Annotated in this window: 172 protein-coding genes, 1 tRNA gene, 5 pseudogenes and 1 riboswitch; of the genes and pseudogenes, 114 read left to right on the forward strand and 64 right to left on the reverse strand. The window is 70.1% G+C overall.

The genetic code is table 11. The features are described from left to right. Positions 1–1,108 precede the first annotated feature (1,108 nt). Positions 1,109–1,360 carry a hypothetical protein gene (locus tag F8568_RS21895; protein WP_151595647.1) on the reverse strand — a complete coding sequence of 84 codons (252 nt, stop codon included), beginning with the start codon at positions 1,358–1,360 and terminating at the stop codon, positions 1,109–1,111. 86 nt (positions 1,361–1,446) lie between these two features. Continuing rightward, complete coding sequence (locus F8568_RS21900) at positions 1,447–1,650, reverse strand: hypothetical protein (RefSeq protein WP_151595648.1); 204 nt, start codon at positions 1,648–1,650, stop codon at positions 1,447–1,449. A gap of 336 nt (positions 1,651–1,986) precedes the next feature. Between F8568_RS21900 and F8568_RS21905 the strand changes: the two genes are divergently transcribed. Beyond that, entirely contained in the window at positions 1,987–2,220 is a 234-nt protein-coding gene (locus tag F8568_RS21905; protein ID WP_151595650.1) for a hypothetical protein, read from the forward strand. Between the two features lie 52 nt (positions 2,221–2,272). Here F8568_RS21905 and F8568_RS21910 read toward each other — a convergent pair whose 3' ends face one another. Then, positions 2,273–2,935: a hypothetical protein gene (locus tag F8568_RS21910; RefSeq protein WP_202125227.1), complete on the reverse strand. Its 663-nt coding sequence runs from the start codon at positions 2,933–2,935 to the stop codon at positions 2,273–2,275. Between the two features lie 217 nt (positions 2,936–3,152). On the opposite strand from F8568_RS21910, the gene F8568_RS21915 reads away from it, so the two are divergent. After that, a complete protein-coding gene (locus tag F8568_RS21915) occupies positions 3,153–3,398 on the forward strand; it encodes a hypothetical protein (RefSeq protein ID WP_151595653.1) in 246 nt (81 codons plus the stop codon). 16 nt (positions 3,399–3,414) lie between these two features. Here the strand turns inward: F8568_RS21915 and F8568_RS21920 are convergent, their stop codons facing one another. From F8568_RS21920 to F8568_RS21930, 3 genes are all read right to left on the reverse strand, one after another. Continuing rightward, positions 3,415–5,808 carry an acetyl-CoA acetyltransferase gene (locus tag F8568_RS21920; RefSeq protein ID WP_151595655.1) on the reverse strand — a complete coding sequence of 798 codons (2,394 nt, stop codon included), beginning with the start codon at positions 5,806–5,808 and terminating at the stop codon, positions 3,415–3,417. A gap of 98 nt (positions 5,809–5,906) precedes the next feature. After that, positions 5,907–8,039, reverse strand: coding sequence for an acetate--CoA ligase family protein (locus F8568_RS21925; RefSeq protein ID WP_151595657.1), 2,133 nt, complete (start codon positions 8,037–8,039; stop codon positions 5,907–5,909). A gap of 46 nt (positions 8,040–8,085) precedes the next feature. Then, positions 8,086–10,224 carry an acyl-CoA dehydrogenase family protein gene (locus F8568_RS21930; RefSeq protein ID WP_202125228.1) on the reverse strand — a complete coding sequence of 713 codons (2,139 nt, stop codon included), beginning with the start codon at positions 10,222–10,224 and terminating at the stop codon, positions 8,086–8,088. A gap of 135 nt (positions 10,225–10,359) precedes the next feature. On the opposite strand from F8568_RS21930, the gene F8568_RS21935 reads away from it, so the two are divergent. The 5 genes from F8568_RS21935 (at position 10,360) to F8568_RS21955 (ending at position 16,805) form a co-directional block, all read left to right on the forward strand. Beyond that, the gene (locus tag F8568_RS21935) at positions 10,360–10,977 is read left to right on the forward strand and encodes a TetR/AcrR family transcriptional regulator (protein WP_202125229.1); all 618 of its coding nucleotides are present in this window, start codon (positions 10,360–10,362) and stop codon (positions 10,975–10,977) included. Between the two features lie 173 nt (positions 10,978–11,150). Beyond that, complete coding sequence (locus F8568_RS21940) at positions 11,151–11,858, forward strand: TetR/AcrR family transcriptional regulator (RefSeq protein WP_151595660.1); 708 nt, start codon at positions 11,151–11,153, stop codon at positions 11,856–11,858. A 137-nt stretch (positions 11,859–11,995) separates the two neighbouring features. Beyond that, complete coding sequence (locus F8568_RS21945) at positions 11,996–13,102, forward strand: acyl-CoA dehydrogenase family protein (protein ID WP_202125230.1); 1,107 nt, start codon at positions 11,996–11,998, stop codon at positions 13,100–13,102. 41 nt (positions 13,103–13,143) lie between these two features. After that, positions 13,144–14,400 carry an acyl-CoA dehydrogenase family protein gene (locus F8568_RS21950; RefSeq protein ID WP_151595662.1) on the forward strand — a complete coding sequence of 419 codons (1,257 nt, stop codon included), beginning with the start codon at positions 13,144–13,146 and terminating at the stop codon, positions 14,398–14,400. Further along, positions 14,397–16,805 carry a CaiB/BaiF CoA transferase family protein gene (locus F8568_RS21955; protein ID WP_151595664.1) on the forward strand — a complete coding sequence of 803 codons (2,409 nt, stop codon included), beginning with the start codon at positions 14,397–14,399 and terminating at the stop codon, positions 16,803–16,805. The genes F8568_RS21950 and F8568_RS21955 overlap by 4 nt, the downstream gene beginning before the upstream one ends. A gap of 71 nt (positions 16,806–16,876) precedes the next feature. Here the strand turns inward: F8568_RS21955 and F8568_RS21960 are convergent, their stop codons facing one another. Then, positions 16,877–17,512, reverse strand: coding sequence for a TetR/AcrR family transcriptional regulator (locus tag F8568_RS21960; RefSeq protein ID WP_160573710.1), 636 nt, complete (start codon positions 17,510–17,512; stop codon positions 16,877–16,879). Positions 17,513–17,753: 241 nt separating this feature from the next. Between F8568_RS21960 and F8568_RS21965 the strand changes: the two genes are divergently transcribed. Then, on the forward strand, positions 17,754–19,133 hold the full coding sequence (locus F8568_RS21965; protein ID WP_160573711.1) for a carboxypeptidase regulatory-like domain-containing protein: 1,380 nt from the start codon (positions 17,754–17,756) through the stop codon (positions 19,131–19,133). 108 nt (positions 19,134–19,241) lie between these two features. Here F8568_RS21965 and F8568_RS21970 read toward each other — a convergent pair whose 3' ends face one another. Then, a complete protein-coding gene (locus tag F8568_RS21970) occupies positions 19,242–20,006 on the reverse strand; it encodes a crotonase/enoyl-CoA hydratase family protein (RefSeq protein WP_151595668.1) in 765 nt (254 codons plus the stop codon). An 86-nt stretch (positions 20,007–20,092) separates the two neighbouring features. On the opposite strand from F8568_RS21970, the gene F8568_RS21975 reads away from it, so the two are divergent. The 6 genes from F8568_RS21975 to F8568_RS22000 all read left to right on the forward strand — a co-directional run bounded on the left by F8568_RS21975 (position 20,093) and on the right by F8568_RS22000 (position 28,021). Then, positions 20,093–21,169 (forward strand): acyl-CoA dehydrogenase family protein, encoded by a 1,077-nt coding sequence (locus tag F8568_RS21975; protein WP_151595670.1) that lies wholly within the window; start codon positions 20,093–20,095, stop codon positions 21,167–21,169. A 311-nt stretch (positions 21,170–21,480) separates the two neighbouring features. Continuing rightward, entirely contained in the window at positions 21,481–22,740 is a 1,260-nt protein-coding gene (locus F8568_RS21980; RefSeq protein ID WP_151595671.1) for an ABC transporter substrate-binding protein, read from the forward strand. Then, positions 22,740–24,725, forward strand: a complete 1,986-nt coding sequence (locus tag F8568_RS21985; protein ID WP_160573712.1) for an ABC transporter permease — start codon at positions 22,740–22,742, stop codon at positions 24,723–24,725. The genes F8568_RS21980 and F8568_RS21985 overlap by 1 nt, the downstream gene beginning before the upstream one ends. Beyond that, positions 24,703–25,470 carry an ABC transporter ATP-binding protein gene (locus F8568_RS21990; RefSeq protein ID WP_151595673.1) on the forward strand — a complete coding sequence of 256 codons (768 nt, stop codon included), beginning with the start codon at positions 24,703–24,705 and terminating at the stop codon, positions 25,468–25,470. Before F8568_RS21985 ends, F8568_RS21990 begins: the two co-directional genes overlap by 23 nt. Further along, positions 25,467–26,231, forward strand: coding sequence for an ABC transporter ATP-binding protein (locus F8568_RS21995; RefSeq protein WP_151595674.1), 765 nt, complete (start codon positions 25,467–25,469; stop codon positions 26,229–26,231). Before F8568_RS21990 ends, F8568_RS21995 begins: the two co-directional genes overlap by 4 nt. A 23-nt stretch (positions 26,232–26,254) precedes the next feature. After that, positions 26,255–28,021: an acyclic terpene utilization AtuA family protein gene (locus F8568_RS22000; protein WP_236009036.1), complete on the forward strand. Its 1,767-nt coding sequence runs from the start codon at positions 26,255–26,257 to the stop codon at positions 28,019–28,021. Here F8568_RS22000 and F8568_RS22005 read toward each other — a convergent pair. Both F8568_RS22005 and F8568_RS22010 read right to left on the reverse strand, forming a co-directional pair. Further along, a complete protein-coding gene (locus F8568_RS22005; RefSeq protein WP_236009037.1) occupies positions 28,018–28,794 on the reverse strand; it encodes a FadR/GntR family transcriptional regulator in 777 nt (258 codons plus the stop codon). The two genes, F8568_RS22000 and F8568_RS22005, sit on opposite strands and share 4 nt — an antisense overlap. Before the next feature lie 148 nt (positions 28,795–28,942). Further along, a complete protein-coding gene (locus F8568_RS22010; RefSeq protein ID WP_151595677.1) occupies positions 28,943–29,932 on the reverse strand; it encodes an LLM class flavin-dependent oxidoreductase in 990 nt (329 codons plus the stop codon). Between the two features lie 105 nt (positions 29,933–30,037). Between F8568_RS22010 and F8568_RS46935 the strand changes: the two genes are divergently transcribed. From F8568_RS46935 to F8568_RS22050, 9 genes are all read left to right on the forward strand, one after another. Continuing rightward, positions 30,038–31,252 (forward strand): acyl-CoA dehydrogenase family protein, encoded by a 1,215-nt coding sequence (locus F8568_RS46935; RefSeq protein ID WP_202125231.1) that lies wholly within the window; start codon positions 30,038–30,040, stop codon positions 31,250–31,252. Beyond that, positions 31,249–32,373: an acyl-CoA dehydrogenase family protein gene (locus F8568_RS46940; protein WP_202125232.1), complete on the forward strand. Its 1,125-nt coding sequence runs from the start codon at positions 31,249–31,251 to the stop codon at positions 32,371–32,373. Before F8568_RS46935 ends, F8568_RS46940 begins: the two co-directional genes overlap by 4 nt. Continuing rightward, a complete protein-coding gene (locus F8568_RS22020) occupies positions 32,366–33,511 on the forward strand; it encodes a thiolase family protein (RefSeq protein ID WP_151595678.1) in 1,146 nt (381 codons plus the stop codon). Before F8568_RS46940 ends, F8568_RS22020 begins: the two co-directional genes overlap by 8 nt. Positions 33,512–33,522: 11 nt before the next feature. After that, complete coding sequence (locus tag F8568_RS22025; RefSeq protein WP_202125233.1) at positions 33,523–35,046, forward strand: class I adenylate-forming enzyme family protein; 1,524 nt, start codon at positions 33,523–33,525, stop codon at positions 35,044–35,046. 5 nt (positions 35,047–35,051) lie between these two features. Beyond that, the gene (locus F8568_RS22030) at positions 35,052–36,194 is read left to right on the forward strand and encodes an acyl-CoA dehydrogenase family protein (RefSeq protein ID WP_151595679.1); all 1,143 of its coding nucleotides are present in this window, start codon (positions 35,052–35,054) and stop codon (positions 36,192–36,194) included. An 85-nt stretch (positions 36,195–36,279) separates the two neighbouring features. Further along, positions 36,280–37,470: an acyl-CoA dehydrogenase family protein gene (locus F8568_RS22035; protein ID WP_151595680.1), complete on the forward strand. Its 1,191-nt coding sequence runs from the start codon at positions 36,280–36,282 to the stop codon at positions 37,468–37,470. A gap of 9 nt (positions 37,471–37,479) precedes the next feature. After that, complete coding sequence (locus F8568_RS22040) at positions 37,480–39,012, forward strand: AMP-binding protein (protein ID WP_151595681.1); 1,533 nt, start codon at positions 37,480–37,482, stop codon at positions 39,010–39,012. After that, positions 39,009–40,037 carry an LLM class F420-dependent oxidoreductase gene (locus F8568_RS22045; RefSeq protein WP_151595682.1) on the forward strand — a complete coding sequence of 343 codons (1,029 nt, stop codon included), beginning with the start codon at positions 39,009–39,011 and terminating at the stop codon, positions 40,035–40,037. The genes F8568_RS22040 and F8568_RS22045 overlap by 4 nt, the downstream gene beginning before the upstream one ends. Then, on the forward strand, positions 40,028–40,558 hold the full coding sequence (locus tag F8568_RS22050; protein WP_151595683.1) for a DoxX family protein: 531 nt from the start codon (positions 40,028–40,030) through the stop codon (positions 40,556–40,558). Before F8568_RS22045 ends, F8568_RS22050 begins: the two co-directional genes overlap by 10 nt. Positions 40,559–40,575: 17 nt before the next feature. On the opposite strand, the gene F8568_RS22055 is transcribed toward F8568_RS22050, so the two are convergent. Then, the gene (locus F8568_RS22055; protein WP_160573713.1) at positions 40,576–42,015 is read right to left on the reverse strand and encodes a FadR/GntR family transcriptional regulator; all 1,440 of its coding nucleotides are present in this window, start codon (positions 42,013–42,015) and stop codon (positions 40,576–40,578) included. A 231-nt stretch (positions 42,016–42,246) separates the two neighbouring features. Between F8568_RS22055 and F8568_RS22060 the strand changes: the two genes are divergently transcribed. From F8568_RS22060 to F8568_RS22120, 13 genes are all read left to right on the forward strand, one after another. After that, positions 42,247–43,074, forward strand: a complete 828-nt coding sequence (locus F8568_RS22060; protein WP_151595685.1) for an enoyl-CoA hydratase-related protein — start codon at positions 42,247–42,249, stop codon at positions 43,072–43,074. Positions 43,075–43,148: 74 nt separating this feature from the next. Next, on the forward strand, positions 43,149–45,263 hold the full coding sequence (locus tag F8568_RS22065; RefSeq protein ID WP_160573715.1) for an acetate--CoA ligase family protein: 2,115 nt from the start codon (positions 43,149–43,151) through the stop codon (positions 45,261–45,263). Then, positions 45,257–46,201, forward strand: coding sequence for an ABC transporter permease (locus F8568_RS22070; protein WP_151595687.1), 945 nt, complete (start codon positions 45,257–45,259; stop codon positions 46,199–46,201). Before F8568_RS22065 ends, F8568_RS22070 begins: the two co-directional genes overlap by 7 nt. Then, positions 46,198–48,204: a dipeptide/oligopeptide/nickel ABC transporter permease/ATP-binding protein gene (locus tag F8568_RS22075; protein WP_160573716.1), complete on the forward strand. Its 2,007-nt coding sequence runs from the start codon at positions 46,198–46,200 to the stop codon at positions 48,202–48,204. Before F8568_RS22070 ends, F8568_RS22075 begins: the two co-directional genes overlap by 4 nt. Further along, positions 48,201–49,238 carry an ABC transporter ATP-binding protein gene (locus F8568_RS22080; RefSeq protein ID WP_151595689.1) on the forward strand — a complete coding sequence of 346 codons (1,038 nt, stop codon included), beginning with the start codon at positions 48,201–48,203 and terminating at the stop codon, positions 49,236–49,238. The genes F8568_RS22075 and F8568_RS22080 overlap by 4 nt, the downstream gene beginning before the upstream one ends. Then, on the forward strand, positions 49,235–50,827 hold the full coding sequence (locus F8568_RS22085) for an ABC transporter substrate-binding protein (protein ID WP_151595690.1): 1,593 nt from the start codon (positions 49,235–49,237) through the stop codon (positions 50,825–50,827). The genes F8568_RS22080 and F8568_RS22085 overlap by 4 nt, the downstream gene beginning before the upstream one ends. A 36-nt stretch (positions 50,828–50,863) precedes the next feature. Continuing rightward, positions 50,864–52,816 (forward strand): AMP-binding protein, encoded by a 1,953-nt coding sequence (locus tag F8568_RS22090; protein WP_202125234.1) that lies wholly within the window; start codon positions 50,864–50,866, stop codon positions 52,814–52,816. Further along, positions 52,813–54,105: an FAS1-like dehydratase domain-containing protein gene (locus F8568_RS22095; RefSeq protein WP_151595691.1), complete on the forward strand. Its 1,293-nt coding sequence runs from the start codon at positions 52,813–52,815 to the stop codon at positions 54,103–54,105. Before F8568_RS22090 ends, F8568_RS22095 begins: the two co-directional genes overlap by 4 nt. Continuing rightward, complete coding sequence (locus tag F8568_RS22100) at positions 54,102–54,908, forward strand: enoyl-CoA hydratase/isomerase family protein (protein WP_151595692.1); 807 nt, start codon at positions 54,102–54,104, stop codon at positions 54,906–54,908. The genes F8568_RS22095 and F8568_RS22100 overlap by 4 nt, the downstream gene beginning before the upstream one ends. Before the next feature lie 14 nt (positions 54,909–54,922). Then, the gene (locus tag F8568_RS22105; RefSeq protein ID WP_151595693.1) at positions 54,923–56,056 is read left to right on the forward strand and encodes an acyl-CoA dehydrogenase family protein; all 1,134 of its coding nucleotides are present in this window, start codon (positions 54,923–54,925) and stop codon (positions 56,054–56,056) included. Further along, positions 56,049–57,209, forward strand: coding sequence for an acyl-CoA dehydrogenase family protein (locus tag F8568_RS22110; protein ID WP_151595694.1), 1,161 nt, complete (start codon positions 56,049–56,051; stop codon positions 57,207–57,209). Before F8568_RS22105 ends, F8568_RS22110 begins: the two co-directional genes overlap by 8 nt. A 31-nt stretch (positions 57,210–57,240) precedes the next feature. Beyond that, positions 57,241–58,524 (forward strand): FAS1-like dehydratase domain-containing protein, encoded by a 1,284-nt coding sequence (locus tag F8568_RS22115; protein WP_202125235.1) that lies wholly within the window; start codon positions 57,241–57,243, stop codon positions 58,522–58,524. Next, complete coding sequence (locus tag F8568_RS22120) at positions 58,521–59,447, forward strand: LLM class F420-dependent oxidoreductase (RefSeq protein WP_202125236.1); 927 nt, start codon at positions 58,521–58,523, stop codon at positions 59,445–59,447. Before F8568_RS22115 ends, F8568_RS22120 begins: the two co-directional genes overlap by 4 nt. A gap of 70 nt (positions 59,448–59,517) precedes the next feature. On the opposite strand, the gene F8568_RS22125 is transcribed toward F8568_RS22120, so the two are convergent. Genes F8568_RS22125 through F8568_RS22135 form a run of 3 tightly spaced genes read right to left on the reverse strand, consistent with a single transcriptional unit; the run spans position 59,518 to position 61,765 of the window. After that, a complete protein-coding gene (locus F8568_RS22125) occupies positions 59,518–60,132 on the reverse strand; it encodes a hotdog domain-containing protein (RefSeq protein WP_202125237.1) in 615 nt (204 codons plus the stop codon). Next, positions 60,129–60,554 carry a Zn-ribbon domain-containing OB-fold protein gene (locus F8568_RS22130; RefSeq protein WP_202125238.1) on the reverse strand — a complete coding sequence of 142 codons (426 nt, stop codon included), beginning with the start codon at positions 60,552–60,554 and terminating at the stop codon, positions 60,129–60,131. The genes F8568_RS22125 and F8568_RS22130 overlap by 4 nt, the downstream gene beginning before the upstream one ends. A gap of 17 nt (positions 60,555–60,571) precedes the next feature. After that, positions 60,572–61,765 carry a thiolase C-terminal domain-containing protein gene (locus F8568_RS22135; RefSeq protein ID WP_151595695.1) on the reverse strand — a complete coding sequence of 398 codons (1,194 nt, stop codon included), beginning with the start codon at positions 61,763–61,765 and terminating at the stop codon, positions 60,572–60,574. 250 nt (positions 61,766–62,015) lie between these two features. On the opposite strand from F8568_RS22135, the gene F8568_RS22140 reads away from it, so the two are divergent. Beyond that, complete coding sequence (locus tag F8568_RS22140) at positions 62,016–62,324, forward strand: hypothetical protein (protein ID WP_151594851.1); 309 nt, start codon at positions 62,016–62,018, stop codon at positions 62,322–62,324. A gap of 75 nt (positions 62,325–62,399) precedes the next feature. Further along, entirely contained in the window at positions 62,400–63,917 is a 1,518-nt protein-coding gene (locus F8568_RS22145) for a class I adenylate-forming enzyme family protein (protein ID WP_151594850.1), read from the forward strand. 85 nt (positions 63,918–64,002) lie between these two features. On the opposite strand, the gene F8568_RS22150 is transcribed toward F8568_RS22145, so the two are convergent. The 9 genes from F8568_RS22150 to F8568_RS22190 all read right to left on the reverse strand — a co-directional run bounded on the left by F8568_RS22150 (position 64,003) and on the right by F8568_RS22190 (position 73,827). Beyond that, positions 64,003–64,209: a hypothetical protein gene (locus F8568_RS22150; protein WP_202125122.1), complete on the reverse strand. Its 207-nt coding sequence runs from the start codon at positions 64,207–64,209 to the stop codon at positions 64,003–64,005. A gap of 4 nt (positions 64,210–64,213) precedes the next feature. Next, positions 64,214–65,359, reverse strand: coding sequence for an amidohydrolase family protein (locus F8568_RS22155; RefSeq protein ID WP_151594849.1), 1,146 nt, complete (start codon positions 65,357–65,359; stop codon positions 64,214–64,216). Then, positions 65,356–66,423, reverse strand: a complete 1,068-nt coding sequence (locus F8568_RS22160) for a DUF2889 domain-containing protein (RefSeq protein ID WP_151594848.1) — start codon at positions 66,421–66,423, stop codon at positions 65,356–65,358. Before F8568_RS22160 ends, F8568_RS22155 begins: the two co-directional genes overlap by 4 nt. 119 nt (positions 66,424–66,542) lie before the next feature. Further along, positions 66,543–69,014 (reverse strand): CaiB/BaiF CoA-transferase family protein, encoded by a 2,472-nt coding sequence (locus F8568_RS50515; protein ID WP_202125121.1) that lies wholly within the window; start codon positions 69,012–69,014, stop codon positions 66,543–66,545. 150 nt (positions 69,015–69,164) lie between these two features. Then, complete coding sequence (locus F8568_RS22170) at positions 69,165–69,770, reverse strand: TetR/AcrR family transcriptional regulator (RefSeq protein ID WP_151594847.1); 606 nt, start codon at positions 69,768–69,770, stop codon at positions 69,165–69,167. A gap of 121 nt (positions 69,771–69,891) precedes the next feature. Then, complete coding sequence (locus F8568_RS22175; RefSeq protein ID WP_151594846.1) at positions 69,892–71,373, reverse strand: FadR/GntR family transcriptional regulator; 1,482 nt, start codon at positions 71,371–71,373, stop codon at positions 69,892–69,894. Positions 71,374–71,462: 89 nt separating this feature from the next. Next, positions 71,463–72,221, reverse strand: a complete 759-nt coding sequence (locus F8568_RS22180) for an SDR family NAD(P)-dependent oxidoreductase (RefSeq protein ID WP_151594845.1) — start codon at positions 72,219–72,221, stop codon at positions 71,463–71,465. Positions 72,222–72,298: 77 nt separating this feature from the next. Further along, positions 72,299–73,054, reverse strand: a complete 756-nt coding sequence (locus F8568_RS49750; RefSeq protein ID WP_151594844.1) for a FadR/GntR family transcriptional regulator — start codon at positions 73,052–73,054, stop codon at positions 72,299–72,301. Continuing rightward, on the reverse strand, positions 73,054–73,827 hold the full coding sequence (locus F8568_RS22190) for an enoyl-CoA hydratase/isomerase family protein (RefSeq protein WP_151594843.1): 774 nt from the start codon (positions 73,825–73,827) through the stop codon (positions 73,054–73,056). Before F8568_RS22190 ends, F8568_RS49750 begins: the two co-directional genes overlap by 1 nt. A 142-nt stretch (positions 73,828–73,969) precedes the next feature. On the opposite strand from F8568_RS22190, the gene F8568_RS22195 reads away from it, so the two are divergent. The 6 genes from F8568_RS22195 (at position 73,970) to F8568_RS22220 (ending at position 79,154) form a co-directional block, all read left to right on the forward strand. After that, the gene (locus tag F8568_RS22195) at positions 73,970–74,425 is read left to right on the forward strand and encodes a MarR family winged helix-turn-helix transcriptional regulator (RefSeq protein WP_151594842.1); all 456 of its coding nucleotides are present in this window, start codon (positions 73,970–73,972) and stop codon (positions 74,423–74,425) included. 15 nt (positions 74,426–74,440) lie between these two features. Next, positions 74,441–75,757: an acyl-CoA dehydrogenase family protein gene (locus tag F8568_RS22200; RefSeq protein ID WP_151594841.1), complete on the forward strand. Its 1,317-nt coding sequence runs from the start codon at positions 74,441–74,443 to the stop codon at positions 75,755–75,757. Continuing rightward, a complete protein-coding gene (locus tag F8568_RS22205) occupies positions 75,754–76,497 on the forward strand; it encodes an SDR family NAD(P)-dependent oxidoreductase (RefSeq protein ID WP_151594840.1) in 744 nt (247 codons plus the stop codon). The genes F8568_RS22200 and F8568_RS22205 overlap by 4 nt, the downstream gene beginning before the upstream one ends. Further along, positions 76,497–77,510 (forward strand): phosphotransferase family protein, encoded by a 1,014-nt coding sequence (locus F8568_RS22210; protein WP_151594839.1) that lies wholly within the window; start codon positions 76,497–76,499, stop codon positions 77,508–77,510. The genes F8568_RS22205 and F8568_RS22210 overlap by 1 nt, the downstream gene beginning before the upstream one ends. Positions 77,511–77,574: 64 nt before the next feature. Next, a complete protein-coding gene (locus F8568_RS22215) occupies positions 77,575–78,354 on the forward strand; it encodes an enoyl-CoA hydratase (RefSeq protein ID WP_151594838.1) in 780 nt (259 codons plus the stop codon). Beyond that, positions 78,351–79,154: an enoyl-CoA hydratase/isomerase family protein gene (locus tag F8568_RS22220; protein WP_151594837.1), complete on the forward strand. Its 804-nt coding sequence runs from the start codon at positions 78,351–78,353 to the stop codon at positions 79,152–79,154. The genes F8568_RS22215 and F8568_RS22220 overlap by 4 nt, the downstream gene beginning before the upstream one ends. 40 nt (positions 79,155–79,194) lie before the next feature. Here F8568_RS22220 and F8568_RS22225 read toward each other — a convergent pair whose 3' ends face one another. Next, positions 79,195–79,830 (reverse strand): TetR/AcrR family transcriptional regulator, encoded by a 636-nt coding sequence (locus tag F8568_RS22225; RefSeq protein WP_202125120.1) that lies wholly within the window; start codon positions 79,828–79,830, stop codon positions 79,195–79,197. Between the two features lie 135 nt (positions 79,831–79,965). On the opposite strand from F8568_RS22225, the gene F8568_RS22230 reads away from it, so the two are divergent. The 6 genes and pseudogenes from F8568_RS22230 to F8568_RS22250 all read left to right on the forward strand — a co-directional run bounded on the left by F8568_RS22230 (position 79,966) and on the right by F8568_RS22250 (position 86,151). Then, a complete protein-coding gene (locus F8568_RS22230) occupies positions 79,966–81,417 on the forward strand; it encodes an aldehyde dehydrogenase family protein (protein ID WP_151594836.1) in 1,452 nt (483 codons plus the stop codon). A 29-nt stretch (positions 81,418–81,446) separates the two neighbouring features. Then, the gene (locus F8568_RS22235; protein ID WP_151594835.1) at positions 81,447–82,265 is read left to right on the forward strand and encodes a mycofactocin-coupled SDR family oxidoreductase; all 819 of its coding nucleotides are present in this window, start codon (positions 81,447–81,449) and stop codon (positions 82,263–82,265) included. Positions 82,266–82,279: 14 nt separating this feature from the next. Continuing rightward, on the forward strand, positions 82,280–83,503 hold the full coding sequence (locus tag F8568_RS22240; RefSeq protein ID WP_151594834.1) for a cytochrome P450: 1,224 nt from the start codon (positions 82,280–82,282) through the stop codon (positions 83,501–83,503). Between the two features lie 181 nt (positions 83,504–83,684). Then, positions 83,685–84,173, forward strand: a pseudogene (locus F8568_RS51095) (alpha/beta hydrolase); the annotation flags it as partial. Between the two features lie 35 nt (positions 84,174–84,208). Next, entirely contained in the window at positions 84,209–84,583 is a 375-nt protein-coding gene (locus F8568_RS48430) for an alpha/beta fold hydrolase (RefSeq protein WP_236008885.1), read from the forward strand. Further along, entirely contained in the window at positions 84,580–86,151 is a 1,572-nt protein-coding gene (locus tag F8568_RS22250; RefSeq protein WP_151594833.1) for a class I adenylate-forming enzyme family protein, read from the forward strand. The genes F8568_RS48430 and F8568_RS22250 overlap by 4 nt, the downstream gene beginning before the upstream one ends. An 11-nt stretch (positions 86,152–86,162) precedes the next feature. Here F8568_RS22250 and F8568_RS48435 read toward each other — a convergent pair. Then, a pseudogene (locus F8568_RS48435) lies at positions 86,163–86,690 on the reverse strand (carboxylesterase family protein); the annotation flags it as partial. A 184-nt stretch (positions 86,691–86,874) separates the two neighbouring features. Here F8568_RS48435 and F8568_RS51100 point away from each other — a divergent pair. Next, positions 86,875–87,036, forward strand: a pseudogene (locus F8568_RS51100) (aldo/keto reductase); the annotation flags it as partial. Positions 87,037–87,099: 63 nt separating this feature from the next. Here the strand turns inward: F8568_RS51100 and F8568_RS22265 are convergent. Next, positions 87,100–87,696 carry a TetR/AcrR family transcriptional regulator gene (locus F8568_RS22265; RefSeq protein WP_160573661.1) on the reverse strand — a complete coding sequence of 199 codons (597 nt, stop codon included), beginning with the start codon at positions 87,694–87,696 and terminating at the stop codon, positions 87,100–87,102. A gap of 629 nt (positions 87,697–88,325) precedes the next feature. Between F8568_RS22265 and F8568_RS22270 the strand changes: the two genes are divergently transcribed. Together F8568_RS22270 and F8568_RS22275 are read left to right on the forward strand one after the other, a co-directional pair. Continuing rightward, entirely contained in the window at positions 88,326–89,606 is a 1,281-nt protein-coding gene (locus tag F8568_RS22270; RefSeq protein ID WP_328600983.1) for a lipase family protein, read from the forward strand. Between the two features lie 83 nt (positions 89,607–89,689). Next, positions 89,690–91,057, forward strand: a complete 1,368-nt coding sequence (locus F8568_RS22275; protein ID WP_151594830.1) for a helix-turn-helix domain-containing protein — start codon at positions 89,690–89,692, stop codon at positions 91,055–91,057. A gap of 28 nt (positions 91,058–91,085) precedes the next feature. Here F8568_RS22275 and F8568_RS22280 read toward each other — a convergent pair whose 3' ends face one another. Then, the gene (locus F8568_RS22280) at positions 91,086–92,369 is read right to left on the reverse strand and encodes a helix-turn-helix domain-containing protein (protein ID WP_328600947.1); all 1,284 of its coding nucleotides are present in this window, start codon (positions 92,367–92,369) and stop codon (positions 91,086–91,088) included. A gap of 473 nt (positions 92,370–92,842) precedes the next feature. Between F8568_RS22280 and F8568_RS22285 the strand changes: the two genes are divergently transcribed. The 8 genes from F8568_RS22285 (at position 92,843) to F8568_RS48440 (ending at position 101,767) form a co-directional block, all read left to right on the forward strand. Next, entirely contained in the window at positions 92,843–94,606 is a 1,764-nt protein-coding gene (locus tag F8568_RS22285) for a fatty acyl-AMP ligase (protein ID WP_236008884.1), read from the forward strand. Positions 94,607–95,631: 1,025 nt separating this feature from the next. Next, entirely contained in the window at positions 95,632–95,874 is a 243-nt protein-coding gene (locus F8568_RS22290; protein ID WP_328600946.1) for a cytochrome P450, read from the forward strand. A 77-nt stretch (positions 95,875–95,951) separates the two neighbouring features. Next, the gene (locus F8568_RS22295; RefSeq protein ID WP_202125118.1) at positions 95,952–96,944 is read left to right on the forward strand and encodes an alpha/beta hydrolase; all 993 of its coding nucleotides are present in this window, start codon (positions 95,952–95,954) and stop codon (positions 96,942–96,944) included. After that, complete coding sequence (locus tag F8568_RS22300; RefSeq protein WP_151594826.1) at positions 96,941–98,515, forward strand: class I adenylate-forming enzyme family protein; 1,575 nt, start codon at positions 96,941–96,943, stop codon at positions 98,513–98,515. Before F8568_RS22295 ends, F8568_RS22300 begins: the two co-directional genes overlap by 4 nt. A 657-nt stretch (positions 98,516–99,172) precedes the next feature. Next, a complete protein-coding gene (locus F8568_RS22305) occupies positions 99,173–99,982 on the forward strand; it encodes an alpha/beta fold hydrolase (RefSeq protein WP_151594825.1) in 810 nt (269 codons plus the stop codon). Beyond that, positions 99,979–100,533 (forward strand): TetR/AcrR family transcriptional regulator, encoded by a 555-nt coding sequence (locus tag F8568_RS22310; protein WP_151594824.1) that lies wholly within the window; start codon positions 99,979–99,981, stop codon positions 100,531–100,533. Before F8568_RS22305 ends, F8568_RS22310 begins: the two co-directional genes overlap by 4 nt. Positions 100,534–100,770: 237 nt before the next feature. Further along, the gene (locus F8568_RS22315; protein ID WP_202125117.1) at positions 100,771–100,917 is read left to right on the forward strand and encodes a hypothetical protein; all 147 of its coding nucleotides are present in this window, start codon (positions 100,771–100,773) and stop codon (positions 100,915–100,917) included. Positions 100,918–101,299: 382 nt separating this feature from the next. Next, positions 101,300–101,767 carry a transposase gene (locus tag F8568_RS48440; protein ID WP_236008883.1) on the forward strand — a complete coding sequence of 156 codons (468 nt, stop codon included), beginning with the start codon at positions 101,300–101,302 and terminating at the stop codon, positions 101,765–101,767. Between the two features lie 1,158 nt (positions 101,768–102,925). Here F8568_RS48440 and F8568_RS50520 read toward each other — a convergent pair. Then, positions 102,926–104,698: a VWA domain-containing protein gene (locus tag F8568_RS50520; protein ID WP_151594823.1), complete on the reverse strand. Its 1,773-nt coding sequence runs from the start codon at positions 104,696–104,698 to the stop codon at positions 102,926–102,928. 345 nt (positions 104,699–105,043) lie between these two features. Here F8568_RS50520 and F8568_RS22330 point away from each other — a divergent pair, with 345 nt between their 5' ends. Further along, a complete protein-coding gene (locus tag F8568_RS22330; RefSeq protein ID WP_151594822.1) occupies positions 105,044–105,550 on the forward strand; it encodes a TetR/AcrR family transcriptional regulator in 507 nt (168 codons plus the stop codon). Positions 105,551–105,746: 196 nt separating this feature from the next. Here the strand turns inward: F8568_RS22330 and F8568_RS22335 are convergent. From F8568_RS22335 to F8568_RS22350, 4 genes and pseudogenes are all read right to left on the reverse strand, one after another. Continuing rightward, a pseudogene (locus tag F8568_RS22335) lies at positions 105,747–106,217 on the reverse strand (transposase); the annotation flags it as partial. 148 nt (positions 106,218–106,365) lie between these two features. After that, positions 106,366–106,734: pseudogene (locus F8568_RS48450) on the reverse strand (transposase family protein); the annotation flags it as partial. A gap of 664 nt (positions 106,735–107,398) precedes the next feature. Then, positions 107,399–108,790: an amidohydrolase family protein gene (locus tag F8568_RS22345; RefSeq protein ID WP_202125115.1), complete on the reverse strand. Its 1,392-nt coding sequence runs from the start codon at positions 108,788–108,790 to the stop codon at positions 107,399–107,401. 16 nt (positions 108,791–108,806) lie between these two features. Then, positions 108,807–110,060 carry a CoA transferase gene (locus F8568_RS22350; RefSeq protein ID WP_151594819.1) on the reverse strand — a complete coding sequence of 418 codons (1,254 nt, stop codon included), beginning with the start codon at positions 110,058–110,060 and terminating at the stop codon, positions 108,807–108,809. A 597-nt stretch (positions 110,061–110,657) separates the two neighbouring features. Here F8568_RS22350 and F8568_RS22355 point away from each other — a divergent pair. After that, positions 110,658–111,692 (forward strand): enoyl-CoA hydratase/isomerase family protein, encoded by a 1,035-nt coding sequence (locus F8568_RS22355; RefSeq protein WP_151594818.1) that lies wholly within the window; start codon positions 110,658–110,660, stop codon positions 111,690–111,692. Positions 111,693–111,894: 202 nt separating this feature from the next. On the opposite strand, the gene F8568_RS22360 is transcribed toward F8568_RS22355, so the two are convergent. Beyond that, positions 111,895–112,497: a hypothetical protein gene (locus F8568_RS22360; protein ID WP_151594817.1), complete on the reverse strand. Its 603-nt coding sequence runs from the start codon at positions 112,495–112,497 to the stop codon at positions 111,895–111,897. A 266-nt stretch (positions 112,498–112,763) separates the two neighbouring features. Here F8568_RS22360 and F8568_RS50525 point away from each other — a divergent pair, with 266 nt between their 5' ends. The 13 genes from F8568_RS50525 (at position 112,764) to F8568_RS22425 (ending at position 128,104) form a co-directional block, all read left to right on the forward strand. Further along, complete coding sequence (locus tag F8568_RS50525) at positions 112,764–113,756, forward strand: LuxR C-terminal-related transcriptional regulator (protein WP_151594816.1); 993 nt, start codon at positions 112,764–112,766, stop codon at positions 113,754–113,756. A 22-nt stretch (positions 113,757–113,778) separates the two neighbouring features. Continuing rightward, on the forward strand, positions 113,779–115,578 hold the full coding sequence (locus F8568_RS22370) for a S9 family peptidase (protein WP_151594815.1): 1,800 nt from the start codon (positions 113,779–113,781) through the stop codon (positions 115,576–115,578). Next, on the forward strand, positions 115,575–116,822 hold the full coding sequence (locus F8568_RS22375) for an MFS transporter (protein ID WP_151594814.1): 1,248 nt from the start codon (positions 115,575–115,577) through the stop codon (positions 116,820–116,822). The genes F8568_RS22370 and F8568_RS22375 overlap by 4 nt, the downstream gene beginning before the upstream one ends. Positions 116,823–116,860: 38 nt before the next feature. Further along, the gene (locus tag F8568_RS22380; protein ID WP_151594813.1) at positions 116,861–117,862 is read left to right on the forward strand and encodes a helix-turn-helix domain-containing protein; all 1,002 of its coding nucleotides are present in this window, start codon (positions 116,861–116,863) and stop codon (positions 117,860–117,862) included. A 742-nt stretch (positions 117,863–118,604) separates the two neighbouring features. Then, complete coding sequence (locus F8568_RS22385) at positions 118,605–119,183, forward strand: hypothetical protein (RefSeq protein WP_151594812.1); 579 nt, start codon at positions 118,605–118,607, stop codon at positions 119,181–119,183. A 481-nt stretch (positions 119,184–119,664) separates the two neighbouring features. Continuing rightward, a complete protein-coding gene (locus tag F8568_RS22390; RefSeq protein ID WP_151594811.1) occupies positions 119,665–119,997 on the forward strand; it encodes a hypothetical protein in 333 nt (110 codons plus the stop codon). Between the two features lie 16 nt (positions 119,998–120,013). Beyond that, complete coding sequence (locus F8568_RS22395; protein WP_151594810.1) at positions 120,014–121,795, forward strand: relaxase/mobilization nuclease domain-containing protein; 1,782 nt, start codon at positions 120,014–120,016, stop codon at positions 121,793–121,795. 136 nt (positions 121,796–121,931) lie between these two features. After that, a complete protein-coding gene (locus F8568_RS22400; protein ID WP_151594809.1) occupies positions 121,932–122,228 on the forward strand; it encodes a hypothetical protein in 297 nt (98 codons plus the stop codon). Between the two features lie 23 nt (positions 122,229–122,251). Then, entirely contained in the window at positions 122,252–123,166 is a 915-nt protein-coding gene (locus tag F8568_RS22405) for a DUF2637 domain-containing protein (RefSeq protein ID WP_151594808.1), read from the forward strand. Next, positions 123,166–125,139: a toprim domain-containing protein gene (locus tag F8568_RS22410; protein ID WP_151594807.1), complete on the forward strand. Its 1,974-nt coding sequence runs from the start codon at positions 123,166–123,168 to the stop codon at positions 125,137–125,139. The genes F8568_RS22405 and F8568_RS22410 overlap by 1 nt, the downstream gene beginning before the upstream one ends. Next, positions 125,136–126,023 carry a hypothetical protein gene (locus F8568_RS22415; protein WP_151594806.1) on the forward strand — a complete coding sequence of 296 codons (888 nt, stop codon included), beginning with the start codon at positions 125,136–125,138 and terminating at the stop codon, positions 126,021–126,023. Before F8568_RS22410 ends, F8568_RS22415 begins: the two co-directional genes overlap by 4 nt. A 14-nt stretch (positions 126,024–126,037) precedes the next feature. Then, on the forward strand, positions 126,038–126,328 hold the full coding sequence (locus F8568_RS22420) for a superinfection immunity protein (protein ID WP_151594805.1): 291 nt from the start codon (positions 126,038–126,040) through the stop codon (positions 126,326–126,328). A gap of 813 nt (positions 126,329–127,141) precedes the next feature. Beyond that, positions 127,142–128,104 carry a hypothetical protein gene (locus F8568_RS22425; protein ID WP_151594804.1) on the forward strand — a complete coding sequence of 321 codons (963 nt, stop codon included), beginning with the start codon at positions 127,142–127,144 and terminating at the stop codon, positions 128,102–128,104. A gap of 80 nt (positions 128,105–128,184) precedes the next feature. Here F8568_RS22425 and F8568_RS22430 read toward each other — a convergent pair whose 3' ends face one another. After that, entirely contained in the window at positions 128,185–128,844 is a 660-nt protein-coding gene (locus F8568_RS22430) for a hypothetical protein (protein WP_151594803.1), read from the reverse strand. Between the two features lie 245 nt (positions 128,845–129,089). On the opposite strand from F8568_RS22430, the gene F8568_RS22435 reads away from it, so the two are divergent. Together F8568_RS22435 and F8568_RS22440 are read left to right on the forward strand one after the other, a co-directional pair. Then, positions 129,090–130,109 carry a PIN domain-containing protein gene (locus F8568_RS22435; RefSeq protein WP_202125114.1) on the forward strand — a complete coding sequence of 340 codons (1,020 nt, stop codon included), beginning with the start codon at positions 129,090–129,092 and terminating at the stop codon, positions 130,107–130,109. Positions 130,110–130,634: 525 nt separating this feature from the next. After that, positions 130,635–135,356 carry an ATP-binding protein gene (locus F8568_RS22440; RefSeq protein WP_151594802.1) on the forward strand — a complete coding sequence of 1,574 codons (4,722 nt, stop codon included), beginning with the start codon at positions 130,635–130,637 and terminating at the stop codon, positions 135,354–135,356. Positions 135,357–135,612: 256 nt separating this feature from the next. On the opposite strand, the gene F8568_RS22445 is transcribed toward F8568_RS22440, so the two are convergent. Together F8568_RS22445 and F8568_RS22450 are read right to left on the reverse strand one after the other, a co-directional pair. Beyond that, positions 135,613–135,819 (reverse strand): DUF397 domain-containing protein, encoded by a 207-nt coding sequence (locus F8568_RS22445; protein ID WP_151594801.1) that lies wholly within the window; start codon positions 135,817–135,819, stop codon positions 135,613–135,615. A gap of 2 nt (positions 135,820–135,821) precedes the next feature. After that, a complete protein-coding gene (locus F8568_RS22450; RefSeq protein ID WP_160573659.1) occupies positions 135,822–136,682 on the reverse strand; it encodes a helix-turn-helix domain-containing protein in 861 nt (286 codons plus the stop codon). Positions 136,683–137,482: 800 nt separating this feature from the next. Here F8568_RS22450 and F8568_RS22455 point away from each other — a divergent pair. Next, positions 137,483–138,199 carry an ATP-binding protein gene (locus tag F8568_RS22455; RefSeq protein ID WP_151594799.1) on the forward strand — a complete coding sequence of 239 codons (717 nt, stop codon included), beginning with the start codon at positions 137,483–137,485 and terminating at the stop codon, positions 138,197–138,199. Between the two features lie 108 nt (positions 138,200–138,307). After that, positions 138,308–138,895 carry a hypothetical protein gene (locus tag F8568_RS22460; RefSeq protein WP_151594798.1) on the forward strand — a complete coding sequence of 196 codons (588 nt, stop codon included), beginning with the start codon at positions 138,308–138,310 and terminating at the stop codon, positions 138,893–138,895. A 62-nt stretch (positions 138,896–138,957) separates the two neighbouring features. Here the strand turns inward: F8568_RS22460 and F8568_RS22465 are convergent. The 3 genes from F8568_RS22465 to F8568_RS22475 form a co-directional block, all read right to left on the reverse strand. Next, positions 138,958–139,745, reverse strand: a protein-coding gene (locus tag F8568_RS22465; protein ID WP_160573663.1) for an IS5 family transposase whose coding sequence is annotated in 2 segments (ribosomal slippage) — positions 138,958–139,412 and positions 139,412–139,745 — 789 coding nt in all. Because the reading frame shifts where the segments join, the coding sequence is not laid out codon by codon here. Positions 139,746–139,868: 123 nt separating this feature from the next. After that, positions 139,869–140,495: a 2'-5' RNA ligase family protein gene (locus F8568_RS22470; protein ID WP_151594796.1), complete on the reverse strand. Its 627-nt coding sequence runs from the start codon at positions 140,493–140,495 to the stop codon at positions 139,869–139,871. Beyond that, the gene (locus tag F8568_RS22475; protein ID WP_151594795.1) at positions 140,492–141,700 is read right to left on the reverse strand and encodes a helix-turn-helix domain-containing protein; all 1,209 of its coding nucleotides are present in this window, start codon (positions 141,698–141,700) and stop codon (positions 140,492–140,494) included. The genes F8568_RS22470 and F8568_RS22475 overlap by 4 nt, the downstream gene beginning before the upstream one ends. A gap of 190 nt (positions 141,701–141,890) precedes the next feature. Between F8568_RS22475 and F8568_RS22480 the strand changes: the two genes are divergently transcribed. From F8568_RS22480 to F8568_RS22500, 5 genes are all read left to right on the forward strand, one after another. Next, positions 141,891–142,154: a hypothetical protein gene (locus tag F8568_RS22480; RefSeq protein WP_151594794.1), complete on the forward strand. Its 264-nt coding sequence runs from the start codon at positions 141,891–141,893 to the stop codon at positions 142,152–142,154. Further along, on the forward strand, positions 142,151–142,372 hold the full coding sequence (locus F8568_RS22485; RefSeq protein ID WP_151594793.1) for a hypothetical protein: 222 nt from the start codon (positions 142,151–142,153) through the stop codon (positions 142,370–142,372). The genes F8568_RS22480 and F8568_RS22485 overlap by 4 nt, the downstream gene beginning before the upstream one ends. Beyond that, positions 142,369–142,584, forward strand: coding sequence for a hypothetical protein (locus F8568_RS22490; RefSeq protein ID WP_151594792.1), 216 nt, complete (start codon positions 142,369–142,371; stop codon positions 142,582–142,584). The genes F8568_RS22485 and F8568_RS22490 overlap by 4 nt, the downstream gene beginning before the upstream one ends. A gap of 347 nt (positions 142,585–142,931) precedes the next feature. Continuing rightward, positions 142,932–143,408, forward strand: coding sequence for a glycine-rich domain-containing protein (locus F8568_RS22495; RefSeq protein WP_151594791.1), 477 nt, complete (start codon positions 142,932–142,934; stop codon positions 143,406–143,408). 21 nt (positions 143,409–143,429) lie between these two features. Next, positions 143,430–144,233 carry a phosphotransferase family protein gene (locus tag F8568_RS22500; RefSeq protein ID WP_151594790.1) on the forward strand — a complete coding sequence of 268 codons (804 nt, stop codon included), beginning with the start codon at positions 143,430–143,432 and terminating at the stop codon, positions 144,231–144,233. Between the two features lie 43 nt (positions 144,234–144,276). On the opposite strand, the gene F8568_RS22505 is transcribed toward F8568_RS22500, so the two are convergent. From F8568_RS22505 to F8568_RS22570, 14 genes are all read right to left on the reverse strand, one after another. Continuing rightward, positions 144,277–145,758 carry a hypothetical protein gene (locus F8568_RS22505; protein ID WP_151594789.1) on the reverse strand — a complete coding sequence of 494 codons (1,482 nt, stop codon included), beginning with the start codon at positions 145,756–145,758 and terminating at the stop codon, positions 144,277–144,279. A 24-nt stretch (positions 145,759–145,782) separates the two neighbouring features. Then, complete coding sequence (locus F8568_RS22510) at positions 145,783–146,166, reverse strand: hypothetical protein (protein WP_151594788.1); 384 nt, start codon at positions 146,164–146,166, stop codon at positions 145,783–145,785. 122 nt (positions 146,167–146,288) lie between these two features. Next, a complete protein-coding gene (locus tag F8568_RS22515) occupies positions 146,289–147,071 on the reverse strand; it encodes a hypothetical protein (RefSeq protein ID WP_151594787.1) in 783 nt (260 codons plus the stop codon). Positions 147,072–147,077: 6 nt separating this feature from the next. Further along, positions 147,078–147,506, reverse strand: coding sequence for a hypothetical protein (locus F8568_RS22520; RefSeq protein ID WP_151594786.1), 429 nt, complete (start codon positions 147,504–147,506; stop codon positions 147,078–147,080). Between the two features lie 26 nt (positions 147,507–147,532). Then, a complete protein-coding gene (locus F8568_RS22525; RefSeq protein WP_151594785.1) occupies positions 147,533–148,393 on the reverse strand; it encodes a hypothetical protein in 861 nt (286 codons plus the stop codon). A gap of 299 nt (positions 148,394–148,692) precedes the next feature. Beyond that, positions 148,693–149,256: a hypothetical protein gene (locus F8568_RS22530; RefSeq protein WP_151594784.1), complete on the reverse strand. Its 564-nt coding sequence runs from the start codon at positions 149,254–149,256 to the stop codon at positions 148,693–148,695. Between the two features lie 34 nt (positions 149,257–149,290). After that, positions 149,291–149,695 carry a DUF4913 domain-containing protein gene (locus tag F8568_RS22535; RefSeq protein ID WP_151594783.1) on the reverse strand — a complete coding sequence of 135 codons (405 nt, stop codon included), beginning with the start codon at positions 149,693–149,695 and terminating at the stop codon, positions 149,291–149,293. Positions 149,696–149,777: 82 nt separating this feature from the next. Continuing rightward, positions 149,778–151,592, reverse strand: coding sequence for a type IV secretory system conjugative DNA transfer family protein (locus F8568_RS22540; RefSeq protein WP_151594782.1), 1,815 nt, complete (start codon positions 151,590–151,592; stop codon positions 149,778–149,780). Further along, positions 151,589–153,010, reverse strand: coding sequence for a hypothetical protein (locus F8568_RS22545; protein ID WP_151594781.1), 1,422 nt, complete (start codon positions 153,008–153,010; stop codon positions 151,589–151,591). Before F8568_RS22545 ends, F8568_RS22540 begins: the two co-directional genes overlap by 4 nt. 41 nt (positions 153,011–153,051) lie before the next feature. Then, a complete protein-coding gene (locus F8568_RS22550; protein ID WP_328600945.1) occupies positions 153,052–154,527 on the reverse strand; it encodes an SCO6880 family protein in 1,476 nt (491 codons plus the stop codon). Next, the gene (locus F8568_RS22555) at positions 154,517–155,932 is read right to left on the reverse strand and encodes a hypothetical protein (protein ID WP_151594780.1); all 1,416 of its coding nucleotides are present in this window, start codon (positions 155,930–155,932) and stop codon (positions 154,517–154,519) included. The genes F8568_RS22550 and F8568_RS22555 overlap by 11 nt, the downstream gene beginning before the upstream one ends. Then, a complete protein-coding gene (locus tag F8568_RS22560; protein WP_151594779.1) occupies positions 155,929–156,465 on the reverse strand; it encodes a hypothetical protein in 537 nt (178 codons plus the stop codon). The genes F8568_RS22555 and F8568_RS22560 overlap by 4 nt, the downstream gene beginning before the upstream one ends. 230 nt (positions 156,466–156,695) lie before the next feature. Further along, entirely contained in the window at positions 156,696–157,040 is a 345-nt protein-coding gene (locus F8568_RS22565; RefSeq protein WP_202125113.1) for a hypothetical protein, read from the reverse strand. After that, on the reverse strand, positions 157,031–157,594 hold the full coding sequence (locus F8568_RS22570; RefSeq protein ID WP_151594778.1) for a hypothetical protein: 564 nt from the start codon (positions 157,592–157,594) through the stop codon (positions 157,031–157,033). Before F8568_RS22570 ends, F8568_RS22565 begins: the two co-directional genes overlap by 10 nt. A gap of 186 nt (positions 157,595–157,780) precedes the next feature. Between F8568_RS22570 and F8568_RS22575 the strand changes: the two genes are divergently transcribed. Then, complete coding sequence (locus tag F8568_RS22575; RefSeq protein ID WP_151594777.1) at positions 157,781–158,095, forward strand: helix-turn-helix domain-containing protein; 315 nt, start codon at positions 157,781–157,783, stop codon at positions 158,093–158,095. A gap of 27 nt (positions 158,096–158,122) precedes the next feature. Next, entirely contained in the window at positions 158,123–159,103 is a 981-nt protein-coding gene (locus F8568_RS48460; protein WP_328600944.1) for a C40 family peptidase, read from the forward strand. Positions 159,104–159,134: 31 nt separating this feature from the next. On the opposite strand, the gene F8568_RS22585 is transcribed toward F8568_RS48460, so the two are convergent. Next, on the reverse strand, positions 159,135–159,494 hold the full coding sequence (locus F8568_RS22585; RefSeq protein WP_151594776.1) for a hypothetical protein: 360 nt from the start codon (positions 159,492–159,494) through the stop codon (positions 159,135–159,137). Between the two features lie 168 nt (positions 159,495–159,662). Here F8568_RS22585 and F8568_RS22590 point away from each other — a divergent pair, with 168 nt between their 5' ends. The 4 genes from F8568_RS22590 (at position 159,663) to F8568_RS22605 (ending at position 161,678) form a co-directional block, all read left to right on the forward strand. After that, on the forward strand, positions 159,663–159,863 hold the full coding sequence (locus F8568_RS22590) for a hypothetical protein (protein WP_151594775.1): 201 nt from the start codon (positions 159,663–159,665) through the stop codon (positions 159,861–159,863). Beyond that, the gene (locus F8568_RS22595; RefSeq protein ID WP_151594774.1) at positions 159,860–160,195 is read left to right on the forward strand and encodes a helix-turn-helix domain-containing protein; all 336 of its coding nucleotides are present in this window, start codon (positions 159,860–159,862) and stop codon (positions 160,193–160,195) included. Before F8568_RS22590 ends, F8568_RS22595 begins: the two co-directional genes overlap by 4 nt. Positions 160,196–160,345: 150 nt before the next feature. Next, positions 160,346–160,522: a CopG family ribbon-helix-helix protein gene (locus F8568_RS22600; protein ID WP_151594773.1), complete on the forward strand. Its 177-nt coding sequence runs from the start codon at positions 160,346–160,348 to the stop codon at positions 160,520–160,522. After that, entirely contained in the window at positions 160,500–161,678 is a 1,179-nt protein-coding gene (locus F8568_RS22605) for a site-specific integrase (protein ID WP_151594772.1), read from the forward strand. Before F8568_RS22600 ends, F8568_RS22605 begins: the two co-directional genes overlap by 23 nt. 102 nt (positions 161,679–161,780) lie before the next feature. Here F8568_RS22605 and F8568_RS22610 read toward each other — a convergent pair. Continuing rightward, positions 161,781–161,854, reverse strand: a tRNA-Pro gene (locus tag F8568_RS22610). 161 nt (positions 161,855–162,015) lie between these two features. On the opposite strand from F8568_RS22610, the gene F8568_RS22615 reads away from it, so the two are divergent. From F8568_RS22615 to F8568_RS22670, 12 genes are all read left to right on the forward strand, one after another. Then, on the forward strand, positions 162,016–162,684 hold the full coding sequence (locus F8568_RS22615) for a hypothetical protein (RefSeq protein ID WP_202125112.1): 669 nt from the start codon (positions 162,016–162,018) through the stop codon (positions 162,682–162,684). A gap of 115 nt (positions 162,685–162,799) precedes the next feature. Next, a complete protein-coding gene (locus tag F8568_RS22620; protein ID WP_328600943.1) occupies positions 162,800–164,656 on the forward strand; it encodes a PP2C family protein-serine/threonine phosphatase in 1,857 nt (618 codons plus the stop codon). Between the two features lie 481 nt (positions 164,657–165,137). After that, positions 165,138–165,287: riboswitch (cyclic di-AMP (ydaO/yuaA leader) on the forward strand. Between the two features lie 12 nt (positions 165,288–165,299). After that, positions 165,300–166,085 (forward strand): CHAP domain-containing protein, encoded by a 786-nt coding sequence (locus F8568_RS22625; RefSeq protein ID WP_236008882.1) that lies wholly within the window; start codon positions 165,300–165,302, stop codon positions 166,083–166,085. Between the two features lie 204 nt (positions 166,086–166,289). Beyond that, positions 166,290–169,187 carry a bifunctional glycosyltransferase/CDP-glycerol:glycerophosphate glycerophosphotransferase gene (locus tag F8568_RS22630; protein WP_151594771.1) on the forward strand — a complete coding sequence of 966 codons (2,898 nt, stop codon included), beginning with the start codon at positions 166,290–166,292 and terminating at the stop codon, positions 169,185–169,187. Then, on the forward strand, positions 169,165–170,469 hold the full coding sequence (locus F8568_RS22635; protein WP_151594770.1) for a glycosyltransferase: 1,305 nt from the start codon (positions 169,165–169,167) through the stop codon (positions 170,467–170,469). The genes F8568_RS22630 and F8568_RS22635 overlap by 23 nt, the downstream gene beginning before the upstream one ends. Before the next feature lie 24 nt (positions 170,470–170,493). Beyond that, positions 170,494–171,675: an acyl-CoA dehydrogenase family protein gene (locus F8568_RS22640; RefSeq protein ID WP_151594769.1), complete on the forward strand. Its 1,182-nt coding sequence runs from the start codon at positions 170,494–170,496 to the stop codon at positions 171,673–171,675. Beyond that, entirely contained in the window at positions 171,672–172,451 is a 780-nt protein-coding gene (locus tag F8568_RS22645) for an SDR family oxidoreductase (protein ID WP_151594768.1), read from the forward strand. The genes F8568_RS22640 and F8568_RS22645 overlap by 4 nt, the downstream gene beginning before the upstream one ends. A 9-nt stretch (positions 172,452–172,460) precedes the next feature. Then, entirely contained in the window at positions 172,461–173,078 is a 618-nt protein-coding gene (locus tag F8568_RS22650; protein ID WP_151594767.1) for a TetR/AcrR family transcriptional regulator, read from the forward strand. Positions 173,079–173,098: 20 nt separating this feature from the next. Beyond that, positions 173,099–174,253 (forward strand): acetyl-CoA C-acetyltransferase, encoded by a 1,155-nt coding sequence (locus F8568_RS22655; protein WP_151594766.1) that lies wholly within the window; start codon positions 173,099–173,101, stop codon positions 174,251–174,253. 83 nt (positions 174,254–174,336) lie between these two features. Next, positions 174,337–175,560 carry an NADH:flavin oxidoreductase gene (locus tag F8568_RS22660; RefSeq protein WP_328600942.1) on the forward strand — a complete coding sequence of 408 codons (1,224 nt, stop codon included), beginning with the start codon at positions 174,337–174,339 and terminating at the stop codon, positions 175,558–175,560. A 34-nt stretch (positions 175,561–175,594) separates the two neighbouring features. After that, positions 175,595–176,581, forward strand: a complete 987-nt coding sequence (locus F8568_RS22665) for an SDR family NAD(P)-dependent oxidoreductase (RefSeq protein WP_151594765.1) — start codon at positions 175,595–175,597, stop codon at positions 176,579–176,581. A gap of 91 nt (positions 176,582–176,672) precedes the next feature. Continuing rightward, entirely contained in the window at positions 176,673–177,485 is an 813-nt protein-coding gene (locus tag F8568_RS22670) for an FAS1-like dehydratase domain-containing protein (RefSeq protein ID WP_151594764.1), read from the forward strand. A gap of 10 nt (positions 177,486–177,495) precedes the next feature. On the opposite strand, the gene F8568_RS22675 is transcribed toward F8568_RS22670, so the two are convergent. From F8568_RS22675 to F8568_RS22685, 3 genes are all read right to left on the reverse strand, one after another. Then, on the reverse strand, positions 177,496–179,160 hold the full coding sequence (locus F8568_RS22675; RefSeq protein WP_151594763.1) for a glycerol-3-phosphate dehydrogenase/oxidase: 1,665 nt from the start codon (positions 179,158–179,160) through the stop codon (positions 177,496–177,498). Positions 179,161–179,252: 92 nt separating this feature from the next. After that, complete coding sequence (gene glpK / locus F8568_RS22680) at positions 179,253–180,770, reverse strand: glycerol kinase GlpK (protein ID WP_151594762.1); 1,518 nt, start codon at positions 180,768–180,770, stop codon at positions 179,253–179,255. Between the two features lie 102 nt (positions 180,771–180,872). After that, the gene (locus F8568_RS22685) at positions 180,873–181,697 is read right to left on the reverse strand and encodes an MIP/aquaporin family protein (protein ID WP_151594761.1); all 825 of its coding nucleotides are present in this window, start codon (positions 181,695–181,697) and stop codon (positions 180,873–180,875) included. A gap of 249 nt (positions 181,698–181,946) precedes the next feature. On the opposite strand from F8568_RS22685, the gene F8568_RS22690 reads away from it, so the two are divergent. Both F8568_RS22690 and glpK (F8568_RS22695) read left to right on the forward strand, forming a co-directional pair. Then, positions 181,947–182,714, forward strand: coding sequence for an IclR family transcriptional regulator (locus F8568_RS22690; protein WP_151594760.1), 768 nt, complete (start codon positions 181,947–181,949; stop codon positions 182,712–182,714). Between the two features lie 54 nt (positions 182,715–182,768). Further along, a complete protein-coding gene (glpK, locus tag F8568_RS22695) occupies positions 182,769–184,295 on the forward strand; it encodes a glycerol kinase GlpK (RefSeq protein ID WP_151594759.1) in 1,527 nt (508 codons plus the stop codon). A 22-nt stretch (positions 184,296–184,317) separates the two neighbouring features. On the opposite strand, the gene F8568_RS22700 is transcribed toward glpK (F8568_RS22695), so the two are convergent. Beyond that, a complete protein-coding gene (locus tag F8568_RS22700) occupies positions 184,318–185,469 on the reverse strand; it encodes an acyl-CoA dehydrogenase family protein (protein WP_328600941.1) in 1,152 nt (383 codons plus the stop codon). 164 nt (positions 185,470–185,633) lie between these two features. Between F8568_RS22700 and F8568_RS22705 the strand changes: the two genes are divergently transcribed. From F8568_RS22705 to F8568_RS22730, 6 genes are all read left to right on the forward strand, one after another. Continuing rightward, positions 185,634–186,329: a GntR family transcriptional regulator gene (locus F8568_RS22705; protein WP_151594758.1), complete on the forward strand. Its 696-nt coding sequence runs from the start codon at positions 185,634–185,636 to the stop codon at positions 186,327–186,329. Positions 186,330–186,468: 139 nt separating this feature from the next. Then, complete coding sequence (locus F8568_RS22710; RefSeq protein WP_151594757.1) at positions 186,469–187,644, forward strand: acyl-CoA dehydrogenase family protein; 1,176 nt, start codon at positions 186,469–186,471, stop codon at positions 187,642–187,644. A 4-nt stretch (positions 187,645–187,648) separates the two neighbouring features. Then, positions 187,649–188,833, forward strand: a complete 1,185-nt coding sequence (locus tag F8568_RS22715; RefSeq protein WP_151594756.1) for a CaiB/BaiF CoA transferase family protein — start codon at positions 187,649–187,651, stop codon at positions 188,831–188,833. A 48-nt stretch (positions 188,834–188,881) separates the two neighbouring features. Beyond that, entirely contained in the window at positions 188,882–189,742 is an 861-nt protein-coding gene (locus F8568_RS22720; RefSeq protein WP_151594755.1) for a helix-turn-helix transcriptional regulator, read from the forward strand. A 109-nt stretch (positions 189,743–189,851) separates the two neighbouring features. After that, positions 189,852–190,862: an aldo/keto reductase gene (locus tag F8568_RS22725; protein WP_151594754.1), complete on the forward strand. Its 1,011-nt coding sequence runs from the start codon at positions 189,852–189,854 to the stop codon at positions 190,860–190,862. Beyond that, positions 190,862–191,842 (forward strand): quinone oxidoreductase family protein, encoded by a 981-nt coding sequence (locus tag F8568_RS22730; RefSeq protein WP_151594753.1) that lies wholly within the window; start codon positions 190,862–190,864, stop codon positions 191,840–191,842. The genes F8568_RS22725 and F8568_RS22730 overlap by 1 nt, the downstream gene beginning before the upstream one ends. A 46-nt stretch (positions 191,843–191,888) precedes the next feature. On the opposite strand, the gene F8568_RS22735 is transcribed toward F8568_RS22730, so the two are convergent. Further along, positions 191,889–192,464 (reverse strand): peroxiredoxin-like family protein, encoded by a 576-nt coding sequence (locus F8568_RS22735; protein ID WP_151594752.1) that lies wholly within the window; start codon positions 192,462–192,464, stop codon positions 191,889–191,891. A 67-nt stretch (positions 192,465–192,531) separates the two neighbouring features. Here F8568_RS22735 and F8568_RS22740 point away from each other — a divergent pair, with 67 nt between their 5' ends. Next, complete coding sequence (locus F8568_RS22740; protein ID WP_151594751.1) at positions 192,532–193,146, forward strand: TetR/AcrR family transcriptional regulator; 615 nt, start codon at positions 192,532–192,534, stop codon at positions 193,144–193,146. On the opposite strand, the gene F8568_RS22745 is transcribed toward F8568_RS22740, so the two are convergent. Genes F8568_RS22745 through F8568_RS22760 form a run of 4 tightly spaced genes read right to left on the reverse strand, consistent with a single transcriptional unit; the run spans position 193,143 to position 196,535 of the window. Then, positions 193,143–194,204 carry an NAD(P)H-dependent flavin oxidoreductase gene (locus F8568_RS22745; protein WP_151594750.1) on the reverse strand — a complete coding sequence of 354 codons (1,062 nt, stop codon included), beginning with the start codon at positions 194,202–194,204 and terminating at the stop codon, positions 193,143–193,145. The two genes, F8568_RS22740 and F8568_RS22745, sit on opposite strands and share 4 nt — an antisense overlap. Further along, positions 194,204–194,935, reverse strand: a complete 732-nt coding sequence (locus F8568_RS22750; protein ID WP_151594749.1) for a CoA-transferase subunit beta — start codon at positions 194,933–194,935, stop codon at positions 194,204–194,206. Before F8568_RS22750 ends, F8568_RS22745 begins: the two co-directional genes overlap by 1 nt. Further along, a complete protein-coding gene (locus F8568_RS22755; protein ID WP_151594748.1) occupies positions 194,932–195,792 on the reverse strand; it encodes a CoA transferase subunit A in 861 nt (286 codons plus the stop codon). The genes F8568_RS22750 and F8568_RS22755 overlap by 4 nt, the downstream gene beginning before the upstream one ends. Continuing rightward, the gene (locus F8568_RS22760; RefSeq protein ID WP_151594747.1) at positions 195,789–196,535 is read right to left on the reverse strand and encodes an enoyl-CoA hydratase family protein; all 747 of its coding nucleotides are present in this window, start codon (positions 196,533–196,535) and stop codon (positions 195,789–195,791) included. The genes F8568_RS22755 and F8568_RS22760 overlap by 4 nt, the downstream gene beginning before the upstream one ends. A gap of 64 nt (positions 196,536–196,599) precedes the next feature. Here F8568_RS22760 and F8568_RS22765 point away from each other — a divergent pair, with 64 nt between their 5' ends. Further along, a complete protein-coding gene (locus tag F8568_RS22765; protein WP_151594746.1) occupies positions 196,600–197,367 on the forward strand; it encodes an SDR family oxidoreductase in 768 nt (255 codons plus the stop codon). Next, on the forward strand, positions 197,364–198,272 hold the full coding sequence (locus F8568_RS22770; protein ID WP_151594745.1) for an SDR family oxidoreductase: 909 nt from the start codon (positions 197,364–197,366) through the stop codon (positions 198,270–198,272). The genes F8568_RS22765 and F8568_RS22770 overlap by 4 nt, the downstream gene beginning before the upstream one ends. Positions 198,273–198,626 lie beyond the last annotated feature (354 nt).

Below are 198,626 nucleotides of genomic sequence, written 5' to 3' on the forward strand. Positions count from 1 at the left end.
ACTTACGACGAGCCCTCTCGATCCGGGTGCATGGAAGCGTAGGAACTCCCATCCTCCCAGGCCGGAGGGCATCGTCATGTCCGGGACACCTTCACCGCCGAATGCCGAGCGGTGGATTCAGGCTGAGGCTGGTGCCGGACGAACCGACTACCCGGCAGGGGTGTTTGCTCGGCGCTCGTCGAGACGGCGCTGCGGCCTGGGGCGCCCGGCCTTGGTGGTCGGCGGCGCCCTGGATCGGCTGAGGATCACGAGGGAGCCGGGGGCCGGACGTGTGAACATCCGGTGGGCTGGAGCGGGCCGGGGTCAATCTTTCTGGTCCCGTGTGAACCGGGTGAGTGCCGCCAGAGGCGGCTGAGTTCACTAACGAACGGCTAACAAACGATCAAGAGGCCGGTCCTCCGGTTGGAGGAAACGGCCTCTGAGCTGGTCTTTCTCTGTCGGGACGGCGGGATTTGAACCCACGACCCCTTGACCCCCAGGCACAGAAGATCAGCGGATCAAGGTCGATGGAAGTCGATCGGGGAGCTTCTCACCTGCAGAAGCGCCCTGGGGGAGTCGCGGCGGGTCTTGGGGAGTCCACCAACCGTGGCTCCCCAGTTGGCTCCCCTGCGGCTCCTCGTAAGGATGGAGGTGCTCAACGACGAACAAGATCATATTCGTCGGCGGGGGCCGCTGCAGCGTCAGTCGTCCTTGGTTCGTGTCGATGGAGTGGACTGCCGGATAAGGCCGCCTCTCACCTGGATGGCCGCGGCGCACCACCCGCCGCCGGCGCCGCTCAGGCGGGCGGTAAACGGCGCGTGTCGTCAGCAAGGCGGTGAGCGCGGCCGCCAGGACGTCCGCAGGGGACGGGCTGGGGCGTCGAATGGCTCACTGACCGGTGCAAAATGTTCACCAAGGTGAGGAAAACGTTGCGAGACCCTCATCCCCAACAAACGCTCTGCGGCAGGACCTCGCGGGTGAGCACCCGGGTCCGCACGAGTGAAGGGCGAGGCCGCGGGGCCTCGCCCTTCACTCGTGCGGCCGAGACGGGTTTGTAGTCGTAGGCTAATCCGCCGGACCCGGGACATTCATTACGTGTGTGATCCGTTCACAGCGCTCGGTGCCTGAGCTATTTGATCCAGAGTTGTGTAGTAAAGGCCTGGTCCCAGCAGATGTATTTCCAGCCCTCACGTTCGTACTGCTGGCCCGCATCCACGCACTCGAAACGGCTCGCATAGTTATCGACCAGCGTCCACCCTGGACCCGGCCCAAATTTCGAGGAGCCGCCGATCTGCGGGGCGGCCGCCTGGGCGGTTGTACTCAGTCCGCCGATCGCCAGGATGGTGAGCCCGGCACTCACGGCTGCTTTGCGTAGTCGCATCTCTCTTCCTTTCTCGATGAGGGGTGTTGGACTCGGCTCGCATCAGCCGTTCCACCACTCAATCCGCTGGAGGGCGGTTCAGCAGGTCAGTCTATTGAGGTTTTCTCGCCGTGATCGATTCGGACACCGGCGAGGCGGGTGGCGGTGACGGCGAGGCGTTCCAGGCCGGGCCGCTCAGCGGTGGCCTCGGCCGGCCAGCGGCGGGCGAGTTCGCCGGTGCGGTCGGGGTCGGTGTTTGGCCCGCGGATGATCACCAGCTCCCAACCGCTCCGCCAGTCCGGCGTGCACACCTGGCAGGGATACCGGCGGCCCGCTTCCGGTGAAGGGGGTGGTCCGCGATGTCTTCGAGCCCGGCGAGTCGGCGCGCAAGGTGTTGACCGCTGCCCATGGGCGGCGCTCTGGACGGTTGGGCCGCCTCCCGAGCGCGGTAAGCGTGGCCTGAATGTCGGAGTCAGGTCGCTCAGGCAGACGAGGACGTGCGGCCAGAGTTGGCCCCGCGTCATGGCGGGCTCAAAAGGAGCGGCGACGCAGGAAGGCTTCCAAGTACTTCCACGACGTCGTCATGATGCGGGCGGGAGTCATTGGCGACGTGGGCCAGGGCGTGGATGGCGCCAAGCCGGGCGTCGATGTCGGAGGCCGACGGCACTCCCCAGGCCGACTGCGACTATGCGTCGCGCTACTTCGAGGTGTCCCTCGACCCAGCCAACGTCAGGCAGGTCTTCGAACACCGCACACTGGCCACGGACCTCGTCCGCCGCATCAATCCCGACGTGGACCGAGCAGACCTCACTGAAGTCCTCGACTCCGTCGGCTATCCCGGAGCCGAGGAACCCGCGGACAGCCGCCGGAGCCGAGATTGATCACGGTCGGCGTCGTCGTGAGCGACTTGCGGCTGTCAGAGTCCCCAAGACCTCACGCCGAGCTTCGAGGAGGTGCGGGAGTGTCACGTGTCGCGAGCCACATCCGCCACGTGTGACGCGAGGCGGGGGCCCCTGGGTTGGTGAGGAGCCAGAGGATGAAGCTCGCCTGGTACTGCGCCCATGGGCTGTCGGACTGGGCGGCATGGCCGAGTCTGGCACGGAGGCCGTCGCTGTCGATGGCCCGGGCAAGCCGGGCGTACCAGCGGTCCTCGCAGCGGTAAGGGCGCCCGACTGCGCTCACGACCAAGTCTGTGAGCTTGGCCTTGGTGCCGTAGTGGTGATCGGCCTTCTCCAACTGCTGGAGCAGCCCCTTCTTCGTCCCCCAAGACTTGGCGTAGTGCGTCCAGTCCTCCGGGTACTTCGCCTCCCACTCCAGGTAGAGCAACGCATACGGCAGCCCCGGCCAGGCGGCGATACCTCCCCACGGCCACCCCGATAGCCCGTCTGGCAGCGAGTACCTGCGGACCTCGCCGTAGCACTGGCGGGCCTGGCGAAAAGCCGGCTCCTCGTAGTGCTCTTCTGGACCGAGGGAGGAAGCTAGACACCACAACTCGTTGCTCTCCTGTTGTGCCTCGTGCGTTCGCCGCTGCACCTCGATCAACTGCGCCAGCGCGGCGGCTCGTTTCATGGGATCATCCGACACCAGCCCGAACACCCACCCCAGCAGTTGGTGCCAGGCGCGTGCGTCATCGGCGTTCGGGTGCGCTTGCGTGCGAGCGATCCTCTCAGCCCGCGTGGCCAGCAGCAGGTTGGGGGCACGGCATCCTGGAGGAGATCAAGGCCCTGCACCACCTGGCGCCCCGGGACACCAACTCCAGCGCCGCCCTCTGGCTCCTGCGCTTCCTGCTCATCATCGTCGAGTGCGCCCCCTCATGACCAAACTGCTCGGCGGCACCGGCAAGTACGACCGCCTGCACGAGGCCCGCCTAACGGCCAACGAGAACCGTGCACCGCCGCTGACACCGCCCGCCGCTGACACCGCCCGCCGCCGGCCGCCTCCGCAGCGGTCGGCGGTGCCGGCTTCAGGGAGCCTCCCACCAGGATCCGGCACCGCAGGCATGGTCGAAGGTCAGCAGGAAAGCGGAGGCTGGGACGTGGGATCATCGGCCGGTCAGTGACCACCGGTGGCATCGTTCAGCGGTTGCGCCAGTTCGGCCTGCGCTTCTGGGCGAAGGCGGTCAGGCCTTCGACGGCGTCTTCGGTGGTCATGAGTTCGTCGAGCGTCGGGGAGGAGGCCTCGATGGCGTCGACGGCGTCGGCGAGCCCGGCCGTTTCGGTCATGACCTCCAGCGAGAGCCGGACCGAGGTGGGGGAGCCGTCGAGGATCTCGGCGGCCAGCCTGCGGGCGCCCTCCAGCGCGGTGCCAGCGTTCACCACGCGGTTGACCAGCCCGTAGTGCAAGGCTTCCTCGGCGGTAAGGCGCCGGCCGGTGAGGATCATGTCGTGAGCGATCTTCGGCGGGACGGTCCTCGGCAGCCGGATGAGGCCGCCGGCTCCGGCGACCAGGCCGACCTTGACCTCGCTGAGGGCGAAGCGCGCGGTGGTGTCGGCGACGACGAGGTGGCAGGCGAGCGCGATCTCGCAGCCGCCGCCCATCGCGTAGCCGTTGACGGCCGCGATGACCGGCTTCGGGAGGCGCCGGCGCGAGGTGAGTCCGGCGAAGCCGTTCTTGGGCACCCACATCGGCTTGCCGGAAGCGGAGTAGACCAGGTCGTTCCCTGCGGAGAACGCCTTGTCGCCGGCGCCGGTGAGGATCGCGACCCACAGGTCGGGGTCGGCGAAGTAGGCGTCGAAGACCTCGTCGAGTTCCTCGTTGGCCTGAGGGTGGAGGCTGTTGCGGACGTCGGGGCGGTTGATGGTGATCTCCAGCAGGTGCCCGTCGCGGCGGACCAGGACGTGCTCGTAGTCGTCGCGCAGCACCGCAGGACGCGGCGGGAACAGCTCGTCCATCCGGGTGTCGGTGACGGTGACGCGGTTGCCGGTCCCGAAGGAGCGCGCGTAGACACGGCTGCCCGCCGGGTCGCCTGTCGAGAGCCGGTCGAGGAGTTCGGTGTCGTCGGCGGCGGCCTTGGCGATGAACCGCCGTCCGTCGGCGTCCAACCGGCCGATGACGATGCCGGTGCGGGCGCCGTTGCGGTGGTACTTGACCGTCCAGGTCTCGATCGTGGCCCAGCCGTCGGCCTGGAGGGCCTGCCCGGGGGCGTCCATGGCGTCGATCTCGGCTTGCAGGTCCGCGCTGCGATCGGCGCGCCATTCGGCGGGAGTCGTGGAGTAGACGCCGACCGAGTACTTGCTCATGGTGCCGCCGTTGGCGCCGACGAGCCCGAAGGCACCGGGGAGGGCGCGCAAGCGGTGGACGGTCTCGGCGATGGCGTGCATGGAGTAGTTGTTGCCGGCGCCGCCGAAGAACGGCAGTCCTCCGGTGAGGGTCAGGCCGCGCGGGTCGGCCGGGTCGAGGCCCAGGCCGTCGCAGATGTTGAACACCGGGATGGGGAAGCAGCTGTACAGGTCGATGGTGGCCAGGTCGTCCACGGTGACGCCGGCGACCTCGAGGGCGTGGCGGGCGGCGGCGACCGAGGCGGGGCCGCGGCTGAGGTCCTGGCGGTGCATCAGGTCGCGTTCGCGCAGGTCGGCGTGGCCGTGCAGGAAGACCCACTTGTCCTGGGGGATGCCGAGGCGCCGGGCGGCGGCCACCGATGTCAGCAGCACCGCCGCGCCTTGGTTGACCTTGTCCCGGGCGACGATGTAGCGGGTGTAGGGGGCGGCGATGAGCCGGTTCTTCTCGGTGACCTCGACCAGTTCCGCGGCGGTGCGTTCGACCGGTGCCGAAGCGTGCGGGTTGGCGGCGGCGACCTTGGTGAAGGGGGCGAACAGCTCGCCCATCGCCCGGGCGTAGTTCTCGCGCGTGAGGCCGAGCCGGGCCCGGCGGGCGTTGTCGAACAGCGCGTACTGGCTCGGGGCGTCGGTAAGGCCGTGCGTCGCCAGGTGCCGGGAGGACAGGCCCTTGAGCCCGTAGCCGCGGTCTTCCAGGTCGCCGTCGATCTCTTCGGTGAAGTCGGGGCGGTCCTCGGCCTTGGCCAGGTGCTGGGCGGTCGAGATGGCTTCGGAGCCGAACACCAGCGCGGCCTGGCACGTGCCCGCGGCGATGGCGGCGGCGAGCTCGTTGACCAGGTGCTGCGGGCCCTGGCCGCCGGCCACTTCGAGGATCGCCCGTGCGGGCGAGGCGCCCACGCGCCGGGCGACCGACCGCGGATAGTTGCTGGACCTGCCCAGCGGCGCGGACGCGCCGGGCGTCGAGATCTCGAACTGCCGGACGCCGGCGACTGTGTCGATGGCCGCCGCGATGGCGCCGGGGTCGGCGCCGGTGTCGCCGAGGGCCTCGCGTGCGGCATCGGCCGCGAGGTCGACGGGCGAGCGCCGCCGGTAGCCGGGGTCCTCGATGCGTTCGGACGACTGACCGACGCCGACCAGCACGGGCGTGCGGGGATCGAGGGACCCGGCCTCGGTGGCGGCTGTTGAGTTGCTCATCAGGTTGTTGCTCCGGATTCTTGTGTGCCGTCCACGGTCATGCGCGGGACGACCGTGGTGCATGTCGTGGGCGGTTCAGGCGACTTGCGCTTCCAGCGTCAGCGGGTGCGCCAGGTCACCAGCGCGTCGAGGGCCTCGACCGTCGGGCCGTCGACCCGCAACGGGTTGATCTCCAGGGCTTCCAGGTGGTCGCCGAGGGCGAGGGCCAGGTCGCCGATGGTGGAGACGACCGAGGCGACGGCGTCCAGATCGGCCGGGGCGGTGCCGCGGGCGCCCTGGAGGAGCGCCGCGCCGCGAAGGCCGAGTAGGAGTTCCCGGGCCTTCGCCGGGGAGACGGGGAGCGTGCTGAGCGCGGAGTCCTTCAGGACCTCGACGAAGACGCCGCCGAAGGCGACGGCGAGCATCGGGCCCCACGCGGGATCGCGGACGACCCCGATGAGCAGTTCGACCCCGCCGGAGCGCATGGGGGAGACGAGAACGCCTTCGACGGCGGCGCCGGGCACCTTGCCGGCGGCGGTCCGGACCTCCTCGTACGCCTGGCGCACCGCGTCGGCGCCGGTGACGCCGAGGCGGACGCCGCCCACGTCGCTCTTGTGCAGGATGTCACGAGAGGCGACCTTCAGGGCGACCGGTCCGCCGATCTCCCGCGCGGCCGCAACGGCTTCGTCGGCGGAGGCGGCCAGGACGGCGGGGACGACCGGGACGCCGGCGTCGGCCAGCAGCCGGCGGGAGGTGTGCTCGGACCAGGCCCCGCGTCGGGTCGACGGCGCCGGCAGGGTGAGACGGATGTCGGCCCGGGCGGCACCGCCATCGTCTCCCTTCAGCCGATGATGGGCCTGCGACCAGCGCGCGACACCGGCCAGCGCGGTCACCGCCTGCTTGAGACCCGGCAGCACGTACGACAGGCCGGCGTGCTCCAGAATCTCGCGGCTGTAGCCGGTCAGCGGCTGCAGGATCTGGCTGACATAGACGACGGGCGCCGATGCTCGGGCGGCGCCCTCGCCGCTGGCGTCCACGAAGGGCTGCCCGGGCCAGGGCCCCTCGCCGAAGGCGGGCAGGCCGTTCACGACGGCGACCGCGCCGATGCGCGGGTCGTCGGCCATCGCGATGATCGAGCTGGTGAACAAGGACGGATCGATGATCGCGGCGCCGGTGACGTCGAGCGGATTCTGCACCGTGCCATAGGAGGGCATGACCGCGGTCAGCACCTCCTCCGTCGCCGCTCCCAGTTCGGGCAGGAGCATGCCGGCGTCCTCGGCGCGGTCGGCGATGATGTCGCAGGCGCCGCCGGAGATGGAGACCACGCCGACGCCGGGGGCGGCGAGCGGGCCTGTGTGGGCGGCGAGCCCGGCGGTGATCAGCATGTCCTCGATGGAGTCGACGCGGATCACACCGCACTGCTCGAAGACGGCGTCGATCGACCGGTCGTCGCCGACCAGGGCACCGGTGTGGGCGGCCGCCGTCCGGGACGCCAGCTCGCTGGAGCCCGCCTTGAGGACCACCACGGCCTTGCCCGCCGCGGTGGCGCGCAGGGCGGCGCGGCGGAAGACCTCCGGGTCGCGGACCGACTCCATGAAGATGGCGATGGCGCGGGTGGACGCGTCGTCGACCAGGAAGTCGAGGACGTGTCCGGCGGTGATCATCGCCTCGTTGCCCAGGGTGACCATGTAGCTGAGGTCGTTGCCGCTCATCGCGGCGAACTCCATCATGGCGCTGGAACTGGCCCCGCTCTGCGACAGCAGCGCGATCGGTCCGGAGCGGTGCGGCAGACCCGAGATCGAGGTGACGGGAACCTGGTCGACGAGGTTGGCGAACCCCAGGTGGTTCGGCCCGAGCAGGACCATGTCGAGCTTCTCGGCGTGGGCGACGAGCGCGGCCTGGGCGGCGCGTCCGGCCTCGCCCGCCTCCCCGTAGCCGGACGAGAGGATCACGGCGTTGCGGATGCCGGCCGCCGCCGCGTCCGACATCGCCTCCACGGTCCCCACCTGGGGGACCATCAGGAACGCGACGTCCACCGCCTCGTCGATTTCCGAGCAGGAGGTGACGGTCGGGCGTCCGTGCACGGTGGCACCGCGCCGGTTGACCAGGTGGGTGTGCTCCTGGAAGCCGAACTCGACGAGATTCCGGTAGGCGGTCGCGGAGAAGGCGGACTTGTCGCTGGCGCCGACGAGGGCGACGCTTCGCGGGCGGAAGAGCGTCCTCAGCCGGTCGGGCGTGATGGGAGATGTCATGGGCGGACTCCTGGACAGGTGGTGACCGGGGCGGGATCGGAGGCGGTCAGCGGGGGAGGCCCAGCGCACGGGCGATGAGCCCGCGCTGGATGTCGTTGGTCCCGCCGCCGACGACGTACATGATCGAAAGCCGCAGGCCGAATTCGAAGGCTCCGCCGCCCGGCACGTGCGGAAACCCCGCGGACAGCGCGGCCTCGGGGCCGAGGATGTCCAGGACGGCCTCGCCGAACTCTTCGGCCAGCTCGCCGCCCATGACGCCGGCCATCGGTGCCTCGAGGCGGGCTCCGGCGCCCTGCGCGGTGGCCTTGATCGCGGCGGCGACCAGCGCCCGGGTGGCCTGGACTCCGACGGCGAGCGAGCCGAGCCTGGCGCGCTTGGCCGAGCCGCGCGGGCCGATGAGCCCCTCCGCGTCGGTGCGGACGACGGCCAGCAGGTCGTCGAGCTGGCGGTGCAGCGCGGCGGCGATGTTGCCCATGGTGATGCGCTCGCCGGCGAGGGCGTCGGTGATCACCTTCCAGCCGCCGTCGACCTCGCCGACCCGCATGCCGTCGGGCACGCGGACGTCGTCGTAGAAGACGGTGCAGGAGATCTCGCCGGACAGGGCCCGGTGCTGCTGGACGGTGATGCCCGGCGTGTTCATCGGGATCAGGAACATCGTGATGCCGGCGTGGCGGGGGGTCGCGTCGGGGTCGGTGCGGACCGCGAGCCAGACCCAGTCCGCTTCGTGCCCGCCGGTGGTCCACAGCTTCTGGCCGTTGATCACCCAGTCGTCCCCGTCGCGGACCGCGCGGGTGCGCAGCGAGGCGAGGTCGGATCCGGCCTCGGGTTCGCTGTAGCCGAGGCAGAACGACAGTTCGCCGCGGCGGATCAGGGGCAGGAAGGTGTCCTTCTGCTCCTTCGAGCCGTGCTTGAGGATCGAGTTGCCCAGCAGCATGACGGCTCCGAGGGCCTTGCTGATCGGGGCGCGATGGTACGAGACCTCCTCGTTCAGCGCGACCTGCTCGGCGAGGGTGGCGTTGCGTCCGCCGACCTCTTCGGGCCAGGCGAAGCCGAGCCAGCCGCGGTCCGCGACGATCCCCGCCAGCTCCCGGTCGAAGGCGAAATTGCTGACGTCCGAACGGTCGGCGTACTGCTCCAAGAGCTCCAGGACCTCGGCCCGGAACGCCTCACCGACCTCGCCGAGGTCCGCGGCCGGCAACGAGCCCGTGCCCTCGACCAGCACGTCTGCCACGTCACCGCAGGTGCGGGCAAGGGTCTGGAGCCGCGTGATGTCGCCGTGCACGCGGCGGAACAGCCAGGGGGCGTCATGCTCTTCGAAGTAACCGATCGCGGCCAGGGTGTGGTGGGCGCCGAGTTGCACGCGCGGGGCGGCGGTCCGAGCGTGCTCGACCGCGATCTCGGCGCTCAGCAGGCGGTCGGGCGCGCCGTGCTCGAAGGCGTGGACGGCGTCGTCGATGAGCAGATCGCCGGAGGAGAGATCGATCTGGCAGGTGGCGGTGCGCTGCTGGACGGCGCCGAACGAACCGATGACCTTGCCGAACTGGCGGCGCTCCTTGGCGTGCTCGACGGCCATCTCGTGCGCCCGGCCGGCGGCGGCGAGCGCCCGTACGGCGAGTTGGAGGCGCAGCAGCACCACGGCCTCGTCGGCCGCCGCCTGATCGATCGGAGCGGAGGCCTCCGGCTCGCCGAGGCGGGCGTCCGACCAGGCGGGCACGGCGAGCCCGGGGGTGTCCCGCACCTCCAGGAGCGGCCGCAGGACCGCGGTCCCGCCCCCGGCGGGAATGGTGAGCAGGTGGGTGGCGTGGTGGGCGGCGTCCAGGTGGCGGGCCTCGGCGTCCTCGGCGGATCCGGTGGTGGCGATGACCTTCATCTCGCCGGAGCCGATCCGGGCGGCGACGCCGGCGTGGTGCCCGATGATCCCGGTGGCGACGTACGCGTCGAGCAGGGGCAGCGGGCAGGCCGCCCGGCCGAGCTCGCGGGCGGCGGCGACGGCGGCGGCCAGGGCGCCGTCGGCGGCGAGCGCCAGCCATCCCTGGCCGGCGGCGGTGCCCCACAGCTTCCCCAGATCGGCGTCCGGCGCCGACGTGGGCGCCGGCCAGTCGCGGGCGAGGACGGCGCGCACGCTCCCGGCGAAAGCGGCGATGTCGTCCGCGGTCATGGGCAGGTACGCGGTTCCGGCAGGCATGGGGCTCCTCGGTGGCTCGGACGCAGATCTCCTGATCCTTATTACGGAACGATGTCCGTCTGTAATTGTAATCCTAATCAGACGAGTACCGTTCAGCAATGCGGAGAGCCAGGAAGATGGAGGACCATGGACCCCGTGACGCACCCCCGTAACCCCGCAGGCCGGCCACGCGACCCGGACGTCGACCGCCGTATCGCCGCGGCGGCCGTGGAGCTGTTCGGACGTGACGGCTGGGCGTCCTTCAGCATCGAGGCGGTCGCCCGGCGCGCCGGAGTCGGCAAGGCCTCGGTGTACCTGCGCTGGAAGAGCAAGGAGGCACTGCTCGCCGAGGCGCTCACCATGCGGCTCGGCCCGATCTCCGACGTCGACACCGGCACGGTCCGTGGTGACCTGGTGCAACTGGTCCGCCAGTTGCTCCAGCAGTACGTCGGTGAACACGGCGGGGCGGTCATCCGCCTGGGCTTGGAAGCGCGTGACATCCCGGAACTCGCCGAGCGTTATGACTCGCTGGCCCGGCAGCAGATACTCGCCGCCCGTGCCATCGTCCATCGCGGCATCGACCGCGGCGAGCTGCCGGCGAGCACGTCGGTCACCTTTCTGCTGGACGCGCTGTGCGGCGGCGCGATGAACCATGCCCTGACCACGCCGCCGGCCCTCCGGGCGGCCCTGCCGGAAACCGTCGACGACTACGCCGAGCGGTTCGTCGACTTCGTCCTCGTCGGGGTGCTCGTCGACGCGCCTGCGGAGCAGTAGGCGCGCGCCTGCGGGGCAGTAGGCGTCGGCCTCATGCGGAGGGGGAGCGGCTAGCCTGTGGCCATGCTCGATGTGGCCACGGGATCGGCTGACCGGATGCGGGAACGCACGCCGTGGAGCGCGCCTTTCGGGGTGTCGGTCATGACCGGTCGTGCCCGTGCGGGGGCGGTGCCGTGTCGGCGCAGGTGAACGGCCGGCTGCCGCGAGGGTCCCTCGGTCCGGAGGTGATCCTGGACGCGGCGGAGCGGCTGGTGGCCGAGTCGGGACTGCCCGAGGTCACGATCCGTAAGGTCGCGGCAGTCCTCGGTGTCCGGCACCCCGCGGTCCACTACCACTTCCCCCGGCGGCGCGACCTCGTCGACGCCCTCCTGAGCCGTGCGGTGCGGCGCTTCAACGACGCGCTGCCGGTGATCGACTCGGACGACTGGGAGAAGCACCTGCGCGGCTACTGGGAGGCGTACCGGTCGGTGCTGCGGGCGGATCCGGCGCTGTTCGAGCTGGTGGTGGGGCAGTGGGCGACCATGGGGCGCTCGCAGCGGGCGCTCGACTCCTCATACGAGCGGATCGACGCGCAACTGAACGTTCTCCTGCGTGCCGGCTTCACGCCGGAGCAGGCGGGATACGCGTATCACCTTCTCTCGACGTACACGCGGGGCTGCCTGGTGAGCGAGCATCAGTTCGCTCGTGCTCTAGGGCCGGACCGCGACGAGGAGATGGAAGGCTCCGCGGTGAGCCTGCCCGGTGACCTCGAGCCCTTTCCGAGCCTGCGGCGGGTCGCGGCGCACGGCTGGTCCTACACCTTCGCCACGGACGCCGACTTCGGCAACGGCCTCTCGGTGATCATCGCGGGTCTGCGGAGCTGGCTCCCGGCGGCATCCTGACGCCCTTCTGCGACGAACTGGTCGGTTCTCCCTGATCCGATGCTCCCTGGACATCCTGACCATTGGTCAGTAGCCTCGGCCTCCGAGATCCTGACCGTTGGTCAGTATGGAGTGCTCGAGGTCGTCTGGAGGCCGCCGTGGGAACGTTCGAGTTCACCGAAGATCACGAAGCGCTGCGAGCGTCGGTGCGCGGGTTCGTCGAAGAGACCTTTCCCGAGACCGAGGTCCGCCGGTTGATGGCCGCGCCGACGCCGCTGGAGCGGTCGGTCTGGGAACGGATGGCCCGAGAGCTCGGGCTGCAGGGGCTGATCGTCCCCGAGGAGTACGGCGGCGCGGGCGCCGGTGCCGTGGAGCTGGCGATCGTGCTGGAGGAGTTCGGGCGCCGGCTGGTGCCCGGCCCGTTCCTGTCAACGGCCCTCGCGACGCTCACGCTGATCGGCGGCGACCCAGCGGTCACCGCGGACCACCTGGAGGGCATCGCTGCGGGCCGCGTCGTGGCCACGGTGGCCCTCGCCGAGGAGGACGGCGGCTGGGACGCCTCCGGAGTCCGCTGTGAGGCGGCCGGGGAAGACGAATGGCGGCTGACCGGGACGAAGTCCTTCGTGCCGGACGGCATGGACGCCGACCTCCTCGTGGTGGCGGCACGTACCGATGCGGGCGTCCGGTTGTTCGCCGTCGACGGCGGCGCGGACGGCCTGGCCCGCGAAGAGCTGGACGTCTTCGACCTCACCAGGCGGCTCGCCCGCGTGCGCCTCGACGGCGTGGCCGCGACGCCGCTGACCGCCACCGGGGACGGGTCCGAGTTCGACCGCTTCCTCGACGCCGCGCGGCTCGCCGTGGCCGCGGAACAGGCCGGTGGCGCCGACTTCGCCCTCGCGATGGCCGTCGCGTACGCCAAGGAGCGGGTGCAGTTCGGCCGGGCGATCGGCAGCTTCCAGGCGATCAAGCACATGTGCGCCGACGCCTTCGTCGACGTCGAGTCCGCACGGTCGGCCGCCTACTACGGGGCGTGGGCCATCGCGGCCGGCAGCCCGGAGACCGCCGCGGTCGCGCCGCTGGCCAAGGCGTTCTGCTCCGACGTCTTCTTCGAGACGGCTCGGACGAACATGCAGGTGCACGGTGGGATCTCCTTCACCTACGAGCACCCGGCGCACCTGTACTACCGGCGGGCCAAGTCCGGTGCCCAGCTGTGGGGGAGTCCCACCGCGCAGCGTGACCTCCTGGCGACCCGCATCGGCCTGTGACAGCTGAACATGACCCACCCAGAACGAGTGACGGAGGAGCGATGACGGAGACGGCAGGCGCGGCGGCGTCCGAGGAGCAGGTGCGCGCGCAGGTGGCGGCGTGGCTGGCGGAGAACTGGCGACCCGGCGGCGGAGGGCCGCAGTGGCGCGAACGGCTCATCGACTCCGGGTGGGCGGCTCCGACCTGGCCGGTCGAGTGGTTCGGTCGCGGCCTGCACCGCGACATGCGCCGGGTGGTGGCCGAGGAGTTCACCCGAGCCGGGGCGAAACCGGTGGCGCTGGACGTGACGCAGTTGTTCGCCAACACGATCCTGGCCCACGGCACCGATGACCAGAAGCGCGAGTTCGTGCGGCCGCTCGCCCTCGGCGAGCACCGCGGCTGCCTGCTCTACAGCGAGCCGGGTGCCGGCTCGGATCTCGCGGCGCTGCAGACCCGCGCCGACCGCGACGGCGACACCTGGATCGTCAGCGGCCAGAAGGTGTGGACATCGGGGGCCCGCGAGGCGACGCACGGTTTCCTCATCGCGCGCACCGACTGGGACGTGCCCAAGCACCGCGGCCTGACGTTCTTCTGGATCCCGCTGGACCGACCGGGTGTCGACATCCGTCCGATCCATCAGGTCACCGGTGGATCGGAGTTCAACGAGGTGTTCCTCACCGACGTCGTCGTGGCGGACTCCCACCGGCTCGGCGAGGTCGACAACGGATGGCGGGTGCTGCAGACGGCGCTCGGTTTCGAGCGGCTCATCATGGGCGCCGCCGCCGGCGGCAGCTCCGAGCAGCGCAGGCGAGCCGGTCGCAAGGACACCGCGAAGGCGGATCGCCAGTCGCCGTGGACGCGGAAGATCGGCGGCGCCGACTACATCGAGCTGGCGAAGACGACCGGTAAGGCCGGCGATCCCGTCACCCGTCAGGAGATCGCCCGGCTGTACACGCTGGAGAAGGTCAACGCCTGGAACGGCATGCGGGCGCGGGCGGACTCCGGGCGCGGGGCGGCGTCCCCGCTGGCGTCCATCGGCAAGCTCGCCATGTCCCGCATCGTCCACACCGGCGTGAAGGTGACCACCGATCTGCTGGGCACGGCCTCGGTGCTCGACGGCGACGAAGACCCGGTCGCGGCGGAGGTCAACCGTTCGTCGTTCGCCGCGTTCGTCACCTCCATCGGAGGCGGCACCGACCAGATCCAGCGCAACATCATCGGCGAGCGGATCCTGGGCCTGCCCAAGGAACCGGAGGTCGACCGGGACGTCCCGTTCCGGGACGTCCGCAAGGCGCGGGCCACGAGGCGGTTCAGTTGAGCCCCGCCGAGAGCGGCGAGCCGCTGGACCTGCCCCTGACCGGAGTGAACGTCCTGGATCTCACCTCCGGGCCGCTGGCCGCGATAGGCCGCCACCTCGTCGAATGGGGCGCGGAGGTCCTGCGCGTGGAACCTCCCGGCGGGGCCGCCGACCGCAGCACCGGCCGCCGGGCCGCCGGGGTCGCGCTGGGCTTCGCCGCCGCGAACCTCGGCAAACGCGCTGTGGCGCTCGACCTCACCAGCCCTGATGGCAGAGACCGGTTCCGGGCCCTCCTGTCCGGAGCGGACATCCTGCTGGAGAGCACCCTGCCGGCCTCGCCGGAGAGCTCGGCCCTCGACGTCGAAGGGATCCGGCGGGAGCACCCCGGTCTGGTCATCCTGTCCGCGACGCCGTTCGGGAGGACCGGTTCCCACACCGGCTGGCAGGCCACCAGCCCCGTGTTCCACGCACTGTCCGGGGAGCTGTCCCGCTCGGGCATCCCCGGCCGCGAACCGCTGATGCCTCCCGGTGACCTGCCCTACGAATGCGCCGTCCCGCAGGCGGTGTTCGCGGTGCTCCTGGCCCACCTCGAACGGCTGCGCACAGGGCAGGGGGACCATCTGGACTTCTCCGTCCTCGACGGCGCGGTCTCGGCCCTCGATCCCGGGTACGGCATCGCCGGCAGCGCCACCGCCGGAGTACCCGCCAGCAAGCTCCCCAGGGGACGCCCCGAGGCGCGCCACCAGTACCCGGTCATCCCCTGCGCGGACGGCTTCGTCCGGGTGTGCATCCTGGCCCCGCGCCAGTGGCGCGGCATGTTCGAGTGGATGGGGCGTCCCGCCGAGTTCGCCGACCCCTCCTACGACAAGCTGGGGACCCGTTTCTCCTCCACCACGCTGCTGCCCGCGATCGCGCGCTTCTTCGCCGATAAGAAGCGCTCGGAGCTGGAGGAGGCGGGGCAGCGGCACGGCGTCCCCGTCGCCGCCGTCCTCGATCTCGACGAGGCGCTGGAATCGGAGCAGGTCCGGGCCCGGCGCGCCTTCACCGGCGTCGAACTCGCCCCGGGAGTATCGGCGCCCTTCCCCGACGGCGTCCTGGAACTGGACGGACGGCGCGCCGGCGTCCGCGGTCCGGCGCCTTCGGTGCCCGCCGACGCCACCGCGGCGGACGGCTGGAGAGCCTCGCGGGCCGAGCCCTCCGGCGACGTCTCCGCGGATCCCGGCGGCCGGCCGCTCGCCGGGCTGCGCGTCCTGGACCTCGGGGTCATCGTCGTCGGTGCCGAGCAGGGGCGCATGCTCGCCGACCAGGGCGCCGACGTCGTCAAGGTCGAGAACGACGCCTTCCCCGACGGCAGCCGCCAGGCCCGCGACGGCGCCGTCATGACGGTGACCTTTGCGGCCGGGCACCGCAACAAGCGCAGCCTCGGCCTCGACCTGCGTTCCCCACGGGGCAAAGAGCTGTTCTTGCGGCTGGTCGGCGACACCGACGTCGTGCTCACGAACTTCCGGCCCGGCACCCTGGACTCCCTCGGACTCGGCTACGACGTGCTGCGGAAGGCCAACCCCGGCGTCATCCTCGTGGACAGCTCGGCGTTCGGGCCCACCGGCCCGTGGAGCCGGCGGCTCGGCTACGGGCCGCTGGTCCGCGCATCCGCCGGCATGACCGCGCAGTGGCGCTACCCGGGGGAGCCGGACGGCTTCTCCGACGCGCTGACCGTGTACCCGGACCATGTCGCCGCCCGCATCGGCGTCGCGGGCGTCCTCGCGCTGCTGATCCGCCGCCGCCGTACCGGGACCGGCGGCACCGTGAGCGTCAGCCAGACCGAGGTCATGCTCGGGCACATGGCCGCGATGGTCGCCGACAAGGCCCTGGTCCGCTCGGGCGTCACCGTCGAAGGTTCCACGGAGCCCGACGCGCCTTGGGGCGTCTTCCCCGCCGCCGGCGACGACGACTGGTGTGTGGTCACCGTCCGCGGCGACGACGACTGGCAGGCGCTGTGCCGGGTCATGGGCCGAGACGATCTCGCCGCCGAACCCGCTCTTTCCAGTGCGGAGGGACGTACCGCCGCCCGCGCCCGGATCGACGCCGCGGTCACCGGCTGGCTGGCCCGGTACGGGGCCGTCGAGGCGATGAACCTGCTGCAGGCGGCCGGAGTGCCCGCGGGAGCCATGCTGCGCGTCGCCGAACTGCCCACCTTTCCCTACTACGCCGAACGTCGCCTGTTCCGGCTCTCCGGGCATCCGCGCATCAGACAGGAATTCCATCTGGAGAACGCACCCGTTCGTTCCCTGCGGCTGCCCGACCCACCCGATGGCCCCGCCCCCCTGCTCGGTGAGCACACCGAGCAGATCGCGCGGGAGGCGCTCGGTCTCTCCGACGCCGAAATCAGTTCACTGACCAGCGAGAACGTCCTGCAACAATCCTGAATCCCGCTTCCCGTGCCGATGGACGGAGGCGACGCCGGCCCATATGCCCGCGCCGCCTCCGGCCAAGCCGATCACACCGCCGGGCCAAGGAGTTCGGTGAGCAGTTGCTCGTGGGTCTGGCTCTGCCCTTCCATATCCTCAGGGACCGGCATCGCTCGCCGCAGGCTCACATGGCCGTGCAGAGCCGTCCACAGCAGGACGGCCAGCTGCCGGGCGTCCAGCCGCGGATGAGGATGGTCCTCCAGGAAGCGGCCGACCGCCGTTTCCCAGGTATCGAGGATCTCGCCGACGGGGTGCTCGGCGAGCCGCTCCATGGGGACGGCGGACTGTTCGAGGTCGAACATCAGGCGGTAGTGGCGCGGCCGGTCGGCGGCGAACCGGCAGTAGGCGTCGGCCATCGCGGCGAGCCGGTCCCTGGGGGAGCCGCCCGCGGAGCGTTCCGCCTCCCGCATCACCGTGGCGAGTTCACCGTAGGCGCCGGCCAGCACCTCCCACACGATCTCGGTCTTGTCGCGGAAATGCCGATAGATGCTCGGCGCGGCGACGCCCGTCTCGCGGGCGATCGCCCGCAGTGACAGGTTCTCCTCGCTGCCGCCCTGGGCGAGCAGGCGCCCGGCGGCCCGCAGGATCTCGGTGCGCAGCCGGTCGCCCTGCCCCCAGCGGTTCGGGACGCGGGTACGCGCCGGGCCTTCCTGCGTGGGCGCCATGAGCGTGCCTCCTTCTCGCGGCAGTGGTGGAACGATACTGCCCCGGCCCATCGGCTAACGTCTGTTAGTCAACTTGGCTTACAAGTGTTAGTCTATTGAGGTCGCCCTGCCGCCGGCGCTCCCGAACCCGGCCCGGTGCCGTGCCGGGGAGTTCCCGTTGACCGATCGCCGCTTCCGGCCGGTGCGCACATCCGCACGGGGCGAGGCGGCCCCGCATTATTCGCCCAGAGAGGTACCTCGCGTGAGCGATGAGCAAACCGAGCAAGAGGACAAGCCGCAGCTGGCCCGGACGCTGGCGGGGAGCCTGTGGTTCCCGCTGCTGTTCTTCTTCGGTTTCCTGTTCTGCTACATGCTCCCCTTCCATTCGCCATCGCCGCACGACGTCAAGGTCGCGGTGTCGGACCCGGTGGTCGCGGCACAGCTGAGCGCCGGACTCGATCAGCAGGCACCCGGTTCGTTCGACATCATCCCGGTCAAGGACGCGGACGCCGCGAAGCACAAGGTCACCGGTCGCGACGCCGTCGCCGCCTACAGCGTGGAGGGCAACAAGGCCGTCCTTTACGTCGCGAAGGCGGACGGCACGTATCTTGAACAGGCCGCCACCACCACCTTCACCGGCATCGCGAAGCAGGGCGGGCAGAAGCTCAGCATCGTCGAGGTCGCGCCCACCGCCAAGGGCGACGTGACCGGGACCGGCCTGTTCTACATGGCGATGGTCTGGAACATTGTTCCGTACATCTCGGTGATGATGCTCATGCGGGCGGTCACGGTGAGCCGCCGCGTCAAGCTCCTCACCCTGGCGGGAATCGGCGCCTTCACCAGCGTGGTCGGCTACCTGGTGGGGCTGTCCATGGACATCGTCCCCAACCAGCCGCTGGCCGTCCTGTACGCTTTCATGATCACGCAGGCGGTGGCGTGGGTCACCTACGGCCTGGTCCCGTTCGTCCGCCAGTTCATCCCTGGCGTCGCGATCGGGTTGTTCGTGCTGCTGTCCATCCCGTCCAGCGGCGGCGCGATCCCGTACCAGCTCGTCCCGGGCTTCTTCCGCGCACTGCACCCGGTGATGCCGCTCGGCAATCTGATCGACGCGCTGCACGGCATCTTCTACTTCGGCAGGCAGGACCTGCTGCGGCCGACGCTCGTGCTGTGCGCCTGGCTCGTCGCCGGCGCCGCCCTCATCGGAGCAGGCTTCGTTCTCGAGCGCCGCAAGGCCGCCCAAGCCGAAGCCGTCGACGGCGCCCCTGTCGAAGAACGGCTCGAAGAGCCCATCGAGGACCCGACCATCGAAACGCCCCAACCGCACGCCACCAGCCCGGGCCACCGCTGGCGCCTCGGCGAGCAGCCTCCCATGCTCGTCGGCACCGTCCGCACGCCCGAGGGCGCCCCGGTCCCGCAGGTCGGTGTGACGATCCTGGGCCCGACCGGCCACCAGCTCCTCCGCACCGTCACCGACCACGAAGGCCGCTACGCCGCCACGGCGCTACCGCAGGACTTCGTCACCGTCCTGCTGCTCAGCAATGACCACACGCCCGCCGTCGCCCGTCTCCTGCTCGCCGACGGCCGCACCTTCCGCCAGGACTTCGTCCTCGACCACCGGGCTCACCGCCCTGTTCACGCCTGACGGCATCCCGAAGCCGCGCATCTCGGCGCCATCACCAGCAGAGATGCGCTCCTTCGCTGGAAGGCGCGGCCGGGCGCCGGGGGCAGGGCGCCCGGCCGCGCCGGTCCCTTACTCGCCGCGCCAGACGGGTGGGCGCTTCTCGGCGAAGGCGGTGGCGCCTTCGCGGGCGTCGTACGAGGTGAAGATTGGCCGGATCAGCTCCTCCTGCCGCTCGAACGCCTCGTCCGAGGACCAGTCGGCGGAGGCGACGATGACCTCCTTGGTCGTGGCGACCGCGAGCGGGGCGTTCGCCGCGATGCGGCCGGCCAGGTCGCGGGCGGCGTCCAGGGCCCTGCCGCTCGGGGTCACCTCGACGACCAGGCCGTACTTCTCCGCATCCGCGGCGGAGAGGAACTCGCCGGTGAGGGCCAGCTTCATGGCGACGGCATAGGGGAGGCGCCGGGGCAGCCGGAGCAGGCCGCCGGCACCGGCCACCAGGCCCCGCTTGACCTCGGGGATGCCAAACTTGGCGTCGTCCGCCGCGACGATCAGATCGCAGGCGAGCGCCACTTCGCAGCCGCCGGCGAGGGCATAGCCCTCCACGGCGGCGATCACCGGCTTGCGCGGAGGGCGCAGGGTGATGCCCGCGAGCCCGCGGCCGGGGGCCGTGACGTTCTCCCCGGCGACGAAGGCCTTGAGATCCATGCCGGAGCAGAAGGTGCCGCCGGCGCCGGTGATCACGGCCGCGGTGAGGTCCTTGCGCGATTCGAACTCGTCGAGCGCGGTGGCGACTCCGTCGCTGACGGCACGGTTCACGGCGTTGCGGGCCTGCGGCCGGTTGATAGTGATGACGGTGACCCCGTCGGCGTGTTCGACCAGCACCTCGTCTGACATGGTGCTCCCCTCCTGATCGGTGACAGGCACCGAGTTCGACACATAGGATACTTCGTAAACTATGTCAGTTGGGAAGGGAGTGGGGCATGGAACTCGTCATCACCGAAGAGCAGGAAGCCCTCGTCGAGGCGGTGCGTCAGTGGCTGGACGCCACATCGGACCTGGAAGGCGCCCGTTCGGCGAATCCCGGCCAGAGCCGGATCCGCCGGGAGGGCCTCGCTGCCGCGAGTGCCATGGGCCTGCTCTCGCTGCTGCGAGCGGGGGAGGGCGGAACCCATGCCGACCTGACGCTGGTCGTGGAAGAGGTCGGGCGCGCGGCGACGCCGCTGCCGATCGGGCAGTCCGCGCTGGTGTGCCGGGTGCTGGACGACGTGGGCATCGCCGCGGACACAGCCGCCGGCGTCGCCGAAGGCAAGATCGTCGCCGTCCCCGCGCAGCCGGAACCCGGCGCGGAGCGCGTCGCCGCGGTCGAGCAGGCTGATGGCACGCTCTCGCTGAGCGGCCGCGTGCCACTGGTCGTCGGTGGCCTGGCGGCAGAGCTGTTCCTGGTGCCCGCCGTGGCGGCGGACGGCTCCCACTTCGTCGCCCTGGTACCGGCCACTGCCGACGGATTGTCCCGTACCGTGCGGACGGCCCTCGATCTCACCCGCGACTTCGCGTCCGTGACCCTCGACGGCGTGCGCGTTCCATCCGGCTCGTGGGCGAGGACGGCGGAGGGCACGGTCGAGGCCCTCGCGGACGCGCTCGCCCTGCACCATGCGGCGGACGCGGTCGGAGCGGCGGACCGCTTGCTCGAGATGACCGTCCAGTACGTCCGGGAACGGCGGCAGTTCGGACGCGCGGTCGGGAGCTTCCAGGCCGTCAAGCACCACTGCGCGACGATGGCGCTGGACGTGGAATGCGCCCGCATCACCGTCAGGGCCGCCTCGCAGGTCCTCGATTCGGCCGATCGGGCCGCCCGGCGAGCGCAGGTGTCGTCGGCGGCGTCCTTCGCCGGGGAAGCGTGCTCGCGCGTTGCCGGAACGGCGCTGCAGCTCCATGGTGGGATGGGCTTCACCTGGGAGCACGATCTGCACCTGCTGCTGCGCCGGGTCAAGACCGGGGAGCTGCTGGGCGGATCTCCGCGCCACCACCGCGCCCGGCTTCTCGACCTGGTCGCCTGAGGCCGTCGCCCCTTCGCACGTCCTGAACAGGCCATTTTCCGAGGCCGTGTGCCGTGAGGCCCGCCACCCGTGGCGGGCCTCACTCATGCCGGGGGTTCGCGGTCGGGTTCGGGGCATTCGCCCCGCCAGCGCGTGTGATCGCGGTGGTCTGGCAGTCAAGGAGCGCCCGTCAGGCACGGCGGCCCCGGCCGTCGCCGACGCTCTGGCGTGCGCGTATATCGCGAAAAGTGGTCTCTGTCACCTCTTGTTCTCTCGGGACGTCCGACGCATACTCCTTCCAATCCAAGTTGACCTAGTTAACGGAGTTGCTCATGTCTCGAGTCTTCGGCGCCGCACCCCGGCCGTCGACCGCCAGGGCCGCCGCCGCAGCCCTGGCCGTCGCCGCGCTGGCGCTGACGGCCGCCTGCGGCGACAACGGCGGTAAGGGCGGCTCGTCCGGCTCCGGTGGCGGTGCGGCGATCGCCCTGCCGACGAACAAGGCGACCGGCGCCCCGATCACGGTCGGCCTGATCAACGACGACACGAGCCCGCTCGGCAGCTACGCCGACATCAGCAAGTCCGCCCGCGCCGCCGTCTCGTACGTGAACGACAGCCTGGGCGGGGTGAAGGGCCGCCCGATCAAGCTGGCGGTCTGCACTCCCAACGGGTCCGCCGCCGCCTCGGCCAACTGCGCCGCCGAGCTGCTGCGCCAGAAGCCGGCCGCCGTGATCGGCGGCCTCGACCTCGGCGCGGACGGCTCCGTCCCGGCACTGGCCAAGGCGGGCATCCCGTACGTGCCGGCCAGCCCGATCGGCGCGGTCGAGTTCACCTCGCCGAACTCCTTCTCGATGCTGGGCGGAGCACCCGGATCGGTGAGCGCGGGCTCGGTGTACGTCGCCGACAAGCTCAAGCCGAAGAAGGTCGCGGTGATGTTCAACGACAACCCGCAGGCCCGGCTCGCGGCGCAGGGCTACGCGCAGAAGGTCCTGCAGAGCAAGGGCGTCACGAACGTCTCCATGGTCGCCTTCGGCAACAACGAGACCGACCTGACCGGCCCCGTCAGCCAGGCCATCAAGGGCGGCACCGACGTGGTCATCGGCATCATGCAGGGCAGCGGCTGCGCCAACGTCATCAAGGCCAAGCAGTCGCTCGGCAGCACCGCCAAGTTCCTGTTCCCGGGCTCGTGCGCGGACCCCCAGGTGCTCAAGGCGGCCGGGCCGGGAGCCGAGGGCACCTACTACGCCGTCCAGCAGCTCCTGCCGGGCTCGGGCGACCCCGACGTCGCGGCGTTCGAGGCGGCGCTCGCCAAGTACGACAAGTCGATCCCCGAGTCGGGCTTCGCCCAGGGCGTGTTCGGGACGGTCGTGACGCTGTCGAAGGTGATGGCCACCGCGTCCGCGCCGGACCAGCCGAAGGCGGTCACCGACGCGCTGAAGAGGACCGCGAACCTGAAGTCCTTCATGGGGCCGACGGTCACCTGCGACGGCAAGCAACTCGCGGGGCTCGCCGCGTTCTGCACCAAGCAGGCGCGCATCGCCCAGTACAAGAACGGCAAGCTGAGCGACGCCGGCGGCGAATGGTTCTCCGCCTGATGGGCGACCTCTTGCAGTTCGCCATCCTGGGCCTGGGCGCCGGCACCGTCTACGCGGCGCTCGGGACCGGGGTGGTGCTGACGTACCAGGCGGCCGGCGTGGTCAACGTGGCGCTCGGCGCTCTGGCCATGTACGTGACGTTCACCTACGCGTTCCTCGAGAACGAGGGACGGCTCGTCCTTCCGGTCGGCAGCGTTCGGATGGCCGGGCTGCCCGTCGTGGTGGAGATCCTGCTCGCCCTGGCCGTCGCCGCCGTCATCGGCCTGCTCGCCTATGCGCTGGTGTTCCGTCCGCTGCGAACGGCGTCCGGCCTGCTGAAGCTGGTCGCGACCGTCGGTGTGACGGTGCTGCTCCAGGCGCTCGCGGTGCTGCGGTTCTCGACCAGCGCCAGCACGGTGCCGACGATCCTGCCGGACGAGCCGGTCCGGATCGCCGGCGCGACCATCCCGCGCGACCGGCTCTGCCTGGCCACGATCGTCATCGTGGTGGCGGCGCTGCTGTGGGCCTTCACCCGGTTCACCCGGACCGGCGTGGCGATGCGCGCCGTCGCCGAGGACGAGCGGGCGGCGACGTTGCTGGGGCACTCCCCGGAACGGCTCTCGGCCCTGGCCTGGGCCTGCGCGTGCGTCGTCGCGGGCCTGTTCGGCATCCTCGCGGGGCCCGTCACCGGCCTCGACCCGGTGACGAACAGCCTGTTCGTGGTGCCCGCGCTCGCGGTCGCCCTCGTCGGGCGGCTCCGGTCGTTCGGTGCCACGGTCACCGCCGGCATCGTCCTGGGCATGCTCCAAGGGGTCCTGCTGAAGCTCCAGCAGGACTGGTCGTGGCTGCCGCAGGTCGGGCTGCGCGAAGCGGTGCCCTTCGTGGTGATCGTGGTGGCACTGGTCGTCCTCGGCGCGCGGCTGCCGTCGCGGGGCACCGCCGAGGAGGCGCGGCTGCCGAAGGTGCCGCGCACTCCGCCGCGTCCCGTGTCGTTCACCGCGGCCGTCGGGGTCGCCGTGGTCCTGACGATCGTGCTCACCGGCCCGTACCGGACGGCGCTGACCACGTCGATCGTCGCGACGCTCGTGTGCCTGAGCATCGTCGTCCTCACCGGGATGCTGGGGCAGATCTCGCTGGCCCAGATGACCTTCGCCGGGGCCGCGGGGTTCGTGCTCAGCAACCTGACCACACGCGCGCACGTCCCGTTCCCCCTCGCGCCGCTCCTCGCCATCGCGGCGGCGGTCGCGGTCGGCGTTCTGGTGGCGATACCGGCCCTGCGCATCCGCGGCGTCACCCTCGGCGTGGTGACGCTGGGACTCGGCATGGCGGTCAACGAGTTCGTCTTCAAGAACCCCGACTGGACAGGCGGGCTCGGCGGCAGCAGGGTGCCCGAGGCCTCGCTGTTCGGAGTCGGGTTCGGCGGCTCCGGCGATCTCAGCTTCGCGCTGTTCGCGCTGGCCGTCGTCAGCGTGCTGGCGTTCGGCGTGCTGTGGCTGCGGCGGACGCGCCTCGGCGGGCAGATGCTCGTCGTGCGCGCGAACGAGCGGGCGGCCGCGGCGGCGGGTGTGAACGTCGCCGGGGTCAAGCTCGCCGGCTTCGGGATCGCGGCGGGTCTCGCCGGCACGGCCGGGACGCTTCTGGGCTACCAGCAGCAGAGCCTGTCGTTCCAGGACTTCGACGTGTTCGTGTCGCTCACCTATGTCGCCGTCGTCTACCTCGCAGGCATCAGCCGCGTTTCCGGGGCGGTCATCGCGGGCGTTCTCGCTCCCGGCGGCCTGCTGTTCTACGCGCTGGACAAGTGGATCCACCTCGGCAAGTACAGCGCCCTGGTCAGTGCCATCGGCCTGATCGCGGCGCTCGTCACCACGCCGGGCGGCGTCGCCGGACGGCTGGAGGAGCAGGCGCGGTGGCTAGGGAAACGGCTGCGGAGCGGCGCGGCGCGGCCTGGGGCCGCGTCCGGGAACGGGAGTGAGGAGGGCGCGCATGTCGTCGCTGGAAGTTCGTGAGCTGAGCGTCTCCTTCGGGGGCGTTCGCGCTGTCGACGCCGTCACCCTCACGGCCGAGGCGGGAAAGCTGACGGGTCTGATCGGGCCCAACGGCGCCGGAAAGACCACCCTCCTGGACGCCTGCACCGGTTTCGTGTCCGCGCGCGGCGAAGTGCGGTTGGGCGGTGAGCGCATCGACCGGTCGCCCGCCTACCGCCGCGCCCGCAAGGGACTCGTCCGGACCTTCCAGACCCTCGACCTGTTCGACGACCTGACGGTCGGGGACAACGTCGCCGCCGGAACGCCACCGGAAGGGCGTCGCCGCTGGTGGCACCAGTTGAGCGCCATGCCGAGCGCGGCCTCGCCCGCCGTCCGGGAGGCGTTGGAGACCGTCGGCCTGGACGGCTGCGCCGCATTGTTCCCGGGGCAGCTCAGCCAGGGGCAGCGCAGCCTGGTCTCGCTGGCCCGCGCCCTGATCGCGGGCCCCGACGTCCTGCTACTGGACGAACCCGCCGCCGGTCTCGACTCGCACGAGAGCGACGAGTTGGGCGAACGACTGGCCGCGATCCGCGACAAGGGCACCACCATCCTGCTCGTGGAGCACGACATGGGGCTCGTCCTCGGGCACTGCGATCACGTGCACGTCCTGGACGGCGGCCGGATGCTCGCCTCGGGCACTCCCGAGCAGGTCCGCGAGAACCCCGCCGTGCGGGCGGCGTACCTGGGCGAAGTCACCGAAGAGGCGGGGAGGGAGAGCGCGCAGTGAAAATCTTGGAGGCGCGCGGTCTCAGCGTCGGCCATGGCGACACGACCGTGGCGCGCGACCTCGACCTCGACGTGGCGCCCGGGGAGATCGTCGGGATCTTCGGGCCGAACGGGGCGGGGAAGACCACCACCCTGCTCACCCTGGCCGGCTGCCTGCCGGCCCACGCGGGCACGGTCACCGCGCTCGGCTCCGCCCTCGGACGTTCGGCGGACGCCCGCGCCCTGGCCCGTCGCGGCGTGCGGCTCGTGCCGGAGGACCGCGGCTTGTTCCGCCAGCTCACGGTACGGGAGAACCTTGTCCTCGGGCTGCCCGGCCGGAGCGCCGGCAAGAGCGCGCTGAACGAGACGCTCGATGCGCTGCCGAAGCTGCGGACGCTGCTGTCGCGCCGTGCCGGCCTGCTGTCGGGCGGAGAGCAGCAGCAGCTCGCGCTCGCCCGGGCCTTGCTCGGCCGCCCGAAACTGCTGCTCGTCGACGAGATGTCGCAGGGACTGGCGCCGACCATCGCGATGGGGTTGCTGCGGATGCTCAAGGTACGGGCCGCCGAGCAGGGGACGTCCGTCCTCCTCGTGGAACAGCACGTCCCGATGGCCTTGGACGTGGTCGACCGCGCCTACGTGTTCGGGCACGGAAGGATCATGTTCGCCGGAACGGCCGCGGAGCTGGCCGGTTCACCGGACGTCCTCGCCTCCGTCTACCTGGGCGCCGGCGACGGGTCGGCGACGGGCCCCGCGGACGGCCCTTCACCGAGCCCGGACAAGTGAGCATGACGAAAGGAGAGCGGCAGTTGAGGAACAGGGCCGTCCGGATCGCGAACTTCTCGGGGTACCTCGGTGATCGCCGCAGTGCCTTCGACGAGGCGATGGCCGGCGATCCGGTGGACGTCCTGGTGGGCGACTACCTCGCGGAGATCACCATGGCCGGAGTGTCGGCCGCCCTCGATGCGGACCGGCAGGCCCTCGCGGGGTTCTCCGTCGGCTACTTCCTGGAGCAGATCTGCCCCCATCTCGCGGCCGTCGCCGAGCACGACCTCAAGATCGTGGTCAATGCCGGCGCCTTCGATCCCGCCGGGCTGGCGGAGCGGGTGCGGGCGGCCGCCGCCCACGCCGGCGTCGAGTTGGACGTCGCCCACGTCGAGGGGGACGGCGTTCTGCATCGGCTCGAGGATCTGCGGGCGGCCGGGTACGACCTGGCGCACCTCGACACCCGCGCCCCGCTGGACGAACTGGCCGGCGAGCCCATCGCCGCGAACGCCTACCTGGGCGGATGGGGCATTACCGCGGCGCTGAGGGAGGGAGCCGACATCGTCGTCTGCGGCCGCGTCACCGACGCCTCCCTGGTGACCGGGCCCACCGCCTGGTGGCACGACTGGGGCCGCGAGGACTGGGATCGGCTGGCGGGCGCGGTCGTCGCCGGCCACATCATCGAGTGCGGCGCCCAGGCGGCCGGCGGCAACTTCGCCGGCTTCACCCGGCTTCCCGGCATGCTCAGACCCGGCTTCCCGATCGCGGAGATCGCCGCGGACGGCGGAAGCGTGATCACCAAGCACGGCGCCGACGAAGGCGCGGTGACCGTGGACACGGTGACCGCGCAACTGGTGTACGAGATCCAGGGTCCGCACTATCTCAACCCCGACGTCACGGTGGACATGGGCAGTGTCCGGCTGCGTCAGGCCGGGCGGGACCGCGTCCAGGTGAGCCCTGTCACGGGAGCACCGCCGCCTCCGACGACCAAAGTGGCGATCTACGCGCCTGCCGGATACCAGATCGGCATCACGACCCACCTGACCGGCTTGGACGTCGAGGAGAAGGCCGGTCTCCTGGAGCGGCAGGTGCGCCGGATCGCCGCTGAGGCGGCGGTGGACGAACTGGTCGTGGGCCGCCACGGGACCCCCGTCACCGACCCCCGGACCCAGGACGAGGCGACGATCGGGTTCCGTGTGGCGGCGGCGGCCGAGCGCCCGGAGCCGCTACAACGGCTCTCCAGGGAGACGCAGTCGCTCGGACTCAGCAGCATCCCGGGATTCATGGGGGTCGAATCGGCCGGTCCGAAGCGGCGCATCGACTACTGGCCGGGTCTGCTGCCGCAAGAGGTGCTCGATCACAAGACGGTGCTGCAAGATGGCCGGCGCATCGCCATCGATTCCCCGAAAACCGAGCCGTTCCACGGGCAGCCCGTGCATCCCGAGCCCGAGCCTCCGCCGCCCACGCCGACCGAACGTGTTCCGCTCGGGCGGATCGCCTATGCGCGCAGCGGCGACAAGGGCGGCAACAGCAATCTCGGCATCTGGACGGACGTTCCGGAAGCCTGGCCGTGGCTGCGCGCCGCGCTGACGACGAGTGAGCTGCGCCGCCTGCTCCCCGAGACGGAGAACCTGACGATCGTCCGGTACGAGTTCCCCCACCTGCGCGCCGTGCACTTCGTCCTCTGCGGGCTTCTCGGGAACGCGGGATCCAGCAACCTGCGCCTGGACGTGATCGGGAAGGCGGTCGGCGAACACGTCCGTGCCCGCCTGGTGGACGTCCCCGCCGCGTTGCTGGCCGCTGCGCCCTAGTCCAGGACGTCGATGACGCGGGTGGCCTGGTGGCCGGCGAGCACCAGCTCGTCGGCCACTTCGAGGTGCCGGCGCCAGAACCGCTCGGCCTCGTCGGCCTTGCCCGCCCGCACGAGCTGGACCAGCTTCTCGTAGGCGCGGACGGCGCGCCTGTAGTTGACCTGCGGGTCGTCGTGCGCGGCACCGCTCGCGGTGCTCGCCTCCGCCTCCCGGGTGCGCACGGAACTCTGCGTCTGCCGCAGGATGATCTCGTGCACCATCCCGGCCATCAGCGCGAGGGTCTGGTTGCCGGACAGTTCGACGAGCCGCAGGTGGAACCGCGCCGTGGCGGCGGCGAACCGCTCGGCGTCGTCGGCCAGGCAGGCCCGCACCTCCTCCAGCGACTCCTCCAGGCCGCGGTGGTCGGCCTCGGAGTTCAGCGCGAGGAGCCTGGCCGCGGTCGGCTCGATCGCGCTGCGCGCGACATAGACGTCCGCGAGGTTCGCCCGGCCCAGCTGGAGCTGGAGCGCGGCGGGACGGGCGACCACCTCCGGTCCCGGGACGGTCACCCGCGCGCCCGTGCGCGATCCTCGGCGCAGCTCGATCAGGCCTTCGGCTTCGAGCACCCGGACGGCCTCCCGGAGCGTCGGCCGGGAGACGCCGAAGTGCTCCAGCAGCGTGGACTCGTGCGGGAGGAAGTCGCCGTCCTTCAGCTCGCCGTCGACGATCATGCGCCGGAGGCGCCGCGCGACGAGTTCCCCCATCTTGGGCGGCCGGACGTCGGCGGGGGGCATCGCAAGGGTTCCGCCTCGCCGTCCGGAGTCCGGCTCTGCCATCGCTGCGTCATCCTCCTTCGGCGGCGGTGACGGCCGCCGGCCACGATCTCTGCGTCACTCACAATAGCTACCGGCCGGTCGCGCGCGGGCCGTGGAAGCGGAGTGTTCAGCCGGCCATGAGCCGGATCGACTCGGTCGCGTACGCGGCGCGGCGTCGCTCGCCGACCATGAACGCCGGGGCGGACAGGAACGCCAGGTCCGGCAGGACCTCTCGTGCCGCGAGCTGGTCGCGGGCGTCCGCGCGCGTCCCGGAGAGCGCGATCGCGTGCAGGATCTCGTCGGTCACGGCGGCGGCCATCGCGTCGATGTCGCCGCGCCGGAACGCCTCGCGGATCTCTGCCGTCTCCTTCTGCCAGCCGTGCAGATCGGCGAAGGCGTCGTAGGTCTTGACGGTGAGGTAAAAGGCGATCTGGAGCCGGGCGTCGCGGCGGGCGCGGACGGGGTCGTCCTCGTTGATCGCCGTGATCAGCCAGCCCCAGCGGCGCGGCTCGGCGGTGCCGCGGCCGGCCGCCGAGGCGCCCTCCGCCAGTTCGGGGTTCACCACCTCCGACCACCAGCGGTCGGTGAACAGGCCGTGTCCGAGGACGCCGTCCGCGACCTGCCCCGCGGTGCGGATCATCCGCCGGTTGAATGCTCCGAGCAGGATCGGAATGTCGAGCCGGCCGAGAACGGGCGCCTTGATCGCGGCATTGATCGGATAGAACTCGCCCTCGTTGACGACCCGCTCCCCGTTCTCGGCGTGCAGGTAGGCGCGGACGGCGGCGACGAGGTCGGCCATCCGGCGCACCGGCTCGCTCGCCGGCACCGAGAACCAGTCGGTGTTCATCCGGCGGGTGCCCGAACCGAGGCCGAGGAACAGCCGTCCCGGCGCCCGTTTGGAGAGCTGGCGGAGGGCGGAGGCGTGCACGAACGGGGATCGAGCGAAGGCATAGGCGATCCCCGGCCCCACCAGGGCGCGTTCGGTCGCGCCGACCATCTCGCCGGTCGTCAGGTACGCGTTGTGGTCGGCGAACTCGCCGGCGCAGAACGCCGAGGCGCCCGCCTTCTCGGCCTCCGCCGCCAGCTCCGCTCCGGGCCAGGGAAGTCCCCACTCCATCGGTCCGCCTCCTCGTCAGTCCTGTTCCTCTGGTAGATAACCTAGTAAACCATGTATGCTCCGTTCGAGTAGAACCAAGTTCGAATCAACACGCGAGGAGGATGGATGTCCACCGTCCAGACCGGAGTCGCGGGCACGTCCCGCGACACCGCGTCCGACACCGGGCCCGGCTGGCGGGCGCGGCTGGGCGACTTCCTCACGGCCCACCAGGGTCGCCCGCCCCGTGACAGGGCAGCCCGCCTCCAGTGGGCCAGGGACTTCCACGCGGATCTCGAAGAGGCCGGTCTCGCCGCGCCGGGCTGGCCGGCCGACGCCGGAGGCATGGCGCTCGGCCTCGTCGACCAGATCGCCTATCACCGGCTGATGACCAAGGCGCGGGCCCCGAAGCATCCCTGCGGGCTGTCGTTCATCGTCGCGCCCACCCTCATCAAGCACGGGACTCCCGAGCAGAAGGCGCGCTTCCTGCGGCCGCTGCTGCGCGCCGACGAGTTCTGGTGCCAGGGCTTCTCCGAGCCCGGCGCGGGCAGCGACCTGACCGCCCTGTCGACCCGCGCGGTGCGCGAGGGCGACGACTACCTCGTCACCGGCCAGAAGATCTGGACGTCGATGGCGGACCAGGCCGACTGGATGTTCGCGCTGGTCCGAACCGGTCCGCCCGAACCCGGTCCCGCCGGCATCAGCTATCTGCTCATCCCGATGGACGCGCCCGGCATCACCGTCCGGCCGCTGCGCGACATCAGCGGCGGCGCCCACTTCGCCGAGGTGTTCCTCGACGAGGTCCGCGTTCCCGCGGCGAACCTGGTGGGCGAGGAAGGCGGCGGCTGGGCCATCGCCCGCACGAGCCTCGGCCACGAGCGCGCGACCGCGTTCCTCTCCGACGAGTTCCGCTACCGCCGGATCGTGGACGAGCTGTTCTCCCTGGCTCTGACCACGGGTGAGGCCGATGACCCCGTGGTCCGCCAGGCGCTCGCCGGCCTCGAGGCGGCGGTGCGGGTGCTGGCGTCCAACAGCCGCCGCGCCCTGGAGGCCGTGCTCCGCGGAGACGATCCGGGGGCGGCCGCTTCGGTGAACCGGCTCGTCAAGTCCGAGTTCGACCAGCGGCTGCACGAAGTGGCGCTCCGCGTGCTCGGTCCGGCTGCGGTGCTCGGCCAGCGCGAGCCGTCCGCGCCCGAACACGGCCGCTGGACGTACGGATACCTGATGAGCCGGTCGTCGACGATCGGCGCGGGTACCGCGGAGATCCAGCGGAACACGATCGCGGAGAAGGTGCTGGGACTGCCCTCCCATCGCGACGATCCGCGGAGCGGGGGCGCCCGATGAGCGAGGCCGAGATCGAAGGCGAGCTGCGCGGCGCCATCGCCCGGCTGCTGCGCGACCGCTGCGGCATCGAGACCGTGGCCGCGCTGGCGGACGGTCCGGACCAGTGGGACGAAAGTCTGTGGCGCGCGCTCACCGAGGTGGGCGTACCGGGACTGCCCGTCGGCGAGGAGCACGGTGGCGGGGGAGCGGGTTTCGCGCTCGCCGCCGCTGCGCAGGAGGAACTGGGCCGCCGGCTGGCGCCCGTCCCGACCGTCTCGCTGGTCGCCGTGCAGGCCGCACTGATGGCCGCCGGATCCGACGTCGCGGAACGGTGGCTGCCGCGGCTGACGTCCGGTGAGGTCGTCGCCGCCGTCGCGACGGGGCGGACCGCGGACGGCTGGAGCGCCGCCGACGACGTCCGTGCGACACGCGGCCGCGATGGCTGGTCGCTCCACGGCCACGTGCCGATCGTCGCCGACGCCCCGGCGGCCGGGCTGCTCCTCGTCGCGTGCGTCACCGACGACGGAGACCCCGGTCTCTTCCTCACCGAGATCGACGCATCGGCCGGAGTGCACGCGCTGGAAGCGCTCGACCCGACACGCCCCCTCGGCGGCGTCACCCTGGACGGGCCCGCCGAACGCGTCACCGGGCCGTCCGGCCACGACACCGTGCTGGCCGCGGCGGAGAACGCCGCGCTGGTGATGCTGGCCGCCGACATGGTGGGCGTCGGTGCCGAGGCGACCGGCCTCGCCGTCGACCACGCCAAGACCCGCCACCAGTTCGGCCGTGCCATCGGTTCCTTCCAGGCGATCTCCCACCGCGCCGCCGACATGTTCGTGGCGGTCGAGTCGGCCCGCGCGCTGGTCGCCGCCGCGGCGGGCGCGCTCGACGAGGACCCCGGTTCCGCCGAGACCCGGATCGCCGTCCGGCTCGCCGCCGCGCAGGCCGTCGACGCGGCCGTCGCCGCCACCCAGGGCTGCGTGCAGATCCACGGCGGGATGGGCTTCACCTGGGAGCATCCCGCCCACCGCTACCTGCGCCGCGCCAAGGGCGCCGAGGCGCTGATCGCCTTTCCCGACCGCCTGCGCGAGCAGGCCGTGACCGCTGTGCTCCACAGCCGAAAAGAGGACTCCCATGCGTGACGCAGTGATCGTCGACGCGGTCCGTACCCCGGTCGGCCGCCGCAACGGCGCGCTGTCCGGCGTCCACCCGGTCGACCTGTCCGCGACCGTGCTGACCGCGCTGGCGGCGCGGACCGGCGTCGACCCGTCCCTGATCGACGACGTGATCTGGGGGTGCGTGCAGCAGGTCGGCGACCAGGCCAACAACATCGCGCGCAACGCGGTGCTGTCGGCCGGCTGGCCGGAGTCGGTGGCCGGCACGTCCGTGGACCGGCAGTGCGGATCGTCCCAGCAGACCGTGCACTTCGCCGCCGCCGGACTGATCGCCGGGCAGTACGACGTCGTCGTCGCCGGCGGCGTGGAGAGCATGTCCCGCGTACCGATGGGCACCTCTGTGCTCGACGGGAACCCGATGGGACCGGGCTTCGAGAAGCGTTACGGCATCGCCATGGCCAACCAGGGCATCGGCGCCGAGATGATCGTCGAGCGCTGGGGGATGTCCCGCGAGCGGCTGGACGAGTTCTCCCTCGCCTCGCACGCCAAGGCCGCCGCCGCGATCGACGCGGGCCGCTTCGAGAGCCAGATCGTCCCGGTCACGCTGGACGACGGGACCCGCGTCGACACCGATGAGGGCGTCCGGCGCGGCGGGACCCTGGAGTCGCTCGCCAAGCTGAAGCCGGCCTTCAAGGCGGACGGCACGATCCACGCCGGCAACAGCTCGCAGATCAGCGACGGCGCCGCGGGGCTGCTGATGACCACCTCCGAGAAGGCCGCCGAGCTCGGCCTGACGCCCCTCGCCCGCGTGCACACCGCCGTGATCGCCGCCGACGACCCGGTCATCATGCTGACGGCGCCGATCCCGGCCACCCGCAAGGCGATCGAGCGGAGCGGCCTGTCCCTCGACCGGATCGGCGTGTTCGAGGTCAACGAGGCGTTCGCGCCCGTGCCGCTCGCATGGCTGCACGACCTCGGCGCCGACGAGAAGGCCCTCAACGTCAACGGCGGCGCCATCGCCCTGGGGCATCCGCTCGGCGGCAGCGGGGCCCGGCTCATGACCACCCTCGTCCACCAGATGCGCGACTCGGGCACGACCTACGGACTCCAGACGATGTGCGAGGGCGGCGGCATGGCCAACGCCACCATCCTCGAGCTGCTGTGAAGGAGACTTCGGTGATCACTTCGGCGACCAAGTCCGCGCTGGCCGCGCGGTTGCGCGGGCTGGACGACGTCGGCGGCGACGTCCCGGCCGTCGAGTTCGGCGGAGCCTGGGTCGCCTGGGGCGACCTGCGGCGCCTCGCCGCCCGGGCGTCCGCGGAGCTGGACGCCCTCGGCCTGGGCGAGGGCGCGCGGGTCGGGGTCGTCCTGGAGAACCGGCCGGAGTCGATCGCGCTGGTCTGGCTCGCCCTGACGACCGGCCGGTGCCTGACCGTCTTCAACCCGCTCCAACCGATGGAGCGGCTGACCGCCGAGATCGGCCGCGGCGCACCGCCCGTGCTGTTCGCCACGTCACGGTTCTGGGACGACCAGGCGTTCACGTTCGCGGCCGTGAAGGCGGGGGCCGCCGGGTTCGTCCTGGACGGCCCGGACGCACGGGCCGCCGAGCTCCCGTCCGTCCTCCACCCGGCGAGCCCCACGCGCACCGCGCCGGGGATCGCCGTCGAGCTGTCGACGTCCGGTACGACGGGGCCGCCCAAGCGGATCCCGCTGTCGTACCGGCAAATCGAGGCGGCGCTCGGCTCGGTCAACGGTCATATGGCGCCCGGGCAGCGCGAACGCGCGCCGTTCACCGGCGGGGTCAGCCTCATCACCACGCCGATGGTGCACATCGGCGGGCTCTGGGGGGCGGTGCAGGGCCTCGCGGAGACGCGCCGGCTCGTCCTGCTGGAGCGCTTCACCGTGGACGGCTGGAGGGACGCCGTGCGCCGGCACCGCCCGCGGATCGCTGGGCTGCCCCCGGCGGCCATCCGCAGCGTCCTCGACGCGGACGTCTCCGCCGAGGACCTGGAGAGCCTGCGGGCCATCACCGCCGGCGCCGCGCCGACCCCGCCGGAGCTGGCCGACGCGTTCCTCGACCGGTACGGCATTCCCGTCCTCGTCGTGTACGGCGCGACGGAGTTCTCCGGCGCCGTCGCCGGCTGGTCCCTGCGCGACCACGGCAAATGGTGGGTGCGCAAGCGCGGCAGCGTCGGCCGCCCGTTCCCCGGCGTCGAACTGCGGGTGACCGGTGAGGACGGCGCGCCGCTCGCCACCGGCGAGGTCGGCGTGCTGGAGATCCGGACGCCGCAGGCCGGCAGCGACGGCGACTGGATCCGCACGAGCGACCTCGCCCGAGTGGACGAAGACGGGTTCCTCTGGCTGCGCGGCCGCGCCGACGACGTGATCATCCGGGGCGGCTTCAAGGTGCTGCCGTCGACCGTCGTGACCGCTCTCGAACGGCACCCGGCGATCGCCGAGGCGGCGGTCGCGGGCGTCCCCGACCGGCGGCTCGGGCACGTGCCCGTCGCCGCATTCGAGCTCGCGCCCGGCTACGAGGCGCCGGCCGACGACGAGCTGCGCGCCTTCTGCCGCAAGGAACTGCTGCCCTACGAGGTCCCAGTGCGGTTCCTGCCCGTGGAAGCACTGCCGCGCGGAGTCTCGCAGAAGGTCAGCCGCACCGACCTGCTCGCCCTCTTCACCGAAGCCGAAGGGAACTGACCGCGATGGAACGCGACGTATTCGAGGCCGACCACCGGGCGTTCCGCGAGGTCGTCCGCGACTTCGTCACCCGTGAGATGGCGCCGCACATGGAGCGCTGGGAGAAGGCGGGGATCGCCGACCGGGAGATCTTCGCCGCGGCGGCGAAGGTCGGGCTGCTGGGATTCAACGTTCCCGAGGAGTTCGGCGGGGGAGGCGTGGACGACTTCCGCTTCAACGCCGTCGTCGCCGAGGAACTCGCCGCATCCGACGTCCACGGGCCCGGCTTCACCCTGCACAACGACGTCGTCGCGCCGTACCTGCTGAAGATGGCGAACGACGAGCAGAAGGCCCGCTGGCTGCCGCCCTTCGCCTCCGGCGAGGAGATCTGGGCGATCGCGATGACCGAGCCCGGCACGGGCAGCGACCTGAAGGGCATCACCACGACGGCGGTGCGCGACGGCGACGACTGGATCATCAACGGCGCGAAGACCTTCATCTCGAACGGCATCAACTCCGACCGGGTCATCGTCGTCGCCAAGACCGACCCGGCGGGCGGCAGTAAGGCCTTCACCCTCTTCGTCGTCGAGCGGGGCATGCCCGGCTTCACCCGTGGCCGCAACCTGGACAAGATGGGCCTGCACGCGCAGGACACCGCAGAGCTGAACTTCGACAACGTCCGTGTCCCGGCCGCGAACCTGCTCGGCGAGGAGGGCAGGGGCTTCTACCAGCTCATGACCAACCTCCCCGAGGAGCGGATGTCGATCGCCGTGTCGGCGGTCGCAGCCTCCCGCTCGATCCTGGACCAGACGATCGAGTACGCCAAGACGCGCACCGCCTTCGGGCAGCCGATCGGCTCCTTCCAGAACAGCCGGTTCCTGCTCGCCGAGCTCGACACCGAGGTCGACATCGCCCAGGTGTTCGTCGACCGCTGCCTGCGCGCCCTGTCGACCAAGGAGCTGACCCACGTCGAGGCGGCCAAGGCCAAGTGGTGGACGACCGAGCTGCAGCAGCGTGTCGTCGACCGCTGTGTGCAGTTGCACGGCGGATACGGGTACATGAACGAGTATCCGGTCGCGAAGGCGTTCGTGAACGCCCGTATCCAGACCATCTACGGCGGCACCACCGAGATCATGAAGGAGATCGTGGGCCGCGCGCTGGGCGTCTGACACCCGCCGGCCAGGGGCCGGCATCACGGGACCGCCGCCGGACCGCCGCCACGGCGGTCCGGCTCAGCCGAGGAGGAGAACGACCGTGGAGTTCGGTGCCGGTACACCGCTGGAGGACTTCCGCCGGGAGGTGAGGGAGTTCGTCGCCGCGCACGCCCCCCGCTTCAAGGTGCGCGCCGGGGTGCGAAGCCCGGAGGACGAAGGCGAGCTGAAGGCGTCCCTGCGGTGGACGGCCGAACTGTACGCCGCCGGATACCTGGGCGCCGACTGGCCTGAGCGGTTCGGCGGGACCCCGGAGCATGACCCGCTCCGCGACGTTGTCGTCCGGGAGGAGATCGCGCGGGCCCGCGCCCCTATGCCCGGCTCCGGCAGCGACCTGGCCGCGCACGCCCTGATCGGGTTCGGCACGGAGGCGCAGAGACAGAAACACCTGCCGGCCATCCGGGACGGCGAGCAACTGTGGTGCCAGCTGTTCAGCGAGCCGGACGCCGGCAGCGACCTGGCCTCCCTGCGCACCTCCGCCGTCCGGGACGGCGACGACTGGGTGATCAACGGCCAGAAGGTGTGGACGACCAACGGGCACTGGGCCGACCTCGGCTACCTGCTCGCCCGCACGGACCCCGACGCTCCCAAGCACAAGGGCATCAGCGCCTTCGTGCTGGACATGCGGGCGCCCGGCGTCCAGGTGAGGCCGCTGCGCGAGCTGACCGGCACCTCCGACTTCAACGAGGTCTTCTTCGACCAGGTGCGCGTACCCACCGAGGCGATGATCGGGAAGCCCGGGCAGGGCTGGGCCATCGCCAACACCTCGCTCGCGCAGGAACGGCACGGGGTCGGCGCCTCGGTCGTCTCGGTGGAGATGGCCTGGGAGGACCTCGTCAAGACCGCCCGCACTCTGAAGATCGACGGGCGGCCCGCGATCGACCTGGAGGACGTCCGGCAGCAGCTCGCCGCCTTCCGCGCCGAGGTCGACGCCGTCGCGGCCCTGGCGCACGCGTCGCTGATGCGCTGGAGCGCGGGCAAGGACCGCATCACCGACGCGCCGATGGCCAAGCTCGGCTTCAGCGAGCTGAACCTGCGCCTCGCCGAGTACGCGGTGTCACTGCTCGGTGAGCGCGGCGTGCTGACGGAAGGCGACGACGAGGCCGTCGACGAGGGCCGCTGGCAGGACGCCTACCTGTACGCCCGCGCCTACACGATCGCGGGCGGCAGTTCCGAGGTCATGCGCAACATCATCGCCGAGCGAGGCCTCGGCCTGCCCCGAGAGCCACGCTGAGGAGGGACGGTGCACCTGTCGGAACTGGCCCGCCGGTACCCGGGCAAGCCTGCCGTCATCACCGCGGCCACCGGCGCGGTCGTCACCTACCGGGAGCTGGACGACGCGTCCATCCGGCTGGCCCGGCTTCTGGACCGGCACGGCATCGGCTACGGCGACCACGTCGCGCTACTGTTCGACAACACCGACGGCTACTTCACCGCGGCGTGGGCGTGCCAGCGGTCTGGTGTCCTCTGGACACCGGTCAACCACCACCTGACCGCGGACGAGGCCGCCTACATCGTCCGGGACTGCGGTGCCCGCGCCCTCATCGCCTCCGCAGGCCTCGGCGACCTTCCGAAGCAGGTCGCCGACGCCTCGCCCGATGTCGAACTGCGGCTGATGTCAGGCGGACCGGGAGGCGGCGGCTTCGCCGGTCTCGCGGAGGCCACCGCGTCGGAGGCGGCGGGGGAGCGCGGCGGCGAGCGCGAGGGCCACTACATGTTCTATTCGTCCGGGACGACCGGACGGCCCAAGGGCATCCTCCCCTCCTCGCAGGGCGAACCGTTCGGAACGGGCCTGCGCATCGACCACACCATGCCGCGGCTCTTCGGCTTCGACGACCGGACCGTCTACCTGTGCCCGGCGCCGCTCTACCACGCCGCACCGACCGGCTGGACTCTCGGCACCATGCGCAACGGCGGAACGGTCGTGATCATGGACCGCTTCGACCCCGAGCGCACGCTCGCCTTCATCGAGAAGTACCGGGTGACGCATGCCCAGTTCGTCCCGACGATGCTCGTCCGGATGCTGAAACTGCCCGACGGCGTCCGCGCGGGATACGACCTGTCGAGCCTGCGGATGGTCGTGCACGCCGCGGCGCCCTGCCCGGTCGAGGTCAAGCGGCGGATCATCGAGTGGCTCGGCCCGATCGTCCACGAGTACTACTCGGGCAGCGAGGGCAACTGCTTCTTCCTTATCGACTCCCACGACTGGCTCGCCCACCCCGGTTCGGTCGGCCGCCCCACGTTCGGCAAGGTGCATGTGCTTGACGACGCCCACCGCGAACTCTCTGAAGGCGAAGTCGGCACCCTCTGGTTCGAGGGGGCGCCCCAGTTCAGGTACCACAACGATCCGGGCAAGACCGCCGACGCCTTCGACGAACGGGGTTGGAGCACGCTCGGTGACGTGGGGCGGCTCGACGCCGACGGCTACCTGTACCTGGTCGACCGCCGCACGGACCTCATCATCACCGGCGGCGTCAACATCTACCCGCAGGAGATCGAAAACGTCCTGCTCCCGCACCCGGCGGTAGCCGATGTCGCGGTCATCGGTGTCCCCGACCCCGAACTCGGACGGCGCGTGCACGCTATCGTCCAGCCCGCGGACGCGTCCGCTGCGGGCCCGCAACTGGAGGCGGTGCTGATCGCGTATTGCCGCGAGCACCTCGCCCTCTACAAGACGCCGCGTTCCCTCGAATTCGTCACCGAACTCCCTCGCACCCCCACCGGCAAGCTGCTGCGACGCGTTCTGGTCGCCGCGGCCGAAGAGAGGCAAACATGAAGCTGAGTATGACTCTGCGGTACGCCGGCGACCCCGTGAAGACCATCGAGCAGGCCGCCGCCATGGAGCGCGTGGGCGTGGACGTCCTCTGGGTCGCTGAGGCCTATGGGTTCGACGCCCCGACCCTCATGGGGTACCTCGCTGCGCGCACCGACCGCGTCCAGATAGGCTCCGGCATCCTCAACGTGTACTCTCGCACCCCCGCGCTGATGGCACAGACCGCCGCCGGCCTGGACGCGATCTCCGGCGGTCGCGGAATGCTCGGTCTCGGTGCGTCGGGTCCGCAGGTCATCGAGGGGTTCCACGGGGTGCCCTATGAGCGGCCGCTCGCCCGTACCCGCGACGTCATCGAGATCGTCCGGCAGGGGTTGCGCCGCGAGCCGCTGCGCTACGAGGGCCGCACGACGACCGTCCCGCTCCCCGCCGACCGGGGAACCGGGCTCGGCAAGCCGCTGAAGCTGCTGACCAAGCCCCTCCGCGACTCCATCCCGATCTACCTGGCGGCGCTGGGCGCGAAGAACGTCGAGCTGGCGGCGGAGCTCGCCGAAGGCTGGCTTCCGCTGTTCTACCTGCCCGAGCGGGCGAGGGAGACCTGGGGCGAGGCCGTGGAGGCGGGAAAGGCGCGCCGCGATCCAGAGCGCGGCGCTCTGCAGGTCGTGGCGGGCGGCATCCTCGCCATCGGCGAGAACCGCGATGAACTGCGTGATCTGGCTCGCCCGCACCTGGCGCTCTACGTCGGCGGGATGGGTGCCAAGGGGCGTAACTTCTACAACGACCTGGTCCGCCGGTACGGCTTCGAGAAGGAGGCCGAGCAGATTCAGGAGCTCTACCTCTCCGGACGTAAGGCCGAGGCCATCGCGGCCGTCCCGGACGAGCTGATCGACATGACGAACCTGATCGGCCCGGAGTCCTTCGTCCGTGAGCGCATCGCCGCCTACCGCGAATCGGGGGTCACGACGCTCAACCTCGACCCGGCTGGACCGGACCCGGTGGGCGCGATGGAGAAGGTGCGCGGATGGCTGTAGACGCCGTGGGCGCCGACATCGCCTCGCTGGTGCTGCGAATATCGGTCGGTGGCACCCTCATCGCCCACGGCTGGAACCATGCCTTCGGCGGGGGCAAGATCGAGGGCACCGCGGGCTGGTTCGAGTCCATGGGGCTGCGCCCGGGGCGCCTGCACGCCCTGATGGCGACGGGCACCGAACTGGGCGCCGGGCTGCTGCTGATCCTCGGCCTGCTGACGCCCTTCGCCGCGGCAGGCGCGGTCGGGACGATGGCCGTCGCCCTCATCACCGCCCATCTGCGCAACGGCTTCTTCATCTTCCGGCCCGGGCAGGGCTATGAGTACGTCATCATGATCATTCTCGTGGCATGCGGCCTCGGAGCTCTGGGCGGCGGTACGGTGTCCCTCGACCGGGCCCTGACCATCTCGGACGACCTGTCCGCCTGGACCGGGCTGATTATCGCCGCCGGAGCAGGACTCCTGGGCGCCGCCCTTCTCCTGGCGGCCTTCTGGCGCCCCCGCCGCTTGGCCGAGCAGGACTGAGTGCCCGGCTCGGGGCATCAGAGGGAGTCTTGGAGCCAGTCCGATAGGGCATCCAGGTGCCGGGCCAAGCGGTGCCGGGCCAGGCTCCCATCGCCGGCGACAACCGCGTCGGCGATCTTCTGGTGAGTCGCCGCCGAGCGTTCTCGGTACTCGTCGTTCCCGGGCAGCCTTAGTGGAGTCGTGGCGGCCAGTACGGCGGTGAAAAGGGTCAGCAGGCGGTTGCCGCTCAACCGCGCCAGCGCCACGTGCAGGTCCGCATGGGCACGGTGGCGTACTTCGGCGACTCGTTCGTGGTCGAGGGCCGCCACCACCTCCAGCCGCTGGGCCGTAGCAGCCGGATCCGCGGCACGGGCTGCCGCCAGTTCGATCGCCTTGAGCTCAACGGCCGTTCGCACCTCGAACAGGTCGGTGGCCTTCACCTTCAGATAGCGCAGGTACAGCGCGAGAGCCTCGACGACCCTGGCCGGGTCTGGCGCGAGCACCAGGAGCCCGCCGCCCGGTCCCTGCCGCATCCGCGCGACCCCGTTGTGCTCGAGAATGCGCACCGCCTCGCGGAAGACGGCCCTGCTCACGCCCAGCTCCTCGCACAGCGTCGGCTCGTTTCCGAGGATCTCCCCGGTGGGCCAGCCGAGCCGGTGTATCTCCTGCCGGACGATCAGCGCCACCTTCTCGGGCAGTTTGGCGGAGGTCGAGTCCGCGCCCGCCTGGGCGAGCCGCTCGCGGAGTGGCAGTGCCGGCGCGACGCCATAGCGGGCGGCTCGCGGCTCGCGAACTCTGAGGAGCCAGGTCCGCTCGCCTTGAAGATGGCTGCGGACGCGCCGTTCGGCTTTGACCTCGTCACCGGACACGATCGCCTCGGCAATGGCACGCAGCGCTCTGCTCCGTTCGGCGGAACTGCTCTCTCCGAGTTCGTAGTCATCGGTTGGAGGACCGGCGAGGACACCGGTCACCCTGGTCAGCGTCGGGATGAAGATCGACAGCACCGGGTTGGCGCTGGCCCGCGCGATCGCGACGCTGAGCGGTCGGGCCACGGTGTCGGTGGCGGCAACGTCGCGCAGGTGTGCGATGTCGTCCTCACCGATACGGCGGGCCGCCAGTCGTGCGGCCAGCACTTCCAGCGTGATGCGGGCCTCGTACAGTTCCTCGACGGACACGTCCGCGAAGTGGAAGAAGGCGGCCACCGACTCGGCGACCGCGGCGCCCGCCGGCGCCCGCACCACCAGACCGCCGCCTCTGCCGCGTCGCATCGCCGCGACTTGTTTGTACTCCAGGATGCTGATCGCCTCACGGACCGCCGCACGCGAAACCCCGTAGCGGTCGATCAGTTCCGCCTCGGCGCCGAGCACCTCGCCGACGGGCCAGCCGCGATCGATGATGTCGTCCTCGATGCGCCGGGCCACCTGCTCGGCGAGTTTGCGTCGTGGCTCCGCGGGGGCCGCCTCCTCGCGCACCGTCACTTCGGGCCCCCCAGTCGCTGTCTCCCGGTCGGGGGAAATCGTAGCGAGCATCTTGGCGGGATGGATTAAACATGCTACTAATTTTGCCAAGAGAGACCTGCATCACGAGATGACCGTCGCCATGCCCGGTCGCCGGAGTGGTGCGTGAACCTGTCCGCCGATCAGCTTCATGCCGCTGAGTGATACTGCTCAAGCGCGCCTGCCGCTGACTCTGCGGGGAGAGGTGGCCTGATGGGGCCGATAACGGACCATGCGTCGAAAGACTCGGACGCCCAGTCGATCCTCTGCAAAATAGTGAACCAAATAGCGCTGATCACGCTCAACCGACCAAGCCGTCTCAATGCCCTCACACCCGAGATGCGTGAGGCGTATCTGGAGACGCTCGACCGCGCCGACCGCGACGCGGACGTCCGGGCCATCGTGGTCACGGGCGCCGGGCGGGCCTTCTGCGCCGGCGCCGACCTCACCGCGTTGGAGGGGCTGGACGCCGCGAAGATGCGGTCGCGCATGCAGGACCAGAAGGTCCCGTTCGACCGGGCGCTGCGGCTCGGCAAGCCGCTCATCGCCGCCGTCAACGGCGCCGTCGCCGGGATCGGCATGGCTCATGTGCTCATGGCCGACATCCGGTTCGCCGCGCCCGAGGCCAGGTTCACCACCGCGTTCGCCCGGCTCGGGCTGACCGCCGAGGGCGGGACGGCCTGGCTGCTGACCCGCCTGGTCGGCACGGCAAGGGCCATGGACATGCTTTGCTCGTCCCGCATGGTCGGGGCGGAGGAGGCCGAACGCATCGGCCTCGTCCAGTGGATCGTTCCTGCCGACGAGCTGCTCGATCGGGCGCTCGCCTACGCCGTCGTCCTCGCCGGGAACTCCGCGTACTCCCTGGCCCGCATGCGCGAACAGGTCTACTCCGCCTGGGAACAGGACTGGCCGTCCGCCTACGAGCACTCCCAGCAGTTCGTCTACGAGAGCCTCGATCGCCCCGAGTTCACCGAGCTCGCCGCACGCCGCAAGGCCGAGCGCGAGAGCCGTGCGGCAGATGCCAGCACGGCATCCGCTTGAACTTTCCTCGGCCGAGCCTTCCGCGCCTCCCGCGGCGCCTTCCCATCCCAGCAGCGCATGAAGGAGTTGCAACCGTGACCCAAACGGCGACCGAGACGCCCGCCCGTCCGGCGACGCTCACTCCGCTCGTCTCGCCGCGTTCGATCGCGGTGGTCGGCGCGTCCGACCAGCCGGCCCGCATCGGCGGACGCATCCTCGCCCGCCTCAAGGAGACCTACGGCGGCGGAATCTTCCCGGTGAACAGCTCCCGCACGACCGTGCAGGACCTGCCGGCCTTCCCCGACATTTCCGCGGTTCCCGAGCCGGTCGACCTCGCCATCGTCGCCGCGCCGGGCCCTGCGGTCCCGCAGATCGCCCGGGACGCCGCCGCGCAGGGCGTCGGTGCCCTGCTCGTCCTGTCGGCCGGCTTCGGCGAGGTCGGTGAGGAGGGACGCCGCGCTCAGGACGAGCTCGTGGCGATCGGCAGGGCGTCGGGGATGCGGATCTGCGGTCCGAACTGCATCGGCATCATGAACCTGACGATCGGGCTCCGCGCGGTCTTCTCCACCATCACCGGCGTCCCGCAGGAGACGGGGAACGTCGGCATCGTCAGCCAGAGCGGCGGCTTCGGCATGGGGATGTTCGAGACGGCCCAGCAGTCCGGGCTGGGCGTGTCCTACATGCTCGCCACAGGTAATGAAGCGGACGTGACCTGCGGTGAGATGGTCGCCCACCTGGTCGAACAGCCTGATGTGCAGGTCGTCGGCCTCTTCATGGAGGGGGTGCGCAAGCCCGGCACGCTCATGGCCGCGGCACGCCGCGCGGTCGAACTGGGCAAGCCGATCCTCGCCGTTCGCACTGGCCGGTCCACGGTCGGCGCCCGGGCTGCGGCCAGCCACACCGGCGCGTTGTCCTCCGCCGACGACGTGGTTTCGGCCGCTTTCGAGGCGGCGGGCATCATCCGGGTGGACGGGCCGGCCGAACTAGTGGAGTTCGCCCGTGTCTTCTCGGCCGGACGCCGACCGCGCGGCAGGCGCCTCGCGGTCATTACCTCCAGTGGTGGCGCGGGCGTGTTGATGGCCGACGCCGCGGAAAGCGCCGGACTGGAGATGCCGAGTCCGGCCGGGTCCCTTGAGGGCGAACTCGCTTCGCTGGTGCCTTCATTCGGGTCGATCGCCAATCCCATCGACCCGACCGCACAGATCGTCAACGACCAGTCGATGCTCCGGGAGCTGTTCACCAAGGTCGCCGCGGCGCCGGACTATGACATGGTCGTCGTCGCCGGCGCCGCGCGGGGCCTGGGATCCCAGCTCCGCGACACGATGCAGGCGGCGAACGAGGCCACCCCTAAGCCGTTCGCGGTGTGGGCGAGCCAGCCGGACGTCGCGCGCGACCTCATGGGACGCGGCGTCACGGCCTGCCATGACCCCAATCTGCTGATTCGTGCCATGGGGGCACTGGCCCGGTACCAGGAGAGCCGCGAGCGCCTGCTGAAGGAACCCGCTCGCCCGGAGGGCGGTGTTCCAGCCCCGGATGCGCCTTCGCGCTCGCTCGCCGAGCACGTCTCCCGGCGTTATCTGACCGAGGCCGGCATCCCGGTGCCCCCCGAGCGGATCGTGGTCGACGCCGCGGAAGCAGAAGCCGCCGCGGCCGAGCTCGGCGGCCGGGTCGTGATGAAGCTCAGCGCCGGATGGCTCACCCACAAGAGCGAGCACGGTGCCGTACGGGTCGGTCTGTCGGACCCTGTCGAGCTCCGAGCGTCGTTCGAACAGCTCACCGGCGTGGCGGAGACATTGCGCCCCGATGGCGCGCCCGCCGCCGAAGTCCTGGTGCAGCGGATGGCCGAGCCGGGCCCGGAGCTGGTCTGCGGCCTTTTCACCGATCCGACTTTCGGGCCGGTGATCACGGTGGGGCTCGGCGGGACGCTCGTCGAGATCACCAGGGACAGGCGGCTGGGACTCGCTCCGGTCAGCCGGGCGGAGGCCGAGCGGCTCGTCGGCGAGCTCTCCGGAGGACGTCTGGTCGGTGCGGCTCGCGGACTCACCCGCGAGCAGGCCACCGGCGTGGCCGATGTGCTCGTCACGCTCGGGGAGATCGCCCGCAGCCATCCCGAGGTCCGCGAACTCGAGCTGAACCCGCTCATCGTCGGCCCGTCGGGCGTCGTCGCGGTGGACGCCCTCGCGGTGGTGGCGGGAGACGGGCCATGCTGAGGACGGTCGTCATCCGGCTGCTGGCGATGATCCCGCTGGTCTTCCTCGTGGCGACGGGGGTCTTCTTCCTCAGCCAGCTGTCCGACGTCGACCCCGCCGAGAACATCGTCGGGCCCGACGCGTCCGCCACCCAGGTTGCGGCGGTCCGCGCCGAACTGGGCCTGGACCGTCCCGTGCTGGAGCAGTACACCGACTGGCTGTCCGGAGCCGTCCACGGTGATCTCGGCCAGTCGCTCTACACGAAGGCCGACGTGGCGACCTCGCTGATGCAGTCGCTCCCGGTCACGCTCTCGCTGACCTTCGGTGGGCTGCTGGTCGGACTGCTGCTCGGCGTGCCGTCGGGGATATGGAGCGCGCTGCGCGCGGGCCGCGCCGGAGACAAGGCGATCAGCCTGGTCGCCACGGTCGGGCAGGCGGTGCCCGGCTTCTGGCTGGGACTCCTACTGATCTTCGCGTTCGCGATCCGGATGCCCTGGTTCCCGTCCATCGGGTATGTCCCGATCGACCAGGACCCCGCCGGCTGGCTGCGCAGCCTGACACTGCCCTCGATCTCGCTCGGCCTGGTCGCCGCGGCCGCGATCTCCCGGCAGACCAGGTCCAGCATGATCGGCGTCCTGCAGCAGGAGTACGTGCGGACGGCGCTGAGCAAGGGCCTGTCCAAGCGCCGCGTCGTCGTCAAGCATGCGCTGAAGAACGCGGCCGTGCCGATCGTCACGGTCCTCTCCTTCCAGGTGACGACCTTGCTCGGCGGCTCGATCGTCATCGAGCGGCTGTTCGCCATGCCCGGCCTCGGGCAGCTGGCTATCAACGCGGTGCTGCGCCGCGACCCCGATGTCATCCAAGGGATCGTCGTGCTCACCGTCATCGTGGTCGTCCTCGTCAACGTGCTGCTCGACCTCTCCTATGCATGGCTCAATCCCAAGGTGCGTGCGGTATGACCGAGGCGCTCGCGACCGAGACGACCGGCGCCTCCGGGAATACGGAGCGCTCCCGGGCACGGCTGACCGCCCGCCTGCTGCGTTCGAAGGCGACGTTGTTCTGGGCGGCCGTGGTCCTGCTGGTCGCGATCTGCGCGGTACTCGCCCCGCTGATCGCCCCGTACGACCCGCTCAAGGGCGACATCCGTGACGGGCTGCTCGCCCCGTCCGCCCACCACTGGCTGGGCACCGACAAGCTCGGCAGGGACGTGCTGTCCCGTCTGCTTTATGGGGCACGGACGGCGCTGCTGTCGGCCGTCGAGGCGGTCGGGATCGCCGCGGTGATCGGTATCCCGCTCGGTCTGGTGTCGGGCTACCTCGGCGGCTGGACCGACCGGATCCTGATGCGGATCGTCGAGGGCGTCATGTCGGTGCCGTTCCTGGTGCTCGCCATCGCGCTGATCTCCGTACTCGGGCCCGGCCTGTGGAAGTCCATGGCCGTCGTCGGCGTGGTCTACGCGATGACCCTGATGCGGCTGGTCCGCGGCGAGGCGTTGGCCGCTCGCGAGGAACTCTATGTCGACGGGGTCCGGGTGGTCGGCGCCGGGAGCGGAAGGATCGTGTTCCGGCACATCCTGCCCAACATCACCCCGCCGCTGATCGTGCAGATCACGTTGATGATCGCCGGAGCGATCATCGCGGAGGCCACGCTCTCCTTCCTCGGGCTCGGCGCGCAGGCCGGTGAGGCGAGCTGGGGCTCGATGCTGTCGGACGCGCAGGCGAGCATCCGCGAGAGCTTCTTCCTGGCACTGCCGCCGGGGTTCGCGATCCTGTTCACGGTCCTGGCGTTCAACCAGGTCGGGGACGGGGTCCGCGACCTGTTCGCGCGGGAGGCCAAAGCCGGCTCGCTGGGCGTGAATCCAGTGCTGAGAGCCACCGGCCACAGGGAGACGCCACCGGCGGGCGCCACCGTGGACGACCCCGTCCTGAGCGTCCGCGACCTCACGGTCTCGTTCCCGCAGCCGGGTGCGGGGCGGGTCACGGTCGTGCAGGGAGTCTCCCTGGACGTCGGCAGGGGGGAGATCGTCGGCCTGGTCGGCGAGTCCGGCAGCGGGAAGAGCGTCACGGCGATGTCGCTGCTCGGCCTCGTTCCCGATCCGGGACGGGTGCGGGCGACGTCCATCCGCCTGGACGATCGGGACCTGGCCGGGCTGACGTTCGATGAGTTGCGCAAGGTGCGCGGCGGCGAGGTCGGCGTGGTCTTCCAGGAGCCGATCGCCAGCCTGAACCCCGCGTACACAGTGGGAGACCAGGTCGCCGAGGTGCTCCGCGAGCACGAGGGGCTGAGCCGGGCGAAGGCGCGTGAGCGCGTGGTGAACCTGTTCGACCAGGTGCACATACCGGACCCGGCCGCGCGCCTCGGCGACTATCCGCACCAGTTCTCGGGTGGCATGGCGCAGCGCGTGATGATCGCGATGGCGCTGGCCTGCGGCCCCCGGCTGCTGGTCGCGGACGAGCCGACCACCGCACTGGACGTCACCGTGCAGGGGCAGGTGCTCGACCTGCTGCTGGAACTGCGTGAGCGGACCGGCATGTCCATCCTGGTGATCACCCACGACCTCGGTGTGGTCGCCGACGTCGCGGACCGCGTCGCCGTGATGTACGCCGGGCAGCTCGTCGAGTGCGGGCCCACCGAGGAGGTCTTCCGCCGGCCGTCGCATCCGTACACCGAGGGCCTGTTGACCTCACTGCCGCGCAATGTGCGCCGTGCAGGTCGGTTGCCGTCGATTCCGGGCGTGGTGCCGCCACCGAGCGCGTGGCCCGAGGGCTGCCACTTCGCGGCGCGATGCGCGCACGCTCGGCCGGAATGTGCGGCCGGGCCGATCGAGTTGGCGGCCGGAGGACGGGACCGAGCGGTCCGCTGCGTCCGTTCCAGAGAGCTCACCCTGACCGGCGTCCGTGCGTTCGACGTCGCCCCATCCGCCGCGCCTTCGGCGTCCGTCCGGATCGAGAAGAAGCCATGACGATCATGAAGGGCAGCTCCGCCGCGGCCGGCGCCGACCTGCTGCGGGTGCGGAATCTGACCGTCACGTTCGCTGGACGCCGCAGCGCCACCTGGCGGCGGCCCGGCGCGGTGGTCGCCGTCAACGATCTGGACCTCGACCTCACGTCCGGAGAGACACTCGGACTGGTCGGCGAGTCGGGGTCGGGGAAGTCCACCACGGCGCGGGCGATTCTCCGGCTGCTGCGACCGTCCGGAGGAACCATCGAGGCCGCGGGGTTCGCGGTCGGCGCGTTCGGGCGGCGCGTGCCGCTGGAGTACCGCCGCGCCGTGCAAGCGGTGTTCCAGGATCCGCTGGGTTCCCTCGACCCGACCAAGGTGATCGGAGACATCCTCGCCGAGCCCCTGGCCGTCCACTTCGGCCTGCGCGGGACGGAACGGGACCGGCGCGTGGCCACGCTCCTGGACCAGGTCGGGCTCGCCGGTCATCACCTCCGCCGCTACCCCTACGAGTTGTCGGGTGGGCAACGGCAGCGGGTCTCGATCGCTCGCGCGCTGGCGGTCGAGCCGAAACTGATCATTCTGGACGAGCCGGTGAGCGCACTGGACGTGTCCGTGCAGAGCCAGGTCGTCAACCTCCTGGAGGACGTTCAGGAACGCACCGGTGTGGCGTACCTGTTCGTCGCGCACGACCTCGCCGTCGTGCGGCACGCCTGCGACCGGATCGCCGTGATGTACCGAAGCCGCATCGTGGAGGAGGGCCCGGCCGACCGGATCTGCGAGGCCCCGGCGCACCCCTATACCGAGGCCCTGCTGGCGGCCGTCCCGGATCCCGACCCGGCCCGCCAGCGCATCCAGCGGACCCGGCGACGAGAAATGCGCGCGACCGCTCCCGTCGGCGCCGTCCCGGCGGCCGGGTGCCCGTTCGCCTCCCGATGCCCTCACCGGATGCCGGTGTGCACCGAATCCTTCCCCGACTGGAGCCCTGTCACAGGCGGCGGCCGAGTGGCCTGCCACCTGCACAGCGGTTCACCTACCACCCCGGAGGAGACATGACGATCCGGAACCCGGCCATGGGCCGAGCGCTCGCGGCGGCGGCCGCGCTCGCGGCGGCCCTCGCATTGACCGCCTGCGGTGGCGGCGCGACAGGAGGCGGGGCCGCGGGCTCGCTGATCGACAGCACCGGTGCGCCCGCCTCGCCCACCGGCACGCTGCGCTTCGCCGCGTGGCAGGAGACGCCATCGATGGATCCGGCGCGCACCACCACACAGAACGGCGCGCTGATCTTCCCTGAGTACGACACGCTCACAGTCGTCGACGGCAAGTTCGACCCGAAGCCGTGGCTGGCGACGTCCTGGTCCCAGCCCGACCCCCGGACGTGGGAGTTCAAGCTCCGCTCCGACGTGACCTTCCACGACGGCTCCAAGTTCGACGCCGAGACCGTCAAGCTCAACCTCGACCGGGCCAGGAAGGTCACCGGCGGCCCGTACACCAACATCTACGCCCCGATCACGTCGGTGAAGGTCGTGGACCCGGCCACGGTGGACGTGTCGTTCTCCGAGCCGCAACCCGATTTCCCCTACAGCATGTCCACGGTCGCCGGAGCGATGATCAGTCCGAAGGCGATCAGGGAAGGCACGGACCTGACCCGCACGGCGGCGGGCAGTGGCGGCTGGATCTGGCAGAAGGACGCCCACAAGGAGGGCGCCGAGCACGTCTACAAGGCGAACCCGAACTACTGGAACAAGGCCGCCGTCCGGGCGCAGACGATCGACGTGAAGATCATTCAGGAGGACAACGCCCGGCTGAACGCCGTGCAGACAGGCCAGATCGATGTGATGGGGACGCTGCAGCCGGGCCAGATGCAGCCGGCCCAGTCCGCCGGCCTCAGGGTGCTGTCCGACTTCACGTTCACCGGCACGTTTCTGATCATGGACCGGAGCGGGAAGAAGGTGCCGGCCCTCGCCAAGCCGCAGGTCAGGCAGGCCATCGGCCTGCTGCTGGACCGGGACGCCTACAACAAGGCGCTGCTATCGGGCAAGGGCGACTCCAAGGGTGGCGGTTTCGCGGCGCCGGGCTCGCGCTGGTACGACGCCTCGCTCGACTCGCTGAACAGGCCGGACACCGCGAAGGCCAAGCAGCTGCTCGCCCAGGCCGGCTATCCGAACGGCTTCACCTTCGAGGTCGGCAACGCCCCGGTCGTCCGGCAGATGAACGAGACCATCGCGCAGCTGCTGAAAGAGGGCGGCATCACGATGAAGATCACCGATGTCGCCGACGGCCAGTACACGGCGGAGGTCCGCAAGGGGCGCTTCCCGGCGGGCTACTTCGTGCCGACCTCCATCGACCCGTACCAGTGGTGGAGCCGGACGATCTCCAACAACGGCATCTACAACTCCTTCGGGCTGAAGGATCTCGCCGACCTGGAGAGCGTCTACGACGAGGCCCGTGCGATGACCGGAGACGACGCTCGGAAGCCGCTGATCAGCCGGTTGCAGAAGGAGACCGTCGAGCGCGGTGTCGCGTTCCCGCTGAGCCAGAACCCGCGGGCGGCCGCCCTGACGGCCTCTGTGCACGCGTCGCAGCAGCCGATTTTTGCTCCAGAGGACATAGCCCCTCGCCCCCACTTCCTCTGGACAAAGTAATCTATGTTCACGAAGTCACCTAACTGGATGGGTCGCGTGGACGAACTGACTCCGACGGCATGGCTGTTCGACGTGGACGGCACCCTGCTGGACTCCGTGACCGGGACGTCTCTGCGTCCGCTGGCCAGGGAGTTGCTCAGCGGTCTGGCCGAGCGGGGGGTGCCCGTCCTGCTCTGGAGCGCGGGCGGCGCCGACTACGCGCGCCGCCGCGCCGACGGCGCGGGCCTCACCGGATACGTCGTGGCCGTGCACGAGAAGGAACGGCGGGACGGTGATGGCCGCTGGGTCCTGCCCGACCTGCCACCAGAGCACATCCCCGCAGTCCTCGTGGACGACCAGCCGGACGAGCTTCCCCTGGCCGGGGAGGTGGTGGGGGTCTCGCCGTACGTCGGCCCGAATCCGCGCGACACCGGACTCGCCTCCCTGCTGGCAAGGCTTGCGCACCCCAGCGAGCCGGTCCGGGTGCTCGAACGAAGGGAACCCATGAACGACGTCGGCCCCGATTGCGGGCGGCCCCTGTCGGTGCGGCTGCGCCGGATGATCGCCATCGATCCTTCGGCGACCGCTCTCACGTTCGGTGATCGGACCTACCTGTGGTCCTATCACCGCGAGGCGATCGAGGATCTGGAGCAGCTGCTGGACGGGACGGGCGCAAGGCGCATCGGCATCGTGCTGCGCAACCGTCCCCCACACGTGGCGGCACTGATCGCCGTGCTGGCGACGGGCCGTGAGGTCATCACTCTCAGCCCGTTCCACGGGGACTCCGGACTGGCCGAGGACATCGCGGCACTCGCTCCGCAGGCCGTCATCGCCGATCCGGAGGATTGGGCCAGGGAGGGCGTCGCTACCGCGGTGCGGGGGGTGCGGGCGGTTGCGATCGAGACCGGCGACGCCCGCGCCCTCATCCGGCACGCGACCGACTGGACTCCGGATCCGCGCCCGGCCGAGGTCTCCGACGTGGCGATCCTGATGCTCACCAGCGGGACCACCGGCAAGCCCAAGCGGGTTGAGTTGACCTACGACCGTTTCACTGCGGCGTTCAACGCCGCTGGCACGGGCGCCGCGATGGACGCAGAGGCGCGCCTGCGCCTGGAGACCGGCATCCTGTGGGCGTCACTCGTGCACATCGGCGGCTTCTATTTCGCGGTGAGCGCCGTCCTTGAGGGGCGGGCCCTGGCGCTGATGGAGCGGTTCGACGTCGAGACCTGGACGGCCCTCGTCCGCGAGCATCGTCCCAAGATCATCGGACTGCCGCCTGCGGCCATGCGCATGGTCATGGACGCCGACGTCCCGCTCGACGTGTTCGACGGCGTGCGCGGGGTCCTGTCCGGGACCGCTCCGCTGGACCCCTCCGAGGCCGAACGCTTCGAGGCGCGCTATGGCGTTCCCGTGCTGACCAACTACGGCGCCACGGAGTTCGCCGGTGCCATCGCCGGCTGGCACCTGAAACTGCGCCGTGAATGGGGCCACCTGAAGAAGGGCAGTGTCGGGCGCCCCCACCCGGGCATCGAGCTGCGCATCGTCGACCGCGAGAGCGGAACGCCGCTGGGCACCGGCGAGATCGGAGTCCTGGAGGCGCGCGGAGGTCAGCTTCCGGGCGAGGGCTGGACGCGCACCACCGACCTGGCCTCCCTGGACGCGGACGGTTTCCTGTTCATCCACGGCCGTGCCGACGACGCCATCAACCGGGGCGGTTTCAAGATCGTTCCGAGCGTCATCGAGGACGCGCTCAAAGCGCATCCGGCGGTCACCGACGCCTGCGCCGTCGGACTGCCCGACGAGCGGCTCGGCGAGGTTCCGGTCGCCGCGGTCAGCCTCCGTGCACCGGCCGAGGCCGCGGAACTCCGCGACTGGCTGGCAGGCCGGCTCGCCCGCTACCACCTGCCCACCGACATCAAGATCGTGGCCGAGCTGCCGCGCACCCCTTCCATGAAGATCAGCCGCCCGGACGTCCGGGCCCTCTTCGTCACCGAAAGGACCGCCCGATGAGCGAGACGACCGATGAGCGCACCAAGGAGGAGTTCGAGCAGGCGACCTCCGCCGAGCTGAACGACGCCGACATCGACAAGGACCGCGCGATCGTCGGCCGCGACTGGGCGAGCCGGTCGCAGGAGTTCCTCGGCACCGCGACGCCGGAGGCCATCCGCAACTTCGCCAACGGCTACGGGGACGACAACCCGCTGTTCACCGACCCGGAGTACGGGCGGGGCACCCGCTGGGGCGGGCAGATCGCTCCGCCGATCATGGCGGCGATCCTGAATGCCCCGCTGCACGGCGAGCGTCCGTCCAAGCAGGAGCGGGGCGGCAGCTACCGCGGCATCCACGCCTTCGTGTCGGGCGGCACGTGGGACTGGTACCGGCCGATCCGGCCCGGCGACACCCTCTACAGCTTCGGCGGCCTGGAGTCGGTCGAGGTCAAGCGCTCGGAGTTCGCCGGACGGTCGGTCGTCAAGGTGAACCGCGAGGTGAAGATGAACGGGAACGCCGAGGTCGTCGGCGTCTACCGCACCCTGGTCATCTACACCGAGCGCAAGAAGGCCCGCGAGCGCGGCAAGTACAAGAACATCGAGGAGCCGAACTACACCGACGAGGACCTCGCCAAGATCGACGAGATCTACGCGGCGGAGAAGCCGCGCGGCCGCGAGCCGCGCTACTACGAGGACATCAAGATCGGGGAGGCGCTCCCGCCGATGGTGAAGGGCCCGCTGACCACCACCGACATGGTCGTCTTCCACGCCGGCGGCTACGGCTTCGTCCCCTACGGGCTGAAGACCGGCCGGCTCGCGTACCAGAACCGGCAGCGGATCGCCCCGTTCTACATCAAGAACGACTACGGGGTGCCGGACGTCGCGCAGCGCGTCCACTGGGACTCCGCTTGGGCGCAGGCCATCGGCAACCCCCGCGCCTACGACTACGGCGTGCTCCGCGAGTGCTGGGCGCACCACTACCTGACGGACTGGGCCGGCGACGACGCCTGGGTGGTCGCGCAGCACGACGAGATCCGCAAGTTCAACTACCAGGGCGACACCCAGTTCCTATCGGGCGAGGTCACGGCGAAGGACGGCCGGGACGGCCGGGACGGCCGGTGCCTGGTCGACATCGCGTTCAAGGCCACCAACCAGCGCGGCGAGGACACGATGAAGGGCACCGCGACCGTCGCCGTGCCGAGCCGCGAGCAGGGCCCGGCGCTGCTGCCGGAGGTTCCCGCCGACCTGCAGCGCAAGGCGATCGAGATGATGGCCCGGCACGGCGAACTGCTGCGCGAGGGGCGGCAATGAGCGCCGAGGGCGACGGCGGTGTCCGTTCCGCTCTCACCGAGGGCGTCCTGCGGATCACCCTGGCACGTCCGGGAAAGGCGAACGCCCTGCGCCGCGAGGACATGACCGCTCTGCTCGACGTCCTCGAGCGAGCGGCGGCGAGCGGCGACGTCCGGGCCGTTCTTATCGACGCGGAGGGACGGAACTTCTGCGCCGGCGCGGACCTGGTGACCGCCAATGCGCCGGGGGCCGGCAAGCCGCCGCTCGGCTCGATGATCCGTTCATTGGCCGCGACCGCGCACCGGCTGATCCAGACGCTGTGGGATTTCCCGGCGCCGACGGTCGCGGCGGTCCAGGGCCGGGCGGCCGCGCTCGGGCTGAACATCGCGCTGGCGACCGACTTCGTGGTGGCCGCCGACACGGCCTCGTTCGCCCACCCGTTCGCGCAGCGGGGCTTCACCGCCGACAGCGGCGCCACCTATCTGCTGCCGCGGCTCATCGGAGTGGCGCGCGCGAAACGGATGCTGATCCGCGGGACGGTCGTTCCGGCGCCGCAGGCCCTGGAGTGGGGGCTGATCGGGGACGTGGTCCAAGCAGAGGAACTGCCGGGGGCGGCGGAGGCCCTCGCGGTTGAGCTGGCGGCCGGGCCGACGCTCGTCCATGCGCTCACCAAGGCACTGGTGTCGGACCATCTGACCTCCGACCTGCCGCGCGCTCTGGCGGCGGAAGCCCGCACCGTCGAGCTCAGCCTGCGCGGCGACGACTTCAAGGAGGGCGTGCGCGCCTTTCTCGGCCGCCGCGCACCGGCCTTCACCGGTCGCTGACCAGGAGGAACATCGTGGATATCGGATTCACCTCCGAGCAGGAGGAGTTGCGGGCCGTGCTGCGCGCCTTCCTGGACGATCATGCCGATCGGCGTGGCCTGCTCGACAGCGACACGTGCCACGACGCGAAGCTGTGGCGTCGTATGGCTACGGAGATCGGCGTCCAGGGGCTCGCCGTCCCCGAGGAGTACGGGGGTGCGGGCTTCGGGGCCGCCGAGATGTGCGTGGTCTTCGAGGAACTGGGCAGGGCGCTCGCGGGCGCGCCGATGCTCGCTACCGCCGGCCTGGCCGCGGCCGCGCTGCTGGCCTGCGGGGACGAGGACGCGAAGGCCGAGTTCCTGCCCGGCATCGCGGACGGCTCGACGATCGCGACGCTGGCGCTCGTCGAGGCGGAAGGTGCCTGGGAGACCGACGCCGTTCACACGCGTGCGAGGCGGTCTGACGGCGGCCACGTCATCGACGGTGCCAAGTACTTCGTGCTCGACGGCGTGCTCGCCGATCTCGTCCTCGTCACCGTTCGCACCGAGGAGGGGACGGCCCTGTTCGCGGTGTCCGGCGACGCGGCCGGGCTCGTCCGTCGTGCGCACGAAGCTGTCGACCCTACGCGGGGCATGGCCCGGCTGGACTTCGCGTCCGTTCCCGCTCGCCTGCTGTCCTCCGACCCGTCCGTGGTCGAGACCGCGCTGGACCAGGCACGGATAGCGCTCGCGGCCGAGCAGGCCGGGGGAGCGCAGTGGTGCCTGGAAACGGCTGTCGCCTACGCCAAGACCCGTCACCAGTTCGGACGTCCCATCGGGAGCTTCCAGGCGGTGAAGCACCGCTGCGCCGACATGATGGTCGCGGTCGAAGCGGCGCGCTCCGCCGCCTATCTCGCCGCGCTCACTGCGCATGACAACGCCGATGAACTGGCGATCGCCGCCACCAGCGCCCAGATCTGCTGTTCGCGCGCCTACACCGAGGTCGCCGCAGGCACCATCCAGATCCATGGCGGTATCGGCTTCACCTGGGAGCACGACGCCCACCTCTACTACAAGCGCGCCAAGACGGACGAGCTGCTCTTCGGCTCGCCCGACTGGCACCGTGACCGGCTCGCCCGCCTCACCGGGATCGCGCCGCCCAAGACGATCGAAGGAGGCGTGAGTGCCTGACGACGAGGAGTTCCGCGAGTCGCTGCGCGCGTTCTTGAAGGAGCACGCGCCGGGCAGGGCGCCCAAGGGCGCGGCCGAACGCCTGGCCTTCGCCAAGGCATGGGCGGCGACCAAGTACGACCACGGCTTCGCGGGGCCGGCCTGGCCTCGCGAGGCCGGTGGCATGGGCCTGCCGTTCGAGCAGCAGGTCATCTACCAGGTGGAGATGGCCAGGTACCGGCTGCCGGCCATGCCCGGGACCGGCTGGGAGATGGTCGGCCCGACCATCATCAAGTACGGGACGCCCGAGCAGAAGGAGAAGTATCTGCGCGCCACGCTGCGCGCCGACATCGTGTGGGCGCAGGGCTTCTCGGAGCCCGAGGCCGGCTCCGACCTGCCCGGTCTGCGCACGACCGCCCGCCGCGACGGCGACCACTATGTGGTGAACGGCCAGAAGGTGTGGAACACCAACGCCGAGAAGGCCGACATGCTGTTCGTGCTCGTCCGGACCGGCACGCAGGAGGCACGACAGAAGGGCATCAGCTACCTGCTGATCGACGCGCACGCGCCCGGCGTGACCGTCCGCCCGATCCGCGACATCACCGGCGGCGAGCACTTCTGCGAGATCTTCTTCGACGAGGTCAGGGTGCCCGTGTCGCAGCGCGTGGGGGAGGAGAACGACGGCTGGCGCATCGCCCGGACGACCCTCGGCCACGAACGCTCGGCCGGAGCGCTCAATCAGGCCGCCTTCTACCGCCGGATCGTGGATGAACTGATCGCGCTCGCCCGTGAGCGCGGTGCCGTCGCCGACACCGGCGTCCGCCGCAGGCTCGCCGACTTCGACGTGCGGGTCAGGGTGATGAACGCGCACGCGGCCCGAACGATCGCCTCCATCGTCGCCACCGGCGAGCCGGGCCCTACGTCCTCGGTGTCACGCCTCTACAACAGCGTGTTCGAGCAGGAGCTGCACGAGTTCGCGGTCGAGTTGCTCGGCCCGTTCGGGCTGCTCGGACGCGGCGACCCGGACACGGTGCAGCGCGGCCGGTGGACGGGTGGATGGCTCGCCACCCGAGCCTCCACCATCGGGGCCGGCACCGCGGAGATCCAGCGCAACACCATCGCCGAGCAGCTGCTCGGCCTGCCCCGCGACCCGGCCATGCCACCTCGCCCGTGACCGTGACCTATAATGAGGATACTCTTTCAACATGAGCACCACCGATTCCATGCAGAAGGCGCCGTCTCAGGAGCAGTTCGGGATACTGACCGACGATGCCATCGAGTACTCGCGAAAGCGCCTCGGTGTCCCGCAGCCGCAGCACAACCCGCCTCACAACTACGAGGTGACGTGGGACGGCGTCCGGCATTTCGCCTTCGGGTACGGCGATGACAACCCCCTGTACTGCGACCCTGGGTACGCCGCGTCCTCCCGCTGGGGCAAGCTGATCGCGCCGCCCACGTTCCTGTACACGATGGGCGAGGACGCGGCTCCCAAGCCGTCTCCCGAGACGAAGGCGCTGCTGAAGGGCGATCCCTTCGCCGGGCTCGGTTCCTACCAGGCCGTCATGGAGTTCGAGTGGTGGCGTCCGCTGGAGCAGGGGGATCGCTGCCGGGTACTGCAGGCGCAGGTGGGCGTCCAGCCGAAGCCGAGCAGGTTCGGCAAGCGGACCGTCCACATCACTCACGATTACATCTACACCAACGGTGCCGGCGATCTGCATGCGGTCAGGCGCGGCACCTGGATCAACGCCGAGCGGCACACCTCCAAGAAGGTGGCCAAGGAGAAGCTCGTCCAGGAGCCCTACACGCCGGAGCAGCTGGCCGAGATCGACGCCGCCTACGCGGCCGAAAGCCGCCGGGGCGCAGAGCCTCGCTACTTCGAGGACGTCCAGATCGGTGATGAACTGCAGCCGCGGGTCAAGGGCCCGCTGACCACCACCGACGTCGTGGTCTGGCATCTCGGCTGGGGCATGCAGCTCACCCCGCCCGGGTCGTTCCGCCTGGCCCACCGCATCCGCCGGAAGGCGCCCGGTCTCTACCCGCCGAACGACCTCAACGTCCCCGACACCGTGCAGCGGCTGCACTGGGAGCCGAAGCGCGCCCAGGAACTCGGCCTCCCGAGTTCCTACGACTACGGAGGCATGCGCGAGACGTGGCTCTGCCACATCATCACCGACTGGATGGGCGACGACGGCTGGCTGTGGAAGCTGCGCTGCGAGCACCGGAAGTTCAACTACATCGGTGACGTGACGTGGGTGCGCGGAAAGGTCGTGGACAAGGTCCAGCAGGACGGCCGCAACGAGGTGCACCTCGAGGTCTGGTGCGAGAACCAGCGCGGCGAGACCACCACTCCCGGCACCGCGGTCGTCCTCCTGCCGTCCCGCGGCGCCCCCCGAGTCGAGTTGCCCGCACCCCCGGCCACGGATCTGGACGGAATGGTCCAGCACGAACTCGTCCGCTACGGCGTCGGTGGCCAGGAAGACACCGAATGACCCGAAGGATTCGTGTCACCGTCGACTACCCGGTCAGCGTCCGAGGCTACGATCCGAGCCTGCTCGCACCCGAAGGCATGCGCCGGATCGCCACGGCCGCTGAAGACGCGGGGCTGGACGCCATCGCCTTCACCGAGCACCCGGCTCCGTCCAAACGGTGGCTGGACGCGGGCGGCCACGAGGCACTGGACGTCACCGCGGCGCTCTCCTTCTGCGCCGCGGTGACCGAGCGGCTGCGGCTCCACTCGTACCTTCTCGTCCTGCCCTATCGGAATCCGTTCCTGACGGCCAAGAGCGTCGCGACCGTGGACGTGCTGTCGGGCGGGCGGATGACGCTCGTTGCAGGTGCCGGCTACATGAAGTCGGAGTTCAAGGCGCTCGGCGTTCCGTTCGAGAACCGCAACGACCTGTTCGATGAGGCCCTGGAGGTGCTACGGGGTGCCTGGACGCAGACTCCCTACACGTTCCAGGGCGGTGGCTTCGAAGCCGATGCGATCGCCCCGCTTCCCCGGCCTGCCCAGAAGCCGGACGGCCCGCCGATCTGGATCGGTGGGAACAGCGCGCGAGCCCGCCGGCGTGCAGCGGAACACCAGGGGTGGAGCCCCCTGCTCATCGATGAGACGCTGTCCCGCACTACGCGCACCCGAGCGCTGAGCAGCGTGAAGGAACTGGCCCAGGCCATCTCGTCCGTCCGCGACATGGCCGCCGACATACAAGGCAAGGACGCTCGCCTGGACGTTCAGGTCCAGACTCCGCAGAGCGGCTGGCTCCGAACCGGCGGCTCAGCGGAGGAGCACCGTGAGCACCTGGGCCGCCTGGTGGAGGCCGGGGTCACCTGGTTCGTCATCCAACCCCCGGGTGACAGCGTCAGCGCGACGGCGGAAGCGCTGGCCCGGTACGGCGAGGTACTTTCCACCTTCTAGGCCCATCTCCCTCCAGCACGCGAAGAGCGGCCGACGTGAAGCCACGTCGGCCGCTCTAGTGCGTCGTCTGTCAGGGCTGTCCGGGATTGAGTGCCACGAACAGGCCCTCCGCCTCGGCACAGCGGGTCTCGCCGTCGAAAATGGCACCCCTGAGGAAGCGCTTGCGGCCCTCCTCGCGGTCGAACCACGCCTCGGCGCGCAGATCGCGATCCAGGGGGGTGATGCTGCGGTAGTCGACGCGAAGGTAGGCGGTGCGGGAGATGGGACGTCCGCCGGCGTTGGCCAGCCTTCCGAGCATCTCGTCGAACACCAACGGGATCGCCCCGCCGTGGGCCGCGCCGTTGCCGCCGAGGTAGTAGCGTCCGAACCGGACACTGCCCCGGACATGCTCATCGTCGGACTCGTCGACCGTGAACACGGGAACGAGCGCTTGGCCCCGCCCGGGCAGGTCGATGCGGTGCCCCGTGATCTGCTCCCGCTCGGAGACGGCGTACAGCCCCAGTTCCACTGCTAGGTCCTCGAAGGCCCGAGTCATCTCCTTGAGCAGCTCCGGCGGCGGAGCCGCACCGGTGATCCGGTCGTGGAGCAGGCGCAGTGACTCGATCATTCCGGCAAACCCGGGGCCACCGGGAGCGGAGTCGTCCCCGTTCCCGGCTCCCCAGCCTGCGGTGGCGTAGCGGCTCATCCGCGCGCCACGGGACGGAACAGCGGCAGCAGCCATCCGTCGGAGATCGGCGAGAACAGGACTTCGAGCTCCATGCCGATCTCGACCTTCTCCGGCTCCACGTCGATGACGTTGCTGACCAGACGGGCACCCGGAGCGTCCGGCAGATCGAGGATGACGGGGACCAGGGTGATGTCCGGCAGACCGGGGAATCCGTGGACGACGGAGAAGCTGAAGACGGTCGCGCGGCCGGACAGCTCCGTCCAGTCCACCTCGGTCGACTGGCATTCCGGACAGAACGGCGTCGGCGGAAGCCGGAACGTTCCGCAGGCGGCGCACTTGGGCGCGACGAGCCGCTCCTGCTTGGCCGCCTGCCAGAACGGCTCGGTCGAGGTGTCGGTAGTGATCCGCACGTGGTCGGCCGGCAGGGCCTGTGCCTTCATGTTCGCTCCCATGCTGTTCACGCGTCCCGGCCGAGGATGAGCCCGCTGACCGGCAGCGCCGCGGGGCCGCCGGAGACCAGCGCCAGCTCCGCGTCGGCCACCTGGTTGACGGCGGTGCCGCGCATCTGCTCGACGGCCTCGCGGATGTGGGTCATGCCGATGATGTACGCCTCCGACAACTGCCCGCCGTGGGTGTTCACCGGGATCGAGCCGCCCTTGTAGCGGATCGCGCCGCTCTCGACGAACTCGCCGCCCTCTCCCTTCTTGCAGAAGCCGTAGTCCTCGAGCTGCATGAGGACCATCGGTGAGAAGTGGTCGTAGAGCAGCGCGACGTCGATGTCGGTGGGCGCGACCCCGGCGCGCTGGTACAGGTGCTTGGCGACGGGGGCGTGTCCGGATGAGGCGAACTCCTCGCCGGGCATGCCCATCCAGGCGAAGGCCCGACCCCAGTCGCGGTTGCCGCCGTGGGCCGCGGCGATGACCGGGACGGGCTTCTGCCGGAGGTCGCGGGCCTTGTCCAGGCTCGTGGTGATCACCGCGACAGCGCCGTCGGTCTCCAGGCAGAAGTCGAACAGGCATAGCGGCTCGGCGATCATCCGGGCGTTGAAGTAGTCGTCCAGGGTCATCGGCTCGCGCTTGAGGGCCGTCTCCCGGTTGCTCGCGTTCTGCCGCTGCGACATGGCGATCTCGGCGAACGCCTCGCGGCGCGTCCCGTAGTCATGCATGTGGCGGCGGGTGAGCACCGACATCAGATGACCGGGGCCGGAGAGCCCGGACGGCTGAAGGAATGAGTTGATGGGGCTCGGCGCCGCGGCTGCGAAGACGCTGCCGAGCCGTTGCCTGGCCTGCTGCAGGGCCATCACCGTGACGACGACGGTGGCGTCCCCGGCGAGGATCGCCGCGCGGGCGAGGCCGATCGAGCCGGCCGAGCCGCCGCCGCCCGACGTCAGCGCGGCGCTGAAGGTGACCTCGGGGATGCCGAGGGTCTCCATGAACTCCGCCGTGTCCATCTGGGAGCCGTATCCCGCGCCGGCACCCGAGTAGTAGGCGAACCCGTCGATGTCCTTGACCGACAGACCCGCATCCTCGCAGGCCGCGAGGATCGCCTTGCCGGCCAGCTCCGTGATCGTCTGCGGTACGGACTGCCCGCGCGGGTAGTACGGCGTCGCGCCGACTCCGACGATCGCGACCTGCGTTGCGTTGCGGCTCACATATGCCTCCACTGTGCCGTGTACCGGCCGGTGCTCTGCACGGGGCGGTTGCCTCTATTCGTTATACCGTTCATGGCTCAATCCACGGTCGTTCGGGGTCACGTGCGCGAGAGATCAGCAAAAACAAGATACTCATCTCTCCACTTTTCGAAGTGGCCGCCCTATAGTGAGAGCCCACCCCCGTACTCGCCCCGCCCTGCCCGGACGTGTCAGGGCGGGGCGGGGGCGCGTACGTCTGTGGAGGAAACCCATGAAGCTTCGCCCAGGTCAGCAGGTCGCCAGCACCGTGGACGGGACAAGGTTGATCGTCGTCCGGGCCCCCGCCGAAGAAGTGGCCCTGACCTGCGGCGGCGCCGAGATGGTCGATGCCAAGCAGGCGCCCGCCCCGTCCGGCGTCCCCGCTGAGGATGCGCGCGAGGGGACCCAGCTCGGCAAGCGCTACGCCGCGGAGGCGCTCGGCATCGAACTGCTCTGCACCAAGCCCGGTGAGGGGACGGTGGCCGCCAACGGGACGCCGCTGGTGCTCCAGGGCGCCAAGCCGCTGCCCGCCTCCGACTGAGCCCGTTACCGATTCTGAGCTCGGGGCCGGGACCGCGCCGGCGGACCAGTCCCCGATCGGCGAGTGGAGCATGCGATGAACTTGACGATGCTGCTGGACATGGCGGCGGACGGATTCGGCGATCGAACGGTGATCGGCTCGCGAAAGGACGGACTCACCGCCGCGCGGCTGCGAGACCTCTCGGCGGCGGCCGCCGCACAGGTGCGCGCCGCCGGGGCCGAGGCCGTCGTCTACCTCGCGGTGAACGGCCCCGCGTTTCCGCTGGCGATGTTCACCGCGGCGCGAGCGGGCGTTCCGCTCGTCCCGGTGAACTACCGGCTCGGCGCCGAGCAACTGGCGGCCCTGCTCGCCAACCACCCGAACGCGTACGGCATCGCCGACGAGACGCAGAGCGAGGCGCTGACCCGCGCAGGACTCTCCGCTCGGACGCCGGAGGACTTCATCCTCGAGGCCGCCCAGGCCGCTGAGAAGGGCGTCGGCGACCAGGACGACGCCCATGACGCACCCGAGGCGCCCGCCGTCATCATCTACACGAGCGGGACCACGTCCGCGCCCAAGGGCGTCCTGCTGCACCATCGCAATCTGGTGTCGTACGTGCTCGGAACAGTCGAGTTCGCAGCGGCCGGCGACGATGAGGCATCGCTGATGAGCGTCCCGCCGTACCACATCGCGGCCGTGTCCAACGTGCTCACCAACCTGTACGCAGGACGCCGGTTCCTGACCCTCCGGAACTTCAGCCCCGAGGGCTGGCTCGACCTGGTGCGCGCCGAGTCGGTGACCAACGCGATGGTGGTCCCCACCATGCTCGCCCGCATCGTGGACGCCGACGGCGTGGACCGCTCCGTTCCCAGCCTCCGCGCGCTCGCCTACGGCGGGGCGAAGATGACCCCGCGTGTCATCGAGCGGGCCCTGAAGGAGTGGCCGCACATCGACTTCGTCAACGCCTACGGGTTGACGGAGACCAGTTCCACGATCGCGATCCTGGGGCCCGAGGACCACCGAGCCGCGATCACGTCGGACGAGCCGCTGGTCCGGGCGAGGCTCGCATCGGCCGGACGGCCCGTCCCGTCGGTCGAGGTGGAGATCCGCGACGAGGCGGGCCGTCCCGTCCCGGCGGGCGAGGGCGGACGGATTTACGTGCGCGGCGAGCAGGTGTCGGGGGAGTACGCCGGATCCGGGCCCGCCGTCGACGAGCGCGGATTCTTCGACACCCGCGACTGGGGCCGGCTGGACGAGGACGGCTACCTGTTCGTGGAGGGCAGGATCGACGACACGATCATCCGCGGCGCGGAGAACATCGCACCGGCCGAGATCGAGGACGTGCTGCTGCGTCATCCAGGGGTCGCGGACGCCGCCGTGGTCGGCGTCCCCGACGAGGAATGGGGCCAGCGCGTCGAGGCGGTCGTCGTGCCGCTCCCGGGCGCCGATCTGGACGGCGAGACCTTGCGCGCGTACGCGCGCGAGAGGCTGCGCGGGTCGCGTACTCCGGACCGGATCGCACTCTGGACCGAGCTGCCCCGGACCCCCACCGGGAAGATCGTCAAGCGGGATGTGGTCGCCGGTCTCACGGCGGCCGACCGGCAGACGGCCTGAAGGCCGGCGGGAGGACGAAACGGCCCCCGGGACCATTGCGGTCTCGGGGGCCGTTTCGCTGCTCACCATGCCGGATGGCCGCCCGTCACACTTCGGTGTCGGTGTGGACGCGGGCCAGCCGCAGCCCTTCGGCCCGGCCGGGGGCGATGATGTCCCACCGGCCGCATGAGCACGCGCAGCGGTAGCTGCCGTCGCCCACGGGGATGACGGACTGGGCGACGCACCGTCCGTCCTCACTCGCCACGTCGTGGAGGAACTCGGTGGGCGAGTCGTGCATGACGTTGCCGCTCACCGGACTACACCGCCACCGCGTCGGCCGTCGGCAGCGGCGGAACGCCCGGGAACAGCTCGGTGAAGGCGCCGACGGTGATCCGGTGCTTCAGCGCCGGGGACACGTTGTCGAAGAGGCCGTGGAGGGTCTCCTGCGTGTGGCCGTAGGTGCCCTCCATGTGTGGGTAGTCGCTGCCCCACATGACGTTGTTGTAGCCCATCGACTGGGCGGCGGCGACCGCCGTGGCGTCGTGCTGGAAGGAGGCGTACACCTGCGAGTAGATGATCTCCCGCGGTGAGCGCTTCAGCTTGGGGCGCACCGCCATCGCGTGCTGGCGGTAGCCCTCCTCGATCCGGTCGGCGATGAACGGCACCCAGGTCGCGCCGCCCTCGGAGATCAGCACCTTCAGGTTCGGGTGCCGGTCCAGGGCGCCGGAGGCGACCATCTTCACCACGGCGCGCTGCCCGCCGAACGTCGTCTCGGTGTAGTTGAGGACGGCGCCGCCCGGCCCCCGGTACACCTGGCCGGCCATGCCGCCGCTGGACAGGTCGATGGGGTCGGTCCCGATGTGGAACGCCAGCACGATCCTGGCTTCCTCGGCGGTGGCCCAGAAGGGCTCCCAGACGTCCTGGTTGTAGTCCTTCTGCAACGGGTGCGGGCTCACCGGCATGAAGACCGCCCGGAAGCCCATCTCCGCGCACCGCTTCAGCTCGGTAATCGCGTCGTCGATGTCGAGCGTGGACACCTGGGCAGTGCTGATCAGCCGCGGCGAGTACCTGTCGATCGTGTCGTAGGACCAGTCGTTGGACACCCGCAGCGCCTCGCGCAGCACCTCCGGCGTCCGGAAGGAGCTGCTCCACATGCCGAGCGAGGGGAACACCAGCTCAGACCAGATGCCCTCCTGGTCGAGGTCCGGCAGGCGCTTGGTGACGTCGGCCGCCCCCGGCGCGCGATGCGTCGCCTCGAGGAACTCGAGGGCCTTTCCGGTCGGCAGCTTGCGGCGGAACGACATCCCGTCGATGTGGACGGTCTCCCACTGCCCGTCGGGGTCCTTCTCCGTGCGCGGCACCAGCTCGGCGAGCCTCGGGGGCAGGGACTCCCGCCACAGGTCGTCGGGCTCGAGGAAATGCGAGTCGCCCGAGTTCGCCCAGATCTTCTGCGCGTCGCTCATCGGGTCCTCCGTTCGTTGTCGTCGTTCCAGGTCGCTGCGCGGTCCAGGAGGGCAGGTACGTCCTCCAGGGCGCGCAGCATGTCGTTGAGGTGCGTGCAGGTGCTGGTGCCGGTGAAGCGGTCGCGGACGTGCCCGCGCAGTCCGGCGAGCGGGACGCCGGCCAGCCGGGAGGCGCTCGCCACGGCGGCCGGGCACTCCATCCACGGCAGGACGCGGGCGCGGGCTTCGCACCGTGTGACGGTCCCGCCCTCGATGTCGGCCGTCAGGGTGTACTCGTGGATGACGGTCTCGAGCCCGTCCAGCAGGACGTAGGAGTCGCGGAAGAACGCGTCCACGGTGGCGTGTTCGCCGGGGACGACGTCGATCCGGCGGGCGCGGCGCATCGCCTCGGGCGGCAGGGGGTCCGTGGCGTGCCAGGCGTCCGGGTCGTCCCCGGTGTCGAGCGGGGGCGCCGCCGGACCGGTGACGGTCGGCGGCAGCCCGGTCGCCTCGATCCCGTTCATGATCGTCCCGCCGGTGGCGAATCCGGCGCAGAGGTCGGCGACGAAGCCCGGGCGTCCCGGCCTTCCCGGCATCGTGCTCTGCCGCGCCATCTCCGCCTTCATCGCCTGCTCGGAGGTCCCGGCGCTGACCGCCTGCCCCGAGATCAGCGTGGTGACCGGGACCTCGTCCAGCAGCAGGTAGAGCAGGTCGTGGTCGGCGGCGAGGCGCGGATCGGCCTCGTCCAGCCGGCCCCGGAACCCCGAGCTCGCGCGGGCGCCGATCAGTGCGTCCAGCGGGCGGACGGGATCGGTGCTCAACTCGCGCACGAAGCGTCCGCCGACGAAGTCCACGACGGCGCGCATGCTCGCCTGGGACAGGGTGCGGGACCCGCCCGCCGCGCGCGTCAGCAGGTCGCGTCCCCTGCCCACCAGGACCAGCGGGCCCTGCAGGCCGTCCGGCCGGACCATGTCGACGGTGCTGGTGCGGCGCACCGAGCCGGAACGCCGCGCGGGCGTACCGCAGGTGGGCTCGTGCAGCCCGTGACGCGGATGCAGAGTGCGCGCCGGCGGGATGAGGGTCATCGCTGCTCCAAGAGGCCCGGCCGTCGGGAGGTGGCCGGTTGTGTCCACATCTGAGTGAAAACGACTTTTTCAGTACTAGCCCATCCGTATCCGCTTTGTCAATCGGCGATCGAACGATGTCAGCCGATGACACCGCGCTCGCGCAGCGCGGCGATGGCGGTCGCGTCGTAACCGAGCTCGCTCAGCACGGCATCGGTGTGCTCGCCGACCGAGCATCCGCCCTCCGCCTTGGTCGCGGAGCGCGAGAACCGTACGAGCGGCCCCATTCGCAGATGCTCATCGAAGATCGCGTTCGTCGCCGTGACGCAGTACTCCGCCGCGAGCGCCTCGTCGGTCTGCAGGACCAGTTCCGGCAGCCGCTCGGTCACCCGCACGCATCCCACGTCGGCCTTGGTGAGCAGGTCCTCCCACTCGGCGGCGGGCCGCCGCGCGAAAACCCCGGCCAGCTTCTCCGCCAGCGCCCCGTCGTTCGCGCGCCGGGCCTCCGGCGTCGCGAAACCTTCGCCTCCGAGGTCGGCCTCCCCGGCGAGTGCCGCGGCCAGGGGCTCCCATTCCCGAGGCTCGGGGGCGGCGAGGAACACCCACCCATCGGAGGCCTTGTACATCCGGTACAGCGCACTGAACCCGTGCCCATCCGGATCCGGCACCGGCGCCGGGCGGCGGCCCGGGTAGTCGACGACCTGCTCCAGGATCGCGTGCGTCGCGCTGCCGACCATCGTGGCGGTCAGGGGGCCCATCGGCCGGCCGAGCCGCCGCGCCAGCACGCCGAGCAGGATCGTGGACGCGACGCCGAGCGCGGCGATCCCGTCGGCCTGCATGGTCGGCACCGCCGTCGCGCTCGCCAGCCGCATGGCCCCGGCCTTGATCTCCTTCAGTGACTCGGTCCCGTGCGCGGCGTCCGGCGCGTCCGTGAGCGCCAGGCCGAAGGCAGCGCCGATGGAGGGCGCGTATGCGGGCCGTCCGCCGGACGGGCCTCCGGTTCCGTAACCGGGCGCGCTGACGTAGATCAGGTCCGGGTTGATCTCGCGCAGCGTGTCGGCGTCCACCCCCGCACGCTGGGCGGCGCCCGCCCGGAAGCTCTGCAGGACCACGTCGGCCTCGGCGGCGAGTTCGCGGACGATGCGCAGCCCCTCCTCGGTCGTGAGGTCCACCGCGACGCTCTCCTTGCCCTGGAGCACCTTCGCGCCGCCCGACTCGGGGAACGGCCCGATGTTGCGGATGCCGTCGCCCTCCTTGGCCTCGATCTTGATCACGCGGGCGCCGAAGTCGGTGAGGACCGTCGCACCGTACGGCCCGGCGAACATCGTGCCGAGCTCCAGGATCGTGACGCCCGCCAGGGGGAGCGCCGCGGGCGCGGCCGGGGGAGCCGCCGCCGGAGCGGGGGAGGCCGCGGCCCGCCGCAGTTCGTCGCCGTGCTCGTCCAGGCGGGGCGCGGAACGGGGAGCCCTGAGCGGCATCTCGTTCTCGTGCACCAGGGTGGACGGCTGGACGACCCGGCCGAACTCCGGGTCGTCGGCCTCGGCGACCCGGTGGTCGTGGTGCAGCTGCGGGTGGTTCAGGACGTCCGGACCCGCCCGGAACACCTCGGCCATGAGGTCGGGATTGGTGTCGAAGACCCGCTGCCACTCGGCGAGCGTCCGCTCCCGCACCTTCCCGATCATGATCTCCCAGAGCCCGGTGCGCAGCTCCTGGGTCTCCAGGACCGGAAGCCCCTTCCACTTCGGGTCCGCCAGCATCTCGGTCAGGCCGAACTCCTTGAGCATCGCGGCGAACAGCCTCGGGGCCGTCTGCGCGAACTGCAGCCAGTGGCCATCCTTGGTCGGCGCGATCAGCAGCGGGTAGACCAGCGGCGCCTGCGGCTCGCCGTCCTCGGTGAACGCCTCGACGTTCTGGTAGGCGTCGGGCCAGCGCAGCCCCACCATCTCGGTGAACCACGTCCAGGTGTCGAGGGCGGTGACGCCGCGGACCATGTCCGCCTCGACATGCTGGCCGAGCCCGCTCGACGCGCGCTCGAAGAGCGCGGTGAGAATGCCGTGGACGGCCGTCTGCGACGCGCCCCACCCCGCGTAGGGAACGGACACGAACGCCGGTCCGGGCCGTGTGACCATCCGGCTCTTCGTCTGGAACATGCCGAGCTTGGCCATCACCATCCCCTCGTAGCCCTTGAGGTGGGCCCAGGGGCCGGACGCGCCGAACCCGGTGATGGCCGCGCTGACCAGCCGCGGATTGAGGGCGGCGAGGTCGGCGGGGGCGAGCCGCAGCCGGGCGGCCGCCCGCGGCCGGAAGGTCGTGACGAGCACGTCCGCGGTGGCGATCAGGCCGTCCAGCACCGCCCGGTCGGCGTCGTCGCGCAGGTCCAGACGGACGCTGCGCTTCCCGCGGGCCAGGGCCGGCCAGGCGGTCCGGTCGCGCAGCGGGCTGCCGCCCGGCGGCTCGACCTGGACGACGTCCGCGCCCGCGTCGGCGAGGAACTGCGTCGCCTGCGCGCCGGGGATCGTGGTCGACAGGTCGATGACCGTGATCCCGGCGAGCGGGCCGTCCTCCGGCCGCTCGCGCCCGGCCACCGTGTTCGCCGCAGGACCTTCGCCCACCGTGCCACCTCCGTGAAGAGCTCAAGAATCTATATTCTTTAACTCGGTACGATACGTAGGGGACTGTGAGCCGGGCAACACGTCGGAAACAAAAGATTGCACTGAATAGACCGAGAGGGCGAGAGGCGCCCGCTCCGCACGGGGCGGGGGTCAGCTCGCGGGACGGCCGGCGCCGAGCGCGCGCAGCGCGAAACCGGTGATCTGCGCCGCCACCGTGGACGCGCCGTCCCGCGCCGCCCCGGTCATCTGGTCCTCGAAGGCCTGTCCCAGGACGGCGCGGATGGAGCGCGCGTCGGGCTCCGGGTCGGTCCAGGGGAACGAACCGTCCGCCTGCCCGGCCCGCAGGATCTCGACGATGAGCTCCTGCTGCTCGGCGAGGGCCCGGGCGCGCTCCTCGGCGTAGCCGCGCGCCCGGGTGGCCTCACCCGAACTGAGCGCCAGCACGCGCTTGCGGCGCCGGTCGTCGGCGGTGATGCCCAGCATCCCTTCGATCAGGGCTCCGAGGGCTTCGGCCGGGCCGCCGGCGGCGGAGGCGAGCGAGCGCAGCTCCGTCATCACCCGGATGCCGTCACGGCGGAACATCGCCAGGAACAGGGCGTCCTTGGATTCGAAATGCCGGTAGAAGGCGCGCGTCGACAGCCCCGCGGCGGTGAGGATCTCGGTGATGGACACCGGCGCGCCTTCCGCCTCCGCCAGGCAGCGGTACGCGGCGTCGAAGATGCGCACCCTCTCCGCGGCCTGACTCGGCACCGGCACCGTCCCCTCCTGCGTTCCGCGCCCGGACGGCTCTCGGTGACGGCCGGGGTCCGGGACCACCAGCCTATCCAGGCCGGAACGCGCCGGAAGGACGGCGCGGACCGGACGAGCGCGGGCGAGCTCAGTGCCACCATTCGTTGAGGATGGCGAGGTGGCGGCGCATCCGGTGCCGGGCGAGGCTCTCGTCGCCCGCGAGGATCGCCTCCAGGATTCCCCGGTGGACTTGCTCGACGTCCTCCGCCGCCTCGGCGCCCGGCAAGGACGGCGTCTGGGCGCTCGTGTGCCGCGTCCACAACTCGGTGAGGACGCGCAGGAACAGCACCAGGACGGGGTTGCCCGCCAGCAGCGCCAGTTCCCGATGGAAGGGGTCCTGCGGCGCACCGCGGCCGTCGCTCGGCCAGAGCACCCGCACGGCGTCCCGCAGACGGGCGGAGACGCCCGGCTCGTCCCGGCGGGCGATGACCGGGCTGAGCGTCCCGAGTTCGATCGCCTCGCGGACCGACAGGAGGTTCGCCACCCCGGCGCGCTGGTAGTCGAGATACAGCGCCATCGTCTCGATGCTGGCGCGCGGGTCCGGCGCGGTGACCAGCAGCCCGCCGCCGGGCCCCCGGCGCATCCGCGCGACGCCGTGGTACTCGAGCAGGCGAACGGCTTCGCGGAGCACCGCGCGGCTGACGCCGTAACGGGCGAGCAGCTCCGCCTCCGAGCCGAGCGCCTCCCCGATCGGCCAGCCGTCGGCGGCGATCTGATGATGGATCCGGGAGGCCACGACCTCGCCGAGCTTGCCGTCCGGTGCCTCGATCAGCTGCGGCGCGATCGGGCCGTCCGGCTCGCCGCTCCGGTGCGTCCTCAGCCAGTCGGCCGTCGCGGTGAGGTGCTCGACGACCAGCGCCCGGGCCCGTCCGGTGTCACCGGCGATGACGGCCTCGACGATCGCCGTGTGGTGGCGCCCGGCGGACTCCTTGCTGCGCACCGCCTCGGCCTTCGGGGTGTGCGTCGCGGTGTGCGCGTAGCGGGTCGTCAGCCGGGTCAGGATCTCGATGAACGAGCAGAGCGCCGCATTGCCCGACAACTCGCCGAGGGCCAGGTGCAGCACGTCCTGGGACCAGATGCCCGGCTCCTCGCGCCGGCGCGACTCCTCCTCCAGGAGGCCGCGCAGCCGCCGGACGCCGTCCTCGGTGAGGCGTTCGGCCGCCAGCTCCGCGGCGCGCGGCTCCAGCAGCAGCCGCGCCCCTATCAGGTCGTCGACACTGGTGCCGACGTAGTCGAGGTAGATGACCATCGCCCGGGTGGCGGGAGCCGCGTCGGGCGCCGTCACGAACAGGCCGCCGCCGGGGCCGCGGCGCATCCGCGCCACCTGGTGGTGCTCGACCAGGCGCAGGGCCTCGCGCAGGACGGCCCGGCTCACGCCGTACCGGTCCTGCAGGTCCTGCTCGGAGCCGAGATTGCGGCCGACCGGCCAGCCCGCGGCGATGATCTCGTCCTCGATCCGGCGGGCGACCTGCGCGCCGAGCGTCCCGCCGCGCGCCCCGGATCCCCGTTCCCGATCGGACGCGGTCCCGGCTTCGCCCACCGGCGAAAGGCCCGCAGCAGGCGTCGGCATGGACCTCGGTGCTCCTCGCAGATCGGTTTGAGTATCCTCAGTTTAGTCGATCAGGAGGACGGCGCGGAGCGCCGGTCGGCCGCCCGGCGTCAGCGCGGAGCGAAGCGCTGGCCGGCGTCCAGCCGGAGGCACTGCCCGTTCAGCATCTGGTTGTCGACGATCGAGAGCACGAGCTTGGCGTACTCCCCCGGGCGGCCCATCCGCTTGGGGAACGCGGCGTCCTTCGTCAGCGTCTTGGCGAAGTCGTCGGGGATCTTGGCGGTCGCGCCGGTCGCGAAGAGGCTCGGCGCGATCGCGAGGACGCGGATGCCGAGCGAGCCCAGGTCACGGGCCATGGTCAGGCACATCCCGGCGATCCCGGCCTTCGCGGCGGTGTAGGCGACCTGGCCGATCTGCCCCTCGAACGCGGCGATGGACGCCGTGTTGACGATCACGCCGCGCTCGTCGTCCTCCGGCTCGTTGCCGCTCATGTGCGCGGCCATGAGCCGGGAGATGTTGAAGGTGGCGATCAGGTTCAGGTCGATGACGCCCCGGAAGCTCTCCAGGTCGTGCGGCCCCTCCTTGCCCAGCGTCCGCTTCGCGATCCCGCCGCCCGCCGTGGTGACGCTCACGTGCACACCGCCCAGGCCGTCGACCGCGGCGGCGATCGCCGTCTCGGCGGCTTCGAAGTCGGTGATGTTGACGGGGTGGAACGGCGCGCCGAGCTGCGCGGCGACCTTCTCGCCCTCCGATCCGGGACGGTCCAGGATCGCGACCTTCGCGCCGCGTCGCGAGAGGAGCTCGGCCGAGGCCCGCCCCATGCCGGACGCTCCGCCGACCACGATGGCCTTCTTGCCGCTGATCTCCATGTTCTCCTCCGTCCGCCGGGGGCGTGCACGCGAGCGAGGTGCACGATTCCCTGGAACCTATTACTGAGTTAACTAGGTTAGTCTAGTATGTCGATGATCTGCCGGCGACCGGCCCCCGGGTCCTCGAACAGGTGCTCCTGCGCCCGGCGCATGTGCGCCGCCCAGTGCCGCTCGGCTCCGGCGCCGTCCCGGCGCCGGACCAGTTCGACGAGGCGCTTATAGGAGCGCAGCGCCAGCCGGTTGCCCTCCTGTAGCGCCGCGCCCTGACGCGGCGTCTCGTCATAGGCGGCGGCGATCTGCCGCGACATGATCTCGCCGAGCAGCGTCACCATGGTCGACAGCGTGCGGTTGCCCGACAGCTCCACGATCCGCTTATGGAACCGGACGGTGGCGGCCCCGAACGGCCCGCCGACCGCGGCCTCGACCTTCTCCAGCTCCGCGGCCAGAGCGTCGTGGCCGGCATCGGACCCCTCCTCGGCCAGCAGCCGGGCCGCGGGCGGCTCGATCACCATCCGCGCCGCGTAGACGTCCTCGACCGTCGTCTCCTGCAACGCTAGAAGCAGACTGAAGATCGGCGCCGCCGCCTCGGGTCCGGGTACGCTGACCCGCGCCCCGCCGGGCGGCCCGCGCCGGACCCGCACCAGCGAGTCCGCCTCCAGCAGCCGGAACGCCTCGCGCAGCGTCGGCCGTGACACCCCGAACCGCTCGATCAGCTCCGGCTCGGTCGGCAGCCAGTCGCCGTCCCGCAGTTCGCCGCGCACGATCTGCTTGCGGATCCGATCGGCGACCAGATCCGCCATCTTCTTCGGACGCAGCTCGGGTCCGCGCCGCATCAGCGCAGCGCCCACTCGCGGGTCGGCACGGCCGACCGCTCGACCTCCGCCTGCCCGATCGGGTTGCCGATCTGGGTGTAGGACAGCCCGGTCCGCAGCGCCTGCGTGCGCGTGGAGTCCAGCGACTCCCACACGGCCCGGACGGTCCCCTGTACGGCCGCCGGGGGCTTGGCGGCGATGAGCCGCGCGAGCTCGGCGCCCCGGTCCCACAGCTCCTCGCGCGGCAGCACCTCACTCACGAGGCCGATCTCCAGCGCCCGCTTCGCGGACATGCGCTCGTCCAATCCGAGCAGCGCGATGCGCATGACCTCGCCCATCGGAATGCGCCGGGCCAGCCCGATCGGCTCCAGCGCCGCCGTCAGCCCGTAGCTGACGTGCGGATCGAAGAACGTGGCGTCGTCCGAGCAGATCACGATGTCGGACTCGTTGATCCAGTAGAACGCGCCGCCCGCCGCCATCCCGTGCACGCAGCACACCACGGGCTTCCAGACGTAGTTGAGCTTCGGCGACAGCTGGGCGCCCGGGTCCTCCTGCGTCCAGACGTTCTCCGGCCGGTGGATGCCCTGCTTGACGTCGACGCCGGTGCAAAAGGCCCGGTCTCCCGCCGCGCGCAGGACCACGACGTGCACGTCGTCGTCCTCCCGGACCATCTTCCAGAGCTCGGTGAACTCGTCGCACATGGCCTGGTTGAAGCTGTTCATCGCCTCCGGCCGGTTCAACGTGACCGTCGCGACGTGCTCGGCGACCTCGTAGGTCACGGTCGTGAAGCCCATCGGCCCTCCAGATCTGAAGAATCTATATTCATTAGATCTATAGCGCCTCACGGGCCGGAACGGAAGCCGCCGCCGGCGTCGGCCGCCAGCTCGGACCGATCGGAATATTGACAAGAGATAGCCATAACGACAATCTGTTGTCATGTTCCCGGACGACGACCACCCGCTCGCCGAACTCGCCGACGAAGTGCTCCGCTGCCACGGCAGGCTGCTCACGGCGACCGCGAACCTCGGCACGGAGGACGGGCTGACCGGCGCCCAGTTGCTCGTGCTCACCACCGTCGTCCGGGCGGACCGGGCCCCGACCGTTCCCCAGATAGGCCGCAGCCTCGGCCATTCGCGGCAAGCCGTGCAGCGGCTGGCCGACGCGCTCGTGGAGCGCGGGCTGATCGAGGCCGTGGACAACCCCGATCACAAGCGCGCACGGCGGCTCGTCCCGACCGCCGCGGGGAGGCGCGCCTACGACCGCAGCAATGCGCGCGGCCGCGACTGGGCCTCGCGCGTCACCGAAGACATGAGCCCGGCCGAACTGACCGCGGCCGCCGAGACCCTCAGGCGGCTGCGCCGGCGGCTGGAGGCCGACGACCACCCCCGATGACCTCGAGGAGGTCCCGTGTGGGACTTCAGTACTGATCCCGATTTCCAGGCCAAGTTGGACTGGATGGAGGCCTTCGTCCGCGAGGAGGTCGAGCCGCTCGATCTGCTGTTCCCGAGCGGCGGTGCCCCCTACGACGTCGGCGACGCGGCCGCGCGCGCGATCCTGCGTCCCTTGCAGGCACAGGTCAAGGAGCAGGGGCTGTGGGCCTGCCACCTCGGCCCCGAACTGGGCGGCCAAGGGTACGGGCAGCTCAAGCTGGCGCTGATGAACGAGATCCTCGGACGGTCCTACTGGGCGCCGACCGTCTTCGGCACCGCCGCGCCCGACACGGGGAACGCGGAGATCCTGGCCATGTTCGGCACCGACGAGCAGAAGGCCCGCTACCTGCGCCCGCTGCTCGACGGGGAGATCGTGTCGGCGTTCTCGATGACCGAGCCGCAGGCGGGCGCGGACCCCAAGGAGTTCACCTGCCGGGCGTACCGGGACGGCGACGGCTGGGTCATCGACGGAGAGAAGTGGTTCACCTCGAACGCCCGCTACGCCGAGTTCCTCATCGTCATGGCCGTCACCGACCCGGACGCGCCGCCGCACGAGCGGATGTCGATGTTCGTCGTGCCCGCGGACACCCCCGGCATCGAGATCGAGCGCAACGTCGCGACGATGGCCGAGCGCGACGACCTCGACGAGGGCATCCACGCGTACATCCGCTACGACCGGGTCCGCGTGCCGGACGACGCGCTGCTCGGTGGTCCGGGGGAGGGGTTCCGCGTCGCTCAGGCACGGCTGGGCGGCGGCCGCGTGCACCACGCGATGCGGACGGTCGGCCAGTGCCGGCGCGCGTTCGACATGATGTGCGAGCGGGCGCTGTCCCGGCGGACGCAGGGTGAGCGTCTCGCCGATAAGCAGGCCGTTCAGGCGTTCATCGCCGATTCGTGGATCGAGTTGCAGCAGTACCGGCTGCTCGTCCTCAACACAGCCTGGACCATCGACACCCAGCCGCACGGCGCCGCACGGACACAGATAGCGATGTGCAAGGTCGCGATGGCGAAGGTCTACCACGACATCGTCCAGCGGGCGCTCCATCTCCACGGCTCGCTTGGGACCACGCACGAAACGCCGCTGGCGGGCATGTGGATGAGCGTCCCGGCCCTCGCGCTCGCCGACGGCCCGACCGAGGTGCACCGGACCACGATCGCCAAGCAGCTGCTGCGGCGGTACCAGCCCGCGGAGGGTCTGTTCCCGACGGAGCACATCCCGCCCAGGCTCGCAGAGGCGCGCGAGCGCTACGCCTCGATCCTGGAGGAGCACGGCGCGAAGGAGCATGTGCGATGAGTGATCTCTTCGACCTCGGGGGGAAGATCGCGCTGATCACGGGGGGCAGCCGCGGACTCGGCCGAGAGATGGCCCTGGCGTTCGCCGGTGCCGGCGCCGACGTCGTCGTCACCAGCAGGAAAGCGGACGCCTGCCGGGCGGTGGCCACCGAGATCGAGTCACTCGGACGCCGCGCGCTGCCGCATGCCTGCCATGTCGGCAGGTGGGACGAGATCGACTCCTTGGTCGAGGCGGCCTATGCTGCGTTCGGACGCGTCGACATCCTGGTCAACAACGCGGGCATGTCCCCGCTGGCGCCCTCGTCGGCGGAGACCAGCGAGGACTTGTTCGACAAGGTCCTGGCCGTCAACTTCAAAGGCCCGTTCCGGCTCGGAGCCCTGGTCGGCCGGCGCATGGCCGACGGCGATGGCGGCTCGATCATCAACGTCTCCTCCTCGGGTGCGCTGATGCCGCGACCACGCTTCGGTCCCTATGCCGGCGCCAAGGCGGCCCTGAACGCACTCACCCAGGTGCTCGCTCTGGAGTACGGGCCGTCGGTCCGGGTGAACACGATCTCGGCGGGCCCCTTCCTCACGGACATCTCCAAGGCCTGGCCGGCGGAGGCCCGCGAGCGCGCCCACAGCGCGGCGGGCCGTCCCGGCCGGCCGGAAGAGATCGTGACCAGTGCCCTCTACCTGGCCAGCCCCGCGTCGAGCTTCACCACGGGAGCGCTGCTGCGCGTCGACGGGGGTCTTTACTGATGACGGACGAACTGGAGCTGTCACTACGAGAACGCGCGACCAAGGCGGTGCAGACGTGGGCGCCTGGTGCCGAGGTCACCGACGTCGCACCGTTAACCGGCGGCGCGTCCAGTCTCACTTTCGTGGCACGTCTCCGATCGGAGGGCCGGCAGGAGGAGCGAGTGGTCCTCAAGGTCGCACCGCCGGGGCTTCCGCCTGTGCGCAACCGCGATGTGCTGCGGCAGGCGCGGGTCATGCGAGCCTTGCATGGACGACCCGGTGTCCGAGTCCCTCCGGTGCTGTTCGAAGACGCGGGTGATCCACCGGCCACGTCCCCTTTCGTTGCCATGGGGCTTGTACCAGGGGAGTGCGCCGAGCCGGTGCTGGAAGAAGCACGGGACCCGGCCGGCTTCGCCGATGTGCGGTCCAGCGCGCTCGACGCCGCAGCGGTGCTCGCCGCGGTTCACTCGGTCCCTCCGGCGGAGGCGGGGCTGGCCGCCGAACCGGTCACGACGCTCGCGGACGAGATCGACCGTTGGACGCGCGCCTTCGCGACGGTTCCGCCCGATCTGCAACACGAGTACGAACGGTGTGCCCGCGCACTCCACGCGACGATCCCCGATTCTCTCGATCCCGTCATCAACCACGGCGACTACCGGCTCGGGAACACGCTGTGCCGCCGTGGCCGGGTCGAAGCGGTGATCGACTGGGAGATCTGGTCGGTCGGCGACCCGCGCGTGGATCTCGCGTGGTTCACCTTCTTCACCGACGAGGCCAAGCACCCGGCGGCGCCGTCCCATGAGCCGAGCGGCATGCCGCGCGGCGGGGAACTCCTCGCCGCCTACATCGCGGCAGGTGGCCGGCGGATGCCAGACCTCACCTGGTTCGAGGCACTCACCTGTTACAAGGAAGCAGGAGCGACGGCACTGCTGATCAAGCGCGGACGGCGTGCAGGAGAGCTCGCTCCGGCGATCGCCCGGATGGTGCCGGCGCTTCCCGGGTTGCTCGCCAAAGCCGAGGCACTTCTCGAGTGAGGGGCCGGGATGGACGAGCCATGCTTATTCATTATACTGATCATTGCCAACTACGGGAGAGAACATGAGCGATGGCCCTGTCCTTCTCGCATCAGACGTCGGCGCCGTGCGACTCCTCACACTCAATCGGCCTGGTGCCCGCAACGCGTTGAGCAGCGAGCTGAACACCGCCCTCTATCGGGCCCTGGAGGAGGCGGACAGCGACGACGCGGTGAAGGGCGTGGTGGTCACCGGCGCTGATCCGGCGTTCTGCGCAGGGCTCGACCTCAAGGAAGCCGGGGCCGAGGGGGCCGCCTTCTTCCGGCGGTTCCAGGACGCCAACTGCATCGTGCGGATCGGTGAGATGAGCAAGCCGGTGGTCGGAGCGGTGAACGGTGCGGCCTTCACCGGGGGGCTGGAGATCGCGCTCGGCTGCGACTTCCTCGTCGCTTCCGAGTGCGCCGTGTTCGCTGATACGCACGTCCGTGTCGGCGTGCTGCCGGGCGGCGGCCTGACAGCCCGGCTGCCCCGGGTCGTCGGTGCCGCCAACGCGCGGCGGATGTCGATGACGGGTGAGGTGGTGGACGCGGCGCGCGCCGAGCGGATCGGGTTGGTGAGCGAGGTCGTGCCGCACAGCGAGCTGCTGGCGCGAGCGATGGCGCTGGCGTCGTCGGCCGCCGAGGTTCCGGCTGACGCCATGCGGGACCTCAAACGGATGTACACCGGGGGCGGCGGGCTGGCGGAGGACCTCGCGGCAGAGGTGGCCATCGCCCGTGCCTATCGCGCGGATTTCGACGGGATCGAAGGGCGCCGCGCCCAGGTGCAGAGCCGAAACCGCGAGCAGATCTCCCAGGAGGAGCGTTGAGCGAGATCGTCGTGTCCCGGCCGCGGCCGGGCGTCACCCGTGTCGAGATGAACCGGCCCGAGCGGCTGAACGCGATGACCGCCGGGATGGTCGAGGGGCTGCACGGGGCGCTGGCGGAGGCGGCCGCGGACCCGGCGTGCCGGGTGGTGGTGCTGACCGGTGCGGGCCGCGGTTTCTGCGCGGGCCTGGACCTGGGCGGCTATGGCGAGCCGGAGGGCGTGGACGGCGCGGGCGCGGTGCAGCAGGGCTTGGCGTTGCAGCGGCATATCGCGGGGCTGGTGCAGCGGATCCGGCGGATGCCGCAGCCGGTGGTCGCGGAGGTGAACGGCGCGGCGGCGGGTGGCGGGCTGGCGCTGGTTTTGGCGTCGGACCTGCGGATCGCCTCGACGTCGGCGGTGTTCGCGGTGTCGTTCATGCGGGTGGGGTTCTCGGCGTGCGACATCGGGACGTCCTGGATGCTGCCGCGGCTGGTCGGCGCGGGGCGGGCGCACGAGCTGATGATGACCGCGCGCCGGTTCGGCGCCGAGGAGGCGCTGCGGATCGGCATGCTGGCCGACGCCGTCGCGCCTGAAGAGCTGACGGCGCGCGTGGAAAAGGCGGTCGACGACCTGCTGTCGATGCCGCCGCTGTCGCTGTCGCTGACCAAGCAGGCGATGTGGCTGTCGCTGGAGATCCCGTCGTTCGACGCGGCCGTCGAGTTGGAGAACCGGCAGCAGGTCCTGACGATGATGACCGCCGACCAGACCGAGGCCATGGCCGCCTACGTGCAGAAGCGCGCCCCCGACTACGGCAACCACTAATAGGAGAAAGGGCCGGCGCGTCGGGCCGGGGCACCGCAGGCTAAGGCTCCAACAGGCGCAAGACGAGGTCGACCGTCGATGTGCAGTGCGCCTCGAGGTCTACTTCGCTCGCGGACGCCATGTCGAGGCCGTGGTTGAGAACCTGCATCGTCACTGCACCGTAGAGGCACTCGACGACCGGGTCCACGGCGGCCTCGTCGATGGTGTCGCCGCGGGTGCGCGCGCGGTCGAACACTCGTCGCGCGGCATGACGGTGCTTCTGGGCGAGTTCTCTGGCGATGTGCTCGTAGGCAGGGTTCGCGACCGCGTCGACCGTGATCCGGAACGTCGCGTAGCCGAGCGGGTCTCGCAGGAAGCGCAGGAGGTTCGTCGTCAGGCGGATCAGATCGCCGCGGAGCGAACCGGTGTCGACGTCCTCGATGCTCCGGGAACGCGCCCGCACGCTCTCCACCAATAGCGCGTCGCGATCGGGCCAGCGCAGGTAGACGGTCGACTTCCCGACCCCCGCGCGGCGGGCGACACCGTCGATCGTGAAGCGCGCCGGACCGCGCTCGAGGAACTCGTCGATCGCCGCATCGAGGATGCGCTGCTCGGCCACCGGGTCGCGCGGCCGGCCAGGACGCCTGCGGTCCGTCCCGGCGGTCTGCTCATCACGAATGCCGGTCATCGCGGCCATCACACCATGCCCGCCTCTGCCTGTCACGCCGTGGGCGCTATTTTCCGACGATCTCGTCCGTAACTCTTGACAAGCGCCATGAGGTGCAGATGATTGGATAACTTAGTTAACTCAGTGGTCTCAGGGAGTGACGCGATGTCCGACGCCGACCGCACGCCGCCGAAGGTCCATCTCCGGATCAACGGTGAGAAGCTCCACGCCGGGTCCGGCGGGACCTACGACCACATCAGCCCGGTCACCGAACAGGTGGACGCCCGGATCCCCCTGGCCGGCAAGGAGGAGATCGACCTCGCCGTCTCCAAGGCGCACGAGGCGTTCCAGGTCTGGAAGCGCATGTCGCCCGCGCAGCGCCGCGAGCTGCTGAAGAAGCTGGCCGACCTGATCGAGGCGAACAGCGCGGAGTTCGCAAGGCTCGGCGCGCTCGACAACGGAACGCCCGTCACGGTCGGTTCGGCGTTCCCCGCGACCTCCGCCGAGTGGACCCGCTACTACGCCGGATGGGCGGACAAGATCCAGGGAGACGTCACGGGCAACCCCGTTCAGGACGGCGAGCTCGGTTACACCCTCGCCCAGCCGTACGGCGTTGTGGGGATCATCATCACGTGGAACGGGCCGCTGATCTCGCTCGCCATGAAGATCCCGCCCGCGGTCGGGGCCGGGAACACGGTGGTCGTCAAGCCGTCCGAGCTGACGCCGTTCAGCGGCGAGCTGTTCATGGACCTCGTCGAGCAGGCGGGCTTCCCGCCGGGCGTCATCAACGTCCTTCCCGGCACGGCGGAGGCCGGCGCCCGGTTGGTGGCCCATCCACTGGTGAAGAAGGTCAGCTTCACGGGCGGTCCGGCCACGGCCACCAAGATCCTTGAGACCTGTGCGCCCGACATGAAGCCTGCGGTGCTGGAGTTGGGCGGCAAGTCGGCCAACATCGTCTTCGAGGACGCCGACATCGAGGCCGCGTGTCAGCTGGGCACGACGTTCTCGCTGATCGCCCTCTCGGGCCAGGGATGCGCCTTCGCCACTCGGATGATCGTCCACGAGGACGTCTACGACCAGGTCGTCGAGCAGGTGAAACTCATCGCCCAGAACATCCCGATCGGCGACCCGTTCGACCCGGGCGTCATGTCTGGCCCGGTCGTCAACGAGGCCGCGGCGGAACGGATCATCGGCATGGTCGAGCGCGCCAAGGGGGAGGGCGCGACCCTGGTGACCGGCGGCGCCCGGATCGACCGTGACGGCTACTTCGTCCAGCCGACGGTGTTCGCCGACGTCGACCCGGAATCGGAACTCGCGCAGACCGAGGTCTTCGGCCCGGTGCTCGCGATCTTCAAGTTCTCGACCGAGGAGCAGGCGATCGCGCTCGCCAACGGTACGCGCTACGCCCTCTCCTCGTACGTGCAGACCAACGACCTCAAGCGCGCGGTCCGCGTGGCCGCCGAACTCGAGGCCGGCGAGACCCTCATCAACGGTGCCATGAACCTTCAGGTGGGCCGGCCGTTCGGCGGCTTCGGTCTGTCGGGGGCGGGCAAGGAGGGCGGCCGGCAGGGCATCGAGGAGTTCCTCCGCATCCGCAGCGTCGGCGTCGCCATCTGACCGGGACCTTGTAGTAAGGGAGAACCGCCATGACCGGAAGCCTCGAGGGGCGCGTCGCCTTCATCACCGGAGCCGCCCGCGGCCAGGGACGCGCGCACGCCGTGCGCCTCGCCCGAGAGGGCGTCGACATCATCGGGCTCGACATCTGCAAGGACATCGCCAGCTTCGACTACTCCTGCGCCACCCGGGAGGAACTGGAGGAGACCGCCGCCCTGGTCGCGAAGGAGGGCCGGACGATGGTCACGGGCGAGGCCGACGTCCGCGACCTGGCGGCGGTGAAGCAGGTCTTCGAGGACGGCTACGCGCGGCTCGGTCGCATCGACATCGTCATCGCCAACGCCGGGATGATCCGCTACGGCGCGCCCGAGAACGTCGCCCAGGAATGGCAGGACACGCTCGACGTCATTCTCACCGGCGCCTTCAACACCGTGCAGGCCTCGATCGACAAGCTCATCGAGGGAGGCAACGGGGGATCGATCGTCCTGGTCAGCTCGAGTGCGGGACTCAAGGGCACCGGCAGCGACCTGCCCTCGGCGCAGGCCTACACTGCGGCCAAGCGCGGCCTGGTCGGATACATGCAGGTCCTCGCGCAGCAGTACGCGGAGCACTCGATCCGGGTCAACACCATCCACCCGACCGGCGTGGTCTCGGGCATGACCACGAACGAAGCGATGATGAAGATGGCCGCCGACCCGAACACCAACATCGCGGCCATGCAGAACCTGTTGCCCATCCAGATCCTCCAGCCAGAGGACATCGCCAACGCGGTGGCCTACCTCGTGAGCGACGAGGCGGCCTTCATCACCGGCACCCAGTGGGCGCTCGACGCCGGATTCTCGGTGCGCTGAGAGATCGGACGGACATGTCGCTCACCGAGCACCGGATGGTCGGAGCGGGGCCGGTCGAGGATGCCGGTCGCCGGTTCGACGATCTCCGAGGAGAGCACACGATCGTCAAGGTCGAGGAGCCCGAGCGCGCCTACTGGATGGTGCTCGGCCACGACCTGACACGTGAATGCCTGCAGAACCCGTCCGCCTTCTCCAGCGATGTCATCACCCCGCTGAACCAGGATCCGCCGTTCAAGATGATCCCCATCCAGCTCGATCCGCCGGAGCACACACGGTGGCGCCGGCTGCTGGCGCGGTACTTCTCCCCGCGCCAGATGGCGTTGCTCCGGCCGAGACTCGAGCAGCGGACCAGGGAACTCGTGGCGGAAATCAAGCAGAAGGGGGAATGTGACTACGTCTCGGAGTTCGCGCTCCAGTTCCCGACCGTGGTCTTCCTCGAGATGATGGGCCTACCGGTCGACGAGCTCCCGAGATTCCTGGAATGGGAGAAGCTCGCGCTCGCTCCCTCTGCGGACGGCACGTTCGACGCCGACCGTCAGGCCGCGGGGATCCTGTCCGTGGTCGGGTACTTCCAGGCGGCGATCGCACGCACGCGCGACGGCGGGGAGCACGGTGATGAGCTGCTCTCCCAGACGACGGCGTGGGAGCTGGACGGCGTCCCGATCTCGGACGACGTCCTGGTCAACTGCTGCCTCCTGCTGTTCCTCGCCGGCCTCGACACGGTTGCGATGAGTCTGGCCTTCGCCATGTACCACCTCGCGACCCATGATGCGGACCGCGAGCACGTCGCAGCGGTCGCGGCGGCGGGCGGTTCCATGGACGAGATCGTCGAGGAGATGCTGCGCTTCTACGCGGTGCCCGAGATCGGTAGGAAGGTCGTCCACGACATGGAGATCGACTGCCACCGGCTCAGGGCCGGTGAACTCGTCCTCTTTCCGCTGGTCGCCGGGAACCGCGACGACGCGCTGGTCGCCGGCGCAGACCACGTGGATCTGCGGAGGGGGCGTACCACTCCGCACCTGGCGTTCGGCGGGGGTCCGCATCGCTGCCTCGGCTCGCATCTCGCCCGGATCGAGATGAACATCGCGCTCCGCGGCTGGCATGAGGCCGTTCCCGTGTACCGCTTGGCGCACGGTGCGACGCCGAGGGCGTACTGGTCCAACGTGCACGGCCTCATGGAACTCCGGCTGTCCGGCTTCGGAGAGGCGTGTTCGGAGAGGCGTGAAGGTGCGGGGTGAAGCACGATCGCCGAAAGCGGAGCTACTAAGTTAGCATAGATAACTTTGTGTCTGGACGTATCCGCGTGGGGAGGCCATCGTGCGACCGTTGGATCACTCCTTCGATGTCACCGAGGAGATCGGGACAGGAGAGCCGCTGAGCCAGACGGCCTGGATCTTCGCGCCGGAGGACGCCGCCGAGGTGAAGGGCGCGATCCTGTGCCTGGCCGGCGGCACCTATGACAAGAAATATTGGCATCTGGAGGTACCCGGTCACGAGGGTTACAGCTTCGCTCGGCGCCTCGCTCGTCGGGGATACGTCGTCATCGCCCTTGACCATCTCGGTGTCGGCGGCAGCGCCGACCCGACCGCGTCCGGAGGGGTGGACCTGCAACTCCTGGCCAGCGGTGATGCGGCCGTCGCCGCCCAGGTCAGAGCGCGCCTGGACGACGGAATGCTCGTCCCCGGCCTGCGGCCCCTGCCGCACCTCCCGCTGATCGGCGCAGGGCACTCGATGGGGGCCTGCCTCACCACGATGGTCCAAGCGCGGGCCGGAGCGTACGACGCCGTCGCGCTCCTCGGCTACGGCGTTGACATCACCACGTTCACGATGAGGAGGTCACGTCCGACGTCCTTGAGGAACGTGTCGAGGAGAGCGAGGCCATCTTCCGCGCGAGCACGGGAACGGCCCTGGACGCGATCTCGACGATCGTGCCACGAGAGCCGTTGCGGCCGCTGTTCCACGGCGCCGACGTGCCTGAGGAGGTCATCCGCGCCGATGACGCGGCGGAATCGCGGGTGCCCGTCCGAGCCGCCTCCGAGGTCACGACGCCGGGCTACGTCCGCCGGTACGCCGAAGCGGTCGACGTGCCGGTCTTCCTCGGGTTCGGGCAGGTCGACGTCACGCCCGACGCGCACGCGGAGCCCGCCTGCTATCGCGCCTCCATTGACGTGACACTGGTGGTCATCGAGGGATCGGCCCACTGCCACAACTTTGCGGGGCGCAGGCAGGAGCTCTGGAATCGCCTCGCGTCCTGGGGCGACACGATCTCCTCCCGGCGAACGGTGCCCGTTGACGACCGGAAGGGCGATGCGGAGTGACGATCGAGAACGCGACCGAGGTGCAGGCGAGCGCCCCTGACGAGCTGGCGGCCGCCTTGCGGGAAGGCGTTGCTCGGCGGCCCGCTGATCTGGTCTTCCACCGTGAATCAGGGACGACCGAGACAACGTCGCCGGAGGTTCTCGAACGGGCCGACCGGGTCGCCGCCGGGCTCGCCGGCCTCGGTGTCCGGCCGGGAGACGTCGTCGCCTTCCAGCTGACGAACCGGGTCGAGAACGCGATCGTCCATGCCGCCGTGCTGCTGTGCGGTGCGGTCGCGCTGCCCATCGTGCCGATCTACAAGCTCCGGGAGGTCTCCTTCGTCCTGCGTCAGTCCGGTGCTGCCGCGCTGATCGCCTTTCCGGGGATGGCAGCGGAGGTACTGGCCGTCCGGGACGATCTGCCTGATCTCCGCGCGGTCATCGCGATCCGTGACGGCGCCGACGTTCCGGTGCCGCGCGGCGCCACCGCCTGGACGGAACTCGAGGCCTCCGAGTCTCTGCCGGCCCGTGCTCCCGCGCCGCCGGACGAGGTGGCCGTGTTGGTCTACACGTCCGGCACCACCGCCGAGCCGAAGGGCGTCCAGCACACGCACCGGACGCTCATCGCGGAGATGGCCACGCTCCCCGGTGTCCGCCGCAACGCGGACGGCGTCGTCTACCTGGATGCATTTCCTCCCGGCCATGTCGCCGGGCTGAACGTTGTCCTGCGAGCGTTGATTCATGGACTCTCGACCGTCTTCATGGAGCGCTGGAACGCTGAAGTCGCGCTGGATCTCATCCATCGCCACGGAGTCACATCTTCAGCAGGTGTCCCTTTCCACTTGGCGGCGCTGCTCGACGCCGCAGAGCGCACCGGACGCGGCACCGGTACCTTGCGCGACTACCTCGTTGGTGCAGCCAGTGTCCCGCCCGTGCTGGTCGAACGCGCTCAACGCGCAGGCGTCGCGGCCTACCGTTCCTACGGATCCAGCGAGCACCCCACGATCAGCTCCGGCACCCCGGACGACCCGCTCGCCAAACGCGCGCGCACCGATGGACGCCCGATGCCGTGCAACGAGGTCCGCATCGTGGACGCCCAAGGTCGGGAACTGCCTCTCGGTCAGGACGGCGAGATCCTCTCCCGCGGCCCCGAGCTGTTTCCCGGCTACCGCGACGATGCTCTGAACGCGGCGGCGTTCACGCAGGACGGTTGGCTCCGCACAGGGGATGTCGGACGGATGGACGACGACGGCTATCTGACGGTCACCGACCGGTTGAAGGACATCATCGTCCGAGGTGGAGAGAAGATCTCGTCGAAGGAGGTCGAGGACCTGCTTGCGGCGCACCCCTCCGTCGCCGAGGCCGTCGCGATCGCCGAGCCCGACGAGCGGTACGGCGAACGTGTTTGCGCGTTCGCGGTCCTGCACCCTGGCGCCTACCTCGACATGGACACCGTCCGTGATCACTTCGCGGCCGCAGGAGCGGCCCGGCAGAAGACTCCAGAGCGCCTGATCCTTGTCGACACCTTGCCGCGCACGGCGGCAGGCAAGGTCCGTAAGACCGACCTGAGAGCCTCACTCAACCCGTAGCGTGCTCCGAGGAGTCCGGCGAGCAGTTGCCCCTCGTTGAGATTGGTTCCGATGATCATCGGAACGCGGTTGTAGCTGCCGCTCTGCAGGGCAGCGTTGAGCTGATGGGGGAGCACGCCGCCGCCGACGGCAGGGATCGAGGCATTGTTGATGCCGACACCTCCGCCGAGGGCGCTGTCGGCCGCGTCGCTGATCTCCTGGGTGGACTTGGAGCGTAGGCAGGCCACCGAGACGGCATCGCCCTGGGTACAGCCGAGCTTCCTGGCGACCTTGGCTCCCGACTCCTTGGCCTGCGTGATCGAAGGTCCGGGGATGCCGCAACCGCTCTCCGCGATCGCTGAGCCGAACAGGCCGGCCGCGGACGGCGAGGCCACGTTCATGCAGGTGTAGGTGGCGCCGGCGGACTCACCGAACAGTGTCACCTTATGCGGGTCACCACCGAACTGGCCGATGTTCTGTTGCACCCACCGCAGGGCGGCCTGCTGGTCCAGCAGGCTGTAGTCGCCCGAACCCCTCTGTGTCAGGCTCAGATGAGACACAAGGGGATAAAGTTCTGCCCGGCGAGTGCTTGGTCCCCGTGGGCGCTCCCTGCTCCCAGTACCCTGCAGGTCGGCAACCGGCTTGCGGTAGCTGGTCGGCCTGTGTCAGCGCTTGCGCCATTGCGAAGGCGCTTCCGCTGGCCGGCAGACGATCCGAAAGGCGCATGCCGTCCACCCGGTGACGGTGCTGCTGGCAGTCCGGCGACTTCGAAAGAACCTGGCTGCCGTCCAGCAACTGGCCGACCTGGCCGCATCCAAGGACGCCGCCGTCGCCTGGCTCGCCCTCGCGTGGCTGCTGGCCCAAAGCGACGTCATCGTGCCGGTCCCCGGCACCCGCAGCGCCGAGCGTGTGGCGGAGAAAAGTCACATCCGCAGACCTGTTTCGGGTCGGGAATCCCGCGGATCAGCGTCAGCCGGAGGCGAAGAGCATGCGGATGAGTTGATGAAGATGAGAACGGAACCGGTCCAGAATCGCCGGATCTTCTGGAGGCGACGGCCGCGCGGATTCGTCCAAGAATCCCGCCTGCAGGTAGCCGTGAACCGTCCACACGATGGTCCACATTGCAGCCTCCGCATCCATTCCCGGAGTGACGATCCGGCGGACGGCCCTGACTGATTCGTTCACTGTGGGCGCTAGAATCTGCTCTTCGGCGCCCTGGATGTCGCTGGCATCGGACATCCAGCGAAACATCAGAAGGCGAGGATATTCCGGGTGATCGAGGCAGAAATCGAGATAGCGATCCATGAGTGTCATCACGCCGTCCGCGGTGGGCTCGTGGCCTGCGAGGACCGACGCCATCTGATCCGTCCAGAGCCGCTGAAGGCGTCCGAGTACGGCGAGGTAAAGTGCGGCCTTGCTGGGGTAATGATCGGCGACCGCATGGGCGTCGATGCCCGCGGCGTCGGCGATCATCTGGGTGGATACCGCATCATAGCCGAGCTCGCCGAACAGCCGACCGGCGACGCCGCGTATACGGTCCTTCGGCTCTTCTTCCTCGTCCCTCATGCCCGATTCATCCGATCTCACGGTGCTCGCCCGTATTGTCATGGCCAACTGGCCGAATGAACACGCTACCGCTCTTGGTTACCCGTCCTGGGGCCTTCTAATGCAGTAGTGGGTCGCCCTGATCGCGAGCTTGTCTCTGCGGCTCTCTCGAGGGCCGATTATTGGCTCAGTGGCGAGCGACCGCTGTATTGGAGGGATGCTCTTGGTGTTCGGTATGAAAAACTTATGGAATGGCGGTATCGGCGGGAGACCCGGTCGTAGTTGAGCGTTTGGAGAGATCTGCGTCGCACGGCTCGGTGTCCTTGGAGCAGAACAGGGGCCGCCCCTCAGTTCTCCCGATCGAGGACGAGGACGCGAGGTGTCCGCCTCTTCCACCGCGTCGAGTTGGCGGCGGAGCAGGCCGGTCGGGTCATCGGACGCGCGGCGGCGTGCTCGGCGCCCGAAGGTCGCCAGGCGCGAGGGCGATCTTCTTGCTTGCTGTCGGCGCGGGCCATCGGTACAGGTGAGGCCGGGGAAGGCTCAGGAGTCCGCTACACCGGATGCGGAAAATGCGTGGCGTTCGTTGTAGGGGCCGGCGGCGCCCTTGACGCACAGTCGCTTGCGTTCCTCTCCCATCCCCTGGAGTCATCGTGAAACTGCGAACACTCGTGCTGTCGGTGGCCATGGGCGCCGCGACGACGGCGCCCATGGCCGCGATGGCGGACGCGGAAGCCGCACCTTCGGGATGTGCGGCGACGGACGCGGCCATCTACACCGCGCCGTCATCGGTCGACGGCAACCCGGGCGATCTGCTCGCGTGCCGCTCGGTCGCCCTGCCGCACGTCCCGGGCAACGTCCCGATGAAGGCGTGGAAGGTGCAGTACGCCTCCACCAACGTGCAAGGTAAGAAGATCGCGGTTTCGGGGACGGTGGCCGTTCCCACGGCGACCTGGGCGGGGCCCGGTTCTCGTCCCGTTGTGGCGTTCAACCCGGGCACGGTGGGGCTGGGGTCGCAGTGCGCCTTCTCCAAGCAACTCGCGGGCGCCTATCAGGACGAGTACGAGGGCGAGCAGGTCGAGGCGTTCCTGAAGGCCGGGTTCGCGGTCGCGGCCACCGACGGCGTCGGCTACCTGGACGGACAGACCCACACCTACATGGCCGGTCAGAACGCGGGGCACGCGCTGCTGGACATCGTCCGTACGTCGCGGCAGGTCCCCGGCGGGTCGTTGGCCTCCGATGGGAAGGTCGCGATCTCCGGGTACTCCGAGGGCGGGGCCGCCGCTCTGTGGGGGGCACAGCTTGCCTCCTCCTACGCGCCTGAGCTGCACATGGCGGGTGTCGCGGCCGGTGGCGTGCCGGGTGACCTGCGGCTGGTGGGCAAGCAGCTGAACGGGGGGCCGTTCGCCGGCTTCCTGGCGGATGCGCAGATCGGCCTGCACCAGGCATATCCGAACCTGCCGTTCGACCAGCTGCTGAACGACAACGGCCGGCAGGCGGTCAAGAACGCGACGAGCAACTGCCTGTACGGCACGCTGGCGTCGTTCCTCGGCGCCAACGTCGAGAACTACACCACCAATCACTACACCCTCGACCAGCTCTACGCGCTCAAGGGTTCCGATGGAATGTCCTGGGGAGACGCGGTCGACGCGCAGAAGCTCGGCGCGGACATCGGCGGCCCGAATTCCGGTGCCAAGTACAAGATGGACTTCCCCACCTTCCAGTATCGGGGAGTCTTCGAGGAGGTCATCGCCACACAGGCGGAAGAGGACACCCGTTCGCGCTACTGCAAGGCGGGCATCACCACGCAGTGGAACTCCTCCTACCCCGGGGAGCACCTGCTGACCGACAGCATCGCCATCAATGACGTGACGGCCTGGATCGGCGATCGCTTCGCAGGGAAGGCCGCGCCGTCGAACTGTCCGCTCTTCTGAGATGGGGGCCTGACGAGGACGGCTCCCATGCCGGGGGCCGTCCTCGCCTCGTTGCGGCCAAGGCGTCACGGTGACCCCGGCGAATGGCCCTCGGGCGTGTCGCGGTGACCGCGGCGCGGCATCAAGGGGTAGGCGATCTCACTGCGAAGGGCCAGAATGTGAGTCACGTTACACGGCATCAGGATGCGTCCGGGGAGGCGGAGACGGCGTCTCCGGCCGGGGCGGACGGGGGAGGGCGGATGGGCTCCAGATCGGCTTCCCGGGTCATTGAGATCGAGATATCCGGGCCGCGGCTGCTGGAAACGGCGACGAGGCTGCGCAAGCATGTGCCCGAGGCTGCGCGGGAGGCGATCCGGGAGATCGAGCGGGAGCTGCCGGAGTTCGTCCGGCCCGACGATCCTCGCTATGCCGAGGTGCTGACCCAGACCGTCGAGTGGATCATCGGTCACTTCGTCGAGCTGATGGCCGACCCGGAGACGCCGTCGACGGAACTGCTCGACTTCCTGTATGAGCTGGGTGTCGGGGAGGCCAGGGAGGGGCGCGGCCTGGAGCAGTTCCAGACGGCCTTGAGGATCGGCGCGGGTGTGGCGCTCAACCGGCTCAACGCCGAAGCCGAGGCCATGGACATCTTCACCAGCCCGAGCACCATGGCGCAGATCACGCAGGCGCTGTTCGCCTACCACGACAGGCTCACCGAGACCGTCGCAGAAGGACACGCCGCCTATGAGGCACGATCGCATGACAAGCGGCGGCACCACCTCGGCCATCTGGTGGAACTGCTGGTCACGCCCGCTCCGGCGGCGCGGGCCATCGGCACGCTCGCGGGAAAGGCCGGATGGCGCTTGCCCGACACGGTCGCCGCCGTCGCGGTCAATGACCCGCAGAGCTGGGGGACCGCCGGGCCCGCTCTGCCGGACGAGGTGCTCAACGGACTGGACCTCGCAGAGCCCTGCCTGATCGTTCCCGATCCCGAGGGGCCCGGGCGCCGCACCATGCTCCGCACCGGACTGCGGGGACGGGCGGCGGCGGTCGGCCCCACCGTGGCGATCACCGAGGTGGCGCGATCGTTGCGCTGGGCGCGGCAGGGGCTCGCTCTCGCCGAGCGACGGATCATTTCCACGGCCCGACCCTTCTTCGTGACCGACCACCTGCCGATCATGATGATCATGCAGGACGAAGACCTGACCGACATCGCCGTGGCCGTCAGGCTCGCCCCTCTCGCGTCACTGCCGGTGACGTCGCGGATGCGGCTCGCCACAACGTTCTTCGCATGTCTGGAGTGCAACTTCAACGCGGCCGAGGTCGGCAAGCGCCTGCGGGTGCACCCGCAGACCGTCCGATACCGCATCCGCCAGCTAGAGCAGATCTTCGGACCAGACATCCACGACCTCGACCAGCGCTTCGACTATCTCGTCACGCTGCGCGCCTGGCTGGCGATGCACGGCCCCTGAGATTGGGCGGGTTCCGCGTCTCCGGTGGTCACGCCGGTTGCCAGGCGACATCACCTGTTGCGTGCCTGGGCCAGAGCTCCGATGACGATGACGCGTGCGGGTCCGGCAGCTCGGAGTCCAGGCGTTTCATCTCGACAGCGAATGTGAGCACGAGCAGTAGCTCGGTCCGGCAGGCGGGATCGTGGACCGCGTCTCCGACCAACTCCTCCAGCCTGCGGATCCGGTACCGCACGGTCTGCTCGTGCACCCTCAGGCGTTCGGCGGCGATGACGGCGTTGTCGTGGGCTCGCACGTACTCCAGCAGGGTCCTGGCGTACTGGTTCCGGCGATGCGGCGGAAGCTGCAGCAAGGACCCCAGCCGCTTCTTGAATGCGAACTCCACCAGTTCCTCGCCCACTGAGGTGACGAGGACGGAAATGTGGTCCATGCAGCGGGCCGCGGGCTCCGCCGTGATGACGCCTTCGTCGATCAGGCCGACCAGACGTCTGGCCCAGCGGAGGGAGACCGCGCCGCGAGTGAGCGGCACGGCCGGGCCGATCGCGGCGGTCAGGCCCTCGGTGAGGGCGGACATGAACCCCTGCCGCGCCGGTCGTTCGGGGTCGGGAACCACCATGTACGGCTCTGGGCAGTGCCAGTCGATGAGGACGGCCGGCGGGAGCAGCGGCCTGACCTCCTCCGAGTCGCGGCTGATGGCGACCACGGCGATGGTGCGAGGGACCTCCCACCCGGCCCGCTTGGCCAGCGCGGCGATCGCGTCCTCACTGGCGGACGGCTCGGATATCAGCAGGTCCCGCAACCGTGCCCGCAGACGCTGTCGTTCGCCGAGCTGCTGGTCCCGGGTGTTGGCGTAGCCCTGCGCCGCGGCACTGGCGATCTTCTCCAGGAACACGAACAGGGAGTCGTTGAGCTGGCTGAGGGTGTCCAGCGACCACCCCAGCCGGCGGGCGTCGCTGATGAACCGTCTGCTGGCGACCTGCCCGCAGACCCGGATCGCGGTCTGCAGACCGTCCAGGGTGCGCCCCTTGCGGGCCTCGTGAGCGCCGATGCCGACATAGATCTCGCTCAACGGCTCCCAGTCCATCTGCGGATTGCCGATCGCCTCCACGAAGTACCGGACGGTCTCGTTCACCGACCATTGCATGCGCTGGCCGTACCGGCTGTCCGCCGGGCGCGAGTATTCGGGAACCAGCTTGTGGATCTCCCGCACCATCTCCTCGCCGGCCGCCCGGACGTAAGGCCGCAGCGGGGAGGAGTCGACGGGCAACTTCGCCAGCGGCAGCAGGTCCACGGCCGCGTACTCGTGTTCGTTCACCTTCACCTCCGACATCGGTGACGCCGTTCTGTCACGTCGACGCCGGAAACACGATCGCTTTTGTCATCTCCGAGCGAAACTCACCAGGGTGAGAGACCCCGCGGACAGCATTGTCAGACTTGTGCCAACACATGCTCGCTGACCTGCGAAGACGGCGATGGGGCAGACGCCGGCAACCCGTCTCCGTTGAGTCTCACGACGGGAGTGCCGTGTCCTGGACCTGCGGTGCTCACGCACCCGGCACGGCCGCGAACCGTGAGCGTCATTTATCAGAATGCCGCTACCTGATTGCCCGAAGACGCTCACGGCGCATGCAAGGCGGGCACGGCGCGAAGACCTAGATTTGCCTGGCGCCGACATCCCTGACCCCATACGGCAACGCGCGTCCGGCATGCCCCGTGCAGGGTCCCACGCCGCTTGGCAGCACCGACGAATCACCGACTGGAGTGCAGATGACCCCTCCTCTGGGAAGCATGATCGACTCCCCGCTCATCAGCGAACTCGGCCGGTGGGCCAAAGAAATACCACACGAGCGCGCCTTCTCCTTCGTCGATTACGGCCGGGACACGCAGGGCCGTCGGACCGACATCTCCTGGAGCGAATTGGACGGCCGCGTCCGAGGAGTCGCGGCCGCCCTGCGTCGCACGGGTGATTCCGGGCAAAGGGTCGCCATCGTGGCACCGCAGTCACTCGAGTACATCGTAGGTTTTCTTGGAGCCATGTATGCCGGAATGGTCAGCGTGCCACTGTTCACCCCTGATCTTCCCGGCCACCGCGAACGGCTGACGGCGATCCTGCGCGACGCCGACGCCGACTGCGTCCTCACGACGGCGGCCCTACGATCCCGCGTACGGGAGTTGCTGAACCAGAGCACGGCCCAACGGCACCAGGACATCGTCGTCATGGATTCGATCGATCCGGCCCCTGATTGGGAGCCGGAGAAGGTCCGGCCCTCGGACCCCGCGTATCTCCAGTACACCTCGGGATCCACACGAATCCCGGCAGGCGCCGTCATCACGCACGGCAACCTGGCCGCCAACGCCAGGCAGATCTGGGCCGCCGGAGCCGGGACCCCCCGCTCGTCCGTGCAGGTGATGTGGCTCCCGCTCTTCCACGACATGGGACTGGTCTCCACCATCGGGCTGCCGCTCGTGCACGGTAACTCGGCGGTCCTCATGGACCCGCTGGCCTTCGTCATGAGACCGGTCCGCTGGCTTCAGCTCCTCAGTGCCGAACAAGGCGACACCTTCACCGCCGGCCCCAACTTTGCCTACGAGATGCTCGTCGACCGCGTGAGCGAGAAGGAGAAGATCGGCCTGGACCTGAGCCGCGTCAAAGTATTCATGAACGGCGCCGAACCCGTCCGCCCCAAAACCCTGAAACACTTCCAAAAGGCTTTCCAGCAATGCGGACTCAGGTCGTCCGCCCCATGCGCGGCCTATGGCCTCGCGGAGGCGACCGTGTACGTGTCAGCGGGGTCCGCTGACGCTCCTCCCACCATCCGGCACTTCGACGCCCTGGCACTCGCCGAGGGCGTCGCCCGTCCTTGCGATCGGGAAGCGCCCGAGGCGACCGCCCTGGTCGCATGCGGGGCGCCCATCGGGCAGACGGTCGCGGTCGTCGACCCTCGAACCCACTACCGGCAACCGGCCAGGCACATCGGCGAGATCTGGGTACACGGCCCCAACGTCGCCGACGGCTACTGGGGACGCTCCAAGGAGACCGCGTCGACATTCGAGGCTCGACTCAACAGCGGCACCGACGCCAGCACGCCCCACGGCCCCTGGCTGCGCACCGGTGACCTCGGCTTCTGGTACGCCGGCGAACTGTACGTGACCGGCCGCATCAAGGACCTGATCATCATCGACGGACGCAACCACTACCCGCAGGACATCGAGTACACCGCGCAAGACGCCCACCCGGGGATCCGGCCAGAGCACGTCGCCGCCTTCGCGGTGGACAACCGGGGAACCGAGTCCGCGGTCATCCTCGCCGAACGCAACCGCCGCATCCCGCTCCAGCACTGCGATCCACAGGCCATTGAGCAGGCCGTCCGGACCGCAGTGCACCAACACCACGGACTGGTCCTCTGGGACTTCGTTCTGGTCGAGCCGGGAGGGATCACACGTACCAGCAGCGGCAAGCTCGCCCGCGCAGCCTGCCGAGCCTCCTACCTCGCCGCCGACGTCAGGACCACCATCGACCGACTAGCCCTCAAGCAGGGAGCCGAACAGTGAACCGCTCCAGGTTTGTTGGACACCCTCACGACACGGAATGTCTACGGGCCAGGGCGGGCAGCGCGCGGACGGCGGCTACCGAGCATCCAACGCCCTTGGGCGCCAGCAGGCCACCTTCCTGCGCCACCGCGCTGCAGAGGACCTGGTACCGCACCGCGATGACGGGCAAATACCTCAACGGCTAAACCGAACCGTCCCCCGTGCCTCCGGCCTGAGGCGAATGGGATGTGGTCGGGAACGGTACCCCGAGTCCAACGCCACGCCCAACGGGAACGTGCGCCCCGTCCGGTGTGGAAGCCAGCCGAACGACGCTGCCTGCGGGCCCGCCTTCAACGAAGCCGACGCTCTCGACAAGCCCGCCTGGCTGAACCCGCTCAAGCCCCGACAGATCGGCAGGCCGGACACAGCGTTCCGCAAGCGGGCCCAGTCCACCCAGCCGTTGACGACATGATCAGCCGCATCGGTACGTGGACGTTGCGCGACTACCTTATGGGCGCCGCGAGCGTCCCGCCCGTGCTGGTCGAGCGCGCAGGTCACGCAGGCCTATCCGCGTACCGTTCGTACGGATCCAGCGAGCACCCGACGATCGGCTCCGGCACCCTGGACGAATCCGCTCGCGAAACGCGCTCACACCGACGGACGTCCGATTCCGGGCAACGAAGTCAGCGCCAGACAGCCCGGCAGTGCCACCATCATGGGCAGGCGGGACGCCGCATATCAGATCACCTTCCGCTCACGCTGGGCAGCGGGGTTGTGTTGCGGTCCGGGCGTCCGCTGGGGGGACCGCTGCCGACAGGGCTGCGACATCCGAGCGAACATGGAGCTAACACGGGGACATGTCGGGCGTGGATCTTGGGTTGTAAGCATGTGTTTATGCAGGTGAGGGGTGGCGCGCCCGGCAGGATTCGAACCCGCGACCGTCGGTTTAGAAGCTCGATGGCCACCGGCTCAGGGCCGGTGAGCTCGTCCTCTTCCCGCTGGTCGCCGGTAACCGCGACGACGCGCTGGTCGGCGGCGCCGGCACGGTGGATCTGCGGCGAGGCAGTACCACTCCGCACCTGGCGTTCGGCGGGGGACCGCACCGGTGCCTCGGCTCGCATCTGGCCCGGATCGAAATGAGCATCGCTCTCCGCGGATGGCATGAGGCCATCCCCGAGTACGGGCTGGCGCCTGGTGCGACGCCGCGGCCTACTGGTCGAACGTGCACGGCCTCCTGGAACTCCGACTGTCCGCCTTCCAGTGATTCGTGTAGGGCGGCGCGCAACTGAGGTTACTACGTTGACATAGATAACCTACAATGGTGGGAACGTGTCGTCATCCGACCGGGGAGGCCACTGTGCGACCGTTGGATCGGTCTTTCGATGTCACCGAGGAGATCGGGACAGGAGAGCCGCTGAGCCAGACGGCCTGGATCTTCGCGCCGGAGGACGCCGCCGAGGTGAAGGGTGCCATCCTGTGCCTGGCCGGCGGCACCTACGACAAGAGGTACTGGCATCCGGAGGTGCCCGGCCATGACGGCTACAGCTTCGGGCGGCATCTCGCCGGTCGCGGTTACGTCGTCATCGCCCTCGATCACCTCGGCGTCGGTGGGAGCTCCGACCCGACGGCCTCCGGAGCGGTGACTCTGCAGCTCATGGCGAGAGGGGATGCGGCCGTCGCCGCCCAGATCAGAGCGCGACTGGACGGCGGAACACTCGTCCCCGGACTGCCGCCCCTGCCCCACCTGCCATTGATCGGCGCAGGCCACTCGATGGGAGCCTGCCTCACCACGATGGTCCAAGCGCAAGCCGGAGCCTACGACGCCGTCGTGCTTCTCGGTTACGGCGTCGACATCACCAACGTCCACGATGAGAAGGCCACGTCGGAGGCCCTCGAGGAACGTGTCGACGAGACCGAGGCCATCTTTCGTGCGACCACGGGAACGGCTCCGGACGCGACCTCGACGATCGTGCCGCGAGCACTCTTGCGGCAGCTGTTCCACGGCCCCGACGTGCCCGAGGAGGTCATTCGCGTCGATGACGCGGCGCAATCCCGGGTGCCCGTCCGAGCGGCCTCCGAGGTCACGACTCCGGGCTATGTCCGGCAGTACGCCGAAGCGGTCGACGTGCCGATCTTCCTCGGGTTCGGCCGGGTCGACGTCTCACCCGACCCATATGCGGAACCTGCCTGTTATCGCGCCTCCGCTGACGTGACGCTGGTGATCGTCGAGGGATCGGGTCACTGCCACAACTTCGCGGGTCGCAGGGGGGAGCTCTGGAATCGCATCGCGTCCTGGGGCGACGCGATCTCCTCCCGGCGCACGGCGGCCGCCAGCAGCCTGGAAGGCGATGTCCGATGACGATCGAGAACACGGCGGAGGCCGAAGCGAGCGCCGGTCCGGCCGACCTGGCGGCCGCCTTGCGGGAAGGCGCCGCCCGGCGACCCGCCGACCTGGTATTTCACGGTGAAACCGGAACAATCGAGATCTCCTCGCCGAAGGTTCTCGAACGGGCCGGCCGGGTCGCCACCGGGCTCACCGGGCTCGGTGTCCAACGTGGAGACGTCGTCGCCTTCCAACTGACGAACCGGGTGGAGAACGCGATCGTCCATGCGGCCGTGCTGCTCTGCGGTGCGGTCGCGTTGCCCATCGTCCCGATCTACAAGCTCCGGGAGGTGTCCTTCGTCCTGCGCCAGTCCGGTGCCACCGCGTTGATCGCCTTCCCGGGAATGGCGGCGGAGGTGCTGGCCGCTCGGAGCGACCTGCCTGATCTCCGCGCCGTCATCGCGATCCGCGACGGCGGCGCCGTCCCGATGCCGCCCGGCGCCGCCTCGTGGACGGAACTCGAGGCGTCCGACCCCCTGCCGACGCTCGCTCCCGCACCTGCGGACGAGGTGGCCGTGCTGGTCTACACGTCCGGTACCACCGCTGAGCCGAAGGGCGTCCAGCACACGCACCGGACCCTCATGGCCGAGATGGCCACGCTCCCCGGTGTCCGCCGCAGCGCGGACGGCGTCGTCTATCTGGATGCCTTTCCCCCTGGCCATGTCGCCGGGCTGAACGTCGTCCTGCGCGCGTTGATCCACGGACTCTCGACCGTCTTCATGGAGCGCTGGAACGCTGAAGTCGCACTGGATCTGATCCATCGTCACGGCGTCACGTCTTCAGCCGGTGTTCCCTTTCACCTGGCGGCCCTGCTCGACGCGGCGGCGAACACCGGTCGCGGCACCGGCACCCTGCGCGACTACCTGGTTGGCGCGGCCAGCGTTCCGCCCGTGCTGGTCGAACGCGTTCAACGCGCCGGCGTCGCGGCCTACCGTTCGTACGGATCCAGCGAGCACCCCACCATAAGCTCGGGCACCCCGGACGACCCGCTCGCCAAACGCGCGCACACCGACGGGCGCCCGATGCCCGGCAACGAGGTCCGCATCGTGGATGCCCAAGGTCACGACGTGCCGCCTGGTCGAGACGGCGAAATCCTCTCCCGTGGTCCCGAGCTGTTCCCCGGCTACCGAGACGAGGCCTTGAACACGACCACGTTCGCGCGGGACGGTTGGCTCCGTACAGGAGACGTCGGACGATTGGACGAGGACGGCTATCTGACGGTCACCGACCGGTTGAAGGACATCATCGTCCGAGGTGGAGAGAAGATCTCGTCGAAAGAGGTCGAGGACCTGCTTGCGGCGCACCCCTCCGTCGCCGAGGCCGTCGCCGTCGCCGAGCCCGACGAGCGCTACGGCGAACGCGTCTGCGCGTTCACGGTCCTGCATCCTGGCGCCTCCCTCGACCTTGACGCCGTTCGAGCGCACTTCGCCGCCGCAGGAGCCGCCCGGCAGAAGACCCCGGAGCGTTTGATCGTAGTCGACACCCTGCCGCGGACTGCGGCAGGAAAGGTCCGCAAAACGGAACTCAGGGCAACGCTCAACCCGTAAGCGCTCGGATCGACCCGCGGACGCCGACGGACGCCGCCCCATCCCCAGGAAGCCGCCGTGCCGTCGACGAAACACCCTCTTATCACCCCGCCCGAGCGGACTGAGGGACTCCGGCCATGTGGAGCGTGAAGACCCGGGCCCCCTCTCGGGCTCTGGGAAGCCAGGCCCTCACCATGAACAGGTCCGTGCTGCGCTGGTACTCCTGGCAGGAACGCCCGCCGTTGGCGATATGGAACTGGCCGGCAGGTGCCGATGTCTGCTCAGGCGGTGGGGAGCGAGGGCCGGATTCCCGTGACGAACAGGTCGAGGCCGGCGGTGAAGGCAAGGTCGCGGCGGGAGCGGGGCCATCGCGCGAGCGGCTCTTGCGGGACTGTTCCTCAATGGTGAAGCCGTTGGCGTAGGCCAAGACGGTGTCGAGAGAGAGCAGGGCCGTCTCGGCAGGAACGCCCGCGGCGGTCAGTGCGGTGATGAGGTCACCGATGACGGTGCGCCTCGTCACCGGCGCCTGCGGCGTCGCCTGAAGCGGAGGGCTGGACCGGCCGGGCCTGACACTTCGGCCCGTGTTCCAAGCCACACAGCGCTGGTGTCCGCGCTCGGACAGGGAGTAGTCTGGCCATCGAGTGACCGACCGGTCGGTCATTGAAGAGGAGATGCAGGATGCCTTTCGTCCGAAGTAGAGCGGGGCAGGTGTTCTATGCCGAGCAGGGCCGTGGCCGACCGGTCGTGCTGTTGCACGCCGCACTGCACGACCACACCGACTTCGACGCGGTGGCCGGGCCTCTGGCGGCCGCCGGCCATCGCGTGCTGGCCGTGGACTGGCCAGGTCACGGTCGTTCCGAGATGCCGGCCGGGGGGCCTCGGTTGGTGACCGCGCCGCTGCTCGCGGGCGTTCTCGCCGATCTCGTCGCCGAGCTGGACCTGGATAGGGCCGTGTTCGTCGGCAATTCGGTCGGCGGGTACGCCTCGGCCAGGCTCGCGCTGGACCACCCGGACCGGGTCGCCGGGCTGGTCCTGGTCAATGCCGGCGGGTTCGTCAAGGTCCCCCGCCTCGCGGCCCGAGCCCTGGGGGTCCGGACCGTGAACCGGGCGGTGTTCCCCCGGCTCGTTCCCCGGTACATGAAGCCGGACAGCGACCGGCTCCGCGCCATCACCCGCCGGGTCCAGGACAGGGCGCGCAGCAGGACGGGCGCCGCCGTGTCCGCCGCGCTGTGGCGCAGCATCGCCGATCCGGCCTACGACCTGCGGGCCGACGGGCCCCGGCTCGGTGTACCTGTGCTGCTGGCCTGGGGGGCCCGCGACATCATCCTCCCCATGTCGGCCGCACGGGAGACGCAGGCGGCGATACCGGATGCGGACCTGCGGACGATGGAGACCGGGCACGTGCCCTTCGCCGCCGATCCGGACGGCTTCCTGGGTCTGGTACTGCCCTTCCTCGAATCGGAGGAGACCGCCGGGAGCGCGCAGTGAGCACCGGCGTCCGGCAGCAGCGCGCGGCGGCCACGCGAGAGCAGCTCATTACCGCCGGCCTGTCCCTGGCAGAGCGGACGGGCCTGGCAGGCATGAGCGTCAACCTCATCGTCGCTGAGGCGGGTGTGGCCAAGGGCACCTTCTTCCACCACTTCGGCGACCGGTCGCAATTCCTGCTGGCGCTGCACACCGAATTCCACGACCGCGCGTTCGCAGAGATCGACAAGACGATCGCGGGAATGGCACCGGGCCGAGACCGGCTGCTCACCGCCGCGAACGCCTACCTGGACGAATGCCTGCGCCATCGCGGTGTCCGCGCACTCCTGCTGGAGGCCCGCGTCGACCCCGCCATCATCGAGGCGATCGCGTCCCGGAACAGCAAGGTCGTCCAGCTGACCAGTCCCGACTTCGCCGCCATGGGCCGGGCGCACCCCGAGCCGAGCGCAGCCATGTGGAACAGCGCCGTCGTGGAGGCCGCCATCCTCGAACTCAACCAAGGCGGCCACCAGCCGGACATCCGAGCCGCGCTGGCCCAGTTCCTCCCCGCATGATAGGTGTCGGCGGCGCCCTGGCCGTGCCGATAGGCCAGATGCGCGGTGAAGATCCGGCTCCGCGCTCACCTCGTTCGTGACCTGGGCGCAGCGCAATGAGGTCCTGGCCACCAACCCCGCCCGCCGCCTCCAGCGGCGCAAGCCCGCCCGCCGCGGCGACCGCGCCATCCCCGCCCCCGCCTGGACAAACTGTTCACCGACGACAGCCACCCGCTACGCGAGCGCGTCCTGTGGCGGATGCTGTACGAGACCGCGGCCCGGGCCCGGGCGCGGGAGATCCTCTCGCTCAACATCGAGGACCTCGACCTTGAGTTCCGCTGCACCCGCGTGACCTCCAAGGGCGGCGCGATCGAGTACGTCCACTGGCAGACCGGCACCGCGTGAACGTCCTCTGGGCCCTCATACGAGACCGGCGCTGCACCAATCGCCCTCGGCTCAGCCCGCCGCTGCTTGACCGAAGACATTGGGAAGTCCACCCGGCCGCTAACGGTGGTTTGTTGGATCAGGGCTCTGTGTGGGTAGGTGTTGTGGTGGCCGCGCCTTGGCCTTGTGTGGAGTGAGTCGTGGTGACCAGGGCGAAGCGGTGTCCGCCGGCGCCGGGGCCGTTGGAGGGGTATGCGGCCCAGTTCGATGATCTGTTTTCGCATCTGGCGCAGCGGCGGGGGTTCCGGGAGTATCTGGCCGGGCTGCTGGCGCCGCGGGAGCGAACAAGACGCTGACCTGCCTGGCCGGCGCCGAGCCGGTGGTGGGTGCGCAGCATCGGGCGGTGCAGCGGCTGCAGTTCTTCCTGAGCGAGTCGCGCTTGGACGCCGATCGGGTCAACGACCGGCGGTTGGAGTTGTTGCTGGATGCTGCCTCGACGGCTCCGCACGGGGACGGGATGCTGGTTATCGACGATTCGGGTGACCGCAAGGACGGTGCTGCCACCGCGCACGTGGGGCGGCAGCGGCTGGGTCGCTACGGCAAGACCGACAACGGGATCGTCACCGTCACCATGCTGCGGGCCGATGAACGCATCTACTACCCACTGCACGCCCAGCCGTACAGGCCCGCCAGGCACTTCCCCAAAGGTAAGAACGACCCGCCTTTCGCACCAAGCTGCAGATCACGGCGGGTTTGGCCCGAAGGGTCGACCATGCGGGGTTCGGTTTTCGGGCGGTGGCCGCCGACAGTGCCTACGGCGACCAGGACAACTTCCGAGGCGAACTACGTAGGGCCGGGTTGCCGTTCGTGATGGCCCTCAAACCGCGACACGGCGTTTGGGCCTACGGCTCCGACGCCTACATCCCGGCCGACGCAGCCCGCATCCTGGACTGGGGCGGCCCTGAACGTCGGGGCGACTGGCTGCCGATCGATCGTCGTTTCCGGGACGGGCACGCCGAGCAATGGTGGGCTGCCGAGGCCACGCTGGGCTGGTGGGGCCCCGACGGGCACACCCGCCTGGTGGTGGCCACCGCCGACCGGGCGCCCTGCCGGCCAAGGCCACCTGGTACCTGGCCACCAACCTGCCCCGCCACGGCGGGCCCCACGACCCCGCACGCGGCGGCGACAGCCCACACCCTGCCGCCGACCTGGCCGAACTCGTCCGGATCTACGGCATCCGCCACTGGATCGAGCAGTCCTACAAACAGATCAAGGACGAACTCGGATGGGCCGACTTCCAGGTCCGCTCCGACACCGCGATCCGCTGCCACCAGATCCTGGTCAACTGCGCGTGCAGCTTCTGCTGGAACACCTGGTTCGCCGATCCGCGACACCCTCCGCCCCCACCCCGACCAGCCACCGCCACCTCTGCAGAGAGGGGCCCCACCCCCGGGCCCCAACAGACCCGCCCCTTTTCCGACACGTCACTGGCCCCGAACTGCCCCCACACGCTCCGCGCCGTCCGATCCTGGCTGATCCCCGCCATCACACTCACTCGCTGGTGGAAGGCATGGTCGAACACGCCCCCACCCACTGAACTCCAAGAACTAATCGACAAAGTCTCCGCAGGTCACGGCCTGCACCTCATACATCCCACCTTGATTCAACAAACCACTGCTAGTTACCAGTGGGCGACGCGGAGTAGTCGTCGGCGGGTGGGGGGCTCGGTGAGGGTGTCATCCGGATTGCTCTTGAGGGTGTCGGGCCATAGGTCTCGGTGGGGGGGTGGAAGGTCTTCGCCGAGGCGAGCGAGGCGAGGTGGCGCTCTTCGTAGCGGAGGCTGAACAGCACGTCGGGGTGGACGCCGGTGCGGTGGGGCCGGTGTCTCTGTTGAGGATCTCGACCTCTTTTAGCGAGGCGACCGCGGCTGGCTGTCCTGCCCGCGCACCGAGCGGCCGTTCGAGATCGCCACTGCCACTGTGACCCGCACGGGTAGGGCTGGACCCTCGCCAACACGCGTCCGGTGGCGTCATGGGCAGTGCGGCGCGCAGACGCGGCGAGAGATGGCTTGGGCGAAGATGGTCTGCATCTGCTGTGGAGAGTTGATCTGGAAGGTCTGGCCTTGGACGACTTGGGCGATGCGGGCCAGGGCGGTGGTGTCGGTGCCGGCGCCGATGCCGAACATCATGACCTGGACGGGTCGGGTGGGGTCGGCTTGGCGGCGCAGGGCGTCCAGGGTGTGCTGGAGGGTGGGACCGGCGGGGTCGTCGTTGCGGCCGTCGGTCCACAGCGCGACCGTATTGACGAACTCGGGTTTGTAAGAGCGCTGCATTTCCTTGTAGGCGGCGAGGACCGTGGCGTACAGACCGGTGTCGCCGTGGGTCTTGACCTTCAGCGCACTGAAGGCGGTCAGGCCGAGCTGGCGGCGGGTGACCGATCCGAATCGCTGGCTCAGGGGGCCGACGTCGATCAGCTGTTTCCAGGGCCGGTGGCCGTCCAGGTCGGTGGAAAACTCCCAGAGGCCGACCTCAGAGTCGTCGGAGAACAGGGCCAGGCTCTGTTGCATGGCCGCCGTGGTCGCCTCCAGGCGGCTGGTACGGGAAGCGATGTGCTGGTTCATGGAGCCGGAGATGTCGACCACGGCCAGCAGCCGGATTCCCAGTGACAGTTGCGCCCACGCCTGCAGGATCTGTGCGACCTGGTCGGGCGGCGGGGCGGGCAGGAGCTGGGGGGATTGGGGGCTGATGCCGATGAGGGCATCGAAGCTCGCGGGGGCCTGCCCGTCGGGGGTGCGGAATCCGCTGGACAGGATGTCGCGGCGGGTCTGCTGTGAGGCCAGTGCGCGTTCCAGCAGCCCGGCCGCCGCGCGTCGTTGGTCCAGGTGCCGGTTGTGCAGCGCGTCCAACTGTTGGGGGGCCAGCGGGCGGCGGCCGGGGCGGGTGACGCGAAGGACGGGGTAGTCCATGGTCAAGGTTCCCTCGACGGGCTGCACGGCGACCTGCGGGTCGGTGGGGACGTCGCGGTTGTGGACGTACACGGCCTGCTCGGGGGCCAGGATGAAGGTGGGGTCGCGGTGGTTCCCGGTGAGCGCGTCGTTCACGGTGGGCGCCTGGTGTTCGCGCAGCGCCCGTGCGATGCCACTGAACTGGGCGCGCTGGGCCGGGTCGTTGCCGGTGAGGGTGGCGGCGACCGTCAGCGCGGTGATCCCGGCGCCGGTGCGGGTGGGGTCGGGTATCTGCACCTGCACCGGTGAGGACGCCGGTGAGCCCGGCGGGGCGGTCTGGGTGGCCGCGCCCTTCAGCATGGTCTTCCAGGAGGGGACGGCGAGGAACTCCTGGCCCGCGGTGCGGCCGGCCAGCCGCCGCGGCAGCGCCGCCACCAGCGGTGTGCTGGCGATGCGCGTACCGGAGGGGATCAGCGCCGAGCGCTGAGCGGCCGGGATCAAGGCCGTCCACAGGTCGGTGTCGGGGATCCACACGTCGGGGCGGACCGTGCCGAGTCTGGGCACCGCCTGCCCGGCCAGCAGTTCGGCGATGTCGGCGGACTGGGCGGTCCGCACCCGGATCCGCAGGCAACTCCCGGCCGCCTTGGCGTGCCCTGAGGTGGCGCGGCGCGCGGCCCGCGCCACGATCGGCGCGATGGCCGGATCGGCCGCCACGTTCAAGGTCAGCGACGGCGAGCCCCCGGCGCAGCCCAGACCGAACGCGCTAGCGACCCGGTAGACGCTCACCACCAGCACCAGGGCCAGCACGGTCGCTCCGGCCAGCGGCAGCAGGAACGCCCGCCGCCGACCCCCAAACACCCGCCGGGTCAAGGCCGGCCGCGGCGGCCCTGCCGCACCCGCCTCGCCCCGGCCGCCGAGCCGCCGTAGCCGAGACTTGCGGTGCCGGGGAGCCGCCTCGGCGTGATAATGCTTCGGGCGCATCCGGTTCAGGCGCATGGGGTGGGGTCCGCTCTGTGCAGTGGGCTGCCGGTGTCGCCGCCGTCCCCCGACGCGATGCGTCCGTGCGCGAGGCCGAGCACATCAGGCGAGTTGTAAAGAACCCTTCCTTTAATCTGGCAGGTGCCAGATTAATCTCATCCCGGCCGCCGTCAAGGGCCGGGCCGAGTACGGCCATCACCACCCCTGGTGGCTACAGTGGACGCGGTGAGGGCGCGAACGGCAGGCGGGCAGGAAACAGACATCCTGCGCCAAGGCCTGGCGGCATTCGCCGAACTCGGCTACGACGCCACCTCGACCAGGCTGCTGGCCAAACGACTGGACGTCAGCCACAACTTCATCAACGACCGCTACGGATCCAAGGCCGAGTTCTGGGAGGCCGCGGGCGGGTACGCGCTGGAGCGGATGCGCGAGCGGCTCACCGACGTCCTGGACACCGACTTCGACGACGACGCCAAACGCCTCACCGCCCTGGTCCGGCGCTTCTACCGCGAGATCGCCCTGGACCCCGGTCTGAACCGGGTCCTGGTCCTGGAGAACACCCAGAACTCACCCCGCGCCAACTACCTGCAAGAACAGTACGCCGCGCCGATGTACACGGCCCTGGCGCCCTGCCTGAACAACCTCATGACCGCCGGCCGCATCCCCCGCGCCCCCAAACGCCTGTACTTCCTGGCCGTCATGGGCCCGATCAGCGCCCTGATGAACCAATAGCACGCCGACGGCGGCCCACTCGGCACCGACGACCTACTCACCGCCGCCGCCGCACTCGCCGATATAACCCTGCACGGACTCACCCCCGCCCCCTGACGCCCTGCCACCACGCAACACTGACAATTGATCCGCCAAAGCCACTGACAAATTCTTCGGGGACTGTCTGAAAGTTTGTGGGTGAGGTGGTGATCGGTTTTCAGTTCAGGGTGATGCGGTCACCGTAGTGCAGGGAGAGCGCGTTCAGCGCTGCCTTCCATCCGGTGGTATTGCCGGTCATGTTGGGTCGGCCTTTCAGGGGTTGGCGGATGACCAGGTAGAGGACCTTGAGGGCGGCCTGCTCGGTGGGGAAGTGTACGCGGCGGCGGGTGGCCTGGCGGAACCGGGAGTTCAGGCTTTCGATCGCGTTGGTGGTGTAGACGATCTTGCGGATCTCGGCCGGGAACGCCAGGAACGGGGTGAAGGTCGGCCAGGCGTCCCGCCGCAGCCGGACGATCGCCGGGTAGCGGGTGCCCCACTCGGTTTCGAAGTCGGCGAACCGCTGCTCGGCGGCGGCCTCGGTCGGGGCGGTGTAGATCTGCCGCAGATCCCTGGTGAGCCAGCTCCGGTGCGCCTTGGACGCATACCGCAGCGACGAGCGCACCAGGTGCACCACGCATTGAGGTTTTGTCAGCGGCTTTCAACCGATCCGCGATACTCGAAGAGCACGAGGACGTGTGCGGGGCGGACGTTGTCCCCGATTCTGCTGGGCTGAGGGTGGTGTGCTTGAGTGCGGTCCAGCGTTCGGTGACAAGGGCGAAGCCGCGTTCGACGTGGCATCGCAGGAATCGTTGCAGGCGGTTGTGGCAGCGGTTGTCGATCGCCAGGACGTTGCCGCCGGTGGGGTTCTTGAAGGGGACGATGATGCCGTGGCCTGCGCCTTGGTGGCCGGGGTCGGCAAGGACGGGGATCGTCTTGGCGTAGGGATACAGCGTCGGCAGGACCAATGCCCGGGCCGCTTGGAAGTCCACGACTCCGCTGGGCAGGACGTCGCTGAACCAGATGGGGAAGCCGTCCGGTTCGGACAGCATCTGGACTTGGCCGCCGAAATCGCCGGTCTTCCCGGAGAACCAGGCGTCGATCGTTTCGCCCTGCACGCTCACGGTCTTGTGGCGGCACCGGTCGGTTACGAAGATCTTGCCGTCCATCTCCAGGTGCGGCAGCCCGTCGGCGACCGCCTTCTCCAGTGCCCTGGTGCAGGCTGGCGGCGCGGTCGGCCAGGACGTCGATGGCCTCGTGCAGGTACCGGTAGGCGGTCGACTGCGACAGCCTGAAGGCGGCGCCGTGCAGGGTGATGTTCGGCTTGTCCCGGAACCAGGCGATCGCGAACAGAGCCCGCTTCCAGCAGGTCAAGGATCGTGTTCCCTTCCTGGTCCCGCGTGCCCGGCGTTCGGCGCGCAGCAGGGCCACGAAGCGGATCAGTTCGCGGGGGACGTCGAGCATGGCATGATAGGTGACCAACGCGGCGCCTTTCGGTAGTAGGCGAGGACTTGTGGTGAGACCTCTTCTACCGGGGGCGCCACGCTTGCTTCGGGGCATGTCGCCGTGTTCGCGAGTCTGCCCGATTCTACCTGTTACAGCCTGTTAATCCCCGGCGCCCGAATCAAAATCGCTGGGAAAACGTCATTGCCGCGCTGGTGGACGGACAAGATGCTCGCTGGAGACGGCAACGGCTTCCTCGGCTTCTGGGAGGCGATGGTCCGCCGCGAACTCCGCGAGGACCCGACTCTCCTCGACGCTGAACAGAGGACGATTCCGTAGTGATCGCCATGGTCACGTGCGGGATCAGCGCCCTGGACAGCCACGAGGTCGTCAGGGTTCGATGGGGCAACCGGCGATGACGGTGCGGTGGACGGCTTCCGCGTCCGGGCTGTGCAGCGCCTCGGCGAGCGGGACGTGGAGGAGGACCAGATCGGCGGCGGCCCCGGCTCGGATACCACGTGTCCGCCCGCCGAGGTCGTCGGGCGATGTGAGGTAGGACAGCAGGGCGGCGCGCGCAGTGATGGCCTCGTCTCCGTTCACGATCGCTCCGGAGTTGGTGCGGCGGTGCACGGCGCTGTCGATGACCGTCCAGGGGTCGAGAGGTCCATAGGGAGCGTCGCTGGACAACGCGACCGGCACGCCTGCGTCGGAGAGGCGGCGGCAACGGTACAGGTCGCCGTGGTCGAAGGTCGGGACGTTGCGAAGGAAATCGTCGCCCCGGTCGGCGATGAAGCCTGGCTGGGTGACAACGCGTAGGCCCAGCCGGGCCAGCTCTCCGATGGACTCGGCCGGCACGAGCGCGGCATGCTCGATGCGGTCGCCGTCGCGGACCCCGGTCTCGCCGAGCGCCGCGAGGAGCAGCAGCAGTGCCTCGCGCGTGACGCAATGCACGGCCACGGCCCGTCCTCGCTCGTGGGCGTCCGTGATGCGGCCGGTCAGGTCGTCCAGCGACGGGAGGCCCGAGTCGGCCAAGACGATCTTGTAAGGGCCGGTGGTCACCCGCGGATGGCAGGGCGGCGCGGCAGCGAGGGGCACACCGAGCAGATGGACGCGCTGCGGAACGGCGTCGTTCTCGAACGCGGCGATGGTGTCGGTGTTCAGATCCGGGGTGGCGTCGGTGACGCCGGTGATGCCGTACCGCGCCAGTTCGCGTCCGATGGTGTACAGGTCGGTGGCCGCTCCGGCCGGTAGGCAGGCACGGAGCCAGTCGTCGGCGCGCCACAGCCGTCCGGTGGGGGTGCCGTCGGAGGAGCGTTCGATGCCGGAATGGTGCCCGGAGGCCAGGCTCGTCTCGTGTGCCGCGGCGGAGTTGAGCATCCAGAGCGCGCCGCTGCGGTGCTGGATCCTGACGGGGACGTCGGCGCGTAGCGAGTCCAGGCGTGTCGCGTCCAGGTCCCCGGCGACGCTCTCGACGTAGCCGACACCGCGCACCCACCCGGTCTCGTCGGGCACCGCCGAGCGCAGCTTCGCAGACAGGGCGTCCCATCCCTCGACCTCAGGGGGCCCGCACAGGACGGACCTCCTCCACGCCCACAGGGCGTGCAGATGCAGGTGGTGGTCCCACAGCCCCGGGATCAGCGCGCCGCCACGACACTCGATCACCTCGTCGGTGGCTGCCGGCGCGAGATGCGCGCCGATCTCACTGATCCGCTCCCCCGCGACGCGGACGTTCGTCCGCCTGCGCCCGCCGATCTCGGCGTCGCGGAACAGGAGCCCGCTCACCCGAGTGTCCGCGGATTCATGGGAGGGGGATCCCCAGGCTCCGGAGCACCTCGCCCGTGTCGGCGCCCATGGCCGGCGCATCACCGCCGGGTTCGCGGCGCTCCGGAGAAGCGACGGGAACCAGGCCGACTCCGGTTTCGATGGCCCACCCGTCACCGCGGCGGGCGGCCGGTGTGCTGGGGAGCGGCGGACCCGGCTCAAGGGTCGCTGCGACGACATCGGTCATCGACACGTCCCACAGGACGCCGCGTCCGGGCGGTGCGGATGCGGCCAGCACGGCCGCGGTGAGGCCGGTCAGCGGATCAGCGACGGCGTCGCCGCAGAACAGGGGGGACAGGTCCGGGTCGCGGCAGACCAGTCCGGCACCCGCGGCCACGTCGTCGCCGAAGCCGACGCGCTCGGAAGAGCGGCCGTTCGCGGTGATCGAGACCCAGACGGTCCCGGTGGCGACAGCGGCGTCGGCGTCGAGGCCGAAACGGGCCAGGGCGCGCGGGCGGGACGCCTCGATGATGATGTCGGCGGCGTCCACGAGAGCCGCCATCGCGTTGCGGCCGGCCGTGGTCGCCGGGTCGAGTACGACGGAGCGGTGCCCGGCGTGCAGGAGCCGGTAGAAGCCGGGGTCGCCGTACCGGGCGCCGTCCGGGCGGGTGGGCGTCTCGACCTTGACGACGCGTGCGCCCGCCAGGCTGAGGAGGTGCGCGCAGAGAGGGCCGGCCCATAGCGCGCTGAAGTCAACGACCAGTGCGTCCTTCACAGGACGGGGCGCCGCTGGCGCTGGGACGTGTGAGGGCGGTGCCTGTGCGCGCACCGGCCCGGCCGCGATGCCGAGCAGTTCGGCGCGCCCGGCGAGTTCGGCGCCGGTGTGCCCGCGGAGCCAGGCGGAGAGCACCGGCCACGGATCGTCGCGGACGTCGGCGCTGGCGAGCGCGCCGAGGAGCGCCGGGTCGTCGGGACGGGCACACGACACCGCGGCCCAGCCGTCCGCTGTGGGAAGTAGCCGGGACGCACCGCCGGCCGACACCCGTCCACGCCGCACGTGACCTGTGCAGGCGGCGCGCTCGGCCAGCAAGCGCGCGCCATCCAGGCGAGGAGCCCCTGTGGAGCCGGCGAATCGTTCGGCCAGCTCCCGAGCGACGTGCGCGGCGCGGCCGGGAGGCAGAAGGGGCGGGCCGTCCGGATGCCCCGACAGCACCATCGCGCCGCTCGCGGCCCACGCCGCCGCCACACCCACGTCCGACGCCGCACCCGCGGCCTGCGGCGTGCCGCTCATCGGCGCCGGCCCGAGGCGCCGCCGCTGCGTCCGCGCATGGGCTCCAAGGTCAACGTCAACAAGGCCGAATCCGTCCTGAAGGCATAGAGCACACTGGAGGGGCAGGTGAGGAGGTTGCGAGCGTCTGCTGCGGACCCCGCTCGGCGAAGCCCTCCTCGAACAGGAGAGTCTCTGCCGTGTCGAGCAGCACCCTCCAATTCCTGGCGTTTCGGGTGCTGAGTCGACTGCGGGCGTCCTGCATCTCGGTCACCGGGGGTGACGCACTCCCGTCCACCATCAGGATCGTAGCGGAGAAGCGACCGACGGCCCTGACCCAGCTGATCGGGCCGTAGTCGAGAGCAATCGGAACTCCACACACAACGAAACAATGGTGTGCGAGTACGGCTCGCGACATCATCGGCAGTGGACAGGCCGGAGTAGACGGCTCAGACCCGGTGCCCAACCGGCGTATGGCGAGGGGATACGAGGTCACCTCCAATTACGCCAGCGTCTCCTCGAGCGCGTCGGTCGCCGCACTCGCCGCTGCACTAGGCGAGGCCCGCTCGACCCCACGCATCAGCAGGAGCCTCAACAACCTGCGTATAGGCTGCCACAGTTATGACCGCATCGGTGACGGCATCCGCGCTCGTGGGTGGCGCTGGCAGAGACCCCCTTCTCGACGAGGACGGCCAGGTAGTCCAACCGCTCTTGACGATCGACCTGGACGACCAGGTAGACGACGCGGGCCGGGCCCTCGCCAGTGCGCGCACGATCGACCGGGTCATGGTCGGTTTCGCGAGCGGGCCGGTCACTGGGCCCGCCAGGGAACTGGCGCGAGCACTGGACGTGACCTTGGTGCCCAAGGGTGCGTCGAGCGGCCGGGAGTTTGTCGGCTGTGAGGAGCCCGCGTCCGAAGCCGCCCTGCTGCGTGCCGCCGCGTCGGCGAACCCGCAGGCCGCGGTTGTGCTTGCGGAGGTGCTGAGGGCGGGCGGCGAGGATGTGACGGCCGGGCTCCACCTGGAGTCGTTCGCCTACTCCACCCTGCTCGGCGGTTCGGAGTTCGCGAGCTGGCTGGATGAGCGAGGGACGCGGCCTTTGCCGCCGCCCGCAGCGGAGCCCGTGCTGGTCGAGCGCGCCGCCGGGCGGTTGCTGATCACACTGAACAGGCCGGAACGCCGCAATGCCTACGGTCGCTTAGTGCGGGATTCGCTCGTCGAGGCGTTGCAGATCGCCGCGCTGGACGACAGCGTGGAGCAGGTCGTGCTCACCGGCGGGGGACCGTCCTTCTCCGCGGGCGGTGATCTCGACGAGTTCGGTACCGCCCCCGACCTCACGACAGCGCATTTCGTGCGCACGTTCGGCGGCGCCGGGCGGTTGCTGCACCAACTCTCCGACCGGGTCGAGGCGCGGCTGAACGGTCATTGCGTGGGCGCCGGAATCGAGTTGCCGGCATTCGCCGGGCGGGTGGTCGCCGCGCCCGGCGCGACGTTCCGGCTGCCCGAGGTCTCGATGGGCCTGATTCCCGGGGCCGGGGGTACTGTGAGCGTCCCGCGCCGCATCGGCCGGTGGCGGACGATGTTTATGGCGCTGTCCGGACGGCCCCTCGATGTGCAGACAGCCAAGACTTGGGGACTCATCGACGAGATCGAATGAACGCCCGCCGCCCTGGCACTGCCACCCCTGTGTCGGCGCCGAGACCGGAAAGTTTGCGACGGTCTGCCACAGCGTCGGCAGCAGACTCGTGACTGACGGACGGCCCAGCGGGGATGGGCCGTCCGGACAGTATGAATGAGCGCGGGCAGCGACCCCCTTGATGAGAGCACCCAACAGGCCGACGGTCAATGCGGCATCCTCGTCAGGGGCTAGCGGTGAGTTTGCCGATCGCTTCGGAAGCAGACAGCAGTTCGAGTTGGCTGGGGACCTGTCTTGGGCCGTCGGCGTCGACGAGGTGTGTCGGGCCGTATGGCCAGGCGCCTCTGAAGATCGCGATGATGTCCGCGCCGTCCAGAGAGCACAGTGTGTCGTGGACGACGTCGGCATCCTCGCCTGGAGCGGCCAGCCACAGGATCGGCGACCGCGTTGCGGTTTCGTGCGAGTTCCAGTTCGCCGCTCGATCTTCGAGACGCTCGATGGCATCTTCGAGGGTCGCCGTCACGTTAAGGCCGGAGTCGTAGTGCTCCACGAGGAACTGGTCGATGTCTTCGGGGAAGAGGCGCTCCAGGTCGGTGTGCGTGAGAACGACCTCGGTGGTTCTTGACCGATCGACCACCGCATCAACGAACAGGGTGCGGAGCAGGCCGTCCGTCCCCGGGCCGAGGAGGCCGACGCCCTGCGGGTGGCCGAAGGCGCGAGCCATCAACGGACGTGCGGGTCGCCCGGCGGAGAGCAGCCGGCCGAGTCGCCGAGCGGGGTGGCTGGCGAGGCGCCGGAGGTTGACGGTCTTTGGCCTGCAGTTCATGTGACCTCCTAAGGTCGATTGGTGTTGGGGCGCGTTGATCAAAGCGGTTCGCGCCAGGGCAGGACACTGATCGAAACGCTTGATGGCGGTAAGTGATCAGCTGCAGCTGTGGCCCGGGGGCGCCGGAATTGGCTGGTGGCGTGGTTCCTGAAGGCTGCACGGGGCTGTGCCTGCGGGTGACGACTTCTCGTCATTGCGGGGAACCACTCACCGAACCCGGTGACGAACTTTGATCGCATCGATACTCTCTGTGACTGGAGGTGACGGTGAGCGCTGAGGACGTGGATGATGCGGCAAGGCTCCTTCAGGGCATCGTTCTCGACGAGTTGCTCACCCCCTACAAGCAACTGCTCGAACGAGACGGCTGCCAGAGTTCCGAGGCGCCGGACCTGCTCGGCGGCCAGGATGTGGTGGACGCCTTGGTCGGGGCGGGGATGGCGTATGCGTTGCCCTCGGGGCTGACGCTGTCGCCACGGCTGGTGGCCACCGCTCCCGACCTGGCTTTGCAGGGAGCGCTCGCGGCTCTGTCCCGCAAGCTGGTGGCGGCTCACGAGCGGCTGCTGGACGGTCAACGCCGCATGGCGGCGACACACCCATTCCCCGGCATCCTGCAAGCAGAAGCGGACCGGCTGGTGCGGATCCTCACCGAGGGGCGCCAGATCACCGACACGTCGCGGGCGCTGCTCGGCACGGCCCGCCGGGAGTGGCTCGTCCTTGAGAACTTCGCCTTGGAGCGGCCGCTGGAGAAGCTGGTCAGCATGCCGCCGCCGCCCGCCTTCGAGGGCAAGGTCAGGTGCCGGAACATCTACCAGGCCTCCTGCGCCGAGCATCCGGTCGGGTTCAAGATCATGCAGATCCACGTCGAGGCGGGTGAGGAAGCCCGGATCCTGCCGAAGATCGGCATGAAGATGAAGTTGGCCGATGAAGCGGTCGCGCTGCTCCCCCTCACACCGACGGGCCTGTCGGGTGCGCTGCTCGTTCGCGCTCCGGTCATCGTCGGCGCGCTGCGCGAGTACTTCGAGTTGCTGTGGGAACGGGCGATCCCTTTCGGAGCCGCGGAACCGGAGATGCCGCTCAAGCAGGTCCACATGGACATCTTGAAGTTGCTGGCCGAGGGACTGACCGATGCGCGGATCTCGCGGGAACTCGGTGTGAACGCCAAGAGCACCGAACGGTACATCCGCACGATCCGCGAGTACCTCGGCGTCTCCAGCCGCGTCGCGATCGGCGCCGCTGCAGCCCGCCGCGGCTGGATCTAGAAACCCCAACCTGGAGCGCCCCATGCCCGAATACCTGGACTTCGTGCCCGAAGAGCGCTTCCGGCGGCACTTGGCGCTCTCGCCGGACGGGACGACCATCGCCTACTCCAGCAATGTCACCGGGTCCTTCGACCTGTGGACGATCCCGGTCGCCGGGGGCGCCGCCCGCAGGGTGGCCGGGCTGGACGAGCGGTCGGTGTGGCAGATCGCGTGGACGCCGGACGGCGGCAGCCTGGTCTTCACCGCCGACCGCAACGGCGACGAGCAGTACAGGATCTACCAGGTCGCCGCCGGCGGGGGAGATCCCGAGGAGGTCAGTTCGGGGCCGGACTGCCAGCGTGTGCTGGCCGACGACCCCTTCGACGCGGAGGGCCGCTTCCTGATCTACGGAGCCAACGACCGGGACCGCGCCGTCCAGGACATCCTCATCCGCGATCTGTCCGACGGCTCAGAACGCCGCATCGTCCCGCCCGCGGGAGTGATCTTCGCGCCGGTGCGGTTGTCGCCGTCCGGGCGATGGCTTTCTGCGACCGGAGCGCGATCGAACACCGATGTGGCCGCCTATCTGATCGACGTCGCCGGCCCCGGAGCCGAGCCCGTCTGCGTCACCGTGGAGTACGGCCACGGTCTGTTTGCCCCGGGCCCTTGGGCACCGGACTCCAGTGCCTTCTATCTCTGCACCGACGTGTGGGGGGAGTTCACCTCGATCGGCCGATACTCCATCGACGATGCCGGGCTGCGGCGCCTCACCACCGACGACTGGGATGTGGAACTTCTCGAGGCTGCCGGCGAAACTCTCGTGTGGTCACGTAACGAGGATGGACGTTCCGCACTGCAGGCCACCAAGAACGGCGCCCCACTGCTCCTTCCTGGGATCCCTCAGGGAGTCGTCGACGCGCTCAGCCTCACGCCTGATGCCGAGCAGATCGTCCTGCGGATCGACTCGGCGACCCGGCCCAGTGAGATCGGTGTCCTCGACATGGCAGGAGGCTTCAGGTACCTCACTGACAGCCGCCCGCCGGCCATGCGCGCTGTACAGCCGGTGGAGCCGGAGTCGATCACCTATCCGTCCGCGAATGGACGCCAGGTCCGCGCTTTCCTCTACCGTCCGCACTCGCCAGGACCCCATCCCGTCCTGCTGTCCATCCATGGCGGACCCGAGGCCCAGGAACGTCCCATCTACGCCTACTCGGGCCTGTACCAGCACCTGCTCGACCAGGGCATTGCGATCGTGGCCCCCAACATCGCCGGCTCCACCGGGTACGGGCTCACCTATCAGAAGCTCATCTACCGCGACTGGGGGGGCGTCGACCTCGAGGATCTCGACCACGCGGTGCGCCAGATCCAAGCCACGCCTGGTCTCGATCACGACCGCATCGCGGTGATGGGCGGTTCCTATGGCGGATTCGCGGCCCTTTCCTGTCTCTCTCGGCTGCCCTACCAGTGGGCCGCAGGCGTCTCCTTCTGCGGCCCTACCAACCTGGTCACCCTCGCGCAGGCCTGCCCTCCCACGTGGAAGAGCATCGTGGCGGCCGTGCTCGGCGACCCCGAAACCGATGCCGATCACCTCACCCGACGCTCGCCAGTGACCTACGCGGAAGCCATCACCGCGCCCCTGCTGGTCATCCAGGGCGCGCATGACCCACGGGTGCCGCAGAACGAGTCCGACCAGATCGTCGATCGGCTGCGTGACCGTGGCGTCAACGTGCGCTACGACATCTATTCCGACGAGGGCCACGGCTTCACGAACCGCAAGAACGAACTGAAGGCCTACGGCGACATCGCGCAGTTCATCGTCAAGCACTTGATCGGCGACAGATGAACAAACCACTCATCACCGGGATCTGCTCGCCGCTGGCCCTTCTGCGCGACCAATCCGTTGCCGGCCTGTTCGCCGCGCACTTGGTCTCCTGCTCCAGCATCGGCTTCGGGCAGCTCGCCCTGGCCTGGGGCACCATGCGAGAAGGCTACGGCGCCGGCGGCCTGTCCCTCGTCTTGGCCAGCAACGCCTTCCCCGCGCTGCTCATGATCTGCGGGGGCGTGATCGGAGACCGATTCCGCCGACACAAGGTCCTCGCCGGAGCCGAAGCCCTCACATGCGCTTCATGGCTTGCCATCGGTGCCGCCTTGGCCGCGCACGGGACATCGTTGCCGCTGCTGTGCACGCTCGCCGCTGTGGGAGGGACCGCCACAGCCCTCTACCTCCCCACGCTTCCGGGCCTCGTGGCCGACCTGCTGACCTCACGAGACCGGCCGGCCGGCAACGCCCTCATCAACCAGACACAGTCGGTCGGCCTGCTCATCGGCCTGGCGTCGTCCGGAGTGGTCGTCGCCACGATCGGCCCGGCGTGGGCGGCCTCGGCCAGGGGACTCCTCTGCGCCATCAGTGCCTTCCTTCTCAGTCGCCTCACCACCGGTCGCTCAAAGAGGATCGCCACCGGGCCGCTACGCGATCTCCGCGACGGGTGGCGTCACTTCGGCGAGCGCCCATGGGTCTGGATCATGACGTTGCAGTACACGGCGATCATCACCGCCTTGGCCTGCTACACAGAAGTTGCCGGCCCCCTCTACATGGCCGACGGACACGGGGACGCGCGAGCATGGGGAATCATCAGGGCCGGAGAACCTCTCGGTGCGTTGCTAGGCGCCACGCTAGGAGCGCGGTGGCGACCCGCTCACACCATCCTGACCGCCGCAGCGCTGCCGGCAGCGGTGTCGCTCCCCATGCTCGCGATGGGCAGCGGAGCATCATGGCAGGTCATCGCCATCAGCGCGACTGTTCCGGGGGTGACGCAAGCCGTCTACTACGTCCTATGGACGACCGCCCTGCAGGACAGCTTCCCTTCCGAGGCCCTGGTTCGAGTCAACAGCTGGAACATGGTGTCCAGCTACGCACTCATGCCGCTCACCATGTTGACCGCCGGGCCGCTCGCCAACCTCGTCGGTGCCCAGCACCTGGCCACCAGAGCCGGTCTCCTTGTCCTCACAGCGACCATTGCAACCCTGATCGTCCTTGGTACCGGCCCGCGAGCGAGGCTCTCCTTCCAGCGCTCACCTGTCGGCTGACCTGGGAGACGGCGCCTCTCCTCCAAGAAGGGAACACGATGACTCGCACGATCGAGGTCATCGCCAGGCAGCTGCTGGAAGGAATCGTCCGCGAAGACCTGCTGACCCTCTATGTCCGCCTCCTCGCAGCGGACGGCTGCCAGCACGATGAGGCGGCCGAGATCCTCGACGGGCAGCAGAACATCCAGCGCCTCATCGCCGCCGAGATGGCCACCTATGGTCCACCCGGTCCGGATAATTCTCACCGGCTGACGCCCAACCCTGTGGACGTGGTCCTTCAGCAAGCGCTGTCAGCCCTCGCCCGTGACGTGCTGGCCGACCATGAGCGCCTGTTCGAGGGCCACCGGCGCATGAACCGCGACCTGGTGTCCGCCACTTCGGCGACCGGCTCCTCAAACGATCAACTGGCACGCATCATCACCAACCCGGACGAGATCGCCGAACTGACGCGAATCCTGAAGCATTCCGCCGCACGCGAATGGCTGACGGTAAGCCACGACGTCTCACACGGCCCGGATATCGACCTGCCCGACGAGGCCACCGGTCACGCGATCGCGAGCGAGGCCACGCACAGAGCCATCTACCAGTCCAACAACGTCGAAGATCGGGCTGCGCGCGTACAAGTTGAGGCGATTGCGCAGGCCGGGGGAGAGGTCCGTTTCCTCCCCCGGACTGCGATGCGTATGAAGATCGCCGACGAAGTCGTCGCACTGATCCCGGTGATGCTGTCGGTTTCGGCGAGCGCCCTGCTGATTCGATCCTCGGTGATCGTCGGAGCCCTTCGTGAATACTTCGAACTCCTCTGGGAACGGGCCATCCCGTTCGCCGTGCCCGGCCGCAACACTGGAGACCTCACGCAAGAGCAGTTGAGGATTCTGCAACTCCTCGTCCAAGATCTGTCCGACGAAGCCGTCTCCGATCAGGTAGGGACGAGTCTCAGCACGGTCCGCCGACGCGTCTCTGAGATCCGAGCGTCCCTCGGCGCAGAGAACCGCTTTCAGGTGGGCGTGGAAGCGGTTCGGCGAGGGCTGGTGGGCTAAAGCCAGAAGCACGGGAAGCCGCGATCGCCGGTGCCTCCGAGCCCCGGACGAGCACGCGCGCCGTCCGTACGCTGTGGTCACGACGAACGCCAAGCGCCATTGGGACCATTTGGATGGCAGATCTCTCTCCTCCCGGTGGCACCGTACTGCCGCAGTCTCCCTGAGCGATAGCTGCGCTCCCGCCAGCGCGGAAGTATTGGAGGGCTGGGCTTGCTCGCTGGCCTCTCAACACATCCCTCAACGAGCCCGGCTCGTGCTGTTGTGTTGCCTCAGGACAACACCAGCGACGGCCAGACGGTCCCCGGTGTGGCGGGAACCTTCCGGCTGCCGCCCGCCTGCTCAGCGCCGCCGGCGACGACGTGTTACCGCTATGTGGGTTGCCGAGTTCGAGGCGGTCTTCTCCGCTCTCTTCGTGATCGACGAGGGCAGCCCGCTCGCTCGGGGCGAGCGTCCGTACCCAGGCTGATAGCGTCCACGAGGGCGGTGGCCACGACCAACAGGCCGGTCGGCGCCTCGGCGGTCTGCACGATCCGGGCGCTTCGAAACCGCTATTTGCGGTCTCGCCTCCGCTGGCCGGAGTGCGACACGCCGGCCAGGGAGCTGGCGTTACCTCAGCTTGCCGGAGATTATGGAGCGCAAACGCCCTGACAGAACTTCAGTTCGCGTCAGGCGCTGCTATCTGCCGTCTATAGAGAGGAGCCCTTCATGTTCGCATCGCCAACGAGTCGGAGGACTCCACTACATGGTCGATCACGAAACCCCCACAGATGAGCGCACCGAGCTCCTCGCAGGCGAGCTGCATGAACGCGCTCGCACGCTCAACCACCTGACCCAGGGCACGCCTGGCCTGACGCGGCCGGAGGCCGCCTGCACGATCGCAGGCAACCTGGCTCAGACCGCGTTCCGCCTCGCCAAGACCGCCGAACAGCTGGACGCCTTCCTCCACCGGGAGCTTGATGCTGGAAGGCTCGTGCATGAGCGCGGCGACGGTCTCCTCCCAACCGCCCTGAAGGCGCACGATGCTCTGGCCGCCGCATGCGAGCAGTCCATGAACCTCGGCGAATCCTTCCGCGGCGTGCAGGGAGCCCTCGCCGCCATCCGCGGCATCGATGCCGATTCCGAAACCCCGCAACGGGCTCAGGGCGAAACCGAGCTGCGGGTGGAGGAACAGACAGACCAGGCAACCGCTTCCGACATCCAGCCGGCGGCCAGGGACTTCCCCCGAAGCATCGGAGACGTTTTGTCTGGCCCTCCAGCAGCCCCGTCCTCACCAAGCCATCGCCCGAGCTCCAAGCCGCCGTCTCCGCGCAGGGAGATGTAACTCGGCAGTGGTGGTGCCTGAATCAGCTTCTGGGTTCGGCTTCGAGCGCCGGACCGTGGGTTGTTCCACGGAGGCGCAGCCGGTACCTGCGAGCGCGCCGTGCGCGGCCGGTAACTCGCGCGCGATGCCATCACCGCTACGCTCACCGGCGGTCAAGCCCGACAAGACTTCCATCGGCTGTCTGCCGTCAACCGGGCGACGAGGTCGTCCTTCGTCACCCCAACATTTCGCCTCTCCGCTGGCGATCGAGCATCGCCTCCGGATACCTGGCACGACACCGGTGCATTGGAGGACGACCTCTGCAGGCGCAGGGGCAAGATATGGAATTCGTGCACTTATTGGTTGCTGGACCGGGCGCGGTCCAGCACGGAGCAGTCGGATCGAGCGCGATCCGTGGGGGGTGGGGACGGTAGTCGAGAAGAGCAGCGGGCCGGCGCCGTTGAATCGGCGTGCGCATCGCAGTCCGCGTCGGGAACGGTCGGTGCGGTTCTCGTTGTCGGATGAAGAGCATGCGCTGGTGCGGGCAGCGGCAGCGGGGGAGCGGCTGGCGGTCGGTGCCTATGCGGCGCAGGCAGTGCTGGCCGCAGCTCGTGGCAGCGCGCTCCCGCAGTATGCGTTGTTGCGGGAGGCGCTGGCGACGGTGATGCACGCGGCTCAGCAGGTGCGGCGGATCGGGGTGAACCTCAATCAGGCCGTGGCCGCATCGAATGCGGGGGAGCCGCCGCTCCAGCTCCAGCGGTATGCCGAGGTCGCTGCGCGAGCGACCAGCAACCTGGATGCCCTGGCCCAAGAGGTGCGCCGATGCCTGCCGTGACGGCGGAAGTCGCCGATTGATCGGCAAGATCCTGCGGGGAAAGCGGGTCGAAGGCTTGATCCGGTACCTGTACGGGCCCGGGCGGCTGGGAGAGCATCACGATCCGCGCATCGTGGCGGGCTTCGACGAGCCGGACGAGTTGGAGCCCCCTATGAGGGCGGACGGTAGCCGGGACTTCCGGCGGCTGGATGGACTGCTCTCCCAGCCGCTCGCTCTGCTGGGCGAGCGCAACTACCGCAAACCGGTGTGGCATCTGGCGCTCCGCGCGGCGCCAGAGGACCCGATCCTGGACGATCACCAGTGGGCCGAGATCGCGAAAGAGATGATGGCTCGGACCGGGCTGGCGGCCGATGGGGACGATGACGCCGTCCGGTGGATCGCCGTCCGGCACGGCGAGGACCACATCCATGTGGTCGCGACGCTGTCTCGTATCGATGGTGTCCGTCCGGATGTGTGGAACGACGGGTACCGGGTTCGGGATGCCTGCCGGGCGATCGAGCGGCGTTGGGGGCTGCGGTCCACGGCCCCGGCGGACCGGACGGCGGCGCGGCGGCCCAAGCGCGCCGAGGCCGAGAAGGCCGCGCGATCGGGCCGCGAGGAGCCGGTGCGGGTGACGCTGTGGCGGCAGGTCGCCGCCGCGGCGGCGGGCGCACGGACCGAAGCCGATTTCTTCGCCGCCCTCGAGGCGGAAGGCGTTTTGGTCCGCAAGCGGTACAGCACTCGGTTCGCCCATCAGGTCACCGGCTATGCAGTCGCTCTGCCCGATGACCTGGCTTCGTCCGGGCAGCCGGTGTGGTTCGGCGGCGGGAAGCTGGCCGGCGATCTCACGCTGCCGAAGCTGCGGCTTCGCTGGGGTGCGGATGGTGCGGCTCGTCCGCTCGGCGGACGGCATGTCTCGGAGCGGACGGCACTCGCCGTTTTGCGGACGGCCGTCCGCCGCGCGGCGGACAGCGTCCGGACAACGGACAACTTCGTCCACGCGCTGGAAGAACAGGGGCTGCTCGTCCGATGCCGATTCAGCCGGCTCGAACCGGATCAGGTGACCGGATATGCAGTCGCTCTGCCCAGTGTCGAGGAGCTTGTCTGGTACGCCGGTGGCCATCTCGGTGCCGCCTACACGCTCCCTCGCCTCCAGCAGCGGTGGAATGCTTCAGGCGGCGATATCGGCCGGCCGGAAGACGAACTGACGGCCGAGGAGCGTCAGGCGTTCTATGACGACGCCGCTCGGGCGGCCGCGTATGCCACGGCCGAGATCCGGCGGTACATGGCCATCAATCCGTATGCCGCCGAAGACGCCTGCTGGGCTGCATCCGACGCCCTGCGTGTCGCCGCCAAAGTCACCGGCAACACCGACCTCCTCCAGGCTGCCGATGTCTACGACCGCGCAGCCCGCGCCCCGTATGGAAGCGTCCCGCGGCCCAGTTCCGCAGGAGGCGCGTTGCGCGCCGCGGCCGGTCTCCTCAGGCTGGGCGGAGTCCAGAACCGCACCACCGTTTCCATCCTCTTGCTGGTCAGTCGCCTCATCTCACTGCTGGAGACAGTTGCCGAGATCCGCCGACTCCAGCAACGCCAGGCCCAGGCCGACGCGGCACGCCTCGCTAACCGACACCTCGTCCGGGCAAGGATCGCGGCCGGCGGTCATCGTGGGTCACAGGCCGCCGAGCCCGCGCGGCCTTCCCAGGCCCAGTTGGCAATGGCCGCCTTCCCCAACCCCTGGGCCCCCATGAGCAACGGGCCTGCAGCCGGTCCGGCTTCGAACACGCCGAACCCCGGGCGAGGGCCGCGCCGAAGTCGTTGACCGTGTTGTCCGTAAGACGCCAACACGCCGAACATCCACTTTGATTGACGACCATCCCTGCGTGATTCATCTTGTTGATCACGGACTTTAGTTGATGACCTGTTGAGGTCTTCAACTGGCACGACTCGGGGGGACCATGAAGATGCAGGTAACGGCGCCCACACAGACTGAACTCGAGGAACGGCGTGCTCGCCTCCTCCGGCTTCACTGGGAGCTGAAGCGGATCGGCGCCTGCGTGCGCGCCCGAAAACCGCGCAACGGGCGCTGGCGGCTTCACATCCGACACGACGGCTGGTCGGAGACGGTCCTGTGCGCGGGAGCCGAAGGAACCTACGCCTACGTCACCGCACACGGCCGGCTGCTCGGAACGACGAACGAGGCACGGTACGTCGCGCGGCTGCTCGTCTGGATGGTCCAGAGGCGCCGCCGGTGAACCCGACTCAGCAACTCCAAGCAATGGCCGAAGGGAACGGTGCCAAGGCCGGGAGGCCGGCGCTGCCGAGTTCGCGAACTCCGGCGGCCGGAGTCGTCCAGTGGGGGATCGCCGGAGTCGCACCGCTGATCGTGACGCTGGCCGTGCTCGGCGGCCTCGGTTCTTACACCACGATCCGGCAGATGGCCGAGCCGCACTTCCGAGGGCTCGCGTGGATCGTCCCGGTCGGCATGGACCTCGGGATAGTGATCCTTCTGCTCTGGGACCTGCTCATGGAGTACCTCGACCTGCCCTGGCCGGTGCTGCGCTGGGTCGCCTGGATATACATCGCGGCCACCGTCCTGGTGAACGTGGCCGCCGCGCGCGGAGACCTCGCCGGAAGCGTCATGCACGCGGCCATGCCGGTCCTGTTCATCACGGTCGTCGAAGGGGTCCGGCACCTGATCCGCCGATGGGTCGGGTTGATGTCCCCTGACCGGGTGGAACGGGTCCCCGCGGCGCGCTGGGTTCTCGCACCGATCTCCAGCCTGCTGCTCTGGCGCCGCATGGTTCTCTGGCACGTCACCGAATACCGACAGGGGCTGGAACTGGAGCACCAGCACCTGATGGCCGTCTCGAAGCTCCAGGACGACTACGGCAGATGGTCGTGGCGATGGCACGCGCCGCTGGCCGATCGGCTCGCCCTCAAGCGCCTCGCCGCCCAGCCCACGGCGAACGACCCGAACGTAGGCGACCTCACCGACGACAAGCGTCAGGACGAGGAACTGATGGCGATCGCGCGGGAGTTACACCGCGAACTGGAGCGAGAAGGCGTCCAACTCGGCCGGGACCGGCTCGGCCGACGCCTGCGTAAGGCCGGCTACACGATCGCCAACGGCAAGCTCACGCAGATGATCGCCACCGTCCGTGAAGAGGCGGCAAGACGGGAGTCGCCGTGATGAGCCCATCCGACGACGACCAGCTCGCGCAAACGGAAGCATCGGAACGTCGACTCGCTTTCCTCCGCGGACTCGCCGACCACATGGTTGAGCGGCTTGCCGACGGACGTATGCACTGGGACGCCTGGCTGGAGCACGCCGGCCGTCATGGACGGCTCGGATTCACCAACACCCTCCTCATACCGGCTCAGCGCCCCTCGGCGACCGACGTCCGCCCATACGACGCATGGCAGGAGCAGCAACGGCAGGTCCGGCGCGGCGAGACCGGAATCCGGATCATGTCGACGTCCGGCAGACCCCGCACGGTCTTCGACATCGAACAGACCGATGGCGAAACGGTCGAAAAGGAGCGATGCAGCCCGTCCGAGGGCTTGCGGCGTCTCTCTCTGCTCGCCGCCGACCTCGGTCTCTACCTGGACCGCGGCCAGGGGTGGACGTATCTCGGGCGTCCCGACCGACGCGTCCCGATCGCTCCCGAGCTTGATGACACGACGGCAGCGACATTGCTTGCGCACCAACTTGCCCATGCTGTCGGGGCGGGCGGATCGAATGACACCATCACCATGGATACCGCCTCCTGCCATGGCGTCCGGCGGGTGGTGGCGGATTCGGTCGCGTACATCGTCCTGGCCAGCCTCGGGTTGGATGCCTCCCACCTGTCGTTCCCGCCTCCGCGGCGATGGGCGGGAACGGACGTCCGGACGGATTCAGCCGGCGCCGTCCGCGCAATCGGAGGACAGATCACCCACACGAGTGGGCAACTCCTGCGCAGGCTGCGCAACTCCGCCGAGACAACAGCGTTGTCGACGGAGCCCGCCAACCAGCAAACTCACCGTCCAACTGCGCCGCAAGCCAAGACCGCTCCGCGGGCACAAGACGACTCCGCGTCGCTCCGGGCTGCACTCGCCGAGGCACACCGCTTCTACCGTCGGAATCTGCCGGGAAGCTGGGGCGCCCGCTACCTGGCAGATCGTGGCTTCAGCACGGACGTCCAGGAGCAGTGGGAGATCGGTCTCTCACCTCGATCCCGCGATGCGCTAGTTCGGCATCTCCGTGAGCTGGGACATCTCGATCGGACACTGATCGAGGCGGGCCTCGCGAAACAGAGAGAAGGCGGGGATCTCTCCGATCTGTTTCGCGAGCGAGTCCTGTTCCCTCTCCGGGAGCTGGACGGCGCGATCGTCGGCTTCATCGGTCGGCGGCCTGACGGTGCCGGCGGCCCGAAGTACCTCAACACGCCCGAGACAGCCCTCTTCCACAAGAGCGCAGTTCTCTTCGGCCTGCACGAGGGGCGTGGTCGGCTCGCAGGTCGTGCACGCCCCCTCCTGGTCGAAGGGCCGCTTGACGCAATTGCGGTCGGCGTGGCCATGCCGGATGCGTACGTCGCGGTCGCCACCTGCGGCACGGCGGTCACGGCCGAACAAGTCGAGGCGATCGCCGTCCACGCCGACCTCGAATCCGCCGGCCTGGTCATCGCGCTCGATGGCGACCCAGCAGGGCGGGCAGGAGCGCTCCGAGCGTGGAAGGCCGTGCGTCGCATCACCGGACCGGTCGAGGTGGCCGTGCTTCCGCAGGGCCAAGACCCAGCCGAGATCCTCTCGCAGCCAGGACAATCGACTGTCTCCGAAGCGTTACTTTCTGCAATACCGCTCTCTGACCTGCTGATAGATGAGAGAATCCAGAGGTTCGGAGCCCTGGAGTTCGCCGAGACCCGACTGGCCGCAGCGCAAGCCGCTGCCGCCCTCATCGCCGGACTCCCGCCCCGCCACATCGCACGACAGGTCACCCGAGTCGCAGACCGCACCGGCGTGGAGCCGGCCGAAGTCACAGCTCTCGTCACCGCGGCGATCAGCCCGGGCCCGAGCCGGGACGTCTCGCTACCCCCGCTGGCCAGCCCGGAACAGCAAGAGCCTCCCAGCCGAGCCGCCTCACGCGCGGCAGCTCACCAACGCACTCACCGGAGAACAGCATGAACCAGCAGCACCCTGACCCGATCGCAGAAGGACTCCAGCACGGCGGGCAACGACTCGTCCAGATCGTCTCCGTCGTGGTCGGGGCACAACAGGCCCTCGCACATCGAAGGCATCGGTTAGAACTCGTCCGGCGGGTCCAGGACGAAGCCGTCCGTCGAGCCGAAGAGCACGCTGAGCGGACGGCATCGGCCGAGGCCCGAGCACGCTGGTCGCGCGCCCACGACCGCAAGTGGCTTCGCGATGCGAAGCTACTGGATGTCGCGGAAGTATGGGGCGCCGCAGTGCCCTACGCCCCGACCAACGAGTCCGCGGCCCGTGCCCTCGGCAAGTGCGAGGAGCGCCTCCGCGACCTGCACCCGCACGCGGTGAGCCACTACGATCGGCACCGCGGTGAAGGCAGGCAACCGCTCGAAGCCATGACGCTGGCCGCCCCCTTCTTCAGCCGCGACCCCAACGTCCGCACTGGGGACCCAGCGCCCCGCCGCGAAGAACTCTCGGAAGGCACCGGCGCAGAGTGGACGACGCGGCTCCACGGCCCTGACCGCGGTGAATGGGAACGGGCCCGCCAGGAGCAGCGCGCGACCCAACTAGCAGACCAGCTCAGAGCCAGGTTCCAGAGCGACGGGCGCACACCCAACCCTGAGGAGCTGCGCACGGTCCTGGAAATCACCACCAATCTGCCCGAAGACATCATCGCCAAAGCCGTCCCGATGACCCGGCAGACCCACCCCGGCAGGGGAGCGGACGTGGAACGAGCGGCCGAAGACTTCCCGCTCTCGATCGACGAGGCACTGGAGATGAGCGCGAGCCGCCCCTTCGAAACAGCAGCCGCCCACCGGCCTACCACGCAGGCTCCCGACCGGAACCGCCGACGCAACCTCTGACCGAAGGACGAGACATGACCGCCATCGAGAACAGCCCGTTCTTCTGGCTCGCGCTGATCGGCATCCTCGTGTTCGTCTCAGCGCTGCCCACCCTGATCGCGATCGCCCGCGGCGCGGACGACATCAGCTACCTCATCCTGCTCAACGTGATCTGCTGCGCCACCGTCTTCGGTTGGCCGATCGCACTGATCACCGCGATCAGGTGGCCCCGCCGTTACCCGCGTCCTCCAGCGGCGACGCACCGGTACCCGCCTCCGGCTGCAGGCCGGCACAGGCACACACAGCGACGAGCGCCCTATGCGTGAAGACGTCAGCGATGACGGACGGCTCTTGCGCAGACGCAGCATCACCAGCGCGCCGGGGAGACTGACAGGGCACGTCATCAAGGAACGCCGCCCTTTGTGGCTGCCAACCCCCACAAACGCCGCACTGTTCGCTGGCGCCGGTGCCCTCCCGGGCTCAGGCTGACCAGGGACACTGGGCCGGTCGCTACTCGGCACCGACGATCTGCGGGCCGATCGGCCGATCGCCAGTAGGTACGCGATGAAGACCAGCGCGGTCACCGGGCTCGGGCGCCGATGGCGTCCAGGGCGGCTTTGAGGTCGGCCAATTCCAGATTCGGTCAGGTCGGCGTTTCCGGCCTGCTCTGATGGGGTGTTGAGACCGCCCAGATGGAGCATGACACGGTGGTAACCGCCCTCCTTCCGACTCTTGGACAGCGCAGTGAGAAGTGCCGCGCGGTCTTGGAAGCTCGAACGGAGGGCGTCCTCCTCGGTGATCTCCTTGGGCGTGACAGCCATGACCGAGTCGATGATGACGATCCCCGCCCAGGTGCGCTGGGTGCTCCCCGCGCGGCTCCGGGGCTCGGCCCACCCCGGAACACCCAGTCGATCCGCCCGCCCGCGATCCTCTCAAGGATCTTCCGCCTGAACAGCACCGGTCCCTTCAACGCCCCCTTCCCCTTCTGCAATCTTCTTCGGATGTACACAGGAGAGGCCACAAGGACCGCCGCCGACCTCCATCTCGGCAGGAGACGCGATGTGTCCGGTTGAGGTCTGAACGTGGCCGTCTCCATGAGCGACACGCCACGATGGTCCCCCGGATCGCGAGGAGACAGCATGAGCCAGGACGACAGGAAACTCGTCTTGTTCGCGGCCGCCGTGCTGTTGGTGATGTGCGTCCTACCCGCAGGTCTGCTGCTTGGGCCGCTCCACCTGGGGGATGGGGAGGCGGCGCGGCTTGCAGCCGTGCTCACGTTTGTCGGCGTTCTGGTGACCGCGTCGGTGACGCTGATCGGGTTCATGGTGAACCGCCAGACCGAGCACCGGCTGCAGACGGAAAAGGCCGAACAGAGCCGTCAGCTCAGATTGGACTCTGCGATGCGCGCGGGGCAGCTGATCGCCCCCGCCGACGGGAGCTCCTCCGACCCGGCCGCGCTGGCCTCCGGGCTCCTGGCGCTCACCAAGCTCGACAACGCCGATCTCGCCGTGACTCTGCTGGTCGACCTGTGGTCATCCGAGAATCCGCGTGTGTCCCATGAGACCGCCGTGCTCGTCATCGATGCGGCACTCCGCTCGCCATCGTCCAACGCGCAGCTCATCGCCGCCGAGCTGCTGTGCCGCCACTCGACCCGCCTCAATCCCTGTCAGTCCCTGCACTGGCCGAGCGCAGTAGAGGGCTGCTGGGTGCCTAAACTCAGCCCACGGGCCAAGCTGCTGCTGGTCGAGGCACTGGTAAACATGACACTCGCCGGACCGACCAATGAGAGCGCCCTGCGCGCGGTCGCCGTCCGCCTCTACGGCATCTGGCGCGACGATCCCGACGACCGTGTACGGGGCTGCATCGGCAAGCTCATCGACTCACTGATCAGCAGGCTCAACGATCTCGGCTACAAGGACTTCATGCAGGGCACCCAACAAGTCATGCTCAACGAGTTGCGAGAGGCCGCTCGAAGCAGGAACGAAAACCCGGACGGCTACCTCGACCGGTTGTCGACCCGCTTCGCCGCCGACCTCCGCGACTGGGCCCAGCGATGCGGAGGACTGCCCACAGAACACGGATGCCTCGCCACAGCCGACTGACCGAAACCGCCGGGTATCACAAGCGCACGAGTCCGCTTGAGGGGCCAGCCGACGCTGTGCGCGGCATGAGCGTGCACGGCTCACGGCTGTACGGGTACCGGTTTGACGCGTACGACCAGCACGTCGTTGTGGAGTTTGTCCGGGTTGAGGGCGAGCTCTGCCCATAGTGCCGTGGCTGCAAGGAGATTCATGGGTTTATGCGGAGCGCAACGCACGCCGAAGCCAGCGGGCCGCCATCGCAGACGCTCGACCATGGCACGCCCGGCCGCGCTCGCATCCGCGGCATGCTGTCCGGCCGCGACCGGAACAGGCCTTCCGGCGCCCGAGACGAGCGCCTCAGCGAGCAGAAGCCGAGCCCTGCCCGCCTGCCGCTGGTCGGGTTGCGTCGTCACCATCAGATCGGGTGTCACCGCTGCCAAGCGACTCAGTATCCACCCCGCCTGGGCCAGGCCGGTGGCGAGCACGCCGGCGCCTGTGCCTGCCGACCATGGTCGGTTACCTTCACCCTCCCGGGCCTTGCCCAACCAACGCCAACGGGTGTCGTCGGCGTCCGGAACCGGGACCGACCTCGGCGACTCAAGGAGCAGCACCGCACGCCGGTTGTCTGCGAATCCGGCTGCCATGCGTTCCATCGCGCTGTTGGGGTCCCTGCCTTCGGCGATCGTGTCCTGAATCGGAACGTCGAACGCCGCCCATGCGAACTTCGACGGCGACTTCACCGATCCGATGTCCACCGCCACCACACGAGGTCCCATAGCCAGCGATCGAACCACCCTTTCAAGATCGACTGCGCGCCACCCATACCACCAAAGGCCTCGGCGCCGGTCCGTCGCAACCGTGACCGTCGAACTCATCGATCGTTGACCATCGTCGGTGAACCTCGGCGCGTGCGAGCAGCGGCATGAGCGGACGTCTCTCGCTGTCCGGAGTGGTCGTGGTGCCAAACCCCGTGGAGACTGTCGCTGGTGGCCGCTACCGTGACCGTATGGAGAGTCTGTCCACAGGGTTGCCGAGCCCGGCCCACCTCGACCCCTATGGCAGCATGAACCCAAGGTTCCTCGGCATTGTAGATACCTGCGCCCTGCTCAGCAGCATCCGCAACGACGTGGAGCATGGTCCACAATGGCGGTCGCGTTTGCTTCGCATGACCGACGCCGGAACAGCCTTGCTCTACGCCTCCGACCACGTGTACGCCGAGGTATACCGGCGACTTCCCAAGATTGCGCAGACCAGTTCGGCTTCGGTCGAAGCCCTCCGCCAGCACTTCGAACGGGCGTACCTACCGGTACTGCACTTCGTCACCGTCGAGGGTGGGGCCTCGGATGATCCGCAAGTATTGGCCATCACGGACCCCGACGATGTGCCGACCGGAGAGCTCGCCAAGCTCATCGCACCTTGCGTTGTGTTCTCCGAGGACCGGCACCTGCGCAAACCCGGATTAGCTCCTAGCCGCTGGCGCGAGGTAGCCCGTGCCGGCGTCGATCTCCAAGAAGCCGAGTCCAAAAGAGACGCCACAAGTCGCGTCGTTGCCCTACCTCTCATCGGAATGATGGGGCTCGTCAAGGTGGCAGCCCGGCGGATCGAGGTCTCGCCCTGGCTACTCGGCGGCTCGCTCCTTGCCGCAACTACGCTTTTTCTACGGAAACCTCCCCGCAGGAAACGCGTGGGACAGTACGCGACAACCTTCTTTGAAGCACTGGCCGCTGAGTACGAGCAGGCGACACAGTTGGAGCAGCGGAGCCTTCGCGCAATTCGGCTAGTGATGCTGTCCCCACCAGCCGAACCTTCGCTGAAGCAGCAAATAGCAATCGTGCTGGCCCGAGAGCGCCAACCGCTGTTAGCTCGAGAGATCCACGAACTAGCCCAACAACACTTTCAAGATCCCCTTGCCCTCAGCCTCAGCGAAGTGCGAGCAGCGCTCGCTAACGGGCCGGAGTTCGTGCAGTCTGAGCGCAATCGCTGGTCATTCGGACGGCAGGCGGCACCATGGCAAGGGGTGCTCTGACCCATTAGGAGGCCGCTCCCTTTCAAGCCGGGGAGCGCAAGTGATGCCACAGGCAGTCCTGGAACTTCCGTTGCGCGCGGTTGCGCATGCTGGATGCCTGGCCCTCCAGCTCCGATGGTGGCCATGGCGGCTACCATCGCGGCACGCAGGATGCAAGCTCGATCTCTCTCGTGAGGCAAGTCCTAAGGGTTTCAAGAGGCAGCCTAACCATGGCGGTTGCGGCCACAGTCCTTGACCAATTTCGGTCCTACCCGCGCGTATCGCCTCCATCGCCTGACTGATTTCGCAAAGATAGGCGGAGGAAACGGGAGGCGTGAAGCAATGACACGGTCATCGACAGGTGGGGCCGGAGCCTCAGGAGGTGTCGGGCATGAGGATCGCTGCCTGGCCTGGTTCGCGGCGCACCTATTGACTGAGGATCCACTGCCTGGCTGGGCTTCCGGCCACCGCATAGTCGGCGTTGGCAGTCAAACCGCGCGGCCCGTTGACGATGTCGGCGCCGTCACAGATACGGGCGGTTGGCTGATGGTCCAAGCGAAGAAGAGGCTGCAGCTCACCGGGGCTGAAGATGGCGCGCTAGCGGAGGCGCTTCGGCAACTCGTGGACGCCGTGATCGGCGAGGTTCCTAGCTCACCGCCGAACCAGCACATTCCGCGGTCCCTCGACCGGGATCTCGACAGGGTGCTCTTGCTGGGTGATGAGCGCACGCCGGCAACCGTCAGGGATCACCTGGCTAGAGTGACGGATCGTCTACGTACCCATCTTGAGGCGGTTCCTCTAGAGGAAGCTGCCACCAACGGACCTGAGCGTGAGGCCCTCAGGGTGCTTCTCACCCATCTTCGCCGGCTGTGGGAGGAACGCGAGGGCAACCCAGCCGATGACGCTGCCCTGCGGCGACTCCTCAGCCCCCTCGTTGTCCATGCCCTGAACCTGCGCGACGATGGGCCGGAATATCAACGGGTTCAGGTGATGCTCAGCGACATGCTGGTCGACCAGGACCAGGCGCGCGACCTCTGGGAGGCGCTGGTCTCAATCGGCCACGAACTCAGTGAGAGCCAAAGATGGCTTGACCGCGAAGCGCTAGTTGCCGAGCTTGAAAAACGCCCCTTCCGCCTCAGGCCGGTGACCCGGTTGCGAGGGGATATCGCTCGCCTACGGCAGTCCACAAGAACCAACATCGCGGTGCTCGGGAGTGCCCTCACCCTCACGACTCCCGAAGGGGGCCTGACGCTTGAGCGAGAAGTGGGGCCGACCCTACACGATGCGGATGGTAGCTTCGCGCTGACCGGTGAGCCTGGTACAGGCAAGACCGCGCTCCTCTGCCAACTGGCCGCCGACCTGATCGATCAGGGAAACGACGTCGTACTTCTGAGCGCTGAGCAACTGAGAGCTTCCGTCGGCGAAACCCGCACGGAGTTGAACCTCGAGCACGACCTCAAGGACATCTTGCTCGGCTGGCCTGGCACTCATCCCGGCAAGCTACTGCTGGATGGCCTGGACCAGACCCGTGGGGAGAATGCCTCGAAGTGGCTGCCAACGCTCGCCAAGCAGCTTGCAGGAAGCCGCTGGGAGATCGTTGCCACTGTCCGACGTTTCGACCTGCGCAACGGCCACAAATGGCGTGCGATGTTCCGCGGCGCGCCTGTCGACCCCGCTCATTCTGATTCCTCGCTTCAGAACGTCCGCCACCTTCTGATCGAGGACCTGCTGCCAGGGGAGATGGAGAGCCTTCTACAAGAAAGCCCTGCGCTTGCCGACCTCCTCCGAGCCGCCGGAAGCAAAATGCAGCAACTCTTGAGCAACCCGCTCAATCTGGAGATCGCCTCGCAATTGCTGGCTGACGGCGGCCTCCTTGAGCCCGGCAACATTCGCAGCCGACTTGACTTGCTCGACCAATACTGGCGAGTGCGGGTAGTCGAAGGTGGCAGGAATCCGTGGGAACGAGCCTCGACACTCACTCAGGTGGTTGCACAGATGATCGCTGATCGCCGACAGCAGGTAACCTACCTGCCTCATGCCGATGCCGATGCTCTGCAGGGATTGGTGAGCGACGGCGTTCTTCGTGACTTGCCACAGGGGGTCGGTCTGCCGCAGCCGCCGATCGCATTCAGCCATCCAGTACTTTTTGACTTCGCGGCCGGGATTTTGGCGCTCGGCGACACCTCCCACGCAGAGAGCCTTGCGGAGAAATTAGACGCCGACCCTAACCTGGCCCTGCTCCTGCGGCCCAGTTTGGACTACCGGCTAGCCATCGCCTGGCGAAATGCCCCGACAAGGCAGGAGTTTTGGCAACTTGCCCTCAGGCTCAATGCTGAGACATCAGGGCATCACCTAGCCGCCGCTGCAGCAGCCACCGCATGTAGCCGCGAACTGCGTTCACCTGACGAACTGGCTCATCTTGCGGAAGCATGCTTGGGCGACAATCCTGCTGCCGGAGCCCGCGAGAACCCAGAGAATAACGCTCGCCGCATGGCGTTCTTGGTCGCGGCTGCAATAGCCAACTCGGATTCACAAGCCAGCCTTTTTGAGGCATTCTCGCCATTCGTTGAAGACCTTGCCCGCGCGGCTCGCGCTACCAACGACACCTCCCTTGCGTTGGATGCCGCCCAGCTACTCAGACGAGCGTCTGGCTCAAAAATATCCTGGCCCGGCACGGAAGTGAGAGACCATTGGATTCAGGTCGTCGTTGACTGCATGACTGTAGCCTTGGAGGATGTCGATGATCCTGACCGAGCGCAGATTGGGAGGATGCTTGCCTGGCCTCTCGCTCGCGCGCTTTCCCTCGACGGAACTGCTTGCGAACGCATCGCACACATGGCAATCTCGCATGAAGTGCTGCGAGCATGGGGTTTCGAAATTGCCAGAGTGCTCATCGAGTGCCTGCCAAGTATCGCCAAGAGGAATGCGGCACTCGCTGTTGAGATTGCTGCGGCCACCTGGGAGTACGAGGAAGAGCGGGACCAGGTTACCAGAATTACGGAAAGTCAGATTCTCGGGCTAACCAGCAATCTGCGGCAAGACCTGAATCATCTTCGATGGAGTGTTTGCCAGCAACTTCCCGAAGTTGCATCTGTCGACCTTGAGGCTGCCGTTCGGATGCTTATACGGATTGTGGAAGTACCACGGATGTTCCAGTACGACCGCAGTACTGATACGGGCCAAAGGCCGCGTATTCGCCACGGTGATACCTTGCGCTACGCAGGAGGGCACTCCGAGTTGGGCACAGCTGTCGATGCCGTCATCGCTCTGCTGCAGACGAGGGCTGAGCACGTGAGCTCAGGGCTGACTAACGCTGATAAAAACAGCAGTGCCGATCAGCAGGAGCTCCGCCAGGTCGTCGAACTCTTGATCTCCACGTTGTCGCATGGCGAGGTCTGGCAGCGTCTCCTGATGCAGGCGGCTAACGCCGAGTCGCCAGCTCTCGCGCACCTGTTGGTTCCAACACTGGAGACCGGCATCTTCGAGCGAGGCCAGACCCGAGGGGCAGCGGGGCTCGTAACCGCTCGCCTATCGGCAGAACTCGACATTGCGATTCACCGTCGGATCGAGGCAGCAATTCTCAGTGCCACGAGTCTAGAAGCCGACGAAATTGACGACACCCGCAAGCAGGAGTGGCAGCGCAACCAACGCGATGTGCTCCTAGGCGCACTCGATCCTAGAAAGGTCACCGAACCTGAAGCGCTCCGGCATCTAGAGGAACTAGCCAGCAGCGATCGAGATGACCGGAGGCTTTCTTGTAACCACGCTGGCCAGGACCTTGTAGACGACTCAATGCCTTCGCCACCAGGGGGTCCACGGAATGGCGAGGATGGCGCGGGGGGCCCTTCCGCCGATGTTGCTGAGGCACTCCGGAAAACAGTTGCTCAGGACCCGGCTACCTGCCGGGCGGGATATGAGAAGCTTGCCGAAAGTTGGCCGGCCCTGCTGCAGCAGCTCTTGGCTCACGCACCTGAGGCAAACGCGGAAAAAGATCGTTTTCTGCTGGTTCGAGGAGCGCGGCAACTTACGCATAGTGCGCTCGCCCAACCTGGACAGCCTCTTGGGCGTGACGTCCTGGCTGTTCTCCAGGCGGCGCTGCCCTCGGCGACGAACCCTCCCCAGGAGGACGAGGTCGAACCTGGGTGGCGCGCCTGGGGCGCCACGATCACCTCAGAGGCTGTGTCGGGCGTCACCACTTTCGCGAGCAGGCCCGAATGGTTAGCTGAACTTCACGACGAACTATCGGCAGCCGTCATCCCTTTCCTCAGCTCGCCCAATGCGCTCTACCGAATGCTAAGCGCGGAATCAATCCCATTTCTTTTCGGAGAAGAGGCCGCCCTTGAGGGCCTCGAAGTACGGCTGAACTCTGAAAGGGACTCGCAAGTGCAGGCGGTGCTGGGGTCGCTGCTCGGCAGGTATCGCGACGCCTACCCCCACGAGGTCGATGATATTCTTCGGCGCATAGCCACCAAGCCCCAATGGGCGATCATCGCGGCGGCCTCGAACGGTGACAAAAAGATCAGCGACGACGACTCCGCTGAAATGATCGTAGAATTGCTCACCTTTATGGCCGCCGAGTACGGGACCTCCTACGCCCACGACACTGTACAGTCATGGCTATCCAGCCCATTGGAAAATCCTTGTAGGGCGGAGCGGCTTCCGGCCTGGTTGCGGCGCTTTCTGAAACCAGAGGACACTAACTCCTCGGTATCGCAACAGCGGACTTTCGCTTTGCTCGAACTCCCCCTCGCAGCAGTTGAAGAAGCGTGGGCTGAGGAGAATGCGGCAGTTACCCTGGACGTGGAACGGGTGAATGCGGCAAAGGTGGCCAATAGCGTCGTTCAGAACATCTATTACGCGAGCGGGGCAAATAAGAGCGAACAGCCTCAAGGGCAAGGGGTCAGCCCAATACAGAAAGCCTTTGCCGAACGCGCTTTCCCATTGCTGGATGGCTACAGTGTTGTGCGGCATCCCAGCGTTACTCATCATATTATTCAGACGCTAGATCACATCAGCATCTATGCGCCCGAGCGGGCGCTTCTTGTCGCCGTCAGGGCGGCTAAAGGTGACGCCCACTATGCGCGAGAGCCATTGGGCCTTGGCGCAGTGCTTCAACTTATACAACGCTACCTCGCTGATCACCGCGAGTTGATCGTCGGTAGTCCAAGGTGCATGACCGCGGTAAGAACGCTGCTTGAAACGTTCGTCCGCCAGGGCTGGGATGAGGCTATCCAGTTCGCCGAACGCCTAGAGGACATGTTTCGTTGAAGCGGTAGCCGTCCCATCATGCAACCGTGGCGCCGGCGGGCGTGATTCGATGTGTCAGGTGACATCACACCTCGAAACACCGGTCATCGGCATGTCAGTGTGTAGGTGCAGCTTGCGTGATCGATGCTGCGCAGTGTGCCGGCCCGGGGTGGCCATCGGGCCGCAGAACGATCGGGAAATTTATGAGTGGAACCGCGTCTCACCGATTTTGATAACCGCTTTATGCGCTGAGCGGTGCACCTGAATGCACCGGGCCTCACGGAAGGTCGAGTTCGCCCCGGCGCGCTCGGCCGGCCAGGTCGCGCCACGCTTCAGCGTCTACGAAGAGCTTGGGGCCTTCGGGGTTCTTGGAATCGCGGATGCCGATCGCCCCGAGGACCTCGGCCAGTTCCACGCAGCCCTGGCTGCCCTGGCTGGCTGTCGCTTTGCGCCAGTTCGGGGCGGAGGGGGCCGGGTCGGTCATTGCTACTCCTTCTCGAGGCCGCGCAGGAAGGACGTCGTCTCGCGAGGGTCGAGCGCGGAGGCCACCAGCAGGTTGAACTTGGTGGTCATGCGGTTGACCTGGTGCGGTTGCTCCAGGTACGCGTTGCCGGCCTGACTTTCGACGTAGACGACGTCCGGGTCCGTGGGCTCGGGGAAACCGAGTAGCGAGAACGGTCCGTCGAGCCCGACGTGTGCACCCTTACCGAAGGGTAGAACCTGCAAGGTGATGTTGGGAGCCTCGGCCGCCTCCAGTAGGCGGCGCACCTGCCCCCTCACCACCGGAGCCTCTCCGACCGGCCTGCGGAAGACGTTCTCGTCCATGATCACCCAGAGGGCGAAGGGCGGTTCCATTCGGTCGAGGATCTGCTGCCTGGCGAGCCGGAGCTCCAGCAGACGGTCGATCGTCTTCGAGGCCTCCCCGAAGAGGGTCGTCTGGAGGACCTCGCGGGCGTACTCGGGAGTCTGCAGCAGCCCGTGGACGAGCTGGTTGTCGAAGTGGCGCAGCTCGGCGGCCTCGCTCTCCAGGCCGATGTAGGAGCCGAACCGCGGCGGGAAGACGTCCTGGAACTCGTTGTACCACCCCGGCTGCGCCGCCTCCTTGGCTAGCTGGAGAAGGGTGTCCCTGGTCTGGACGTCCGCCGTGCCGAACAGCTCCAGCAGGTCTCGGATCTCCCTCTGCTTCGGTGGCTGCGCCTTGCCCGTCTCGATGCGGCTGATTCGTGAGGGCGAGCACTCGAGGTGCTCGGCGACCTGCTCGATGGTGTAGCCGGCATTCTCTCGCAGCTTGCGGAGTTCGGAGCCGAGGCGGCGCATCCTGACCGTTGTCACGTGAGGCTGGGGCATGGATCCTCCTTTGCTTGCATGGCACAAGTTATCTGCTGCAAGTGCAGCCATGGGCGGGAACGGGGACTAGCAAGCACCTTGAAGATTTTCGTCGGAAGATATGCGGAGCAATGACCGCGAAGCGGATGCGCACACTTGTGCAGCACAGATTCGAGGTGCATGCTGGCGCTCATGTCCGCCGCTGTGAAGAGTGGTGAGTTCGCACGAACCGATCGGCTTCGACGCGAGCCCACGGAGACGGACCGCGGACTAGGCGAAGCGACCCCGGACACGGTGCTGCAACACCGGCCGGGGTCTTGATCGGACGTGGAGGTCCGACCCATGCATGATCGTATGAATCCGCCACCCGTACTGGGGAGGCCGTCCGCTCCCGGACTCGTGTCCGTCCACGGCGGGAGCCGAGGGCGCGATCAAATGGACCCGGCCGTGACGTCGCCGGCGCCCTGGGCGTTGGTCGAGCCGGACCCGGCCCACGCCATCGATGAACTCAGGTTCCAGTTCCCCCGCGCGAGGTGCTGGTTCGGCGAGTACACCGGCAGTTACTGGGCTCTGACCTCCCAGAACGGCACCTGCCGCCTCCTTGAAGGAACGACGCTTGGCGCCCTGAGACGTCAACTTCAGTCCGTCGGCCGTTCCGCGCGGCGCCGGCCGCCTTCATCCGGCACGTCGTTCCAGCCGTCTGTGTCCGTGCCGCTCCCGCAGCCGGCCGCTCCGATCCCGTCCGTTCGCCGGCCTTTTCAGTGGCGCAGCAACAGCCGTGGCCGCCACTGCATGACCGGGGCATCTGACCGGAGCGGACGATGCTGACCGGCAGGCCTGCCGACATCCCGGCAGGTGGCGCCTGCGCCTTCAGGCTTCCCCGGGACCCCAGCGCCGCTTCTCGAGCCCGCTCCCTCATCGCCGCGACGATGCGCGAACTCGGCTTCACCGCCGACCCGATCGACGACGCCAAGCTCGCGGTGTCCGAACTGGCCACGAACGCGCACACCCATGCGTCCTCGGCAGCGCGTCCCGAACTGTGGATCTGGGCGCGAACCCACCCCGGCCCGGAACTGGTCGTCTCCGTCTTCGACGCTCACCGCGACATCTGGCCGGTGGTCGGCGACGCGGACCTGCTCGACGAGCACGGCAAAGGCCTGTCGATCGTGGCGGCCCTTGCCGCTCACACCGGCTCGCACCTCACCAGATCTCGTCTCACCACAACGACCGGCAAGTGTGTCTGGTTCACTCTCCCCCTGCCGACGCCATGGCCGGCCGCTGGCCGCGTGATCGCTCCAGAGTTCGCCGCGGACCGCCTACAGGCCGTCTTGCGAGCACGGGGCGTCCTCACCACACGCCGCAGTACCAACGGTGGTACCTCGATCCTCACTCTCGGCGCCCTGACCATTGAGGTCGAGCCCAAGTCATTCTCTTGGCTCGATGGCCAAGGCCGCACCCGGCAGCCGTTGGTCGACCTTCAGGAGACGGCCGAACGCATCGTCTCCACCCACGAATCGCGCACCCACCCAACCCCCTGACCTGATCAGAGCCATCCCGAACACGGGATCCAGCGCCCCGGGGGCGCGGTGGAACCTTCCGTCCGCCGCGTCCCCGGCCCATGTCGCCCTCCACTCCAGGACGCCTTGATGCACACCATTGCCGATCGCTACGCCCGGCTCCTCCAAGCCGTGGAGACCGTCGGGAAACTCACTCAGCAGGGCGACACCGAGGCCATCGAGCGCCTGCTCGCCCAACCGGTATCGACCACCCGGTTCGATGCTCCGACCATTGAGGCCCTTCGCCACGCTCGCGACTCGATTCTCGCGATCAGACGAGCTCTCATCGCACTCCTCGAAACCGCGGTCGCGGACGGCCCGACGCCGAACCTGGCTACCACCCGCGAGCCGTCGGACGAACCCACCACAGTCGGCCACGGCACCATCGACCGCGCCGAGGCCTGGCGCCGCGCCAACCTGCGCCTGCTTGACCACGGCGGCAACTCGATACTTCTCCACGTCGAAGAGTTCGCGGAGGGTTACCGAGCGATCCCGGTCCTAGTGGAGATCCCGGAAGCGCCTTCCACCCCCACCCTGGAAACACCCACCACTCTCGTCGTCGACAAGACGACCGGTGCAGTCACCTACTGGCCCCAGCTATCCCTCGACGTCCTTGCTCAGCAATACCGCCGCTATCGCCGAGGAGAACCCATGACCTTCGACGCCTTGCGCGCCTGAAACCTGCTTCACAAGAGAGCTTCTGGCCCACTTGCTGCGTCGCCTTAGAGGTCGTAACAGAATCAGCGGACGAGGCGTCGCCAGCAGATGATGGCTGCGGCGAGGGTCATGAAGGCCTCGTGGATGTCGTCGAGGATCTCCCAGCGGATGCGTAAGCGGCGGAACCAGTGCAGCAGGCCGATGGTGCGCTCGACGACGTAGCGGTGGACGCCCAGCCCGGACCCGTGCGGGACGCCGCGGCGAGCGATGACCGGCTTGATGCCCTTGGCCCACACCAGGCGCCGGTATTTGTCGTGGTCGTAGCCGCGGTCGGCCAGCAGCCGCCCGGGTCTTCGCCGAGGCCGGCCGACCCGGCCCCGGACGGGCGGCACCGCCTCCAGCAGCGGCATCAACTGAGTGACGTCGTTACGATTCCCACCGGTCAACGACACCACGAGCGGGATGCCGTTGCCGTCGGTCAGCAGGTGGTGCTTGGAGCCCGGCCGGCCACGGTCGACCGGGCTCGGCCCGGTTTTGGGCCGCCCTTCAAAGCCCGCACATGGGAGCTGTCGATCACCGCCCTGGACCAGTCCAACTGCCCGGCGGCATGCAGCTCCTCCAGCAGCAGCCGGTGCAGCCGCTCCCACACCCCGGCGTGGTGCCACTCGGCCAGCCGCCGCCAGCACGTCATCCCCGAACCGAACCCCAGCTCCTGGGGCAGGAACTCCCACCGGATCCCGGTGTGCAAGACGAACAAGATCCCGCACAACACCCTGCGGTCGTCCAGCCGCTTACGCCCGGCGTGGCGCTTACGGCGCTCCACCTTCGGCAGCAGCGGCTCGACCCGCTCCCACAGGCTGTCGGGCACGATCCACGGGGGTTGCTCACCCTTACGCACCCACCCACACCACACCCGACCATCACTACATGTCGCGCTACATGCACATTTTGTTATGACCTCTTAGCGGCTCATCAGGGACAGCCCAGGAACTGACTATGACTCACCTAGGGGGACTGCTGCTCGTCGCTCCCAGCGATACAGGCGACCGACGCGTTCTTGGGCGACCAGGTGCACCTCGCTTACGCGTAGCGGTGCCGGGTCCGGATGAAGGTCGAGGGCTTTGATCACGGGTGTCGCGGGTCCTTCGGTGTTGCTGTAGGCGACGGACATGTGCGGCGTCCAGTTCGGTTCGTCGGCCAGTTGGTGTACGCGCACGGAGCCGGCGACGGCGTCGCGGATCGCGGTGCGGACCGGGTCCAGAGCGCGCGGTGGCTCGATGCCGAGCATGATGGCCTCGCTGTGGAGCCACACCCGCGCCAGGCTGACGTCGACGGGCGACAGGGCCGCGAAGCGCTCGGCCACCCCGGCGGTCATCGCGTCGGCCTCGGCCGGAGTGATCTCGTCGTCGAACCCGACGATCTGGGTGGTCACGTGGAGCCACTCGGACGGGATGAGGTCCAGGCCTTCCAAGCCGGCCAGTTTGTCCTGGCACTGGCGGGCGAGGTCGCGTGCCTCGGTCTGGTCGTCGGGGAGAATATGCCAGACGAGCAGGCGGCGCCCGGGCCGCACGCCGGGGCGCCACCACCAGTGGTCGTTCATGCGAGCGGGTAGCGGGCTCACGGGGCCTCCACAGCGGTCAGTGCTTTGTGCTCGAGCGATCCGGCTCGGAAGGCGCGGATCTTCTCGCGCAGTTCGGCGGCGCACGGGTCACCTTTGTATCGGCTGTGGCCCAGCCGCCGCTCGATCTCGCCCATCCGGCCGATGATGGTCACGACCCGGTAGTCGGCGCCGAGGTCGAAGACCTCCTTCAGCTCTTCGGCCGCGCCGTCCGGCTCGCCTGTCATCACATGCGCGAGCGCTGCGCCGATCCGGACCTGCGCCCACGTCCCGTACACCCATTGGTCGCCGTCGGCCCAGGCGTCATCTGCGTGGGCGACCGAGCGCAGCATGTCTGCCGGGTCGCGGGCACCGAGCCCCACCTGGAGTGCGTAGGTGGCCTGCCGGGCGCGCGTGCAGCTCCAGGCGTCGGCTCTCTCGTCGGCTGCCGAGCACGTGTCGCGCGCGTCCTCAGCCCGGCGCATCGCCTCATTCGCCGCGGCGATGTCACCGCGCGCCTGGAGGGCCGCCGCCTCCGACACTGCCAGCAGCACCCGTCCGCGACCGCCGGCGGGCGCCAGATGGAAGCCCCGACCGGCCAGCTCCGCGGCGTCGGCGTAGCGTCCCTCCCAGCGGGCGGTCTTGGACTGCGCGCACAGCACCAGGGCGCGGGCGGTGTCGGAGTCGGCCTCCTGCGCGCACGTCCAAGCGCCGTACCCGTAAGCGTCGGCGAGACGGTACCGCCCCACATCCCCGGCGAGCAGGTTGATCAGCGCGAACAACTCGGCGGAGATGCTCAGCAGATCGCGGGTCTGCGCGAGACGCTGACGGCCGCTTCGCAGGATCTCGGCGACACGGCTCTGCAGGGTCTGCGCTTCCTGCAGGACGGCGAGCGGAGGTTGACGAGGATAGTCGTGGGCCAGGCGGCGGATGGCCGTCCCCAGATAGTCGACCGCGCCGTCGCCGACGTTGGTCTCCTCCAGCCAGGCGGCCAGCTCCAGGACGTCATCGGCTGCGGGGGTCCGCTTCTCCGGCACCAGCTCCGTGAGGGCGCCGTCGGCGTCGAGTAGCTCGTCGAGCCGTTCGGCGATCTCACGGGCGGGTGTCCGCAGGTCTCGTGCGACCCGCGACAGGTACCCGTCATTGCAGGGGACGAGGGCGGCCAGCTTCCGCTGGCTGAGTCGCCGCTCGTCCATGAGCTGGCGCAGCTTCTGACCGAAGGTCGTCATCGCCCACCCGTTTCGCCCCGGGGTGCCCTGCTGCCTCGCGCTGCCACCGCTGAGGGCAGCAGGCAGCGCCTTCCACCGTAACCGTCAATGCGTTGCGCTGTAGGGCGAAGGGTCTCGCAGACACAGAAGCGGCCCCGGCCGGCGGGCGAACGCCGGGACTCCGGGGCCTGACCGGAAAGCAGGTCCGGCTATGAGCAAGGTACTGCGCCCCGCGCCGCCGGAGGCGGCGAGCGCGGAAGACATGAAGGCATTGGACGCGCTGCGCAAAGACTTCCCGGGCTGGTGGATCGGGCGATCGGAGAAGCGGATCGGCTGGGACGCCAAGCGCAAGCGCGGGGCGTTCTGGACCGGCGGCGTCTGGGCAGTCGAGGCCGAGTCCGCCGAATCGCTCCGGGCGCAGCTCCTGGAGGTGCAGATCCTCGACGCCAGGTTCACGACGGGCGCGAGCTCATGACGGCCCCCACCGCCGAGAGACGGCGCATCTACGAGTTCACGGTCGAGGAGCTTCCCGGTGGCGGACTGCGCGCCGTCCACGACGCCGACCCCGCGCTCGTCGTCGAGGCGGAGGCCTGGGAGGCCCTCGACCTCGAGTGCATGGCCGCATGGATCGCACGGACCTGGAGGCTGGCCGACGAGCGGCGCGAGCGGGAGCGGCCGGAGGTGCAGCTATGACCGCCCCGGCCTGGACGGCGGACGTCGAGGACTCCGCGGATCTGGAGGAGCGGCTCCGCGCCGAGTTCCCCGGCTGGCGCATCGCGCGTGCCGGGGGCAGTTGGTGGGCCTCGCGTACGCCCCTGCTGAGCGAGACGGTTACCGCAGCCGACAGCGTCCAGGCGCCCAGTGCCGCCGAGCTCTACCTCGCGCTCGATCGGACACGCTCGTGATCAACAAGGTCCCCGACCTACAACATCGTCCCCACGGGCGAACTCTCGTTCCTGACGCAGGACCGCCGCATCGCCTCGACCTTCGTCGATATGAGCGGCGGCACCTGGCGCGCCCGCACTCTGTCCGGCGGCGCGGTCACGCTCGACGTTCCGAATGCCGTGGCCGAGCTGGCGACGTAGGGCGCCGACCGGGTCATCCGATGGGCGGCGACCTCGGGGCTCGCTGCGGTGCTCGGGCAGCCTTAGCGAATGCAGAGCCCAGAGCGCTTCCCTCAATCTCCGTGGCTCCGGTCAGCAGGCGCGCGCCGGGGCCGCGGTACCAAACCACAGCCGCGCCGGAGGTGCACATGACCGTCACTCTTGATCGGGCGGAAGCGACCGCCCGCGACCCCCGCGACCTGGTCACGCCTGAGCTGTTCCAGCAGATGGTGGACGACGTGGTGATCTTCGACAAGGTCACTCGCCCCTATGCCGAGCGCGGCGTGGAGCAGTTCCTGGTCTTCATGAAGGCGTGGGGCGACACCATGACCGAAGTCGGCGGCGACGCCCGCGCCTGGGTGAAGTTCGCGCCCTCGCCCGCCGTGGACAAGATCTGGCACCGCTCCATGATGCGCACGCGTACCTTCGCGGCCGTGTGCGACATGGTCGCGGGCCGGTTCATGCATCACCTGCCGATCATGGATGAGGACATCCGGTCCGGGCAGGCGTCCGAGCGCGGCCTGGCGGCGATGCGCGCCACGGGGTACCGCGTCGATCTGGAATGGTGGATGGACGGCGAGTCGTGCTGCCCGGAGAACTGCGCGCAGCCACCGATGAACGCCTGACACCACCACGGGGATTGATCCATGCGCAGCCACTGGTCCGACCTGCCGCCCGAGGTGCTCAACGCGGTCACGGCGCACACCGGCCCCATCCGACGGGTCGAGACCGCGCCCGCCGGCAACCACGCCGACATCGCCGGGACCATCCACACCGCGGACGGCCGGCTGTTCGTCAAGGCCGCACGCAAGACCGCGCCGGGCACCGACGGCCCGGAAGTCCGGTCGCTGCGCTGGGAAGCCGCGATCAACCCCCACGTCACCCAGTACGCCCCCCGCCTCCACTTCACCGTGGAGGCGGGCGGGTGGCTCCTCCTGGCCTTCGAACACGTCCAAGCCCGGCACGCCGACTACACCCCTGGCTCACCCGACCTGGACATCCTCACCAAGATCATCGATAGCCTGCAGGCACACCCGCTCCCCGATGTGCTGGAACGCAAGCGCGTCGAGCGCCGCTGGGAATCGATGGGGGACATGACCCCACTGGCGGGCAACACCCTGCTGCACGCCGACCTCAACCCCGCCAACGTCCTACTCGGCGGCAACGACACCGCCTACGTCGTGGACTGGACGTTCGCCGGACGCGGCGCCGCCTTCCTCGAGCTGGCGCTCCTCATCCCCTGGCTACTCAAAGCTGGCCACATCCCGACCGAAGCGGAGAGTTGGGCCGCGCGGTTCCCAGCCTGGACGTCCGCTGACCCGGCCGCCGTCGACCTGTTCGCTCGCGTCTTCGCCGACAAATGGCAGGCCAACCTCGCCACGAACACCGAGGCGTGGGCGCTCGAACACGCCGCAGCCGCGCGCCAATGGGCCGACTATCGGCTGCACTGACCGGCTAGTAGCCACGAGCGACTCGGGCGGCCTTCGCGGTGCTTCAGGGAGTTGGCCGCTTTTGGTTCTTCCCCCAACCGCCGTTCGGTGACGGGCTTCGAAGTTCTGCTTGCGAGTCGGCTAGGCACTCTCCGATGGGGGTTGGGAAGCCAGTGGCGGCGAGGGTGCTTTGCGTGGGTGCAGCTTTGCTGGCTGCCCGGCGCATGATGAGGCGTGCTTCGTCGGTGTGGTCTGGGTTGTCGGCTGCGAGGGCTTGGATGGCGCGTCCGAGTGTGGTGGCGGTTTGGATGCCTTGTGCTTCGGTGGCTTCGTAGAGCCCAAGTAGTCGGCGGGTTGATGCCGGGACGCGGGGGCTGAAGCTCGGGCGTTGTTGTTGCTGTTGGAGGACGCTCATGACCGCCACATCGTTGAGGGCGGTGTGGTGGTTGGCGGCGATGACATTGCAGGCCTCCAGGGCTTTGAGGGCTGCGGTCGCGATGTGGACGGCGTCGGTCGTGTTGGCGGCGAGTTCCTCAGGTAGTTTCACCCGGTAGGAGGCGCGTGGGCTTGGTGTCCAGGCGGGGTCGGCGTGGATGATGCGGCCGAGGCGGATGATGAGGTCGCTGGCGTCAGTGGCAATGCTGGTTACGGGGTGGCCGAAGCTGTCGTAGGCGTCCCAGCGTCGGGTGATCGCTTTCCAGCGTCCCGCGGTCCTCCTAATGGATGGGGTGACCTGCTTGAGGTGCGACACCTGGTCGGTCTCGTTCAGTTCCTCCATTCGACGAGTGAGGTGGAGGATGGTCTTGCTGTTGAGGTCGCAGGTGATGGCGGCTGCGCGGGCGAGGTAGCGCCAAGTGGTGAGCGAGCCAGGTGCGTTGGGATTGTTCAGGCGTTGGATGCTGGCGTTGAGTCCGGCGAAGGCGTGCTCCAAGGTTTCGCCGACTGCGGGCGGAATCCGTTCGGGGATGTGGTGGAGCGGGACGGAATTGATCGGTGGCCGCTCGTTCGTGCCGAAGACTCTGGACAGGACGGCGGCGGTCAGGAGCGGCCGGGTGGCGGTGTTGGAGGGCGCGCCGGTGTGTTTGGCCAGGTGGCCGACGGTTGCGGTGTGGGTGCTGAGTTGATGCAACAGGGCGCGAGCGGTGTCGGTGGCGGCGATGGTGGGTGCGTCGGCCGAGACGGGTTCGGTGAGCCCCGTCGGGGCGTGAGAGACGAGCAGGTCGAGGCCGCAGCCGAGAGCGATGGAGACGCAGCGGATCTTCTCGGCGAGGACGGATTCGGGTGCTTCGGTGGTGGAGCGGGGGCCGAGGAGTTGTTCGGCGTGGTTGATGAGGGTGGAGGCGCGGCGGGCGGCGTCCCGCACGCCGTGGTCGGGTGTGTGCGGGACGCCGAATCCGGTGGCGATCTGGTCGTGGTAGCGGACGAGGACGTGGGCGAGTTGTGAGAGTTCGGCTCGGACGGCGGGTTGGGCGGCTTGGTGGGCGATGTCGGGTGCGTGGACGGCGTGTTTGAGGTCGGTCAGGTGTTCGCCGGCGAGTGCGGTCATCTCCCCGAAGGTGACCATGGGCGCCTACCGGAGGGCTTTGCGGAGCCGGCTGGCGTGCAGGGCCGCTTGTAGGCAGGCCATCTTGTCGTCGGGGTCGCTGGCCAGTTCGGCGGCGCGGACCAGGCTCTGGGAGACCTTGCTGGCGAGTTCGAACAGGGCGTTGGCGGTCGCGTTGGCGGTGTCGTGGTCGGCCGGGGCGGCGGCCTGCAGGGAGGGGGCTTGGCGTAGGGCGCGGTGGGCTTGGGTGGCTTCGCCTTCGGCCATGCCCCAGGCGATGAATCCGTCGGGTTCCTGGGCGGCGAAGGCGGTGATGACGCGTTCGGCGTGGGCCAGGTCGTTGAGGGCGGTGTTGAGGAGTTCGGTGAACCAGGTCTGGCGGACTTGGGCGTGCTCGTGGTCGTGGGTCATGTGCGGGTCCTTGGTCCGAGCGGATGGGGCTGGCGCCGTGCCGGGCGTGCTGGGCTTGGACGGATCCGGGCTTGGCCGTGTTGATGGAAAGAGGTCGTGGGCATCTGAGCTCCTGGCTGTAGTCAGGCTGCTTGAGTCGGGCCCTGCCTGGGCCTGGACTGTTTGGTGGAATGACCGGGGTTGGGTCCTGAAACGGGTGGGATGCCTTTGGTGATGTCGTGCGGGAAGTCGTTGGCGGCGGCTGCGGCGTCACGTGGACGGTTGGCGGGCGCGGGCGGTGGTGGTTTGGGGTCGAGTTCGTTGCGCAGTTGGTGTGCGGGGACGCCCGACCAGGAGCTGAGCGCCTCGATCAGGTTGTCGCAGGAGCGTTTGACGGCGGCGCGGTCAGGTGCCGTGGCGGTGCTGAGGCGGGCCGCGAGGCTGATGTAGACGCGTTCGGCCTGGTCGGCACGGGAGACGGTGCCCAGGGACGTTTTGGTCGGTGGGAAGGGTGGTGCTGGGGCCAGGTGATCGGCGGGCGTGGCGAGGACATTGGGGATGCCGGGGACTTCGACGAGGTAGATCGTCCCGGCGTCGGATCTGCTGGTGGTCCAGCCGACGATGGTGCCGCAGCGGCCGCCGTGCAGGGGGAGGCGGACCTGCTCGCCGACCTTGTACGGTGCGGTGTCCTGGCCGGGATTCTGTGAGGTGATTGCCCGGCCGCTGGCGATGACTTCGGCGAAGTCGAGGTCGTGATCGATGGCGTAGTGCTCCAGGTCGTTGATCAGAGCGCTGAGCAGGGCTCGGGTGTAGAGCGGGTCGCGGTCGAGCAGGGAACCGCCGCCGGGGAAGGCGCGCTGCTCGTAGGTGCGGATGATCTGGGTGGCGCGGGCCAGCTGCGTGGCGTTGAAGTCGTGGGCGGTCATGGGCGCCTACTTCAGAGCCGCGTGCAGGCGTCCGGCGTGGTGTGCGGCCTGCAGGCAGGCGACACGGTCACCGGGATCGGCGGACTTGGATGCAACGTTGAGGATCGCTTCGGTGACGACCAGGACGAAGCCGGCGATCGCCTCGACGAGTTCCTGGGTCTCGCCTGTGGTCATGGGCGCGGCGCTGGGCCAGGCGAGGGTGGGGGCCTGCGACAGCACCCACCATGCGTCGATGGCGGCGATGGTCGCGGTCTCGGAGTCGAGACGGGCCTGATCGTTGCCGATGTCGGGCAACAGGGTCGTGGTGCGCTCGATCAGGTCCACGCCGAGGAAGGCGGCGGTGAGTAGCGCGGGGATGGAGTCGGCGGCTTTGATCTGTCGCGTGAGGTACTGGAACTGGTGCTTCAGGAGATCCTCCGTGGTGCTGCTCTTCATTGATTGGGCGGCCGCCGCGAGGCGGGTCAGCGGCTGGGGTTGGGCGGCGGTTGCCGGGTGCGTGACGCGCGGGTCGTGGCCGGCTTCTGGTCGCCGGCGATGCTGTCGGCCAGCGGGACCGGGAAGGCTTGGGCGGCGAGTTGGGCGGGCGTGAGCCGAGCGGTCGATTCTGCGGTTGCTGCCCGAGGCGCCGGCTTGGTGGTGTCATCCAGTTCTGCTGCGTTCAGGTGTTCGGCGACTCTGTTCAAGAGCAGGTCGGTGACGTTGCGTTCGTGCATGTCGTTCCAGGTGGTGAGCGCGGCCAGCAGGGTTTGGTGGTCCCGTAGGTCGTCCTGGCTTGGTGCTCGGCTGTGGACGTCTGCGGCGGCGATACGGGTTGCCGCGTCGACCAGGAGCTGTTCAGCCTTGAGCGGGTCGTGGACGTCACCTTGGTTCGTGGGCGTGGTGGGGAAGGGTCGCGCAGGCTCCAGGTCGGCGGCCAGGACGGGCTGGTTCTGGGTCTGTCCGAGGAAGTGCACGTAGTACTCGGTCTGGCCCTGCTCGGAGACCAGCACGCCGGTGACAGTGCCCCGCGTCGGCTGCCCCAGCAGGATGGCCTCGTCGGCGGCGGGACCTTCGAGCTGGACGGTCGAGCCGATGGCGAAGGCGTTGGGGTTGTCGCGTTCGGTGTCGTAGTAGGCCTGCGCTTCGGCGGCGATGTCGTTGAACTCGATTCCGCGGCGTTCGGCGTAGTGCATCAGGTCGACCAGCAGGTCGCTGATCAGCTCGCGTGCGTCCTCGTCGTTGGTGCGGTGGTCGAGGTGCTCGGTCTGCTCGAAGAGGGCTTGGAAGGAATCGAGAGCTGCGGCTCCGAACTCGGCGAACTCCTCGGCGCCGGCTTCGGTCATGCAACCTCCATCGGGTCGGTGTGCTGGCGGCTTGAGTGCTGAGGCGATCTAGGGGCGGCGCGGGCGCCGCTGGGAACGCTCCGGGAGCCTGCTGGCGGCGGGCGGTGCAGCAGGCTGCAGAGGGTCGAGGCCTTGTGGGAATCCCATTGCGGCCAGCCGGGCGGCGGGGGCCGGGCCCCCGCCTGTGGGGGTTGCTGGGTTTGCCCGTTGAGCGGTGGCGGGGGCGAGTGCGGGAAGATGGTGCGCAATCTGTTCGGGGTTGCCGCCGGACCAGTCCGCCAGGGTCCGGGATAGCCGGGTCAGGTCGTCGAGCTTGTCCTGGTACGTGATCGGGGGGTGGTCGGCGTTGCGCTCGAGCCAGGCGGTGAGGGCGATGATCGTCTCTTCGGCATCGCGCGCATGGTGCACGACTCCGGCTGTGCGCGTGGCGATGGGCAGGAGCGGGTCCGCCGGTTCCAGTTCGGACGCGGTGACGTGTACGGCTTTGCCCGGACGATGCAGCGAGCGTCGCTGCCCGATGTTTCGGTGAGGGAGGTGATGAAGCCGCGCCAGCGCGGGTACCGGGGCCTGGCTCCGGTGGCGGTCTCCTGCTGCCGGATCTGCACCTGGGCGCCGAGCCGGAAGTTGTGGACGGGATCGGCTTCGGCCCCACCGCGATCGACGCTGCGCTGGTGCAACTCCTCGAGAGTGTCGTGGACGTCCAGGCCATGTTGGGCGGCGTAGCGAGCAAGATGCTCGAGCAACGACTGGACGAGTAACTCGGCCAGGGATGTGTCGGTGCGGTGGTTGAAGACCTCCTCAGGGAGGAGTTGCTGTTGGTAGGCGTCGAGTGCGAGCGCGGTGGCTTCCATGCGGTCGGGCATGCGGATCTCTCCAGGTGCTGTGAGCGGGGTTGGGTCAGGCCTTGGCCAGAGCGGGGGCGTCGTGGTCGGGGCCGAGCCAGCCGTCGGGGACTGGGGTGACGCGGGCTTCGTGCGGGGAGAGGTGTTCGTTCTCGGTGCATTGGTAGAAGGGGCCGCGGGGGCCGAGGAGGACGGGGAGCTGGTGGTCGAGGTGGTCGCGGTACCACAGGGCCATGCCGGTGGCGCCTTGCAGGCGCATGGCCTCCCACGCGTACCAGAGCGCGGTGAGGCGGGAGATCGCCTCGCCGTGGTGCCACCACTGGGCGCACCAGCGGAACTCGCCGCCGAGTGTGCGGCGGTACATGGGGACGAAGTGGGTCGTCACCCAGCTGGTCAGGCTCGGATACAGGGGCTTGAGCTTGTCGCCCCCGGGACTGGCTGCGACGTTTTCGACGGGCATTGAGCCTCCTGGACTTCGGTGTTGGGCATGGCGAGGTCACCGTCTGTCTCGGCGGGGATTCGTGGGGTGGCGAGGCGCGGAGTTAGGCGTCCAGCTCCGGTGGCTGAGTGCGTTCGGGTTGGGCGTGGTGGCGGCGGGCGGCTTCGGCGATGGCGGTGTCGGCGGTGCTGATCGCCTTGTTGATGGCTGTGGCGTGGGGGCCGCGGTACCAGGGGCGGAGGCGGAGCAGGGCGGGTTTGGTGCCGGTGGCCAGCAGCAGCGCGGTGCCGGTGGGCAGGGCGCGGATGTCGGCGGCTTCGAGGATGTCCTGGCGGCGCAGGGAGATTTGTTCGCTGGTGCGTCCGTCGTTGTAGGTGATGGAGCGGACGGGGACGTCGTGTTGGCCGATGAGGGTGGCCAGGTCGCGGACGAGGCGGGGGGAGTCGATGCCGGCGCCGATGATTTTGCGGGTGGCGGCGCCCCACAGGGCGGCCATGCCGGGTTCGCCCCAGACGGTGACGCCTTGTTCGTAGCTTTGCAGGATGGTGACGGGGGTGATCCCGCGCGACCCGAGGTGGGAGTACAGCTGGGGGAGGTCGGCGATGCGGCAGATGTTGGCGGCTTCGTCGAGGGCGACGATGAGGGGTGGGTCGAGGCGTCCGCCGGCTTGTTCGGCGCGGCGTTCGGCGGCGCGCATGGTGGTGTCGGTGAGCGCGGCGATCAGCGGCGCCGCCGCCGACAGGGATTTGGACAGCAGGTAGAGGGTGTCGCGGGTGTCGGCGAAGGTGTGTGGGTCGAAGACCGGCAGGTCGCGGGCGGGGGTGACCCAGGCGAGGATTTCCTGGTCGCGCAGAGCTTTGGCGGCGGTGCGGGCGGTCTGGTAGATCCCGTCGCGGGTCTCGACCGCACCGTTCTGGGTGCCCTTCAGCGAGGACGCCATCAGCGCGAATCCGGCGTCTTGCAATAGTTCGATGGGGGTGGGGACGGCGGGTTCGTCGAGCCATTGGGCGACGTGGTGCAGGGAGCGGCCGGAGGTGGCGGCGGCCAGGAACAGCGCGCACAGCAGGTCCTGGGCGGCCGGTCCCCACAGGTCCTTCTTCTGGCCGTCGTCGACGGTGAGGACGAAGTGCCCAGCGAGGCGGTGGGCGTCCTCGACGGTGGTCAGCCCGGCGAGGGGGTTCCACCACCAGGTCTGCGGTTGGTAGGTGATGTGCTGCGGGTCGAACAGCCAGGTGCGCCCGTGGGTGCGTTCGGCGCGGACGGTGGAGATCGCAGCCCACAGATCGGCTTTGTTGCTGGTGGCGATGACCGGCCCCGGCGCCGACAGCACGTGCGGGATGGACTGCGTGGTCGTCTTACCGGAGCGGGGCGCCATGAACGCGATCACGGTGTCCTCGAACGAGGCGAACAGCGTCGGCCCACTCCGGTCACCGGGCAGAAGCACGTCGCCGAGGACCAGACCGATGTCGTCGCGGTCGAGTTGCTCGGGCGGTGAAGTGAGGGAGCGGCGCAGCGCGACGGCCTTCTTCGCGGTCGCGGCCGGTTGGAGTTCGGCGAGGCCGGGGTTGTCGGCCAGCGCAGTCACCGCGTCCCCGGGGCGTGGAAGGCGTTCTGCGATGCGCCGCCAGATCGCCCAGCCGACACCAGCCAGTGCGGCGAGCAGCAGCACCAAGATGACCAGGACCAGCGGCGTTGGCGTTGCGGGCCAGGCGGTTTGGAAGTGGCGGCGGGCGATCGCGAGGGCGAAGTCCGCGCCGAAGTGGGCGACGGTTCCGCCGGTGAGGGTTGCTGCGAGCTTGGCTGCGACCCATACGAGCCAGAGGGCGGTGATGGGTGTCCAGCAGGCGGCCAGGACGAGCCAGGCTGCGCCGGCGTTGGTGTCGAGGATCGAGGCGCGGGGGCCGAGGGCTCGGGTCATGCGGTCGCCCGGATGGCCTGGTCGGTGTCGTAGAGATCGATCTCGGGACCGACGAGGGAGAGTTCGACGGGGATGCCGAGGCGTTCGCCGGTCTTGATGAGGTACTTGCCGCGGCCGGGGTGGCGGGCCCCGGGCTGCCAGGAGTCCGGCGCCGACCAGGAAGTGACCAGCTGCTGCTCGGGGCCGGTGAGCGGGGTGATCTCATGCACCCGAGCCAGTTCGCGGGGCGGGAGGCCGGCCAGGACGGTGATGGCGGAGCGGTCGGCGAAGCCCTTGGCCTTGGCGCGGTCTTCCTCGGTGGCCAGCGCGTCCAGGTCGGCGAGCGAATGCGTGATCATGATCGATGCCATGCCCTTGGCGCGGTTGAGGCGCGTGAGGGCGTCGGCATGCTCGACCAGCCCAGGCGCGCCGCGCAGCGCGCGCCACAGTTCGTCCATCACGCCCAAATAGGAGCGGCGCGGTGCGGCGTGCAGGTCGGCCAGAGCGGTCGCGGCGTCGACCATGCCGAAGGCGTAGGCCCAGGTGCACAGCATCGCGGCGGTGAGGAGTTTGTCGCCGGCAGCGCGGACCCGGGAGATGTCGACGCTGATCGCGGGGGCGTCCAGATTGAGCGGACGGGTGGTGGCGGCGTCGAACACCCCGGCCAGGGAGCCGGAGATGAGCAGGTCGAGGGTGAAGACCAGGTCGCGGGTCTGGGCGCGGTAGGAGTCGCCGGTGTCGGTGCGCGTTGCTGAACGCAGCTCGTCGGGGCCTTGCTCCAGGACGTGCAGAACGTCGGGAATGGTGGGCTCGTGGTCGAGGCGGTCGTCGAGGAGGTCGATGGCGCGGCCGAGGACGACCTCTTCGGCGTTGGTGATGCGGGCTTCGCGGACCAGGGTGGCCAGCGCGAGCAGCAGGGACAGGCGACGGGAGCGGACTTCCCAGCGCAGCGTTTCGGCATCGGCGCCGGTGAGACGTTGCCGCGCGTCCCCGAGCGGTCCGGCGTCGAGGGGGTTGATGCGGTCGACGCCGCGTCCGACGCGGATGACTTGTCCGCCGAGGTAGTCGACCAGGCGGGTGTAGTCGGGTTTGGTGTCGCCGAGGATGATCGGGGTGGTTCCGGTGGCGACGGCGCCGGTGACCAGGCGTTTGACCAGCGTGGATTTGCCGGTGCCGGGTTGTCCGAGGACGAACATGCCGGGGTTGGTGACCAGGCCCGCCCGCAGCCAGGCCAGGGGGTCGAGGCAGACGACCTCGCCCCACAGTTGGTGCCGTCCGACCGGGGTGCCGATCGTTGGTGTGCCCGAGCCGGCGGTGAAGGGATAGAGCCCGCAGACCTGGCTGGTTGTGGCCTGGTATTCGGACGCGGGCTCGATGTGGGCGGCGCGTCCGGTATCAGGGGCGCGCCAGCCCCAGGCAGGCGCGAGCGGATCAGCCATGGCTTGTGCTTCAACCGAGGTCATGTGCTGTGTTCTCCGGTTCAGTGGTTGAGGCGGCGGGAGAGCTCGGGCGGGCAGATGCCGCACGGCAGGGTGGTGGCGAACCCGGCGGCCTGGCTGCCCCAAAGCCGCCGCAGCCGGATCTTGGCCGCATCAGCGGACGCCTCGACGTGCGCGACGGCGCGGCGGAGCTGCTCGGGGCCGGTGACGGTGACGGTGGCGTACATCGACACCAGGCACACCCCGGCGCCCATCGCCTCCTCGGCCGCGGCTTGGCGGGCGCGCGCCGAGTCCCAGCTGTCGCGAGCGGTTTCGTCCCGTCCGGTGCGGCGCCGGAACTGGGCGCGGAACGCCGCCGCGTTCACCTCCTGCTGCAGCACACGACTCGCAGCCGCCGCGGGCAGCGCCCGGTACTGCAGAGTGACGCGTTTGGGGAACGGGCCGGGCGCGACGAGGCGGGCGAGGATGTCGGAGCGAACGTTCTGACGGGGCGGCTCGTGCCAGGCCCAGCTCACCGAGACACCACCGTCGTGCTCATAGCGGTCGGTGTGCTCGGTCGCAGCGACCGGCCCTGCGTCACACCAGCCCAACACCTCATCGGCTCGCGGCCCAGTGAGGAGGCGATTGACCTCGCCGCGGGCGTGCGGATCGAACGCGGTCCGGACCGTCCCGGCGATCTCCGCTGCGGTCGCCCTGCCCTGAACCGACACTCCGCAGCCGCTGAGCCGGGACGCCAGCCCATCGAGGACGCGGCCGAGGTCGGCGACCGCCTCGAACAGGTCCTTGGGCGCAGCGGCCGAGGATTTAGGGTCGAAGGTGACCGAGACGCGAGTATCGACATCGGCCGCCGCAGCCGGCGCCGCCTGCACCAACTCGTCCATGACGGCCCGCGCCCGCTCAGGCGCGCTGCGCATGACGGCCTGCTGGACGGCATCGGCGAGCGTGGACCCGGGCTCGGGCGCCGTATCGACCGTTACGGTGACCCACCGGACGGCGGGCATGTGACCGAGGGCGGCGAGCCAGCCGCCCCAGGCCGCGACCCAGGTGTCGGCGTCGGTCCGGTCGGCCAGCCAGGTCGAGGTCGGCACCACCCGCAAGGTTGCGGTGAGCAGTCCGGTGCGCCGGTCCCACACGATCCCGTACCGGCCGCCGTAGCCGTCCTCGGCACTCAGCAGCGTCAGCGGCGCGAGCACGCCGGGGAGTTGGAAGGCGCGCGGGTGGTCGATGACGACGCCGGCGTGGTAGCGGTTGTGGCCGCGTAGCACGCCCCATCGCCACCGGCACCGCGCCACCACCAGCCGCCCGACCGGCACCCCACCGACCCGGATCAGCCCCAGCCCGCCCACCACCGCAATCGGCGGGAGAAGGTAGATGAGCGCACCGGGTGCGATGGCGGCGACCAGGACCAGCAGCATCGCCACGCCGAGCGCGATGAACGTGGCGGTGGTGTCCAGCCCGAGCAGCCCGATGCCATGCCGGCGCCGCCAGCCACCGTAGGTGCGGATGTCATGCCCCACCTGCGCCACCTCCTTCACCGGCCGCGCCCGACGGGCCGCCAGAGCCACCTGTGTCCGTGGAGCCGGCGGGGTTGCCCATCCAGCGCAGGGTGTCCGCGCCGCGATGCCGCTCGCGTTCAGCCGTCTGCATGGTCGCGGGGCCGACCGGCTCACCGTGACCACCGTCGGGTGGCGCCCATCCGCTTGCGCTACCTGCCGTATTTCCGGTGGCCGCGACCTGGTCGGAGCCCCGTGGCGTGCTGCCTGCGGGCACACCGGGATCAGGGCTCGGAGAATCCGCGGCGCCGATGTCGGCGGAGCCGCCCTGGACCCTTTGCCCGGAGTCGGGTTGCGGTGGGGGCGGCGCGGCACCAGAGGGTGTGTTGTCCTGGTCGCCGAGCTGCTGGTTGAGGTAGTCGGCGTGCTCGCTGGCCGCGCGGCCGTCGCCGCTGGAGCCGCTGGCCGCGCCGTATCCGCGCAGAGCACCGAGGGCGGTGGCGCCGCCCATCAGGGCGCCGAGGATGCCGCCGCCGCTCCCGGATTCCGCGCCGCCGGTGGTCCAAGTGAAGAACTTCAGCAGCACCGGGAACGCGATCAGGCTAATGAGCATCATCGCGAATCCCATGAGCACCGAATGCAGGTTCTTGCCGGTCCCGATGAGGGTGAACGCGGTCGCATAAACGGCCGCTGCAGCGGGCTTGTAGAAGATCAGCGCGAGCATCCAGCCCCCGACACGGGTCAGCCACGACCGTGTCGCGGCGGTGAGCCCTCCGGCCGCGGCCAGCGGCAGGAGCCCGGCCAGGATCACCAAGGCGGCACCGCGGAACAACAGCAACAGCGCCTGAATCATCCCGATGAACAGCGCTACCAGGCACAGCACCAGAACCAGCGCCGCCGGCGTCCCGGTCGGGATGATGACGATCTCGGCCATGCGCTTGGCGAAGCCGCCTTGCGAGGAGGCGTTCAACACCCAGCCGCACCACTGATCGCCCCACTGCAGCAGCAGGTTCGGCAGCACCGTCCCGATCGCGGTCACGGTGGCCAGCACCAGCAGGCCACGGCCGACGTCGATCGCGGGGGCGGCTTTGCGGGTCAGCGCCATCTTCCCGGCGACCACCAGAAGCGCCAGCACCGCGACTGCGATGGTCAGCGGCTGTACCAGCAACTGCAGGTATCCGATCGCCGACTCGGTCTCCAGGTTCGGCGAGGGCGTCTTCACCCACCAGGACGCGGTGTGGGAGATCAGCCATCCGACCGCGGACTGGAACGCCTTGGCCGCATCCTCTAGAGCGTTGCTGCCGATCTCGCCGGGGATGTCGGGCATCGGCGGGCCCCAGGGGTGGTCGTCGTTGTCGACCGTCTGCACGCAGCTCGGGTCCAGCACCGATGAGCACGGATCCCGCGGCAGCAAGAGCAGCGTCATCATGAGCGGCCGCCTCCGTTCGGGAAGCGGATGTAGCCGTCGGCAGAGGCGATCGAGGCTGCCGCCCCGCCCCAGGTCCCGCCGGGCGGGGCGATGACGCGCCAGTCGTCGTTCTGCCATTGCAGCTGTATTCGGGTGACGGCCCGCACCGTCATGTCGCTGTCGCCGGGGCCGGCGGATACCAGGTCGAGGCTGGCGGTGTCGGGGGAGTAGCCCTGCCAGCGGAACCCTTCCAGCACCACGTACGCGCGCCCCAGCGCCGCGCCATCATGCAGCTTTCCGCGGCGCTTGTCGTACAGCTGCCGCGTTGCGGCCAGCAGCGTGGGGGCGTCCGGGCCGATGACCTGCTTGGTGATGGTCGGCTCGAACACCTTCGGTCCCCACTGCGCGTTGGCGCGTACCGCGACGTGTACGGCGGCCAGCAGCGCCCCGGACGGTGTCCGCGCGAACCCGGACGCCAGATCGCCGCCGGTGCTGTGCGGGCCGTCCGCAGTGGAGTAGGGGAGGGTGACGCCGTGGTAGTCGCGCCAGGTCATCCCGGCGAACGATACGGGTGGAGCGGCCACCACCAGCTGGTCCTGGAGAGGCGGAGGGGTAGAAGCCCGCGTGATGTGCGGGGTCGGATCGGAAGCGGGGAGTGTCAGATGCGTGGCGAGGCCCACGAGGCCGCCGCCAACGATCGCGGTGAGGAGCAGCCCGCCGGTGCGCCGGGCCGATGAGCCGGCTGTGTGCGCCTTGCGCGGCCGTGTGATGCGAGGGAGTCGGGTCATTTGAAGAACACCCCGACGATGGGGGCGGCGGTGGCGGCCAGGCTGAGGCCGCCCAGGACCCAGGGGATGCCGGTGGCGCCGTCGGCGGCGAAGGTGGAGCGGTTCTTGCGGCCGATGGCCATTTGGCCTGCGCAGATGAACAGCCCGGCGACGCCGCAGATCAGCACGCCCCACTTGCCCCACGACAGCAGCGTGTTCATTTTGGCGTCCAGCCCCGGCGGCGGCGCCGGCGGCGGATCGGGCACCGGCACCCTTAGACCGTCCTGTGGCCGCAGCCGCCACGGCTCCTCCAGCAGCCGACCGACCTGCGCCGCGCGGAGAACGAAGAGAGTCAGCGACATCCCACCTCCCCGCGACGCTCCCCGCGACGCGCTGCGGCGCGGTCACCGTCTTCGCCGACCAGGCGGCGGAGCTGGTCGATGGCGTGTCGCGCCTTGCCGGGCAGGACGACCTCGGTCGGGTCTTCGACCAGGCGTAGCTGGCGGACGTGCGGGACCCGGACGATGCCGCCGACGCGCGCCTCCAGTAGCGCGAACCGGGCGGTGGCGTCCCGCGATTCCGGGCCGCCGTCGCTGACGATCGCCAGCGCCGCCACCCGCTCGTCCCACTCGCGCAGGACGCCGATCGCCGCAGTTGCCCGCGTGGCCGCTGCCGCGGTGTTGCGCGCCGCGAGTACGATCGGTCGGCCCTTGGCGTCCAGTGGTGCGCAGTCCAGCTCCAGCAGCGACTCGATCGAGCCCATGTCCCACGCCGTGGGCAGCAGCGCAGCGAGAGTGCTGGTGCCGGCGCCGCCGTGCGCACCGGCCACCACCACATCCAGCGCCTCGCGCTCGATGTGCGGCGCCGCGGGCAGTCCCGTTGCCGGGTGGATCGTTCTGCTTTGGCGAAGACTCACCCATACCCCCGAATCATTGCTCTGGGTTGATGAGTGATTACAGTAAGTGGCAGACTTGTGGAGCGCAAGCATCACCAAACAACTTCTTCACAAGCCAACATCACTGACAACGCGCTACCGCAGTACCCGATCCGCCACACTGGAAGGACCACCCGCACGATGTCCGCAACCCCAGGAGCCCCAGCGATGACCGACACGCCCGGCCGCGACCCCGACGTGCTCACCACCGCCGAACTCGCGACCAAACTCGGCCTGTCGCCCCAGACCGTTCGCCGGATGGCCAACGCCGGGCAGATCCCCGCGCTCAAGACCGGCAAGGACTTCCGCTACTCCTGGGAAGCGGTCCGCGAGGTGCTGCGGCAGCCCCACCACCAACCCGGGGGCCCCGCCGATGACACACAGGACGACCGACCCGCCCACGCAGCACGTAAGGGAGCCGGGTACCGCGCCCAAAACCGCGCCCGCACCGGCGCCCATAACCCCATCACCGACGTCGACTAACGCCCGGTCTCGGCGGCGGCCCGCGCGGTGAAGGCCGCCGCCACCATCTGCGCCGCCGTCCTGGCGCTCCCGCTCGCCCTCGTCCTGCTCCTGGCCGGAAAGCAAGACCCGGCCATCGGCGCCGGTCCGGTTGCGGGTGCGCCTACCCGGCTCGCCCGTGCCGACATCCCGCCCGCCTACCTGCGCTGGTACCTCGACGCCGCCCTAACCTGCCCGGGCCTGGGCTGGAACGTCCTCGCCGCGATCGGCAAGATCGAATCCGACCACGGCCGCTCCACCGCACCCGGTGTGAAGACCGGGGAGAACAGCGCCGGCGCCGCCGGACCCATGCAGTTCCTCGCCGGCACCTGGGCCACTTACGGCGTCGACGGCGATCACGACGGACACACCGACCGCTACAACCCCGCCGACGCCATTTACGGCGCCGCCCACTACCTGTGCGCCAACCACGCCGGCCAAGGCGGCAAACACCTGTACCAAGCGATCTGGCAGTACAACCACGCCGACTGGTACGTCCACAAAGTCCTCACCCAAGCCGCCGCCTACGCCACCCCCACACCCGCCGCGAGCGGACGCGGTGCCATCGCGGTCCGCGCTTCGCTGCACTGGCTCGGCACCCCCTACTCCTGGGGCGGCGGCGGACCGGCAGGCCCCAGCTACGGCATCGCCCAAGGCGCCGGAACCAAAGGGTTCGACTGCTCCGGCCTCACCCAATACGCCTGGGCCAAAGCCGGCATCCAACTCCCACGCGTCGCCGCCGCCCAGTACACCGCCGGCCCGCACATCCCACGCACCCAACTAAAGCCCGGTGACCTGCTGTTCTTCGCCACCGACACCCGCAACCCGGCCACGATCCACCACGTCGGCCTCTACTACGGCCGCGGACAAATGATCCACGCCCCACAAACCGGCGACGTCGTCCGCATCTCCCAATTCACCGGCAACCCCTACCGCGAACGCCAGTACATCGGCGCCACCCGCCCGAGCACTTCCCACAGCACAGCCTGACCGGAGGTACCGCATGACCTACTCACGTCCCTCACTCCGGCACATCGGAGAGCAGTTCACCAACCTGCGTCAACACCAGCGAGCGGACCGCTCGCTTGACACCAGCATGTTCAGGTTCACCGATCCGATCGCTTACATCCGCCCACCGTTCAAGGGCAGAGACAACCAGGGCCCACAGGTCACCAGCCAGCTCCACAATGACGGTCTGCTCAACCGGAGGCCAGGTGCCAGACCCAGGAACGCCCGGAGTCCAATGCGCCACCTGGTCCCAGCCAGCCCGGCGGATGGCCCGTCCGGTGTCGATGACACCACGAGGGTCGCCCTTCTCCGACTCGACGCTCACCTCGCTATCGATGCAGGCATCGATGACCTGCCACTGCCGAGTCGTCATCTCGACCGAGTGAGTCGCGCCCAAAGCAGATGGAGACACGAAGGATCATCGTCACCGACCTACAAGAGAGCGTCAAGAGCCACCGGAGAGCACCTCCCAGCTGACGGAGATCGTCACTACATATTCGCAATAACCTGCCCCTTCTACCGCCTGTCCGCCTGGCAGGACATGCGACGCGACCAACCCCACCTGTTCACCAAGGCATGCCACCTCGGAACCGCCATCAACGGGCGCCGTCGCACCCTCGGTAAGGACCTCGGCTACCTCACCCGCTACAACGCTCGCCTCGCCGACGTCACCCCCAACGCGGACACCCTCGCCTTCGACGACGGGGACGGCACCTGCGACACCGGCTGGTGCCTCACATGAACGCAAACACCAAGCAAGAAGACGCGCCACGCCGACCTCGGAAAGCTCAGGAGCACACCGGAGGCACTGGAAACCGAGAAACAACCGACCGTGCTGGCCACGCGGGTCGAGGCCGGATCGCTCAGGAGGAACCACCGGCGGCTGAAGAGATCCCAGGAGACGAGAGGATCCAGGTCTACACGGTCAAACAGGTCGCGGAGACTCTTCAGGTCGGCCGAGACAAGGTGTTCATGCTGATCCGGACCGGCCGCCTGCGCAGCATCAAGATCGGACGGCTCCGCCGGATCACCGCTCGCCAACTCGCCGACTTCATCGCCTCACTCGAAGAGTGACATGCGCGCTCCGTAGTGGTTGCGCTACGGTGTGCTACGCATCGTCTCGGGCCTCTCCGACGAGGGGCCCGAGGGTCGCTTCTTGATAACTCCATCGACACGAGCGCGATCTCACCTCGGCACACGCAACTGACGAGAGGAGATGCACACATGACGGAAGACAGGACGACCCTGCCCGCGGTGCGGGTGGACATGGCGTTCAAGCAGCGCCTTGCCGCGTACGCGGAGTCGCAGGAACGCGACGTGTCTTGGGTCATCAGGAAAGCGATCAAGGAGTATCTCGACCGACGCGAGGAGCGATCGATTGAGCAAGATCTTGATCGGTAAGTACGCAGGAACCATCTACCAGGAGAAAGGAGGCTATACCGGAGCCGTGGCCCTCGGCTTCGGGCCGGACGGCAAACGCAAGCGGCTCAAGCGGAAGGGCAGGACCAAGAGCCAGGTTCTAGACAGGCTCAAGGAGGCAGTCGCCGACCTGGAAGCGGGGGTCAAGACTCCCGTGAACTACACGGTCGGGGACGCCGTCGAGGACTGGCTCGCCAAGGGACTCAGAGGCCTCGACGACGACACGGTCATCAACTACCGGAGTCTCGCCCGCAAGCACGTCATCCCGCTGATCGGCAAGCCCCGACTCGGCGACCTGAAGGCGGACGACGTGGACACCTGGCTCGACGGCCTCACCGACTCGCTGTCCACCCGGACCTTGCGGCTCGTGCACGCGATCCTCAAGCGCGCGATCCGTCAGGCGCAGGCGCGAGACATGGTCACGCGCAACGTGGCCGAGCTGGTCAAGACCCCCAAGGGCCTGGCCGGACGTCCGAGCCGGGCGCTAACGCTCGAGCAGGCCCAAGCCGTTCTCGCGGCGGCCAAGTCATCGCGACTGCACGCCTACGTCGAGCTCAGCCTCCTGACGGGCGTCCGAACCGAAGAGGCGCGGGCTCTGCGCTGGGACCACGTCGTGGCGTGGGTCGACGAAGAAGAATGGCGGCCCGTGGTCAAGGCCGGCTTCGACCACGAAAGGTTCGCCATCTACGTGTGGCGGTCCGTGCGGGCCGGCGGTGATACCAAGACCGAGAAGTCGCGTCGAACGCTGGAACTGCCTGGACGGGCGGCGGAGGCTCTGCGCAGACACCACACGCGGCAGGCCGCGCAGCGGCTCAAAGCGGGGGAGGTGTGGCAGGACAACGGCCTGGTGTTCTGCTCGACGAGCGGAAGGCCGCTGGACGCCGCCAACGTGCGGCGGGCGTTGCGGCTTATCACCAAGAAGGCGGGGATCGGGGAGACTTGGTCGCCGCGCGAACTGCGTCACTCGTTCGTCTCGATCATGAGTGACGGCGGCCTGCCTATCGAGGCGATCGCTGATCTGTGCGGGCACTCCTCGCCGGCGGTCACCGGGGAGGTCTACCGGCATCAGCTCCGGCCGGTGATCACCAAGGGCGCGGAGGCCGTCGACGCGGTGTTCGGTCCGAGCAAGTCGGCGTAGGTCGGGTGACGGTGGCTCCCCTTTTGGCTCCCCATCGACCTTCAAGATCGAAAAAGGGCTCCGGAATGATCTCCGAAGCCCTTCTGACCTGGTCTTTCTCTGTCGGGACGGCGGGATTTGAACCCACGACCCCTTGACCCCCAGTCAAGTGCGCTGCCAAACTGCGCTACGTCCCGGTGCCCGCCTGAGCGGGCGTGATTACTCTAGCGCAGTCCGGAGGGTCGTGCGTACCGGGTTGTTGCCGCCGGGGGTGCGGGCCTCGTGGGTCGTCTTCGATCTCGCGGCGGGGCGTGCGGTCGCGGAGCGGCGGCCGGCGGAGGTGTTCCGGGCGGCCTCGGTGGTGAAGGTGCTGCTGGCGCTCGACTTCCTGCGGGGACGGGACGTTCGGGGACGGGACCGGGGGCTCGTCGAGGCGCTGTTGAGGGCGAGTGATGACGCGGCGGCGGACGAGTTGTGGGAGCGCGGGGGTCGTGCGGGGATCGTCGAGCGGATGGTGCGCCTGATCGGGTTGCGGGAGACGGTGCCGCCGCCGGCGGAGATGCAAGGGTGGTGGGGGTACACGGGGATCAGTGCCGGCGACGTGGTGCGGGTCTATCGGTATGCGCTGGGTGTGCCGGAGGGGCGGTTCGTGCTGGAGCAGTTGGGGCGGATGGCGGACAAGGGTGCGGACGGGTTCGATCAGGTCTTCGGGATCGCGGGGGCGGGGGCGGTCAAGCAGGGGTGGTCGGGGTTCGAGGACGTGCCGGACCGGCGGCGGGCGCCGGAGGAGCTGGGGCTCGGACGGCCCGCGCTGCACACGACCGGGGTGGTGGGCGGCAGGGTCGTCGCGGTGCTGACGCTGCATCCGGAGGGGACGTCCGCCGAGGCGGCGGCGGAGTGCGTGACGGCGCTCGCGAGGGCTGTGATGCAGGTCACAGCGGTGGGTAGGGGTTCGTCTCCGGAAGGTCAGTGGAAGCGGTCCTTTTGGGGCGAAAAGAAAAAGCCGGTTAAAGATCCGGACTGGTAACGAAGATGGTGGCGAACGGACCTTCGTCGACGTATGTAGCTTTTTCTCCCAGGCATGAAACGCCGAACGGGGGACTGGAGTGTCGGAAGCGGACGGCACGAGGGGACCGTCTGGTGTGCACGCGGCGGACCTCGAGAACCTGCGGGGGGCGGCGCACGACCGCGCGGTGCTGGCCGAGGCGCGGGTGATGCTGGCCCGGCGGCTGAAGGTGCCGCCCGGCGAGGCGCTGCAGCACCTCATCTGGCTCGCCCGTGACCTGGAGATGGAGCTGCCGGAGGCGGCGGCGATGGTCGTCCAGGGCGGCGGCGTCGGAGCCGAGGGCGCGGTGGTGGCCGGGCGGCGGCCGCCGCGCGCGGAGGGCACCGACCGGCGGGGCGTGGTGTCCGAGGCCGAGGACCTGCTGCACCGCCTGGCCGCCGAGGACACCGGGGGCGACGCCGCGCTCGTCGAGGGGCTGCCCGCGGACCCGGTGGCGCGGGGCCTGCTGGACGGGGCGCTGGACTCCGCGGCGCACCTGGTGCCGGTGCGCGGCCCGGACGGCGAGGTCCAGGACTTCCTGTACGCCGAGCTGAACGAGGGCGCCCGGGACCTGTTCGGGCGGGGCGCCGAGGAGCTGACGGGGCAGCGGCTGCTGCGGACGGATCCGGGCGCGGCGCTCAGCGGCCTGTTCGAGGACTACGTCGCGGTGCTGGAGGGCGGGACGGCCCTGGACCGCGACTCGATCATGTACTCGACCGTTCAGGGCGGGCTGTCGCGGTCGTCGCGGATGAGCGTGCGGTGCGTCCAGGTGCCGACGGGCGTGTGCCTCACCTGGCGGTACCACTCCGGTGAGGACCGCACGGTGCGGCGGCTGGAGCGGGTGGAGCGGCTGGCGCTGATCGGGTTCGGGGAGTGGGACCTGGTCACCGGGCAGGCGGACTGGACGCCGCAGATGCTGGCGAACTACGGCCTCGGCCCGGACGAGGTGCCGCCGGCGCCGCACGACCTGCCGAAGGTGGTCGCCGACGACGACCTGCCGCTGGTGGAGGAGGCCGTGCAGACGATGTTCTCGCGGCGGGAGCCGGTGGAGGCCGAGCACCGGGTGATCGGCAAGGACGGCGCGCCGCGGCATCTGTGGGTGTTCGCCGAGCCGGTGCTGGACGACTCCGGGCTGCCGGTGTCGATCAACATCGTCTCGCAGGACATCACGCGGCGCCGCGGGGTGGAGCGGGCGCTGGCGGAGACGCGCCGGCAGATGCTCAAGCAGCAGGCGCGGACGGCACAGGAGCGCAAGGTGGCGGTGACGCTGCGCCGGGCGATCCTGCCGGACGAGGAGGAGGAAGGGGAGCTGCCGGGGCTGCGGGTGGCGATCCGGGCGCTGGCGGCGGAGAGCACGGCGCGGATCGGCGGAGACTGGTTCGCCACCCGCGCGATGCCGGACGGGCGGGCGCTGTTCGCGATCGGGGACGCGGCGGGGCACGGCCTTCCGGCGGCGGCGTCGATGGCGCGCAGCCGGAACGGGCTGCTCGGCCTGTCGTGCACGGGGGAGTCGGCGGGGCAGCTGGTGGGCTGGCTGAACGAGCTGGTCGGCAGCATGGACCCGCCGGCGACGGGCACCGCCATCGTGGGCCATTACCGGCCGGACCGGCGCGTCATGGAATGGACGTGCGCCGGGCATCTGCCGCCGATCCTGGTGCGGGACGGGCATGCCGAGCCGCTGGAGGTCTACCGCGATCCGTTGCTCGGCGCGCTGCCGGACTGGGAGTACACGACGATCTCCACGGAACTGCATCCGGGGGATCTGCTGTTCCTTTACACCGATGGGCTGGTGGAGCGCAGGGACACCGATCTCGACGAGCGGATCGAGCGGCTCACCGGCATTCTGCGGGAGTCCTCGGCGGGGCCGGAACTGGCGCTGGACGAGGTGCTGGCGCGGATGGAGCACGACCGGGCGGCCGACGACACCACGATGTTCGCCCTGCACGTGGAGTGATGATCGCCAGGTCAGGCCTGTCTCGAACTCGAGTGATCTAGGACACACGGACCGCCGTACGGTGCGGTCGGTGTGATGTGCGCCGCCGTTGCGGCGGCTGCCGGTAAGGGCTCGCGGGACCGGCCGCCTTTTGATCATTTTACCTTTTCGGGTTCGGGGAGCGGGTCGGGAAACTCCTGTGCCGCAAGGGTTTCCGGGCGTTCGGAGAAAGATCGGGAAGGCGTGGCCGCGGGCCGCCGTTGCAGGCGGGTCGGAAGGGCGTCGAGCAGGCAAAAGATCCTTTTGTGGCTGTTTTGCTTTTCCGTCGGGTGTTGGTACCTTCTTGCACGAATCACGCAGCGCGTTCCATGCGTTGCACGCCGGCCGCTTCCATGCGCGGCCGTGGGTCGCTGAGCGGAATCCGCACGCGACGCGCGCCACACGATGCGCGCCCCCTCGAGATCAGTCGCTGAGATACATCCGAATATCCGGCACCGCGTCCCGCGGTGCGAGGCCGAGTCCGTCCAGGTCCACCCGACCGGACGGAGCCGGGGACCCAAGGTTCCAGGGGTGAATCGGCGCGTCCGCGCGCCGTAGGGCTCTTCCATGCCCGAATCCGTCAGCTAACCCGGTAGGCGTCATGGGAGACAAGGAGATTCCCTGCATGACCGGTCGTTTCGATCGTCTTACCAAGAGCATTGCCCCCCGACTGAGCGCGCTGCGCCTCACCGGCGCCGCCCCCCGCGCCGCGCTCGCCCGCATGAGCCCCGAGGACCGGGCCGTGGGCGTCGCCGTGGCGGGTGTGATGGCCGGGGCGGTCGGACTCGCGATCTTCACCCCGCTCACCGGGGACACCGCGTCCGCCGAGACCCCCGCGCAGGCCGCCGCCGTTCAGCGCCACGAGGGCGCGGCGTCCGAGCACACCTCCCGCAAGGCGGCCCGGTCCGCGTCCCGCACGGTCGCCGCGTCCACCGTGATCAAGCTGGCGAAGTCGCAGCTCGGCGAGGGCGAGAACCGCGACGGCTCGACCAAGTACGCGGACTGGTACGCCTCCACCCGGCACGCCGCGGTGACCGCCCGGCGCGACGGCGGGACCGTCGGCGACTACCGGGGCGCCGAGTGGTGCGACATGTTCGTGTCGTGGCTCAGCGCGCAGACGGGCGTGAAGAACATGGGCTGGGACGCCTACACCGTCCAGCACGCCCAGTGGTTCGAGAAGGGCCACCGCTGGGGCGACACCGCCAAGCCCGGCGCCGTCGTGTTCTTCGACTGGCAGAACGGGTCCCGCGGCGGGATCGACGACATCGACCACGTCGGCCTCGTCGTCAAGGACAACGGCAACGGAACGATCACCACGATCGAGGGCAACACCGACAATGCCGTCAAGGAGAAGATCCGCGACAAGTCCGAAGTCGTGGGATACGGATACCCGGACTACGCCAAGTCCTGATCATCCGGTCCCGCTCGACAATGATCAATTGCTGCGGATGGGAGGCGCCCGGTCACAGATCGGGCGCCTTCGGCGTTCCAGGGTGGTCTGCCGCGACCTTTCGGGTAATGCTAAGCATTGACAGCTTTTGATCTGGGTTGGCCCTTGCCGCCTCCTTGATGGAAAGGAATCCCTGGCACGCCGGAGTAGCGGAAGGGGATGCCCATGCGGGTGCGCCCGGATGTGAGCGTGGTGGTGATCGCCTACAACGACGCCGCCCGGCTGCCGCGGGCGGTCGCCTCGTCGCTGGCGCAGTCGCTGGGCGGTGTCGAGACCCTGATCGTCGACGACGCGAGCACCGACGGCACCGGCGAGGCCGCCGACCGGCTCGCCGCGGCGCATCCCGGCCGGGTCCGCGCGGTGCACCTGCCGGTCAACTCCGGAGGCTGCGGCCGGCCGCGCAACGTCGGCGTCGAGCGGTCGGACGGCCGGTACGTGATGTTCCTCGACAGCGACGACCTGCTGGACCGGCACGCATGCCTCAACCTGCTCTCCGCCGCGCAGGAGACCGGAGCCGACCTGGTCTCCGGGCTCTGCGACCGGGTCTTCCTGGACCTGCCGAAGGGATCGAAGGGCCGGGTACGGCCCTGGTACCCGTGGCTTTACCGGCGCAGTGCCGTGTACGGGTCGCTGGAGGAGAACCCGGACCTGCTCTACGACACCCTGTCGACGAACAAGCTCTACCGCCGGGGGTTCCTCGAGGACGGCGCGCTGCGCTTCGTCGAACGGCTGCACTACGAGGACCTGCTGTTCAGCGCGGAGGCGTACACGGCCGCCGCGCGCACGGCCCTGATCCCGCACCGGGTCTACCACTGGCTCGTGCGGGAGGGGCAGCCGAGGCCGTCGATCTCCAACCGCCGGGACGAGCTCGCCAACTTCGCCGACCGGCTGGAGATCCACCGGCGCATCGACATGCTGTTCGAGCTGCGCGGCGCGGACGTGCTGAAGCGCGCGAAGGACGCCAAGTTCGTCAACCACGACCTGCTGCTGTACCTGCGCGAGCTGCGGGACCGCGACCCGGTGCACCGGGCCCGCGTCCTGGACCTGGCGGCCGGCTACCTGGCCGGGCTGGACCCCGTCGTGTTCGAGACGGCGAACCCGCTGGCCGCGATCGCCGCCTTCCTGGTCAGGGAGGGCGACCGGGACGGGGCGCTGGCCGCGGCCGACTACCTGCCGGGCGGGCGGTCGGACCTGCGGGCCCGCCTGACGGAGCGGGACGGCCGGATCTACTGGGGCGGGGGACCGCCGCGCGGGGACCTCGGCCGCCGCGTCCTGGACGTCACCGACTTCGGCTTCCACGTGCGCCCGCTCGAGGAGCTGCGGCCCGCCGCCGTCGTGACCCGGCTGGAGGTGCGCGGCGGCCGGGCGCGCATGGCCGGGCACGTGCTGAACCCGCTGGACCGGATCCCGCGCGGCGCGGCGCTGGCGGCGTCGCTGGAGTTCGGCGACCGGCGGCGCGGCGCCCGCCGGGCCCGGGTGCCCGCCGAGATCGTCCACGAGGGCGGCCGGCTGGCCTGGCGCGCCGAGTTCGACCCGCGGGCCCGCGTCCGGCCGATCGGGTTCGTCGACCCGGTGTGGGACGTCCGGCTCCGGGTGACGGCGGACGGCGAGGAGGTGGTCACCCGGCCCGGCGAGCCGGCCGGAGCTGGCGCCCCGGGCGGCCCGGACCTGCGCGGCGTCGAGCTGCCCGTCCGGCCTCGCCTGACGCGCCTCGCGGGCGACGTCCTCCGCTCGTACGTGACGGAGGGTGGGCACCTTGCGTTCGCCCTCGCGACCGGGGACCCGCGGACGCGGCGCGCCGCCGCCGCGGTCGTGCGGGTCGCGGGCAGCCCGCCGGCGCGGGCGGGCTGGCGGCGTGCGCGGCGATTGGAGCGATCCATGCGCCGCACGCTGGCGTCGAGCAGGACGAAGGCGGCGGTGTTCAACCGGATCCTGACAAGGCTGCCCGTCCGCCGGGGCCTGGCGGTGTTCGAGAGCCATCTCGGGCTGCACTACTCCGACAACCCGAAGTACATCTACCGGGAGCTGCGCCGCTCGGGCCGCCCGGTCGAGGCGGTGTGGTCGTACGCGTCGTCGGCGAAGGGCTTCCCGTCCGACGCCAGGCTGGTGAGGCGGGGCTCGTGGCGCTACCACCTCGCGCTCGCGCGGGCCGAGTTCTGGATCGACAACCAGGGCTATCCGGAGGGCCTGCGCAAGCGCCCCGAGACCATTTACGTCCAGACCTGGCACGGTTCGGCGTACAAGCCGATGGGGCTGGACCAGCCGCGGATGAAGAGCGGGCCCGCGTCCGACCGGGCCCGGCTCGCGCGGATGGTGGACCGCTTCGACTGCTTCCTCGTCCGCTCCGGGCACGACGCGGAGACCCTCGCCAAGGGGCTCGGCGTCCGGGCGGAGCTGCTGCCGGCCGGGTACCCGCGCAACGACCCGCTGGTCAACGGCGTGGGCGGCGACCCCGAACTGGCCGCCGAGCTCGCCGCGCTGCGCCGCTCGCTCCGGCTGGACGGCGAACGCCGCACCGTCCTCTACGCGCCGACCTTCAGAACCGGGCCGACGGGAAGGCCGGCCAAGGTGATGGAGCCGCCGGTGGACCCGGCGCGGTTCGCCCGCGAGCTCGGGGACGAGATCGTCCTGCTCGTCCGCCCGCACTACCTGTGCCGGGCGAACCTCCCGCCGTCGGCGGCGCGGACGATGCAGGACGTCGGCGACGTCGCGGACGTGACCCTGCTGCTCCTGCTCGCCGACGCGCTCGTCACCGACCACTCGTCGATCATGTTCGACTTCGCGCTGCTGGACCGGCCGATCGTGCTGCACCTGCCGGCGGACCGCGAGCACGAGACCGGCTACTTCGACCTGGAAGAGCACGCGCCCGGCCCGGTCACCCGGACCGAGGACGAGCTGATCGCCGCCCTCGCGGACCTGGACGCCGCCGGGTCCGCGCACGCGGCGCGGCGCCGCGCGTTCGCCGAGCGGTTCGGCGAGCACGACCGCGGTACCGCCGCGCGCACCGTCGTGGACCGTTACTTCGGAGAGAGGAGCGCCCATGGTTCCCAACGGAACCGCTGAGCACGCACCGCGCGATGTCTTCATCGTCTGCAACAACGTCGACGAGATGGGGGGCCTGCAGCGCTGGGCGCACCACATGGCGCGGATGCTGGCCGAGCGCGGCGACCGCGTCACCCTCGTCGGGATCGTCCGCGGACCGGCCCCGCACCACCACGGCCACGACGGCTCCTACCGGGTGGAGGTCCTGCACGACACGTGGCGCCCGCCGGTGCTGGAGTGGCGCCCCGAGCGGCTGCGGGACCGGATGAACGCGGCGGCGCGCGGGCGCGACGCGTGGCGGTCGGCCGTGCAGCGGCGCGGCGCCGCGCGGCTGACCCGGTTGTTCGCCGCGGCCCGTCCGGGCGCCGTGGTGATCGTGCCGCAGGTGTGGGCGATGGAGTGGGTCCGCCGGGCCGGCACCGCGGGGCTGCGGGTGATCGGCATGAGCCACGAGTCGTACGAGGCGAGCCGCAGGTCGTCCCGGTACCAGCGGGTGAAGCGGCATTTCGCGCACGCCGACCGGTTCCTCGCGCTGACCCCGGAGGACGCGGACGCGTGGGCGAGGGACGGCATGACGAACGCCGACCACATCCCGAACGCGCTGCACGTCACCCCGGCCGTCTACCCGACGCTCAACCTGCCCGCGGTCGCCTGCGTGGGGCGCCTGTCCTACGAGAAGGGCGTGGACCTGCTGCTGGAGGCGTGGGAGCGGGTGCACGAGCGGCATCCGGACTGGCGGCTGCACATCTACGGCACCGGGCCGGACGAGGACGCGCTGCGCGAGCGGGCGGCCGCCGCCGGGCCGGCCGGATCGGTCGAGTTCCGGGGCGTCGTCGCCGACGTCGAGGAGGCGATGGTCGAGGCGTCGGTGTTCGTGCTGCCGTCCCGCGCGGAGGGGGTGCCGATGTCGGTGCTGGAGGCGATGGCGTACGGGCTGCCGACGGTGGCGTTCGACTGCGCGCCGGGCGTGCGGATGCTGCTCGGCGAGCGGGGCGAGGAGACGGGCGGGCTGCTCGTGCGGCCGGGGGACACCGCCGCGTTCGCCGAGGCGCTGGAACGGCTGATCGAGGATCCGGAGCTGTGCTGCCGGCTCGGCGCGGAGGCCCGCGCGTCGGTGCAGCGCTTCCGGCCGGAGACGGTGCTGGCCCGCTGGGACCGGCTGTTCGACCTGCTGCACCGCGATCTCCCGGCGGTGCGCGAGCGCGCCGCCGAGGAGCGGTCCGCGGTGCCGGCGCCGGAGCGCGTGTCGCCGGCCGTGCAGGCGGGCGAGGTGGGACCGGCTCTGGAGGCCGATTCTTTCTAACAACTGTTTGGTAGAGTGCCGGGCGTGAACGACAACGAGTCCCCGGCGGACCGGGCGTTCCGCGCCGAGGTCCGCGGCTGGCTGGAGGCCAACCTGTCGGGCGCGTTCGCGCACGCGCGCGGGCTCGGCGGGCCCGGCCGCGAGCACGAGGCGTTCGAGGAGCGGCTGGCCTGGGAGCGGCACATGGCCGCGGCGGGCTGGACGTGCGTGGGCTGGCCCGAGGAGCACGGCGGACGCGGCGCCACCGTCCGGCAGCAGGTGATCTTCAACGAGGAGTACGCGCTCGCGGGCGCCCCGGCCCGCGTCGGCCACATCGGCGAGAACCTGCTCGGACCCACCCTCATCGCGTTCGGCACCGAGGAGCAGAAGGCGCGCTTCCTGCCGCCGATCGTCGCGGTCGAGGAGCTGTGGTGCCAGGGCTACTCCGAGCCCAACGCCGGCTCCGACCTCGCCAACGTGCAGACCCGCGCCGCGCTCGACGGCGACCACTGGACGATCGACGGCCAGAAGGTCTGGACGTCCAACGCCCTCGAAGCGGACTGGTGCTTCGTCGTCTGCCGCACCGAGCCCGGCTCGTCCCGCCACCACGGCCTGTCCTACCTGCTCGTCCCGATGAAGCAGGACGGCGTCGACATCCGGCCGATCGTCCAGCTCACCGGCACCTCCGAGTTCAACGAGGTCTTCTTCGACGGGGCCCGCACCGGCGCCCGCGACATCGTCGGCGCGCCCGGCGAGGGCTGGAAGATCGCGATGGCCACGCTCGGCTTCGAGCGCGGCGTCGCCACCCTCGGCCAGCAGGTCGGGTTCCGCCGCGAGTTCGAGGGCGTGCTCGACCTCGCCCGCCGCACCGGCGCCGTCGACGACCCGCTGCTGCGCGACCGGCTCACCCGCGCCTACACGGGGCTGGAGATCATGCGGCTGAACGCGGTGCGCACCATGGCCGGCGTCGCGTCCGGCGCGCCCGGCCCCGAATCCTCGATCTCCAAGCTCGTCTGGGGCACCTGGCACCGCGAACTCGGCGAACTCGCCATGGACGTCCTCGGCGCCGCCGGGATGGTCGCAGATGGCGAACCCTATGACCTCAACGACTGGCAGCGGCTGTTCCTGTTCTCCCGCTCCGACACGATCTACGCCGGATCCAACGAGATCCAGCGCAACATCATCGCCGAGCGCGTGCTCGGCCTCCCCAGAGAGGCTCGCGGATGACGCCGCCCCCCTACGTCCCCGGGCACGGCCTGCTCAAGGACCGCGCCGTCGTGATCACCGCCGCGGCCGGCGCCGGGATCGGCGGCGCCACCGCCCGCCGCTGCCTGGAGGAGGGCGCCCGCGTCCTGGTCTCCGACGCGCACGAGCGGCGCCTCGCCGCGTCCGCGGAGGAGCTGGAGAAGGAGTTCGGCGCCGACCGGGTCGCCTCCCTCGCCTGCGACGTCACCGAGGAGGAGCAGGTCCGGGAGCTGTACGCGCTGGGCGTCGAGCGGTTCGGCCGGATCGACGTCGCCGTCAACAACGCCGGCCTCGGCGGCACCGCCGACCTCGTCGACATGACCGACGACCAGTGGGGACGCGTCCTCGACATCACGCTGAACGGCACGATGCGCTGCACCCGCGCCGCCCTGCGCATCATGCGCGGCCAGGGCGCCGGCGTCATCGTCAACAACGCCTCGGTGATCGGCTGGCGCGCGCAGAAGGGCCAGTGCCACTACGCCGCCGCCAAGGCCGGCGTGATGGCCCTCACCCGCTGCTCCGCGCTGGAGGCCGCCGAGTTCGGCGTCCGGATCAACGCCGTCTCGCCGTCCCTCGCCATGCACCCCCACCTGGTCAAGGTGACCTCCGAGGAGCTGCTCGACGAGCTGACCCGGCGCGAGGCGTTCGGCCGCTACGCGGAGCCGTGGGAGGTGGCCAACGTTATCGTCTTCCTGGCCAGCGACTACTCCTCGTACATGACCGGGGAGGTCGTCTCCGTCTCTTCACAGCACGCTTAGGAACCGACCATGAGTCCACGACGGCGCGACGCCGAGGGCACCGCCGCCGCACGCGCGGAACGGCGGGCCGAACTGCTCGCCACCGCCGCCGAGGTGTTCGCCTCGCAGGGGTACTCCGCCACCACCGTCCGGAAGGTGGCCGACGCCGCCGGCATCCTCGGCGGCAGCCTCTACTACCACTTCGACTCCAAGGAGGCGATGGCCGACGAGATCCTGTCGACCTTCCTGGACGAGATGTGGGCGGCCTACGAGCGCGTCCTGGCGGCGGACCTCAGCGCCCGCGACACGATCGAGGCCATCGTCGTCGAGTCGTTCCGCTCGATCGACCGGCACCGGCCCGCCGTCGTGCTCTACCAGAACGAGTCCAAGCACCTCGCCACCAGCGAGCGCTTCCGCTACCTGCTCGAGTCGCAGCGCCGCTTCGAGACCATGTGGATGTCCCTGCTGGACCGGGGCGTCGAGGAGGGCGCCTTCCGCGCCGACCTCGACCGGACGCTGATCTACCGCTTCATCCGCGACACCGTCTGGGTCGCGGCCAACTGGTACCAGCGCGGCGGGCGGCTGTCCGCCGACGACATCGCCAAGCAGTACCTCGCCATGGTCCTCGAAGGCATCCAGGCGAGCTAGCCCCGAAGGAGACACCCCCCATGGCCGAGGCCTACATCGTCGAAGCGGTCCGCGCCCCCGTCGGCCGCAAGAAGGGCGGGCTCGCCGGCGTCCACCCCGCCGACCTCGGCGCGCACGTGCTGAAGGCGCTGATGGACCGCGCGAAGGTCGACCCCGCCGCCGTCGAGGACGTGGTGTTCGGCAACGTCGACAGCGTCGGCCCGCAGGCCGGCGACATCGCCCGCACCTGCTGGCTCGCCGCCGGGCTGCCCGAGGAGGTCCCCGGCGTCACCGTCGACCGGCAGTGCGGCTCCTCCCAGCAGGCCGTGCACTTCGCCGCGCAGGCCGTCCTCGCCGGGACGTCCGATCTGGTCGTCGCGGGCGGCGTGCAGAACATGTCGCAGATCCCGATCTCGTACGCGATGACCGCCGCCGAGCCGCTCGGTTTCACCGAGGGCCCGTTCGCCGGCTCCAAGGGCTGGACCGCACGGTACGGCGACGCCGAGGTGTCGCAGTTCAACGGCGCCGAGATGATCGCCCGCGACTGGGACATCTCCCGCGAGGAGATGGAGGAGTTCGCCTACGAGTCGCACCAGCGGGCCATCCGCGCGATCGACGAGGGCCGGTTCGAGCGGGAGATCGTCCCGCTGGAGGGCGTCACCGCCGACGAGGGCCCCCGCCGCGACACCACCCGGGAGAAGATGGCCGGGCTGAAGACCCTGGTGGAGGGCGGCCGGCTCACCGCCGCGCTCGCCTCGCAGATCTCCGACGGCTCCGCCGCGCTGCTCATCGCGTCCGAGCAGGCCGTCAAGGACCACGGGCTCACCCCGCGCGCCCGCATCCACCACATCTCCGCGCGCGGCGAGGACCCGATCCGGATGCTGTCCGCGCCGATCCCCGCCACCGCGCACGCGCTGAAGAAGACCGGCATGACGATCGGCGACGTCGACGCCGTCGAGATCAACGAGGCGTTCGCGCCGGTCGTGCTCGCCTGGCTGAAGGAGACCGGCGCCGACCCGGCCAAGGTCAACCCGAACGGCGGCGCCATCGCCCTCGGCCACCCGCTCGGCGCCACCGGCGCCCGCCTGATGACCACGCTGCTGCACGAGCTGGAGCGCACCGGCGGCCGCTACGGCCTCCAGACGATGTGCGAGGGCGGCGGCCAGGCCAACGTCACCATCATCGAAAGGGTGTGATTCCCAGGGGGCTGTGTTTTCCCAGGGGGGCGACCCCCTGGAACGCCCGCTGCGCTCGCTGCACTCGCTCCGCGTGCCTGCCCGTGAGGTGGCTGGGCGTCAACCTGCCGGAACTGAGCGTGCAGAACCCCCGATCGGAGGTCGTCGTGGACGTTTTCGAGAGCGCGAGGCTCGGGCCCCTCACCCTGCGGAACCGGGTCGTCAAGGCCGCCACGTTCGAGGGCATGACGCCGGACGCCCTCGTCACCGACGACCTGATCGAGTACCACCGGCGGCCGGCCGCCGGGGGAGTGGCGATGACGACCGTCGCCTACTGCGCGGTCGCGCCCGAGGGGCGCACCGAGCGGCGGCAGATCCACATGCGGCCGGAGGCCGTCCCGGGGCTGCGGCGGCTCACCGACGCGGTCCACGCCGAGGGCGCGGCGGTGTCCGCGCAGATCGGGCACGCCGGCCCGGTCGCCGACGCGAGCTCCACCAAGATGCGCGCGCTCTCGGCGGGGCGGTTCTTCAACCCGCTCGGGATGCGCTTCACCAAGCCCGCGACGGCGGAGGACATCGAGCGGGTCACCCGCGCCCACGCCGGCGCGGCGCGGCTGGCGATCGAGGCGGGCTTCGACGCCGTCGAGATCCACTTCGGGCACAACTACCTGGCCAGCTCGTTCCTCAGCCCGCGGCTGAACAAGCGCGACGACGCCTACGGCGGGCCGATCGAGAACCGCGCGAAGGTGGCGCTCGGCATCGCCCGCGCGGTGCGCGCGGAGGTCGGCGACCGGATCGCCGTCACCGCGAAGATCAACATGCGGGACGGCGTGCCGGGCGGGCTGGAGATCGACGACAGCCTGCAGGTCGCCCGGTGGCTGCAGGAGGAGGGCACCGTCGACGCCCTGGAGCTGACGGCGGGCAGCTCGCTGCTCAACCCGATGTACCTGTTCCGCGGCGGCGCGCCGGTCAAGGAGTTCGCCGCGAACTTCAAGCAGCCGCTGCGGACGGGCATCCGGATGTCCGGCGACAAGTTCCTGCGCGCCTACCCGTACAAGGACGTGTTCCTCCTCGAACATGCCCGCCGGTTCCGCGCCGAGCTGGACCTGCCGCTCATCCTGCTCGGCGGCGTCACCGGCCGCGAGACGATGGACAGGGCGATGGCGGAGGGCTTCCAGTTCGTCGCGATGGGACGCGCGCTGCTGCGCGAGCCCGACCTCGTGAACCGGATCGCGGCCGACCCCGCGACGCGGTCGCTGTGCATCCACTGCAACCGCTGCATGCCGACGATCTACACCGGCACGCACTGCCCCGAGATCCCGGCTTGACCTGGAGCGGGCTCCAACTCGTAGCGTGGAGCACATGATCACTCCGCAACGCAGGATCGATTCGGGTTTCGGGTTCGAGAGCACGGCGCGCGACGTCCTGGCGGGCGTCGACCTGTCCGGGCGGCTGGCCGTCGTGACCGGCGGCTACTCCGGGCTCGGACTGGAGACGACCCGCGCGCTGGCCGAGGCCGGCGCCCGCGTGGTGGTGCCGGCGCGGCGTCCCGCGGTCGCGAAGGAGGCGCTGGACGGGATCGCCGGCGCCGAGGTGGACGAGCTGGACCTCGGCGACCTGGAGAGCGTGCGGGGCTTCGCCGACCGGTTCCTGGCGTCCGGCCGCGGCATCGACATGATCATCGGCAACGCGGGGGTCATGGCCTGCCCGGAGACGCGGGTCGGGCCGGGCTGGGAGGCGCAGTTCGCCACCAACCACCTCGGCCACTACGCGCTGGTGAACCGGCTGTGGCCGGCGGTCCGGCCCGGCGCCCGCGTCGTCGCGGTGTCCTCGCAGGGGCACCACTTCGGCCGGATGCGCTGGGACGACCCGCACTTCACCCGCGGCTACGACCGGTGGGAGGCGTACGGGCAGGCGAAGACCGCCAACGTGCTGTTCGCCGTGCACCTGGACGCGCTCGCGAAGGACGCCGTGCGCGCGTTCTCCCTCCACCCGGGCAGCATCCTGACGCCGCTGCAGCGGCACATCCCGAAGGAGGACAAGATCGCCTACGGGTGGATCGACGAGGACGGGAACGAGATCGCGCAGGGCTTCAAGACCCCGGAGCAGGGCGCCGCGACGGCGGTGTGGGCGGCGACGTCGCCGCGGCTGGCGGGGATGGGCGGCGTCTACTGCATGGACTGCGACGTCGCCGAACCCACCCCGGCCGGCACGCCGGAGGTGCGCGGCCGCAAGGCCGGCGCGCCCGCGCCCGCGGGCGTCCGGCCCTACGCGACCGACCCGGACGAGGCCGCGCGGCTGTGGGCGTACTCGGCCGAGCTGACCGGCGTCGACGCGTTCGCGGGGTAGCGCGCCGGCCGGCCGGGGCGGGGCCGGGCCCGGCGCCGTTCCCGGCCGTCGGCATAATCCCTGGGGAACGACGACGGCCGAGGGGTGAACGATGATCGACGTGAGCGGCTGGTCGCCGGAACCGGTGGAGACGGCAGAGGTCATCGGCGCCGCGCCGGCGGCCGCGCTGGCCGGGGTGCTGGACGTCGACCCGCCGGGCGACGAGCTGCCGCCGCTGTGGCACTGGCTGCACTTCCTCGACCGGCCCGCGCAGCGCGACCTGGGCCCGGACGGCCATCCGCTCGCCGGGCGCTTCCTGCCGCCGATCCCCGACCGGCGGCGCATGTTCGCCGGCGGCCGGTTCCGCGTCCGCGAGCCGCTGCGGATCGGCGACACCGTCACCCGGCGCACCGAGCTGGCCTCCACGGCACTCAAGCGGGGACGCAGCGGCGAGATGCTCTTCGTGACCGTCCGCCACGCCTTCCTGCGCGACGGCGCCGAGATCGCCGTCGAGGAGCAGGACCTCGTCTACCGCAGCGGCGACGCGGCGTCCCGCCCGCCGGAGGTGTCCTTCGAGGCGCCCGAGGTGACGGCCCCGTGGACGCTGCCGGTGACGGCCGACCCGGTGCTGCTGTTCCGGTTCAGCGCGCTCACCTACAACGCCCACCGCATCCACTACGACGAGGCCTACGCCACCGAGGTCGAGGGACACGGCGGGCTCGTCGTCCACGGCCCGCTGCTGGCGATCCTGTGCCTCGAACTGCCGCGCAGGGCGGGCCTGAAGGTGACGGAACTGTCGTTCCGCGCCCGCAGGCCCGTCTACGTGCGGCAGCCCTTCACGGCGGCCGGCTCGCCGGACGGCGAGCTGTCGATCGAGGCGCCAGGGGGGGTCACCGCGATGACCGCGACGTTTTCGACCGCCTGAGTGACGCCGCCTAAGCGGCCGTGACCGGCGGGTCGACTACGGCCGGCCCGTCGCGGCGCTCCGCCCTGATCCGCAGGACGTACCGCTTCACCTCGTCGGCGGCGTCCTCGCGGCTCCAGCCCAGCCGCGGCGCGAGCAGGGCGGCGACGTGCGCCGCCGCGGCGAGGCCGCCGTCCCACTCCTCGATCGACACCCGCAGCCGCCGCGCGAGGACGTCCTCCAGGTGCAGGGCGCCCTCGTGCGTCACCGCGTAGACGGCCTCGGCGCACAGGTAGTCCTCCGCGCCGGGGATCGGGGCGCCCAGCTCCGGCTCGGCGGCGACCAGGTCGAGCACGTCCTGCGCGCACGACCCGTACCGGCGCAGCAGGTGCTCGATCCGCGCGACGTGCAGCCCGGAGCGGGCGGCGAGCCGGCGCCGCTCGTTCCACAGCACCTCGAAGCCGTCCGCGCCGAGGATCGGCAGCCGCCCGGTGACCGACGCGGGCACCGACTCGTCCAGGCCCTCGGCGACCACGTCGACCGCGTCGCGCGCCATGACCCGGTAGGTGGTGAACTTGCCGCCGGTGACGACGACCAGCCCCGGCACCGGCTCGGCGACGGCGTGCTCGCGCGACAGCCGCGCGGTGTCGTCCACCTCGCCGGACAGCAGCGGCCGCAGCCCCGCGTACACGCCTTCGACGTCGTTCATGGTGAGCGGCGTGCGCAGCACCGCGTTCACGCGCTCCAGCAGGTAGCCGATGTCGGTGTGGTCGGCGACCGGCTCGTCCGGACCGTCGTCGTGCGGGGTGTCGGTCGTCCCGACCAGCCAGTGCCGGCCCCACGGGATGATGAACAGCACGCTGCGCTCGGTCCGGGTGATCAGCCCGGTGCCCATCGGGATCCGGTCGCGCGGCACCACCAGGTGGACGCCCTTGGACGCGCGCACCGCGAACGCCGCGCGCGCCCCGGTCATCGCCTGCGCGCCGTCCGTCCACACGCCGGTCGCGCAGACGACCCGGCGGGCCCGGACGGTGATCTCCCGCCCGCCCTCCAGGTCCACGACGCGCGCGCCGGTGACCCGCTCGCCCTCGCGCAGGAACCCGGTCACCTCGGCGCGGGTGGCGACCCTGGCGCCGTACCGGGCGGCGGTGCGGGCGACCATCATCGTGTAGCGGGCGTCGTCCACCTGCGCGTCGTAGTACTGGATCGCGCCGACGAGCGCGTCCGAGCGCAGGGCCGGCGCCTCCCGCAGCGCGCCGCGCCGGGTGAGCTGCCGGTGCCGGGGCAGCGACCGGGCACCGCCCATCGTGTCGTACAGGGTCACGCCGGCGCTGACGTACGCCCGCTCCCACACCCGGTTGCGCAGCGGGTACAGGAACTGGACGGGCCGCACCAGGTGCGGCGCGAGCCGGTGCAGCAGCAGGGCGCGCTCCCGCAGCGCCTCGCGGACCAGCCCGAAGTCGCGCTGCTCCAGATAGCGGAGCCCGCCGTGGATCAGCTTGCTGGAGCGGCTGGAGGTGCCGGCCGCCCAGTCGCGCGCCTCCACCAGGGCCACGGACAGGCCCCGGGAGACCGCGTCGAGCGCGGCGCCCGCGCCGACGATGCCGCCGCCGACGACCAGGACGTCGAACTCGTTCTCGGCCAGGGCGCGCAGGGTGTCCTCGCGGTACGCAGGGCCGAGGGCTACGGATGTCACTGCATGCTCCCGATGAGGGGTGATCGGTCAGGTGGGTGCGGGCGGGGCCGGCGCCGGTCGCCGGCCCCGCCGCGCGCGTGTCCCGGCCGGGTCTAGTCGACGTCGACCCAGTCGAGGGTTCGGTTGACGGCCTTCTTCCAGCCGGCGTAGCCCTTCTCGCGCTGCTCGTCGTCCCAGGTGGGCTGCCAGCGCTTGTCCTCGTTCCAGTTCTGGCGCAGCTCGTCGGTGGTGTTCCAGAACCCGACGGCGAGGCCGGCGGCATAGGCGGCGCCGAGCGCGGTGGTCTCGGCGACCACCGGCCGCGACACCGGGACGCCGAGGATGTCGGCCTGCATCTGCATGCACAGCTCGTTGGCGGTGATCCCGCCGTCGACCTTGAGCGTGTCGAGGGCGACGCCGGAGTCCTCGCGCATCGCCTCGACGACGTCCCGCGACTGGTAGCAGATCGACTCGAGGGTGGCGCGGGCCAGATGGGCGTTGGTGTTGAACCGCGACAGCCCGACGATCGCGCCGCGCGCGTCCGACCGCCAGTAGGGGGCGAACAGGCCGGAGAACGCGGGGACGAAGTACACGCCGCCGTTGTCCTCGACCTGCCGGGCGAGCGCCTCGCTCTGCGCGGCGCCGGAGATGATGCCGAGCTGGTCGCGCAGCCACTGCACCGCCGACCCCGTCACCGCGATCGAGCCCTCCAGCGCGTACACCGGCTTCTCGGACCCGAGCTGGTAGCAGACCGTGGTCAGCAGCCCGTTCTTCGACCGCACCGGCTCGTTGCCCGTGTTGAGCAGCAGGAAGTTGCCGGTGCCGTAGGTGTTCTTGGCCTCGCCGGGCGCGAAGCACACCTGCCCGACCGTCGCGGCCTGCTGGTCGCCGAGCGCCGCCGTCAGCGGGACCTCGCCGCCGAGCGGGCCGTCCGGGCGCGTCAGGCCGTAGGCCTCCGCCGTCGAGGACGGTTTGATCTGCGGCAGCATGGCGCGCGGGATGCCGAAGAACGACAGCAGCTCGTCGTCCCAGTCGAGGGTCTCCAGGTCCATCAGCATGGTGCGGCTGGCGTTGGTGACGTCGGTGACGTGCACGCCGCCGTCCGTCCCGCCGGTGAGGTTCCACAGCACCCAGCTGTCGGTCGTCCCGAAGACCGCGTCGCCGCGCTCGGCCGCCTCCCGGACCCCGTCGACGTTCTCCAGGATCCACTGGATCTTGCCGCCGGAGAAGTAGGTGGCGGGCGGCAGCCCCGCCTTGCGCCGGATGACGTCGCCCTTGCCCTCGCGCTCGAGGGCCGAGGCGATGCGGTCGGTGCGGGTGTCCTGCCAGACGATCGCGTTGAAGTAGGGCCGTCCGGTGCGGCGGTCCCACACCAGCGTCGTCTCGCGCTGGTTGGTGATGCCGAACGCGGCGAGGTCGGCATGGGTCAGGTTCGCCTTGTTCAGCGTCGTCTGGATGACCGCGCGGGTGCGCTCCCAGATCTCGGTGGGGTTGTGCTCGACCCAGCCGGCCTGGGGCAGGATCTGCTCGTGCTCGAGCTGGTGGCGGGCGATCTCGTTGCCGCCGTGATCGAAGATCATGAAGCGGGTGCTCGTGGTGCCCTGGTCGAGCGCTCCGACGAAGTCAGCCATGTGCGGAATCTCCAGTGGGAAGGGCCTGCGGACGGGTGCGTGAGCCGATCATGCGTGTTGCTTGTGGGGGGACGCCCCCCCACACCCCCCGGTTCGCTTCGCTCATGCCGTTTCATACTCCGGCTCGGGCTTGGCGACGTCCTGCTCGGCATCGTCGGACGGCAGGAACCAGCCGATCAGCAGCTTGTACAGGCCGGCGCCGAGCACGCCGCCGATGAGCGGGGCGACGATCGGCACCCAGAAGTACAGGTCCCCGTTCTGGTCCTTCCAGGCGCCGCCGTATCCGGTGATGAACTGCGCGAGCCGCGGCCCGAAGTCGCGCGCCGGGTTGATCGCGTACCCCGCGTCCGAGCCGAACGCCATGCCGATCGCCACGACCAGCAGCCCGATCAGGAACGGGCCGAGGTTGGCCAGCGGCGGCGCGTTGCGCGCGTCGGTCAGCGCCTTGATGACGAACAGCAGGATCGCGGTGCCGATGACCTGGTCGCGGAACGCGCCCCAGGTGCCGACGGGCAGCGTCCCGTTGCCCGGCAGCGTCGAGAAGACGCCCTGGGTCTTGATGGTGTGGCCCGGGTCGACCTTGGCCAGGATCTCGCTGTAGTTCCAGCGGACGATCAGCGCCGCGATGAACGCCCCCGCGGTCTGCGCGGCGACGTAGGGCGCCACCTTCCGCCAGGAGAACTCCTTGAACGCGGCCAGCGCGACCGTCACCGCGGGGTTGAGGTGGGCGCCGCTGATCCGCGCGGCGACGTAGACGCCGAGCGTGACGCCGAGCCCCCAGGCCCAGGCGATGCTGTCGTGGTCGCCGATGTCGGCCCCGGCGACCTGCGCGACGACGCCGACCCCGAACAGGATCAGGATCATCGTCCCGGCGAACTCGGCGGCGAGCTCACCGGCCAGGGGTGGGAATTTCCGGCGTTCCGCCATGTCTGTGCTCCTCGGCTGCGGGGGTGGACGCGAAGCCTCATGAGGCTGGCCAGAACGTAAGACGCGGACGACCCGGAAACAACGGAGGGCTGCCGACAATGTCGAACACTTTCCCCACCGCCCGGCGCCGGTTACCCTCCCCCCTGTGCACCAGATCACAGAATCCGGGCAGTTCGGGACGGAAACGGCGTTGATGACGACGGCTGCCGACATTGTCGGCACCCTGGCCGGAGAACTAGCATCGGATTCATGCCCGGACCTGTGCAGTCGATCGAGCGGGCCGCCGCGATCCTGCGGCTGCTCGCCGCCAGCTCCGGCCGGCTCGGCGTCGGCGAGATCGCCAGCTCGCTCGGGCTCGCCCGCGGCACCGCGCACGGGATCCTGCGCACCCTGGAGCGGGTCGGCTTCGTCGAGCAGGACGGCGGCACCGGAAAGTACCAGCTCGGCGCCGCCCTGCTCCACCTCGGCACCAGCTACCTGGACGTCAACGAGCTGCGCTCCCGGGCGATCAACTGGGCCGACGCGCTCGCCTCGCGCAGCGGCGAGGCCGTCCGGATCGGCACCCTGCTCGACGGGAAGGTCCTGGTCGTCCACCACGTCTTCCGGCCCGACGACACCCTGCAGGCGCTGGACGTCGGGTCTCTGCTGCCGCTGCACGCCACCGCGCTCGGCAAGGCGCTGCTGGCGCACGACGCCAACGCGGCGGCGTCCATCCGCGACACCGAGCTGGAGTCCTACTGCCGCCGGACGATCACCGATCCGCGCCTGCTCGCACGGGCCGCCACCCGGGTCCGGGAGAACGGCTGGGCGGCCGAGGTCGAGGAGCTGTCCATCGGCGAGGCCGGCATCGCCGCCCCGATCCGCGGGTACGGGGGACTCGTTGTCGGGGCCATCGGGATCTCCGGCGCGGTCGAGCGGATCTGCGACACCGGCCGCGTCCCCGAGCCCCGGCTGGTGGCGTTCGTGCGGGACGCGGCCCGCGCCGTCTCCCGCGACCTCGGCGGCTCGCGGTGGTGACGCGCGAGGGCCGCTGGTGACGGGGAAGGGGCACACCGGGGGAGAGGGCGCAACGTGACCGAACGCTACGTGATGTCGATCGACCAGGGCACCACCTCGACCCGGTGCATCCTGTTCGACCACGGCGGCCGGCTGGTGTCGGTGGCGCAGCGCGAGCACCGGCAGCACTTCCCGCGGCCGGGCTGGGTCGAGCACGACCCGATGGAGATCTGGCGGAACCTGGAGCGGATCGCGCCGGAGGCGCTCGCGCAGGCGGGCGTCACGGCGAACCAGGTCGCGGCCGTCGGCATCGCCAACCAGCGCGAGACCACCGTGCTGTGGGACCGGCTCACCGGCGCCCCCATCGGCCGCGCGATCGTCTGGCAGGACATGCGGACCGGCGCGCTGGTCGACGAGCTGGGCCGCGCTCCCGGCGCCGCGATCGTCACCGAGCGCAGCGGCCTGCCGCTCGCCACCTACTTCTCCGCGCCGCGCATCCGCTGGCTGCTCGACCACACGCCCGGCCTGCGCGAGCGCGCCGAGCGCGGCGAGGTGCTGTTCGGCACCATGGAGAGCTGGCTGATCTGGAACCTCAGCGGCGGCGTCGACGGCGGCGTGCACGTCACCGACGTCACCAACGCCAGCCGCACCCTGCTGATGGACCTGCACACGCTGTCCTGGGACGACGACCTGCTCGCGTTCTTCGGGGTGCCGCGGGCGATGCTGCCGGAGATCAGGTCGTCGACCGAGACCTACGGGACGGCCCGCAAGGTGTTCCCCGGGGTGCGCGTCGGCGCCGCGCTCGGCGACCAGCAGGCCGCGCTGTTCGGCCAGACGTGCTTCGCGCCCGGCGAGACCAAGTGCACCTACGGCACCGGCGCGTTCCTGCTGATGAACACCGGGACCAAGCCGGTGCGGTCGGAGCACGGGCTGCTCACCACCGTCGGCTACAAGATCGGCGACGAGCCGGCCGTGTACGCGCTGGAGGGCTCGATCGCGATCACCGGCGCGCTCGTCCAGTGGTTCCGCGACGGGCTCGGGCTGATCACCACCGCGCCGGAGATCGAGACGCTCGCCCGGACCGTCGACGACAACGGCGGCTGCTACATCGTCCCGGCGTTCTCCGGGCTGTTCGCGCCGCACTGGCGCAGCGAGGCCCGCGGCATCATCGTCGGCCTGACCTCCTACATCACCAAGGGCCATCTGGCGCGGGCGGTGCTGGAGGCGACCGGCTGGCAGACCCGCGAGGTCGTGGACGCGATGAACCGCGACTCCGGGCTCAGCCTGCGGGAGCTGAAGGCCGACGGCGGCATGACGTCGGACAACCTGCTGATGCAGATGGTCGCCGACATGCTGAACGTGCCGGTGGCGCGGCCGATGGTGGTCGAGACGGTCTCGCTCGGCGCCGCGTACGCCGCCGGCCTCGCCGTCGGCTACTGGGCGGGGCTCGAGGGGCTGCGGCGCAACTGGCACCGCGCGGCCCGGTGGGTCCCGGCGATGGACGCGGGCCGCCGCGACCACGAGTACGGCAACTGGAAGCGCGCCGTGGAACGCACCTTCGACTGGATCAGGGCGGGCGAGGAGCCCGGCGAGGGGCCCTGACCGGGCCCGCCGCGCCGCGGTGTCAGAGGCGGTTCCGCCCGATCAGCTGCTTGACGATCACGTTGCGCTGGATCTCGTTGGTGCCCTCGCCGACGATCATCAGCGGGGCGTCCCGGAAGTAGCGCTCGATGTCGAACTCGGTGGAGTAGCCGGCCGCGCCGTGGATCCGCACGGCGTTCAGCGCGATCCGCATCGCCGCCTCGGAGGCGTAGAGCTTGGCCATGCCCGCCTCCATGTCGCAGCGCTCGCCGGCGTCCAGCCGTTCGGCGGCGTCGAGGGTGAGCAGCCGCGCGGCCCGCAGCTCGGTGGCCATGTCGGCGAGGTAGTTGCCGACCGACTGGTGCTTCCAGATCGGCTTGCCGAACGCCTCGCGCTCCTGCGCGTAGCGGACCGAGTCCTCCAGCGCGGCCCGGGCCACGCCGAGCGCGCGCGCCGCCACCTGGATCCGGCCGACCTCCAGGCCGCGCATCATCTGCGCGAACCCGCAGCCCTCCTCGCCGCCGAGCACCGCGTCCAGCGGCGCCTCGTACCCGTCGAACGACAGCTCGCAGCTCTCCACGCCCTTGTAGCCGAGCTTCGGCAGGTCGCGGGAGACCGCCAGGCCCGGGCCCTGCTCGACGAGCAGGATGCTGATGCCGCGGTGCCGGGGCTCGGCGTCCGGGTCGGTCTTGCACAGCAGCGCGATCAGGCCGGACGTCCGCGCGTTGGTGATCCACATCTTCGCGCCGTCGATCACGTACCGGTCGCCCGCGCGGCGCGCCGTGGTGCTCATCGACTGCAGGTCGGAGCCGCCGGACGGCTCGGTCAGCGCCATCGTGGCGCGCAGCTCGCCGGTCGCCATCCGGGGCAGGTAGCGGGCCTTCTGCTCCCCGGTGCCGAAGACCGCGAGCAGGTGCGAGACGACCGTGTGCCCGCCGAACGCACCCGCGAGCGACATCCAGCCGCGCGCCAGCTCCTCGGTGACGAGCGCGTAGCACGCCTTGGAGACCGAGGTCTCGCCGTACGGCTCGGGGACGGCGAGCCCGTAGACGCCCAGCTCCTTCATGCGGGCGATCAGGTGCTCGGGGTAGGCGTCCGCGTGCTCGAGGTCGCGGGCCGCCGGCCGGACCTCCTTGTCGACGAAGTCCGCGACGACCTCGACGATGGCGCGCTCCTCGTCGCTCAGCGTGAACACGGCTGCCGCCCTCCTCGAGCCCTGGCGCCAGCGGGCGCCTTTTCATATATTTGATTTGAAAATAAGCGTTGTCAACCTGGCGCGGGGCGGGATCGGCGGCCGTGTCGGGGAGAAGCGGCCATCGCCTACATAATGTTGGGATCACCCAGGCGCACGGGGGGACGATGACAGTGCCGATATCCGGCGGCCAGGCCCTCGGCAGGCGCCGCCAGCTCAGCGACGAGGTGGCCGCCTACGTCCGCGAGCTCATCATGTCCGGCCAGGTCAGGCATGGGGAGTTCCTCCGGCTGGAGCGCATCGCCGACGACCTCGGGATCAGCGTCACCCCGGTCCGCGAGGCGCTGCTGTCGCTGCGCGGCGAGGGCTTCGTCACGCTGGAGCCGCGCCGCGGTTTCATGCCGGCGCCCCTGTCGCGCCAGGACGTCCAGGACCTGTTCGAGGCGCAGGCCTACTTCGCCGGCGAGCTGGCCTCCCGCGCCGCCGAGAAGGTCACGGCGGACGAGCTGGAGTCGCTGGACCGCACCCAGGGGCTGCTGGAGCAGGCGTCCAAGGCCGCGGACGCCGAGGGCATCGAGCGGGCCAACCACCAGTTCCACCGGGTGATCAACCTGTGCGCCGGGTCGCCGAAGACGGCCTGGCTGCTCCAGCTTGTGGTGCGGTACGCACCGCGCCGCTTCTACTCCAGCATCCAGGGGTGGAGCCAGGCCTCCGTCGACGACCACCGGCTGATCCTGGCGGCGCTGCGCGCCGAGGACGCCGAGGCCGCGCGCGGTGCGATGCGCGCGCACATCAGGCACGCCGGGACCCTGCTGGTCGTGCACCTGGAGGCGCGGGGGTTCTGGGCCGGCCAGTCGGGCTGACTGGGCGTTCCCGGGAGCGTCCTTCCCCGGGATGGCCGTCTCCCCATATCGTATAAAAAATTGCGAAGGAGGGATCGATGGACGACCGGGACTCCGGAGCGGTGCGCGCTCCCGTACGGGGATCGGCGGGGAACGGAACGTGAGCAGGCTGCAGCAGACCTACGGGCTGACGGACGAGCAGCGGGAGATCCTCGCGACGGTGCGGGCGTTCGTCGACAAGGAGATCCTCCCGGTCGCCACGGAGCTGGAGCACGCCGACGAGTACCCGCAGGCCATCGTGGACGGGATGAAGGGCCTCGGCCTGTTCGGGCTGATGATCGGCGAGGAGCACGGCGGGCTGGGCGAGTCGCTGCTGACCTACGCGCTGGCCGTGGAGGAGCTGTCGCGCGGCTGGATGAGCGTGTCCGGCATCGTCAACACCCACTTCATCGTCGCGTGGATGATCGCCCACCACGGCACGCCGGAGCAGAAGGCGCACTACCTGCCGAGGATGGCGACCGGGGAGGTCCGCGGCGCGTTCTCGATGTCGGAGCCGGGCTGCGGCTCGGACGTGTCGGCGATCAGGACCCGCGCCGTGCCCGACGGCGACGCGTACGTGATCGACGGCCAGAAGATGTGGCTGACCAACGGCGGCTCGGCGAACCTCGTCGCCACGCTCGTCAAGACCGACCAGGACGCGGGCCACCGCGGCATGACGACGTTCCTGGTCGACAAGACGCCGGGGTTCGGGGAGGTCGCGCCGGGCCTGACGGTCCCCGGCAAGATCGAGAAGATGGGGTACAAGGGCGTCGACACCACCGAGCTGGTCTTCGACTCCTACCGCATTCCCGCCGCGCAGATCCTCGGCGGGTCCCCGGGCCGCGGCTTCTACCAGATGATGGACGGTGTCGAGGTCGGCCGCGTCAACGTCGCGGCGCGCGGCTGCGGCGTCGCCCGCCGCGCCTACGAGCTGGCTCTGGACTACGCGCGGCGGCGCGAGACGTTCGGCAGGCCGATCGCCGAGCACCAGGCCGTCATGTTCCGGCTCGCCGAGATGGCGACGAAGGTCGAGGCCGCGCACCAGATGATGGTGATGGCGGCGCGCCGCAAGGACTCCGGCGAGCGCAACGACCTCGAGGCGGGCATGGCCAAGTACCTGGCCAGCGAGTACTGCAAGGAGGTCGTGGAGGACGCCTTCCGTATCCACGGCGGCTACGCCTACTCCAGGGAGTACGAGATCGAGCGCCTCTACCGGGAGGCGCCGATGCTGCTGATCGGCGAGGGCACCGCCGACATCCAGAAGATGATCATCGGCCGCCGGCTGCTGGAGGGCTGATCCCTTGCTCCCCCTCGAAGGCATCACCGTCGTCGCGCTGGAGCAGGCGGTCGCGGCGCCGTTCGCCACCCGGCAGCTCGCTGACCTCGGCGCCCGCGTCATCAAGGTCGAGCGGGTGGACGGCGGCGACTTCGCCCGCGCCTACGACGCCGGCGTGCGCGGCGCGCTCGGCACCCACTTCGCCTGGCTGAACCGGTCGAAGGAGTCGGTCGCCCTCGACCTCAAGCAGGACGAGGGCCGCGCGATCCTCGCCGAGTTGGTCGCGGGCGCCGACGTGTTCCTGCAGAACCTCGCGCCCGGCGCCGCCGCCCGCCTCGGGTTCGGCGCGGACGGGCTGCGCGCCCGCGCCCCCCGGCTGATCGTCGTCGACATGTCCGGATACGGGACGCGCGGCCCGTACCGCGACAAGCGCGCCTACGACATGCTCGTCCAGGCCGAGGCCGGGCTGATCTCGGTCACCGGCACCCCGGAGACGCCGGTGAAGGCGGGCTCCCCGCTGGCCGACATCGCCGCCGGGATGTACGCCTTCTCCGGGACGCTCGCGGCGCTCGTCCGGCGCGGCACGACCGGCGAGGGCGCGGCGATCGAGGTCACGATGTTCGACGCGGTCGCCGAGTGGATGGGCCAGGCGATGTACACGACCCTCTACACCGGTTCGGTGCCGCCGCGGACCCGGCTGAGCCATCCGGTGATCTCCCCGTACGACGCCTACCCGACCGCCGACGGGGTCGACGTCGTCATCGGCGTGCAGAACGACCGCGGCTGGGCGGCGCTGGCGAACGGCGTCCTGGACCGCCCCGACCTCGTCACCGACCCCGAGTACGCGACGAACCAGGCGCGGGTCCGCAACCGGGAGAAGGTGGACGCGATCGTGTCCGGCGTCACGTCGGCGATGGCCCGCGAGGAACTGCTGCGGCGGCTGGACGAGGCGGGCGTCGCGAACGCGTCGCTGAACGACGGGCACGGGCTGATCGCGCATCCGCAGCTCGCCGAGCGCGACCGCTGGCGCGAGGTCGGCTCCCCGGTCGGGGTGATCCGCGCGATCCGCCCGCCGATCACCTTCGCCGACGTCGAGGCGCGGATGGACCCGGTCCCGGCGCTCGGCGAGCACACCGAGGCCGTGCTGCGCGGGCTCGGGCACGACGACGCGGACATCGCCCGGCTCCGAGCTGCCGGAACGGTCGCCTGACGGCCCGCGCGACCCGGGACGGGACCTGGCGGTGGATATCGTGGCGCTATGGCCAGTACGACCCCGTCCTCCGCTCCTGACCGCCGCCGCGAGGAGATGCGCGACTTCCTGCGCACCCGCCGCGCCCGGCTCACGCCCGCCGATGTCGGCATGCCCGACGCGGGCCGGCGCCGGACGCCCGGCCTGCGGCGCGAGGAGGTCGCCGTGCTCGCAGGCGTCGGCGTGTCCTGGTACACGTGGCTGGAGCAGGGGCGCGACATCAAGGTGTCCGGCGAGGTGCTGGACGCCATCGCCCGCGCGCTCCGGCTCGACGCCGCCGAGCGCGAGCACCTGTACCTGCTGGCCGGGCTGAACCCGCCGCGCGCCGAGGCCGGCCCGGCCGTCCCGATCACGCCGGAGCTGCAGCGGCCGCTGGACGCCTGGTCGCCGCGGCCCGCCTACGTCCGCGACCGGCACTGGAATTTCGTCGCGATCAACGACGCGGCGCGCGCGGTGTTCGGGTTCGGCGACACCGACCACAACTGCCTGGTGTCGTTCTTCACCAACGCCCGCTACCGCGACATGCACATCGAATGGGCGGCGGCCGCGCCGAACGTCGTCGCCCGGTTCCGCGCGGACGCCGCCCGCTACCCCGACGACCCCGAGTTCGGCCGGATCGCCGCGGACATGATCGCCGCCAGTCCGGAGTTCGCCGAGCTGTGGCCCCGGCACGAAGTCAGCTCGGCCACCCAGGCGGTGAAGGGCGTCCGCCATCCCGAGGCCGGCGAGATGGTCTTCGAGGGCACGCTGCTGCCGCTCGCCGACCGTCCCGGCACCCACCTCGTGCTGCAGAACCCGCGCCCCGGCACCGGCACCATGGAGCGCCTGGAGCGGCTGATGGCGCGGCGCGGGCTGGCCGCGGCGAGCTGACCCGCGCCCGCGTGGGTGGTGGTGGCAGACCCAGGATGAGCGGAGTCTGTCCGCCCCTCCGGCGATCCGGCACGATCGTTCCCGAACGAACCGGAGGAAGGGTTACGCCATGAGGAATCGCGATTTCGCGGGTCGGCCGGTCGGCGCGGTCGGGCTGGGCTGCATGGGCATGAGCTGGGCCTACGCCGAGTCCGAGCGCGACGACGACGTGTCGGTGGCGCTGATCCGGGAGGCGCTCGACATGGGCGTCACGTTCCTGGACACGGCGCAGCCCTACGGCGACGGCCACAACGAGGCGCTGGTCGGGCGGGCCCTCGCCGGCCGCCGCGACGAGGCGGTGCTCGCCACCAAGACGGGCCTGGTCGTCGAGTCGCTCGCCACCCGGAAGATCGTCCGGAACGGGCGGCCCGAGCACGTCAAGGCGTCCGCCGAGGACAGCCTGCGCCGGCTGGGCACCGACGTGATCGACCTCTACTACCTGCACCGCGTCGACCCGGACGTGCCCCTCGCCGACACCTGGGGCGCGATGGCGGAGCTGGTCGCCGAGGGCAAGGTGCGGCGGCTCGGCCTGTCGGAGGTCAGCGTGGCGCAGGCCGCCGAGGCGCACGCGATCCACCCGGTCGCGGCGGTCCAGTCGGAGCTGTCGCTGTGGACGCGCGACGCGCTCGGGCAGCCGGGGACGCAGGCCGCCGGCGCCGGCGCCGGCGCGGTCACGGGCGCCGGTGACGCGGGCGACGTGGTCGGCTGGTGCGCCGCCAACGGCGCGGCGTTCGTCCCGTTCTCGCCGCTCGGCCGCGGGTTCCTCACCGGGACCGTCACCGCCGCCGACTTCGAGGACACCGACTTCCGCGGCGCCAACCCGCGCTTCCAGGAGGAGGCGCTGAAGGCCAACCTGCGGATCGTCGACGTCGTGAAGGCGGTCGCCGAGCGGCACGGCGCCACCCCGGCGCAGGTCGCCATCGCCTGGACGCTCGCGCAGGGCGAGCACGTCATCCCGATCCCCGGCACCAAGAAGCAGCGGTACCTGCGCGACAACGCCGGAGCCGCCGACCTGGACCTCACCGAGGCCGACCTGGCCGAGCTCGACGCCGTCCCCGCGGCCGTCGGAGGGCGTTACTGATGAAGGCCGTCGCCATCCCCGCGTTCGGCGGGGCCGAGGTGCTGCGCGTGGACGAGTTCGAGGTACCCGAGCCAGGGCCGGGGCAGGTGTCCATCGACGTCGCCTACGCGGGCGCCAACTTCGCCGAGGTGCTGTACCGGCGGGGCGTGGTGGACGTGCCGCTGCCGTTCGTTCCCGGGATCGAGGTGTCCGGGCACGTCCGCGCGGTCGGCCCGGAGGTCGAGGGCCTTCGGCCCGGGCAGCCGGTCGCGGCGCTGACGATCGTGGACGGCGGCGGCTACGCCGAGGTCGTCGTGACGTCCGCGGACCTGGTCGCACCGCTGGACGGCCTCGACCTGGGCCTGGACATCGCCGCCGCGATCCCGTCCAACAGCACGACCGCGTTCCTCGTCCTGGACCGCGCGGCGCGCATCGAACCGGGCGAGACCGTGCTCGTGCACGCCGCCGCCGGGGGCGTGGGCAGCCAGCTCGGCCAGGCGGCGCGGCTGCTCGGCGCGGGCCGGGTGGCCGGCACCGTCGGCGGCCCGGCGAAGATCGGGACCGCCCGCGGCTTCGGCTACGACGACGTCGTGCTCCGCGACGAGCTGCCGGACCGGGTCGCGGCCCTCACCGGCGGGCGCGGGTTCGACATCGTGGTGGACATGGTCGGTGGCCCGGCCCGCCGGACCAGCCTGGACGCGCTCGCGCCGATGGGCCGGATGATCGTCATGGGCAACGCGTCCGGCGCGGACGACGTGGGCGTGTCGGCGAACGAGCTGTGGTTCGCCAACAAGTCGGTGGCGGGCTTCAACCTCGCCGCGTTCTCGGGCGCGTTCCCGGCCGACGCGGGCCGGGCGCTGCGCCGCGCGGTGGCCGCCGCGGCCTCCGGCGACCTGCGGCTGCAGGTGGAGGAACTGCCTCTGGACCAGGCCGCGGAGGCGCACCGGCGCATCGAGTCCGGCGCGACGACCGGCAAGCTCGTCCTCGCGCTGCGCGGCTGAGCACCACTAGGCCGCGGGCCGGCGGCACCGGGCCGCCGATCCGCGGTCACGGCCGCCCCGTGGCGGCCGGTGCCTCGGCGGCGAGGGCGAGCAGCTCGTCGACCGACCACTGGTCGTAGGCGTGCTCGCCGTACTTCGCCGCGACCAGGCGCCCGTCCGCGCCGATCAGGAAGTCGCCGGGCAGGCCCAGCCGGCCCCCGGCCGGGCTGGACGACGGCAGGTGCTCGCGGCCCCGGACGACCTGCCACGTCCCGGTGATCACGGCCCGCAGCAGCGGGCCCCACACGCGGGGGTCGAGCAGCGCCCGGCGCCCGGACTCGACGCCGAACTCGGCGTACAGCCTCTTCGAGGGGTCGCCGACGACGGGGAACGGCAGGCCGGCGACGTGCTCGCGCAGCTCCTCGTCGGGGGAGTGGAACACCACGACCTCGCGGATCCCCGCGGCCTCGATCTCGCCGTGCCGGACGACGAACGAGCGCAGGTGCAGGTTGCAGATCGGGCAGCCCGCGAACCGGCGGAACTGCAGGTGGACGAGGTGGCCGGGGTCGGGGACGGGGACCGGTGGGCCGCCGACGGGGGTCAGTTCGCGGGCCGGGACGTCCGCTCCGGGGGTCAGGCGCATGCGTCGCTCCTTAAGCGTATGGCGTACACCTACGATCGTAAGTGTATGCCGTACGCTGTCAAGCGTCATGCCCCGACCCCGCTCGCTCACCCAGGACCAGGTCGCCGCCGCGGCGCTCGCCGTCATCGACCGGGACGGCCTCGCCGGGCTGTCGATGCGCGCGGTCGCCAAGGAGCTCAAGCTGAGCACCATGGCGCTGTACCGGTACGTCCGCGACCGCGAAGAACTGGAAGGCCTCGTCATCGACCTGGTGTACGCCGAGGTCGATCCCGCGCCGCCGCCCGCCGGCCCGTGGGAGGAGAGGATCGAGACGATGGCGCTGCGGCTGCGGGACGCCTTCGGCGCGCACGCGGCGATCATGCCGCTGACGCTCACGCACCGGCACGACTCGCGGGGGTCGCTGTGCTGGGGGGAGACCGTCGCGGGCATCCTGCACGAGGCCGGCATCACCGGCCCCCGGGCCGCCATCGCGCTGCGGGCGGTGATCGCCTACATCATCGGTGCGATCCAGCTGGAGCACCTGGGCCCGCTGGAGGGGGAGGGGACCCTCGTCATCGCCGCGCTGCCCGCCGGCGAGTTCCCGCACATGGCCGAGACCGCGCGGCACGCCCGCCGCATCGGCCCCGGCGAGGAGTTCCGCGGGGGACTGGAGGCCGTGCTGCGCGGCCTCGGCACCGCCTAGCGGACCAGCAGCGACTGCTGGGCGGAGATGGCCTCGACGGCCTGTGCCACGATCCCGTCGATCAGCCGCGCGCAGCTCGGCAGGTCGTCGATGACCCCGACGACCTGGCCCGAGGCCATCACGCCGAGATCGGGACGGCCGTCCACCATCGCCGCCTTCAGCAGCATCGGGGTGTTGGCGGCCATGAGGACCTGCGACCACGACAGGTCCTTGCCGTGCTTCATCGCCCTCCCGTCGGCGATCATCGCGCGCCACGACATCCCGGACAGCTTCTTGAACCGGGCGACGTTGCGCAGCGCCCGGACCAGGCCGCTGATCCGTCCGGCCGACTCCAGCCCGTCGACCAGCTCGCTGCGCAGCACCCGGTGCGGCATGCCGTCGACCTGGCGGGTCACGACCGTCTCGCCGGTCTTCAGGTACACCTGCTTGACCGCGTCCGGCACCGAGCTGTCGGAGGTCAGCAGGAACCGGGTGCCCATCGCCACGCCCGCCGCCCCGTAGGACAGCGCGGCGGCCAGGCCGCGCCCGTCGAAGAAGCCGCCGGCCGCGATGACCGGGATGTCCACCGCGTCGACGACCTGGGGGAGCAGCAGCGTGGTCGCGACGGGGCCGGTGTGCCCGCCGCCCTCGCCGCCCTGCACCAGCACGGCGTCCGCGCCCCAGCCGGCGACCTTCTCCGCGTGCCGCCGCGCGCCCACCGACGGGATCACCACCAGGCCCGCGTCCTTGAGCTTGGCGATCAGCTCCCGCTTGGGCGCGAGCGCGAACGACGCGACCTTCACGCCCTCCTTGATGAGCAGGTCGATGCGGTCGCCCGCGTCGCCGGCGTCGGCGCGCAGATTGACCCCGAACGGCGCGTCCGTGCGGTCCCTGACCTCGTGGATCGCGTCCGCGAGCTGGTCGAGCGTCATCGTCGCCGACGCCAGGATGCCGAGGCCGCCCGCGTTCGCCACGGCGGTGACCAGGCGCGGCCCGGCCACCCAGCCCATGCCGGTCTGGACGACCGGGTGCCGCACGCCCGCCAGCCGGGTCAGCGGGGTGTCGAGCCGCTGCTCCATCAGGCCGGCACCTCCCGCTCGCGCAGGCCCTTCGGGTCCAGGACCTCGCGCATGACCCGCAGCTCCTCGCCGTCCGGCAGGCGCGTCCGCGGCACCTCATCGGGGATCACCAGCTCGAACCCGGTGGCGGCCACGACGTCCTCGACGGTCACGCCGGGGTGCACCGAGCGCAGCCGCATCCGGTGGTCGGGGGTGTCGAAGTCGAGCACCGCGAGGTTGCTCACCACCGCGCGGATCTCGTGCGCGCCCCGGTCCCAGCCGACGCCGCTGACGAAGTCGACCCTGGGGGTGAAGACCCGCGTCGAGTGCTTCGGCACCCAGTAGCTCGTCGGGTTCAGCAGAGTGTTCCCCGGGCCGCCGCGCGACCCGAGGAGCTGCCGCGACGGCCGCTCCCAGTCGCCGATGCACGAGATGTTGGTGTTGCCGTACCGGTCGATCTGCGACGGCCCCATCACCACGTGCCGCCGCGCGTTCAGCACCAGCCACAGGTGGTCGCGGAACGGCAGCCAGCCCTCCGCCACCTCCGCCGTCCGGCCCAGCGGGACGGGCTCGGCGCTCAGCGTGGGCCCGCCGTCGGTCGTCAGCAGGTCCGGCTCGAAGGTGGCCCGCGCCAGCCGCGACCCCAGCATGGGCACGAATCCGGCGACCGCCGCCGCGACGATCTCGCCGTCCCCGCGGAACAGCTCCGCGCAGGCGACCGCGCAGACCTCGGCCCTCGTCACATCGCTCATCGGGACTCCTCCTGCCACGTCCGGACCGCGTCCTGATAGGCGGCCTCGTCGCCGGACAGGAACCGGTCGCGGAACGCCGCCCACGCCTCCGGGTCGCCCGCCGACGTCGCGTACAGCTTCTGGAACGCCTCGTCGCGGCGGTGGTCGGGCTCGCAGTCGGTGAAGTGCGCGCCGTTCGGCGTCTCCACCACGCCCGTCACCTGCGTCCGGCTGATCAGCAACGACTGCGGCGGGCCCTCCTTGGCGAAGTCGGCGGTGTCGACCAGCCGCTCGCAGGAGACGTAGGTGCGGTCGGCGGCCTTGGCGAACAGGTCGTCCATGTACGGGTCGGCGCCGAGGTACTGGGCGTTGCCGCGCGCGTCCGCCCGGTTCATGTGGATCAGCGACACGTCCATGGTGAGCGCCGGGACGGCGACGAGCTCCCGCCCGTCCCCGTACGGCGACCGGATCGTCCTCAGCTCCGGGTTGACGCGCATCACGTCCGAGCCGAGCCCGACGGGGGTGGGCAGGAACGGCAGCCGGTGCGCCGCCGCGTACAGCCCGAACATGAACATGCCCTCGTCGTACTCGGTCAGCTCGATCGATCCCGACTGGCGCGCCTGCCGGAAGTGCGGCTCGAGCGGGATCGAGTCCATGGTGACGAAGGCCGCCACGAGCCGGCGGACCTTGCCCGCCGCGCACAGCAGCCCGACGTCCGGCCCGCCGTAGGCCACCACGGTCAGGTCGGTGACGTCGGAGCGGCACAGCGCCCGGACCAGGGCCATCGGCTTGCGCCGCGAGCCCCAGCCGCCGATCCCGACCGTCATGCCGCTCTCCAGCGACCCGACGACCTCCTCGATGGAGAGGACCTTGCTCACTTCGCCCCCTTGGCCACGAAGGCGTCGCGGTGCTCGTCGCCCGCGCCCACGAGGTTCAGCTCGAAGGTGAACCCCTGCTCGTAGCGGTAGCTGCGACGGACGTCCACCGGGTCGATGCCGTTCAGCGACTCCTTGGCGCGCCTGATCACGTACTTGTCCTTGGCGGCGATGTTCCCGGCGACCTCCAGCGCCTTGGCGCGCAGCTCGTCCCTCGGGACGACCTCCAGCACCGAGCCGTGGTGGTGCAGCTCGGCGGCCGTGACGTTGCGGCAGGTGTAGACCATCGCGCGCATCAGGTGCTGCGGGACGAGCCGGGCCAGGTGCGTCGCGGCGCCGAGCGCGCCCCGGTCGACCTCGGGCAGCCCGAAGAAGGCGTCGTCGGACGCCACGACGATGTCGGCGTTGCCCGCCAGTCCGATCCCGCCGCCCAGGCAGAAGCCGTGCACCGCGGCGACCACCGGCACCTCGCAGTCGTAGACGGCGGCGAATGCCGCGAAGCAGCCCCGGTTGGCCCCCACCAGCGCGGTGTGCCCCTCGGTCCGCTGCATCTCCTTGATGTCGACGCCCGCGTTGAAGCCCCGGCCCTCGGCCCGGAGCACGACGGCGCCGACCCGCGGGTCGCGGCCGGCCGCGAGCACCGCGTCGGCCAGCTCGAACCAGCCCGCGACGGTCAGGGCGTTGACCGGCGGCGCGTCCACGACGATCTCGGCGACCCCGTCCAGGGTCGTGGTGGAGACTCCCATGCGCTACCTTTCCACCAAACATTTGTTAGAACAGACGGTAGCAGAGCGGCTCGCAGGAGGCGGGATGTCACTGACGCTGGACCTGGCGGGAAGGACCGTCGTGGTCACCGGGGGCGTGCGCGGTGTCGGCGCCGGGATCAGCCGCGCTTTCCTGGAGGCGGGCGCCGACGTGATCGCGGTGGCCCGGCACGAGCCGGACGCGCTGCCCGAGGCCGGCGGCCGCACGGCATCCTTCGCCTGCCTGGACGTGCGCGACGAGGACGCCGCCGAGGCGTTCGCCGCCGGGCTCGACAGGGTGGACGTGCTGGTCAACAACGCGGGCGGCGGGCCGTTCCTGCCGCTCACCGAGGGCCCGCTGCGCACCCACCTGAAGGTCCTGGAACTGAACCTGACCGCGCCGCTGATCATGGCGCGGGCGCTGCGCCCGCTGATGCCGGACGGCGGCTCGGTGATCAACATCGGCAGCGTCAGCGGGGTCCGGCCGTCGCCGGGCACCGCGCCCTACGGCGCCGCCAAGGCCGGGCTGCACAGCCTCACCCAGTCGCTCGCCGTCGAGTGGGCGCCGCGGGTGCGGGTCAACACGCTGATCCTCGGCATGGTCCGCACCGAGCTCGCGCACCTGCACTACGGCGACGAGGCGGGTGTGCGGGCCGTCGCGCGGACCGTGCCGATGGGCCGCCTCGGCGACCCGTTCGAGGTCGGCGCCGCCTGCGTCTACCTCGCCTCCGACCTCGCGTCCTACATCACCGGGGCGCAGCTGCTGATGCACGGCGGCGGAGAGCGCCCCGCGTTCCTGGACGCCGCCACCGTGAACAAGGAGGAGTCGCGATGATCTGCAAGGACCGCGTGGTCGCCGTCACCGGGGCCGGGCGCGGGCTCGGCCGCGCGCACGCGCTGGAGTTCGCCCGGCAGGGCGCCCTGGTCGTGGTCAACGACCTGGGCGTCGCCCGCGACGGCACCGGCGACGCCTCCGGTGGCCCCGCCCAGGACGTCGTCAAGGAGATCGAGGCGCTCGGCGGACGCGCCGTCGCCAGCACCGACGACATCGCCACCGACGCGGGCGCCGCCGCGCTCGTCGCCACCGCCGTGGACGCCTTCGGCCGCCTCGACACCCTCGTCAACAACGCCGGGTTCCTGCGCGACCGGATGCTGATCAACCTGTCCGAGGACGAGTGGGACGCCGTCATGCGCGTCCACCTCAAGGGCCACTTCCTGCCGCTCGCGCACGCCGGGCGGTACTGGCGCGCCGAGAGCAAGGCCGGCCGCCCGGTCGACGCCCGCGTGATCAACACCTCGTCCGGCGCGGGCCTGCTCGGCAGCGTCGGCCAGGGCAACTACTCGGCCGCGAAGGCCGGCATCGTCGGGCTCACCCTCGTCGCGTCCGCCGAGCTCGGCCGGTACGGGGTGACCGTCAACGCGATCGCGCCCGCCGCCCGCACCCGGATGACCGAGGAGGTCTTCGCGCAGACGATGGCCGCGCCCGCCGAGGGCGAGTTCGACGCGATGGCACCGGAGAACGTGTCGCCGCTGGTCGTCTGGCTCGGCTCCGCGCAGTCCAAGGACGTCACCGGCCGGGTCTTCGAGGCCGAGGGCGGCAGGATCTGCGTGATGGACGCCTTCCGGCACGGCCCCGCCGCCGACAAGGGCGCCCGCTGGGATCCGGCCGAGGTCGGCGAGGTCGTCACCGGCCTGCTCGCCGAGGCTCCGGTCCCCGAGCCCGTATACGGCGCCGGCTGACCGCCTCCCGCGCCCGGCGCGCCGCCGGGCGCGGCCGGTTCCGGTCGCGCACCTCGGTGAAACCGTCCTGACCTGCCACCATTCCGTATATCGGCGGGGGACGGGGGACGGTCGTGTCACCGAACCGGTATGAGGCGGACACGCGTCGTAGTGGCCGGGGGATTCCCCCGGACGACGCGTAAGGCAGGGGGTGCCGCCATGGCTCCTGAGGGTCCGCCGCCAGGGGACGCGCCGCGCCGCGGCCCCGCGCACGAGATGACGGGCGCGTTCATCGCCGGGCCGGGCGGCCGGCCGCGGCCCGTGCCGCGGCCCTCGGCCGCACCGTCGCGGACGCGCCGGATCGGCGCGCACCGC

Source organism: Actinomadura physcomitrii (genome assembly GCF_008923205.2).
Lineage (GTDB): Bacteria > Actinomycetota > Actinomycetes > Streptosporangiales > Streptosporangiaceae > Spirillospora > Spirillospora physcomitrii.

Excerpts from the sequence above, each read along its gene's own strand:
- F8568_RS21895 (WP_151595647.1), bottom strand. The coding sequence starts at position 1,360 with ATGCGACTACGCAAAGCAGCCGTGAGTGCCGGGCTCACCATCCTGGCG.
- F8568_RS21905 (WP_151595650.1), top strand. The coding sequence starts at position 1,987 with ATGTCGGAGGCCGACGGCACTCCCCAGGCCGACTGCGACTATGCGTCG.
- F8568_RS21915 (WP_151595653.1), top strand. The coding sequence starts at position 3,153 with ATGACCAAACTGCTCGGCGGCACCGGCAAGTACGACCGCCTGCACGAG.
- F8568_RS21920 (WP_151595655.1), bottom strand. The coding sequence starts at position 5,808 with ATGAGCAACTCAACAGCCGCCACCGAGGCCGGGTCCCTCGATCCCCGC.
- F8568_RS21925 (WP_151595657.1), bottom strand. The coding sequence starts at position 8,039 with ATGACATCTCCCATCACGCCCGACCGGCTGAGGACGCTCTTCCGCCCG.
- F8568_RS21930 (WP_202125228.1), bottom strand. The coding sequence starts at position 10,224 with ATGCCTGCCGGAACCGCGTACCTGCCCATGACCGCGGACGACATCGCC.
- F8568_RS21950 (WP_151595662.1), top strand. The coding sequence starts at position 13,144 with ATGACGGAGACGGCAGGCGCGGCGGCGTCCGAGGAGCAGGTGCGCGCG.
- F8568_RS21960 (WP_160573710.1), bottom strand. The coding sequence starts at position 17,512 with ATGGCGCCCACGCAGGAAGGCCCGGCGCGTACCCGCGTCCCGAACCGC.
- F8568_RS21970 (WP_151595668.1), bottom strand. The coding sequence starts at position 20,006 with ATGTCAGACGAGGTGCTGGTCGAACACGCCGACGGGGTCACCGTCATC.
- F8568_RS21975 (WP_151595670.1), top strand. The coding sequence starts at position 20,093 with ATGGAACTCGTCATCACCGAAGAGCAGGAAGCCCTCGTCGAGGCGGTG.
- F8568_RS21980 (WP_151595671.1), top strand. The coding sequence starts at position 21,481 with ATGTCTCGAGTCTTCGGCGCCGCACCCCGGCCGTCGACCGCCAGGGCC.
- F8568_RS21985 (WP_160573712.1), top strand. The coding sequence starts at position 22,740 with ATGGGCGACCTCTTGCAGTTCGCCATCCTGGGCCTGGGCGCCGGCACC.
- F8568_RS21990 (WP_151595673.1), top strand. The coding sequence starts at position 24,703 with ATGTCGTCGCTGGAAGTTCGTGAGCTGAGCGTCTCCTTCGGGGGCGTT.
- F8568_RS22005 (WP_236009037.1), bottom strand. The coding sequence starts at position 28,794 with ATGCCCCCCGCCGACGTCCGGCCGCCCAAGATGGGGGAACTCGTCGCG.
- F8568_RS22010 (WP_151595677.1), bottom strand. The coding sequence starts at position 29,932 with ATGGAGTGGGGACTTCCCTGGCCCGGAGCGGAGCTGGCGGCGGAGGCC.
- F8568_RS46935 (WP_202125231.1), top strand. The coding sequence starts at position 30,038 with ATGTCCACCGTCCAGACCGGAGTCGCGGGCACGTCCCGCGACACCGCG.
- F8568_RS46940 (WP_202125232.1), top strand. The coding sequence starts at position 31,249 with ATGAGCGAGGCCGAGATCGAAGGCGAGCTGCGCGGCGCCATCGCCCGG.
- F8568_RS22020 (WP_151595678.1), top strand. The coding sequence starts at position 32,366 with ATGCGTGACGCAGTGATCGTCGACGCGGTCCGTACCCCGGTCGGCCGC.
- F8568_RS22030 (WP_151595679.1), top strand. The coding sequence starts at position 35,052 with ATGGAACGCGACGTATTCGAGGCCGACCACCGGGCGTTCCGCGAGGTC.
- F8568_RS22045 (WP_151595682.1), top strand. The coding sequence starts at position 39,009 with ATGAAGCTGAGTATGACTCTGCGGTACGCCGGCGACCCCGTGAAGACC.
- F8568_RS22050 (WP_151595683.1), top strand. The coding sequence starts at position 40,028 with ATGGCTGTAGACGCCGTGGGCGCCGACATCGCCTCGCTGGTGCTGCGA.
- F8568_RS22060 (WP_151595685.1), top strand. The coding sequence starts at position 42,247 with ATGGGGCCGATAACGGACCATGCGTCGAAAGACTCGGACGCCCAGTCG.
- F8568_RS22070 (WP_151595687.1), top strand. The coding sequence starts at position 45,257 with ATGCTGAGGACGGTCGTCATCCGGCTGCTGGCGATGATCCCGCTGGTC.
- F8568_RS22075 (WP_160573716.1), top strand. The coding sequence starts at position 46,198 with ATGACCGAGGCGCTCGCGACCGAGACGACCGGCGCCTCCGGGAATACG.
- F8568_RS22080 (WP_151595689.1), top strand. The coding sequence starts at position 48,201 with ATGACGATCATGAAGGGCAGCTCCGCCGCGGCCGGCGCCGACCTGCTG.
- F8568_RS22085 (WP_151595690.1), top strand. The coding sequence starts at position 49,235 with ATGACGATCCGGAACCCGGCCATGGGCCGAGCGCTCGCGGCGGCGGCC.
- F8568_RS22095 (WP_151595691.1), top strand. The coding sequence starts at position 52,813 with ATGAGCGAGACGACCGATGAGCGCACCAAGGAGGAGTTCGAGCAGGCG.
- F8568_RS22100 (WP_151595692.1), top strand. The coding sequence starts at position 54,102 with ATGAGCGCCGAGGGCGACGGCGGTGTCCGTTCCGCTCTCACCGAGGGC.
- F8568_RS22115 (WP_202125235.1), top strand. The coding sequence starts at position 57,241 with ATGAGCACCACCGATTCCATGCAGAAGGCGCCGTCTCAGGAGCAGTTC.
- F8568_RS22120 (WP_202125236.1), top strand. The coding sequence starts at position 58,521 with ATGACCCGAAGGATTCGTGTCACCGTCGACTACCCGGTCAGCGTCCGA.
- F8568_RS22125 (WP_202125237.1), bottom strand. The coding sequence starts at position 60,132 with ATGAGCCGCTACGCCACCGCAGGCTGGGGAGCCGGGAACGGGGACGAC.
- F8568_RS22130 (WP_202125238.1), bottom strand. The coding sequence starts at position 60,554 with ATGAAGGCACAGGCCCTGCCGGCCGACCACGTGCGGATCACTACCGAC.
- F8568_RS22140 (WP_151594851.1), top strand. The coding sequence starts at position 62,016 with ATGAAGCTTCGCCCAGGTCAGCAGGTCGCCAGCACCGTGGACGGGACA.
- F8568_RS22145 (WP_151594850.1), top strand. The coding sequence starts at position 62,400 with ATGAACTTGACGATGCTGCTGGACATGGCGGCGGACGGATTCGGCGAT.
- F8568_RS22155 (WP_151594849.1), bottom strand. The coding sequence starts at position 65,359 with ATGAGCGACGCGCAGAAGATCTGGGCGAACTCGGGCGACTCGCATTTC.
- F8568_RS22160 (WP_151594848.1), bottom strand. The coding sequence starts at position 66,423 with ATGACCCTCATCCCGCCGGCGCGCACTCTGCATCCGCGTCACGGGCTG.
- F8568_RS22175 (WP_151594846.1), bottom strand. The coding sequence starts at position 71,373 with ATGCCGACGCCTGCTGCGGGCCTTTCGCCGGTGGGCGAAGCCGGGACC.
- F8568_RS22180 (WP_151594845.1), bottom strand. The coding sequence starts at position 72,221 with ATGGAGATCAGCGGCAAGAAGGCCATCGTGGTCGGCGGAGCGTCCGGC.
- F8568_RS49750 (WP_151594844.1), bottom strand. The coding sequence starts at position 73,054 with ATGCGGCGCGGACCCGAGCTGCGTCCGAAGAAGATGGCGGATCTGGTC.
- F8568_RS22190 (WP_151594843.1), bottom strand. The coding sequence starts at position 73,827 with ATGGGCTTCACGACCGTGACCTACGAGGTCGCCGAGCACGTCGCGACG.
- F8568_RS22195 (WP_151594842.1), top strand. The coding sequence starts at position 73,970 with ATGTTCCCGGACGACGACCACCCGCTCGCCGAACTCGCCGACGAAGTG.
- F8568_RS22205 (WP_151594840.1), top strand. The coding sequence starts at position 75,754 with ATGAGTGATCTCTTCGACCTCGGGGGGAAGATCGCGCTGATCACGGGG.
- F8568_RS22210 (WP_151594839.1), top strand. The coding sequence starts at position 76,497 with ATGACGGACGAACTGGAGCTGTCACTACGAGAACGCGCGACCAAGGCG.
- F8568_RS22215 (WP_151594838.1), top strand. The coding sequence starts at position 77,575 with ATGAGCGATGGCCCTGTCCTTCTCGCATCAGACGTCGGCGCCGTGCGA.
- F8568_RS22225 (WP_202125120.1), bottom strand. The coding sequence starts at position 79,830 with ATGGCCGCGATGACCGGCATTCGTGATGAGCAGACCGCCGGGACGGAC.
- F8568_RS22230 (WP_151594836.1), top strand. The coding sequence starts at position 79,966 with ATGTCCGACGCCGACCGCACGCCGCCGAAGGTCCATCTCCGGATCAAC.
- F8568_RS22235 (WP_151594835.1), top strand. The coding sequence starts at position 81,447 with ATGACCGGAAGCCTCGAGGGGCGCGTCGCCTTCATCACCGGAGCCGCC.
- F8568_RS22240 (WP_151594834.1), top strand. The coding sequence starts at position 82,280 with ATGTCGCTCACCGAGCACCGGATGGTCGGAGCGGGGCCGGTCGAGGAT.
- F8568_RS22265 (WP_160573661.1), bottom strand. The coding sequence starts at position 87,696 with ATGAGGGACGAGGAAGAAGAGCCGAAGGACCGTATACGCGGCGTCGCC.
- F8568_RS22275 (WP_151594830.1), top strand. The coding sequence starts at position 89,690 with ATGGCCCTCGGGCGTGTCGCGGTGACCGCGGCGCGGCATCAAGGGGTA.
- F8568_RS22285 (WP_236008884.1), top strand. The coding sequence starts at position 92,843 with ATGATCGACTCCCCGCTCATCAGCGAACTCGGCCGGTGGGCCAAAGAA.
- F8568_RS22300 (WP_151594826.1), top strand. The coding sequence starts at position 96,941 with ATGACGATCGAGAACACGGCGGAGGCCGAAGCGAGCGCCGGTCCGGCC.
- F8568_RS22305 (WP_151594825.1), top strand. The coding sequence starts at position 99,173 with ATGCCTTTCGTCCGAAGTAGAGCGGGGCAGGTGTTCTATGCCGAGCAG.
- F8568_RS22315 (WP_202125117.1), top strand. The coding sequence starts at position 100,771 with ATGCTGTACGAGACCGCGGCCCGGGCCCGGGCGCGGGAGATCCTCTCG.
- F8568_RS22350 (WP_151594819.1), bottom strand. The coding sequence starts at position 110,060 with ATGAGCGGCACGCCGCAGGCCGCGGGTGCGGCGTCGGACGTGGGTGTG.
- F8568_RS22355 (WP_151594818.1), top strand. The coding sequence starts at position 110,658 with ATGACCGCATCGGTGACGGCATCCGCGCTCGTGGGTGGCGCTGGCAGA.
- F8568_RS22360 (WP_151594817.1), bottom strand. The coding sequence starts at position 112,497 with ATGAACTGCAGGCCAAAGACCGTCAACCTCCGGCGCCTCGCCAGCCAC.
- F8568_RS22370 (WP_151594815.1), top strand. The coding sequence starts at position 113,779 with ATGCCCGAATACCTGGACTTCGTGCCCGAAGAGCGCTTCCGGCGGCAC.
- F8568_RS22375 (WP_151594814.1), top strand. The coding sequence starts at position 115,575 with ATGAACAAACCACTCATCACCGGGATCTGCTCGCCGCTGGCCCTTCTG.
- F8568_RS22380 (WP_151594813.1), top strand. The coding sequence starts at position 116,861 with ATGACTCGCACGATCGAGGTCATCGCCAGGCAGCTGCTGGAAGGAATC.
- F8568_RS22385 (WP_151594812.1), top strand. The coding sequence starts at position 118,605 with ATGGTCGATCACGAAACCCCCACAGATGAGCGCACCGAGCTCCTCGCA.
- F8568_RS22400 (WP_151594809.1), top strand. The coding sequence starts at position 121,932 with ATGAAGATGCAGGTAACGGCGCCCACACAGACTGAACTCGAGGAACGG.
- F8568_RS22405 (WP_151594808.1), top strand. The coding sequence starts at position 122,252 with ATGGCCGAAGGGAACGGTGCCAAGGCCGGGAGGCCGGCGCTGCCGAGT.
- F8568_RS22410 (WP_151594807.1), top strand. The coding sequence starts at position 123,166 with ATGAGCCCATCCGACGACGACCAGCTCGCGCAAACGGAAGCATCGGAA.
- F8568_RS22415 (WP_151594806.1), top strand. The coding sequence starts at position 125,136 with ATGAACCAGCAGCACCCTGACCCGATCGCAGAAGGACTCCAGCACGGC.
- F8568_RS22420 (WP_151594805.1), top strand. The coding sequence starts at position 126,038 with ATGACCGCCATCGAGAACAGCCCGTTCTTCTGGCTCGCGCTGATCGGC.
- F8568_RS22425 (WP_151594804.1), top strand. The coding sequence starts at position 127,142 with ATGAGCCAGGACGACAGGAAACTCGTCTTGTTCGCGGCCGCCGTGCTG.
- F8568_RS22435 (WP_202125114.1), top strand. The coding sequence starts at position 129,090 with ATGGAGAGTCTGTCCACAGGGTTGCCGAGCCCGGCCCACCTCGACCCC.
- F8568_RS22440 (WP_151594802.1), top strand. The coding sequence starts at position 130,635 with ATGGTCCAAGCGAAGAAGAGGCTGCAGCTCACCGGGGCTGAAGATGGC.
- F8568_RS22445 (WP_151594801.1), bottom strand. The coding sequence starts at position 135,819 with ATGACCGACCCGGCCCCCTCCGCCCCGAACTGGCGCAAAGCGACAGCC.
- F8568_RS22450 (WP_160573659.1), bottom strand. The coding sequence starts at position 136,682 with ATGCCCCAGCCTCACGTGACAACGGTCAGGATGCGCCGCCTCGGCTCC.
- F8568_RS22455 (WP_151594799.1), top strand. The coding sequence starts at position 137,483 with ATGCTGACCGGCAGGCCTGCCGACATCCCGGCAGGTGGCGCCTGCGCC.
- F8568_RS22460 (WP_151594798.1), top strand. The coding sequence starts at position 138,308 with ATGCACACCATTGCCGATCGCTACGCCCGGCTCCTCCAAGCCGTGGAG.
- F8568_RS22475 (WP_151594795.1), bottom strand. The coding sequence starts at position 141,700 with ATGACGACCTTCGGTCAGAAGCTGCGCCAGCTCATGGACGAGCGGCGA.
- F8568_RS22480 (WP_151594794.1), top strand. The coding sequence starts at position 141,891 with ATGAGCAAGGTACTGCGCCCCGCGCCGCCGGAGGCGGCGAGCGCGGAA.
- F8568_RS22485 (WP_151594793.1), top strand. The coding sequence starts at position 142,151 with ATGACGGCCCCCACCGCCGAGAGACGGCGCATCTACGAGTTCACGGTC.
- F8568_RS22490 (WP_151594792.1), top strand. The coding sequence starts at position 142,369 with ATGACCGCCCCGGCCTGGACGGCGGACGTCGAGGACTCCGCGGATCTG.
- F8568_RS22495 (WP_151594791.1), top strand. The coding sequence starts at position 142,932 with ATGACCGTCACTCTTGATCGGGCGGAAGCGACCGCCCGCGACCCCCGC.
- F8568_RS22500 (WP_151594790.1), top strand. The coding sequence starts at position 143,430 with ATGCGCAGCCACTGGTCCGACCTGCCGCCCGAGGTGCTCAACGCGGTC.
- F8568_RS22505 (WP_151594789.1), bottom strand. The coding sequence starts at position 145,758 with ATGACCGCACTCGCCGGCGAACACCTGACCGACCTCAAACACGCCGTC.
- F8568_RS22510 (WP_151594788.1), bottom strand. The coding sequence starts at position 146,166 with ATGACCCACGACCACGAGCACGCCCAAGTCCGCCAGACCTGGTTCACC.
- F8568_RS22515 (WP_151594787.1), bottom strand. The coding sequence starts at position 147,071 with ATGACCGCCCACGACTTCAACGCCACGCAGCTGGCCCGCGCCACCCAG.
- F8568_RS22520 (WP_151594786.1), bottom strand. The coding sequence starts at position 147,506 with ATGAAGAGCAGCACCACGGAGGATCTCCTGAAGCACCAGTTCCAGTAC.
- F8568_RS22525 (WP_151594785.1), bottom strand. The coding sequence starts at position 148,393 with ATGACCGAAGCCGGCGCCGAGGAGTTCGCCGAGTTCGGAGCCGCAGCT.
- F8568_RS22530 (WP_151594784.1), bottom strand. The coding sequence starts at position 149,256 with ATGCCCGACCGCATGGAAGCCACCGCGCTCGCACTCGACGCCTACCAA.
- F8568_RS22535 (WP_151594783.1), bottom strand. The coding sequence starts at position 149,695 with ATGCCCGTCGAAAACGTCGCAGCCAGTCCCGGGGGCGACAAGCTCAAG.
- F8568_RS22540 (WP_151594782.1), bottom strand. The coding sequence starts at position 151,592 with ATGACCCGAGCCCTCGGCCCCCGCGCCTCGATCCTCGACACCAACGCC.
- F8568_RS22545 (WP_151594781.1), bottom strand. The coding sequence starts at position 153,010 with ATGGCTGATCCGCTCGCGCCTGCCTGGGGCTGGCGCGCCCCTGATACC.
- F8568_RS22555 (WP_151594780.1), bottom strand. The coding sequence starts at position 155,932 with ATGATGACGCTGCTCTTGCTGCCGCGGGATCCGTGCTCATCGGTGCTG.
- F8568_RS22560 (WP_151594779.1), bottom strand. The coding sequence starts at position 156,465 with ATGACCTGGCGCGACTACCACGGCGTCACCCTCCCCTACTCCACTGCG.
- F8568_RS22565 (WP_202125113.1), bottom strand. The coding sequence starts at position 157,040 with ATGTCGCTGACTCTCTTCGTTCTCCGCGCGGCGCAGGTCGGTCGGCTG.
- F8568_RS22575 (WP_151594777.1), top strand. The coding sequence starts at position 157,781 with ATGACCGACACGCCCGGCCGCGACCCCGACGTGCTCACCACCGCCGAA.
- F8568_RS22585 (WP_151594776.1), bottom strand. The coding sequence starts at position 159,494 with ATGACGACTCGGCAGTGGCAGGTCATCGATGCCTGCATCGATAGCGAG.
- F8568_RS22590 (WP_151594775.1), top strand. The coding sequence starts at position 159,663 with ATGCGACGCGACCAACCCCACCTGTTCACCAAGGCATGCCACCTCGGA.
- F8568_RS22595 (WP_151594774.1), top strand. The coding sequence starts at position 159,860 with ATGAACGCAAACACCAAGCAAGAAGACGCGCCACGCCGACCTCGGAAA.
- F8568_RS22600 (WP_151594773.1), top strand. The coding sequence starts at position 160,346 with ATGACGGAAGACAGGACGACCCTGCCCGCGGTGCGGGTGGACATGGCG.
- F8568_RS22625 (WP_236008882.1), top strand. The coding sequence starts at position 165,300 with ATGACCGGTCGTTTCGATCGTCTTACCAAGAGCATTGCCCCCCGACTG.
- F8568_RS22630 (WP_151594771.1), top strand. The coding sequence starts at position 166,290 with ATGCGGGTGCGCCCGGATGTGAGCGTGGTGGTGATCGCCTACAACGAC.
- F8568_RS22635 (WP_151594770.1), top strand. The coding sequence starts at position 169,165 with ATGGTTCCCAACGGAACCGCTGAGCACGCACCGCGCGATGTCTTCATC.
- F8568_RS22645 (WP_151594768.1), top strand. The coding sequence starts at position 171,672 with ATGACGCCGCCCCCCTACGTCCCCGGGCACGGCCTGCTCAAGGACCGC.
- F8568_RS22650 (WP_151594767.1), top strand. The coding sequence starts at position 172,461 with ATGAGTCCACGACGGCGCGACGCCGAGGGCACCGCCGCCGCACGCGCG.
- F8568_RS22655 (WP_151594766.1), top strand. The coding sequence starts at position 173,099 with ATGGCCGAGGCCTACATCGTCGAAGCGGTCCGCGCCCCCGTCGGCCGC.
- F8568_RS22665 (WP_151594765.1), top strand. The coding sequence starts at position 175,595 with ATGATCACTCCGCAACGCAGGATCGATTCGGGTTTCGGGTTCGAGAGC.
- F8568_RS22670 (WP_151594764.1), top strand. The coding sequence starts at position 176,673 with ATGATCGACGTGAGCGGCTGGTCGCCGGAACCGGTGGAGACGGCAGAG.
- glpK (WP_151594762.1), bottom strand. The coding sequence starts at position 180,770 with ATGGCTGACTTCGTCGGAGCGCTCGACCAGGGCACCACGAGCACCCGC.
- F8568_RS22685 (WP_151594761.1), bottom strand. The coding sequence starts at position 181,697 with ATGGCGGAACGCCGGAAATTCCCACCCCTGGCCGGTGAGCTCGCCGCC.
- F8568_RS22690 (WP_151594760.1), top strand. The coding sequence starts at position 181,947 with ATGCCCGGACCTGTGCAGTCGATCGAGCGGGCCGCCGCGATCCTGCGG.
- F8568_RS22705 (WP_151594758.1), top strand. The coding sequence starts at position 185,634 with ATGACAGTGCCGATATCCGGCGGCCAGGCCCTCGGCAGGCGCCGCCAG.
- F8568_RS22720 (WP_151594755.1), top strand. The coding sequence starts at position 188,882 with ATGGCCAGTACGACCCCGTCCTCCGCTCCTGACCGCCGCCGCGAGGAG.
- F8568_RS22725 (WP_151594754.1), top strand. The coding sequence starts at position 189,852 with ATGAGGAATCGCGATTTCGCGGGTCGGCCGGTCGGCGCGGTCGGGCTG.
- F8568_RS22730 (WP_151594753.1), top strand. The coding sequence starts at position 190,862 with ATGAAGGCCGTCGCCATCCCCGCGTTCGGCGGGGCCGAGGTGCTGCGC.
- F8568_RS22735 (WP_151594752.1), bottom strand. The coding sequence starts at position 192,464 with ATGCGCCTGACCCCCGGAGCGGACGTCCCGGCCCGCGAACTGACCCCC.
- F8568_RS22740 (WP_151594751.1), top strand. The coding sequence starts at position 192,532 with ATGCCCCGACCCCGCTCGCTCACCCAGGACCAGGTCGCCGCCGCGGCG.
- F8568_RS22745 (WP_151594750.1), bottom strand. The coding sequence starts at position 194,204 with ATGGAGCAGCGGCTCGACACCCCGCTGACCCGGCTGGCGGGCGTGCGG.
- F8568_RS22750 (WP_151594749.1), bottom strand. The coding sequence starts at position 194,935 with ATGAGCGATGTGACGAGGGCCGAGGTCTGCGCGGTCGCCTGCGCGGAG.
- F8568_RS22760 (WP_151594747.1), bottom strand. The coding sequence starts at position 196,535 with ATGGGAGTCTCCACCACGACCCTGGACGGGGTCGCCGAGATCGTCGTG.
- F8568_RS22765 (WP_151594746.1), top strand. The coding sequence starts at position 196,600 with ATGTCACTGACGCTGGACCTGGCGGGAAGGACCGTCGTGGTCACCGGG.
- F8568_RS22770 (WP_151594745.1), top strand. The coding sequence starts at position 197,364 with ATGATCTGCAAGGACCGCGTGGTCGCCGTCACCGGGGCCGGGCGCGGG.